This is a genomic window from Pseudomonas sp. 05N431 (assembly GCF_056397005.1).
This window is the reverse complement of the sequence record NZ_JBFTMN010000001.1, coordinates 57672-288357: the sequence shown is the minus strand read 5'-3', so window position 1 is coordinate 288357 and position 230686 is coordinate 57672. Positions and strand designations below refer to the sequence as shown.

The following is a 230686-nucleotide window of genomic DNA, read 5'->3' as shown; positions in this document are numbered from 1 at the left end:
TGCTCAGGAAGATGACTGGGCAGATTTCTTGACCTGGGTCGTGATGCCAGATCATTTTCATTGTCTGCTTGAACTGCGAGAAAAGACGTTGGCGCAAGTGATGCGTCGTATCAAGTCGCGCAGTAGTTTGGCTGTGAATCAGGCATTGGGGCGTAAAGGGCGTTTGTGGCAGAAGGGGTATCACGATCGCGCTGTTCGCAGGGATGAAGACGTGAAAACCCTTGCACGATACGTCATTCAAAATCCGATTCGTGCCGGATTGGTTCAGCGGGTTCATGATTATCCGTTATGGGATGCGTGCTGGCTCTAATGCCGAGGCGCCTGGATTTACGACTGCTTCGCAGCCGAACGCGGCCTGCGGCCGCTGCTACAGGGTTGTGTACACCGCAGCTTTTGTAGCAGCTGGCGCAGCCGGCGTTCGAGTGCGAAGCGCTCGCCAATGCGAACGCCCCGGTGAATCTGACGCACCGCGGCGYCTGGWTTTACGACTGCTGCGCAGCCGAACGCGGCCTGCGGCCGCTGCTACAGGGTTGTGTGCGTGCCGGGGCTTTTGTAGCAGCTGGCGCAGCCGGCGTTCGAGTGCGAAGCGCTCGCCAATGCGRACGACYCRGTGARYCTGACGCACCGCAGGGTATGGTTTTACCACTGCTTCGTAAACCCGGTAGTTAATGCACTTGAATCCGAACATTTACTGCGCGCATTGAGTGGAAGTGGGTGAAAAGAACCACATAAAACTGCGACGTAGTAATCAAATACAACTGTACTGTTATTTAATATTTAAATAGAAGATTGTCCGACAATCCTATTGGGGGATTGAACTACAAAGATTATTTCGACTCGCCGGTCATTGTTTCCGGGAGTTTTGTGGAACAGTTCAATTTGACGTCAAAAAAGTAGTAGACGTTTGATTTCGAAATGTGTCAGCTTTCTTACGCCTTCATTGGGCGAGTGATAGGACGATCTCGCCAGAGATTGTCGCTGTCTGACAAAAACTGTTCCATTGCTAAACAAGGAAGTGTGTTTATGTCGAAAGTAAAAGTGAACGCTATTGACTCACTGGCCGCCACAAGTAACGCCTGGTCGCAGATCGATAGTTTCAGCCATCAGTATGACCGTGGCGGCAATCTTACGGTCAATGGCAAACCCTCCTACTCGGTAGATCAAGCCGCGACGCAACTGCTGCGTGATGGTGCCTCCTGGCACGATCTCAACGGCAGCGGCAAGATCGAACTCACCTACACGTTTCTGACCGCACCGACGTCGAACTTCAGCGGTCTGGGCGTTACCGGCTTTAGCCAGTTCAGCTCCTTGCAGAAGGCTCAGGCCGTACTCGCCATGCAATCCTGGGGCGACGTTGCCAATGTCACGTTCACTGAAGCCGCCAAGGGCGGTGACGGTCACATGACCTTTGGCAACTACAGTGGCGGCCAGGAAGGTGCAGCAGCATTCGCCTTCCTGCCGGGTACCGAGCCTGGCTATGACGGCCAATCGTGGTACCTGACCGGCAGTGGCTACAACGTCAACAAAACCCCGGGCGTGAACAACTACGGTCGTCAGACCCTGACTCACGAAATCGGGCACACCCTCGGTCTGTCTCACCCCGGCGACTACAACGCCGGCGAAGGCAACCCGACCTACAACGACGCGTCCTATGGCCAGGACACGCGCGGCTACAGCCTCATGAGTTACTGGAGTGAAAGCAACACCAACCAGAACTTCAGCAAGGGCGGTGTCGAGGCTTATTCGTCCGGTCCGTTGATGGACGATATTGCTGCGGTGCAGAAGCTCTACGGCGCCAACATGAGCACCCGTACCGGTGACACCACCTACGGCTTCAACTCCAACGCCGGCCGCGATTTCTACAGCGCGACCTCGTCGTCGGACAAAGTCGTGTTCTCGGTGTGGGACGCGGGCGGCAAGGACACCCTGGACTTCTCCGGCTTCACCCAAAACCAGAAGATCAACCTCAATGAGGCCTCGTTCTCCGATGTTGGTGGCATGGTAGGTAACGTTTCCACTGCCAAGGGTGTGACCATCGAGAACGCCATCGGTGGCTCGGGCAACGACTTGCTGATCGGTAACAGCGTGGCCAACGAGCTCAAGGGCGGTGCCGGTAACGACATCATCTACGGCGCCGGTGGCGCGGACAAACTCTGGGGTGGCAGCGGTTCCGACACCTTCGTGTTTGCAGCAAGCTCGGACTCCAAGCCGGGTGCGGCCGATCAGATCCTCGATTTCACCAGCGGTCTGGACAAAATCGACCTGAGTGCCATCACCAACGGCGCAGGCCTGCACTTCGTGAACTCGTTCACTGGTGCAGCGGGCGACGCGGTATTGAGCTCGATCTCCGGTGGCAGCAGCCTTGCCATCGACTTCTCCGGGCATGGCGTGGCTGACTTCCTGGTCACCACCATTGGCCAGGCAGCTACCACGGACATCGTGGCCTGAGTCGATGACTATGGGGGCAGCGCATCTGCGCTGCCCTTTGTCCTTGCCAGCACCGCTGCGGTAGGCGAGGCTGCACTGGCTACAACCTGGAACGAAGCACCTTATGACCCATAACGCCTTTACCTACAGGGCAATGGCGTGGCTGATTGCCACGCTGATGATGTTTTCTGGAGATGTAGCCATGGCAAGCAGCCTGAGATTAGCGGACCCGTCGGAACTGGCCGGGGAGTGGCAGGTTTACCTGAAGTCTGCCCCACAGAACATCTGTGCACTGAAACTTGTGCAAAATCAAACATTGGCTGGCGATATTCAATGCCTCGCCGGTTGGCTGAGTGAAACACCCGTTGGTTGGTTCCCTGAACCTGACGGTATATCGCTGACCGGTAAAGAAGGTTCAAGAATTATTCATCTTGGCCGACAGCAGGAAGGGCGCTACCAAAGTACCAAACACTCTGATCCGCAGATTGTTCTGCAACGCGCTCCAGACTAAGAACATCAGGGTAAGTCGAGTCTTTTCCAGTAGTGGAAATAACGACTCCCTCACAGTTTTTTGCTGACAGCTAAATAACCTGAACTCTATATCGTCATGACATAGAGTTCGTTTGCCTGTCAGTTGCATTATTAAAAGCATGCCCCCGCCAGCGTGGGGGCAGTTTATTGGAACCGTGTCGAACTACCGCGCGGGCTATCAGCTCAGGGAAGATCAATGAGAATGGCGAAGACCACTCCCACTGCACCGCTATTGAAGGCGCTGGGCGACTATAAAAGTATTCTGATCAGCGTCGGTTGTTTCACCGCATTGATTAACGTACTGATGTTAGTGCCGTCGATTTACATGCTCCAGGTCTATGACCGGGTACTTTCCTCGCAGAATGAAACCACGCTAACCATGCTGTCGCTGATGGTGGTGGGCTTTTTCGCGTTTATCGGTTTGCTGGAGACCGTGCGCAGCTTCATCGTGATTCGCATCGGCAGCCAACTGGAGCGACGTTTCAATCTGCGGGTCTATCAGGCCGCCTTCGAGCGCAACCTGTTCAAGGGCGAGGGCAACGCCGGTCAGTCGCTAGGCGACCTGACCCACATTCGCCAGTTCGTCACGGGACCTGCGCTGTTCGCATTCTTCGATGCGCCGTGGTTTCCGGTCTACCTGTTCGTGATTTATCTGTTCAACGCCTGGCTTGGGGTATTCGCTACCGTCGGCGCGGTGCTGTTGATCGGTCTGGCGTTCCTCAACGAGGCGATGACCAAAAAGCCCCTGGGTGAGGCCGGCGGCTACTCGCAACGGTCCACGCAACTGGCCACCAGTCACCTGCACAACGCCGAGACCATCCAGGCGATGGGCATGCTCGGGGCGTTGCGCAAACGCTGGTTCCAGGTGCATTCACGTTTTCTCGGCTTGCAGAACCAGGCCAGCGATACCGGTGCGGTCATCAGTTCCTTGAGCAAGACTCTGCGTCTGTGCCTGCAATCACTGGTGCTGGGGCTGGGCGCCTTGCTGGTGATCAAGGGCGAGATGACCGCCGGGATGATGATCGCAGGTTCCATCCTGATGGGCCGGGTATTGAGCCCTATCGATCAGTTGATTGCTGTCTGGAAGCAATGGAGCGGGGCGAAGCTGGCGTACCGACGGCTGGACGCTCTGCTGCAGGAATTCCCACCGAGCAACGACGCCATGGAGTTGCCCGCGCCCAAGGGCCAGGTGACCTTCGAACAGGTCAGCGCCGGCCCACCGGGCAAGCGGGCGGCAACCTTGCACATGGTGAATTTCAACCTTGGGGCCGGCGAGGTGCTGGGTGTGCTCGGTGCGTCGGGCTCCGGCAAGTCGACTCTGGCCCGGGTGCTGGTGGGCGTCTGGCCAACACTGGCCGGCACCGTGCGGCTGGACGGTGCGGACATCCATCGCTGGAACCGCGACGACCTCGGCCCCTACATCGGTTATCTGCCCCAGGACATCGAACTGTTCAGCGGCAGCGTTGCCGAGAACATTGCGCGCTTTCGCCAAGCCGACCCGCAGAAGGTGGTCGAGGCCGCGCAGCAGGCCGGTGTGCACGAGATGATCCTGCGCCTGCCGCAGGGCTACGACACCGTGCTGGGCGAGGATGGCAGCGGTTTGTCCGGTGGCCAGAAACAGCGCGTGGCCCTGGCTCGAGCGCTGTATGGCAAGCCAAGCCTGGTGGTGCTCGATGAGCCGAATTCGAACCTCGACACCATTGGCGAGGCAGCATTGGCCAGTGCCATCGCGCAGATGAAAGCCCAAGGCACCAGCGTGATTCTGGTGACCCACCGTTCCTCGGCGCTGGCCCAGGCCGACAAGTTGCTGGTGCTCAACGAAGGTCGCCTGCAAGCCTTCGGGCCGAGTCAGGAAGTGCTCAAGGCGCTGTCTGGCGCACCACAGGAACAGCCACGGGAAAAACCCGCGACCGCACCGGCCGGGCTCAGCATGAGCCGCCAGTATCAGGCCCCGACCAAGAGCAGTGGTGTATGAGCAAGGACAGCGGCATGACAATCGAACAAGGTTACGCACCGGAGCGCCCTGAGCGCGGCGCCGGTTATTTTGCCCGCCTGGGCTGGATGCTCGCTGTGGTCGGCGCCGGCAGCTTTTTTCTCTGGGCCAGCCTGGCGCCTCTCGACCAGGGGATTCCGGTGCAGGGTACGGTGGTGGTGTCCGGCAAACGCAAGGCCGTGCAATCGATGAGCGGCGGGGTGCTCAGCCGGATTCTGGTGCGTGAAGGCGAGGCGGTGAAGCAAGGTCAGCCATTGTTTCGCCTCGACCAGACGCAGGTCGAAGCCGATGTGCAATCCCTGCAAGCCCAGTACCGCATGGCCTGGGCCAGCCTGGCCCGTTGGCAGAGCGAGCGTGACAACCTCAAGCAGGTGAGTTTCCCCGCCGAGCTGAGCAATGACCCCGACCCGCGTCTGGCGTTGGTGCTGGAAGGTCAGCGACAACTGTTCAGCAGCCGCCGCGAAGCGTTTGATCGTGAGCAGGCCGGGATGCGCGCCAATATCGAAGGTGCCAACGCACAACTGGCCGGGATGCGCCGGGCGCGCACCGACCTGACCGCGCAGGCTGAATCCCTGCGCCAGCAACTGACCAACCTGCAACCCTTGGCGGACAACGGTTACATCCCGCGCAACCGGCTGATGGAGTTCCAGCGTCAGCTCTCGCAGGTCCAGCAGCAGTTGGCGCAGAACAGCGGCGAAAGCGGGCGTGTGGAGCAGGGCATTCTTGAAACGCGCTTGAAGCTGCAACAGCACAGCGAGGAATACCAGAAAGAGGTACGCAGCCAGTTGGCGGACGCGCAGCTCAAGAGCCTGACCCTGGAGCAGCAACTGACCTCGGCCGGTTTTAATCTGCAACAGAGTGAAATCGTCGCGCCAGCCGATGGCATCGCCGTCAACCTCGGCGTGCACACCGAAGGCGCGGTGATTCGCCCGGGTGAAACCTTGTTGGAAATCGTGCCCCAAGGCACACGCCTTGAGGTCGAGGGTCATTTGCCGGTGAACCTGATCGACAAGGTCGGTAGCCACTTGCCGGTGGACATCCTGTTTACCGCCTTCAACCAGAGCAAGACGCCGCGTGTGCCGGGCGAAGTCAGCCTGATTTCCGCCGACCAGATGGTCGACGAGAAAACCGGCGTGCCGTACTACGTGCTGCGCAGCAGCGTCAGCGATGTGGCCATGGAGAAACTCAACGGTCTGGTGATCAAGCCGGGCATGCCGGCCGAGATGTTCGTGCGCACCGGAGAACGCTCACTCCTCAACTATCTGTTCAAACCTCTGCTCGACCGGGCAGGCTCCGCATTGACCGAGGAATAAGGATGTCCCGTCGTATGAGCAAGCATTCCATTCTCGGGACCGCTATTGCATTGCTGGTCTGCACCAACGTTTACGCCATGGGGCCATTTGAAGTTTACGAACAGGCGCTGCGCAATGATCCGATATTCCTCGGCGCCATCAAGGAGCGTGACGCCGGCCTTGAAAATCGCACGATTGGTCGCGCCGGCCTGCTGCCAAAACTGTCGTACAACTACAACAAGGGCCGCAATAATTCCAAGGCCACTTCCCTGGACGAGCGCCGCCGCAACCAGACCGAAAACCGCAACTACGACAGCTACGGCTCGACCTTCACCCTGCAACAGCCGCTGTTCGACTACGAGGCGTACGCGGCGTATCGCAAGGGCGTGGCGCAATCGCTGTTCGCCGATGAAAACTTTCGCGGCAAGAGCCAGGAGCTGCTGGTCCGGGTGCTGACCTTTTACACCCAGGCGCTGTTTGCCCAGGATCAGATTGACATCGCGCAAGCGAAGAAAAAAGCCTTCGAACAACAGTTCCAGCAGAACGAACAGATGTTCCGTCAGGGCGAGGGCACCCGTACCGATATTCTCGAAGCGGAATCGCGTTACGAACTGGCGACCGCCGAAGAGATCGAGGCCCGCGACGAGCAAGACGCTTCCTTGCGTGAGCTGGGCGCGCTGATCGGCACGCGGGATATTGATATCAAGGACCTCGAGCCGTTGAGCGAGTCTTTTGAGTCGTTCACCTTGCAACCGGCCAATTTCGACACCTGGCATGAGCTCGCACTGAGCAACAACCCGAACCTGGCTTCCCAGCGTCAGGCGGTGGAAGTGGCGCGATTCGAAGTGGAGCGCAATCGCGCCGGTCACCTGCCCAGGGTCAGCGCCTACGCGACAGCACGCAAGAACGAGTCGGAAAGCGGCAACACCTACAACCAGCGTTACGACACCAACACCATCGGTATCGAGATCAGCGTGCCGTTGTATGCCGGCGGCGGGGTGTCGGCATCGACGCGTCAGGCCAGTCGCTCGATGGAGCAGGCCGAATACGACCTGGACTCGAAAACCCGCGAAACCCTGATCGAGCTGCGTCGCCAGTTCAGTGCCTGCCTGTCAGGGGTCAGCAAGCTGCGCGCCTATCAAAAGGCCCTGACGTCGGCCGAAGCGCTGGTGGTCTCGACCAGGCAAAGCATCCTCGGTGGCGAGCGGGTCAACCTTGATGCGCTGAACGCCGAACAGCAGCTCTACACCACACGCCGTGATCTGGCCCAGGCCCGTTATGACTACCTAATGGCCTGGACCAAGTTGCATTACTACGCCGGCAACTTGCGCGAGGAGGACCTGGCCAAGGTCGATGAAGCCTTCGGGCCGCGCAAGACGACCCGATAAACGCGACACCGATACACCGCCCCCGATAGGGGGACTACAAATCCAAAAACGCCAGGAAAGCGAGTATTTATGAACACGGACGTACGTCGTAATCGTGCCCAGCCGATCACCACCGGCTCATTGCTGTTGCTCGTCGCCGCGCTGCCTGCTGCAGTTCATGCGGCTTATCTTGATCCGGGGCAAGTGGGCGATCCCGCCAGTTGGCGCACCACTGAGTATCAGCGCGACTGGGGGCTGGATCGCCTGAAGGCGAATGAAGCCTATGCCGCAGGATTCACCGGCAAAGGGGTGAAGATCGGCGCGCTGGACTCGGGTTTTGATCCGAATCATCCCGAAGCTGCACGTTTTCACGCAGTCACCGCCAGCGGTACATACGTCAATGGCACGCCGTTCAGTGTCAGCGGCAATCACAACGCCAACAACGACTCCCACGGCACTCACGTCACCGGCACCATGGGCGCCGCGCGTGACGGTGTCGGCATGCACGGCGTGGCGTTCAACGCAGATGTGTACGTCGCCAATACCAATCAGAACGACAGCTTCCTCTTTGGCCCCGGTCCCGATCTGAAGTATTTCAAGGCGGCCTATGATGCCTTGGCCGATGCCGGCGTGCGGGTGATCAACAACAGTTGGGGCAGCCAGCCCAAGGATGTCGACTACAAGACGATCGAGAGCCTGCACGCCGCCTATGCCCAACACTGGAACCAGAACACCTGGATCGATGCGGCGGCCGATGTCTCGCGTCGCGGGGTGATCAACGTGTTCAGCGCCGGCAACAGCGGGTACGCCAACGCCAGCGTGCGTGCGGGCTTGCCGTATTTCGAGCCAGACCTGGAAGGCCACTGGCTGGCGGTGTCGGGGCTGGATAAAAACAACCAGCAAAAATACAACCAGTGCGGTATCGCCAAGTACTGGTGCATCAGCACGCCGGGCGCGCAGATCTACAGCACCATCGTTGGTGGCGGTTATGCCAGCTACAACGGCACGTCGATGGCGGCGCCCCATGCCACCGGTGCCTTGGCGCTGGTGATGGAACGCTACCCGTACATGAACAACCAGCAAGCCTTGCAGGTATTGCTGACGACTGCGACCCAGCTTGACGGTTCGATCACCGACGCGCCGACCGCTCGGGTCGGTTGGGGCGTGCCCGACCTTGCGCGGGCGATGAGAGGGCCGGGGCAATTGCTCGGTCCATTCGACGCCAATCTTGCCGCCGGTCAACGGGATGTGTGGAGTAACGACATCTCGGACAAGGCGCTGATCCAGCGTCAGAACGAAGATGCCATCGAGCACAGCGCGTGGCAACAGACCTTGAAAGACAGAGGCTGGGAAAACGGTGTCGCGGCCAACGCCACTCAGCAGGACAAGACCGATTACGCGGTGGGCACTGCGCGGGATGCGGCCGCAGCGACACGGCTCTATGAAGGCAGCCTGATCAAATCCGGCGCGGGTCAGTTGATACTGGCCGGGAACAACAGCTATCGCGGTGCGACCACGGTCAATGGCGGTCTGTTGACGGTCAATGGGGCGCTGAGCTCGGCGGTGACGGTCAATGACAGCGGCACCCTGGGCGGCTCCGGGCGAGTCGGTGGATTGATCGCCAACAGCGGCGCAACTGTCGCGCCGGGCAATTCGATCGGCACCTTGCAGGTCAACGGTAATGTGACGCTGGCACCCGGTTCGACCTATGCGGTGGAGCTGTCGCCGACCAGCAGCGACCGGATTGTCGCCAGCGGCACGGCGACCGTCACCGGCGCCACTGTCAGCCTTGCGCTGGAAAACAGTCCGACATTGTTGAGTGCCAGACAGGTCGAAAGCCTGCTGGGTCACCAGTACAACATCCTGCAAGCGGCGGGCGGCATACAGGGACAATTCGGTGCGGTAGTGCCGAACTATCTGTTCATCGGCGGCAGTCTCGACTATTCGGCGACGGGTGTGCAGCTGGCGATTCAACGCAACGGCACTTCGTTCGCCAGTGTCGGGCAAACCCCGAACCAACGTTCCGTGGCTGCTGTCGTCGAACAATTGGGCACGGGCAATCCGGTTTACGAAAGCCTCTTGCTGTCGCCGTCGGCAGCGTCTGCGCAACAGGCGTTCCAGCAGTTGTCCGGGGAAATCTATCCGGCGCTCGACACCTTGCTGATCAACGACAGCCGTTACCTGCGTGATGCGGTGACCGAGCGTTTGCAGGCCGATCCGGCAACTGGCGGCAGCGGTTGGGTCAAGGCGCTGGGCGCCTGGGGCAAGACCGATGCACGCAACGACACGGCGGGCTCGACCAACTCGATTGGCGGCTTGCTGGCCGGGGTCGACGGTTTGCTCGATGAAGACACGCGTCTGGGTTTCGTCACGGGCTACAGCGACAGCTCGCTGAACCTGGACAGCGGCACCCACTCGCGGGCACAAGTCGACAGCTATCACCTGGGTGCTTACGCCGGACGCGAACTGGGCGCGTTGCGTCTGAGTCTGGGCGGGTCTTACAGCTGGCACCGGGCAGACATCAAGCGTGACCTGCACTACGGCGAGGTCAGCGCCAAGCAGAAAGCCAAGGTCGACGCCAACACCACGCAAGTATTCACCGAAGCCGCCTACCGAATAGACCGGCTGCCAGTAGCGCTGGAGCCGTTCGCCAACCTCGCCTATGTGCACCTGGACACTGACGGCTTCACCGAAAAAGGCGATGCCGCAGCGCTGAAAAGTGGCCGCGACACGCGTGATGCGGTGCTCGGCACGTTGGGCCTGCGCGCGCTGAAAACCATCAGCATTTCCAGTCAGCAACAGCTTGACCTGGCCGGCACCCTTGGTTGGCAGCACAACCTGAGCGCTACCCGATCGGAAGATCATCTGGCGTTTGCCAGTGGCGGCCCGACGTTCGCCGTCGAAAGCGCACCACTGGCCCGCAACGCGGCGCTGATCGGGGTTCAGGCCGGGCTGGCATTGGCCAAGGACGTTCGTTTGAACCTCGATTACAACGGCCGCCTGGCCAGCGGTGAAAACAGCCACGGAGTAGGGCTGAGCCTGAATTGGCAGTTCTAAAGAACACCACCGCTTTTGTAGCAGCTGGCGCAGCCGGCGTTTGAGTGCGCAGCGCTCGCCGATGCGGACGACTCGGTGAGCCTGACGCACCGCAGGGCATGGTTTTACGACTGCTTCGCAGCCGAACGCGGCCTGCGGCCGCTGCTACAGGGTTGTGTACACCGCAGCTTTTGTAGCAGCTGGCGAAGCCGGCGTTCGAGTGCGAAGCGCTCGCCGATGCGGACGACTCGGTGAGCCTGACGTACCGCAGGGCATGGTTTTACGACTGCTGCGCAGCCGAACGCGGCCTGCGGCCGCTGCTACAGGGGGGGGGCACCGCAGCTTTTGTAGCAGCTGGCGAAGCCGGCGTTCGAGTGCGCAGCGCTCGCCAATGCGGACAGCTTGGTGGGCCTGGTGCACCGCAGCGTCTGGTTTTACGACTGCTTCGCAGCCGAACGCGGCCTGCGGCCGCTGCTACAGGGTTGTGTACACCGCAGCTTTTGTAGCAGCTGGCGAAGCAGGCGTTCGAGTGCGAAGCGCTCGCCAATGCGGACGGCTCGGTGAGCCTGACGTACCGCGAGGCATGGTTTTACGACTGCTGCGCAGCCGAACGCGGCCTGCGGCCGCTGCTACAGGGGGGGGCACCGCAGCTTTTGTAGCAGCTGGCGAAGCCGGCGTTCGAGTGCGCAGCGCTCGCCGATGCGGACGGCTCGGTGAGCCTGACGTACCGCGGGGCATGGTTTTACGACTGCTGCGCAGCCGAACGCGGCCTGCGGCCGCTGCTACAAGGGGGGGGCACCGCAGCTTTTGTAGCAGCTGGCGAAGCCGGCGTTCGAGTGCGAAGCGCTCGCCGATGCGGACGACTCGGTGAGCCTGATGCACCGCAGGGCATGGTTTTACGACTGCTGCGCAGCCGAACGCGGCCTGCGGCCGCTGCTACAGGGGGGGGCGCACCGCAGCTTTTGTAGCAGCTGGCGAAGCCGGCGTTCGAGTGCGCAGCGCTCGCCAATGCGGACAGCTTGGTGGGCCTGGTGCACCGCAGCGTCTGGTTTTACGACTGCTGCGCAGCCGAACGCGGCCTGCGGTCGCTGCTACAGGGTTGTGTACACCGCAGCTTTTGTAGCAGCTGGCGAAGCCGGCGTTCGAGTGCGCAGCGCTCGCCAATGCGGACAGCTCGGTGAGCCTGGCGTACCGCGAGGCATGGTTTTACGACTGCTTCGCAGCCGAACGCGGCCTGCGGCCGCTGCTACAGGGTTGTGTACACCGCAGCTTTTGTAGCAGCTGGCGCAGCCTGCGTTCGAGTGCGCAGCGCTCGCCAATGCGGACAGCTTGGTGAGCCTGACGTACCGCAGGGTATGGATTTACGACTGCTTCGCAGCCGAACGCGGCCTGCGGCCGCTGCTACGGGAAATGCGCAACACAACAAGATGCGTGCGGATAAACACGCGGGGATTCAAGCAAGTCAACTAAGGAAGGTAGCTGGATGAAAGACAAGTCTCGCAACAACACACCGGTGAAAATCGGTATCAGCCGCAAGGCCAAAGCCCTCAATGGGGCCTTTATCGCTTATCTGGCGGCGATCGGGGTCGCTCAAGCCGCGCCCTATGTGGAAAGCGGCAAGCTCGGCGATCCGAACAGCTGGCGCAGTCCCGAATTCAATGCCGAGTGGGGGCTGGGCGCGATCAACGCCCAGGATGCCTATGCGGCCGGGTACACCGGCAAAGGCATCAAGTTGGGCATCTTCGATCAACCGGTCTACGCCAAGCACCCGGAGTTTTCCGGCGTGGACAAAGTAGTGACGCTGGTCACCAGCGGTATCCGCGAATACACCGACCCCTACATTCCGGTCAAAGCCGGAGATGCCTTTCGCTATGACGGCACACCGACGGTAGGTTCCGACGGCAAACTAGGGTACCACGGTACTCACGTCGGCGGGATTGCCGCCGGCAGCCGCGATGGCAGCCCGATGCACGGCGTGGCGTTCAACGCGCAAATCATCAGTGCCGACAACGGCGACCCGGGACCTGAAGACGGGATCATTCTCGGCAATGACGGTGCTGTCTACAAAGCCGGCTGGGACGGACTGCGAGAAAGCGGCGCACGGATCATCAACAACAGCTGGGGCATCGGCATCACCGATCGCTTCAAAAAGGGTGGCAAGGACCCGGCGTTCCCACACTTCACCGTGCAGGACGGCCAGGCACAGTTCGATCAGATCCAGCCGCTGCTCAACACCAAACAGGGCGGTGCTTACCGAGGCGCCATCGACGCGGCGCGCAGCGGTATCGTGACCATCTTCGCCGCGGGTAACGACTACAACCTCAACAACCCGGACGCGATAGCCGGCCTGGGCTACTTCGTGCCGGACATTGCCGCGAACTGGGTCACGGTCGCGGCGCTGCAAATGAACCCGGACACCACTAGCGCCAATCCCTACATCATCAGCACCTTCTCGTCGCGTTGCGGTTATACCGCAGGCTTTTGTGTGTCGGCACCGGGTACCAAGATCTACAGCGCGGTGCTCGGCGGTACCAACGCCGATGACCTGACCGTGGGCTATGCCAACAAGAACGGCACCTCGATGGCCGCGCCACACGTTGCCGGCGCCACCGCGGTGTTGATGGAGCGCTTCCCGTACATGACCGGTGCGCAGGTCGCCACGGTACTGAAAACCACCGCCACCGACATGGGCGCACCGGGCATCGATTCGTTGTACGGCTGGGGCATGATCAACCTGCGCAAGGGCATCGACGGCCCCGGCATGTTTGTCGCCGATGCCGACATTCCGCAGGAATTCCGCGTGGCCGGGTCCTATGGCTCCGGTCAGTTTGTCGCAGACCTGCCAGGCATCGGTGCGGTCATCGATGCCGGCAAACCAACGCAGCGGATCTGTAACGACATCAGTTGCGGGTTTGACGTCTGGCGCAACGATATTTCCGGCCACGGCGGTTTGACCAAGCAGGGCATTGGCACGCTGGTGATGACCGGCAGCAACACGTATGCCGGGCCAACCCTGGTGAATCAGGGGCGACTGGCCGTCAACGGTTCGTTGCTGTCGGCGGTCACGGTCAACGAAAGCGGCATCCTCGGTGGCTCCGGGCGGGTCGGCGCATTGACCGCGAAAAGCGGCGGCACCGTCGCACCAGGCAACTCGATCGGCACCTTGCACGTAGCCGGCGATGTCACCTTCGAACCTGGTTCGACCTATGCCGTCGAGCTGTCGCCCACCAGCAGCGACAGCATCGTTGCCGGCGGTACAGCCACGATCCAGGGCGCGACCGTGAGCCTGTCGCTGGAAAACAGTCCGACGCTGCTGAGCCCCAGCGACGTGAAAAGCCTGATCGGTCATCAGTACAACATCCTGCAAGCGGCCGGCGGTATCCAGGGCCAGTTCGGTGCGGTGTTGCCGAACTACGCGTTTATCGGTGGCAGTCTCGATTACTCGGCGACCGGCGTGCAATTGGCGATCGAACGCAACGGCAACTCCTTCGCCAGCGTCGGGCAAACCCCGAATCAACGCTCCGTGGCTGCCGCTGCCGAGCAACTGGGCGCGGGCAACGCCGTGTATGAAAGCCTGCTGCTGTCGCCGAACGCGGCGAGCGCGCAGCAAGCCTTCCAGCAATTGTCCGGAGAAATTCATCCGGCGATCGGCACCTTGCTGGTCAACGACTCGCGCTATCTGCGTGATGCCGTCGGTGAGCGCCTGCGCGATGGCGGTCTCTATGACGCCGCAACGCCCAACAGCAACGAGAACAACGCTTGGGTCAAAGTACTGGGTGCCTGGGGCAAGACCGACAGCAGCCACGACAATGCCAACTACACCAGCTCCATCAGTGGTCTGCTGGCCGGGGGCGACGGTTTGATTGCCGACCACACGCGTCTGGGTTTCGTCACCGGTTACAGCAACAGTTCGCTGAACATGGGCGATGGCACCCATTCTTCCGCCACGGTCGACAGCTACCACCTGGGTCTGTACGCCGGGCATGAAATGGATGCGCTGCGTCTGAGCGTCGGCGGTGCGTACAGCTGGCACCGCATCGACGCCAAACGCGACCTGCAGTTCGGCGACGTCAGCGCCAAGCAGAAATCCAAGCGCGATGCGCATACCACACAAGTGTTCACTGAGGCGGCTTATCGCCTGGACCTGCAACCATTGGCCCTGGAGCCGTTCGCCAATCTGGCCTACGTGCATTTGGACAGTGACAGTTTCACCGAGAAGGGTGGTGCGGCGGCGCTCAAGGGCGGCGACGACAACCGTGACGCGGTGCTTTCCACGCTGGGTCTGCGGGCGAGCAAACGTCTGGCGCTCAACGAGCATCAGCAACTCGACCTGTCCGGGACCCTGGGCTGGCAGCACAACCTGAGCAATACCCACTCCGAGGAAAACCTCGCGTTTGCATCCGGCAGCACGCCGTTTGCCGTGCAGAGCGTGTCCATGGACCGCAACGCGGCGGTGGTCGGCGTTCGCGCAGGACTGGCGTTGGCACGCGATGTCTCGCTGAACCTGGATTACAACGGACTGCTGGGCTCGCGGGACAAGACCCACGGCGTCGGGCTGACGCTCGACTGGCAGTTCTGATTTGAAAAACCGCAACACGTACCAGCAATGAAGAGGCAAGAAAATGGGTGTTTTTGATTACAGGAAGTTCGGCAGCGAGGCCAGCAAGGCCTTGTACAGCGATGCGATTGCATTGACGCTGTACGCCTACACACCGACCGGCAAGCCATTGGCCAGCGGCTGGACGCCGGTCACCGCCGGACAATTGGGCTATAAGGGCAAGGTCGGTGCCCAGGGCACGTTCTTTGGCGAGCAGGACGGCTTCACCAGTGCCGAAGCCGAAGTGCTGGCCAAGTACGATGCGGCGGGCAAGCTGATCTCCCTCGGTATCGCGTTTCGCGGGACCGGAGGCTTGGGTTACAGCGACACCTACGGTGACATGAAGAACAATCTGCTGGCCGCTGTCGGCCCGACGGATTATGCGAAGAACTACGCCAAAAGCGCCTTCGATAACTTGCTCAAGGACGTCGCCGCGTTCGCCAGCGCCAAGGGCCTGAACGCCAAGGACGTGCTGATCACTGGCCACAGCCTTGGTGGTCTGGGCGCCAACAGCGTGGCCGAATTGAGTGCCGACCACTGGGGCGGCTACTTCAAGGACGCCAACTACATGACCTTCGCCTCGCCGACGCAAAGCTCGGCGGGCACCCATGTGTTGAACATCGGTTACGAAAACGACCCGGTGTTTCGCGTGCTCGACGGCACCACCTTCACCAGTTCATCGCTGTACAAGCACGACAAGCCCCAGGAGTCGGCGACCAACAACATCGTCAACGTCAACGACCATTACGTCTCCACCCAGATGACCCCGTTCAGCATTGCCAACCCGCAACACTGGGCGGCCCACAGTTCCCTCGGTTATGCCGACGGCCTGAATCGGGTGATCGGCTCGAGCTTCTACGACCTCACCAGCAAGGACTCGACGATCCTCGTCTCGACCTTGTCGGAGTCGTTGCGCGCCAGCACCTGGATCGAAGACCTGGGCCGCAGTGGCGAAACCCACACCGGCAGCACCTTCATCATCGGCACCGACAGCAACGATTTGCTGCGCGGCGGCACAGGTAATGACTTCCTCGAAGGCCGCGACGGCAATGACACCTTCAGGGATGCGGGTGGCTACAACATCCTGCTCGGCGGCAAAGGACAGAACGTTTTCGACCTGCAACAGCCACTGAAGAACTTCACCTTTGCCAACGACGGTGACGGCACGCTGTATGTGCGCGACAGCTATGGCGGCATCAGCATCACCCGCGACATCGGCGCGCTGGTCAGCAAGGAATCGGGCGCCATGTGGGGCCTGCTGAACAAGGACGTTACCTACAACGTCAGCGCCAAAGGCTTGTTGGCCGGCACCGACCTGACTCACTACAACCACTCGCTCAATGGCGATGCCTACGGTAATTCGCTGGTGGCGACCGCCGACGGTGACTGGTTGTTCGGGTTGAAGGGCAACGATGTGCTGCGCAGCGACAAGAGCCAGGTGACGTTCGTCGGCGGCGAGGGGAATGACGTCATGTATGCCTCCGGCGGCCACAACACTTTCCTGTTCAGCGGTGCGTTCGGCTTCGACGCCATCAATGGCTACCAGGGCAGCGACAAGCTGGTGTTCATGGGCGTTCAAGGCGCGGGGCAGGGCTATGACTACAGCCAGCATGTTTCGCAATCGGGTAACGACACGCTGCTCAAGGTCGGCGACTACGCGGTGACGCTGGTGGGTGTCGGCCTGAATAACCTGTCTGGTGCGGAGATCGTATTTGCTTAAACCGCAGCACAAGGCATTGCACTAACTGGAACGCTCCGCACTGCGGGGCGTTCCAGCTGCGTGAGCTATCTCTAACAATTTCAACAAAAGAGAGGCAATACCATGGGTGTTTATGACTACAAAAACCACAACTCAGCCGAATCCAAGGCGCTGTTTTCCGATGCGCTGGCGATCACGCTGTATTCCTATCACAACCTCGACAATGGCTTTGCCACGGGCTATCAGCACAATGGTTTCGGCCTCGGCCTGCCGGCGACGCTGGTCACTGCGCTGATCGGCGGCACCGACTCGCAAGGGGTGATCCCCGGCGTTCCCTGGAACCCCGATTCGGAAAAAGCCGCGCTGGACGCTGTGCAAAAGGCCGGCTGGACCCCGATCACCGCCAGCCAGTTAGGTTATGGCGGCAAGGTCGATGTGCGGGGAACCTTCTTCGGCGAGAAAGCCGGTTACACCAGCGCTCAGGTCGAGATCCTCGGCAAGTACGATACTCAAGGGCATCTCACGGAAATCGGCATCGCGTTTCGCGGTACCAGCGGTCCGCGTGAAATACAGATCAGCGACTCCATCGGCGATGTGATCAACGACCTGATGGCCGCGCTGGGCCCCAAGGACTACGCCAAGAATTACACCGGTGAAGCCTTTGGTTCATTGCTCAAGGATGTCGCTGTATTTGCCACCGCCAATGGCCTGAGCGGCAAGGACGTACTGGTCAGCGGCCACAGCCTCGGCGGACTGGCAGTTAACAGCCTGGCTGACCTGAGCGGCGATCACTGGAACGGCTTCTACAAGGATTCCAACTACATCGCCTACGCGTCACCGACCCAAAGCAGCACCGACAAGGTGCTCAACATCGGTTACGAAAACGATCCGGTATTCCGCGCGCTGGACGGTTCAACGTTCAACCTGGCATCGGTCGGCGTACACGATGCGCATCAGGATTCGGCAACCAACAACATCGTCAGCTTCAACGACCATTACGCCTCGGCGGCATGGAACGTGTTGCCGTTTTCGATCCTCAACGTCCCGACCTGGATTTCCCATCTGCCCACCGGTTACGGCGATGGCATGACCCGGGTATTGGAGTCGAAGTTCTACGACCTGACCAGCAAGGACTCGACGATCATCGTCGCCAACCTGTCGGACCCGGCGCGCAGCAACACCTGGGTTCAGGACCTCAACCGCAACGCCGAAACCCACAAGGGCAGCACCTTCATTATCGGCAGTAACGGCGACGACCTGATCCAGGGTGGCAAAGGCAACGACTATCTTGAGGGCGGCAACGGCAACGACACCTTCAGGGATGCCGGTGGCTACAACATCCTGCTGGGCGGCAAGGGCAGCAACACACTGGACTTGCAGCAGTCGGTGAAAAACTTCGATTTTGCCAACGATGGCGCCGGTACTTTGTACGTGCGCGATGCCAACGGCGGGATCAGTATCACCCGCGACATTGGCAGCCTGACCAGCAAAGAGCCGGGGTTCCTCTGGGGCTTGCTCAAGGATGACGTGACTCATAGCGTCACCGACAAAGGCTTGCTGGCCGGCAATGTGCTGACTCAGTACGAGTCATCGGTGAAAGGCGATGCGGGCGACAACGTCCTCACGGCGCATGCAGCCGGCGACTGGCTGTTTGGCCTGGACGGCAATGATCATCTGATCGGCGGCAAGGGCAATGACGTGTTTGTCGGCGGTGCCGGTAATGACCTGATGGAGTCGGGCGGGGGGAGCAACACCTTCCTGTTCAGCGGCCACTTCGGCAACGACCAGATCCTCGGCTACCAGAGCAGCGACAAGCTGGTCTTCCTCGGGGTCGACGGCGTGGGGCAAAACTACGACGTACGCGACTACGCCAAAGCCGTAGGCGCCGATACCGTGTTGAGCTTCGGTAATGACTCGGTGACGCTGGTCGGGGTCGGGCTCGATCACCTGGCCAGTTCAGGCGTGGTGATCGCCTGACGTTAAAAAGCCCGGCGCGAACTTCGGTTCGCGTCGGGCTTTTCAGCGTTTATTCATAGTGAATCACGATGCCCTTGAGCTTGCGTCTCTGCTCGCTGTGGAGATCCCGGTCCAGCGGAAGCGCAACGCTGACGTAATCCGAAATGGGCAGGGTCATGTCGTAGATCACCACCACCGCATCGCCGCCGATTTTTGCCGCTTCTTCACGCAGTCTCTGTTCGAACTCGTCGATGGGCGGAGCCGGCTGCGCGCGCGTGTGCAGAATCACTTCACCCAACCGCGTGTACGGTCGTGTGGGCGGGGTACGCAGTATTTGCACCGAGTTCGGGGACGTGGCGACTGCGTGCTGGACCCCGGCGTATTCGCTGGTGTGTGCGTGGATACTGCTGCACGCACTGAGCCCGAATACGGCAAGGGCCAGTGCCAGAACTTTGAAGCCGGGCAGGGGAAGCGCGAAGTCCTTATCGCTCAAAGGGCGTTGTAGGGGCTGCACGCTGGTAATTCCTTCTGATTGAAAAAGGTGACCTGTCGCTACACGGCAGGCTCAAATACCGGACAAAAGCGTTTTCCCGGGATCAGGAAAACGCCCGTCGATTTGAAAAGCATAGCCACAATGTTCCGGTGAGCCAGGCGTAAATCGGAGTTTTGTGCATGTGCTCCGGTTTTTTTTTGCCATGGCATTAAACCACCGGCCAGGCCATGCGTTTCCAGAGGGCGCGACCTTCGCGTGACACAGACGTAGGGCGTTGTGAATCGAAAACAGGAGATTGAACACAGTGAGTAACAGCAAGAGGCAGGCAGTCGCAGCAACGCTGATGATTTTATCGGCGAGCGCGATAGCTGAGGAGTTGCCTCATGGCTCGATTTTGAACCGATACGGCGTGACCGCCGATCAACTGCCAACCCCCGCGCAGGTCGAACAGACCGAACCTGAGCCCGAGAAAAGCCGTTTCCAGATTCAGCCGGAACAACCCTGGGTGAAACTGAGCCTGGGTGACGGCAAGCAACCGCCCGTGACCGGCAACATCAGCATCGACAACGCGAATGCCCGGGAATACGAGCGCTGCCAAACCATCAGGGGGCAATTGCTGCGACGCGGCGGGCAGGTTATTTCCTGCGATAACAGTATCCCGGGGCAATACCCTGCATTGCAGATGCCCTGAGGCGTTCGATCATTTTTCGGTGCGGATGGTGGCGACGTCGTCCGCCTTGACCTTGATCTTGGCGTCGGAAATGTCCCTGAACTCAATGAAACCGTCCGTGCCCTTGGTTTTCGGCATGTCCTTGGTCAAATATTGGGTGCCGTTCTGCAACGTCACCACCGTTGGCGACGCGCAACCGCCTAATGCCAGCAAGCCCATGATGACCAGGGGCACGCTCAGAATGCGGATATTCATGGATAAACCTCTCTTTCAGAACTCTTTTGATCGTCTCGACGCACAGGTGCGTCATTTCGGTACTGACTGTTCTTGGTGTCACTCACTCCAGGAAAGTTCGGCTCACGGCTGAAAAAGCCACCAAACCGGCTGATGTCAGTCAGCCAAGTGAACCCAAGGTTCAAAACAACAAAGACCGAATGTGGGAGCGAGCTTGCTCGCGATGACGGTTTTATATTCGACATCAATGTTTACTGTTACACCGCTATCGCGAGCAAGCTCGCTCCCACACTAGACTTGCTTCGTTTTATAGAATGTATCTCCCTGGCTGACTGGCATTACACAAAATCCTCCGCTGATCTTTTTCCATTTGCCAGCATCGGGCTCAGCTGATATCTGTACGCATAACCAGTACCCGCTCGCCATGGCGCTTTCTATTCGTGACAGTCAATCCGCTCGAAGATCCGTTCTATTACCTGAACAACTTTCAACAAGTGCTCGTCTGGCTTGAGCAGCGCTATGTCGACGTGCTCAGTGCGCAGGAGCAGCAATTCATCATTGATTTTGGCCAGTTGCCGCGCGCCTCTCAGGCACTGCTGGTCAGGATGGTCATGCGCAAGGGCGAGCATTTTCGCCTCGGCAAGTTGCACTACGCCGAAATAGGCGAGATCGCCCGCGCGGCAGAACCCTTGCTGAACCTTGGCTGGGTTGACGAACAGGCGCCCCTGTCGATTGAGCAACTGTTCGAGGTGCTGCTCAAACCGGAAATCCTTCAGTGCTTCAGCACAGCCATCGAACAACCCAAAGCGAAAAAGTCCGAGTGGCTGGCCGCATTGAGCGAGCAGTTCACCGAGCCGCAGCCCTTCAGGAATTGGTGCCCGACGCTGGATGACCGGTTGTTGAGCCTGACCATCATGGACCTGTGCGATCGGCTGCGGCTGATGTTCTTCGGCAATCTGTATCAGGACTGGTCGGAGTTCGTCCTGGCGGATCTTGGGGTCTTTATCTACGAGAAAGTCGAGTTTTGCGCCGAATCCCGAGGCTTGCGCAGCCGTGACGACGTCGAGGCATTTCTCTATCTGCACGATTGCCAACTGCGCTTTGAAACCGGGGAGGCGCTGGAACAGGTCGTCGAACAGATCCAGGCACTGCAAACTGGCAACCCCTGGCTCGAGCGGCGCCGCGCCAAGCTGCTGTTCCAGATCGGGCAACATTGCGAGCGCATCGCCGATTTCTCGGCAGCGCTGACGATCTACCGAGAATGTGCATACCCCGGCGCCAGGTTGCGCTTGATCCGGGTGCTGGAACGTTGCGCCGAGTTTCAATTGGCCCTGGAGTTGGCGACCCACGCCGAACACGCGCCGGAGAGCGCCGCCGAGCAACAACAATTGTTGCGGGTGCTGCCCCGGTTGCGACGCAAACTCGGCGGCCCGCCAATGCCCCGGGTCAAGGCCCGCGAAGTTGAACGCCTGGACCTGAGTCTGTCGCGAATCGACCCGGCACTGTCAGTCGAGTTCTACGTGCAGGCTCATCTCGATGAACCCACGGCGCCAGTGCATTACGTCGAAAACAGCCTGATCAACTCGTTGTTCGGGTTGCTCTGCTGGCCGGCGATTTTCGCACCGTTGCCTGGCGCATTTTTTCACCCGTTCCAGCGCGGGCCGGTAGACCTGCTCAGCGAAGATTTTCATTCCCGGCGTGCCGAACTGTTCCAGGCGTGCCTGGCAGAGCTGGACGATGGGCGTTATGCCGAGACCATCCGCCAGCGTTTTCGCGTCAAATCAGGCGTGCAGTCACCCTTTGTGTTTTGGGGCGTGCTGACCGAGGAGCTGCTTGAGCAGGCGCTGGACTGTCTGCCGGCTGAACACCTCAAGCACTGGTTCAATCGCCTGTTGCTGGACATCAAGGCCAATCGTGCCGGGATGCCGGACCTGATCCAGTTCTGGCCGCAACACAAGACCTACCGGATGATCGAGGTCAAAGGCCCGGGCGATCGTCTGCAAGACAACCAACTGCGCTGGCTGGAGTTCTGCCACGAGCATCAGATGCCTGTCGCCGTCTGTTATGTGCAATGGGCGGAGCATGAGGCGTGAGCTACAGCGTTGCGGTGCGGGCGCTGTGTGAGTTCACCGCCAAGGTCGGTGATCTCGACCTGCGTTTCACCCCGTCGCCGACAGCCCTGGAAGGCATCGTCGGTCACCGCACTGTCGCTTCGCGGCGTAGTGAAACCTATCAAAACGAAGTCGCCCTTGAAGGTGAATATCGGCAATTGACAGTCAGGGGCAGGGCGGACGGTTATGACCCTGGCCAGAACCGTCTTGAGGAAATCAAAACCTACCGTGGCGAACTGGAACGGATGCCGGCCAACCACCGTCAGTTGCATTGGGCCCAGGCGAAAATCTACGGCTGGCTGATGTGTCAGAAACTGCAGCTGGCCGAGATCAAACTGGCGCTGGTGTATTTCGATATCGTCAGCGAAAAGGAAACCAGCCTGGTCGAAACCTGGAGCGCGCTTGAGCTGGAGCGTTTCTTCACGCTGCAGTGCGGGCTGTTTCTGCGCTGGGCCGAGCAGGAAATGGCCCATCGTGAAGCGCGCAATCAGGCCGCGCAGGTGCTGCGCTTTGCGTACCCGGACTTTCGCCCGGGGCAACGTCACCTTGCCGAATCAGTGTTCAAGGCGGTCAGCACCGGTCGCTGCCTGATGGCCCAGGCCCCGACCGGCATCGGCAAAACGGTCGGCACACTGTTCCCGATGCTCAAGGCGCTGGCGCCGCAACAGCTGGACAAGGTGTTTTTCCTCACTGCCAAGACTCCCGGACGCAAATTGGCGCTGGATGCGGCACAAGTGATCGTTGACGGCAGCGACGGCTTACCATTGCGAGTGCTCGAGATGATTGCTCGCGACAAAGCCTGCGAGCATCTGGACAAAGCCTGTCACGGCGAATCCTGCCCGTTGGCGCAAGGCTTTTACGATCGTTTGCCGGCGGCCCGTGAGGCGGCGAGTCAGGTGACCTTGCTCGATCAGGCGGCCCTGCGCGAGATCGCCCTGGAACATCAGGTGTGTCCGTATTACCTGAGCCAGGAAATGGCCCGTTGGGCTGACGTAGTAGTTGCCGACTACAACTACTATTTCGACTTCAGTGCGTTGCTGTTCGGTTTGGCTCAGGCCAACCAGTGGAAGGTCGCGGTGCTGGTGGATGAGGCCCACAACCTGGTGGAGCGCGGTCGGCAGATGTACAGCGCCAGCCTCGATCAATTCACCTTGAATACCCTGCGCAAAAGCGCTCCCGAGGTGCTGAAGAAAAGCTTGCAGCGGGTCAACCGTGAATGGAATACGCTGCACAAAACACAGATCAGCCCCTATCAGGCCTACTCCAAGGCTCCGGAAAAATTGTTGCAGGCGCTGTCGCTCTGCACGACGGCCATTGGCGATTACCTCAACGATCACCCGCAGGGGCTGGACGCTGCGTTGCAGAGTTTCTATTTCGATGCGCTGCAATTCAGCCGGGTCGCCGAGCTGTTCGATGAGCATTTCCTGTTCGACATCAGCAAGCGCGACCTTAGTACCACGCGTAGCCTGTCGCAGCTGTGCCTGCGCAACGTGGTGCCGGCTGGTTTCATCCGCCCGCGCCTGACGGCGGCGCGCAGCACGGTGATGTTTTCCGCGACCTTGAGCCCGCAGCGCTATTACGCCGACCTGCTCGGGTTGCCGGCGAGCACGGTATGGATCGACGTCGAGTCGCCGTTCAATGCCGAGCAGCTCAAGGTGCAGATTGTCAGTCAGATCTCCACCCGATTCGTGCACCGGCAGGCTTCGCTCGAACCGATTGTCGAGCTTATGGGCCGACAGTTCACGGAGCGTCCCGGCAACTACCTGGCATTCTTCAGCAGCTTTGATTACCTGCAACAAGTGGCGCAGTTGTTCGCCGAGACTTGGCCGCAGATCAACCAGTGGTCGCAGTCGCGCGGCATGGACGAAGCCCGGCGTCAGGAATTTCTTGAACAGTTCACGGCCACCAGTCAGGGCGTCGGCTTTGCGGTACTGGGCGGGGCGTTTGGTGAAGGTATCGACTTGCCGGGCTCACGGTTGATCGGTGCGTTCATCGCGACGCTAGGGCTGGCGCAACTGAACCCGGTCAACGAGCAGCTGAAACAGCGCATGGCGGCGATCTTCGGCGCAGGTTACGACTACACCTACCTGTTTCCCGGTGTGCAGAAGGTGGTGCAAGCGGCTGGACGGGTGATTCGTACCCAGCAGGATCAAGGCGTGGTGATGCTGATCGATGACCGTTTTGGCGAAAGCAAGGTTCAGCAGTTGCTGCCGCGTTGGTGGTCGGTCAGCGGGCGCGGGTGAGGCGTCACGCAGCCATCAATGCATGCCGACTGTCCAGTCGGCCCGGCGCGGGGCCTGAACACCGTGTGCCTGGTGCACCATGCTGACCAGCTCCGCCGCAAAACGGTGGCAGTCACCTGGCCAGCGTGCGGTCAGCAGGTTGCCGTCGCGGACGATAAATCCGCGTTGCGGGTTTTCTGTCGAATCACGTTGCGCGAATCGCGGCCCCGGCAAGAAGTCATGGACGCTGGCCAATGCCGCGGTGACTTCGGCCTGCACGGTTTGCGAATAGGTGCGGTAGTAGCGGCCGAGCCACGGCGCGGTGATCCACCAGGCTGGCAGCTCCATGGTGTTGGCCAGCAACGCGGTCACCTTGCGCCCGTGCAGCACTGAAAGACCGTTGTCGGCATCCAGCGTGCGGGCCAGCAACAAGACACCGTGGCAGACCGCTGCGACCGGTTTCTGTGCATCAAAGAAGTGCCGGACAATCCGCCGGGCGTCTTCGGATTCGAGCAAACTGCGCATGCCCTTGGCGTGGCCGCCCGGGATCACCAGCCCCTCGAACTGCTCGGGGTCTACTTCGGCGTAGGCCATGGGTGATTTGAAACCCTCGTCGGCGGTCATGGCGGCGTAACACTGAAGATCTTCTTTTCGGGTCATCAGCAGCGAGTTCAGTGGCCCGAATCCCATGTCCACCAGTCGCGAGTCGGCATAGGCCGGCAACCCTTTTGGCGTCGCGAAGCGCACCTCGATTCCGGCGTCATGCAACGCCTGCCAGGGCACGCTGCTTTCAGTGGGGTCGTAGTCAGCCTGAGGTAGCAGGAAAAGCAGCATGCACAAAGCCTCGAGTCGTCAGTGCCGGGGAGCGTCTATTGCTCTGAGTCTGGACGCAGGGACTGGACTTCGCCAGCCATTACCTGCCGATTCGATGCAGTCAGTGGCTCAACTTTCATTGAATCGAAACTTGAACAATGTGCACGGGTAGCCGTCGACGGGAAGCTGATGGCGAGTGAACTGACCCTGGGTCAGCTCGGGAATGATTTTGGACCAAAAAACCTGCGCCGGCTGATTGGCGTCGATATGAAAAATCTGCCACTGACCGGGAAGCTGCTGGAGCAGGGCAGACACTACGAACCTCCCGACGCCGTGACCTCGATAGCGGCGGCTGACGAAGAGATAACCGATGTTGTACTGCACGTCGTCGAAACGAACTGCGTCGTCAACCGTCACGAACCCGGCGATCTCCCCATCAACCTTGATCAGGAACGGCTGCGTTGCAGGCTTTCGCCAGTAGTCGAGCATCGGCTGAAGAGGGAAGAAACCATGGGCGCCAATCGTCAGCGGCAGCCACTCGCTGAAGTCGTACAGATAGAACTGCATCAGGTTTTCGATGCAGTCCAGTTCATCCCGTTGTGCGCGGTGCAGTTCGATCGCGGCCATTGCCCGAAGCTCCAGACGATTCGATGACGATGGCCATTAACCTAGCACCTCACGCAAACGATGCCACAACATACCCAGTGCCAGGAGCGGTGTACGCAATGCACGCCCACCCGGAAAGGTCATGTGCGGCACCGCACTGAAGACGTCCAGGCCTTGGCTGTGTCCTGCATGAATCGTCTCGGCCAGCAGGCGCGCGGTCCAATGCGTGACGTTGAGGCCATGACCGGAATAGCCTTGGGCATAAAACACGTTCGGGTACTGCGCCAACCGCCCGACCTGAGGGAAGCGGTTGGCGGTGATGCCGATCCGGCCGCCCCATTGATAGTCGATGCGCAGATCGGCCAACTGTGGGAACACCTTGAGCATTTTCGGGCGCATGTAGGCAGCGATGTCCGCCGGATCGCGTCCGGAATAATGGCAGGCGCCGCCGAACAGCAAGCGCCGGTCTGCCGAAAGCCGGTAGTAGTCGAGTCCGACTTTCTGGTCGCACAGCGCCAGGTTCTGTGGGATCAGTTCGGCGGCAGCCTGCTCTGATAACGCCTCGGTCGCGATGATGTAACTGCCCGCCGGCAGCACCTTGCCGCTGAGCCGTGGTTCCAGATCCTCCAGGTGCGCGTTGCAGGCCAGCACCAGACTGCCGGCGCGTACCGTGCCGCCTGCGCAGCGAACCTGCGCGGTGCTGCCATGGATGATCTCCAGCACCGGGCTTTGCTCGAAAATCCGCACCCCCAGCGACGCGGCGACCCGAGCCTCGCCGAGCACCAGGTTGAGCGGGTGCAGATGGCCGGAGCCCATGTCCACCAGTCCGCCTGCGTACACACCGGAGTTCACCACCTGGCGCATGTCCTCGGGCCTGACGAGGCGGGTTGCATGGGCATAACCCTGGGCGTCCAGGGTTTCCTGCTCCAGCTGAAACGCGGCGAATTGCGCGGGTGTGTTGGCCAGTTCGCAGAAGCCCCAACGCAGGTCGCAGTCGATGCCGTGCTCGCGGATGCGATTGCCCACCACCTCGACCGATTCGATGCCGGCGCGCTCCAGATAGCGCACGCCTTCCTGGCCGACGTAACGGGCAAAGCCCGAAACGTCGTGGCCAATGCCACGGATCAACTGCCCGCCATTGCGGCCGCTGGCGCCCCAGCCGATCCGTCGGCCCTCCAGCAGGATCACCGAGAGCCCGCGCTGGGCCAGCTCAATGGCGGTGTTGACGCCGGTAAAACCGCCGCCGATCACGCAGACGTCGGCCTCAAGATCCGCCGTCAGCGTCGGGTGTTGCACCATCGCGTTGGCGGAGGCGTTGTAATAGGAGCGGGCGTGTTCCGCCGGCAGGTTTATAGCAGTTGCCTGATTCATTTATTGGACTTCACTTTGCTCCAGGAACGGGTCATCACGCGCATGATTTCCGGTGTCGGTGTGGTCGAGATGTACAGCTTGTCCAGCACCGCCTGGGAGGGGTAAACCTCTGGGTTATTCACCAGTTCCGCGTCCATGAACTGCTTGGCCGCAGGGTTGGGGTTGGCGTAACCGACGGTGGCGCTGACCTTGGCGATCACCTCCGGCTCCAGCAGATAGTTGATGAATTCGTGGGCTTGTTTGGCGTTACCGGCATCGGCGGGCACGGCCAGCAGGTCGAACCACAGGTTGCTGCCTTCCTTGGGGATCGCGTAGGCGATGTTCACGCCGTTTTTCGCTTCCTTGGCACGGTTCGCCGCCTGGAACACGTCGCCCGAGTAACCAAAGGCAATGCAGATGTCGCCGTTGGCCAGGTCCGACACGTACTTGGACGAGTGGAAGTAGGTGATGTACGGGCGGATGCTCAGCAGCTTGGCTTCGGCTTTCTTGTAGTCTTCGACGTTCGAACTGCGTGGGTCCATGCCCATGTAGTTGAGCATCGCCGGGAAGACTTCATCGGCCGAGTCCATCATCGACACGCCACACTGGCTGAGCTTCTTCAGGTTTTCCGGCTCGAACAGCACGGCCCAGGAGTCGATGTGATCGACCCCCAGCACTTTTTTGATCTTGTCGACGTTGTAGCCGATGCCGTTCGTGCCCCACAGGTACGGTACCGAGTGCTCGTTACCCGGGTCGTTCTTCTCCAGCAGCGTCAGCAGTTTAGGGTCGAGGTTTTTCCAGTTCGGCAGCTGCGAGCGGTCCAGTTTGAGGAACGCGCCGGCTTTGACCTGACGCGCCAGAAAGTGGTTGGAAGGCACCACCACGTCATACCCGGTGCGCCCGGCGAGCAGTTTGCCTTCCAGGGTTTCGTTGGAGTCGAATACGTCATAGATGACCTTGATACCGGTTTTCGCCTGGAAGTCGGCGAGGGTGGTCGTACCGATATAGTCGGTCCAGTTGTACACACTGACGCTCGGCTGCGCTTGCGCGCCGAGGCTGCAGAACAGCGCGAGCGCTGCGGGAACGACTGATTTCAATAGACGCATTTCGACACCTCTTTGAATGATTGTTTTCGATGTGTGTTTGGTCGGAGCTTTTCAGTCAGCGCAATACATGTGGGAGCGAGCTTGCTCGCGATAGCGGTAGTTCAGTCAGCATTGATGTTGAATGTAATGCCGCTATCGCGAGCAAGCTCGCTCCCACAGGGGTAGTGTTTCAATTGATAGAGATCAGACACTCAGCAACAGAAACTCGCGCTCCCAGGAACTGATCACCCGCTTGAAGTTTTCATGCTCGGCGCGCTTGACCGCGACGTAGCCGCGGACGAACTTGGTCCCCAGATAACGCTCGATGGTCGGGCAATCTTCCATGTGCGCCAGTGCATCCTCGATGGTGATCGGCAGGCGCAGGTTGCGTCGCTCATACGCGCGGCCCTGCACCGGGGCGCTCGGTTCGATGCGTTCGATCATGCCCAGGTATCCGCACAACAGGCTGGCGGCGATGGCCAGGTACGGGTTGGCATCGGCGCCCGGCAAACGGTTTTCCACGCGCATGGCCTCGGGACCGGAAGTCGGTACGCGCAGGCCGACGGTACGGTTTTCTTCGCCCCACTCAACGTTCACCGGTGCCGAGGTGTCCGGCAGGAAGCGGCGGAAAGAGTTGACGTTGGGCGCGAACATCGGCAGCAGTTTCGGAATGTATTTTTGCAGACCGCCGATGTGGTGCAGGAACAGCTCGCTCATCTGCCCGTCGCTGTCGGCGAAGATCGGTTTGCCGGTGGCGATATCGACCACGCTTTGGTGCAAGTGCATGGCACTGCCCGGTTCGTCGCCGATCGGCTTGGCCATGAAGGTCGCGGTGACGTTGTGCTTGAGCGCCGCTTCGCGCAGGGTGCGCTTGAACACGGTGATCTGGTCGGCCAGATCCAGCGCGTCGCCGTGACGGAAGTTGATTTCCATCTGCGCCGGGCCGTCTTCGTGGATCAGTGTGTCGAGGTCCAGGCCTTGCAGTTCGCACCAGTCGTAGACGTCTTCGAACAGCGGATCGAATTCGTTGGCGGCGTCGATGGAGAACGACTGACGACCGCTTTCGGCGCGGCCCGAACGGCCCAGCGGTGCCTTGAGCGGCAAGTCCGGGTCTTCGCAGCGCTGGGTCAGGTAGAACTCCATTTCCGGCGCCACGATCGGCTGCCAGCCTTTGTCGGCATAGAGCTTGAGGACTTTCTTGAGCACGTTACGCGGCGACAGTTCGATCGGGTTGCCGAGCTTGTCGAAGGTGTCGTGAATCACAATGGCGGTCGGCTCGATCGCCCACGGCACCACGTAAATCGCCGAAGAATCCGGCCGGCAAACCATGTCGATGTCGGCAGGGTCGAGCAGGTCGTAGTAAATGTCGTCGTCGACAAAGTCCCCGGTTACCGTTTGCAACAGCACACTTTCCGGCAGGCGCATGCCTCGCTCATGCAGGAACTTGTTGGTGGGCGCTATCTTGCCGCGAGCGATACCGGTCAGGTCACTGACCACGCATTCGACTTCGGTAATCTTGTGTTCTTTCAGCCATGAAGACAGCTGATCGAAAGGGGCATTCATAAAGACCTCGTAGTTGGTTTTATCAGCGCCGGAGTCGGTCACTGCATTGCGTGCAAGCGGCGAAAGACTTTCCCTGTAGCGCGTTGACGACTATCTTGGGCGAGGCGTTTCGATCCATCTATCCACTTTAAGCAGAACCAGAACGCACCAAAAAAGTGCGCACAGGTCATTCCATGACAGAGTCAAATCCCTTGCACGTGCAGGCTTTCAACACCGCTGATGTCGCCGAACAGATACGCGCGACCCCTGGCTGGGTGCAGCACTATCAGCAGATGTCGCCCGGACATTTCGCAGGACAAGTGCGTTATCTGGACCTGCAAGGCGTGGAGATTTACGAGGAGTGCATGAACACCCGCGTCGAGCAGAATTTCAGTGCGCCGCCAGGTTCGCTGGCGTTCTGTTTCGATCGCAGTGACAACGCGCTGTATCTGTTGAACGGCGAAAGCCGCAACATCTGGATCACCCCGGAGAACTACCAGGAAGTGGCCGTGGTCTTCGGCCCGGAATTCGTTCAGCGCAACGGCCTGAACGTCGAGCGGCTGGAAGGCTTGTTCATGGCGCCGCTCAATTCACAGCAGAACGCGTTGTTCAGCCGCTGGCTGAGCGGCACCCTGACCCGGCTGTCACAGACTTTCGATCCGCCGAGCAAGGAAGCGCTGACTCAACAGCTGCTGGACGATTGCCTGTTCATTCTCGACAACGCCTGCGTTTGCCTGGACCGAGGTGCGTTGCAGCGCCGGGCAGGGGAGCGAACGATCATGAAACGGATCGGTAATTGGGCGGCGGATACGCCGGAAGAGAACCTCAATTTGCTGGAGCTTTCGCAGGTCGCCGAAGTTTCATTGCGTCAGCTGCAACACGCGTTCAAAACCTACACCGGCATGGCGCCGGCCCAGTGGCTGCGCTTGCGCCGGCTCAACAGCGCCCGTCGTGAACTGCTCAGCCGCACGGCCACCGACACCACGGTGGCCGAAGTGGCGATGAACTGGTCGTTCTGGCACCTTGGGCGGTTTTCCAGCAGCTACCGGGCGCTGTTCAAGGAATTGCCGAGTGACACTTTGAAGCGTGCATGCGCCACTCAGTCGAATGGACACGTGCGCCGTTAAAATGTCGGCGGGGTAATCACCCATACCACTACGGCATCCACATCCCCTGGGTTGCCATAACGGTGGGGCTCCTGGCTGGAAAAGCTGAAGCTATCGCCTTCGTTGAGCTGAAAATAACGCTCCCCGACCCACAACTCGAAAGTGCCCGACAGCAGATAACCGGCTTCTTCGCCTTCGTGGCTGTAGCTGTGCTGGCTATAGGTGCCTGGCGGGAAGCGTGAGTGGAGCATTTCCAGCTGACGGTTGGGTTGCGGGGTCAGTAGTTGGTCGACGATACCGTCTTCGTAATGCACGCTCATGCGGCTGTTCTTGCGGACCACGTAACCGTGATCTTCGGGCGCGGTGTTGGCTTCGCTGGCGAAGAACCACTGGATGGTCACGCCCAGGCTGCGGGCAATGTTGAACAGCGCGGGGATCGACGGGTAGGCGAGGTTGCGTTCGAGCTGGCTGATGTAGCCTGCCGTCAACTCACTCATGTGCGCCAGTTCCGCCAGGGTCATGCCCCGACGTTTGCGCAGGCCACGAATCCGGGTGCCGAGAAAGTGCGGCTCTGCCGCGCCGCTTTCTGGCGAAGGCGCGCTGCTGGCAGGCGGCATCTTGCTGCTGTTGCTCATGGCGTGCTCCGAACGATGAAGGGGCCCAGTCAGTTGCACGCAGTCCATGTGGGAGCGAGCTTGCTCGCGATAGCGGCGGGTCAGTCAACAACGATGTTGAATGTACTGCCATCATCGCGAGCAAGCTCGCTCCCACAATGGACTGTGCTTGACTCACGGCCCAACGTAAAAGCCCCGGAGTATAAACAGCCTCAAAGCTCCCAGGCGACTTTCAAGCCTTCATAAATCGCTTCTTCGGCAGTACGCGGTGCCAGGCAGTCGCCGATCCGTCGAAACTCCACCAGACCTTGCAGTTCAGAACCCAGGGTATCCACCGGTTGATGGCCCTGGCAGAGCACCAGCGTATCGATGTTCTCGAACAACATCGGTTCACCGCTGGCGGTGTGTTGCAGGTAGACGGTGTTGTCGTCGCAACCGTAAAGCCGAGCGTACGGCGTGATCGGGATGCCCAGCTTATGCAGCTCACCGGCCAGTTGATCGCGCACGTACAGCGGCAGGTTTTCCCCGCAATGGGTGCCGTTGACCGCCAGTTGCACCTGATGCCCGGCGCGCACCAGGCGTTCGGCAATACCGGGGCCGATCCAGTCGCAGCGCCAGTCGACCACCACCACTGAACGGCCAATCGGCACCTCCTCGCGCAGCACCTGCCAGGCGTCCACCACCTGCAACTCACCGCCGCGTTCGAACCCCGGCCAGTAGGGCTCGGCGCCGGTGGCGACGATCACCATGTCCGGCCGTTCGCGCGCAACCAACGCCCGGTCGACCCGGGTATTGCGCACCACGCGTACCTCGGCCAGTTCCATCTCGCGCTGGAGGTTGGTACTGGCACCGCCGAACTCGCTGCGCCGTGGCAACAGTTGCGCCAAAAGCACTTGGCCGCCGAGTTGTGAACTGGCCTCGTAGAGCGTCACCTCATGCCCGCGTTGCGCAGCCACTGCCGCAGCTTTCATCCCGGCCGGACCACCGCCGGCAATCATGATGCGTTTGCGCTGGGTGGTCGCTTGCCGCTGGCCGAACAACAGCTCACGACCGGTTTCCGGGTGCTGGATACAGGAAATCGGCAGACCTTTGTGGAAGTGCCCGATACATGCCTGATTGCAGGCAATGCAGGCCCGCACATCTTCGGCGCGGCCGGCGTCGGTTTTGTTGGGCATTTGCGGATCGCAAATCAGCGCGCGGGTCATGCCGCACACATCGGCCTGGCCACGCACCAGAATCAGTTCAGCTTCCTGTGGCTGGTTGATGCGTCCGGTGACGAACAGCGGAATGCTCAGGCTGGCTTTGAAGGTTCCGGCTTCCTTGGCCAGGTAAGCGGCTTCGATCGCCATCGGCGGCACGATATGCACTGCGCCACCCAACGACGCCGAGGTGCCGGCGACGATGTGCACGTAATCCAGTTGTGCTTGCAGTGACTTGACCGCCTCCAGCGACTCGTCTTCGGTGAGCCCTTCGGGGTCGCGCTCATCGGCGGAAATGCGCAAGCCGATGATGAACTGTTCGTCGGTATTGGCGCGGACGGCCGCAATCACTTCACGCAAAAAGCGCAGACGCTGTTGCAGGTCACCGTTGTAGTCGTCAGTGCGACGGTTGACCCTTGGGTTGATGAATTGCGCCGGCAGGTAACCATGACTGGCGACCACCTCGACACCGTCGAGCCCGGCCTGATACAGGCGCCTTGCAGCAGCGCCATAACCGGCGATGATCTCGTCGATCATCGCCTGGTCAAGCGCTCGCGGCATCACCCGAAACCGCTCGTTGGGCACTGCCGAAGGCGAGTAGGCGACCGCCAGCAAGCCATCGCTGGACTCCATGATCTCGCGTCCGGGATGGAAAATCTGCGACAGCACCACGGTGCCGTGGGCATGGCAGCTTTGTGCGAGTTTCCGATAGCCCTCGATGCAGGCGTCGTCGGTCGCCATCAGCACATGCGAGGTGTAGCGCGCGCTGTCATGCACGCCGGCCACTTGCAACACGATCAGCCCGACACCGCCTTCGGCGCGGGCCTTGTGGTAGGCGATCAGTTGCTCGTTGACCAGGTTATCGGTGGGCATCGAGGTGTCATGCCCGCTGGACATGATGCGGTTTTTCAGGCGTTTGCCACGGATCTGCAACGGTTCGAACAGATGTGCAAAAGCAGGGGTCGAGGTCGGCATGGTACGGGTACTCCAGGCGGGCTGAAGCCGAAAGGCCGGGGTTTCGGCGTTGTTATTATTGCCCTATAGAAATTTACCGCCAGTAAAAAATCAACTTGTTTTTTTACTGGCGCTTGCAGTAGCTTATTTTGGCGCCCACTCCTGGGCATAGGTATCTACACAACATTGAAATGCGATGCAGGACAGCTCCCGTAGCAGCTGCCGAGCTTGCGAGGCTGCGTTCGGCTCGGTCCGCGCTCGGGCGAAGCAGTCGTGAACTCAGGCAGCGCGCTCTTCCAGGTAAACCGCGTATACCGGATTTGCGAGGACTGCGTCCTCGAACGCAGCCTCGCAAGCTCGGCAGCTGCTACGGGAGTTGAAGCAGGACGATGTGTAGAGACTGATGCGCTCCTGGGGCGAACCTCACAACAATAAAAAAGGGTCATGCGGGCATTTGCCTGAGTGACACCTGCACGAGGAACCACTGATGAAATCGAACACGCTCAAGCACGGTTTTTATCCCTTGTTGTTGACCCTGGCCGGCGGCCTTGGCAACGCTCAGGCAGCACAGGAGATGGTGGTGGTAGGTTACGGCGGAGCCGGACAAAAAGCCCAGGACGTGGCGTTCTTCCAACCGTTCAGTACGGCGGATCGGAGCACGCTGATCCAGAGTGAATACAACGGCGAAATGGCCCGGATCAAAGTGATGGTCGACACCGGCAACGTCGATTGGGACGTGGTGCAGATCGAAGGCCCGGACCTGATGCGCGGCTGCGACGAAGGCATGTACGAGCGCCTGGACTGGAAGACCCTGGGCCGCGCCGAGCAGTTGATTCCCGAGGCCGCGCAGAAATGCGGCTCCGCGGCGCTGGTCTGGAGCGTGGCGATTGCCTACGACACCCAGAAGCTGGCGCAGCCCCCGACCTCATGGGCCGATTTCTGGGATGTGCAGAAATTCCCGGGCAAGCGCGGGTTGCGTAAACGTGCGGTGTACAACCTCGAGTTCGCCTTGCTCGCTGACGGGGTGAAGGTCGAGGACGTGTACAAGGTGCTGAGCACTCCGCAGGGCGTCGATCGGGCGTTCGCCAAGCTCACCGAACTCAAACCGCATATCCAGTGGTGGGAAGCCGGCGCGCAACCGGCGCAATGGTTGACCGCCGGCGATGTGGTGATGACCTCGACCTACAGCGGGCGCGTGGCTGCTGCCGCGCAAAGCGGTAGCCACCTCGGGCTGGTCTGGCCGGGCAGCCTGTACGGCATGGACTACTGGGCGATCATCAAGGGCTCCAGACACGTCGATCAGGCCAAGCGCTTTATCGCTTTTGCCAACCAGCCGGATGCCCAGGTCAAGTATGTCGAGCAGATTCCGTACGGCCCGACCAACACTCAAGCCGCCGCCCGGCTGGACAACAAGCTGGCGCAATGGGTGCCGACTGCTCCGCAAAACCTCAAGGGTGCACTGTCGATGAATGTACCGTTCTGGGTCGATCACGGCGAGGAACTCGAAGAGCGCTTCAACGCCTGGGCCAGCAAGTAATTGCCACGGGCTGGACGTGTGAAAGCGCCATCGCGAGCAAGCTCGCTCCCACAGGGTATGTGTCGAGCACAAATGACTGTGGCGACCCGGATCCAGTGTGGGAGCGAGCTTGCTCGCGATGGGGGCAACACGGTCACTCCGGCATGCGACTGACTGGAGACTTGCCACGCTCTTGCTGTACAGTCGTTTAGCCCGCGGTCTTCCCGGCTGCGGCCCCCTAACGATTGATCCACGGAGAGTGTCGCGCATGAGTCAGGAAGCCCGTTTTTCCCGCATGGAGCCGGAGTTGCGCAAGGCCAACCTGATCGAGGCGACGCTGGTGTGCCTCAAGCGCCACGGCTTCCAGGGTGCATCGATCCGCAAGATTTCCGCCGAGGCCGGGGTTTCGGTCGGGCTGATCAGCCATCACTATTCGGGCAAGGACGAACTGGTGGCCGAGGCTTACATGTCGATCACCGGGCGGGTCATGAGCCTGCTGCGCGAGGCCATGGAACAGGCTGCACCGAATGCGCGCGAGCGTTTGTCGGCGTTCTTCCGCGGCTCGTTTTCCGCCGAGCTATTGGACCCGCAACTGCTGGATGCCTGGCTGGCGTTCTGGGGCGCGGTCAAGACCGCAGAGGCGATCAACCAGGCGCACGATCATTCCTATGGCGAGTACCGCGGTGTACTGCGCAAGGTGTTGACCGAGTTGGCACAGGAGGAGGGCTGGGAACATTTCGACGCCGACCTGGCCGCCATCAGCCTCAGCGCCTTGCTCGACGGCCTGTGGCTGGAGTCGGGTCTCAACCCCGGGACCTTTACCCCGGAGCAGGGCATACAGATTTGCGAAGCCTGGGTCGACGGTTTGCAGGCTGGTGGGCGTCAGCGTTTTTGTTTGCAGACGACGGGCTGTTGATCACCCGTTCAGCAATGGATACTCTCTGGCGCCAGTGCAGGAAAAAACTCTAATAAGAAACACGCCTTCGGGCATACGCAGGATTCCAAGCGATGGCTCCTCGGGTACTGATCGTCGATGACGATCCGCTGATTCGCGAACTGCTGCACGCCTACCTGTCCCAGGAAGGCTACGACGTACATTGCGCCGCCACGGCGGAGCTGGCCGAAACCTTTCTGGCGAGCCAGACGGTCGATCTGGTGATGCTCGACATTCGTCTGCCGGGCAAGGACGGCCTGACCCTGACCCGGGAGCTGCGGGTCCGTTCGGAAGTCGGGATCATTCTGATCACCGGGCGCAATGATGAAATCGACCGCATCGTCGGCCTTGAATGCGGCGCCGATGACTATGTGATCAAACCCCTTAATCCACGCGAACTGGTGTCCCGGGCAAAAAACCTGGTGCGCCGGGTTCGTCATGCCCAGACGCCGCAACCGGTTGCAGCGATTTCTCGGCCGGTCAAGCAGTTCGCCGCCTGGGCGCTGGACACTGACCGCAGGCGGCTGATCGACCACGCCGGCAGCGAAACCCTGCTGACCCATGGCGAGTACCAGTTGCTCAGCGTGTTCCTGCGCAACAGCGGCCACACCTTGAGTCGTGACCAGTTGATGGACCAGATCCGCAATCGTGAGTGGGTACCCAATGATCGCTCCATCGATGTGCTGGTCGGACGCTTGCGGCGCAAGTTGCATGATGATCCGGCCGAGCCGCAATTGATCATCACCATCCACGGCGCCGGTTACCTGTTCACCGCCAGCGTCGCGGCCTGAGCCGTATGCTGCGGCTGTTTTGGCTGATGTTGGCGCTGGTGGGGAACAACGCGATGGCGGCGGAGAAGGTTCGCTACTGCGATTACCCGGTGTACCCGCCGATCTCCTGGAGCGACGGCAAACAGGTACGCGGCCTTGCTCCCAGCGTGGTGAAAAACCTGTTCGGGCAACTGGGCTACGAAGTCGAGATCGTTGTGCTGGGCAACTGGAAACGCTGCCTGCTGGACGCAGCCGAAGGCCGGGTCGACGTGGTGCTGGCCTACAGCACCGTGCAACGCGAGCAGAGCATGGTTTTTTCGACGGTGCCGGTGTTGCGCGAAGAGGTCGCGCTGTTCACCAATCGTCAGCACCCGGTGAAGTTCGAACGCCTTGAGGACCTGGCCAATTACCGTGGCGGGCTGTTGTTCGGTGAGAGTTATGGCGTGGATTTCGACCGCCTGGTCGCGCAACATCAGAACATCGAATGGGTGTCCGACAGCAGCCAGAACTTCGGCAAGCTGATTCGCGGGCGCATCGACTTCATCACCTCGGAGCGGCGCACCGGGCAGCTTTACGTCGAAAACCTGCCAGGGGCGCAAGACATCGTGGCCTTGCCGAACGCCTTGAGCGTGGATTATCTGCGGGTTGCGGTGTCACGCCGTTCCCCGTTGGCCAGTCGCATGCCGGACATCGATGCGCAGTTGAAGCGGATGGTCGATGCCGGGGACATCGAGCGTTGGCTGAACGAGAGTGAAGTCACTTACCGCGACATGATCAGCCTGCCGGTGGATGCACAATGATCCGCGCACGCCCCGGCGGACTGTTGCGGCGCCTGCTGCTGTTCATTCTGTTGTTCAGCCTGTGCTTCACCGTGCTCGCCAGCACCGTGCAACTGTATTTCGAGTACCGCCGCGAGATGCGTGACATCGACTCACGCATGGAACTGATTCGCGCCGGCTACCTGGCCAGCCTGGAACGCAGCCTCTGGGACCTGAACCAGGAACAGTTGAATGTGCAACTGCGCGGTCTGGTGGATTTCTCCGACGTGGCCCGGGTTCATCTGACCAGCCCGGACTTCGATCTACTGCAGGGCAACCAGGACCCGATCGGGCCGTTGCGCGTCGAGCGTTTTGAACTGGATTACCAACCGCCAACAGGTCCCGTGCGGCATTTGGGGCAATTGGAAGTCAGTACCGATCTGGGCGCGGTGCATCAGCGGCTGTTCGCCACCGGTTTGACCAGTCTGTTGTGGATGAGCGTGTTTCTCTGCGGGTTGGCGGTGGCGCTGTCGGGACTGTTTTACCGTTTGGTCACGCGGCACCTGCAAGTCATGGCCGGGTTTGCCCGGCGCATCGCCGTCGGTGACTGGCATGAGCCTTTGCATCTGGACAAGAGCCGCCGCGCCCACGAAGACGAAATCGACACCGTGGCTCACGCCCTGGACGATATGCGCCGGGCGATCCTCAGTGACATTGATCGGCGCGAAATCGATCGCCTGGCGTTGCAGGACAATCGCGATGAACTGCTGAGAATGGTCGAGCGGCGCACCGCCAGCCTGATGCGTGCCAAGGACGAAGCCGAGGCGGCCAACCTCGCCAAGTCGCGGTTCCTGGCGACCATGAGCCATGAACTGCGCACGCCGCTCAACGGCATCCTCGGCATGGCCGAGTTGCTGCGTGGCGCCAGCCTTGATGAGCGCGACGGCAAACGTCTGGATGCGCTGTACAAGGCCGGCGAAGGGTTGCTGACGATTCTCAACGAAGTGCTGTATTTCGCCAGGCTGGAGGAGGGCGAAACCCACCCGGAGCCAGTCGACTTCTCGGTCCGGCAATTGCTCGACGAGGTACTGACGCTGCTGGAGCCGCGCGCGCTGAGCAACGACACGACGCTGCATTGCCGCATCGATCCGCAGGTCGCCGACAGGCATCACGGTGCCGAGCAGTTCTTGCGTCAGGTGTTGAGCAACCTGCTGGCCAACGCGATCAAGTTCACCGAAGGCGGGCAGGTCAGCGTCGAGGTCACATTGCTGGGGCAAGATTCGGGGCAAACCGGGCAACGGCTGCGTCTGAGCGTGACCGACAACGGCATCGGCATTGCTCCGGCGATGCAGGCAAAGATTTTCGAACGCTTTACCCAGGCCAGCGAAGAGGTAGCACAACGCTTTGGCGGAACCGGCCTGGGCCTCGCCATCAGCAAACACCTGGTGGAGCAGTTGGGCGGGCAGATCGGCGTTGACAGTGAGATGGGGCGCGGTAGCTGTTTCTGGTTCGAGCTGACGTTGCCGCCGGCCACCGGCACGGTCGAAGTGATATTGAGCAGTGCAGCCGGTCCGGCGTTGAAAATTCTGGTGGTCGAGGACGTGGCGCTGAACCGCGAAGTGGTCAGCGGTTTGCTGCAACGGGACGGGCATCAGGTCTGGCTTGCTGAAGAGGCCGAACAGGCGCTGATGCAGTGCGCGAGCCAGACCTTCGATTTGATCCTGCTCGATGTGCACCTGCCGGGTATCAGTGGCGTCGAGCTGTGCAAACTGATTCGCAGCAGCGCTGGGCCAAACCGTCACAGCCGGATTTTCGCCCTGACCGCCAGTGTGCAACCAACCCTGGTGCGCGGTTATCTGGATGCCGGCATGGACGGCATTCTCGCCAAACCCTTGAAGCTCGAAAACCTGCGGCAGGCGCTGGCCGGGCAGTCGCCAACTCCCGAGCCGCAGCGCGATGACGAGTCAATGGACTGGCCGTTGTTAGACACTCACCGGACCTTGCTCGGTGAACAGAAGGTTCAGGGATTGCTCGCGGTGTTGCGCAATTCGATCACTCAGCATCAAGAAGCGTTAACGGAAGCCATCGAGGCCGACGATTGCACCGAAGTCGCCCATCTGGCCCATCGCTTGGCCGGCAGTAGCGACTCATTGGGCTTTCGCGCACTGGCCAATGTGCTGCGCTCGCTGGAAGAGGCGGCGCTGGTCAGTGATGAGTCAGCGCTGCGGGCGCTGGCACCGCAGATGCATGAGCAATTGCAGCGTTCGCAACAGACGCTGGCCGAGCTGTTGCGCGCCTGACGTACAAGATCGTTACGACTTTTTACATCTTTGATCTTTACGTTCAACGCGAACTTACACGGGTTTCCAATAATCGACGCAACCGCCGTCAGTGCGGTCTTCGAAGCTTATTGGAGATAATAATAATGAACTGCCGTAAAGCTGATCCTTCCCAGCGTCATGACGTCCTGTCATCCGCCGTGCACCTCGCCGACTACTGAGGTGCCGACATGAGCGAATCTATCGAACGCAAAGGCATACACCTGACCCGCGCCCTGAAAAGCCGGCACATATTCATGCTCTCGCTGGGCGGCGTGATCGGCACCGGGCTGTTCATGGGCTCCGGCGTGACGATCAACCAGGGCGGCCCGGTGGGGGCGATTCTGGCCTATCTGGTTGCCGGTTTCCTGATGTACCTGGTGATGGTTTGCCTGGGTGAATTGTCGGTACAAATGCCGGTGTCCGGTTCGTTCCAGACCCACGCCACCAAGTTCATCGGGCCGGCCACCGGCTTCATGATCGGTTGGGTGTACTGGATGAGCTGGGCGTCCACCGTCGGCCTGGAGTTCACCGCGGCTGGCATGTTGATGGTGCGCTGGTTTCCCACTGTACCGATCTGGTACTGGTCGGCGCTGTTCGTGGTCGTCTTGTTCGGCCTGAACGCTCTGGCGACCCGCGCCTTCGGTGAAGCGGAATACTGGTTCTCCGGGATCAAGGTCGCAGCGATTCTCGGCTTCATCGTGGTCGGTGTTCTGGTGATCTTCGGCGCAATCCCGCTGACCAGCGGCGCTCCGGCGCCGATGATGAGCAACCTGATCGGCGACTCATTGTTCCCCAACGGTTTGCCCGCAGTGTTCGCGGTGATGATGACCGTGGTCTATGCATTCCAGGGTTGCGAGATCATGGGCGTGGCTGCCGGCGAAACCGATCAACCAGAAAAAAGCATCCCGCGCGCGGTGCGCAACGTGGTATTTCGCGTGCTGATCTTCTACGTCTTGGCGATTGTGGTGCTGTCGGCCATCGTGCCGTGGCAGCAGGCCGGCTTGATGGAAAGCCCGTTCGTGCAAGTGTTCGACATGGTCGGCATTCCTTACGCCGCCGACTTAATGAACTTCGTGATCCTCACGGCGATTCTGTCGGTCGGCAACTCCGGTCTGTACGCTTCGACGCGGATTCTGTGGGCGATGTCGAAAACCGGCATGGCGCCGAAAAGTCTGTCGCCGTTGAGCAAACGCGGTGTGCCATTGCGGGCGCTGAGCATCACCTTGTGCTTCGCGCTGGTGTCGCTGATGACCAGTTTCATCGCTGCCGACACCTTGTTCATGGTGCTGATGGCGGTGAGTGGGATGTCCGGCACCGTGACCTGGATCGTTATCGCACTGGCGCAGTACAAGTTCCGCAAGGCTTATCTGCGCGATGGCGGCAAGCTCAGCGACCTGAAATACCGTGCGCCGTGGTTCCCGCTGCTACCAATCCTGTGCATTGCCTTGTGCTGCTCGCTGTTCGTGTTCCTGGCCATGGATGAAACCCAGCGTCCTTCGCTGTATTGGGGCTTTGGGTTCATGGCGCTGTGCTACGGCGCGTATTTCCTGATTCAGCGCAAACGCCAAACCGTGTTGGCGCCGAGCCTGCCGACCGTGTAACGGCGCGCGATCAAAAAAACGCGACAGGCAACTGTCGCGTTTTTTTTACGTCCACTGCGCCAAAGCGCGGGCCTGTGCACGCCATAGCTGGGTGATCAAAACGACCGCACAATCCTGCCCAAGGTCTCCATGGCCTTTTCGGCATCCTCGGTCCACGGGCTACCGTAGTTCAAACGAATGCAATTTCGAAAACGCTGGGTCGGTGAAAAGATCGGCCCTGGCGCGATGCTGATGCCTTGCGCCAACGCCATCTGGAACAGCTTCAACGAATCCATTTGCGCTGGCAGCTCCAGCCACAGGAAGTAACCGCCGGCCGGTTGGCTGACGCGGGTCTGGGTCGGGAAGTAGCGGGCGATGGCTGCGAGCATGGCGCTTTGCTGTTCTTCAAGGGCGTAGCGCAGTTTGCGCAGGTGACGGTCGTAGCCGCCGTGTTGCAGGTAATCGGCAATCGCCGCCTGGGCCGGCATCGAGGCGCAGAGCGAGGTCATCAGCTTCAGGCGTTCGATTTTCTGCGCGTAGCGCCCGGCGGCGACCCAGCCGATGCGGTAACCGGGAGCGAGGCTCTTGGCGAAGGAACCGCAGTGCATCACCAGCCCTTCGGTGTCGAAGGCTTTGGCTGGTTTCGGCGCTTGCTGGCCGTAATAGAGCTCGGCATAGACATCGTCCTCGATCAGCGGCACTTGATGGCTGCGCAACAACTCCACCAGTTCCTGTTTCTTGGCCTCGGGCATGGTGGCGCCCATGGGGTTCTGGAAACTGGTCATGCACCAGCAGGCTTTGATCGGATGGCGTTCAAGGGTTTGCGCCAGCACGCCGAGGTCGATGCCGTCGCGCGGGTGCACGGGAATTTCCACCGCTTTGAGTTTGAGTCGCTCAAGCACTTGCAGGCTGGCATAGAACGCTGGCGCTTCAATAGCCACCAGGTCGCCGGGTTCGGTGACCGCTTGCAGGCACAGGTTCAGCGCTTCGAGCGCGCCGTTGGTGATCAGCAGTTCTTCCATGGGCAGCATCAGGCCGCCGACCATGTAGCGCAGGGCGATTTGCCGACGCAATTGCGGATTGCCCGGCGACATGTCGGTCACCACCATGCGTGGGTCCATTTCCCTGGCGGCACTGGCCAGCGAGCGTGACAGGCGTTGCAGTGGAAACAGCGTCGGGCTCGGGAAGGCCGAGCCGAAGGGCACGGTGGTCGGGTCCTTGATCGAATCGAGGACCGAGAACACCAGTTCACTCACGTCGACTTCGGTGGACTCGTTGACCTGGCTGCTGATCACCGGCTCCGAGAACGGGCTCGGCGCGTGGGTGTTGACGAAGTAGCCGGAGCGCGGCCGGGCGCGGATCAGGCCACGACGTTCCAGCAAGTAGTAGGCCTGAAACACCGTGGAGGGGCTGACCCCGTATGTCTGGCTGGCGTAACGCACCGAGGGGACGCGCTGGCCAGGGCCGAGCACCCCGGAGCGGATCAGTTCAGCAATGTCGTCAGCGAATTTTTCGTAGCGTTTCATTGAAAGGCCTTGTCGCCAGGTGTTTGTGTTGGGTGTCAGGGGGATCGTCCCCTCACCCTAGCCCTCTCCCGGAGGGAGAGGGGACAGATTGGGGGATGTTCAAAGTTTGCTGCGACCTGAACGTTTTGCATTGAATCCATAGTCGACTTGGTATTTCAGGTCGCAGTACATCAACAGACGCCTCGGTCAGTCCCCTCTCCCTCCGGGAGAGGGCTAGGGTGAGGGTAAGGATTCTAAAGGCTCAACGATTCATCGGCGCAACAAACCGGCTCTTGGCCACGCTGTTCACCGAAGGCTCATCGCTGTCAGTGATCTTGAAGCTGATCGTCTGCGAGCTGCTGCTGGGTTTGTCGGTGGTCATGGCCACTGAAACAGGCACATCAACAATTTCTCCCGGCGCCAGGCTCAACTCGGTCTTGCCCTGCAACTGGAAGCCGTCGCCGTCCACCAGGGACAAACGATAGTCCTGCCGCTGCTGGGTTTTATTGATGACTTTGAGGCTGTAGATGTTTTCAATCTGGCCCTGGCTGTTTTCGCGAAACAGGCCACGGTCCTTGCTGACGTCCAGCGAGACCATCGACCGCTCCATCAGCGCCAGCGTCAGTGCACCGATCATCACCACCAGCACCGCCGTGTAGCCGATCAACCGAGGCCTGAGCAAGTGGGTCTTGCCACCTTGCAACTCATGCTCGGAGGTGTAGCTGATCAGGCCACGGGCATAGCCCATTTTGTCCATGATCGAATCGCAGGCATCGATACACGCCGCGCAGCCAATGCACTCCATCTGCAAGCCGTCGCGAATGTCGATGCCGGTCGGACAGACCTGCACGCACAGGTGACAGTCGATGCAATCGCCCAGACCGACGTCGGCAGGTTTCACCTCGCGTTTGCGTGGGCCACGGCTTTCGCCACGGGCGGCGTCGTAGGAGATGGTCAGCGTATCTTTGTCGAACATCACGCTCTGGAACCGTGCATACGGACACATGTGCATGCACACCGCTTCACGCAGCCAACCGGCGTTGATGTAGGTCGCGCCGGTGAAGAACAGCACCCAGAACAGACTGACGCCGCCCATTTGCAGGGTCAGCAGTTCATTGGCCAGTGGGCGAATCGGTGTGAAGTAGCCAACAAACGTCAGCCCCGTCAACACACTGATGGCCAGCCACAACGTGTGTTTGGCCGAACGACGCAGCAGTTTGTTCAGGCCCCAAGGGGCGGCTTGCAGCTTGATCCGTTGGTTGCGCTCGCCCTCGGTGACCTTTTCGCACCACATGAACAGCCAGGTGAAGGAACTCTGCGGGCAGGTGTAGCCACACCACACTCGCCCGGCGAACACGGTGATCGCGAACAGGCCGAAGGCGCAGATGATCAGCAGCGCCGAGAGCAGGATGAAATCCTGCGGCCAGAAGGTCGCGCCGAAGATGTGGAATTTGCTTTCCGACAAGTCCCAGAGCACCGCCTGCCGGCCGCCCCAGTTCAGCCACACCGTGCCGAAAAACGCCAGGAACAGAAACCCCGCACCGCTCAGGCGCAAGGTGCGGAACAAACCGGTGAAGCTGCGGGTGTGAATCTGGTTGTCGCTGGATTTGGCCTTCATCTTTGGACGCGAAGGCTCGAATGTCTCTACTAATCGGACGGGGATTCTATCGCTCATGGTCTTTCGCTCATCAGCCTCCATCAGGCAGATGAACTATGACCACTGAACTGTTTGCATAACAGACTCAGGTATTGGATTAAAAAGCGGATCAGATGAGTCCTTGATCCGCCCCTGCGACAACTTGATGCACCCCGGCAGGCGCGGCGGCAGCGTCTGTCACAGGCGTCTGCGGCGATCTCTGATCTGCGTCAGTCAAATCACCGAATCACTGCAGGTGACCATCAGGTGCCGACGACCATCGGTGGCACCTGCTACGGTTAATGCGTCGGCTTCTGCTTCGGTGATGTAGAAGCGCTGGCCATCGAGGTCCACCGCCGACATGGCTTTGTCCGCGTCGGTGATGATGGTTACATCGGCAGCAAGGCGAATCTCTTCGCCATTCTCGGTAATGAAGAAGCAGACCTGGTTTTCGATTCGCATGGTCATGGGGGTCACCCTTTTCTGCGGGATCTAAAGGTTAGGGCACAGGTTTTGCTCATCGTTCTGTGTAACCGATTAGCGGTCATGGAGCGGGGCTAAAGTGTGAGGATCTGAACTTTTAGCAAGGCCCGGCGCTCGGAACCTAAGTAGCGTCATGCAAGCAACACACGATCAAGCACAGGAGCGTCCATGGGGCGTAAGGGGCGAGGCTCGATGACGACTGAAAAACCGACTGAGCTGCAGTACAACCCGCAACTGCCACTGTCGCAGGCCTTGCTGCTGCCGCGGATTATTATCGAGAGCACCCAGCCTGTGATCGATGGCGGCCAGTTTGCGGCCAAGGCTATCGAAAGGCAGGCCGTGACGGTGACCAGCAAGGTTTTTGCTGACGGTCACGACGTGCTAGCGGTGCGCGTGCGTTGGCGTGCCGAGGCCGACTCGATCTGGCAGAGCGAAGTCATGACCGATCTGGGCAATAACGCCTGGAAAGGTCAGTTCAGCGTCGCACTGCCTGGGCAGTACCGGTTTTGCATCGAGGCCTGGATCGATCAGTTCGCCAGCTTCTGTCATGAACTGGAAAAAAAGCATGTCGCGGGCGTTCCGGTCAGCCTGGAACTGCAAGAAGGGCGCATCCAGGTGCTGCAGGCGGCGGAGCGCAGTGATGGTCAGTTGAGCGAGAAACTTACAGCGCTGCACCATGAACTGGCCGGACTGCTTGAAACCGAGCAAGTCGCGCTGTTTCTGCACCCGCGCAGTGCCCGGTTGATGGCCGAGGCTGATCTGCGTCCCTACCTCAGCCTGAGTCCGGAGTACCCACTGGACGTCGAGCGCGAACGTGCGCAGTTCGCCAGTTGGTATGAGTTGTTTCCGCGCTCGATCACCGATGATCCCGATCGCCACGGTACGTTCAACGATGTGCATTCACGTCTGGCGATGATCCAGGACATGGGCTTTGACGTGCTGTACTTCCCGCCGATCCACCCGATTGGTCGCAGCTATCGCAAAGGTCCCAACAATTCCCTGACCGCCGGCCCTGATGACCACGGTAGCCCGTATGCCATTGGCGGTGTCGAAGGCGGGCATGAAGCGATTCACCCTCAGTTGGGCAGTCGCGAGGATTTTCGTCGTCTGGTCAAGGCCGCCGCCGCACACGGGTTGGAGATCGCCCTGGATTTCGCGATTCAATGCTCGCAGGACCATCCGTGGCTGAAGCAGCATCCAGGCTGGTTCAACTGGCGGCCGGACGGCACCATCAAATACGCCGAAAACCCGCCGAAGAAATACCAGGACATCGTCAACGTCGACTTCTATGCCAGCGAGGCGATTCCCAGCCTGTGGCTGGAGCTGCGGGACATCGTGGTCGGCTGGGTCGAGGAGGGCGTGAAGATCTTCCGCGTCGACAATCCGCACACCAAACCCTTGCCGTTCTGGCAGTGGCTGATCGGTGATGTACGGGCGTTGTATCCCGAGGTGATCTTCCTGGCCGAGGCCTTTACCACCCCGGCGATGATGGCGCGCCTGGGCAAGGTCGGTTACTCCCAGAGCTACACCTACTTCACCTGGCGTAACACCAAGCACGAATTGGCGACGTACCTCACCGAGCTGAACCAGTCGCCCTGGCGAGAGTGCTTCCGGCCCAACTTTTTCGTCAATACCCCCGACATCAATCCAGGCTTTCTCCACGAGTCGGGCCGCGCCGGGTTTCTGATCCGGGCCGCGCTGGCGACCATGGGCTCGGGCCTGTGGGGCATGTATTCGGGGTTTGAACTGTGCGAGTCGGCGCCAGTGCCGGGCAAGGAGGAATACCTCGACTCCGAGAAGTATGAAATCCGTGTCCGGGACTTCACTGCGCCGGGCAACATCATCGCCGAGATCGCCCAGCTTAATCGCATTCGCCGGCAAAACCCGGCCTTGCACAGCCATTTGGGTCTGCAGGTCTACAACGTGTGGAACGACAACATTCTGTACTTCGGTAAACGCACGGCCGATGGCAGTAATTTTATTCTGGTTGCAGTCAGCCTCGACCCGTTCAACGCCCAGGAGGCGCACTTCGAATTGCCGCTGTGGGAGATGGGCTTACCCGACGACGCGGTGACCCAGGGTGAAGACCTGATGAATGGCCACCGCTGGGACTGGCACGGCAAGACCCAGTGGATGCGCATCGAGCCGTGGAACCAGCCGTTCGGGATATGGCGGATTACGGTTTAGCCGCCCCCACGAATCATGTGGGAGCGAGCTTGCTCGCGATAGCGCCCGCTCAGTCAGCATTGATGGTGGATGTCATGCCGTCATCGCGAGCAAGCTCGCTCCCACAGGTCCTCACTGTACTCAGGAGTTTCCAATGGCGAAGAAACCCAGGTCAGCCACCTTCAGCAATGACCCGCTCTGGTACAAGGATGCGGTGATTTATCAGGTCCACGTAAAGTCTTATTTTGACTCCAACAACGACGGAATCGGCGACTTTCCTGGTTTGATCGCCAAACTGGATTACATCGCCGATCTGGGCGTCAATACCATCTGGTTGCTGCCGTTTTACCCCTCGCCACGCCGCGATGATGGTTATGATATTGCCGAGTACCGTGGCGTACACCGCGACTACGGAACGCTCACCGACGCCAAACGTTTTATAGCCGAGGCCCACAATCGTGGCTTGCGGGTGATCACCGAGCTGGTCATCAACCATACCTCCGATCAACATCCCTGGTTTCAACGGGCGCGCAAGGCCAAACCAGGCTCAAAGGCGCGGGACTTTTATGTCTGGTCCGATGACGATCAAAAGTATGACGGCACGCGGATCATATTTCTCGACACCGAGAAGTCCAACTGGACCTGGGATCCGGTGGCCGGCCAGTACTTCTGGCACCGCTTCTATTCGCACCAACCGGACCTGAACTTCGATAATCCGCAGGTCATGAAAGCCGTGCTCTCGGTGATGCGCTACTGGCTGGACCTGGGCATCGACGGCCTGCGCCTGGATGCGATTCCCTACCTGATCGAGCGCGACGGCACCAACAACGAGAACCTGCCCGAAACCCATGATGTGCTCAAGCGGATTCGCGCCGAGATTGACGCCCATTACCCGGACCGCATGCTGCTGGCCGAAGCCAACCAGTGGCCGGAAGACACTCAGTTGTATTTCGGTGATGTTCATGGCGATAACGGCGACGAATGCCACATGGCCTTCCACTTTCCGCTGATGCCGCGCATGTACATGGCGCTGGCGCAGGAAGACCGTTTTCCGATCACCGATATCCTGCGCCAGACGCCGGAGATTCCAGCCAACTGCCAATGGGCGATTTTCCTGCGTAACCATGATGAGCTGACCCTGGAGATGGTCACCGACAAGGAGCGCGATTACCTGTGGAACTACTACGCGGCTGACCGCCGCGCGCGGATCAACCTCGGCATTCGTCGACGCCTGGCACCGCTGATGGAGCGTGACCGGCGCCGCGTCGAGTTGCTCAACAGCCTGCTGCTGTCGATGCCCGGGACGCCGACGTTGTACTACGGCGACGAAATCGGCATGGGGGACAATATCTATCTCGGCGACCGCGATGGCGTACGCACGCCGATGCAATGGTCGATCGACCGTAATGGCGGGTTTTCCCGCGCCGACCCGGCGAGCCTGGTGCTGCCGCCTATCATGGACCCGCTCTACGGTTACCTGTCGGTGAACGTCGAAACCCAGGCTGGCGACCCGCATTCATTGCTGAACTGGACCCGGCGCATGTTGGCGATCCGCAAACAGTCCAAGGCTTTTGGCCGAGGCAGCTTGAAAATGCTCTCGCCGAGCAACCGACGGATTCTTGCGTATACCCGTGAATACACCGGTGATGACGGTAAACACGAAATCATCCTGTGCGTAGCCAACGTCTCGCGCAGTGCCCAGGCGGCCGAGCTGGACCTCTCGGTCTTCGCCGGCATGGTTCCCGTGGAAATGCTCGGTGGCAATGCATTCCCGCCGATTGGCCAGCTCAACTTTCTGCTGACCCTGGCGCCGTACGGCTTTTACTGGTTTGTGCTGGCGGCGGAAAACCAGATGCCGAGCTGGCACGTCGAGCCTGCGCAAAGCCTGCCGGACTTCACCACCCTGGTGCTAAAAGAGCGCATGGAAGAGCTGCTCGAAGCACCATCGCGCACCATATTGGAGCAAAGTGCGCTGCCAAGCTGGTTGCACAATCGGCGTTGGTTCGCCGGCAAGGACTCCAGTATCGAAACGGTGCACATTGCTTACGGCGTGCGTTTTGGTGATCCGCTGCATCCGGTGCTGTTCAGCGAAATCGAGGTGGTCAGCGACGGTCAGACCAGTCGTTACCAGCTGCCGTTCGGGTTTCTCGCCGAAGACCAGGTGGGCACTGCATTGCCACAGCAGCTGGCGTTGGCGCGAGTGCGACGCGGGCGGCAGGTGGGCTTGGTGACGGACGCATTCAGCCTCGACAGTTTCATTCGTGCGGTGATCCAGGCGATGCAGGCGCACACGGTGCTGGCCACCTGCGACGGCGAAATCCGTTTCGAGCCGAGCGCCGGGCTGGAGCACCTCGGCCTGGCTGCGGACTGCGACGTGCGCTACCTGTCGGCCGAGCAATCCAACAGTTCCGCAGTGATTGGCGGCAGCCTGGTACTCAAGCTGATCCGCAAGGTCGCCAGCGGCGTACACCCGGAACTGGAGATGGGCGCTTACCTGACCGCCGCCGGGTTCAAGCACATTTCACCGCTGCTCGGCTCGGTGATTCGCCGGGATCGGCAAGGTGAAGACACGCTGTTGATGATCGCCCAAGGGTATCTGAGCAATCAGGGCGATGCCTGGGAATGGACCCAGAACAACCTTGAGCGGGCGATTCGCGATGAGTTGGCCGAGGCAATGTCCGAGCAGGAACAGCATTACAACGCACTCGGCGAATTGAAAGATTTCGCTGGCATGCTCGGTCAGCGGCTTGGGGAAATGCACCAGCTATTGGCGGCGCCCGGTGACAACCCGGCGTTTGGTTCGCGGGTCAGCACGCACAAGGATCAGCAGGCATTGGCGAAAGCGATTGGTGCGCAGCTGGAGCGTGCCTTGCAGTTGCTCAAGCAGCATCAGTCCGGGCTGAGCCCGGGAGATCAGGTGTTGGTGGTGCGTTTGCAGGAGCAGAAGAAAACCATCCTCAAGCACATTCAGGAGCTGGCGGAAACTTCGGTGGGCGGTTTGCAGATGCGTGTTCACGGTGATTTGCACCTGGGTCAGGTGCTGGTGATCAAGGGCGATGCCTATCTGATCGATTTCGAGGGTGAGCCGGCGCGGCCATTGCATGAGCGAAGGGGCAAGCACAGTCCGTACAAGGATGTGAGCGGTGTGCTGCGTTCGTTCGATTATGCGGCGGCCATGGCCATGGACGGGCAAGGGGTTGATGGCAGCGCGCAGACGCTGGCGGCACGTCAGCGGGTGACGGAACGTTATTTGCGTGAGGCTCCGGTAGCGTTTGTTCAGGCGTATCGGCAAGCAACGGCTAGTCTTGCTCATGCATGGCAGGATCCAGCGGCCGAAGACGCCGCACTGGCGTTGTTCTGCCTGGAGAAGGCGGCCTATGAAGTGGGGTATGAAGCCGAAAATCGTCCCAGCTGGTTGCCCGTGCCATTGCACGGTTTATACGGGTTGTTGAGTGGACTCAAACCCTTTTCCTATGTGAGTGGAGAGCAGTCATGACGGAGCCATCATTGAGGGAGCAGGGGCATAAGAAAGAAGCGCTGCTGCCGGCGGCGCGAGACATCGAGGCGCTGGTGCGTGCCGAGCATCAGGATCCCTTTGCGATACTTGGACCTCATGCAGATGGGGCCGGCGGTCAGTTCATTCGTGCTTACCTGCCGGACGCCTTGAGCGTGCAGGTGATCGCCCGTGATTCCGGTGAAGTGCTCGGCAGCTTGCACCCGACCGAAGTGCCGGGGTTGTTCGTCGGGCATTTCGACCGGGCACAGGCTTACCTGTTGCGCACCCGTTGGGCTGGCGGCGAGCAAACCGCAGAGGACCCTTACAGCTTCGGTCCGTTGCTGGGCGAGATGGATTTGTATCTGTTCGCCGAGGGCAACCACCGCGATCTCAGTGCGTGTCTGGGGGCGCAATTGAAGAACGTCGAGGGTGTCGACGGCGTGCGTTTTGCGGTGTGGGCGCCGAATGCCCGGCGGGTCTCGGTGGTCGGCGATTTCAACGTATGGGACGGTCGTCGTCACCCGATGCGGTTGCGTCATCCGTCCGGCGTCTGGGAGCTGTTTGTTCCGCGCTTGCAGGCGGGGGAGGCGTACAAGTACGAAATTCTCGGTGCCCACGGGATTCTGCCGCTCAAGGCTGACCCGATGGCACTGGCGACACAACTACCGCCGGACACGGCCTCGAAAGTCGCCTCACCGTTGCATATCGATTGGCAGGATCAGGACTGGATGCAGACGCGCGGCGAACGCCACCGGCCGAGCGCGCCGCTGTCGATCTATGAGCTGCATGCCGGTTCCTGGCAGTGTGAAGTGGATGACGTCGGTGAAGTGGCGCGCCAATACACTTGGGGCGAATTGGCCGAACATCTGATCCCTTATGTGCAGCAACTCGGTTTTACCCATATCGAACTGATGCCGATCATGGAGCACCCGTTCGGTGGTTCCTGGGGTTATCAGCCGTTATCGCAATTCGCCCCGAGCGCCCGTTACGGCTCGCCCAGTGACTTTGCCGCGTTCGTCAACGCCTGCCACCGGGCCGACATCGGGGTGATCCTCGATTGGGTGCCGGCGCATTTTCCCACCGATACCCATGGCCTGGCGCAGTTCGACGGCACCGCGCTGTACGAGTACGGCAACCCGCTGGAAGGTTTTCACCAGGACTGGGACACGCTGATTTACAACCTCGGACGTACCGAAGTGCATGGCTTCATGCTGGCGTCGGCATTGCACTGGCTCAAGCACTTTCATGTCGATGGGCTGCGGGTCGATGCGGTGGCCTCGATGCTGTATCGCGACTATTCACGCAAGGCCGGCGAGTGGGTACCCAATCGTCATGGCGGTCGGGAGAACCTCGAAGCCATCGATTTTGTCCGCCATCTCAACGATGTGATCGACCTTGAAGCGCCCGGTGCTCTGGTGATCGCCGAGGAGTCCACGGCCTGGCCGGGGGTCAGCCAGGGCACGCAACATGGCGGGTTGGGGTTCGACTACAAATGGAACATGGGCTGGATGCACGATTCGCTGCATTACATTCAGCAGGACCCGGTCTACCGCGCCCATCACCACAACGAGCTGAGCTTTGGTCTGGTTTACGCCTGGTCCGAACGCTTCATCCTGCCGATTTCCCACGACGAGGTGGTCCACGGCAAGCATTCGCTGATCGACAAGATGCCTGGCGATCGCTGGCAGAAGTTCGCCAACTTGCGCGCTTACCTGAGTTTCATGTGGGGGCATCCGGGCAAAAAACTGCTGTTCATGGGCTGTGAGTTCGGTCAGTGGCGTGAATGGAATCACGATCAGCAACTGGATTGGTACTTGCTGCAATACCCGGAGCACCGCGGTGTGCAGAAACTGGTGACTGACCTCAACCAGCTGTACCGCACCGAGCCAGCACTGCACGATCAGGACGATGTGCCGCAGGGTTTCCAATGGCTGATCGGCGATGACGCGATGAACAGCGTCTACGCCTGGCTGCGCTGGAGCAAGGAAGGGCGGCCGGTATTGGTCGTGGCGAACTTCACGCCGGTGCCGCGTGCCGCCTATCGGGTTGGGGTGCCAGTCGCAGGACGCTGGGAAGAAGTGTTCAACAGCGATGCGGGCATCTATGCAGGCTCCAACTATGGCAACGGCGGCGGTGTGATGACCGAAGAGGAGGGCAGCCACGGCCAGCCCTTGTCGCTGGTACTGAATCTGCCGCCGTTGGCGGTGTTGATGTTACGGCCGCAGGGTTGATGTTGAACTGAAGCACGGAGCTGCGTTGATTGTCGGCTCCTGCGGGGGATTGTGATCCTGCGCAGGAGCCGCAATCGGTTGCGCTTACTTGCCGCTGGTCACCAGTTCCTCCAGGTGATCCATGATTTCCTGTGGCTTGAGCACCAGTACATCGCTTTCCAGCGAATCAAGCACCACTTCCGCAGTGTTCCCGATCAAGGCCCCCGAGAAACCGGTACGCGCCACGGTGCCGATGACGGTCACCGATGCCTGCAATTTATGCGCAATGTGGGGAATCAGCACATCGGCCGGACCTTCTTCGATATGCAGGTGCTCATCGTCGATGTCGAATTCGGCCTGGAACGCCTTGCACGCTTCACGGTAGCGAGCCTCGATGGTTTCCTTGAGCTGGAACACCGGGTCGGCCGCCGAGAGCATGGGCGACGGATGGGCGCTGATGACGTGCAGATGGGCCTTGGCCAAGTGAGCGATGTCGAAGCCATGATCGACGATGCTCGCATGCAGCACGCGGTGCTCGGGGTCGTTGTTGCCCACGTCGATGGCCGCCAGAATCGTCCCGCCGGTCCAGGGTTTCGAGGTCTTCACCAGTAACACCGGGCTTGGGCACTGGCGCAGCAGTTTCCAGTCTTCCGGGGTCAGCAGGGCTTTCTTCAACGGGTTGTCGTGGAAGTGTTGCTTGACCACTAGCCCGCAACCCTCGGCCTGCTGCACATCAATGATGGTTTCATGCAGGCTTTTGTTCCAGGCCTGCTCGGTGGTGACGCTATGACCGTCTTCCAGCAGGCTGGCCTTGAGCACGCTCAACAGCGCCGAGTGATCATGCTCTTTATCGCAGATCAACAAATGCAGATGCGCCTGGGTGACCCCGGCGATCAGCTTGGCGCGCTTGAGGGCCAGGCTTTCGTTGGGCGAGGGATCAATGACCACCAGGATGCTGCGGATGGCTTGCATGGTCGGAATCTCCGATGAATGAAAAACACGTCGTTGCACAACTATAGTTGCTGGTCGTGAACTCGGGTCTTGATGCATATCAAGTGCCGCGACTGGTGGTCTGCCAACAGGCACGTATAATCGGCACCCTTCGCTGTGAACCTATTGCCCGTGAGCCTCATGTTACTGAACCCTGAAATCGTCGCCGAACTGCCCAATGGTCCTGTTGAACTGTCGGAAGTGAGCCAATGATCCTTCCTGAAATTCACGAATTCCTTGGTTGCCGCACGCCCGACGGCTGGGTTCAGGCCGCACTGGCCGACCAGGAAACCCTGCTGATCGACCACAAGAACTGCGAATTCAAGGCCGCCAGTACCGCGCTCAGCCTGATCGCCAAGTACCATTCGCATGTCGACCTGATCAATTTGATGTCACGCCTGGCCCGGGAAGAACTGGTGCATCACGAGCAAGTCATGCGCCTGATGAAAAAACGCAAGATCGAACTGCGCCAGTTGTCCGCCGGTCGTTATGCTTCGGGTTTGCGCAAAGTGGTGCGCAGCCACGAGCCGGTCAAACTGGTCGACACGCTGGTGGTCGGGGCGTTTATCGAGGCGCGCAGTTGCGAGCGTTTCGAAGCGTTGGTGCCGCACCTCGATGAAGAGCTGGGCAAGTTCTACTTCGGTCTGCTGAAAAGCGAAGCGCGGCATTTTCAGGGGTACCTGAAGCTGGCCTACCAGTACGGCGACGCCAAGGATATTGCACAGGTGATCGACAAGGTTCGCGCCGCCGAGCAGGAACTGATCGAGTCTCCGGACATCGAGTTCCGCTTCCACAGTGGCGTGCCTGCGGCAAGTCTGTGAAAGAAAACAGGCAAATTGTTAAAAACTCTTAAGAACATGAAAGTTCTCTGAAAACCGGCCCGCGAGGCCGGTTTTTGCTGTCTGGCATGTCGGTTGAGGGAGAGATTGGCGCCATAATGCGCGCTCTCAATCATCGGCTCACAGATTGGCAATTATGGACAACCAGGCGTTTGGCAAGGTACTGCTCGTTGAGGATGACGAAAAGCTCGCGGGATTGATCGCGCACTTCCTCTCCCAACACGGTTTCGAGGTGCGCACCGTGCACCGCGGCGATCTGGCGCTGGCGGCATTTCTCGAATTCAAGCCGAAAATCGTCGTGCTCGATCTGATGCTGCCCGGCCAGAGCGGCCTGCATGTGTGCCGCGAGATTCGCAGCGTGTCCGAGACGCCAATTGTCATTCTCACGGCCAAGGAGGACGACCTGGACCACATCCTGGGCCTGGAGTCCGGTGCCGACGATTACGTCATAAAACCGATCAAACCGCCGGTGTTGCTGGCCCGGTTGCGCGCCTTGCAACGTCGCCAGATACCGGAAACTACGGTGCGCGGTTCGCTGGAGTTCGGCCGTTTGCAGATTGATCGCAGCTGCCGTGAAGTGCGGCTGGCGGGTGAGGGTATCGAGCTGACCACCATGGAGTTCGAACTGCTGTGGCTGCTGGCAAGTGCAGCCGGCAAGATTCTTTCGCGTGACGATATTTTGAATCGCATGCGCGGCATTGCCTTTGACGGGCTCAACCGCAGCGTCGACGTGTACATCAGCAAGCTGCGCGGCAAGCTCAAGGACAATCCCAGAGAACCGGTGTGCATCAAGACCATTTGGGGCAAGGGTTACCTGTTCAATCCCTTTGCCTGGGAGCTCTAGATGCTGAGGCTGTTTCTGCGTCTGTACCTCATTCTTGCCGTTGGTTTCGCAGGGGCGATCTGGACGGTCAATTACATTTTTGACGAGCTGCTGCCCGAAGCCAACGAGACCTATAATCGCGAAGCCTTGCGTGGGCCGGCTTACAGCCTGGTCGAACGGCTCCGTCCGGTCACCGGCATTGCGCGCGATGAGCGCCTGGCGGAGCTGAAAACTCACTACGGGCTGCGCCTGAAGCTGGTGCAGAGCAGCGAACTGGATCTCACTGAGCGAGAGCAAAAACTGCTGGCTGACGGTCTGTTGGTCGTGCGCGGGGATTTCAACGAATTTATCGCCAACATCGATGGCGGCTCGCAGTTGTTGAACATCAAACTCCCGGAGGCACCCAAGTGGCTGTATGTCTGGGCCTACGTCTTGCTGGGCGTGTTTCTGGCCTTTGTCCTGTATTTCTGGGTGCGACCGCATTGGCGCGACCTTGAGCTGATCCGAGTGGCCGCGCAACGATTCGGCGATAACGATCTGACCTCGCGCATTCAGCTGTCCAAACGCTCGAACATTCGCGTGCTGGCCGAGCATTTCAACCAGATGGCCGCGCGTATCGAAGGCTTGATTGCCAATCAGCGCGAGCTGACGAATGCGGTGTCCCATGAGTTGCGCACGCCGATTGCGCGCTTGTCGTTTGAACTCGATCAACTCAAGCAACAGGCCGATCCGAGCGAGCGCAAAGCACTGATTGCCGACATGTACGCCGACCTCGGTGAGCTGGAAGAGATGGTTTCCGAGTTACTGACCTACGCCAGCCTTGAACGTGGTGCCACGGTGATCAGTCTCGAAAACATTCAGGCCCACAGTTGGCTCGACAGCGTGGTCGGCAGCGTTGCCCTGGAGGCCGAGGCGGCCGGGGTGCAGCTGTTGATTCGCGCCTGTGAGGTCGACTACGTGCGGATCGAGCCGCGTTTTATGGCGCGGGCGGTGATCAACCTGCTGCGCAACGCCATTCGCTACGCCGAGCGACGGGTGGAGGTGTCGCTGACGCTGGGTGAAGACGGTTATGAAGTGCTGGTCAACGACGATGGCCCCGGCGTGCCGCTGGAGGGGCGTGAGAAGATTTTCGAGCCGTTCTCGCGACTCGACACCAGCCGCGACCGTCGCACCGGCGGTTTCGGCCTGGGCCTGGCGCTGGTTCGGCGGGTGTCGCAATCGCACGGCGGCAAGGTCGACGTCAGCGACTCACCGTGGGGCGGCGCGTCGTTTCGCATGACCTGGGCGCAGGCTGACTAAGTCAGATCTCAGCCTCAACACGTAACCCAACGCATCACACATATCCGATCACCCGTAGCAGCTGGCGCAGCCTGCGTTCGGCTGCGCAGCAGTCGTAAAACCTGAATCCCGCTTCTCACTGTTGAATCCGGTTGGCTGGGTTTACGACTGCTACGCAGCCGAACGCAGGCTGCGCCAGCTGCTACAGGGTGGGGGACGGCTGGCGTTGTGGGGCAACTCAGAAGCTGTATTTCACCTGGCCGGCCAGCGACGTTTGCATCCGTCGTTCGACGATCGGGCTATCCGCTGCGTCGCCATTAAGGTACTGCATCGCCAGCACCGTCGAGAATTCAGTCTGGTCGTTGATCGGCACCGCCCAGGTCAACGCTGCGCCTCGGCTGACCATCCCGCCATGGGTGGCGTAGGCGCGGAACTGGCTGCGTGACGCCTGGGCCGTGCTCACGCCGTACCAGGTCCGCACGTAGTCGGCATCGCCGAACACACTATTGAGGCTGCCATCCAGACTGCCGTATTCGCCTTCATAGAGGTTGGTGCTGATACTCAACTCCAGTCGGCTGTAGGCGGAATCGGTGTCGCGGTCGTCATCGCTCTTTTTCAGTGCGTGCTCCAGCGTGGCGCCGACGACCACCTCGCCCAGGGTGTAGTGAATGCTGGCGCCCAGTTGCGGGCGGGATTTGATCGAGCCCATGCCGTCCAGGCGGTCCGAACCCTTGAACCTCGACTTGCGGTCCTTGCGCGTTTCACTCAGGCCAATGTAGGTGCTGAATGCCAGGTCCCCCCATTCGTTCTGCCAACCCAGACCGCGTTCGGTGTCGAGGAAGAGGCCATAAGGGCTGACAATCTGGCCACCCAGCAGCGGTGCAGTCACGCGTTCAGCGCTGCCACTGTAGCGCGGCGCGTTGGCCACACCGGCCTGCACGCTGTAATGCCAGCCTTCGGCCTGCACGTAATCGGTCGAGGCCAGCAGGCAGATGGACGTAAGCGAAAGACAAAAGGTTTTGCGGTTTTTCAGAGCAAGCATGAGGCACCCGGCAGGGATTAGGAGGCCATCATGCTAGGGGCGTACGGGCGGGCAATCTTTGGGAGCTTTGTCGGGAAACTGTCAAAGACTGTTAACGGCTCAGGCCCAGCCGCTCGTGCCACTCGGCGATGGATTCTTGCGGGTAGACCTCGAACTGCTGATCGCCGGGATGTAGCTCGACTTCGACCCACGGGGCTTTTGAACCGAGCATCAAGTGCGTGTGTTCTGGCGGCACCGGCAGCGGGGTGTCGATGGCCGAAGCGAAGGGGTGAATCAACTCGGGCCATTCAGGGCTGAACAACCACAAGCCACTGCCGCAGAGCGAACAGAAGTGCCGTTCGGCGCTGCTGCTGTGGGCGCGCCGGGCGCCGTCATCCTTGAGGCGCGCGTGATAGATCGAGATGTGTCTGCGGCCGCGGACCTTCAGGCTTTTCGCTTCGCCGCCGAGGTTGATCGCATAGCCACCCGAGCCTTGGGTCTTGCGACAGATCGAGCAGTAACAACGTTGATACGGGTAGGGGTGGGCACTGTTCAGACTGAACGACACCGCGCCGCAATGGCAGGAACCTTCAAGCTGCATGGCAAACCTCCAACAGGTCGTGCGGATCTCCTGGAACAGCCTAGCTGTCGAGCACTATTTCACTCCTTGGCATCAGCCTCTGCAGGTCGCTGCGTTCCAGCGCGAACCGATCCCGCAGTGGTCGGTTCGGCTGGTTGAGGACTCGGGCCTGTCAATGGGTTTTTTTCGCGGCCTCGAGCCGGTCCTCGCGTTTTTCCTGTTCATTGCGGAACAGTTTGTCGGCATTTTTTTTCTGAACGTCGGAAAACGTGCCATACAGAGCGCTAAACGTCGTTGCAAGCTTTTGCATATTGTCCGCGTGCAACTGGGCTAATTTGGCATAGGAGGCCATTGCATCATCGGCGCTCAACGATGGCAGCTTTTCCGCTCGCTCCAGAAAGGCTGTATCGGCGTTGTGCGCGTTGTCGCGTATGGTTTGCGCGTAGGCCTCCCATTGAGCTGACTGCTTGTCGGTGATTTTCAGCTTGGCGTGCAGTTCCTTGATCCTCTTCTCCACAACATCCATATGCTTTTTGGCGTGAGTGGCAGCCGTCTGTGACGATGCAGCAGGACTGCTTGCAGTCGTCGTTTGTGCCGAGACAGAAGTGCTGAGCAATGCCAGCATCAACGCTGCCGGCATAGCCGCTTTGAGTACGAAGTTTTTCATGTCTTTATATCCGGATTGAGTTGTCGAACTGACGACCGTTGCAGGGGATATATCAGCGTGAGCGGCGGTCGCTCGGGTTTCATGCGGCTTGGGAACTTAATAGCCGGGTGGAGGATATCCATAGGAGTTGTACGAATCGGGATAGTCTGGCCTTGGGTAGTACCGGACGCCCGGTGGCGGGGGTGGAGGGGGTTGCCGGTAAATCACGGCAGGCGGTGCCTGTACCGCACCCGCAACCACTGCTCCCAATACTGCGCCAACGAGTATCGCCCCCAAATCGTTGCTGCCACCCCCGCGATAATCACCGCCACCGCCGCCGCGATAGTCACGACGGTTGTCATGACCTCCACGATAGTCGCGATGGTAAACCTGCCGTCCGTAGCCGTCCCGCTGATAGTCGTGTTGCGCTTGTGCCGGTAGCGCGGCCGCTGCCACCGTAACAGCGACGAGCATTACTGCCAGTCGGCGGAATAAAGGTATTTGCGAATGCTGAGTCATGAATCGTGCCTCCTTGAATGAGGGAATCACTGAACCCCTCCGTCCACTGGATGAGCAGGAGAATCGCAACCGTCCTGATATGGCGGCAATCTGCCTTGTGTCAGGTTGACTTAGCTACCGGCGCGGGTCTGTTCGGTAGCGCACCCTTGCGCCCGGTACAGAGCGATTAAAACAGACTGGCTGGGGGACAGCGCTCGGACCGCGACGGCCGCACTATAATTAATCTGTCGATGACACGAGAGAGGGTCCAATTATGAAAACTCACTCCTTCCAGCATTACTCTCATAATCTGGGAATGGCCGTTCACGACGCGTGGATTACTACCCGGGTGAAATCGGCCCTGACATTTGCAGAGCCGACTCTGAGCATGCATGTCAATGTCAAAACCCATGCAGGTACGGTGGCGTTGAGCGGTCGCGTCAACACCCATAAAGAATGCGAGCGGGTGGTAGAACTCGCCCGTTCGGTGAATGGCGTCAACGAAATCGATGCCAAAGACTTACTGACGCATGTGTTCACTCCCGGGCATCTCCCCGAAGCGCCCAACGCTGAAGAGAGCGCCGAGTATCGGCCTCAATCGTCTGAAAAAAAGATGGACGACAAATAATGCTGGCAACTGTGTGAACGCCGCGCTCCCGGTTGGGAAGCGCGGCGCAGGGTAGAAGCGTCCGCTGCTTTTCGACTGGATATTAGAGACTCAATGCGCTCGAAAGCTGCTCCCGGCGTAGTTCCGGAAAGGGCAGTGAGAGGCAGAACCGCGAACGGCAATACGGTACATCGGCTATGGCGAGTGACGGCATGATCATGGAGACGCCATTCCTTTGATCGCCAATAAAATGGCGGAAATATGGGGTTTTACCGTTTGCTCGCAATACTTGATCATGTTTGTTACGACTTATTGACAGTGGCAGTCCGACATCATCACAATTGCGCGCCATTATCGAGGTGAAAAGAGAGTTTGCGGGGGTGATCGGCGGAAAAAGTGACGTCTCGTTTTTTTCTGGCCGCTCTATACTGCCTTGCAAGTTCGCTCCCTGAGTATTACCGGGAACAGCCCGTCAGTGCGGCATCCTATTTGCTAACTAAGTTTGACGCTGAGTTTTGCTCGGAACGCTGACACTGGTTGTCAGAAAAATGACTCCTTTGCAACGCTGTGTCGGAGAGAAGGTGCTTATCGCACCGCATTCGGTTCAAACGGAAGGGAACTACATTTGAGTCAGGTCACCTTAGGCATCCGTCATCTGCGAGATGAGCAAATATTGTTGCGCAACGGCGGGCTTTATTGGGTGGCAGTGGATCAGATGAGCGATTCTGCCGCGCTGGCGGTCCAGTGTCTGGCAGCGATGCCGGCCGATGCGCAAGGGATGTTGGTGTGCTGCGGGCATTCAAGTCAGGACCTGGCCCAGAAGTTGGCGGCAGATACCGGTCCTGGTCAGTTGAAGCTGTTTGACATCAACAATGACGACATCGGCCTGACCCTCAAATCACTGGTCGGCGAGCTGACCCGTGCTGCTCCGGTTACCGGCACTTCCATTGTGCTGATGCTGCCGGAAAGTGCATGGCAGAGTGACGTCGCGCCAGAGCTGCGGCATTGCTGCCGGTCCCTGAGGCAATGGCTGGGCGCACGCCAATGCTCCCTGCTGGTGATCAGCCATGGCCAGGCGCCTCAGTTGCATGAAGGTTTGTTGCGGCTCAACGATACGATCTCCGGGCTCGCTCAGCTCTATCGCCGTGATGGTGGTATTCGCTATCAATTGCACTACTGGCACAGCGAGCGGGGCGTGTGCAGCGGGCAGGAGTTCGAGCTCGAGTTGCAGGTGCACGGTTTTGCGCTCTCGGTCCATGAGCAGACCAATGTGCAACTGACCCATACCGATGACCAGCGCATCTACCTGACCCAGCGATCAGTGCTTGAAGGCTCGCCGCCGCTGTCGGATCAGTGGCGGCTGTTCGAGAGCCGCGAGGATTTGCTCCAGCAAGCCAGCCACGCTCGTGCGGCCAGCATTATCGTGGCCATCGACAGCAACCTGCAGGTCGAAGAGCTGGCCCGTCAGATTCACACCTTGCGCGAGCGCTGTGGTATCGCGCTAAAGATCATCGTTCGCGAGATGGAGCCCTGCCTGCGTTATCGGGACGAGCGTTTGCTGGTGTCCTGCGGTGCCAACATCACCGTGCCCTATGGGACGACTCTGGCGCACTTCTTCAGCATCATCGACAGTGCTCAGGGCCAGACCTGGCGCCGGAGCCGCACCACCGATTTCCAATCGCTATTCGAACGTCTGCGGCCGCCCGCCGAGCGCGGGCTGTTAACGCCCCAGGAATTCATCGGCATGCTGGAGCGCGTCTATAACGGCGCCTCTGGAGAAATCAGCCACCAACTGCTCAAACTGATGCCGCGCGGTGGCCTGGAAATCGAGCAGTACTTGAGTCAAATCGGCTTGCGTCGTTTCGGTGACGTCGCCTGCGTGGTCAACGGTGCCTTTTATCTGTTCCTGTTTGCCTGTCGCGCGGACGGACTGGAACCCGCATTGGGGAATATCTGCCGGCTGGCCTGGCGCGATCTCTTCAGTAGCTTCCAGATTCTCCACGGCGTTGAAGCGTTGCCGCGCGAGGATTTCCTCTCGGCACCCTTGCTGCCTCCCACGTTCGTTCTGGCAGAAGAACGCACGGCCGGTAGCTCCGCCGAAGCTGCCGGCCGTGCTGCCTATTCACCTCAACGCACCACGCTGCCCATTACGGATCTTTGTTCATGAGTTATTCCGAGCTGATCCAGGTGATTGGCCTCAGCAGCCTGCTGACCCTGGCACTGATCGTGGTACTGATCAGGTTCGGTCGCCATTTTCTGTCCGTCGTGCAGGGTCTTTTGCCCCCGCGTTATCTGAAATCCCGTGGCGTGCGTCGTCGCGCCCCTGTCCAGAGCGAGCCCCATGAGCCGGTTTGAAGTCATTAACCCGGCGTCAGTGCGCGTCTGGCCGGGCCTGGGTCCCTGGAATCTGTATTTCATCCTCAAGTTCGTACTGCTGTGGGCGGGTTACCTGAACCTGCAAGTATTGCCAAACCTGGTATTCGCGGCGGCGTTGCTGCTGCCATTGCCGCATCGTTATCTGCGCATCTTGCGCACAGTCATTGCGATACCCGTGGGTGTTGCGCTGTTTTATCAGGACACCTGGCTACCCCCGTTCAGCCGCCTGCTGGACCAGCCAGGCGTGCTGGATTTCAGCGGTGCATACGTGGTCGAACTGGCGGGGCGTTTCATTGACTGGAACCTGTGTGCGTTGCTGGCGGTGCTGGTGGTGGTCTATGCCTTCGTCCGGCACTGGCTGCGACTGACCACCTTGAGCGTGCTGGGTTTAGCCTGGCTGGCCAGCGCCAATGTGCTGGCCCTGCGCACCAGCAACGAGCCGGTCGCGGCGCCGGCCGGCGGCGCTCCCACCGCAGCGGTGAGCACCGCCGCTCCGGACAGCGCGACACTGGAAGCCTACCTGCAGAAGTTCTATAGCACCGAGGCCGGGCGGCAGGTGGAGTTCAAGCCTGCGAGTTCTGCTGCGCAGCCTTTCGATCTGTTGCTGATCAATATCTGTTCCATGGCCTGGGATGATCTGGAGTCGGTGGGCCTGCGCGATAACACGCTGTTCCAGCAGATGGACGTTATTTTCGACCGCTTCAACTCGGCCACTTCCTACAGCGGCCCGGCGGCCATCCGCTTGTTGCGCGCCAGTTGCGGGCAGGTTCCGCACAATCAGCTCTATGGCACCGCCCCGGAGCAGTGCATGTTGATGGACGATTTGAGCAAGCTGGGCTTTTCCAGCGAAGTGATGCTCAACCACACCGGGCAGTTCGAAGGCTTCCTTGACGAAGTCCGCGCCCAAGGATCATTGCCGGGTCCCGCGGTCAGTACCAGCAAATTGCCGCGTGCCTTGGTGGGCTTCGACGGTTCGCCGATCCTGCGCGATGCTCAGGTACTGGACACCTGGTGGAAGCACCGCGAAGCAGAAAAGAACGATCGCGTGGCGCTGTTCTACAACACCACCACACTGCATGACGGCAACCGTATGCTGACCGCTGATGGCGGCACCAGGAGCAGCGATTACAAACCGCTTGCCCAGGGGCTGATCGATGACCTCAATGGCTTCATCAAACAACTGGAGGTCAGCGGCCGTCGGGTGGTGGTGGTGATCGTGCCGGAACATGGCGCGTCGCTGCATGGCGATCGTATGCAGATAGCCGGCATGCGCGAGATCCCGAGCCAGTCCATCACCCACGTGCCGGTCGGCATCAAGCTGGTTGGCATGGGGCATAACCCCAGTGCTGCACCCCTGCACATCACCGAACCGAGCAGTTTCCTGGCCCTGTCGGAAATCATCAGTCGCTTGTATAGCGCCCAACCCCAGGCGGATGGCCAGGGGCTCAACTGGTCGGCTCTGCTGAGTAATCTGCCGCAGACGGCGGCAGTCTCCGAAAACGCTGGCACGGTGGTCGTTGACTACGCCGGAAAACCTTACATACGAATCAAGGAGAAAGCAGGATGGCTGCCTTACCCACAGCGCTTCAAGTGAAAGCCAGGGTGCAGTCGCGTGCGGATCGTGCCGATGACATCGCCCGCCTGAAACTGGAGCTTGAGCTGCCCGAACTGGACTACGTGGACACTTCCGCACAGATCGAATTGCAAAAGGCCCTGCATCGCTGGCCGCTGCTGGCGGAGATGGAACGCCTGCAACCGGCGGTCCTGCCGATGATACGTGAGTCCGGACTGGAGACACTGTCGTGACCGCACTTAGCCTGCGCGGTCTGCGCGGCGGTGTCGGCACCAGCTCGCTGCTGGCGGCCACCGGATACGCATTGCATAGTCTGGGCGAGCGCGTGCTGCTGGTCGACATGTGTCCGGAAAACCTGCTTCGCCTGCACTTCAATGTCAGCTTCAGCGAGGCCAGTGGCTGGGCGCGCGCCATGATCGAAGGGGAGGGCTGGAACACCCAGGCCTGGACCGTGGAGCCGGGATTGAGCGTGTTGCCCTACGGCCGCCTGAAACGGGTAGAGCAGGATCAAATCGAGCAGCGCCTGCTGAACGAGCCGAATCTATGGCGCCGCCGACAGGCCAGCCTTGCCGAACACTTTGACTGGATCCTGTTCGATGTGCCCTTGCGACTGCCCGGTCATGCTTGTGTCGGACCCTGTGCGTTGCGCCTGCAGATTGTCGAGGCGGATGCTGCCTGCCACGTGCTGTTGCAGCAGGAGGAAGCCCCCCGCGAGCATCTGCTGATCAACCGTTTCGACCCGGTCAGCCAATTGCAGCGCGACCTGCTGCTGATCTGGCGCAAACAATATGGTGCCCGCCTGCTACCTCTCAACGTGCATCAGGATGAAGCGATGCGCGAAGCCCAGGCGTTCAAGATGCCGGTGGGGGCTTATGCCGAGGCCAGTCTGGTTGCCCAGGATGTGCTGAGCCTGGCCACCTGGTGCCTGACCCGACGCTTGGGGACAGCATGATCGCCCGCGTCTTCCCTTATGTTCACCTGCGTCGGCGCTATGACTGTGCGCCACCAGTAGCGCTGCTGCTGGCGACAATGAACGCCCTGGCGTGGTTGCTGTTGCGTCTGGAGTCACCGAACTGGCGCGCGGTGCTCGATCAGCCAAATCGCTGGTATCCACAACTGGTCAACAAGGCACCGAGCCTGGGCGACCCGTTGCGCTATGCGGTGCAAAGCCTCTGGCTGGTGCTGGTTCGCCCGGTTATGCCGCGGGTGTGGAGCTTGTCGACTCCAGCCTGGCTCAAGGTCGTCGGAGCGCTGTACCTGCGACTGTGGACGCGGATTGGCAAGGTGCTGGAAGAGTTGCCCCGGCGCGCCGAGGCCAGCCAGCAGATTCGCCAGAGCAGCCATTGGTGGAAAGGTCTGGAGCGTCACAACCAACGACTGGTCAACGCGGCCATCGGTGTCGTCGCCTTCATTTTTACGTTGCTGTGCATCACCGAGCCCTTTGGCTACGTCGCCCAGTTGGTATTCGTCTTGCTGCTGTGGGGCCTGGCCATGCTGGTGCGGCGGGTTCCGGGACGCTTTCCGACGTTGTTGATGGTGGTGCTGTCGACCATCGTCTCGTGCCGTTACCTGTGGTGGCGCTATACCTCGACCCTGAACTGGAACCAGCCCCTGGACCTGGTGTGCGGGATGATCCTGCTGGTGGCCGAAACTTATTCCTGGGTAGTGCTGATCCTGGGGTACATCCAGACTTGCTGGCCCTTGGGCCGCAAACCGGCGTCGCTGCCGCGCAACACGCGCCTGTGGCCCAGCGTCGACCTGTTGATCCCGACCTACAACGAAGACCTGTCAATCGTGCGGGGTACGGTGTACGCGGCCATGGGCATCGACTGGCCGGCCGACAAGCTGAACATCTACATTCTCGATGACGGCAGACGCGAGAGTTTCCGCCAGTTCGCCGCCGAAGTAGGGGTGGGCTACATCACTCGCAGCGACAACCGTCATGCCAAGGCCGGTAACCTCAATCACGCGCTGAAGCAACTGAACGGCGAACTGGTCGCCATTTTCGACTGCGACCACATACCTGTGCGCTCATTCCTGCAAATGACCACCGGGGGTTTTTTGCGTGATCCGAAACTGGCGCTGGTGCAGACCCCGCACCATTTCCTGTCACCGGACCCCTTCGAGCGCAACCTCAATGTATTCCGCGAGCACCCCAACGAAGGCGAGCTGTTCTACGGGTTGATTCAGGACGGCAACGACATGTGGAACGCGGCGTTTTTTTGCGGCTCATGCGCGGTGCTGCGACGCACCGCGCTGGACGCGATCGGTGGCTTTGCCGTCGAGACGGTTACCGAAGACGCCCACACGGCGCTACGCCTGCACCGCAACGGCTGGAACTCGGCCTATATCAAGTTGCCGCAAGCGGCTGGCCTGGCGACCGAAAGCCTGTCAGCGCACATCGGCCAGCGCATTCGCTGGGCCCGTGGCATGGCGCAGATCTTCCGCACCGACAACCCCTTGCTCGGAAAAGGCCTGACCGTCTTCCAGCGCATCTGTTACGCCAACGCGATGATGCACTTTTTGGCCGGCCTGCCGCGCCTGGTGTTTCTGCTGGCGCCGCTGGCGTTTTTGTTCCTGCATGCCTACATCATCTACGCCCCGGCGCTGATGATCCTGTTGTACGTGCTGCCGCACATGATCCACGCAAGCCTCACCAACTCGCGGATGCAGGGCGCCTATCGTCGGACTTTCTGGGGTGAGGTGTACGAGACCGTCCTGGCCTGGTACATCGCGCGCCCCACCACCGTGGCACTGTTCAACCCCGGGAAGGGCAAGTTCAACGTCACCGCCAAGGGCGGCCTGATGGAGCAGAACCAGTTTGACTGGAAAATCGCCCAGCCGTACTTGCTACTGGCGTTGCTGAACATTACCGGCCTGGGTTTTGCCGTCTGGCGTCTGATCTGCGGCCCTCGCGACGAGATTGTCACCGTTGTGGTGAGCATTCTCTGGGTGGTCTACAACCTGCTGATCATCGGGGGCGCCATGGCGGTCGCCGCTGAAGTGCGCCAGGTTCGCCAGACCCACCGGGTATACGTCAAGTTGCCCGCTGCAGTGCGCCTTGAGAGTGGTCACTGTTACCCAGGCATGTTGCAGGACTATTCCGACGGTGGCGCAGGCATCCAGCTCGACACCCCGCTGACGCTGGCGGTGGGTGGGAGCATCTCGCTGATGATGCAGCGCGGCACTCGCGAGTTCCTGTTTCCGGGCTATATCAGTCGCAGCCACAAGAACTTCATCGGCATCAGCTTCACCGGCCTCAATGCACAACAGAAAGTCGACTTTGTGCAGTGCACGTTTGCCCGCGCCGACGCTTGGCTCAACTGGGGCGAAAATTTCACCCCGGATCGCCCGCTGCAAAGTTTTGTGGACATTCTCAAACTTGGCGGCACCGGTTACTTGCGCCTCTACGAATACCTGCCTGCCTGGATCCGCCGAATCGCCGGCCCGCCTTTGCGAATGTTGCGCTGGTTGGTCAGTTTCCTGCCGCGGATGCCAGCTGCTGCCCCAGTTTCCAACTCCCCATCAGTGAGCGCACCATGAGCCGCTACTTCAGCAAATCCCTTGTTGTCAGTCTGGCGCTCCTGGTCGCCGGTTACGCCCAGGCCGCCACCGCACCTGTGCCTGTTGCCCCGGTCGCGCCGGTAGCGGTCAGTAACGTACCGAGCTGGAGTACTGCGTACACCTTCGAACAGCTGGGCCGTCCCGCCGACAGCCTGTTGCTGGGTATCCATAATAGCGACCAGATCGAGTTCAGCCTGCGCCGCGATCGCATCGCCAGTGACGCGAAACTGCAGCTGGAGTACACGCCGTCGCCTTCGCTGTTGCCACAGATCTCGCATTTACGCGTGTACCTCAACGACGTGCTGATGAGCGTTGTGCCGATCGAGAAGGACCAGTTGGGCAAGAGGGTCAACCAATCGGTAGCCCTTGATCCGCGTCTGATTGCGGACTTCAACCGGGTACGCCTGGAGTTCGTTGGGCACTACACCGATGTCTGCGAAGACCCGGCCAACAGCACACTATGGTTGAACGTGGGGCGCAGCAGTCAGATCCAATTGCAGGAGCAGGCGCTAACGCTCAAGAACGACCTGGCCTATTTCCCGATGCCTTTCTTCGACATCCGAGGCCAGGACAAGCCGGTCATCAATTTGGTCTTCGCTGCTGCGCCGACCCTGGGCGAGCAGCGTGCAGCCGGTATCCTGGCGTCCTATTTCGGCAGCCTGGCCACTTGGCGTGGCGCACAGTTTCCCGTGCTGTTCGACCAGCTGCCGCCCGCCGATGAACGCCATCGCGCCAAGTCGGTCATTGTCTTCGCCACCAACGATCATCGCCCGTCCTTCCTGGCGGACACAACGTTGTTCCCGGTGGTGGATGCGCCTGTTGTACAGATGATCGACAACCCGCAGGATCCCTACAGCAAGGTGTTGCTGGTGCTGGGTCGCAACGACGATGACCTGGCTGTGGCTGCCCGCGCCCTGGCCTTGGGCGCAGGCGCGTTCCGTGGCTCGCGCGTGACCGTCAACAAGGTCGAGCAGCTCAAGCCTCGGGTGCCTTATGACGCGCCAAACTGGATGCGCACGGACCGCTCGGTACGCTTCGCCGAGTTGATCAAGTACCCCGAGCAGCTTCAGGCCAACGGGCTGCAGCCACGGCCCATTACGGTGGACGTGAATCTGCCGCCTGACCTGTTCGTCTGGCGTAACCAGGGGATCCCGCTGCAAACCAAGTTTCGTTATACGCCACCGTCGGCCAACGACGAGTCGCACTTGACCATCAGCCTGAACAATCAGTTCATCACCAGCCTGCCGCTGCTAAGCAAGACCGACAGCCGTCTGGAGGAGCTGCGCCTGGCGGTGTTGTCCAACGAGTCGGCGAACCTCAGCGACAAGCTGCTGGTGCCGGCACTGAAGATTGGCGACCACAATACCCTGCGTTTCGACTTCAACTTCGCCAGCACCTTTAGCAGTGCCCAGCGCGACCGTTGCCAGACTTCGCTGCCGGTGAACAGCCAGGCCGTGATCGATGAAGAGTCGACCATCGACCTGTCCGGCTACTATCACTACATCGCCATGCCCGACCTGCGCGCTTTTGCCCGAGGCGGATTTCCATACAGCCGCATGGCTGACCTGTCGGAAACCCTGGTGATGGTTCCGACCCAAAGTCGTCCTGTGCAACTGAGCACGGTGTTCGAGACCATTGCCGGAATCTCTGCGCGCTCAGGCCTGCCAGCGTTTGGCCTGCGGTTTCTGGACCACTGGGACGACGCCAGGGCAGATGCCGATTTGCTGGTATTCGGCGCCATGGCGCCGGGCGTGGGCGATGGTGACGATGCCAATCTGGTGCTGGACAAGACGCGTGCCTGGCTACTCAAATCGTCCAACGAGCAGAGCGGCAAGTCGGCCCGCGCCGGCCAGTTCAGCGATGAGCGCGACCTGGGTGCCAACCGCGTCGACGTCAGCGCCCAGGCGCCGATCGCCGCCATCGTCGGCTTGCAGTCGCCGTATCACCAACAGCGCAGCATCGTGGCCTTGCTGGCGAGTGATGATGCCGATTACCAACTGCTGCGCGACACCTTGGGCGACACGGGGAAAATGGACGCCGTTACCGGTTCCGTGGCGCTGATCCGCAGCAGTGGCGTAGACAGCAGTTGGGTGGGCCAGCAGTACTTCGTCGGCCACCTTCCGTGGTGGCTGCTGCTCTGGTACCAATTGTCCGAGCACCCGATCCTGCTGGCGGTAATGGCCACCATCAGTGTGCTGCTGACGGCGTTCCTGCTGTGGCGCGCACTACGTTGGGCTGCCCGTCGTCGCCTGGCTGGTCAGGAGTAGTCGGGTGAAGGCTTTCTTTACGCTGGCGTTGACCGCAAGCATCGTAGCGCCGGGTTTTGCCGGTGCTGCTGATTGCGTTTGGCCGGCCTGGCAGAATTATCGCCAGGCGATGCTCAGCCCGGACGGACGGGTAATTGATCACTCCTCGGAGCAGTTGATCTCCACGTCTGAAGGGCAGAGCTACGGGCTGTTTTTCGCCCTGGTGGACAATGACCGCGAAAGCTTTGCCAAGGTGCTGCGCTGGACCCAGGACAACCTGGCTGGCGGAGATCTGAACCGGCAGCTTCCGGCGTGGAAGTGGGGCCGCGACAAAGCGGGCCGCTGGCAGGTACTTGATAGCAACAACGCCACCGACGCCGATTTGTGGATCGCCTATAGCCTGCTGGAAGCCGGGCGTCTGTGGCATCAGCCGACTTACCTGGCATTGGGCCGCAACCTGCTCTGGCGCAGTGCTGCGCAAAGCCTGCGCAAGCTACCTGGCCTGGGCCTGATGCTGCTGCCCGGCGACAGCGGATTCGACAATGCCGAGGGTTGGCGTCTGAATGCCAGCTATCTGCCGCCGCAATTGCTGGCACGCTTCGCCCAGGAAGCACCGATTTGGGCGGAGCTGGCCAGCAACACCGAGCGTCTACTGATCGAAAGTTCACCCAAGGGCCTGGCACCCGACTGGCAACTGTGGAAACCCGGGCAGGGTTGGGCCGTGGACAGTCAGAAAGGCAGCGTCGGTAGCTATGACGCCATTCGTGTCTACCTCTGGCTGGGCATGCTGGACAAGAATGCCCCCGGGCGCACCGGGTTGATCGAACACTTCAAACCCATGCTGGACCTGACTGCGCGGCTGGGCCATGTTCCGGAAAAAGTCGACACACTCACCGGTCTCGACAATGGCGCCGGCCCGGTTGGTTTCAGTGCTGCATTGCTGCCCTTGCTGGCTGCCAGTCCGGACAGGGTGGCTGCACTCAAGGCCCAACGCCAACGCCTGCAACAACAGCCGCCCTTGGCGGATGCCTATTACAACCAATCGCTGGCGCTGTTCGGGCAGGGCTGGGACCAACAACGTTATCGCTTCGATAAAAACGGAAGCCTCGTGCCAAACTGGACTGCCGCATGCACAAAATGACCGGTTTCGGGCTGCTGTTGAGCAGCGTTTACGGGGTCGCCCTGGGCCAGCCTCTCAGCCCGCCCGACCAGCAGCAATGGCTGCTGGAACAGGTTCGCATTGGTGAGGCTCTGTACCGCGAAGACCTGGTGCATGACTCGCTGGCTCGTCTGGAACTGATCGCCCCGGACAATCCGCTGGTGAAAGTTGTTGAAGTCCGCCAGGCACTGCTGCAAAAAAATCAACCGGAAGCCGAACGCCTGGTCGCCCAACTGCGCCAGCAGGCGCCTGGCACAGCGGCCCTGCGTCAGGCCGAGAGCTTGCTGAAAATGCACGGCACCAATGGTCAAAGGGCTTTGCAGGAGGCGCGCCTGCTGGCCGTCGCCGGCCGTTCCGAAGACGCGGTCAAGGCCTATCGACAGTTGTTCGGCGATGACATGCCGGACTTTGCCACGGCTCTGGAATATCTGAACGTGCGTAGCGGCATCAAGGCCGAGCGCCCGGTTGTGATCGAGCAGTTGCGCGAGTTGGACCGGCAGTACCCCGGCAATGCCTCGCTGCGCCAGACCTTGGTCGGCCTGCTGTTTGCCGAAAAGCGTGATCCCGAGGCGCTGGACGTCCTGCATCAATTGGCTGGCGACCCGAACGCCAGCAACAACGCTGCCGAGCGCGAATACAACTATTGGCTCAAGCAACCGGTAGGGCCCGAAACCGCGCAGGGCTGGCGAGCGTTTCTGAAGTTCTACCCCTACACCAGCTTGCGCGCTGACGCGACCAAACAGTTGCAGGAGCAGGAGCAATACCTGGCTGATCCTGCCTGGCAGGCCGGGGTCAAAGGCAAGGCATTGCTTGAGGCCGGCGATAACGTCGGCGCTGAAGCCAGTTTGCTTCGGGCGATCAAGCGTTATCCGAAAGACTCCAGCCTGATCGGTTCGCTGGGTATTTCGTTGATGCACCAGAGCAAGTACGAAGCGGCATACAACGCTTTCGTCCAAGCCTCGGCCATCGAGCAGGACACCTCCTATATAAGCAAGTGGCAGGATCTCAAGGCTGCCAACTATCAGTGGATGCTGCTGCAAAAGGGTGATGAAGCCCTTGAGCGAAAGGATTATCCCGTTGCAAAAAAATGGTACCGGCAGGCGAACCAAGCCAAGCCTAACGATCCTGCGCCGCTGATCGGCTTGTCCTACGTTGCCCGGGGTGAATCCGATGACATCAGCGCAGAAGCCTTGCTGGTGCGTGCACGCAAGCTCGATCCGAGCAATGCCAGCGTGGTGCGTGCGATGGTCCGCCTGTACCAGTCGCAATCACCGGAAAAGGCCGAGCACTACCTCGACAGCCTGACGCCCAAGGAGCAGCAAGAGTTCCAAAGCGTGCGTCGGGGGCTGAAGCTGGATCGCCTCAATGCGCAGGCTGATGACGCTACCCGGCGCGGCGATTGGGCACAGGTGACGGCAGCCTTGAGCAAGGCTCGCGTGCTGGACCCGGACAATCCCTGGCTGGTGTACCGCTTGGCCAATGCCCAGCGCGAATTGGGCCTCAATACCGAGGCCGATCAAAGCTTCCACTGGCTGTTACAGCGTCAGGGCCAGAACACCGAGGCGCGCTATGCCCACGGCCTGTTTCTGGCCAATGCCGAGCGTGACGGCGAGGCCATGGGCAGTCTGCAGCAGATCCCCCGTGCCGCCTGGAGCGACAACATGAACGAGCTGTGGGCACGCCTGCAGCGTCGCCAGTTGCTCGCGAAGGCCCGGGCTCTACGCGACGGTGGCCATGAGGTCCAGGCCGAAGCACTGCTGATGCGCGCGCCGACCACCGACGACTACCTGACCCTGGCCGACTGGGCTCAGCAGCGTGGCGACCTGGTACAGGCCGAAAGCCGCTATCGCAAGGTGCTGAGCAGCGAGCCGAAAAATGCCGAGGCCCAACTCGGCCTGAGCGAAGTGCTGATCGCCCGCGGTCAACCGAACGCCGCCAAGGTCAGCCTTATGGCAGTGTCGGCGCCGGTACCGGCTGATGTGTCGTTTCAGCGCCGACTGGCCAATGCCTGGGCGTCGCTGGGCGACAAGACGCGTGCGAACGCGCTGTTCGCGCAGTTGCTCAATACCCCGCAAAGTGATTCGTTGGTCTATCGGGATGCGGCGCGTCTGCTGTCCCGAGAAGAGCCGCAGCGGGCTCTGGATGACTATGCGCGCAGCATGGGCGCGGCAAAGATGATCGAACCGCAACAGGCCGAACCTCGCGACAACCGTGCCATGACCTTGGCCAGCCGTGCCAGGGACAGCGATGACTGGTTGAAGCGCAGCATCCGCAGCGACGTCGACGAGCTGTACCAAAAGCAGAATCCGACGGTGAACCTGTACCATGACCTCGCCTGGCGCACCGACAACAGTTCCTCTGGGGTCTCGGACCTGACCACCCAAACCACCATCCTGCGCATCGATGCGCCAGTTGCGCAAGGGCAGGGCTTCGTCCAGGCCGAAGACATCAATCTGGATGTCAGCAATTTTTCCAGCACCGACCGGTTCGGCTTGTGCGCGGTGGTGCAGGGTGGCTGTACCAGCGCTTCGCAGAGCGTGCGCGGTACCCTGTTGGGCATGGGCTGGCACGATGATCGCTGGGCCTTCGACCTTGGTCATACGCCACAAGAATTCACCGTGTCCAACTGGGTCGGCGGTGTCACCTACAGCGGTGACTGGAGCAGCCTGGGCTACCGCCTGACGGCATCGCGGCGGCCCCTGACCAACTCACTGGTGTCGTATGCCGGTGCGGTCGATCCGGTTACCGGAACCAAGTGGGGCGGCGTTACGGCCAACGGCTTCACCCTGGGCCTGAGCCATGACCAGGGCGGCAAGGATGGCGTGTGGGCAAGCCTGAGCAGTCATTGGCTAGTGGGCCAGAACGTTGAGAATAATCAGCGACGCACAGCCATGGGCGGTTATTACTATCGCCTGGTGGAACGTGCCGACGAGCGTCTGCGCACTGGCCTGACCCTGATGTACATGGGCTACGACAAGGATTTAAGCGAAGACACACTCGGCCAGGGCGGCTACTACAGCCCACAGCAGTACTACTCGGTCAGTGTGCCGGTGAACTACGCCTGGCGTAACGCTGACTGGTCGGCCCTGCTCGAAAGCTCGGTGGGTTGGTCGTTCGCGAAAATCGACGGCTCTGATCTCTACCCCAAAGACAATCGCGAAGCTGATCTGCAGAGCTTGCTGGCGCAATCGAATAAGACTCTGGTGGACAACCCGTCCCTGACCAAGACTGGCAGTAGCAGCAACGGCTTCAATTTCCGTGTCCAGGGCCTCGTGGAGCGTCGCCTTTCGGATAACCTGGTGCTGGGTACCGGCATCACCTGGCAGCACAGCGAAGGCTACGCCCCGAGCCGGGCCTTGATTTACTTGCGCTACACATTTGACCCGTGGCAAGGCAACCTGCCGCTACCGGTGACGCCGATCTCGCCTTATGCGGATATGCGCTAGAGCGCCACAGCAGGCGTTTGCCTGCCAGAACCCTCGGGCTGGCTCGAGTTATCGCTCTGCGCATTCGGTATGGGGTTAGTGGTCAGCTAATCCCGGGCAATAAAAAGCCCGGCACAGGGCCGGGCTCTATCAGCGTTTGAACGTTGTTTAGCTCAACAGCCCGGTACTGACCGCGACAATCAGGAAAATACCCAGCACCGCCCGGTAGATAACGAAAGGCCAGGTGGAAAACCTTTCGAGGAATTTCATCAGGCCCCAGATGGCGCAAAACGCCGACACGCTGGCGATCACCAATCCGAAAATCAGGTGCGACCACGCTTCGGCCGGGATATGTGCGTGATAAAGCACCCACAGCTCTTTCAAACCGGCCAGCGCGATAGCGGGCAGCCCGAGCAGGAATGAGAAACGCGCGGCTTCTTCACGTTTGAAGTTCAGGAAGAGTGCGGCGGTGAGTGTTGAGCCTGAGCGGGAAACACCGGGGATCAGCGCGCCAACCTGTGCAATACCGACGATCAATGCATCCCGCAGGCGCATTTGGCCCACGACGCGCTGATGGCGGCAGCTGAGTTCGGCTGCGGCCAGCAGAACGGCCATCACCAGGCATGAGATACCAATCACCATCAGGCCTCTCAAGGGTGAATTGCAGGTATTGAGCAGCGAGGACAAGGCCAGGCCTGCAATGCCGATCGGGATGGTCGCCAGCACAATGGCCACGGCCAGCTTGAACGACTGGTTGCTGTAGTCACGCTGGCGCACGGCGCCGATGCTGCCCGTGACGACTTCCCGTACATCACGCCAGAAATAGCTGACGACCGCGGCCAGTGCAGCCAATTGCATCGCGGCGGAAAACGCCGAGCCAGGATCGGGCCAGCCGAGCAGGGCAGGGACGATTCGCATGTGCGCAGTGGACGAAATAGGTAATAGCTCGGTGATGCCTTGAATGATGCCCAGGATGCCAATTTGCAGGTAATCCAGAGAAGCAAAGCCGATATCAAGGCTGCTGGTACAGACGTTTGTCAAAATACGTTCCTTAAGAAGTAAGGCTTTCCCACTACCTCCGAAAACACAGTACGACGCTCGGAAAGTCTCGGCAGTGGGCAAATGATCCTGGACTGAACCGCTCTGTAAGAGGGTCGTTCATGGTGACTGCGAGCGGAATAATGGCCTTATTTGTAACTGTTTGCTACAGGCTGTTGAGATGATTTTTTTAGCCAGGAGCGCCCGCGAAGCCCATGTGTACCGGCCTGGCCGGGATTTTATGTTCGCATCATGACCGATAATCGAGGTTCCTCAGTTCCAGCTAAGTTTGCCTGCGTAGTCTCTCCCTTGCGCCAATTGCTGCGCTGTCAAGGAGAAGCATCCACATGAAGCCGCTTACGAAAGCTGACTGGCTCAATAAAGTCCCCGAGGTGACCCTGTCGTTCTGGGTCATCAAGATCATGTCCACCACCGTGGGTGAAACCGGCGCTGACTTTCTCGCCGTCGATGCCGGGTTGGGGCAGAGTGTGACCAGTATCGGCATGGCCGTGCTATTGGCGATTGCACTGTTCGGCCAACTTCGTACACGCGCCTACACCCCTTGGATTTATTGGCTGACGGTGGTGCTGGTGAGCGTCGTCGGGACGCAGATTACCGACGTGCTCACTGACAAGATGGGCATCAGCCTGTATGCCAGTACGGCGGTATTTTCGGTGCTGCTGGCGATCAATTTCATGATCTGGTACCGGTTGGAGCGCAGTCTTTCAATCACTGAAATCGTCACGCCGCGCCGGGAACTGTTCTATTGGGCGACGGTGCTCTGCACCTTTGCGCTGGGCACCGCCGCCGGCGACCTGGCCACCGAAGCGCTGGGACTTGGCTTTACGCTGGGCGCGGTGATTTTCGGCGCGCTGATCGCCGTGACGTTCGCCGCCTGGCGCCTGGGTGGCAATACAGTCCTGACCTTCTGGATCGCCTACATCCTGACCCGTCCTTTCGGCGCCTCCCTGGGAGACTTGCTGACCCAAGCCAAAACCTATGGCGGCCTTGGCATGGGCGCCATGTGGACCAGCGCGATTTTCCTCAGCGTCATCCTGATTTTGGTCGCCGCCGCGCAGATGAACGTCGGCAATCGCAAACTCGTCACTGAATAACCCGTTCAAAAGCCTATCAAGGAATCATCATGGTCTACGTTAAAACTGCCCTTCGTAAATCCGCTGTCCTTTCCGCCATCGTCGTGTTTGGTCTGGCCGCCGGGTGTTCGAAACCTGCTGACGCCCCAAAAGCCGGCGCTACTTCGGGCGCAGCCAGCGTTCAGCAGAGCACGGTCTCGAAACTGGGCGACCTGTCGGCATTCCAGAGCATTGCAGCCAACGTCGCCGATCTCGTGAATAAAAACGACCTGCCGGGTGCGAAAACGCGAATCAAGGACCTGGAGTTGTCCTGGGACTCCGCGGAAGCCGGCATCAAGCCGCGCGCTGCCAGCGACTGGCATGTCCTGGACAAGTCCATCGACACTGCACTTGAGGCCTTGCGCGCCGACAGCCCGAAACAGAGCGACTGCAAGGCAGCAATGGATGATTTGCTGAAAACCTTCAATTCGCTGCAAGGAAAAAGCTGAGCGCTTTCAATACCCATAAATCGCTTCGCGCACGCTTGAACAGGTGATTCAATGCAGGCTCGACACTCGCGCAGGTAGATCCGCGTGAGTGTCGAGCCTCACTTATCACCGGAGAGGGACATGCGGATATTACTGGTCGAAGACGACCCCATGATCGGGGAGGCGATCCAGGACGCACTGAAAGATGCCAGTTACGCCGCCGACTGGGTCAACAATGGCCTCACCGCCCTGACGGCGCTGGACACTCAACATTATGACCTGGTGCTGCTTGACCTCGGCTTGCCCGGCAAGGACGGATTGGAAGTCCTGAGCAGCATTCGGGCTCGCAACAACGGCGTTCCACTGCTGATCATCACGGCCCGCGACAGCCTCGACGATCGCTTGCGCGGCCTCGATGGCGGCGCTGACGATTACCTGCTCAAACCCTTTGATATGGCGGAGCTGCTGGCCCGCATGCGTGCCGTTCTGCGCCGCAAAGGCGGCAGCGCGCTGCCGGTGTTCAGCAACGGCGTGGTGTCGCTGGACCCGATCTCGAAACAAGCCAGCACTGAAGAAAACCCGGACATCCAGCTCTCCAGTCGCGAGTTTTCACTGCTGCAGGCGCTGTTGATCAGGCCGGGGGCGATTCTCTCGCGCAGCGAGCTTGAAGACCGCATCTACGGCTGGGGCAATGAAGTGGAAAGCAATGCGGTGGAGTTCTTGATTCATGCACTGCGTCGCAAGCTGGGTAGCCACGTCATCAAGAATGTCAGGGGTATGGGATGGATGGTTTCAAAAGGCGACTGAGCGAGTCGGTCCAGGTCAGGCTGTCCGTTTCCCTGTCGCTGGCCATTCTGATCGTCGCTATCGTGGCTGGCATTTTTGCCTTCGTCTCGGCATTCGATGAAGCCCTGGAAATGCAGGACAACACCCTGCATCAGGTGGCCGTGTTGTTCGAGCGTCAGCAGATGACGCTGACCTATCCGACGCAAGGCGCGGGCATCGAGGGCGACGATGAAGAATCCAGGGTCACCGTTCAGTACCTGAACGATGGCAACCAGGCGTCAGGCAACGTGGAGGCCGGCGCACCGCTGCCACTGCCGACAACGCTGGCCGACGGCCTGTCGACGCTGGTGGTCGGTGGCGAACCGTTTCGTGTGCTGGTCAAGACCCTGACCAGTGGCGCCCGCATCGCCGTTGCGCAGGAAACCGGCACGCGCGACAAGGACGCCCGCGAGAGCGCCTGGCGCGGCCTGCTGCCGTTTCTCATCCTGTTTCCCGTGCTCTTGCTGGTGGTTGCCGATCTGGTGCGTAAGCTGTTTCGGCCTATCGCGGCACTGGCGTCTGAAATCGACCAGCGCGGCGAGCAGGAACTGCACCCCATCGACGAAAACCATTTGCCCGCCGAGATCCGTCCCTTCGTGCTGGCCATCAATCGATTGCTCAATCGTGTGGCGCAGTCGATGGAAACCCAGCGGCGCTTCGTCGCCGACGCCGCTCACGAACTCCGATCGCCGTTGACAGCCCTGTCGCTGCAAGCCGAGCGCCTGGCCGTGGCAGACATGTCGACGTTGGCCCGGGAGCGTCTGTTTGCGTTGCGGCGGGGGATCGAGCGCGGCAAGAATCTGATTGATCAACTGTTGGCGCTGGCCACCGCGCAATCGAACTCGACGGTGCCTGCAACGCCGGTTTCCGTGCATGGCGTCTATCGTCGCGTGCTGGAGGACCTGATGCTGCTGGCCGAGGCCAAGCATATCGACATCGGTGTCGAGGACGAACTGGACGTGCAGGTGCTGATCAACGAACTCGACCTGCGTGCCATGGTCAAGAACCTGGTCGATAACGCCATTCGCTATACGCCGGCGGGCGGCCGGGTGGATCTTTCGGTGGGCATGGAGGAGGGCGGAGCGCTGTTGCAGGTCAAGGATTCCGGCCCGGGGATTGCGGCCGAGGAGCGGGAGCGTGTGTTCGACCCGTTTTATCGCAGCCTCGGGAATCATGAGGTCGGGTCTGGGCTGGGGCTGTCGATCGTCAAGGCCGTAGCCGATCGCAACGGGGCACAGATCCGTCTGGGGTTTGGCGATGAGGTGGCAAGACGCGGGTTGTGTGTTTCGGTATGGTTGCCGTCATTGATTTCCCGCAGCGTTCCCCCTGCCGCCCATTTGTAGGCGCGGCATCATTTGCGAAAAGAACACATAGCCGGTTGATGCATCTCTCAGCCGGCCCTGGATACTCATTCAAGGATCAATCCATGCTTTTAAGCAAACGCGATCAGGCGCGAATCGAGCGTCGCCTGGTGGTTACCCTGACCGAGGCCTGTGAGACGGCCAAAGCGGAAATCGTCGGGTTTGCCTGGCTGACCCATGAGGTGGATTACACGGCATTCCCCGCAAGCTTGAGGGTGATCTGGGTTTTCGACACACAGGCCAACAAGCGCCAGGCCCTGGCCATCGGGCAAGCTGAACGCATGGTCGAACTGACGGCTGTGGCGCTGAGTGAGGCGGACATTCTCGTCAGCCCGGTTTCGGCTCACGTGCAATTTGACACTGAAGAAGAGTGTCAGCGCTCTCATGCCGGAAACTGGCAGCAACGTTTGGCGCGCCAGCGCTCGACGCGGGATTGAACCATGGCCAAGGATATCGAAAACCCGTGCATTTCCGTTTGCCAGCTGCGCGGTGAGCTGTGTGTGAGTTGTGGGCGCATCAAGGAGGACATCAGGAAATGGAAGCGCATGAAGCGCCCCGAAAAAATGGCCGCCGTGCAACGCGCGAAACTGCGCCTGCAAAGCCTGAAAAAATAACGCGTGAGCTGCTAATGCCGCTCAGTTAAGGGATTTCAGGCCCGACACATTCCCTGTAGCAGCTGGCGAAGCCTGCGTTCGGCTGCGAAGCAGTCGTAAAATCAGACACCACGTTTTTTCAGGTTAACCGTGTAGGCAGGATTTACGGCCGCTTCGCAGCCGAACGCAGGCTTCGCCAGCTGCTACGGGTCGTGCGTCGGGCCTTAAGTCTCTTAACTGACAGGCATTACGGGTGAGCCGCTGGCCGGGCCGTCTTCAATTCCGTAACATCCGCAGCCGTCTTTTCCCGCCACGCCCTGCGGCTCGTTCCGTCGGCCTGTATTTTAGGTAAGCCATGAAACCCAAACGTCTGCGTGCCGATGTACTGGCCGGACTCACCACCTCTTTTGCTCTGCTGCCCGAATGCATCGCTTTTGCTCTGGTTGCGCACCTGAATCCGCTGATGGGCTTATACGGAGCTTTCATCATCTGCACCCTGACTGCCCTGTTCGGGGGCCGGCCGGGGATGATTTCCGGTGCTGCCGGATCGATGGCCGTGGTGATTGTCGCGCTGGTGGTGCAGCACGGCGTGCAGTATCTGCTTGCCACCGTGTTGATGGGTGGACTGTTGATGATGGCTTTCGGTCTGCTACGGCTGGGCAAACTGGTGCGCATGGTGCCGTACCCGGTGATGCTCGGTTTCGTCAATGGCCTGGCGATTGTCATTGCCCTGGCGCAACTGGAGCATTTCAAAAATGGCGGGACCTGGCTGAGCGGTACAGCGCTGTATCTGATGATTGGGCTGGTGGCGCTGACGATGGCCATCGTCTACGTGTTGCCGCGTCTGACCCGAGCCGTGCCACCGGCGTTGGTGGCGATCCTCGGCGTCGGTCTGGCGGTCTACCTGCTCGGCCTGCCGACGCGCACCCTTGGCGACATGGCGCACATTGCCGGCGGCCTGCCTGGCCTGGCCCTGCCTCAGGTGCCCTGGAACCTGGAAACCCTGCGCATCGTCGCCCCTTATGCGGTATTGATGGCTTTGGTCGGCCTTCTGGAAACGCTCCTGACGCTGAATCTCACTGACGAGATCACTGAGAGTCGTGGCTACCCGGATCGCGAATGCGTGGCATTGGGCGCGGCCAATATGGTTTCTGGGCTGTTCGGCGGCATGGGTGGCTGCGCCATGATCGGCCAAACCGTGATCAACCTCAGTTCCAACGGCCGCGGTCGCCTTTCTGGCGTGGTCGCCGGAGTGATGATCTTGCTGTTCATCCTGTTCCTTTCGCCGCTGATCGAGCGCATCCCGCTGGCCGCACTGGTCGGGGTGATGTTCGTCGTGGCGCAGCAGACCTTCGCCTGGGCCTCGCTGCGGGTGCTCAACAAGGTGCCGTTGAATGACGTATTGGTGATCATTGCCGTAACGATCATCACGGTGTTCACCGATCTGGCCATCGCCGTGCTCTGCGGAATTGTCATTGCCGCGCTGAATTTCGCCTGGCAGCAGGCCCGCGAGCTATACGCCGACAGTTACCTGGAAGCTGACGGCAGCAAACTCTACCGCCTGCACGGCACGCTGTTCTTCGCCTCTACTGCACCGTTCCTCAACCAGTTCGACCCTGCCAACGACCCGTCCCAGGTGACCCTCGATTGTCGTCACCTGAGCTTTGTCGACTACTCGGCCATCGCCGCGCTGAAGACGCTGCGGGAGCGCTATGTCAAGACCGGCAAACAGTTGCGGGTGTTTCACTTGTCCGAACGCTGCAAGAAAATGCTCAAGCGCGCTGGCGTGGATCACGACTGAGGTCAGTGCATGCGAGCAGGCCGAGTTTGAGTCAACGGTATCAACGCTGGGGAAGGTTCCAGCGTTCGCGAAAGTGCTCGTACTCTGCTTCGGGCAGTTGTATCAGTAGAGGGGACTGACGCGGATCCAGCCAGCTGAACAAGCGAGCAATATCCGCTGGGTCCATGGCTGTGCAGCCCAGCGTCGGGGAGGTGGGGGCCCGCCAGATGTGGAAGAAAATGCACGAGCCGGAGTCGGCGGACGCTGGCGTGTTGTGCTCGATCACAATACCTTGTCGATACATGTCGTCATCGCGACGCATGTGTTCGGAGCTGTTCCAGTCCTTGGCAATCGTCGACCCGTCGACGAGCTCGTTATAGCGTTTGGAGTGGCTGTCATCCACGCATTCGGTGCTCGATGTCAGCGCAAGGTAAGGCAGCCTGGTATCGGCCGAGCTGTCGTAGCCAAAAGCTGTTCCCAGTTTGAACAGGCCGGCAGGCGCTTTCCCGTCGCCTTCACGTTTGACCGGCCCTTCGCGTTGCTCGACGACACCGAGACCCTTGCCCCAGGCCAGCCCGCTTTTGCCGACAACCACCGGAAACGGCGCGCCGTATTTCTGAAACGTTTTCCCTTGCCGCTCGTAGCGTTGGGCGGCCCCCTGGACATCAGTCCAGTTTTTTGTCGTGACCACAATCAGCTGGTTGCTGGTGTCCAGCGCCTGGGCCGTAATGGGGAAATCCATGACGTTCTTCAACGCATCATTCCCGGTGTAGGTGAAGTGCCACCACTCTTTCGAATACCCGGAAAAACCCTCTTTCTGCATGGCGTTGCTGAGCCGCTGGCGATTCTCTTTGGCGGTCGCGTTGATCGTTGAGCTGTCGGTATGCGCTCGCTCATCGAAGCAATCGAACCCTGTTCCCATGTCGACGGCACCATCATGCCAACGCTGCTCATAGGGAGCGGCGCAGTCGACTTGCGTAGCTGAGGGGCTCCATGTCTGAGCGGGCAGAGCCTCTGGACCTGTCAGCGTCAGATCCACCGTGCCGCCCTTGGAGTGATTCGAAACCCGGGCCACATAGCCCAGACGCCAGAAGTCTTGTTTGTCGACACGCGGATAGAATTCGGCCTTGCGCGGGTCACCCGGCTCCGTCGCAAAGCGCCCCATATCGGCAACAGCACGGCTGGGTCGATAGCAGTCGAATACCTTCAAACCGTAGCCTTGCGCGCGCAGCGCCGTTTGTACCCGGGCAAGGGCCTTGGCGGCGTCCAGCGACAACAGACACTCCGCAGCGTCGTAACCGTCGAGTGGGTGTCCAGTGAAGTTGTGGGCGCTGGCGTAGCGGATGTCTTGCTCGATACCCGGATCAATCGCCCGCAGATAGACCATATGCTCGGGCCTCGGCTCGGCGCTCGCCAGGCAGGGCACGATAATGGCTAGCATCGAGAGGCACAGCGGTTTGATTCTGCACAGCAGGCGCATCGATGCCTCCAAAGGTGCCGGTTTTCAATCCAGAGCAGGCTAATGGTTGTACCCGTTTTTCTCAATCAGGGTTAGCGGCGGTGAGTTGCCTGGTTGGGTAGATGGCATTGCCGCTTGCCTGGCCATCTGATATCAGAGAAGCTCCGCGCCAGTCCATGTTCAGGGCGAATTAGCCACATGATCGAATGGTTTAGGGAAGAGTTGAATGACGCTCAGGGTGATGGTAATCGGTGGCTACGGAAACTTTGGCAGCATCGTTTGCCGGCATTTAATTGCGATGTCAGGTGTATCCCTGGTGATTTCGGGGCGCGACTCACACAGGTTGTTGCGCAAAGTCGATGAGCTGAAAGCCCAATCGGGCACAACTTGTGAAAGCTGGTGCGGCGATGCCATGGACACTGCATTCAAGTCCGTCCTGGACTTGATGGGTATTCAGTTGGTCATTCATACCGGCGGCCCGTTCCAGGGACAGACCTATGCCGTTGCGCAGGGCTGTATCGATGCGGGCGTGAACTATTGCGACCTGTCTGACTGCCGTACCTTCGTCACCGGTATCGGCGCGCTCGACGTGCAAGCCAAGCGTGCAGGAGTGGCTATCCTCAGCGGTTGCAGTTCGGTGCCAACCTTATCGGCAGCAATAATCGACCAACACCGACATCGCTTCAAACGTATCGACTCGATCGACCATGGCATTTCATCTTCGGCAAAGATGCCGGGACTGTCGACCGTCGAAGGTGTGCTCGCCTACGCAGGCAAACCGATCAAGCAACTCAAGAATGGACGGGTGCATGAAGTGTTGGGCTGGCAGGACCTGACGCTTCGCAAGATGCCAAGACTGGGGACCCGGGTGCTGGCCAATGTCGACGTGCCGGACATCGATATATTCGCCCAGCGTTATGGTGCGCAAACCCTGAGCTTCAAGGCTGGGTCAGGCCTGAAGCTCGGCGGTGTGGCCAACTATCTGCTGGCTCAGGCGATGAGAGTGGGGCTGGTTCGGGACCCTGCGCCATGGGCTGCAAGGTTGCATCGCTTGGGCCGCAGGTTCGAGCGATTCGGTGATGGTAAAAGTGCAATGTACATCGACGTCCGGGGCATCGATGTTGATGCAAAGCCGCTGTCCATGACGGTGCAACTGACCGCTATGAATGACAAGGGCCCAGAGATCCCCAGCTGCGCGGCTGTTGCCTTGGCCGCAAAAATCGTCCAAGGGTACTCGCCCGAGCCCGGTGCCCGGGCTTGCGTGGGCGAGATCACCGTTGATGAGTACATGGCTGCGATCAACGACCCGGCGAATCTACACTTGTCGGTAAAATTCTCTGACGAGCAGGGCTGACCATGCTCTACCTGAGTCTGAAGTACATCCACGTAATCGCCGCCATTTTCCTGTTCGGATTCGGCATGGGGTCTTACCTCTATTTGATCGCCGCCAGCCGCACGGCCAATCCTCAAGTGATCGCGCACGTGGCGAGAATGGTCGTGCGGTTCGACACCTGGATTACCACACCGGCAGGTTTCATTCAGATCGTGACGGGTTACCTGTTGGTGAAGCTCGCCGGACTTCCCCTCACCACGGAATGGGTTCTGACGTCGCTGATCATCTTCCTGTGTGTGGGCTCGCTGTGGCTTCCGGTGTTGGTGCTTCAGAAGCGGCTGCAGATGATGGCCTTGAGCGCGGTTGAGACGGGGGTGGGGCTTGCTGAGGAGTACAGATCCGTTTACAGGAAATGGTTCTGGATGGGCGTTCTGGGGTTTTTGGGAATGTTCGTGATTGTGATGATTATGGTGACGAAGATGACGCCGAGGGACTTGATTGAAGTGATGGGGTAGGAGGGTGAGGCAATGCCGGACGCGGGCTATCACCAAACGACGCAACCAACCCAGGCAGACGAGCAGTCACTCAAACGTTACATTCCTAGTGGGAATGGATAGCATAAAATTAATGAATTTTAATTATCGATGAGCATGGCGTAGCTTGATTTGAGGACATGGAGAATCGCCTTGAAATCATCGCCTCTGAACGCAGCTGAAAAATTTGATACCTCACGGGCCAATGAGTACGGACGACAGAGCCGTATTGCATTGGCAGGCTATGACGCCTGCCACGATCTTGCGGCGTGCATGCTGGCGGCAATCCTCGGTGACACAAACTCGGCGAGAATACTGGTCGTTGGCGCAGGCGGTACGGCTCAGGAGATTATTGCAATGGCAAGGTTGGAGCCGAGTTGGCGTTTCACTGCCGTTGATCCCTCTGAGCCGATGCTGGAGGCCGCGACGCAGCAGCTGGAGGCAAACGACTTGCTTGAGAGAACGGACGTGCATCTTGGTCAGGTTGACGACCTGCCACCGGACGCGTCATACGACGCGGCGACGCTGATCGGTGTACTCCATCATCTCGCTGGAGACGACGCCAAACGACAACTTCTACGTTCCATTCGGACTTATCTAAAGCCAGGTGCGCCGTTGATTGTCGCGGGCAATCAATATGCCTATGCCAGTCAACCATTGTTGCTTGCTGCCTGGGGGCAACGGTGGCGACAGCAGGGTGCGAGCCTGGATGAAGTGAAGGTCAAACTTGGGAAAATCCTTCAAGGCGCTGACCCTCCACACTCCGAGGCGGCAGTTCAAAAACTGCTGCATGACTCGGGATTCGGAGACGCTACTCGTTTTTTCAGCAGCCTTTTCTGGGGGGCTTGGGTGACGTGTAACACTGTCTGAATGGAGCCGATTGTTGGTTATTGGCCGATAGGCGTATCTCGCCAACGGGAGCATTGGATGGTGATTGCGGACGATATCGGTAACGTCGTGTGGCGAGTGACGCCCGTGCCATCATCGAAGGAAGGGTGATGAGGCGAACGCCCACGTCAGGGAAATAAAACACAAACGATGAATAAAGATGGTCTTCGAATCTATCGAAGCCCGAGGACCGACAGGACAAACAGGGCGATCACAACTGCCCCGACGATGTAGACGATGCTGCTCATGAAATCCACCTCTCATACTGAACGGGATTGCGACACCAGGGTATTGCCAATACAAGGTACGGCACTGTTGTTCGAAATTCCGTTCGGCAGCACACATAGCTCCGTTTTCATTCGCTACCTCCATTGGCCTGTACATTGGAAGCAGCGGTATGGCTTGAGTTCGATTTTTTACCGGTGTTCCCGATGGGTGTCAGCTCCATCGGGATTCAACCGTGTGACGTACGTCGTTCACCAGGCTTGATTGTCTGCCTCAGGGAATCCTACCGACCGCTAAACACCGCCGGCCTGCGCTCTGCAAACGCCGCCAGCCCCTCATCAAAGTCGCTGCTCTCGCATGCCTGTCGACGCAGTTCTGCAATCTGTTCCATCGCCTGAACCGGCATCGGTTGCAGGTCTTCGAGTATGCGCAGCTGCTCCTTGACCGCGGCAATGGCCAGCGGCGCTTTGCCGGCAATCGTGTGTGCCAGTTCCAGCGCAGTGGCCTCCAGCGTGTCGCTGTCGACCAACCGGTTCACCACACCGAAATGTTCAGCGCGTTCTGCATCGAGCTTGTGCGCGCAGAAAAACATTTCCTTCAACACGTGGATCGGCAGGTTGTTGAAGAAGCGCAGCAGCCCGCTCGTTGTGTAGGGCAAACCGATGTTAGCCGGCGTCATCGAAAAGCTCGCACTGTGATCGGCGACCACCAGGTCGCAGCTCATCGCCAGGTCGACCGCACCGCCCCATACCGAACCGGAGATCATGGCGATCACCACGCCGGGGTAGGCGCGGATGCGGCGCAAGACTTTTTCGAGTGGCTTGCCGTAGGCAATCGGGTCGTGATCGTGTTGCAGTTCGCGGATGTCATGGCCGGCGCTCCAGACGGGCTGGCCGACTTCGCTGCCGAGTATCACCACCGGTATGCGTTGTGACGCCAGTGCGACGAGGCTTTCGTCGAGGGCCGTCAACAGTTGTGCGCTGAGGGCGTTGCGGTGGGTGGGGTTGCTGAAAACCAGCCGACCGATTCGTTCATCGACCATGTTGACGGTTACGGTGGCGGAAGAGGTTTGCGTCGGGGTCATTGTGCGGTTCCTGTTGATTGTGCGGATGCCATTACTGGCGAATCACTGGTGTCCTGATACACGGCCTTCGCGGCCAGCAGTGCGTTGATCGATGCCGTGTCGAAACCTGCCTCGCGCAGGACTTCGAGGGTGTGTTCACCGAGCAGCGGCGGTGGTCGCTGGCTGATACCGGGCGCAGGTTCTGCGGCGTCGGTCGCGCTGAACACCGGGGTCACGACCTGGCGCAGCGCGCCGAGTGTCGGGTGCATGAGTGTTCGGGTCAGTTGGCTATGCAGCACCTGCGGGTCGTCGAACACTTCGTCGAGTGTGTTGATCGGACCTGCGGGTAAACCGGCCTCGATGAACAGTTCGGTCCAGGCGCGTTTGCTGCGGGTTTTCAAGCGGCTTTCCAGAATAGCTTTCAACTCGTCACGTCGCTCGACCCGGGATTCATTGGTGGCGAAGCGCGGGTCGTCTGGCAGTGTCGGCAAATCGAGCAGTGTGCATAAACGTCCCCACATGGCCGAGGTGATTGGCGCCAGATTGAGCGGGCCGTCCTGCGTCTGGAACACCCCGTAAGGCGCAATGACCGAGTGGGCGTTGCCCGTGCGGCGGGGGACATCGCCGAGGCTGAGGTAGCGTTGACCGTGCACACTCAACAACCCGACCAGGCTGGCCAGCAACGAGGTGCTGACGTGTTGGCCGTGCCCGGTGCGTTCGCGCTCCAGCAGGGCGGCCAATACCGCCGTCACCAGCCACATGCCCGAGGTCAGGTCGCCGATGGCCGTGCCGGTGCGGGTCGGGTCGCCATCGACGAACCCCGTCAGGCTCATCAGCCCCGAGTAGCCTTGGGCGATCTGATCGAAACCCGGCCAGCTGCTCATCGGGCCGTCACTGCCAAAGGCGTTGATGCTGCCCATGATCAGCCGTGGATTGCGCGCGCTGAGCACCTCATAACTCAGGCCCATGCTATCGAGGGTGCCGGGTTTGAAGTTCTCGATCACCACGTCGGCGTCATCAATCAGCCGCTGGATCGCGGCCAGGCCCTGGGGGTTGCGGAAGTCGATGCACATGCCGCGCTTGTTGCGATTGCACGACAGATAGTAGGTGCTCACGCCCCGGTCGAACGGGCCCCAGGTCCGGCTCATGTCACCGGTCGGGCCGGGCTCGATCTTGATCACATCGGCGCCGAGGTCCGCCAGCACCATGGTGCAGAACGGCCCCGACAGTGCGCGACTCAAGTCGACGATCTTCACGCCTTGCAAAGCTTGCATACGGTTCTCCACTGAATGTTTGAGCGCTGCGGTTTTATTGCGGCAATGGTTGATCACGGGTTTCGACGGCAAACGGCAGGATCAGCATGCCGGCCACGAAGGCCGCAGCGGTCCAGGCGATGGGGGCGCCGAGCGAGCCATGCCAGTGGATCGCAGCAGCCAGCAGGAAGTTGACCCCGGCGCCGATGAAGCGGCCGACCGAGGCGTTGAAGGCGAACGCCGTGGCGCGGATTCGGGTCGGATACTGCTCGGGCAGCCAGAGCGAGAAAATCGCGAAGTTGCCGCCGAAGAAACCGAGAAACACCAGCGACACCATGAACAGGTGCAGGCCGTCGTCCATATAGAAGACCCAGCCAAAGGCGACGATGATCGACGTCGCCATGCCGGCGAAGTAGATGCCCAACGCAAGCCGTCGCCCAAGCCGTTCGGCGAGCCACGGCGCAACAAGGCAGCCGAGAATGGTGCTGAGCGACAGTACCGCTGCGCCAATGGATGCCAGGTGCACGGCGCCGACGTGGTCGATGCCGGCGCGGGTCGCCAGGGTCACCACGGCCGTTGCTTCGTAAACCGAGCCGGCCCACAAACCGACGATGGCGACTCCGACCAAGGCTGAGCTGGTCAGCGTGCGTCGGCGAAAGGCCGGGGCGAAGATTTCCCACCACGAGGTGCGTGCAGACGTGATGGGGGAACGTGCAACAGGGTGCGCCACCTTATGCGTCTGGGCAGGCTCTTTCACCTTCAACGCGGTGTAGATCGCCACCGCTGCCGGTGCGAGGCCGCACAGAAACATCACGCGCCAGCCGTAGGTTGCGCCGACGGTGTAGTTCAGCAACGCGGCAATGAAAAAGCCGAAGTAGTAGCCGGTTTGCAGGTAGCCCGCGCCCATCTTGCGCCGGTCCTCCGGCCAGCTCTCGGCCACGTAGGTGCCGGCCAGTGCCCATTCGCCACCGACACCGATCCCGGCGATCAGCCGAAACGCCGCCAATTGCCAGATGTTCTCCGAGAAGGCGGCGGCTCCGGTAAACAGCGAATACACCAGAATGCTGGCTGCCAGCATCTTCACCCGGCCAAAACGGTCGGCCAGCGGTCCCCAGATAAACGACAGACCCCAGCCGATCAGAAACAGCCCGAACAGCAGAGATCCGTACATGGCGATGTTGGCGGGGGTTGGGGTGATGCCCGAGTTGGGCAGCAACTCGGTCAGGGCGGGAATCAACACCAGGGCGAAGATCACCGAATCCACGCCATCCAGCACCCATCCCAGGTAGACCGTCCAGAAGCCGCGAATCTGCTCGCGGGTCAGGGGCGTTTTGATCGGCTTCACGCTCGTTGCTGATGCGGTTAATGCTCTGGACATTAAGGATCTCCCATTGACCTTGATCAGGCCTATTGAGGCGCTACGAGGCGGGGGACGCCGTCAGCGCTTCGTTTATTGTGAAATCAGTCTAGGCAGCGCATCTCATAAGCTACAAATATGAAATTCCTTTGGTCCCATCGGATTTTTATATAGAGTCAGATTCTTTGGACGTCCCCCCCATGGACCTGCGCCAGTTGCGGTATTTCATCAAGGTGGTCGAGTGCGGCAACATCACCCGCGCCAGTGAGGCACTGCATATCGCGCAGCCCGCGATCAGCCAGCAGATGCGCAATCTGGAACGGGACATGGACACACAATTGCTCGAGCGCAGCGTGCAGGGCGTAGTACCCACCGCGGCCGGGCAGACACTGTACCGGCATGCCATCGAGCTGCTGCGCCAGGCCGACGGCACCCGTGAACTGCTGCGTCAGGACGCCGAACTCCCCCAGGGCAAGGTCTCGGTCGGCATGCCGTCGAGTACTGCGCGGATGTTGGCAATTCCGCTCGCGCGCACGATCCGCAGTCGGTATCCGGGTATCAAGCTGGAATTGATCGACGCCCCGAGCGCCGAGCTGGGAGGCCTGATCACGGTCGGGCGAGTTGCGCTCGCGGTGAATGTCGATGTGGTCGAAACCCGTGGGCTGATCTCGCAGCGACTGCTCACCGAAACGCTGTACCTGATTGCGTGGCCGGAATTTCCGTTACCCGAGGGGCCGGTGACAATCGACGCCTTGGCGAAGATGCCGCTGGTGCTGCCCTGTGCCCCAAACACCATTCGCAGTCGAGTCGAGTCGGCATTGCAGGAGGCCGGTCTGCAGTGTGAGGTCGAGTTCGAAGCCAACTCCACGGACTTGCTGTTCTCAGCCGTTCTGGCAAAGCTCGGTGTGACGATCCTGCCGTGGGCGGCCGCCCATGCTGAATTGGATCAACATAAGCTCAAGCTGGCCAGGATCGATCATCGGCTGTTCACCCGTGAGCTGTCTTTGTGCTGGCCTGACACCGCCGTGCAGAGCAACGCGGTGCAAAAGGTCAAGGCAACCATTTTTGAACTGTTCGAGGCGTTTGGACGCCACCCGGGGTGGGCGGACGGGCAATGACGCCATCAGGTGGATGGCGAATGACGCAGCTAGAGCCTTGGAAGTCGACGCTCGGCCACCTCAATAAGAATTAGCGTCAACCACACGTTTCACCGTGTCGAGTGCGACTTGCAGGGCATCCAGTTCCAGCGAGCCGAGCGCAAGCCTGATCGCGTGAGGAATAGGGGCGGAAGTTGCAAAGGGCTCCGCAGTCGACACCGAAACGTGCTCGCGCATCAGTGCCATCGCCACCTGGTCTGCGCGAACCTCTTCACCCAACGGCAGCCAGAGAAAATAGGAGGAGGGATGACCGATGTACTTCAGGTCGGTCAACGTGGCTCTGGCCATGGCCTGTCGCTTCGCAGCGTCCTGGCGCTTTTCGTCTTCCAGGCGATTGACCGTGCCGTCGTCGAGCCAGTTACAGGCGATTGAAGTCATCACCCCGGGCGTGTTCCAAACGGTGGCGCGTATGGCTCTCTCGATAGCGGGTACCCAGGCGGAGGGCGCCGCGACAAATCCGACGCGCAGCCCGGTGGCGACACTTTTCGACAGGCCTGTCACGTACACGGTTCTTTCCGGTGCAAGCGCTGCCAAGGGGGGCGGTGCGTCCTCTGCGAGGAACGCATAGGCGGCGTCCTCGATGATCAGCACGTCATGCTCGCGGGCGATGCTCACCAAACGTTGCCGCCAGCTTTCGCTGACGACCCACCCCAGTGGATTGTGCAAGGTCGGCATGGTGTAGACGGCGCGGACCTTTCTGCTGCGGCACAGTCGAGCCAAGGCATCCAGATCAGGTTCACCGCCTGCAGCGGGGAGGGGGGCCAGTTCCAGGCGCTGGGTGTCCGCGAGGACTTTGAAACCGGGATAGGTCAAGGCATCCGTCACGACAACATCGCCTGGGCGCAGGAGCCCCATGACAGTCACCGCCAACCCGTGTTGAGCCCCGTTGACGATCAGTACGTGCTCGTCGCCGACGCTCAAGCCTCGGCATTGGAGATGCCTGGCGACTGATGCACGCTCATGCTGTCGTCCGCCATGGGGCTGATAACGGAGCAATGCCTCCAGATCGCCCGCAGACGCCAGTTGGCGCAATGCGCCACGCAGCAGTTCTGCCTGGCCCGGTAGAGACGGGTAGTTGAAGTTAAGGTCCAGAACACCGGTGGCGACTGCATGCTGGTCGATGCCTAACCCGGTTGGCAACGAGGTCTCCCGGACAAACGTACCTCTCCCGGTTTCGCCGCTGACCAGGCCCATGGTTTCAAGCTCTGCGTAGACACGGGTCGCCGTGGCCAAGGCGAGGCCTTCGTTGGCCGCAAGCTCCCGGTGCGTGGGCAGGCGCGTCCCAGGTGACAGGCGTCCTGCTCGAATGTCGGCAGCGAACGCGTCGACCAACGATTTATACCGGGAGCGAGCCATGGAGATGTATCCATTACAATAATTTGATTGTACTAATTATTCGCCATAGCCTGCGCCTGTACAACCGCCTCCTTCTGGCGGATGCCAGCCACATTTGCAGGAAGCCCCAGCCATGCATATCGCCATTCTCACCTTCGAAGGCTACAACGAACTCGACTCCCTGATCGCACTCGGTGTGCTTAACCGCATCAAGAAGCCGGGATGGCGCGTATCGATTGCCAGCCCAACGGCCCGTGTTCGTTCAATGAACGGGGTCGTGATCGAATCCCAGGCAACGCTTCGCGAAGCGAGTGAAGCCGATGCGGTGATTGTCGGGAGCGGCATGCAGACTCGCGAGGTCGTGGCTGACACCGCCCTGATGGCGCAGTTGCAACTTGATCCCTCGAGGCAGCTCCTGGGCGCGCAGTGTTCAGGCACGCTGGTGTTGGCCAAACTTGGCTTGCTGGAGGGTGTACCGGCCTGTACGGATTTGACGACGAAACCGTGGGTTCAGGCGGCTGGCATCGATGTCCTTAACCAGCCGTTCTTCGCCAAAGGCAACATCGCCACCGCCGGTGGATGCCTCGCTTCGGTCTATCTTGCGGCCTGGATCATTGCCCGCCTGGAAGGCGTCGAAGCGGCAGAGAGCGCACTGCACTACGTCGCGCCAGTCGGGGAAAAAGAACAGTACGTTGAGCGCGCAATGCGCAATATCGCAGCGTACCTGCCCGATGGACGGGTTACTCGAGGCGATTAAAGCGAGAGCCAAGGCACCGGCTCAACTCGTAATGCTGTTCATTTAAGCAATTTCAGCCGCGAGGCATTCTTTGTAGCATTACGGCTTAAGTGAACAGCATTACGACTCAACTCGGCTCTTGCGCAAGCTGCGTCACCAAAAACTCGATAAACGCCCGGGTCTTCTGCGGCACCCGACGTGCAGACGAGTAGACCGCGTTGATGGTGATCGGCGGAGCCTGCCATTCGCACAACACGGCGACCAGCCTGCCGGCCGCCAGAGCCTCTTCGACAATGAAGTTCGGCAGCAAGGCGATCCCCATGCCGGCTTCTGCCGCCTGGGCCAGCAGGTCGCCATTGTTGGCATGCAGCGGGCCGGTGACGTGCACGCGCTGCGTCTCGTTGCCGTTGCTCAATTGCAGGCTGACGCCGCTCTGCAGGTAGCCATAATTCAGGCATTGGTGGGCGCTCAGGTCCTTTGGCGATTGCGGTGTGCCCGCGCGCTCAAGATAAGCCGGGGAGGCGACCATGATCCGCGGAGCAGGCGCCAACAGTCGGGCCACCAGGGAGGAGTCCGGCAGGCTCGCGATGCGGATGGTCACATCGAAACCGCCGCGCACCGGATCGACCTGCTGGTCGCTCAGGACCAGTTGCAGCTCAATGTTCGGATGCTGCTCATGAAACAACGGGATCAACGGCCCGAGTCGCCGCAGACCGAACGACATCGGCGCGTTGACCCGCAGCACGCCGCGTAGTTCGCCAATGCCGTTACGCGCACGTTGCTCGGCTTCGTCCACGGACGCGATCACTTCACGGGCCGCTTCGTAGTATTCCGCGCCGGCCTCGGTCAGGTGCAGGCTGCGCGTTGTGCGCTGCAGCAACTGCACACCGATGGCCTCTTCCAGCGCCTGAATCTGTTTACTGACTTTTGAGCGCGGCACATCCATCGCTCGGGCTGCGGCGGCGAAGCCGTTTGCTCCGACAGTGGCGACAAAAGCACGCATGCATTCGATCCGGTCCAATATTGTCCCTGTTTTGGAAATAATGATTACGCATTTTAGGTAATTGTTTCGGTTTTATCCAGCAACTACATTAGGTTCCAAGCCGGTAGCACACCACCTCCAACGAGACCACGCACCGTGCCTTACAGCCTGAATAACTCAACCCTCCAGAACAGCGACATCAAAAGGAACACGCCATGTCTATTCGTGAATTGCTCAACCCAACCAACTCCGCTCTGATCCTGATCGACCACCAGCCGCAAATGTCCTTCGGCGTGCAATCAATCGACCGTCAGACCCTGAAGAACAACACCGTTGCACTGGCCAAAGCCGCGAAGATCTTCAACGTGCCGACCATTTTGACGTCGGTCGAAACCGAAAGCTTCAGCGGCTACATCTGGCCGGAATTGCTCAGTGTGTTTCCCGATCATCAGCCCATCGAGCGCACCTCGATGAACTCCTGGGAAGATAAAAAACTGGTGGAGGCGGTGAAGGCCACCGGCCGCAAGAAACTGATCATGGCCGCACTCTGGACTGAAGTCTGCTTGAACTTCCCGGCTCTGGAAGCGCTGGCCGAAGGCTACGAGGTGTACATCGTCACCGACGCATCGGGTGGGACGACCAAAGAAGCTCACGACATGTCAGTGCAGCGGATGATCCAGGCCGGTGCGGTGCCGGTGACCTGGCAGCAAGTGTTGCTCGAGTACCAGCGCGACTGGGCACACAAAGAGACTTACGACGCAGTGATGGACCTGGTGCGCGAGCACAGTGGTGCCTACGGCATGGGCGTGGATTACGCTTACACCATGGTGCACAAGGCGCCGCAACGTCAGGTCAAGTAAGCCACGGAAAAATTCCGTTGCTCAACGGCGCAGTTCGCTGCGCCGTCACTGCCAACGGGCATGCTCGGAGAGTCAGTCATGAACATCGAATTGTCGGAAGGCGTGGTCACACTGCTGGTGCGCCATCGGGTCAAACAGGGCGGGGATGAGGCGTACGAAAACTGGTTGCGTCGCACCATTGCCATCGCGCGCACGTATCCAGGGCATCTGGGCATTGATGTGATGCGCGGACAAAGCCTGGGGTTGGCGCAGTTCACCAGTGTGCTGCGTTTCGCCACGACTGAACAATTGCAGCATTGGCTCGATTCCGAGGATCGCCGCAAGCTGGTCGAAGAGGCGCGGCCATTGCTCGCCGATGGCGACCAGACCGAGGTCAAGGCCGACCGTGAGTTCTGGTTTACTCCGACTGATGAGGCTGCGCCGCCCCCACCGCGCTGGAAGCAGTCCTGCGTGACCTTTTTGGTCATCCTGCCCCTGAGCTTTCTGGTGCCGATGCTGTTCAAGCCGCTGTTTGGCTGGATGCCCTGGCTGGGCGGTTATGTGCAAAGCAATGTGCTGATCACGGCCAGCATCGTGCTGTTGGTGGTCTACGTGTTCATGCCTCGGGTGACACGTCTGTTCGGAAAATGGTTGCAGCCGTGATCCGGCGAGCGAGGTCCTGCAGAGTGCAACTCCTCGCTGACCGTGAGCAGGTTCTCGTGTTGCGGGGCGATTTCAACGCTAAGCCAGGTACCGCCGGAACCAATCCAGCGTCCTGCTCCAGGCAAGCCTGGCGGCGGCTTCATCGTATCGAGGCGTGGAGTCGTTATGGAAACCATGGTTAGCGCCAGGGTAGGTGTAGGCTTCGTAAGTCTTGCCGGCAGCTTTCAACGCCTGCTCAAAGGCAGGCCATCCTTCATTGGTCCGCGTGTCCAGTTCGGCGTAGTGCAGTAGCAGAGGCGCCTGAATCCGGACGACCTCTTCAGCCCTAGGCTGACGACCATAAAAGGACACTGCAGCACCCAACTCTGGATAGGCCACGGCCGCGGCATTGGCGACGCCACCGCCATAACAGAAGCCGACGATGCCGACTTTTCCAGTGGTCGAGTCATCCTTCATCAGCCATTCGATGGCGGCGAAAAAGTCATTCATGAGCTTTTCAGGATCGACAGTCTGCTGCAGCGCCTGACCCTTTTCATCGTTGCCGGGATAACCTCCGACCGATGTCAGGCCGTCGGGGGCGAGGGCGATGAATCCTGCCTTGGCCAACCGCCGGGCGACATCCTCGATGTAGGGATTGAGCCCGCGATTTTCATGCACGACCACCACTGCTGGCACCTTGCCGCTGGCTTTCGCCGGGCGCACCCGATAGCCACGGACTTGCCCGTGTCCCTTGGGGGAGGGATAGGTGATGTACTCGGCGATGATGTCCGGGTCGGTAATGGGCACCTGCTCGGCGAGCGCATAATTGGGGCTCAGGGCGGTGAGGAGGGCGCTGGCCGTCAAACCACCTAACGTGAACAACGCCGCACGATCCAGAAACTCTCGCCTGTTGATCATGCCGTGGGCGTAGTAGTCGTAGAGCTCAAGCAGCTCAGGGGAAAAATCTTTTGCAGTAAGACGGTTCATCTGTGCGCTCCCTTTGCATCAACCGGGTTGTCACTGTGATGTCCAGCAATGCATCGTAGACAATAATTCGCACATCTTGCTACTCGGCCACTAAACGCTTTCAGGTACGTCAATCTGAAGTGCAAGCATGAGCTTCGTGACGATCGCTGACGATGGGTCTATCGCTGCATCCACCATCATGTTCACCGCAGTCTGCGCCAGAGCCACGATGGGATGCGACAGTACGGCTTGTACAACGCCGTCACGCAGGGCAGCTTGGGTGATGGGTGTCAGGTCGTGGCATACGACTGTGGGAAGCGCGATGTTCTGGGCCTTCAGTTCGCGCAGGGCGTTGATGACACCCTCGATGCCGCCACCCGCCACGTACAAGCCGACAAGGTCGGGCTGGCTGCTCAGAAGGTCGAGCGTGCCGGCATAGGCGAATTCTTCGTCCTCCAGGGTGAGGCGCGTTGCCAATAGCTCCCAGTCCTGGGATTGCTCCGCAAGAAAGGAGCGCACGCTCATTTCACACAGTTCCTGGCACTGAAAACGCTGCGTTCCTACCATCACCGCCACAGGACCCGCGTGGGGCGCCAGGTTCTTGATGAACCAGCCGGCCGTGCGCCCCATTGACCGGTTGTCGACACCGACATAGCTGGCGCCGGCCGCCGCACTCAGCTCGGAAACCAGGGCAACAGCGGGAATGCCAGTAGCACGCAGCTGCGCCAAGGCTTCGCGTACGGCGGGATGATCTGCCGCCACCACACCTAGAGCGTCGATCTCTCCTTGCAGCTTGAGGATGCGTTGTGCAGTGGCGGCCGGGGCGAGGTCATCGATGTAATGGATCATCACCCGAACCTGGGCACGGACGCTGGACGCTGCTGCCTCGGCCAAGGCCTTGGCCAGCCCTTGATAAAACGCCACGCAACGCTTTTGCAGCAGGAACCCCAGGCGCACGGTTGGTCGCTGCTGAAGCAGGCGTTGCTCGATCACATTGCGACCGTAGAAGCCCAGCCGGGCAGCAGCTTCGGCAATGCGCCGTGCGGTATCGGCGCGAACGTTGGCGCGCAGATTCATCACCCGATCTACGGTGGACAGGCTAACGCCTGCGGCCTCGGCGACATCTTCCATGGTTGAACGGCGGCCAGTCGGCTGATGGATCTCTGACATGAAATGAAAGCCTGATTAATGTTTTTGACGGGTTCTGACAGGTATGGCTGCAGGACTATAGCAGTCGTGCACCCTGGCAACTTAGGATTTCTCCGAGCGAAACAGCGCCACTCATAACAACAATCATCGGAACCTGACATGACCCTCCATATCTCCACCGCACCCTGTTGCTGGGGCGTAGACGACGTCAACAATCCTCATCTGCCCGCGTGGCAACAGGTGCTCAGCGAAGCCGCGCAAGCCGGGTATCGCGGCATCGAACTGGGGCCGTATGGTTACCTGCCACTCGACGCTGCGGCAGTCGGCACAGTGCTCGCCGAGCAGGGCCTGCATGTGGTGGCCGGCACTGTATTCGACAATCTGGTGGATCCGGCCAACCTGCCGAACCTGCTGACACAAACCCGAAATATCTGTGCCTTGCTCAAACAACTGCCAATGGTGCCGAAGGAACCGGGGCAGCGCTTCGCCATGCCTTGTCTGGTGGTCATCGACTGGGGGCATGAGGAACGTGACTACGCGGCCGGCCACTCCGAACGAGCACCGCGTCTGTCACCTGACGCCTGGCTGGGCATGATGAATCACATCCGCGCCATCGCTGATCTGGCCTGGCTGGAGTTCGGTGTGCGCACGGTGATTCACCCGCATGCCGGCGGCTACATCGAGTTCGCCGACGAGCTGGCGCAATTGGTCGCCGACATTCCCTACGAAGTAGCCGGCCTGTGCCTGGACACTGGCCATCTCTACTACGCCGGCATGGACCCGGTTCAGACCCTGCGCCAGTACGCGGATCGCCTGGATTACCTGCATTTCAAAGACATTGATCAGGCCGTGTTCGATCAGGTACTGGGTGAGCACATCAGCTTTTTCGGGGCCTGCGCCAAGGGGGTGATGTGCCCGATCGGCCAGGGTGTCATCGACTATCGCGCCTTGCGTGAGCTGATCACCGAGCTCGGATACCAGGGCTACATCACGGTCGAGCAAGAACGTGATCCACGTAACGCCTATGGCAGTCTGCGCGACGTTGCAGCCAGCCGCACCTACCTCACTCAGGCTGGTTTCTGATATTTCTCACGGGAAGGATTTTCCAATGATCAATGGCAGCAAGCGTATTCCTGAACCTCTTCGTTGGGCCATGGTCGGCGGTGGGCGCGACAGTCAGATCGGCTACATCCACCGCAGCGCGGCATTGCGTGACCAGTCGTTTGTGCTGGTCGCCGGCGCCTTCGACCTGAACCCGGAGCGCGGTCGGGCCTTCGGCGTGGAACTCGGAGTAGACCCCGAACGCTGCTATGCAGACTATCGCAGCCTGTTTGAAGGTGAGGCCGGGCGGCCGGATGGCATTCAGGCGGTTTCCGTGGCGACACCTAATGGCACCCATTTCGCAATCACCAAGGCCGCTCTGGAAGCGGGGTTGCACGTGGTCTGCGAAAAGCCGCTTTGCTTCACCCTCGAGGAGGCGCAAACCCTGCGGGAAATTGCCGTGTCGAACAACAGGGTAGTGGGGGTGACCTACGGCTACGCCGGACATCAACTCATCGAACAGGCCCGGCAGATGATTGCCCAGGGCGAGCTGGGTGAGATTCGCATGGTGCACATGCAGTTTGCCCATGGTTTCCATTGCGAGCCGGTGGAGGCGCAGAGCGAGGCGACCAAATGGCGAGTCGATCCGCGTTTCGCCGGCCCCAGCTATGTGCTGGGAGATGTCGGCACCCATCCGCTGTACCTGTCGGAAGTCATGCTGCCCGAACTCAAGATCAAAAGGCTGCTGTGCTCTCGTCAGAGCTTTGTCAAAAGCCGCGCACCGCTTGAGGACAATGCCTACACACTGATGGAGTACGAAGGCGGGGCAATGGGCAGTGTGTGGTCAAGCGCCGTGAACGCCGGTTCCATGCACGGCCAGAAGATTCGCGTGATCGGCTCCAAAGCCAGCCTCGAGTGGTGGGACGAGCGGCCAAACCAGCTGGCATTCGAAGTCCAGGGCAAACCCGCCCAAGTGCTGGAGCGCGGCATGGGGTATTTGCATCCCGATGCCGTGCTCGACGACCGAATCGGCGCGGGGCACCCGGAGGGGCTTTTCGACGCGTGGGCCAACCTTTACTACCGTTTTGCCGTGGCCATGGACGCCGCCAACCACGGTGATCATGAGCGGTTGGCGACGCTGCGTTATCCGGATATCCATGCCGGTGTCGAAGGCGTTCGCTGGGTCGAGCGCTGTGTCCAGTCTGCGGACAGTGGCGGGGTCTGGGTCGATTACTGAGACGAGATCAGCGGAGTGTCACCCTCCATCAAAACACTAGGGCTGACTCGTGCAGCTTTTCGTGCTCATTTCTTTGCTCCTTGTTGAGGGTGGGCTCGGGTAGGCGCTCAGCGGTGCGAAAAGTACTGCTTCAGGCCATACACGAGCCCGGCGAACGGCATGTCGAGCGCAGCGTAGACGGCCTCGGCTTCGGGCGCGGCGTTGTCGGCCAGAATCTCAACGACGACGTTCGAGTAACCCACCGGGATCGACCTTATTCTCCAAGAAGGGACAGGGTCCTGGCGTCTGGCTCACCGGCGAAAAACTGGTCGAGGGCCCGCTGGAACAGAGGCTGTTCGGGCTTGATGCTGGCGAACAGCGTGAGACAGGAACGCAGCTTCAGGTCATCGGGGTGGCCAAGAATGGCGAGTGCACTCTTGTCGCGGTGTTGCAGGAGGGTACTGACGCTTTCCTCCAGTCGTGGCCCCAACACCTCATGCAGCAGATAGGCCCGGGCTTCGGCAGCACCGGAAATGGAAAAGCGCTGGGCCATCTCGCTGTGCCCGAGGCCCTGCAGTTGCGGGAAGATGAACCACATCCAGTGGCTGGTTTTATGCCCGGCACGCAACTCTTCCATGGCCCGGCTAAAAGCCGGGCGCTGGGCCTCGACGAAACGAAGAAGATCGAAAGGATCGTGCATGTTTGTACTCCCTCGAACGGTTGCCTATGGACTAAAGGCAGGGTTAACAATCCAGGCATACTGCGTCAGCAGTGCCGCAACCAAACCGATTCCTCCTTGAATGCGTACCCACCGAACAGCTGCTTTACTGCTCAGAGATTCGCTGGAAATACTGAGTATGGTTTTCATGTACCACATCCAGATGCGGCTTCGCTTTACATAGTCGAGCACCCTCTCTGGCACAAACGTCATTGCAGTTGATATAAATATGCACCACAAAATCATCGACTGTAGAGTTAGCCAAAACATAGGGTATCCCGTTGCACCTCCCCAATGCTCTGTTAGCTGAGTGAGGGTATTTTCAATGTCTCAATAACATCCTTTGGTTTTCTCTTGTAGCAGTTAATCATGTGATCGCAATAATCGCCGACAGTGCGAATGGTTAAGTGGCCGGAACTTATGGCTCTGAATGCCTCTTTGTCACAAACATCGAGGATGTCGCCTTCAATCACATCATATTCATTCCTGTTAAATAGCTCGGAAGCGTGAGTAGCCTTCAAATCTTTCCCAAATACGGTTTCGCTACTAAGCGAACCCACGCAGACATTGAAAGTGCTCGCAATTCTCTGCAAGGCAAACTCACGGATACGGTCATCGGGATCGCTCATGATGCATTCTCCTCTCATCATTACTTACAACCGTCATGACCTGAAGACGTGGCATCCCAGGCAGCTTTTCCTATCACACTCCATCATAGACACGTTCTGCCACTGGCGAAGCCGTAGCAACACTTCCGAAAGCGGAGATGTTTCAACGCTGGAGCATCGTTGGTGTGCTCAATTCCGAGCTCATTTGCACCAGGACGCTATCGTAGTGAAGTACGAGGTCGACAAAGCCTTGGAGGGCCACAGACGTGGAAGAGGCTACAGTTAACCAGTCGACGCCAGGAGCGATGTCCGTTCTCAACCCCATACCAACCTGTCATGACGGGTAGAAAACGGCCAGTGCCTGAAATCTATGCATGAAGCGCCAAAAGGGGGCTGTATGTTTCGATGGATGAGGGAGCTTTGGGTGGGATCAGACCTGGTCGAATTTGAGAGTTCGTTCGGACTGACGGAATCTGTTGAGCGCCTGAAAGCAGCAACACGGCGCTGGGCCATGTTTACGCTTTCGCGAGAAGCGGCCATGGGAACGGTGACGGAGTCTCGCGTTTCGCTCCAACGTGTCATCCCGATGGTGCGCAACTCGTTCAAGCCCGTTTTCGTCGGCCGATTCCAGGTGCGCCAAAACCAGGTCGTGCTAACCGGGCGCTTTGCGCTGCACTGGTCCGTTAAGCTTTTCATGGGCTTCTGGTTCGGGTTTTGTGTGCTCCATACAGCGTTGTCATTATTTGCCGCCGTGCCTGCGCCTCACACCACACTCTTGCCGCTGGCGGGGCTTGCGATGATGGCCTGTGGGATTGGCGTGATGCGGATCTGTATGTGGTTTTCCCGCAACGATCGGGCATGGCTGTCTGACGTCATTCGCACAGCGCTGAGTAACCAGGTCGCGATGGCATCAAAAGGTCTGCCACCCGGTGAGCTTCGGAGCTCCCCAAAGCGGCCACCCACTGTCATCGTGATTGTCACAGCGGTGCTCGCCTTCCAAGGGCTCATGTTCTGCGTTTCTGCCATAACGGATATCCAGCCTTCCCTGGGTGATCCAGCTGGTTCGGTCTTTAACCACTATGCAGACGTTAGACTTCGCTATCTTTGCGTAATCTATGGCGCCGTGATGCTCCCGCTGGCTTTCGACGTTTACCGACAGCGCATGTTCGCCTGGCGAATGGGGTTCCTGGCGCTTTTTGGGGGTGCAGCCCTCCAGGCGCTTGGCTTGCTTGCCCGAGAGGATCTTGGCAATGCGCGTCAGACCCTAATCTTCTGCGCCTCCTCCTTGGTGATCACCGTCGTCTGGGCGTGTTGGTGGTACGCGCAGCGTGTCCATTTTCACGATTGACCGGGAAAGGTTCACTTTTGCCTATTCTTGCTTGTCACCTTGGACCGAGACCGACTCCGCGGGGATGCTCGCAGCGTATTAAATAGTCTATTTTGCAGGGACAAAAATGGCTGTTTTTTGGACATAAGAGAGAAGGGTCGAGCAGTCTGACTCATAACCGCGCAGTGGCAAATCCTTAAGTATTTTTGCGTACTTCTCCATTGCGGCGGGGTCCTTGAACGTGGCTACAACTTGCGCTTGATCGGAAAGATTACCCATTAGTTCTGAGTAACACAGGTTGGTCTCGAAAGACGTTGCGAACATACCCGCGTAGTAGGATATTGCGCACGGTATGAGAACGCCTAGTCCAATTATTATATATTTGATTTTGCGAGCCCACACATTAAGAAGAAGGACATTAAAAGAGCTATTGCGCCCACGGCCCTAAGAATGCTCAAGTAACTGCGTGATCTGATCAGGTTCTTGAATAGGTATTTTTTTGATGCCAGCGTCCAGTCAAGCCACTTAATGATAAGCGCTTGCGTTTTCTCAGAAAAAAAACAGGCACATTACTCCCAGCAGACACAGCGCAACACTATAGGCTAATAATCCAAAGGTTTTCATTCTTATCACCCTGGCCAAACTTTTCCAGCCTGAAGACGGAATAACTGTAGCGGGTATCTGGTTGTGGAGCGCCCAATCAACGGCTGTTGCAGAGCCATTACCTGATGACCACAATCTGGAAGCGTCCTGCGGAAGCCAGCAGATGCCTCGGTCATGGCCGACTGGTGTTCGGTCAGGTGATTGACCACGAACCGAACGGCCCGCTTCGTTGCCGCGCTATTAATTTTTGCACTCCGCCGTCACCACACGGCAGGTACTCGGCGTGCCACCGGATTGGCCGGCATAACGTTTGCAATTATCCAGGGATTTTTGCCGAGCCGTGTTCAAAGTGGGGCCCCAGGCCAGGCCGCCTTCGCCGGCAGTAGGTAGCGCTTTTGCGTAGCAGTTCGAGGCGATGCTTGAGGTCGAATAGCGGTGCGCGGCATTTTTGCCTGAACATCCGGCGGTCAGCGCCAGGTTGATGGCGAGCAGGGAGAGCAGGGCCCATGACGAGCATTGGCGCGCTGTTATTCCGGTCATCATCCCTTTTCCCCTGTATCAAGAGTGTGGTCGTGTTCTAATCAGATTAGACGGTGTTCGGCACTGCCTTTTTCATGATGATGCCTGCGTTGCACGTTGCTTGTCAGGGAGGTTGGTCGCATAAAGTTGAAATGCACGGCGTTGCCCGACAGAATCGCGCCCCGATCCAGCCAAAGGTGCCGGACGTTCGTGATGAAAAGGGGCAGCAGTTGAACGAACAGACATTGTCCACGCGTCTGGAACGGGTGGCGGGGCATGTGCCACTGGGTGCGCGGCTGGCCGATATCGGCTCGGATCACGGCTACCTGCCGGTGGCGTTGATGCGCCGTGGCGCTATCGCGGCGGCGGTGGCCGGCGAGGTGGCATTGACGCCGTTTTGCTCAGCCGAACGTACTGTGCGCGAGAACGGCTTGGACCAGCGGATCACCGTGCGCATGGCCAACGGCCTGGCGGCGATCGAGCCGGGAGACGGGATCACGGCGATCAGCATCTGCGGCATGGGCGGTGAGACGATCCGCGACATTCTCGACAACGGCAAGGCGCGCCTGAGCGGCCAGGAGCGTCTGATCCTGCAGCCCAACGGCGGCGAGCAGCCACTGCGCCAATGGCTGATGGAAAATGGCTACCGCATCCTCTGCGAGGAAGTGCTGCGGGAAAACCGCTTCGACTACGAAATCATCGTCGCCGAGCGCGATGGGCCGGTGATGTACACCGCCGAGGAGTTGTACTTCGGCCCGCTGCAGATGCAGGCCCGCAGTCCGGCGTTCCTGGCCAAGTGGCAGCGCATGCTGCGCGAGAAGCAGAAGACCTTGAGCAACTTCGCCCGGGCGCGGCAGGCCGTGCCCGAGGAGAAGGTGCAAGACATCGCCCGGCAGGCCCGGTGGATTACCGAGCTGCTGGCTTGAACCCGGTCCGGGGTTCTACGAAACGATTAGCGTTGCACGCCAAGGCGCCTCAATGATCGACCACTCAGCGCGTATAGCGCAGTGCGTCAACCACTATGCCAAACGCTGACGAATGCTCGCGGCGGTTAGGGTAATAGAGATGGTAGCCAGGAAAGGGTTGGCACCAATCTTCCAATACTCGCACCAGGCTCCCGTCGGCAACCTCCTTCGAGACCATATCGTCTGGCAGGAAACCTAACCCGCAGCCCGCGACTGCGGCACGGAGGATGGGCAGACTGCTGTTGAACGTCCACTGACCTTCGACACGGGCTTTGAGCTCGTGGCCGTCCTTTTCAAAGTCCCATTGCAGGAGGTTCCCGTGGGTGGGCAGGCGCAGGTTGATGCAACTATGTTCTGCAAGATCGCCGGGCACTTTCGGTGGGAGCCGCCGCTTGAAGTACTCAGGGGAGCCCACTACCGCCATGCGTAATTGAGGGCCGACCGGAACGGCAATCATGTCCTTGGCGACTTGATCGCCAAGGCGTACGCCTGCGTCGTAGCGCTGCGCGACAATGTCGGAGAGCGCGTAGTCGACCGTGATTTCAACCTTGATGTCCGGGTAGTCAGGAAGCACCTTCAACAGCTTGGGCCAAAGAATGTTGTTCGCCGCATGTTCCGAGGCGGAAATCCGCACGTTGCCTGCCGGGGTGTCCCGAAACTCACTGACAGCAGCCAGTTCAAGTTCGATTTCTTCAAACCGCGGCGCCATCGAGAGATACAGCCGTTGACCTGCCTCGGTGGGGGACACGCTGCGCGTGGTTCGGGTCAACAGTCGAACGCCCAGTCGAGCTTCAAGGGCGCGCATTGTGTGGCTCAGGGCGGACTGCGAGACACCCAGCTGGGCGGCGGCGCGGGTGAAGCTGCCCTCGCGGGTTATCACCACGAAGGCTTGGAGGTCATTGAGATTGGCTCGGGACATTGATGAGAACCTCTCATGAAGGGCACGGGATTATCCCATGTAATCATGTCCCGCCTGGATGCGTGCATTATTTGTATCAACTGCACAGGAGCAGGCCGATCGGGCCATAGGTTCCCGACCGGTGCTGACAGAACGGAGTAGGGCACATGCCCCCGAATCACAGGGTTCTTGCGTAAAACGCTGTCAGCTTGCCTACGGCGGTGTCGACATACCGGGGAACCCAATAGGTCTCGATATGCGTTGCCCCATCGATCTTGAACAGTTCCTTGTCTTTGGTGCCAGTGGCCTTGGCGAACGCATCTTCGGTCATGTACAGGCTGTCGGCCTTGCTGCCGGCGATCATCAGCAACGGCTGTTCGATCAGGTCGATCTGCTGGGTGGCGTCGAAGCGCATCAGCTCGAGCAAACTGCTCGTGGTGTACTTGAAGGTCGAATTGGGATGCGCGTGCGTCTTCCAGTAGTACTCGTAGCCCTGGCGGTACAGGTCGAATGGCAGTTTGGCGATTTGCTCATCCGTCAGATTGGCATCCCCCGAATAGAGTACTTCCCCGCCAGCCGCTTCCTGGGCGCGGGCGGCCGATGCCTGCTGCAGGCGCTGCTGGACGGTGTCCAATTGCGAGTCGGCATAGCCATTACGGCGAACCCGTCCGGAGTTGAACATGCTCACCGTCGCCACCGATTTGAATCGCTTGTCGGTTTGCGCAGCAGCCAAGGAATACCCGCCTCCGCCACAGATGCCGAGCAGGCCCAGGCGTTTTCCGTCGACTCCGGCATATTGAGCAATGAAATCTGCCATGCCGTGAATATCCTCGATGCGATACGCAGGCTTGTCGACATTACGCGGTTGTCCCGCGCTTGCACCCTGGTATGCGGCATCCGCAGCAATGGTGATATAGCCCTGTTCAGCCAGGCGCTGGGCATAGAGGCCGGCCACTTGCTCTTTCACACCGCCGTTCGGGTGCGCCACTACCACAGTCGGGTAGGTTTTCTTCGGGTTGTAATGGGCAGGGGTATAAACATTCGCAGCGATATCCAGGCCGTTGAGCGTGTAGGTGACCGGATGGATATTGACCTTGCCGGGCTCATTCTTGGTAATTGCGCCGTCGTAAGCCAACGTGAACGGGTTCTTTTTATAGTCTGCTGCTCCGGCCTCGCCGGCAGAGACACCGACCATGGCGGCCATGAGCGTGGCTTTCAAAATGGTGTTTCTCATGTGAAGACTCCTGAATATCTATGCTATGAAGAGGTGCGGTTCTCGTCAGTCCAGTTTCTTTTCTGCGAGGAATTTCGATACCAGGTCGGCGATCTGTACGTTGTTCAAGTCCGACATGAGGAAGTGGGTATTGCCCTTGATGCCAATCTCCGGCAAGTGGATCAGCCTCACGTCTCCGCCATGCTGGTTGACGGCATCGCGCCATAACCGGGCCATCGTGAGTCGGGCGCGCCAACTGTCCTGGGCAGGCAGGTCGACGGCGTGGTCCGGGATGTTGTCGCCGTAGAGGATCAGGATCGGAATTCGCGTGAGCGCCATGAACTGCGCCATCGGTACCGCCGCGGCCTGCACCGTGTCGAATGCGCTGGGAATCGGTGCTGGCACTTCACCCTCGGGGAAGACGAAGCTGCTGCCCGGCTCGAAGGCCACAATGGCCTTGACCTTGTTGTTCTTGATCGCCGTCAACCAACCAGGTCCGCCGCCTTGAGAGTGAGTGAACAGGATGCCGGGGCCGATCCTGTCGAAAACCGCCGACACGCCATCGGCAATCACGCCCGTGTCGAACGGTCCGGTGTTCGGCGTCATCGCGCGGAAGAACTGGTCGCGCGTTTGCGCATCGCGTGCAACCTGCACTCCTTCGAAATAGTTGGGCCAGAGGCCGATACGGAACTGGTTGAACCAGAGCTGTTCGTCCGGCGTTGGCTTGAGCGTCGCCTCGACCATGCTGCGCCCGGCATCGCCACGACGTGGTTGGTCGATCAGATACACACCAAAATGGCGGCGCAGGAAGAGGGTCTGGAAACCTTCACGCCCATCGGCTGTGGTTTCCCAAGTCTTGGAGAACTGGCCGGCGCCGTGCCACATGACGATGGGCAGCTTTCGGGCATCGACCGGGATTTGGTAGAAGGCGTAGGCATGGTCGCCGTGGTAGGTCTGGCCATCAGGATTCATGGGCTTACGTGGGTTGAACGTGCCCGGTGCTGTGGTCATCGTTCCGCCAGCGGCGAAGCTGCCTTGCTGCTGAATCATCAAAGGGGCGACGGCATTGGTTGAGTCAGCGGGATGGGTTGCACAGGCGGCAAGCACGCTCAAGAAGGCAATGCTCAGCAGGTTTTTTACAGGCGTCATGTTCAACCTCCCGTAGCGGCAAGTGCCTGTGTCAGGGCTTTGCTTGCACGTTTGGCGGCCTGTTCATCCCCGCGCTCGAGTACCTCGATGACTTGACGTAATTGTGCAGCGCTTAGCCCCAACCGCATGCTCGCGAGCATGTGCGAACGCAATTGCGCCTCTACGCCTGGTGTGGCGGCCAGAGCTCCGACGGTCGCCAGCTCTCGACTTTGCCAGTCGAGGTTATCGCGCTCGAAAATGTCACCGAACAGATGGGCCTGCAAAAACTGGTTGATGACGGGCGCGAAATCGAACACCGGGCCCTTGACCGGGCCGCCCGAGATGCGCGTCTGATTGGCCACACCTGCCGCCAGCAAGGCCTCACCTGTTGGGGCCGGACGAGAGGGGGCACGGCCAGGCGAATCGTCAATGCCACGTTGTTTGCGTGTTTCCACCACCGTCATCAGTTCGCCCAACGCATTGAGACTGCGCGGGAAGCCGGCATAGGCGTAAAGCTGCACCAGGATTTCCTTGGTCTCGCTGACAGTCAGGCCAGCGTCCAGACCTTGGTTCAAGGCAGCGTTGAGCCTGGGCATGTCACTCGTAGCCATGAATGCTGCGATCAGTGGAATGGCCTGTTGCTTGGCCGACAGCGTGTCTGAAGCGGGTTGTGTGCTGGTCATGGTTTGCGATGTCTCGGCTTTCTGGGAGGCAAAACCCGGCACACACCCAAGCCCCAGGCACAGGGCCAATAAAGCGGCCAGGGACCTGGTCTCGCAACGCGCCACGGCTGTTTTGGCAGTCATCGGTAAAAGGTCTCCATCCATTGCTCATCACTGCGTGCGGGTAGGCAGTGTTCCCGTTACGTCATCTACATGCTCCCGCGTGGGCGATGCACCTTCGTACTCTGCATCCGAGACCTTCTCCTCCCACGTGACGGCTTTCCCGTCTTCGGCTTCGGCGATTGCGATGTGGGTCATGCCGGTGGTAGCCGTAGCCCCATGCCAATGGCGTACGTGCGGCGGGATCCAGACGATGTCACCCGGGCGGATTTCCTGACGTGGGCCGCCTTCTTGCTGCACGTAGCCGACGCCAGCGGTGACAATCAGCGTCTGCCCGAGCGGATGGGTATGCCAGGCCGTACGCGCGCCGGGTTCGAAGGTCACCGTGCCACCGCCGATGCGAGCAGGGGCGTCACCCTTGAACAGGCCATCGACACGCACCGTACCGGTGAAATTTTCTACAGCGCCCAGAACTGACGGCTGAGAGCCTGCACTGCTGATCCGGATCTCTCTGGAAGTCTGGGCGCAGGTTTCCCCCGCCAAGAGCGACAAGGCAACCAGTGGGGCGATCAAGGGGTTCATTGAAGGAGCTCCTGCAAGGTGGCGAGTCGACAGCAAGGCTGCTCCGCGTGAGGAGCAGCTTTCAGAGGGGGGATTCAGAGCCCGGTCATTTTCAGCGCAGGCTCGGGCAGGCGATCACCGTGCACCTGGATTCGGGAAATCTGCTCATCGATAAAGCGCAGATCCTCGCCGGTCAGCTCCAGTTCTACAGACCCGAGGTTCTCCTCCAGGCGGTGCTGCTTCGTCGTGCCCGGTATCGGGACAATCCAGGGTTTCTGGGCCAGCAACCAGGCCAAGGCCACCTGTGCGGGCGTAGCTTCTTTGCGCTGTGCGACGGCCTTTACCACTTCGACCAGCGCCAGGTTGGCCTTGCGTGCCTCAGGGGAGAAGCGGGGGACGATGTTGCGAAAGTCTGAAGCGTCGAACTGCGTGTTCTCGTCGATCTTGCCGGTGAGGAAGCCGGCACCGAGCGGGCTGAATGGCACGAAGCCGATGCCCAGTTCCTCCAGCACAGCCAGGAGTCCGTCTTCCGGGCCTCGCCAGAACAGCGAGTATTCGCTCTGAACCGCAGTCACCGGCTGAACCGCATGGGCACGCCGAATCGTCTCGATACCGGCTTCCGACAAGCCGAAGTGCTTGACCTTGCCTTCGGCGATCAGGTCTTTGAGGGTGCCGGCGACATCCTCGATCGGTACCTCGGGATCCACGCGATGCTGGTAGAACAAATCGATGCGGTCAGTGCGCAGGCGCTTCAATGAGGCCTCTGCCACCGCCCGGATACGCTCCGGCCGGCTGTTGGTGCCGCTGCCCCGTTCGCCGGTAATCAGATTGATGTCAAAACCGAACTTGGTGGCCACGATCACCTGATCGCGAATCGGCTGCAGGGCCTCACCCAGTAGCGCTTCGTTGCTGAAGGGGCCGTATGCTTCTGCGGTGTCGAAGAAGGTGATGCCGCGATCATGCGCCGTGCGGATCAGCTTTATCATGCCTTGCTTGTCGGCGGCCGGCCCGTACGCCGACGTCATGCTCATGCATCCAAGGCCCAGTGCGGACACTTCCAGAGCGTTGCCCAGTTTGCGAGTGTTCATTGGTCTACTCCCATACAGAAATCTAGAGGCGCATCCGATCAACTACACGAGCCTGAATGCCGCTGTAGAAACATTAAGCGAGCTAACGGAGGGGGACTAGATGGGTAAATCGGCAAGGACTTATGAGGAAAATTCATCAGTCCAGTCTGCAACACACCCAATCCTGTGTAGGCAGGAGGCGTGTTGCAGACGAAGCAGAGACCTCAATTGTGTTCAGAAGCGGCGCTGAGCAATCCTTGCTGATAGCGGTGAGGCCGGTCGCACAACGCCACGGCACTCATCACTCAGAAGCGAGCGCGGCATCCCCCTTCATCGGTTGAGTGCCAGCGACCGTCTGGCGACCCACCTTGAACCATGCGGCGTACAGCGCGGGGACGAAGAAGATCGTCAGTAGCGTCGCCACGGTAAGGCCGCCCATGATCGCAATGGCCATCGGCCCCCAGAACACACTGCGCGTCAGCGGGACCATTGCGAGTACGGTGGCCAGTGCCGTCAGCATTACCGGACGGGCCCGGTGAATCGCGGCATCCAGCACGGCATTCCACGGGTCGCGCCCTTCAGCGATCTCGGTTTGCACCTGGTCGATCAGGATCACCGAGTTGCGCATGATCATGCCACCCAGGGCGATGATGCCCAGGATTGCGACGAAGCCCAGCGGCGACTGGAACACCAACAGCGCCGGCACCACACCGATCAGGCCCAGCGGTGCAGTCAGCATCACCATCCACATGCGGGAAAAGTTCTGCAGTTGCAGCATCAGTAGCAGCAGGATGGTGATCAGCATCAGCGGGGCCACGGCGAGCAGCGCCTTGTTGGCCTTGTCACTTTCCTCTACCGCACCGCCCACGTCGATGCGGTAGCCCGTCGGCAGTTTGGCTTCGATGTCCTTGAGCAATGGCTGGATCTCCTGCGTCACCGATACACCTTGCTCGCCATCCTTCACGTCGGCACGCACCGTGATCGCCATGTCGCGGTTGCGGCGCCACAGCACCGGTTCTTCCAGCTCAGAGTGCACCTGTGCAACTTGCGACAGTGGCACCACCGTGCCCTGGCGCGTGTACAGGTTGATGTCTTTCAGCGTGTCGAGGTTCAAACGTTCCTCAGGCACGGCACGGGCCACGATGTCGATCAGGTCTTCGTGCTCACGCAGCTGCGACACGGTTGCGCCGTTCATCACGGTCTGGGTCGCCAGCGACACCTCGGCCGGCGTGAGGCCCAGCGCGCTTGCCTTGTCCTGATCAAGCTGCACTTTCAGCGTGCGAACCGGGTCGTTCCAGTCGAGCTGGAGGTCGCGCACCTTCGGACTGGCCGCGACCACTTTCTCCACATCGCGGGCGATCCGGCGCACCACCTGGGTATCGGGACCGACGACGCGGAACTGCACCGGGTAACCGACGGGCGGTCCCAGCTCAAGCCGGGTTACACGCACCCACGCCTGCGGGAACTGCTGGTCGGCCGCGGCCATCAGCCGGGTACGTACCCGCTCGCGCGCATCCAGATCCTTGGTCATCACAACGAACTGGGCAAAGCCCGGGTTCGGCAGTTCGGGGTTGAGCGACAGATAGAAGCGCGGTGCGCCGGCGCCGGTGTAGGCGGTGAAGTACTTGACCTCCTCATCCTTCGACAGCTGCGCTTCCATCCGCTTGACCTGCTCGGTGGTCGCCGCGAAGGACGAACCTTCTTTCATGCGCAAGTCGACGACCAGCTCAGGGCGCGAACTGTTGGGGAAGAACTGCTGCGGCACAAACTTCATGCCGGCCAGCGCAAGCGCCAGGGCGCCAAACGTTGCACCGATGACCACCCAGCGGCGCTCGATGGCGGTGTCGATCAGGCCGCGCAGCGTGCGGTAGAACTTCGTGCCGTACGGGTCATTGGCATGCTGGTGCTTGCCAAAATCCTTGGGCAGCATCTTGACCGCCAGGTAGGGTGTGAAGATACCCGAGCAGATCCACGAAAACAGCACCGCAGCGCCGACGATCCAGAAAATCCCACCCGCGTACTCGCCGGTGGTGGACTTCGAGAGGCCGATGGGCAAGAAGCCCACGACAGTGATCAGTGCGCCCGTCAGGCGCGGCATGGCAGTGGACTGGTAGGAGAAGGCGGCCGCTTTCACGCGGTCCATGCCGGCCTCCATCTTCACCACCATCATTTCGATAGCGATGATCGCGTCATCGACCAACAGGCCGAGCGCAATGATCAGCGAGCCGAGCGAGATGCGCTCGAGGTTCCAGCCCATCGCCAGCATCACCAGCGCCACGCCACCCAACACCAGCGGCACCGAGGTCGCGACCACAAGGCCGGTGCGCCAGCCGAGACTGGCCAGGCTCACCGCGATCACGATGATCAGCGCTTCCATCAGCGACCGCTCGAAGTCCCAGATCGCATCTTTCACCGTGGAGGGCTGGTCGGCTACGCGCTCCAGTTCCACGCCGTGCGGCAGTTCGGACTGGATCTTGGCGACCGCCGTCTCCATCGCCTTGCCGAGGTCCACGATATTGCCGTCGCTGGTCATCGTGACGCCAAGCATCAGCACCGGCTGGCCATTGTGGCGAACCGTGTAGGTCGGCGGATCCTCAAAGCCGCGCGATACGGTCGCGATGTCGCCGAGCTTGATCAACCGCCCGCCCGCGGTGATGGGTACGTTGCGGATAGCTTCTTCGCTGGCGAACTGGCCGCTCACACGGACCATGACGCGGTCGCCGTTGGTGTCGATCTGTCCAGCGGGCAACAGGGCGTTCTGACTCTTCAGGCTTTCGGCGATGGCGAGTGGTGTAATGCCCAGCGCTGCCAGGCGCTCGTGCGAGAACTCGACGTAGACACGCTTGGCCTGCTTGCCGATGACATCGATCTTCTTGACCATCGGCACTTTCAGCAGGCTGCGCTTGATGTCTTCGGCCGCGTCCGACAAGTCGGCGTGGCCGACGCCGTCGCCCTTGACCGCGTACATCAGGCCATACACGTCGCCGTACTCGTCGTTTACGATCGGACCGATCACGCCGTCAGGCAGCTCACGGTTCAGGTCGTTGAGTTTTTTGCGCGCCTGATACCAGGCCTCGCGCTGGTCGGCCTTGGAGGTGCCGCCGCGTACGGTCAGCGTCATGCCCGCGTAGCCTTGCCGCGCGTAGGTGACGACCTTCTCGAAGTTGTCGATCTGCTCGAATTTCTTCTCCATGCGGTTGAGGACCTGGTCTTGCATCTGCTGGGCGGTTGCGCCCGGCCAGATGACGATCGCGGTCATGGAAGGCACGGAAAAGTTCGGATCCTCGAGCTGACCGAGCCGGGTGAAACTGAAGACACCGGCCACGGCTACGATGATCAGCATGAACAGGACGATGGCGCGATGACGCAGCGCCCAGTCGGTGAGGTTGAAGTTGTTCATCGGGTGGCCTGCTGCGTGGTATTCGCGTCAACGATCGCCGCGCCGGGAAGCGCGACCTTCAGCCCGGATGTCATCTTCTGGACCCCGGCGGTGACGACCAATACGCCGGCCTGCGGCCCGGAGACGAGCACTTCGTCGTTGCGATAGCCCCAAACGGCCACTCGCTCCAGTTCGACGGTGCCGACCGGATCCTTGCCCGCGGGCGTGACCACCCACAGCGCCGGCTGACCGCCGTTTTGCGTCAGTGCCGTGGCGGGTACCGCCGCCACCGAGACATTTGTCATCTTGCGCTCGGCCATTACCGTGGCAGTGGCGCCCAGCGGCAGCGCATTCACCGGCTTGAGCCGCGCGCGATAGGTGCGTGTCTGCGCTGCAGCCTGTGGCGACAACTCGCGCAGCGTGACATCGAAGGTCTCGTTTGGCGCGCTGGCCAGCGAGGCCTTGAAACGCGCCTCCTTGAAGGCCGATAGCTGATCCTCGGGCACATCGACGACGATCTCGGATTCATCCGGATTCGCCACCGAGACAACCGGTTGGCCCTCGGCCACGATTTGCCCCGCCTCAAAGCGCACAGCCGTGACGACGCCGTTTCGAGAGGCGCGCAGCACGGTGTACTTGAGCCGGTTGCGCGCGAGTTCAAGCTTTCGAGCCTCGGCTTCGGCGGTCGCATGCGCGGTCTGGGCATTGGTATGGGCACGCTCGTCGTCGGCGGCACTGACCGAGCCGTCAACCTTCAACGCGGTCAGGCGCTGGCGGTCCGAGTCAGCCTGATGCGTCTGCTCGACGGCAACCGCCCATTGCTGCTGCGACGCTTCCTCAGCGAGGCGGTAATCGCTGTCATCCAGCACAGCCAGTATGTCGCCTTCGTGCACAAACTGGCCTACATCGACCTTGCGCTGGGCGACCTTGCCGCCAACGCGGAAGGCCTGCTCGACTTCATGCCGCGACTGTACGGTGCCCACGTAGCGACTGGCTTCGCGGGCATTGTCATAGTTGATTTCAACCGTGCGCACCGGGCGTGGTGTTTGCACGGTGGGCTGGTCCGGGCTACAGGCAGACAGCATGACGGCAACGGCCAGAGCGCCGGCCGCAGTAAGGGAATTCTTCAAGGCGGTTCCTCTTTGAAAAACGACTGGATCTCAGGAAAGTGGTGGCCGGTCGGCTTTGGTGGCGGCAGTGGGGGTGGTGGGTTGCTCGAACACCTGCCAACCCCCGCCCAGCGCCTTGTAGAGCTGCACGCTATCGAGCAGCAGGCGGGTGTTGCTGTCGTTGGCGTTCAGACGTGCCGTCAGACGCGCCTGCTGCGAATCCAGCAGTGGCAACAGATCGACCTGCCCGCGGTTATAGAGCGACTGGGCGCGGTTCTGCGCAGACTCCGCGGACGCGGCGGCCAATTGCAGCGACCCGGCGCGGCGGCGCTCCTGCGACAGCGTAACGAGAGCGTTCTCCACATCCTCGAGCGCCCGTACGATGCCGTCTTCGGCGCGCAGCAGCGCCTCGTGTTGAGCACTTTCAGCAGCCTCGTTGATCGCTTGCGTGCGCCCGGCGTTGAAGATCGGCATCGCCAGCAGGCCCGCCACGTTGGTGAAGCGAGCAACGCCGAGATCGGCGCCGTTCACGTTCAGGCCCTGGCGACCGAAGGAAGCACCGAGGAAAAGTTGCGGGAACCATTCGGCTGCGGCCTGCTGGCGGCGCGCATTGGCTGCGTCGAGCTGTGCCATCAGCGCCAGCACGTCAGGTCGGCGTTGCAGCAGCGCGGCGGGCTGGCCCGGCTTGGCCTCGGGTACCGCTGCCACATCGACACTCGAGGGCTGGATGTTCGCGGTATTGAAGGACTGGTCGGCGATCAGCACCGCGATACGATGACGCGACACCGCCGCCAGCGTTTCCAGTGGCGGAATCTGCGCCCGTGCCGACAAGGCATCGGTCTGTGCGCGCTCGACGTCGAAGGCGGATGCCAGCCCCGCCTGCTGGCGCGCGGTGACCAGACGCAGCGTCTCGTCCTGCATCGCCGAGATGGCGCGCAGTGTCGCGACCTGGCGCTGCGCGCCGACCAATGAGAAGTAGTTGCTGACGACATCGCTCATCACCAGCAGGCGTACGCCGCGCATGCTGTCCTCTGCGGCCAGTGCATCGGCGTTGGCCGCCGCTGCACCGGCGCGCAGGCGGCCGCTCAGGTCGAGCTCCCACGAGACATCCAGGCCCACACTGGTGGTCTTGGTGTCCGGATAACCCTGCTTCGTGGCCGAGTTGTAGCCGCTGCTGCGATCGCTGCCGGAGGCGGATGCGCCGACGCTCGGGAGCAGCCAGGAACGGCTGACCGTTTCGCCGGCACGCGCGGCGCGCAGACGCTCGGCGGCAATCTTGACGTCGCGGTTTTCACGCGCTGCTCGGCGCACCAGATCCGTCAGCATCGGGTCGTGGTAGACCTCCCACCACGCCGCCTCGGGTTCCATCTCGGAGGCCGTGCTCGCGGCGAAGTTGCTCGGCAGGTCGACCGACGGCTTGACGACCGGCGTGGAGCAACCGGCCAGGGCGAGGGCGAGCGAAGAGGCAAGGGCGACCGCAACGGCGAGCCCGGCCCGTTGAGAGGTCGTCCGGCCGGTGTGGAGGGGCAGTGGAAAGGAAACTGGAAGTTGCGGCATCGCATTGGACTCGTGTGGATTCGAGAATGGCAACAGCGTAGGGCCCGGTGTGCGCGAAGTCGTCAGCGAAGCGTCGCCGTTCGGTCGCCATATCGAGCGCTCATTCAGGTTGGGGGCGTCACTCGCCGTCGGCATTTGCCGTGTGCTCGCCGGCCGCCGACGCAAGGTCCGAGGCAATCGACTCCAGCAGCTCTTCGGCGGACGAGAACTCGCGCTGACGCCCGGTGACGAGGTTTTCGAGGCGGCCGACGAGGGCCCCCGGCGCGGCATCGCCACGCAGCTTCACTACGTAGGAGCGGCGGCTCGGGTACTTGGATTCAGGGTTCAGGATCATCGCAGACCAGGGGCTCGGGAAAGTTCGACGACAGCGTAGGTCGTCCCCCGGGTGGAGTCGTAAGCGAAAGGTCGGGTTTGGGTCGGGACTGCGCCGCTCCGACAGAAATTAATGCCGGTAAGTTAAGGGCTTGAACACCGAAAACCTGTGGGAGCGAGCTTGCTCGCGATAGCGGTGGGTCAGCCAATATTGATGCTGAATGTACTGCCGTCATCGTCGGAACGCCGCCCGGAGCAAGCTCGCTCCCACAGGGTTGTGTCCTTAACGCTTCAAGCAGGCTTGGCAGCCTGAAGCAGTGAGCGTGCATGTTTCACCAGCTCGGTTCCGTCGGTTTCGGGCGACTGGTCAATCAGCCTCGCCAATGCCTGGTGGTCCTCGGCCGTGGCGTCGTGGTGCTCGCACAGTTCGACCAGCGCGAGCAATTCCAGCCAGGGTGCTTCCTGGGCGCGAGCCTCTTCAATCGCATGCCGAACCGCAGTGTTGCCGGCGTCGAACCGGCCCTGCATCCGCGCAATCGCTGCCTCCAGCAGCAACAGTTGCGGCAGGTATACGCGCTCGCCCAGTTCTTCCCCGACCCGTAGCGCTTGCTCCAGCTCGACGCGGGCGGCGTCGTAGTCACCCGCCAGTAGCAACGCCTCGGCGGCGTAGCCGAGCACCTCGCTGGCGCCGGAGCGCATGCCGAGCCCGGTGTGTTCTTCGTAGGCCTCGCGGATGCGTCGGTAGCCTTCGCGCGGCACGCCATTGCGCGCGTCGGCCCAGCCGCGCCACCAGCGGCAAGCCGTACGTCCCAGTGCGAGCGAATACTCATCGACCAGCTTCTGCAGGTCGTCAGCCAGTGCTGCCACACGCACAGAGTTGCCCATCCGCACCTCGATCAACACTTCCTGCCAGGTGGCGACCAGCCAGGTCATCGGTTGGCGAAGCATCTGCGCGCGGGTCCGCGCCCGCTGCATGTGGGCTCGGCCTTGTAGAACCAGGCCAGAACGCACGAGTTCTATGGCCAGCATTCCGTGCAGCATGACCTGAGGGTCGGTCGCAAAAACCTCGTTTGCCCCGATGTCCAGCGGCTCGGCAATCGCGAGGGCGCGCTCTAGCCAACGGCGGGTCGTCTGCGTGCGACCCTGAAGGTGATGCACTTCGCCCTGCACGATGCACGCCGCCAGCATGAGCATGGGGTCGTTTGTCTCGGACGAGAGGGCTTCGGCGCGTTCCGCCACCTCCAGCGCCAGCGCATAGTCGCCACGCAGACCCAGCAGATAGCCGAATCCGTGCAGCAGGCGACCGCGCATTGGATGCTCGGGTACATCCGCTAGCAGCGTGTACGCGCGTTCGAACGCGTTCCTGGCTTCGTTGCCGACACCGAACGTGTGGAAAGCCGATACCCCCTGCAGCGTGGCCAAGGTGATTTCGAGCGTAGCGCGCTCGGTCCCGTCCGCTGCCTGCGTCAGCAGGACCAACGCGCGCTCAGTGAGGCCGATGCACAAGGCCGGGCTGAAGTGCAGCAGCGCGGCTTCTGCGGCCTCGGCGTAGTAGCGCAGCGCGACCATCGGCTGCCGAGCCCGGTCGAAGTGCATTGCCAGCTCCGAGGCTGCGACCGGTATGCCGGCCGTGCGTTCGCGTTCGAGAGCCGCACCAACCTGGCGATGAAGGTGGGTGCGCAATGAGCGTGGCGTGCGGTCGTACAGCACCTGGCGGAAGAGGGCATGCCGGAACGAGTAGGGTGGTTCTACCGTTTCTTCGACATCGGTGGCCCGCGACCGTGTGAGCCATACCTGCTCGCGCACCAGTTCCTCGCAGGTGTCGGCCACAGACGCGAGGTCGCGCTCGAGGGCCCGGGAAACCGTCTCGATCCGGAATTCGACGCCGCACACCGCTGCCGCCGAAAGCAGCGCACGCTGCTCCTGTCCGAGCTTGGTGATGTAGTGATCGATGATGGCCGCGAGGTTCTCGGGGACCGCCAATCCCGCCAGCCGAGCCTCGATGGTGGCGTCGTCATCCGTTGGGTCCATCACTTCACTGATGACTGATGATACGAACAACGGCACACCGTCAGTGCGCTCGTGCAGGGTCCGCACGAAAGTTTCATCTCGCGCCAAGGAGGTGGAACGCAGCGCAATATAGTCAGCGACCTCTGTTTCCGAGAACGGATCGAGCACCACTTCCTCGCACAGGCGTTGCAGGCGCAGTTCGTGGCGCAGCGAGCTGAGCGGATGATCGAGCGCTACCACCTCGGCGAGGCGAAAGCTCGACAGCCACATAAGCCGCATGGGGCTACGTCGCCGCGCCAGATAGTCGATGAGCTGGACCGTCGCCCGATCGCTCCAGTGCAGGTCTTCGGTCACCAGTAACAGCGGGCGCTGCTCCGTGTAGCGGTCCAGCAGTTCGCCCATTTCCCGCAGCATGCGGTCCGGGCCGATGCCGGCAAGCTCGCGCCGCAATGCGTCGCGCTCCTCTGTAGTGCTCAGCCACGGCAGTTGCAGCAGCCAGGTCGGCGCCACGGCGCGCAACAGCGCCGGCAGGGTGGGGTCGCTGCGGCACAGATCGGCTAACGCCTCCAGCACCGGCAGGTACGGCTCGCCGGTACCGTAGTGTTCCACGCAATGGCCGCGTGCGCAGGCGATGCCGCCGCCAAGGCTGGCAAGGAAATGTTCGATCAGCGTGGTCTTGCCAATCCCCGGTTCTCCGGCGAGCCAGACCACTGCACGTTGGCCACCGTAAGCCCGCTCCCACGCCCGTTGCAGCCTTGAAACCTCGTCGGTGCGCCCGATGAATGGCGGCGACGGATGCGCGCCAGCGGCTGATACCGTCGTGGATGCAGGCGGCATCGAAGGGGCAGGGGACGGTGCGGCGATGAAGCGATAGCCACGCCGCGACACCGTCTCGATGAATCGGGGTTGCCTGGGGTCGTCGCCCAACACCTTGCGCAGATCGCTGATGGCCGTCTTCAGCACTGAATCGCTGACAAACCGATGCCCCCACACGGCATCAAGCAGGGCATCCTTGCTCACCAGCGATCCCGGCTGGCGGGCAAGCACGCACAGCAGGGTGAAGGGTGTCGGCGCCAACGCCACGGTTTCTCCATTACGTAACAAGCAGGCGTTGGCCTCGTCGAGCTCGAACTCGACGAAGCAGAGCTGGACTGGGTTCTGATGGGGCTGCGGACGCGCCACGTTTGATTCCTGAAGACTAAAACATAGTTATGCGCTGTGAAGCATGGCTTCCATGACAACGCTGATCGGCTCGGAAGCCAAGCCTCACCGGTCGGAAACTGATGCAAGCGTGACTTCACTCCTCGGGTATCCGGAATTCGTCTCTTCGGACCGGACTCGATTCGCAAGCCCCCTGACACTCTCGACACAGCCTGCGTGGCCTCATTTTGGTGTGGTAATGATCTCAAAAAAATAATGACAAAAATATCAATATTGAAATATGTATCAATATTTCATATCTTCACCTTGCCTGACGAGGAGACCTGCGCGTCCCACGACTTCAATCACAACAAGGGCTCGATATGAACAACAACAAGAAAGTACCCGAACTGCCTCCCGTCGCCGTCGATGTGCTGGTCGTCGGTAACGGTCCGGTCGGTGCGACAATCGCGGCGCTGCTCGGCCGCTATGGGGTCAAGACACTGGTGCTGGACAAGATCCATGAGATCGTTCTGATGCCCCGCGCGATTGCCCTGGACAACGAAGCGCTGCGTATCCTGCAACTCGCCGGATTGTCGGAGGAGGCTTTCGAGAAGATTGCAATCCCTGAAGTGAAGATGCATTCGCCGGTTCTCGGGCAATTCGGTCGTGCCAACACTGCCGGGTGTATCGACGGCCACCCCAAGCTTGTGACCTTCTATCAACCCGACCTCGAACGAGCGATGCGCAGCCAGGTTTCCCGGCTGAAGTCAGTGACCAGCCTGGGCGGCTTCGAGCTCGAAAGCCTGGTCGAGGAGTCGGACGGCGTCGTCGCCTCCGTACGGGATCAGGATGGCCGATCGCATTCCGTTCGCGCCCAGTACGTGATCGGTGCGGATGGCGCAAGCTCCAGGGTCAGAACACTGATTGGCCAGGAGTTTGAAGGGCAGACCTATGCGGAGGATTGGCTGATTGTCGATGTCATGAACCGGCATAAGTCAGCGATTGATCACATTGAGTTTCTCTGTGATCCACGGCGCCCAACGCCGCACATGCCTGCACCCGGCGGCAGGGAGCGCTGGGAGTTCATGCTACAACCCGGCGAATCGCGCGAAGAGCTGGAAAGCCCGGAAAGCATCGCCCGGCTGATTGCCCCATGGATCAAACCGCAGGAGCTGGAAATCGAACGCAAGGCGGTGTATCGATTCCATGCGCGCTGCTGCAACAGATTCAGCAAGGGCCGAATCTTCCTCGCTGGCGACGCCGCGCACATCACTCCGCCTTTTGTCGGGCAAGGGCTCGTAGCGGGACTTCGAGATGGCGCCAACCTGGCCTGGAAACTGGCCTGGGTCCTTCGCGGTTATGCCGCGCCGGCGGTACTCGATACCTATGACGTAGAGCGCCGCCCCCATGCTCAGGCGATGATCAATCTGGCGAAACTCATGGGCCGCCTGGTGATGCCTAAAAACAAGCTCGCAGCTTTCTTCATCCACGGCCTGATGCGCATGCTGACGTTGACTCCCGCTACCAGGAGGTACTTCGAACAGTTGGACATCAAGCCGAAGAACATCTTCAAGCAGGGTCTGTTCGTGAAGCATCGTCGGGGCGACAAGCTGGTACGTGGCAGCCTGTTTCCGCAGGCTTGGGTTCGCAACACGCAAAAGCAGATCCAGCTGAGTGACGATGCTCTTGGAGACAACCTGACCCTGGTTGGATTCGGCGTAGACCCATTGTCACTGCTGACCACTGCTCAAGTCGTTTCCTGGGAAAAGATGGGGGGGCATTTCCTGGAAATCAGAACACGCGGCCAACGCTCCGGCGGCCGTTGCGACTTCATTGAAGACGTGAACCATGACATCCTGCCGCTCGCGGCTAAAGGCACGCTCGTCGCGATTCGCCCTGACCGCATCATCATGCACCATGCTCCAGGTGTAGAGGCTGGCAGTCTCATTCGAGACTGCCAGATCCTGATGGCTTGCACCGATTCCACTGCCGATAACGTTTCCATTACCATCAACGAACCCCCTCGATTAAGAGCCTGAAGATGCCGTCCCCCACTTGTCCTTCAGAAGCAACTGCGCAAGAGCCTCTCACCCGAGGCCACAAGAAGCGTGAACGCACCCGTCGCGGCCTGGTGGACGCGGCATTGCGTCTTGTCGCGCGCAAGGAGGTGGGGGAGATTGCACTGCTCGACGTCGCCGCGGAGGCCGAGGTATCCAACGGCACCATCTACAACTATTTTCGGACACGCGACGAAGTACTCGAGGCGGTTGGCATCGCCATGGCGACCGAGTTTTCCGATGCCATTTCCGCCCTGAGTTCGGACGTGCACTGCGGCGCGCAGCGGCTTTCGATTGGCGTGCGGATGTTCGTATGCCGGGCCGCGTACGACCATCAATGGGCCAACGCGTTGCTGCGCATCATCCATTCCGATCAAACCATGCGCTCGCGCTTGGCTGCCCATGTGCTGGGCGACCTGCGTGATGGTCTGCGCGCGGGTACTTTGGCTTACGAGGACGAAGGGATCGCCCTGGACATGGTCGTATCGTGCACAACCGGAGCCATGCGTTCGGTGGTCGAGGGGCGTGCGGTGCCGGAGCACGATCTGCGGGTCGCCGAGATGATTCTCAAGGCTCTGGGCGCAACACCTGCCAGAGCCAAGCGAATCGCCGCCAAGCCGCTACCCTAGTCCTGAAGTCATCCTCGAGCCCGCTAGACCCCGATGCCGGTAAGAAGGACTTCTGCCTTCGCGCATTCCCCGTAGCAGCTGGCGTAGCCTGCGTTCGGCTGCGCAGCGGCCGTAAAACCAGCCGACCGGGTTAAACAGCGAGAAACGGGATTCAGGTTTTACGACTGCTTCGCAGCCGAACGCAGGCTTCGCCAGCTGCTACGGACCGCGTCGTCGCCTTAACTTACTGGCAATCGGCCAATCCATTGCCGATAGTTCTTCGCCTGGCGACGAGATTTCAGCTGATTGCCGATCAATGCCATGAGTGGCGACGTCCTGGGCTTTGTCCGCTTCCCTTGGCTCAACAAACCGAGCTGCTTCTTGACGACCGACGACAACGCAAGCGATGCCAGCGCCTTGTTCTTCCAGCGCACGACGATGGGCTCCACTTCGGTGTCCTGACCGGCCATCCACTGGCTTGGCAGGGCCGGCTCGATGGCCAGTGCAGTGGCAAGCCCCACCATCGACACCGAGCCGCTCACCACGCGTTCCGCGACCTCTTTTCTACGCACGCCGCCGGTGACCATCAGCGGCATGCGCGCTATTTCTCCTATTCTCTGCGCGATCTCGAGAAAATAGGCTTCTCGTGCCAGGCGGCTGCCGTCGCGGGTTTGCCCCTGCATCGCCGGGCTTTCGTAGCTGCCACCCGATAACTCGACCAGGTCGACCGCCTTGGCGTTGAGCATTTCCACTACGCGAGTTGCATCCTCAGCATCGAAACCGCCTCGCTGAAAGTCCGCGGAATTGAGCTTCACTGCGAGGCAAAAGCTAGGTGCCACTCGCTGACGTATGGCATCGATGGTTTGCAGGAGAATTTGCGCACGATTTTCCAGGCTGCCACCCCAGCGGTCGCTACGCCTGTTGGTCAAGGGCGAAAGGAATTGGCTGAACAGATAGCCATGCGCCGCATGAATCTCCACGCCGGTGAATCCGGCACGCTCGGCCAGCACTGCCGCATGGGTATAGCGCTCAATCAGCTCTTCGATCTCCAGCTCATTCAAGGCTCTGGGCGGCACAAAAGCTTTTGATAACCCGGGAATGTCGACAGCAATCGCGGAGGGCCCCCGTGCAGATTGCCCCATTGAAGCCAATAGCTGCCGTCCGGGATGATTGATTTGCATCCAGGCCTGAGCCCCACGACTGCGGCAAGCATCGGCCCATAGACTGAATTTGCCCAGGTACTGATCGTCTTCAAGTACCACGCCCGCCGGTCCGGTCAAGGCGTGGCGATCGACCATGACGTTGCCAGTGATGATCAGGCCGGCCCCACCGTCCGCCCAACGCCGATAGAGTCTGGTCAGCGCTTCCCCTGGTGCGTGATCCTCGTTGGCAAGGTTCTCCTCCATGGCAGCCTTGGCGATTCGGTTTGGAATCACCGTGCCGTTAGGCAATCGAAGCGGTTCGAAGAGCTTTGAGCCGGTCATGTTCTGTCCTTCAGTTAATGAAAAGTCGGCCGGTCATCGCTAAGGATCAATACCTTTGGAGAGACGTCGGCACGGTGCTCCTCAGGATTGTCGAGGTCCTGAATGACATCGATGGGCCGGTTTGAAGGCCCTGCCAGGAGGGGGGAGCCAGATTTATTGCAAAGATGAACACGCGTGTTCAATTAAGTCAACATGTAGAGGTCTACAGCCTCCTTTATTGACCTTGCCATATCACTCATGAAATCCGGAATTAAGAGGAATAGAACGTTTTTTAGCGTGAAGAACGTTCTTGATTCGAAAAACCTTGTTGACGGCAGATGAACACGAGTGTTCAATTGGGTCATAAGGTAATTCTGGAGAGAGAGCGTGGAATCCCTAAATCCGATACAGCGCCGCATTCATCGAGCCGCCTTTCGCCTGTTCGCTGAAAAAGGCACCTCCCAGGTGAACATCCTCGACCTTGCGCAAGAGGCAGGCGTGGCGCGCGGAACGATCTATAGCAATATCGTCAGCATGGGAAACCTGTTCGAGGAGGTTGCCGGCTATCTCGCGAGGGAGATGCATGAGCGCGTCAACAAGAGCTTCAATTCCCTCTCCGATCCGGCTCAGCGCCTTGCCAATGGCATTCGATTCTTCATTCGTCGAGCTCATGAGGACCCCCAGTGGGGGGCGTTCATCCATAAATTCGCCATGAGCAACTCTTCGTTGCGCGAAATGTTCAGCAGCCAAGCGACTACGGATCTTCTGAGCGGACTGTCCAGTGGGCGGTACACGTTTGCGCAGGAGCAATTGCTCTCGGTACTGACGCTGATATCGAGCAGCGTCCTCGGCTCGATTTTCCTGGTGCTGGAAGGGCACAGAACGTGGCGCGAATCAGGCTCTGACACGGCCGAGCTGGTGCTGCGGGCATTGGGTGTGCCTCACGAGGAGGCTAGAGCGCTGGCGACCACAGAGTTGCCGGCACTTCCTCCACTCGACTAAGCGCGGTAACCGACCTGACAAAAAACACCTCTGGCATTTTCAGAGGTGCGGGGATCGTTTTGGCCTGAAAAACCGGAAAACAAGAACAATGAACAGCAAAAATGAAATGTGCCAGTTGGCGACACAACATCCTGCCCGGCATCCGCAGCCGACGGTGAAGGCCCAGGATCTGACTCACCTGATCTTCCAACGGCCGGACTTGAACGAGGCGGCGCGGTTCCTGACGGACTTTGGTTTGACCGTCAGTCATCAGAGCGCCGATACGCTTTATCTGCGCGCCACTGGACCGGCTGCCTATTGTTACCGTGTCCATCGAGCGGAACATGCACGCTTCGTCGGGTTCGGACTGGCCGTCCAGTCGCTCAAGGATCTGCAGAAGCTAGCTCGAATCCCGGGCGCGTCATCGGTCGAGAAATCGGCACATCCTGGCGGTGGGCATTACGTCAGGCTGACCGATCCTTCGGGGTTCATTGTGGAAGCCGTTTGCGACCAGGCTCCAGGTAAAACCCTGGCGCACAGAGCCCCACTTCCCTGGAATCTGACGCAAGAGCAGCCACGCATCAATGCCACGCAGCGCCCGCCGATTGCACCGCCTGAAATACTCAAACTGGGCCACATCGTGATTGAAGTGGCCGACTACCAGGCGACCTGTGCCTGGTATACGCAGCATTTCGGGTTTATTCCCAGCGATGTGCAGGTACTCCCCGATGGCACACCGATCGTCGCCTTCATGCGCCTTGACCTTGGTGAGATTCCCACGGCTCACCATACGCTCGCGATCGCGCAAGGGTTCATGGCCACCTACAGCCATAGCGCCTATGAGGTCGTCGATGCAGACGCGGTAGGCATGGGGCAGCGCGTCTTGCGGGAGCGGGGCTGGGAGCACTCCTGGGGAATCGGCCGGCACATCCTGGGCAGTCAGATCTTCGATTACTGGCAGGACCCTTGGGGCGATAAGCACGAGCATTACTGCGACGGGGATATCTTCACGGCCGTACAGCCTACGGGCATCCATCCCGTGAGTCCCGAGGCGATGGCGCAGTGGGGGCAGCGCATGCCCAAGAGTTTTACCAAACCCAAGATGAGCTTGAGCAATCTGCGTGCGCTGATCCGCAACCTGCGACGCAGCCCGGACCTGACCATTCGCAAGTTGATAACGCTGATGCGGATGTTCGGGTAGATCCGCCAGCCCTTCCTCAGAACAACACCACAGTTCTCGTGCTGCCGCGCGCGGGACAAACACGCTCCAGGAGTACCTTCAATGTCTGCTGTACACGTAGTCCGCTTTGAGTTTCAGAACGGTATCCACTGGGGCGTGCTACGCCAAGGCCGTATCACTGTTGTCCCCGGTGTTTTTGAAACCACCGGTGACTTCATTCGCCAGAACAGTATCGACGACCTCGCTCGATTGAACGGTACGGAGCTGGATGAAGGCGAAGTGAAACTGCTGTCGCCGGTGACTCGTAACCAGCAGTTCGTCTGCCAGGGCGCCAACTATCGTCAGCACATGATCGAGTCGGGTATGGACCCGGATGCGAAGAAATTCAACATGATCTTCACCAAGGCGACGAGTTGCCTGGTGGCGGCTGACAGCGACCTGATCAAGCCGCGCACCGTGCGCTTCCTTGACTACGAGATCGAACTGGGGCTGGTGATGAAACGCGCGATCACCGGCGCCGTGACTGTCACCGACGCCAATCTGCATGAGTTCATCGCAGGCGTCGTCATCGTCAATGACTACTCGGCTCGTGACATTCAGATTCCCCAGATGCAGTTCTACAAGGGCAAGAGCTTCCGCACGTTTGGCCCGGTCGGTCCCTACCTCTGCCTTCTGGATGCCAAGGACATGCATTACCTCAAAGCACTGCAGTTGCGCCTGACGGTCAACGATCAGGTGCGCCAGAACGACAGCACGGCGAACCTGGTTTACGGCCCCGCTGAAACCCTGACCGAACTCTCATCAGTGCAAGATCTCGCCCCCGGAGACCTGATCGCCACCGGCACTCCTGCCGGCTGTGCGCTAACGGTACCTTCGCCTGCAAAACAGCGGATTGCGGCGCTGATGCCGGAAGCCACCAAGTGGAAGCTTTTCCTCAAGGCGCAGGAAGGCCGGACGCAGTATCTCAAGCCAGGTGATGTGGTCGAGGCGCGCATTCGCAGCGCCGATGGCGTGATCGACCTTGGCGTGCAACGCAACCGAGTTGTGGGAGAAGCCTGATGACGGTGCAGACCCTGAGCGACATCGAAAATATCGAACGAGTCCCCTTGTCGGAGCGTGGCCTGGCTTCCAGCACTTATGAAGCGCTGAGACGTGCGGCTGGGCGTACTCCCGACGCACCCGCATTGAGTTTCTTCGCCGACGCTACTGACTTCAAAAACACCCACGACTGGAGCTATTCCGAGCTCTTCACGGACATCACCCGCGCGGCGAATGCCTTCCATGACCTGGGCATAAAACCGGGCGAGGTGCTTGCGTTCATCCTGCCCAACCTGCCGGAAACCCATTTCACTATTTGGGGCGGGGAGGCGGCAGGCATCGTCATGGCGATCAATCCTCTGCTCGAAGCCAAGCAGATGGCCGGCTTGCTGAGTGCCGCGAAGGCCTCCGTGGTGGTGACACTCGCACCGACTCCGGGCAGCGATCTGTGGCCCAAACTGGCTTCGCAGCTGGATCAGTTGCCCGCGATCAGGTCTGTCGTTTGGGTCAGCATGGAACCCTATGTCGCCGAACCTGTGCGCGGGATCCTGAATTCCGTTGCACTGAAGGAACGAGCCGTGCACAGCGCAATCGCGATCCACGATTGGCAATCGCTGATGAATACGCAGCCGCACACACACCTGAAGAGCGGTCGGCAAATCCGCCAGGATGAATGCTCCTCCTACATCTGTACGGGCGGCACCACCGGGCTCCCGAAAATCGCCGCGCGAACCCATGGCTCGGAAGTCTTTAATGCATGGGCCATGGCCGCTCACATGCAGCCACGCAGCAGTGGCCAGGTCATCTTTTGTGGCTTGCCGCTGTTTCATGTCAATGGACAGCTGGTGACGGGCCTGATGCCTTGGACTCAAGGCGACCAGGTGATCCTCGGGACACCTCATGGGTATCGAGGCGAGGGGGTGATCCGGCGATTCTGGGAGATGGTCGAGCACTTCGGTATCAACTTCTTTTCCGGCGTACCCACTGTCTATGCCGCACTTTTGCAAAATGAATGGCAGGGCCACGACCTGTCCAGTCTTCGCTATGCCATGTGTGGCGCCGCCCCGATGCCGGCTGAGCTGTTCCGGGAGTTCGAGCGCCGGACCGGGGTAAAGATCCTTGAAGGTTATGGCCTGACCGAGGGCGCCTGCGTTTCCTCGATCAATCCACCCCATGGCGAGCGCCGTATCGGCTCCATCGGGATGCGGATCGCCTATCAGAATATGCGCGCGGTTGTGCTCAATGATTCTGGAGAGTACCTGCGTGACGCCAACGTGGATGAGACCGGCCTCATCACCATCAGTGGCCCGAACCTCTTCGGAGGCTATCTGGAAGAGAGTCATAACCGCGGCCTCTGGATCGATATCGACGGTCAGCGCTGGCTGAATACGGGTGATTTGGGGCGCCAGGATGCGCAGGGTTACTTCTGGCTGACCGGGCGCAAGAAGGAGTTAATCATCCGCGGCGGCCACAACATCGATCCCAAGCAAATCGAGGAGGCTCTGCAAACCCATCCCGCCGTCGCCCTGGCCGCTGCAATCGGCAGCCCCGACGTCTACTCGGGCGAGGTGCCGGTCGCCTACGTTCAACTGCGGCCCGGGCAAGTCTGCAACGCCGAAGAGCTTGAGGCGTTCGCCCATCTCAACATCAGCGAGCGGGCGGCAGTTCCCAAGCGCATTGAAATCCTCGAAGCGCTGCCACTGACTGCCGTGGGCAAGATATTCAAGCCTGCCTTGCAGCAGCGGGAGATTGCCCGGGTGGTCCATCAGGCAGTGGAACGCCTGGGGCTTTCGGGTATTGCAGTGGAGGTCGTGCAGGATAATCGTCGTGGGCATGTCGCCTGCATCAGGGCCGGAACTGACCAGGAAGTCCTGGCTCCTCTCCTCGGACACTACAGCTTTCAAGTCGAGTGGCTTGAATGAGCCCGAATTCGCTTCCGTAAATCCGGCAAACAGGCCCTGGCACTAGTCAGTCAGGGCCTTTTACACAACTTCGATCCACTCCAACTGGCACTGACAAGTGCACAGGAAGGCGAAGCCTTGCCTGCGTGCAATCAACAAAAACAATAAACAAGAGGTGGAAAATGAAACTGAATAGCCGTGCGGTCCTGTGTCTCTCAGCTCAGCGAAAGTGTGCTGCGTGGATCAAGTTCAGCAGCGCCATGGCACTGCTCAGCGCCTCTACACTGGCAAGCGCCAATGGCATTGCCCTTAACGAACAAAGTGCCAGCAGTGCGGGAACGGCTTATGCGGGAAGGTCGTCCTCCGCGCTGGACGCCAGCACTATCTTTGGAAATCCTGCAGGCTTGACCAAGTTGCAGCGCAGTGAGATTTCCGGAGGGGCCGGGATCATCTCGGGGAGCGACGAGATTAGTGATGCGCGGAGCAGTGTCGCAGGAACGAATAAGGGGGACTCGGTACCTTTGGCGGTCGTGCCTTTCGCCTATATGTCGACGCCGCTTGATGATCGTCTTTCGATTGGTCTGGGCCTCTATGCTCCGAGTGGTCTGATCAATGACTACGAGAGCAGTTTTCAGGGCCGCTACCATGGTTCCTATAGCTCGACCAAGGAGGTAACCCTGCAGCCCACCATTGCCTATCGGATCAATGATTACGTGTCCATTGGTGGCGGACCGACCATAAACCGTTTCGATGCAAACCTTCAGAATTACTTGGCCACCGGTGCCCTGAACAACGGCCAGGACACACGGGTCACCATCAAAGGCGATGACACGGCAATTGGCTACAACGTCGGCCTCTTGTTTGACTTGAGTGAGGCAACGAGTTGGGGGATTAACTATCACTCAAAGGTGAACTATCACCTCAAAGGGCATACTGAGGTTTCCGGCTCCCCGAGCGTTATCCCGCTGGACGGAAAATATCCCGCCAAGATAGATCTTACTATGCCCGAATCGGTGGATACGTCCATCACCCATCATTTCAATAGTCGCTGGACGGGATACCTGGGGACCACCTGGAAACGTTGGAGCCGACTCGAAAAGTTCGAGGCAATCAACAGCGATGTTTCCGCCGTTGGCCAGAGTGCGGGTCTGGAGCGTGTGGGCGAACCATTGAACTGGCACGACACGTGGTCCACCGCAGTTGGCGCATCCTATCAATTGACCCCGCAATGGATGATGCGCGCAGGCTACGCCTATGACCCGTCGCCAATTGGAAATGCCGATCGCAGCGTGCGCGTTCCGGTTGGTAACCGCCAAGTCGTGACCTTGGGCGGCGCTTATTTGCCGACTCCCGATCTGACGATAGACTTTGCTTATGGTTATCTCTGGGATTCCAAAGTCTCGGTAAAGCAGTCGAACAGCTCCGGCCTTCAACCTGAATACAGTGCCAATTACGAAAACAGTGCGAATGGATTTTCAGTGCAGGCAACCTATCGCTACTGATCGACACGACACCCTTTTTTAAGGGAGCCCTTTTTCGCAAGCCTTCCTGAAGGTTCACCTTTAATCGACAGGCAACTTTTCCTGCGGGGGGAGGGGCGCAGTTTTGCCTGTCAATCGCGGCCTCGACGTACAACGAAATATCATTCGACGCCATGACAAAAAGCTGACCCTCCCTCGCTAGCTCAGGTAATCGATACCTGAGGCCGGTAGAGCGGGAGCCTGAGTCAAAAGGTATTCTCGTAGCTGAGTCATCTGGGGCGCCTTAGGACTGGCTTTCAGCCAGGTCATGTAATAACCATCGCCCGTGGCCACTGCGCTTTTGAACGGGAGCCGTAGTTGGCCGAGTTCTACCTCCTGGACAACAAGCACTAGATCGGCCACAGAAATACCCATTCCTTGCACGGCCGCCGCAATTCCCTGATCCAATGTATCGAACAACTGGCCTCGCTCTAGATAAGTCGTTTCAAGGCAACCCATCTTTTTCAACCATCGCCGCCAGTCTCGCCGGTCAGTGGAAGGGTGCAACAATTTATGTTCATTGAGTGAGGACAACTTCACGTCACCGGGCTCCATATACCCAGGACTACAAATCGGAATCAACCACTCATCAAATAATTTGAAACTCTGCACGTCTGCGCCGAAATTGCCGTCCCCTAAGAGGATTGCACAGTCGTAAGGCTCGGAATAGAAGTCAACTTCATCAACGTCCATCCAGACGCTGGACAGTTGGACAGAGCACGTGTTGTTGGCTTTGTTAAATTTATCCAGCGCCCGAAGTAACCAGCGGATAGTTAATGTCGAAGGCGCTTTGAGGCGAAGGCGATGGCGGTCTACCTTCAAAAGCTCACAAGCACTTTCGATGATCTTGAAGCCTGCTTTCAGCTCTTCTGCCAGCAGACGTCCATGATCAGTGAGGCTGATTTTTGGCCCGTGACGTTCAAAGAGACTGCAACCGAAGAGTTCCTCCAGGGTTTTGACGTGGTGGCTGACGGCGCTTTGAGTGACTGATAGCTCGCTGGCGGCCTTACTGAAGGAGCAGAAACGTGCTGCAACTTCAAACGCGCGTAGCGAATACAGAGCTGGAATCCGTTCCGTCATGAAAGCCTCTACCATGAGTTAAAGTAATAGTAGATCATAATCTAACTCGTTTTACAAAGCCCATTGCCTCTTCCAGAATGCGCCTCTAAAAAAGGTATATACATATAACTTTTTAGAAGTGCCTCTTGGAGATGCAATGCTGGCTATACATGGACGTTGTTTTAATAAGCTGGACTTGCTTGAGTATTTTGAGGTGTATGAGTCGGTCAGGAAGACATGGGTAACAACCGCTTTGGAGGCATTCGAATCCATTGTCAGTCAAGACAGCTTCCCTTGTTTATTCGGAAAGAAGGCAGTGAGTTCTTCAAGTACTGAGTTGCTTTTTGTCAGTGCTGATAGAGCAATCGAAGACTTTATCGCGGGTCTTGCTTTCTATGTACAACAGGTGAAAACCTGGCCGTTAAAATACCGAATCGGCAAACCTTTAATCGTGCTCTTCGAAAAAAGCGATTTCTGTTCACTGGCGCAAGAGCAACTCTACGCCTGGAATCTTTTACAGCAACTGCACGATCAGGATCCTGAGCCCTGGCCAGAAGCGATTCCAACCGACCTGAATAGCGAACATTGGTCATTCTCCTTCATGGGGATGCCCCTGTTCATCAACATGAGTTTCCCTAAGCACCGCGTGATGAAAAGCAGGAATTTGGGAACGCACATCGTGTTCGTGATCAACCCTCGGGACAATTTTGACCAGGTAGCCGCCGGCAACTCGCTGAGTGGTCAACGTATTCGCGCACGTATTCGTTCACGGTCCGAAGCTTACAACGAAGGCATCAAATCCCAGACGCTTGGCGTCTTTGGTGAGCGTGGCAGTCTTGAATTCAAGCAATACCAACTCGAAGAGCCCGGCTCGCTGAATCATGAGCAATGCCCTTTTCGGATGAACCTCAAGTCACTAACCGACGGGGCAAACACACGTTGAATACTGCATTAACCATTACCTATATTTTGACCGTCATGCTGCTCATAGCGACGCCGGGCCCCGTTGTCGCACTGGTGATTGCTACAGCCAGTGCTGCTGGGCCGAGAAAGGCGTTCTCCACGGCGATAGGGACTAACTGGGCTTCCTTGGTGCTGATTGCACTGGCCTCATACATCATTGTTACCAGTGCCGCCATTAATACCGTGTTGTTGAACATTCTTAGCCTGATGGGCTGCCTGTTCATCGGTTATTTAGCACTCGATACGCTGAGGAGCTTGCCCGCAACTACGGGTACAGAAGCACCGGTGGAGAATGCAGCGCACGGAGGGCTATGGCGCGGTTTCATCGTGGGTATTTCCAACCCCAAGGACATCATTTTCTTCATCTCCTTCTTCCCCCAATTCATCCAGGTTACCTCCTCATCGAGACACAGTCTGCTACTGCTGTCGTTACTGTGGGTTGTGATCGACCTGCTCATTCTGGGGACCTACATTTTCATCACCAGAAAGCTGTTGAACGACACCAACAAACGGTTGATTTCCAAGTGTTCGGGAGTCGCGTTACTGCTGGTGGCACTGGTGGGACTGATCTACAACGTGCGCGAGCTGCTTCAGCCTGCCGTGGGCTGATGCGTGTGCTGCCTGACTCTGCGGGCAGGTCAAATCCCGCCAAACAAGGATCGAACAATGGCTGGTACTTCCTCACTATTGCCTGATTGCGACGAGCCGAGTTTTCTCGCAATGCCTGCGACGGAGCTCGCGAAGTTTCAGCAGGGCCCTCGACAGTGGTTTTTCAGACTGATCAATCAGGAAGAGTGTCACGGGCTGGTGGAGTTGGTCTGGAACAACGTCAATCACTGCCTGGACCGCCATCGCGGTGCTGCCGACGCTTCAAACTTTTCCGAACTGATTAACGCGGGAGAGAAGGAGGTCGAGGCAATTGGCTCACGGATTCGGCAGGACATTCTTGGCCTGCTGAGACATGCGCCACAGCGACGGCATTTCTTTTTTCAATACGCGCCACTTTTTAAAACACTCGGCGGTTGGCTATGCGGTGTGACTTCCATCGCGTACGCATGGCGCAGGGACGGCGGGCTGCTGCTTCAGACACACGCAAGGCTTGTGGGAGGAGGGCATCCGACGCATAGCCAGAGCTATCTGTTCGAGCAGGTCGCACGACAGGCTGGGGTGCATTTGAGTGAAGTGTTTGCAAACAGCTTCTGTCAGGACTCGAACATTCAGGAAGCCGCTTATGAGCTGCCGGTGTTTTTGCTGGGAATGGCTTGTTTTCCAGCGACCCGATATGCCGAAACCTTGGGTGTCAACCTTGCCTTATGCAGCTATCTGGACCAGCTCAACGCGCTGCGTGAGGATGTCGGCACGCCACTCTTCGGGCAGGCCTGTACTGAACGCTATCGGCCGCTGGCAGTGGCGGCCATCGACTATTACTTGGCTGAGATTGACCCGAAGGCCCATGCATTGATCGCCGCAGGCCATGCTTGCGCACTCGGCCTGATTCAGAAAGATGAAAGCCGTCTGGTCAGTGAGCTGATGAGTGAAGCGCGTTTCAGCAATGCGACCGCCATGGTCGAGCTGATTGAAAAACTAGGCCCTCATGGCTGCGGTTATCACAGGCGCGGGACGCTGGCGGAGCAACCCATCGACCACTGGTTAAATCCGCAAACATTCTGTGCTCAGGCGACGGTCCAGGCGCTGGCCGACTCCCGTTACGTCACGGCCGGTCAGCCGGGCAAAAGCGCTTTGATGAATCTCATCAGCCATCCTAAAGGCAGGATGTTCGGGGTCTTTTCCCCACGGGACATTCAAGTCGTCGAAACCTGGATCGCAACGCTGAATGCCGAAAGCATCAGCCCGGATACCAGGCGGCCGCCTGCCGATTTGCAACCTGAACGACCTGCTGCGCCCTGCGAGTCAGCGTTCGTCAAGGCCAGGCAGCACGCATTGGCCAAATACTCCGGGTACAGGTTACAACAGCTTTACCCGCTGTTTCTCCATATTGATAAGGCACCGGATGCGCTGCCAACGGCCAGGCATTTTGCCGAACGCTGGTTGGCCCGGCATCGGCAGACTGTGCAAAGTGAAGGCCTGCCGTTCAGCCCCTACACCCATCAACAATTGGATCAGTGGTTGGCCGCACAGCATAAGCGCCAGGTTGAAAGCTACCGGCCGTTAATGGACGCCCCGGAAGAAACCCGCGAGGAAATCATTGCCGACGCAACCAGGCTGGCACCGCTGACCTTGATCGACGGTGCCTGGCTACGAAATGTCGTCACGCCTGCCAGTGTCACCAGTCCCATCGGCGCGCTGCTGTACCGCACCCTGTTTGATGAGCTCGGGCAAGGCGCCACCTCACTCCATCACGGCAATATCTACCTGGATCTGCTGACCAGCATGGGTGTCGAGGTGGGGGACTTCACTGCGCAACCCTTTGCCGCGTCCGCACATTTTGACAATGAGTGCTTGCAGGTTCCGGTGTTCTGGTTGGCCATCTCTCTGTTTCCGAAAAGTTTTCAGCCGGAAACCCTGGGCCTCAATCTGGCCATGGAACTCTCGGGCGTAGGTGGCGAGTATCGACGATCGGCCGATGTGTTGCGGCACTACGGCTTCAACTCGATGTTTACGGACCTGCACAACACCATCGACAACGTGGTCAGCGGCCATACGGCTTGGGCAATAGAGGCGATCAAGCAGCATCTGGATGATGTTGCGCAAAAAGGCGGGCACACAGAGCTCTCCCACCATTGGCAGCGAGTCTGGGTTGGCTATCGAGCGTTGAGCCCTCCGGCAGGATCCTTGCTGTCCACCCTGCGTGCCTTTACCCAACGGAGTTTCAATAAAATCACTCAACGGCAGGATGCATCATGAGCTACGGATTTTTGTCTTTCATACTGGCGGTACTGGTCATCAATCTCTCGCCGGGACCGGCGATGCTCTATGTGATGAACCAATCGCTGAAACATGGCGTGCGTACCGGCCTGCGGGCTGCAGCGGGTGTCGAGTTCGGGGTGTTCTTCTACGTATTGCTGGCAGCATTCGGCCTGGTGCTGATCTTCAAGGAAGTGCCTCTGCTGTATCGCGCCGTGCAGATAGCGGGAGCCTTTTACCTGTTGTACCTGGCCTATATTTCCTGGCCTCGTCGAACTGCCGGCGAAACCGCTGCGGCCAGCGAAAATCCGCCAGCCCCTGCCAACTATGCCTTCAGCAAAGGCATGCTGATCAACTTGTCCAATCCTAAAATCGGCCTTTTTTTTATCAGCCTGCTGCCGCAATTCGTGCCTTCCGACGCGAGTCCTGCCTGGCTGCATTTTTTGCTCTACGGACTCATTTTCAATATCGGCGGGATTTTGGTGAACATGACGGTCGGGCTCACCGCCCATTCGTTGCGGGCAACCATCCAGCGCGCCACCTGGTTTGACTATCTGCCTCCTGTGCTGTTTTTCGCCATTGCGATGTTTGCTTTCGTGCAGGGGGTGGCATGAGCTACATCCTTGGAATCTCAGCCTTCTACCATGACAGCGCGGTGACCTTGCTCAAAGATGGGAATATCGTCTGTGCATTGCAGGAGGAGCGTTTCTCGCGGATCAAACAGGATAAGCGCTTTCCCGCCAAAGCACTGCTTGCGTGCCTCGATCAGGCGGGTATCAGTCTGTCTGACATCAGCTGGCTGGCCTATTACGAAGACCCGACCATAAAATTCGAAAGGATATGCCAAACCTACAAGAATAATTTTCCACGAGGTGCGCTGGCGTTCGCTCAAAACTACACGAAGTTTGTCGCGCGAAAGAACGTCAAAGGGATCCTCGCTCGAGAACTGGAGGCGCTTTTCCCCGGTGTGGCTGTGCCGCCGTTGTACCTGTGCCAGCACCATTTGAGCCATGCGGCCTCGGCTTTCTATCCTTCACCTTTCCAGGACGCTGCCGTGTTGTGCGTCGACGGTGTGGGGGAGTGGTCGACCACCACCGCCTGGCATGGCACCGGTAACCGTCTCAAACCGGTGTTCGAGATTCGCTTTCCCCATTCCCTTGGCCTGCTGTATTCGGCCTTCACGTATTACTGCGGATTCAAAGTCGACTCCGGCGAATACAAGCTCATGGGGTTAGCGCCCTACGGTGAACCGAAGTACGTCGATACCATCCTCGAGCACCTTATTCAGATTGAGGACGACGGGAGTTTTACCCTGAGTCGTCAGTACTTCGATTACGAGGTCGGCGAGCGGATGATCAGCGACGCCTTCGAGTCCTTGTTCGCAGGCCCGCCCCGTGAACCCGAGGCTCGTATTACTCAGCGAGAAATGGACCTGGCCGCCTCGATCCAGGTGGTCACCGAGCAGGTCATGCTGGGGCTGGCCCGCAAGGTCAAGGAACTGACTCAAGCGGAGCACCTGTGCCTCTCAGGCGGTGTGGCCCTGAACTGCGTGGCCAACGGTAAGCTGGCGCGCTCCGGGCTGTTCAAAAGCCTGTTCATCCAGCCCGCCTCGGGGGACTCCGGCGGATCGCTGGGTGCCGCACTGCAATGTCATTACAAAAACACCGGTATGCAACGTGAAGCGGATGGTGTCCAGGACAGCATGCAGGGAGCTTACCTGGGCAATGACTACAGCAATGCCCACATCGAACAGAATCTGCGCCAACTGAACGCCTGCTATCAAAAGCTCGATCCCTCGGCGTTGATTGAAGCGACAGCGGCCTGCCTTGCCGATGACAAAGTGATCGGATGGTTTCAAGGACGCATGGAGTTCGGCCCTCGCTCACTGGGCGCGCGTTCGATCCTGGGTAATCCCCAGTCTGAACACATGCAAAGTGTGATGAACCTCAAGATAAAGAACCGTGAATCCTTTCGCCCCTTTGCTCCGGTGGTGTTAGCCGAGGAGGCGCACCAATGGTTCGATCTGGATCAGCCATCACCCTACATGTTGATCGTCGCCCCGGTACAGCCCGACAAACGCGAGCCGACCCTGGATGATGTGGGCTATGTCGGTATCGAGAAGCTCAAACTCAAACGCTCGCAAATACCTGCGGTCACCCATGTGGACTTCTCCGCCAGGGTGCAGACCGTGGACGGGAAACACAATCCGCTGTTTCGTCAGTTGCTCACGGCATTTGCCAGGCAAACGGGTTGCCCGGTACTCATCAACACCTCGTTCAATGTCCGGGGGGAGCCCATCGTTGAGAGTCCGGAAGATGCGTACCGCTGTTTCATGCGCACAGAGATGGATTGCCTCGTGATTGGCCAGTTCCTGCTGATGAAATCCGAGCAGCCTCAATGGAATGAAGACACCGACTGGAGAACACACTATGCCCTTGACTGATAAACCGGTTCTGGATCACCACCAGGCGGTCCAGGAGGTCTACAAGTGGACCCCGCAAATTCGCGACTACGACAGTTTCATGCACATCGGGGCGCGCTGGGTGCCCTACACCATGTACTTCCACGAGAAGAACTTTCGTTCGCCGACGATCAATACCGATGCGTTCGGGTTTCGCTACAGCGAGCACGAAGGCCAGCGTTTCTCGGTTACCGAGCGCCCACTTAACGGCAAGGTCAACTTACTGGTAGGCGGCTCGACCGCCCTGGGTGTGGGCGCCACGCGCGATGCATTCACCGTTGCCTCCAGGCTCAGCGAATTGACGGGAGAGGTATGGCTGAATTTTGCCGGGCGCGGCTACAACTCCACCCAGGAATTGCTGATGTTCCTGATGCATCAAAAACGCCTGGGGGATATCGGCCATGTCGTGGTGTTCAGTGGTATCAACACCTTGGCCCTGGAAGGTATACCGGACGAGTTCGCCAGCGAGCATGGGCGCTATTACTACTCCTTCGAATTCCAGCATTACATGAACAAGTTCAACGAGGACATGCAGCGTAAGAAGAACTCGTTCGGATCGAAGGGCGGCGAGTCCTGGCTGCAGCGCTGCAAGAAAGCACTGTTCTACGAGAACCCGGCGGATGAAGTGATCACGGACGACGGAATCTCACTGGATGCACGCCTGGAACGTGCTGCTGAATCCATCACGGGTGCGTTGAAACAGTGGCAACTGCTGTTGGCGGGTAGTGGCGCCACGCTGAGTTTTGTCCTTCAGCCTCTGTCCCATTGGTGTCGGGACCAACTGACGCCTGCCGAGGAAGCCGTGTTCCATGCCATCGACAGCTGTCCGAACAACTTCTATCGGCTGTTCAGCGGTGTTTTGGGTAAGGAAGTACATATGCCGTTTTTCAGGCATATCCAGGCCAAAGCGGGAGACATACGCTGCCTGGACATGAACGTCATGCTCAAACAATCACCGGTGTTCAATGAAACCCTGTTTGTAGATCGCGTTCATTTCAATGATGTTGGCAACGAGCAACTGGCGAAACTTATCGTCGCCGAACTAGGCCTTTATTGGGAGCAAAAGCATGAGCATCATTCGAAAAATCCTGAACCTGTTCAAGCGTAAGAAAAAGAAACGTGGTGGGTCTATCTACCCGCTGCGCTAAGCCTGAGCCAAGGGCATAAGTCAGCGAGTTCTGAGGGTTCAAATTCTGATTATGACCTACCGGCGGGAGTAGTATTTTATTGCTGTCGCCGGCAGGTTATACAGCGAAGACGAATACCGGCCGGATAGCCAGGCAGTTCTCCGGGCTAATGCCCGGGGATTTTTTATCGCTGGGTGAGCGACCACTTTTGGCTGTTTGTCACGACCGGCCAGCACGACCCACAGCTGACATTGTCCTCAGTCAACTCCAGGTCCTTTCTCGATCCAGTGGGTGGCGGGCCCATTCAGCGACGCCACGAACCGTCGGGCAATTCGACCTGCCGTTGGGCCGCCGCCAAGGCAACCTTCAACCCCTGTTTATCCAGTGGTATGCAGTAGGCGGGTTTGGCCCGTTCGAATCGCCAGCTTTCATCAAGGCTGCCAGCATCGACAGCGTCGAATCCAATCTCGTCCAGCAATGTGATCACCAGGGCTTTCGCGACCGGATTATCCGCAGCGATCGGCAGTGCGCGTCGGTCGGGTGCCGCTTTCGGGCGCGAGTCCTGCACCAGGTCTTGAGCGAGGATCGCGTTAAAAACCTTGACCACTCTGGAGTGGGGCAGGTGCTCGGCGAGCAAGCGGCTGGTGGTGGTTTCGAATCGGTCGAGGACGGGAATGTGGCCGTCTCGTTCCGGGTAGTAATTGTTGGCATCCAGCACGGTTTTGCCCTCTAGCCATTTGGCCGGCACGCTTCGGTAATGCGCCAGGGGGATTGCCACGAGAACCACTTCGCCAAACTGCGCAGCCTCCTCGAGGGTCCCGACCTTACTGCCGGGAATACCACTGAGCACGCTGCTCATGGTCTGTGGCCCACGTGAATTGCTGAGCATCGCCTCGTGTCCTGCCGCGATGACCAATTGCGCCACTGCGCGTCCGATGAAGCCTGCCCCAATAATGCCGATACGCATGTCCTTGCTCCGCTGGTTGGTAAGAAGAAATCATGATGATTGCCAACCAATGGCAGATAAATAATCATCGGCTACTTAGTCTTGTTATCAGGAGTGTTGAATGATGGATCGCTTGACGAGCATGAGCGCTTTTGTGATGGCCGCGGAATCAGGCTCCTATGCCCGCGCCGCAGAGCGCTTGGGCATGTCGCCGCAAATGGTGGCCAAGCATGTTGCCGCTCTTGAGCACAGGTTGGGCGCGCGGTTACTGAACCGTACCACCCGGCGACAGAGCCTGACTGAACTGGGGAGTGCTTACTATGAACGCTGCAAGCATATTGTGAGCGAAGCCCAGGCTGCCGACTCCCTTGCGCAGATCATGAACGACACGCCTCGTGGCAAACTGAAAATCAGTGCGCCCGTGACCTTCGGTTCCCATAGCCTCATGCCATTCGTGACGGATTTTTTGCGTCATCACCCTGAAGTGGAAATCGATCTGCAATTGACGGACCGCTTCGTCGATCTGGTGGAAGAGGGGTATGAAGTGGCTTTCCGGATCGGCCCCTTGGCCAACTCCAGTCTGACCGCCAGACCGTTGGCACCTTATCGGCTGGTGGCCTGTGCAGCACCGAGCTATCTGATTGAACGCGGAACGCCACAAACACCGGCTGATCTCGAGAACCATGAATGTTTGGGATTTGCCTATTGGTCCCGCCCGGCAGACCGCGAATGGCAGTTCTTCGAAGGCTCCACGGTTCATAAGGTACAGGTCACGAGTCGTTTGCAGGTCAACGAGAGCAAAGCACTGCTGTCAGCCGCGCTTGACGGTTTTGGAATTGTCCTTGGATCCGAAGACTTTCTTCAGCCTGCACTGCAAAGCGGCAAGTTGGTGCGACTGCTAGCTGATTTCGAAGCGCCGAGCCGACACATGCATTTGCTCTACACGGCAAATCGCCAGAGAACCGCCAAACTCCGACGATTTATTGATGCTGCTATCGAGCGCTTTGGTGCTCATTGAGCAGGCTTCTCAGTTGCTTAAGCGGCATTAACCGGTGATTGATACCGGTCGCAGGTTACAACTTCATTGATGGGCTGCTTTTTTCCACTCCGTATACGCCAGCGGCAAACACACCGCGCACGGTCGATAACCCGCAGCGCGGGCTGCGGCTTCGTCGGCAAAAAACACCCGGTGCGCGACATAGCCGCCACGGGCAATGGCCCGCAGCGCAGCAGGGCAGTCCAGTCGACCGTAGATTCGTGATCGTCGATGACCGCCCATTTGCCCGGGTTCGGCGCTGTCTAGCGGTTCGCCCTGAGCATTGATCAGCACAAAGCGTTTCATGGGTTCGGCACTCGCCACAAATACCAGGCGGCGACGGTTCTATAGGGGCTCCATGCCTGACCGATATCGACCATCTGCTTGCGGCTTGGCTGTTGCTCCAGACCTTTGAGGCGGCGATAGCCGTCGCGCACGCCGAAGTCGTCGGCGGGCAGGATGTCCATGCGTTCCAGGGTGTAGATCAGCAGCATCTCGACAGTCCAGCGGCCGACACCGCGTAACCGGGTCAGGCGTTCGATCAATGCGTCGTCGCTCATCGCCAGCGCATTTGAACGATTCGGCACCAGCCCCTCCAGCGCGCCTTGGGCGATACCGTGAAGCGTGGCGATCTTGCTGCCGGAGAAACCACAGCTGCGCAGCACCTCGAATTCACAGGCCAGCAATTGCTCGGGCGTCGGGAACGGCGAGTCGGGAAACAGCGCGATCAACCGCCCGAGAATGGCATCGCCGGCCTTGGCATGGAGTTGCTGATAAGCAATGGCCCGAACCAGCGCTTCGTAGGGATCGCGAGCCGGTTTTGGCTGATGCAGGCACGGGCCGATGGCGGCGACGTGCCGCGCCCAGTCCGGGTCGATGGCGGCCAGGTAGTGGCTGGCGGGGTCATAGGGCATGAAAATTCCAGGCAGAAGTTCAGGTACTGCAGGCAGATTAAAGGTCTGCCCGCAGGACCGCACCCGGTCTCTTGCGCTCAAAACTTCGTGACGCTCTCTAGCGCAGCAGATGCACTGCCAAACCAATGAGCGCACAGGCCATCAGTACTTGAATGACGCCACGCTTGAAGCGAAACAAGGCAATCGCTGCTGCAATGGCGATCAGCGCAGAGGGCCAGTCGAGGGTGCCGCTGAACCCTTTGGGCCACAGCACGTGATAGCCGAAGAACACTGCCAGATTAAGAATCACCCCAACCACAGCGGCAGTGATCCCGGTGAGCGGCGCAGTGAACTTGAGTTCGTTGTGCGTCGTCTCCACCAGCGGGCCGCCGGCGAGGATGAACAGGAACGAAGGCAGGAAGGTGAACCAGGTCACCAGCGTCGCCGCGACGGCGCCACCGAGAAACACCTGGTCGGCGCCGAACACCTGCGAAACATAGGCCCCGACAAAGCCGACGAAAGCCACCACCATGATCAGCGGCCCCGGCGTGGTTTCACCCAGCGCCAAGCCGTCGATCATTTGTGTCGGTGTCAGCCAGCCATAGTGCCCGACTGCGCCCTGGTAGACATACGGGAGCACCGCGTAGGCGCCGCCAAATGTCAGCAGTGCCGCCTTGGTAAAGAACCAGGCCATCTGGGTCAAGGTACCTTCCCAGCCAAAGAGTGTGGTCAAGATCGCCATTGGCAACGCCCATAACACCGCGCCGATGAGTGTCAGCAGCGCCAGTTTCAACCAACTGAACCGGGCATGTTCGGGGGAAGGGGTGTCGTCATCGATCAATGCCGGGCCATAGGATTTTTGGGTGGCGCTGTGGCCTCCGATCCGGAACTTCTCCGGAGCAAAACGGCCACCCAGGTAGCCGATCAAGGCCGCACTGAGCACGATCAGCGGAAAGGGCACATCAAATGTAAATATCGCCGCGAACGACGCCGCCGCGATGGCCCACAACCAATTATTCTTCAGCGCTCGCGAACCGATTCGATGCGCCGCCTGTACGACGATGGCGGTCACGGCCGGTTTGATGCCATAGAAAAGGCCGGCGACCATCGGCACGTCGCCGAAGGCGATATACATCCAGGACAAGGCAATCAGGATGAACAGCGAGGGCAGCACAAACAGCCCGCCTGCGATGACGCCGCCCCAGGTTCGATGCATCAGCCAGCCGATGTAGGTTGCCAACTGCTGGGCTTCCGGCCCCGGCAGCAACATGCAGTAGTTGAGGGCGTGCAGAAATCGCCGCTCGGAAATCCAGCGCCGTCGCTCGACCAGCTCCTGGTGCATGATCGAAATCTGTCCTGCCGGACCGCCGAAACTGATGAAACCAAGCTTGAGCCAGAACCAGAACGCTTCACGCAAACTGATCGCCTCAGGCCTTGGCCGTTCCGCTTCAACGAGCGATGGAGAAACCTTACTCATTGAGGTGTTCCTTTTTCACAAACGCTGCAGGTGGTGGTCATAGGCAGTGGTTTCGTGTTTTCCGGCCAGTACCCGCTCAATGCTTGTGCCGGTGATGGATGTCCGGGAAGTGCGGGTGGCTGTGGCGGATCGCCTGATGCTGGTGAACGTGGCTGTGGGGTTCGCTGTCATCCCATTCAAAGTCATGCTCATGCTGATGGTGTTCATCGTGAACATGCCGGTGACCATGGAGGAGGGGTTCGTGCTGGTGGTCGTGCGCATGGCTTTCAGTGAGGTGAATCCAGACGCCAATGCCCATCAGCAGGGCCGCGATCCAGAATGTCAGTGAAGCCGGTTCGCCGAGGATCAGAATCGCAATTGCCGCACCCAGAAACGGCGCGGTCGAAAAGTACGCGCCGGTGCGCGCCGTGCCCAGGCCTCGAAGGGCGAGCACGAACAGCACCAGGCTAATGCCGTAACCGAGAAAACCGACCAGGAGTATCGGCGCGAGCGTGGCAATGTTCGGCAGTTTGGCCCCCAACGACAGCGCCAGCGTACAGTTGACCGCTCCCGCGACCAGTCCCTTGATACCGGCAATGAACAGGGCATCGGACGCAGAGATCTTGCGGGTCAGGTTGTTATCGATGGCCCAGCAGGCACAGGCCAGCGCGACGGCCAGCGGGCCGATCCAGCCTTGCGCCTGTGTCGAGTCTTGCGGCCAGGCCAGGAACACTCCGCCAGCGACGATGGCCAACATGCCCGCAACGATTCGCCGATCAGCATTCTCCTTGAACACCAGCCAGGCCAGCAGCGCCGTCAGTACCGATTCCAGATTGAGCATCAGCGAGGCTGCGGCCCCTGAAGTCAGGGTCAAGCCGAACATCAATGCCACCGGCCCAAGTATACCGCCAAAGGCAATGGCACCGATCAGCCACGGCCACTCGCCGGCTGTCAGGCCGGTTGCCTGCCAGCCGCGATCGCGGATAAACCTGACCAGGGTCAAGCCGAGGCCACTGCCCAGGTACAGCAGCCCCGCCAGTAAAATCGGCGAGACCTCCACACCCAGCAGTTTGGCCAACGGGGTGCTGGCGCCAAACAGTGCGGCTGCGCTCAAGGCGTAGAAAATACTCAGGTTCATGGGGGCTCTGTGCCTTAACGTTAAAGGGGATTCAGGCACGACGAGCCATCAGCAGCACCGACGCTGCCGCTGACAACAGCCCGGCGCAGCAACGGTTGAAAATCCGCTTGCCACGTGGCTCGGCGAACCAGCGACGCATGTGCAAACCCATGTAGGCGTAGGCACTGATAGCGATCCATTCCAGCCCCAAAAACAACGCACCCAGCACCGCAAACTGCGGCGTCACGGCTTTCGCCGGGTCGACGAACTGCGGGAGGAATGCGGTAAAGATCAAAATTGCTTTCGGGTTGCCAGCCGCAACAAGAAACTCCTGCCGGGCCAACGCCATGATGCCAATCGGCGCGCTGGCAACTGCGCTTTCAGCCTGTGGATTGGCTCGCCAGAGTTGAACTGCGAGGTAGAACAGATACGCCGCCCCCAGAATCTTGATCCCGTAAAACAGCAGTTCTGACGTTTGCAGGACTACCGCCAGCCCGGCTGAGGCCAAGGCAATCATTCCGGCGAACGCCAGCAAACGCCCAAGCCCGGCCACACAAGACGTGCGGTAGCCGTAGCGGGTCGAGTTGCTGACCGAGAGCAGATTGTTCGGGCCTGGCGCCATGTTCAGGGCGAAACAGGCAGGGAGGAACAGTGTGAGCGTGGCGAGATCCATGACGGCCTCCAGGAGCAGGGACGGTATTTTTATCACAGGTGTCGGGCGGTTTACCTATTTTGCGGGGCAGGGCGGGTGACCGAGCGTTGTGACGAAGAAATAAAACAGTCAAACAAAACGGAGACTGGTAAAGCGCCCATTTTAATTGAATTCGACGCCTGTACCGACGAACGCGGTGGTGAACCGCGATACCCCCGGAAGATCCGGCTTCAGGTCCCAGAAAATTAATGTGCTCCCTTTCAGTAAAAAACTAGCGGGAACGGCTTTACCAACTATTGTGAAAACACTTCTATGTGGTCATCCGACCGCTGCAGCGCCCCTCCCTGAACAGGGATAGCACAGAGGACAAGGAATGTTGCCCACCCGGCCCGTTAAATCGTTATCACACCTGAAGGTGTGAGATCTTGCCCTTTTTGGGGCTGTTTATAGCTGGCAGTTACAAAACCGCAGTCTGGAATAGCGACTCTGAAGATTGCCTGGATGGAGTTTTTGGGAGTCCCTAAATTTAAAGGAGTAAGACATGACTCAATTCGATAACCAGATATCAAACCCAAAACAGCCTTCGAAGGAAGCACGCATAGAAGGAACCTCGTCCAGCCTTCTCACGCTAGAGAATGCCGGGCCTATCCAGATGGGCTTCTGGGTTCCCAACCGCGTGTGGGCGACTGCCAGGTACCTCGTTCCGCTTCGTGACTTTATCGCCGCGAAAAAAAGGGCCGGTACGCTCACCCCGATGCAACCTCAAATAGCTGAGTTCAAGGCTTGGGTGACAACGCACAGTGTGTACCGCATGTGGGTAAACTCGATGATCGAGCAGTCGAACGCCTTCGTTCTGACGCTTGATGAAAAAACCAGGGAGGAGATCAAAGACGAGGACGGCGACGCTGTCTGGATTAAAGGCTACGACAGCTTCTTCGAGATTCTCAACGAGATTGTCACGACTTCCTCGTCCTTCAACGCGACGGCCCAGGTTGGCACCCCGATGAATGGCTTCCTGGCGGTTTCGATGGCCACTGAAGCGGGCGTCGCGTTGTTCCACGATACGACGTTCAACCTTCAATTCAAGAAGGTGCTCAATGCGTGGAACACATTCCTCAAGAGCAGCGCCTCGCTCGACAAGCTCGACATCAATGACCCCGAGAAAGAAGGCTCATGGATTTCCGAAGCTGCATGGAAGGCTGGTGTGTGGAATCAAATGGAATGCGACCCCGAGAAACCGGGGTATGGTTTTGATTCATGGAACTCATTTTTTATCCGCAAGTTCGTGCCCGGCGCGCGTCCGTTCCTGGGAGATCCAAAGACCCAGATCGACATTGGCTGTGAAACCACGCCGTGGCAATACGAAAATAACGTATCGTTCGAGACCGACTTCTGGATCAAGGATGTCAACTACTCCTTGCTCGACATCTTTGGGGGACAGGAACGGTGGGCGAAGCCCTTCGAGGGGGGGCAAATCTACCAAGGGTTCCTGTCTGCGACACACTACCACCGTTGGAACGCACCGCTAGACGGCACTCTTGTGCGCTCATGGGTGCAGCCGGGAACCTACTTTGCACAACGCCCGGGACAAGGCGAAGGCAGTGGCACCTGGGAGGGTACCGAATCGCAGCCTTACCTCGGCCATGTCGCAGCTCGCGCTATCTTCATCTTCGAGCACCCGTTATGCGGCTATGTCGCGCTCATCTGCATAGGGATGGTTGAGGTGTCGACGTGCATTATCGAGCCAGAGTTCATCGTCGATGAGGGGGCTGAACCTGTCAGCATCACCCGTGGCACCGAAATCGGACACTTCGAGTTTGGCGGCTCGACGCACATGATGATTTTCCAGCGAGACCGGGTGGTTCTCGAGGAGTGGGCTGTCAACGCTGTGCAGCACCAGAACGATCCCCAACCTACGCGAATGGGCAGTGTCATCGCCACGGCGCTGGATAAAACACGGTCAAAGTAATCTGATGGCTAATAAAGGGCTCCGGCGCTATCGCGCCGGCAGCAAGCCATTGGGCATTATCCTTGGCTCGGTATAAGGAACGTATCCCTTGCCTACACCTACGTTGCATTTGATGTGCGGCAAGATCGCGTCTGGTAAATCAACGTTGGCAAAAGTACTTGCCGACAACCACGCTGCCATCCTGCTCAGCGAAGACCATTGGCTTTCGATGCTTTACCCCGGAGAGATCAGTTCGGTGACCGATTATGTGCGGTGTGCACATCGGATTCGTGGGGTGTTGGGGCCGTTGGTTACCAACATGCTTGTGGCAGGTGTGGGCGTGGTACTGGATTTTCCTGCCAACACCGTCTCTGATCGCGAGTGGCTGCGTACCTTGGCCGATCATGCGCAGACGCAGCATTGCCTGCATTATCTGGATGTTGACGAAGAGACTTGCCGCGCCAGACTGCACGCACGGAACGCGGAGGGCGCACATGATTTCGCAGCAACAGACGCCGAGTTTGATCTGATCACACGCTACTTCAGCATTCCGGGTGAGGAGGAGGGGCTGGTTGTCGTCGTGCATTAGCAACGATCAACCTTGCGCAGGGCGGCCACGTGGTAGCCGCCCCCTGCGGTGAACACAATGGCGAACAGGCCCGCCAGCAGGCTCACGCCCCACAGCGCGCCATGGTCTTCGATGATCGCGGTGCTGGAGGGTGCATCGGCGCGGTAGAGCACCGTCACTGAGTCGCCCACCGCGTAGCCAAATATAAACCCGCTCTCGGGGTAGCTGAACGCCTTGCCCGTGGCGTCGGTGAAGTCAATTTGTGGGTGGCTGCCGCCCGCGTTCAGGGCGCTGACATGCCCTTCGGCGCGTTGCGCCTGGGCCAGAAAGCCCAGCCGGTCTTCGACCAGCCATAGGGTGAGGTAGAGCAGACACAGGCCCAGCGGGATGAAGATCAGCGCGCGGGGCAGATCGCCCCGGTCAGAAGATGGCGTCTTGGTCATGGCAGGTCCTTTGCATCGTCCGTAAACGCCGGCCATTACGAAGAACCGGCGGGAATCTGTCAATCGGATGGGGAAGAACTGCACCGGCACCTCGATGAAGACCCAGCACTACGACAGCACCCAATACACCGTTCTGGGGCACAGTGAAGCGAGCGCCACTGGCCTCCTGCTGTTTGGTTGCATCCCGATCCAGCAGAACAGCCGCTTTATTCGTGCTCAGGACGCGGCGATCAAGGCCAAGGGCGGCGATGCAATGATCAACACCCAGGTGCAGGAAAACTGGTTCTGGGCTTGGGTCCTGACCGGTTACACCACCAAAATTTCCGGTGATGTGATCAAGCTGAAAAACGTTCAGTAAGGGCAATACCTGGCCTGCGGGCAAGTACGCACTGATGTGAAAAAGCCCGGTTTAGCCGTAATGCTGTTCACTTAAGCCGTAATGCGATCTGTAGCAGCTGCCGAAGGCTGCGTTCGGCTGCGAAGCAGTCGTAAAATCAGCAATTGCGGTGTGTCAGGTACACCATGGCAGCCGGACTCACGACTGCTTCGCAGCCGAACGCAGCCTTCGGCAGCTGCTACAAAGAATGCCTCGCGGCTGAAATTGCTTAAATGAACAGCATTACGGTTTAGCCGGGCTTTTTCGTCCGCGCTCGTTGTGCGAAATGGTAGCGGCTTTATTGTTGCGAGGGGGCCAGCGGGAGCGCCGCTGCGCCGTTACCGGGATCACCTTCGGCAAGCTTCTGCGTCAGACATTCAGCGCAAATCAGCCATCTCGTACAGCGGCCGGATCTCGATCTCGCTCGGTCCCGGCATGGGATTAGGGCAGCGCTTCACCCAGGCGACGGCTTCATCCATGTCCTTGACCTCCCAGAGCCAGAAGCCGGCGACCAGCTCGGGGGTCTCGGAGAAAGGTCCGTCGATTACCGTACGGCCGGGACCATCGAACGCAATACGCTTGCCTTGCGAGGAGGGCTTGAGGCCGTCGGCGGCAAGCATGATGCCGGCATTGACCAATTCCTCGTTAAATTGGCGCATCGCCTCGAACATCGCGGTCGTGGGCAGAATGCCCTTTTCACTGTCGTCGGTAGCTTTCACGAGCACAATGACACGCATCGTCTGTCTCCTTGTTTGAGCCGGCCTCATCGGCCTGGCATCGGAATGACGAACGGGGTTGCGAAATCGATATCGTACTGCAATTTTTTTTGACGGTTGGGGCGCAGGTGCGAATGGTCGCTTCCAGGTCATCGCGATGGCGCGATGACTGAAATTGGCGGTTGCGCTCACAGCCCTAAGGGAAACCGCTCCGGCGCCATCAGTGCGGCGTCACCTCATTCAGATAGACGCCCGACGACAGCTCGGCCTTTACCTGCCGTGTGAACTCGTCGGTGGACACTTCCTCTGCACCAGCCTCGATCGCGTCGTACGCTTGGCGTACGACGTCGGCTGGCGTCGCCTTTGGCACTTCCAGCCCGCGCGTCAGATCCGTATCGATAAAGCCGGCATGCAGCCCGACGACTTGCGTGTGCTGGTCGCGCAGCGAATGGCGCAGACCGTTGGTCAGCGCCCACGCGGCCGACTTCGACACGCCGTAGCTCGACAGGATCGGCCGGTTCACCCAACTCGCGACGGACAGCACGTTCAGGATCGCGCCGCCGCCGTTGCCGGCGAGGCTCGCCGCAAACGCCCGCGACATCGCCAGCATCCCGAGCACGTTGGTTTCCAAGTGATCGCGCAAGGTGTCGAGCGCGCCGTCGTCCATCAGGCTGCCGAGCCGCGCGATGCCCGCGTTGTTGATCAGCAGCGTGACGTCACGCGCCGCGTCGGCTGCCGCAGCCACCGCCGCCGGATCGGTCACGTCCAGCTTCACGGGCACGACGCCCGGCAGCGTCACGCTGGCCGGGTCGCGCGCGCCCGCATAAACCTTCCGCGCCCCTCTTTCGAGCGCCTGTTTTGCGAATTCAAGGCCAAGCCCACGGTTCGCGCCCGTCACGAAAACAACAGCACCTTCGATGTTCATAACCGTTCCTTTCGAATGATGAATCGCATGCGCGCTGGTTCGCCGCGCGCGTTAGATCCGGTGGAAACAAGGCTGCAATCGCGTAAACCGCGCATTAGCCGTTTTGGACTGACTTGATAAGATTGTTCCGTAGCGCCACGATCGATTTTTGCACTTTAGCGAACTCGTCTGGCGCGAGGCCTGTCGCCTCAGTGAGACTCATGGTCAGGGCTTTTTCGCGCAGTTGCCGACCGTTTTTCGTGAGACTGACCCGTACCTGACGCTCGTCTTCGGGATCGCGCTGCCTCTTCAGATAACCCATCACCTCAAGCTTCTTCAGCATCGGCGTGAGTGTGTTGGATTCGAGAAACAGCTTCTCGCCCAGACCGCTGACGGTCTGGTTGTCTTCCTCCCAAAGCGCAACGATCGTGATGTATTGCGTGTAAGTGAGCCCAAGCTCCTCGAGCATCGGCTTGTATGCCTTGCCGAACGCCAGGTTCGCGGAGTAGATCGCAAAGCACAGATAGTCTGACAGCGGCACAGCCGCAGCAGGCGCTTGATTCGTGGTTTTCATCTGTATCTGTATCCTCTTTAGGTAGAGCCTGATGTTTCACAAGACATGCAAAACATGGTATGTCGCGTGCGATTGTATCGTAATAGAACGAGCATCGGACCGCTACCGAATGGAGTACAGCCGGCTGTCAGTTTCACCGGGCCCAGCTATGTCAAATCGTAGAGGCGCTTTGCTTGTTCCAGGTCGTTAGTGCCGACCGCTATGTGACTGAACATTGCTTCCATCCTCCTGAGTAAATGAACCACGCATCCCATCCGATGCTGTGGCCGACACGCATGAATATCGACGATGCGGGACGGCCCAGCGACGGATGGATGCACGGTCTAGTGGCGTGCGAAGAGCCTATCGTGCGTCGTCACGGCGACAGGCCCCCCGTTTGGGACAGTTCACACCGTGATGATGTTCGTACCGACTTCGATGTTGCCGCGCACAGATTTCGAGTACGGGCAGATCGTATGGGTCAGGTGCGCGATTTCCTCAATGACTTCCTTTGTCAGGCCCGGCACGCGGATGGTGAACTCGGCGCCGAGGAACCACGCGGTACCGGTTTGCCCAACATTTACCTGAATGTCCACGGAGTAGTCGGACGGCAGCTTGACCTTCTTCAGCGAGGCCGCGATCCCGAACACAGTGGTGTAACAGGCCGACCAGGCGCCCGCAAACAACTGCTCGGCTGTCGGGTGGGGCTCGGTAGCGATGAGCTCGAGGCTTTCCACGCCAGGTGCCGACAGCTTGAGGTCGAAGACACCAAACTGGCCGCGCTGGAGATTGGGGTCGCGATTTACCGTGGCGTGGGAGTTGCCAGAGGCGAGTACTTTTTCGATTTTTTCCATGGTGGATTCCTTCGTGAATAAGGGTATTAAGTTGATCGTGATTGTATACGATGAAATCGTATGCGATGTAATATTGGCGAAAATGCCCGTTGTGTAAGCGGATAAGCGTTAATTGCATGCGAGATTAAAGTGGCGTGGGTGACCTCTCGCGTTGACCAAATTCCTCAAAAGAAATTTAGTGAGACCCACATGTCTCGTCCGATCACACCGTGACGACGCTCAGGCCAACCTCGATGTTGCCGTGCACGGCCTTCGAGTACGGGCAGAGCTGATGGGCCTGATGCGCGAGAGCCTCGACGACGTCCTTTTCCAGGCCCGGCACGCGGATAGTGAACTGGGCGCCAAGACAATGCCCGGTACCGACCGACCCGATGCTTACCTGGATGTCCACGGAGTAGTCGGACGGCAGCCTGACCTTCTTCAGTGAGGCCGCAATCTGGAACGCGCTGATGTAACAGGCCGACCACGCGCCCGAGAACAACTGCTCGGCCCTAGGGTGCAACTCGGTGGCGATGAACTCGTGGCTTTCACCGTCGTGCGCTGACAGCTTGAGGTCGAGGACGCCGAGTTCACCGCGCTGGACATTGGGGTCGTGATTGATTGTGGCGTGGCTGTTACCTGAATGGAGGACTTGCTCGATCTTGGTCATGATGGATTCCTTGGTGAGTAAGGGGGGTAAATGGTGTTATCTCGTATGCGATGTAATCGCATGAGTTGGATGATGGATGGGGAGCTGGTGAATGTCAATCGTAAATGAATTAATCGTATGCGTGCTTTCGATAGAGGGAACGAAGATGCAACCCAGCGCTGAGGCCTAACGCGACCATAGATCCGGTGACTCGCTTCACACGGGAAGCTCAGCTTCTAGCTCAGCGACTTCAGCTGTGAGGATGGGAGGTTGTCACCAACTCATCGGGCTATCGGCGCATAGGCCTTGCCGTTCCGGCAGCGTCGCTACCGATTGGCTGCGCAAAGTTGCGGGCGGCACGATCCCAGCCTATGGTCCAAACGAGATATTTCCTGCGACTGGCGCCCGTTGATTCACCGCCGGTTGCTGTCTATACAGTGAGAAAGTCATCAAGGAGGTGAAGACATGCCGAACAACTCTCGCCCGGCCGTGCTCGGGCTGATCGGCAATACGCCGCTGGTGCGCGTCAGCCGCTTCGATACTGGCCCGTGCACGTTGTTCCTCAAGCTTGAATCGCAGAACCCCGGTGGGTCGATCAAGGACCGCATCGGCCTGGCGATGATCGACGCCGCCGAGCGCGATGGCCGCCTGCAACCGGGCGGCACCATCGTCGAGGCCACCGCCGGCAACACCGGCCTAGGCCTGGCGCTGGTCGGCCGCGCCAAGGGATACCGGGTGGTGCTGGTGGTGCCGGACAAGATGTCCACCGAGAAAGTCCTGCACCTCAAGGCGATGGGCGCCGAGGTACACATCACTCGCTCCGACGTCGGCAAGGGCCATCCCGAGTATTACCAGGACGTTGCCGCGCGGCTGGCGCAGGAGATTCCCGACGCGTTCTTCGCCGATCAGTTCAACAACCCGGCCAACCCGCTGGCCCACGAGTGCAGCACCGCTCCAGAGATCTGGGCGCAGACCGAGCATGATCTGGATGCCATCGTCGTCGGTGTCGGTTCGGCCGGCACGCTGACCGGGCTGACCCGTTTCTTTCGCCGCGTGCAGCCGGAACTGGAAATGGTGCTGGCCGACCCGGTCGGCTCGGTAATGGCCGAATACAGCCGCAGCGGCACCCTCGGCACACCCGGTTCGTGGGCGGTGGAAGGTATCGGCGAAGACTTCATTCCATCGATTGCCGACCTGTCCAGCGTGCGCCAGGCCTATTCGATCAGCGACGAGGAAAGCTTTGATCATGCGCGCCAACTGCTGCGCGCCGAAGGCATTCTTGGCGGTTCTTCGACCGGTACATTACTGGCGGCAGCATTGCGCTACTGCCGCGAGCAAACCGAGCCGAAGCGGGTGGTCAGCTTCGTCTGCGACACCGGCACCCGTTACCTGTCGAAGATCTACAACGACCAGTGGATGACCGATCAGGGCCTGCTTGCGCGCAAGCGCTACGACGACCTGCGCGACCTGATCGCGCGGCGTTTCGAGGATGGCCGGGTGATCAGCGTCGGTCCGGACGACACCTTGCTGACCGCCTTCCAGCGCATGCGTCTGGCGGATGTGTCGCAACTGCCGGTGCTGGTGGGCGGAAAGCGGCTGGTCGGGGTGATCGACGAGTCGGATATCCTGCTGGGCGTGCACAAAGACGCTTCGCACTTTCGTATGACCGTGGCCAGCGCGATGACCGACAAGGTCGAAACCCTGCCTCCCGGCGCCAGCCTGGCTGAACTGCAGGCGGAACTCGACCGTGGGCTGGTGGCGGTCATTGCCGACGCCTCGGGCTTCCACGGCCTGATCACTCGAGTCGACATGCTCAATCACTTGCGGAGATCCCTTACATGAGTCAGCACGATGAAAACGCCACGCCACGGGCCTTCGCCACCCGTGTGATCCACGCCGGCCAGACGCCGGATCCGAGCACCGGGGCGCTGATGCCACCGATTTACGCGAACTCCACCTACTTGCAGCAGAGCCCCGGCGTACACAAGGGCTTCGACTATGGGCGCTCGCACAACCCGACGCGCTTTGCGCTGGAACGCTGTGTGGCAGACCTCGAGGGCGGCACCCAGGCATTTGCCTTCGCCTCCGGTCTGGCGGCCATCTCCAACGTACTCGAATTGCTCGACACCGGTTCGCACATTGTCTCTGGCAATGACCTGTATGGCGGTACTTTCCGGCTGTTCGACAAGGTGCGTCGGCGCAGCGCCGGGCATCGCTTCAGCTTCGTCGACCTGACCGACCTGACGGCATTCGAAGCGGCGCTGCAGGACGACACGCGGATGGTCTGGGTCGAGACACCAAGCAATCCCTTGCTGCGTCTCACCGACCTTGCCGCTGTCGCGCGTATCTGCCGCGATCGAGGCATCATCTGTGTGGCCGACAACACCTTCGCCAGCCCGTGGATACAGCGGCCGCTGGAGTTGGGCTTCGATATCGTGCTGCACTCGACGACCAAGTACCTGAACGGCCACTCCGACGTGATCGGTGGCATTGCGGTGGTCGGGCAGAATGCAGAGCTGCGCGAGCGCCTGGGTTTTCTGCAGAACGCGGTGGGGGCTATCGCCGGGCCGTTTGACGCTTTCCTCACCCTGCGCGGCGTGAAGACCCTGGCGCTGCGCATGGAACGCCATTGCAGCAACGCGCTGGAGCTGGCTCGCTGGCTTTCGCATCAGCCGCAGGTGGCGCGCGTCTATTATCCGGGCCTGCCGTCGCACCCGCAGCACGAACTGGCGCAACGGCAGATGCACGGTTTCGGCGGGATGATTTCCCTCGACCTGAACAGCGACCTGGCCGGTGCCAAGCGTTTCCTCGAGAGTGTGCGGATCTTCGCCCTGGCCGAGAGCCTGGGTGGGGTCGAAAGCCTGATCGAGCACCCGGCGATCATGACGCACGCCAGCATTCCCGCCGAAACCCGCGCAGAGCTTGGCATCGGCGATGCGCTGATACGGTTGTCAGTGGGGGTCGAGGATGTCGAAGACCTGCGCGCCGACCTGGCCCAGGCGCTGGCGCAGATCTGAGCAGTGCCAGTCACTTAAAAACAACGCCCACCCGTAGCAGCTGGCGGAGCCTGCGTTCGGCTGCGCAGCGGCCGTAAATCCTGCCTCCACGGTTAACCTGAAAAACGTGGTGTCTGATTTTACGACTGCTACGCAGCCGAACGCAGGCTCCGCCAGCTGCTACAGGAAGCGTGGTGATCATTCGGTCACTGCAGGCGCTGTATTATTTTTGGCGTTTCTCTAACGATTTCGTCCATCAACGCGTGTGCGCTGTCGTGCCTGATCAGAGAAACGGATTGCCCCGCTGACAGAGAAACAACGTCATCGTGACCTTGTATGAGTGCTTCTCTTGCAAGATTCCCCATGAACCAGGCCTGGATGGGGTAGGGCGCAACGGTTGAGCACCTGTGACTCACCTCGGTCGTCATTCTGTTCGAAATGCTCCTCGCCAGGCGCCCGGTGAAGGCCTTCGTCAGCGTCGTCGAGCCGGAATGACTTTCCCAAAGGGCTTTGCGATGGGGGGCGCTCGCCGCTGACTCTTTGCAGGCAAGAAATGCAGTGCCAATCTGAACGCCGTGAGCGCCCAAGGCCAAGGCTGCTGCCACACCGCGTGCATCCGCTATGCCACCGGCAGCGATAACGGGAATCGCCACGTGGTCCACGACCTGGGGAATCAGGGAAAATGTGCCCGTCAGCGATTCTTCAGCCGATCTCAGGAATGACCCCTTATGGCCACCAGCTTCGAATCCTGAAGCAACGATGCAATCGACGCCGGCATTTTCCAGCGCTTTGGCTTCCTGCGCAGTGGTCGCGGTCCCCATCGTCAAAATGCCGAGTGACTTGCAGGCAGCCATAACGGCAGCAGGCGGAATGCCGAAAACAAAGCTGAATACGGGTGGTTTGATCTCCAGCATGGCCTCTAGCTGGGCGCCTACGTCAGGGATAAACCGCTCAGGCGTGACCGGGACTTCCTTCCCCAGTTCGGCATAGTACGGACGCAAACGTTCACGCGCTTCGAGAACGGCTTCGGCGCTTGATCCCGCCTGTTCGCCGTTGGATATCCAAAGGTTGATGGCAAACGGTTGACTCGTCGCGACACGAATCTGCCGTGCCACATCGATCATTTGCGCGGGTTCGAGTGACTGCATGCCGAAGGACCCCAAGCCTCCGGCATTGGATACGGTGCTGACCAGTTCAACGGAGGAGGGGCCGCCACCGAAGGGACCTTGAATAACGGGAAACTGTATGCCCAGCAGGCGTGTTGCGGGCGTGTCGTACCACATCGGCATTAACTCCGTTGACTAGCGAACATGCAGGGGGGAACCTGCTCAGAGAGCCACCAGCGTAGAGGCAAATCGAGACACGCCGAAGTTTTGCTCATCCACTTTAGAGCCAATCAATAGCGATTTCTGGCCACTTTTGGAGGCCATAGCCTGATGTCGTTGAGATTTCCCGGCGCCGTAAGCAGGATGGGAGGCGTGCCATTCATCGGCTTTTGCCTGGGCTGGCGGATTCTGCCAATACAGAGATCAACCACTCCAAGGACGGCCAACCAGGAAGCTTCAAATGAAACTTGCATTGGTTGTATTCGATGGTGTCCAGGCGCTGGATGTCGCAGGTCCGCTCGATGTTTTTGCGGAAGCGAATTCATTTCTGCCGGAAGGTCAGCGTTATGACGTCTCAATGGTTGGGGTTCGGCCAGGCAATGTACGGTGCTCCAACGGAATGGAGATTGCCGTTCCCTATCACTATCAAACCTATCCGGGCCATTGCGACCTTCTTCTTGTGGCCGGCGGTCCTCGAATGCCGGACGCGCGGCCGGAGGAAGGCTTTCTGGATTGGCTTCGGAGTCAGGCGGACGGTTCCCGGCGATTTGGATCGGTGTGTAATGGCGCCTTTCTGTTAGGTCATGCCGGCTTGCTTGATGGACGCGAAGTGACCGCTCACTGGAATGACGTTCAGCGACTTGAAGATCAATTCCCTCTGACCCTCATCCGGCCCGACAAAATCTTTGTGCGTGACGGCGATCTTTTCACCTCTGCCGGCGTATCGGCGGGCATTGACTTGTGCCTGTCCCTGGTCGCTGAAGACTGGGGGAGCGAACTGGCGGTCACCGTCGCAAAACGCCTGGTTGTGTACATCCACAGAGAGGGCGGACAGTCCCAGTCGAGCCCATTTCTGGCCTTGCGCCCTGAAGAAGACTCCATCGTTACCAGGGTGATGCGCTTTGTGACAGAGCACATCGATGAAGCGTTCTCGATGGAACAGCTGGCGGATGCGGTGTCGGTGAGTCGTCGGACTTTTTCGAGGATCTTTGCCAAATACGCGGCTGTCACGCCTGCCGTTTTCGTCGAACAGGTACGCGTTGACCACGCTCGAAAAATGCTTGAAGACACGGACGCGCCATTGAAAACAATTGCCTTCAACTGCGGCTTTCATAACGCAACACAGATGCGCATGATTTTTTCACGACGTTTGAATACCACGCCAAAAGAATACCGGAGCCACTTCAGAAGTACCGAGAAAAGCGCAAAGACAATAAACAGAAAAGTCTCGCCAGCGATCAAGCACACTTCAAAAGCAATCGAGACAGCCTGATCAATTCAACAGAGAGTCGAGGCAGCAGTGCAAGGGCGGGCGCGTGGCCGAAAATCGCCCTTTATTGGCCTTGAATCGCATCACCTATCACCCTTCTAAAGTTACGTTCCCGTTAGCATTGCCCTAACGATTCGAGGGCAGACAAAACACCTTCCCTTATATGTCGACGCACTTTCGATGGATGGAGTGTGGACATCTGAAGGACCGGTAGACAGTCACAACAGCAGCCCCCTTATTGCCAGTTCAGTGATGGCAGAGAAACGAGGAGTCACAATGCAGAGCCCAAAAACTTCAGTCTTACATGGTGGCAACGCCTCCTATGTTGAAGAGTTGTATGAGCAGTTTCTCGGTGACTCCTCAGCCGTTTCAGATCAGTGGCGTTCCTATTTCGAGTCCCTTCGGCTGCCCCTCGGCAATGGCGAACGTCACTTGGACGACATCGCGCATGCACCGATAGTCGAGCAATTTGTGCAACTTGCGCGACGTGTCGGGCGCAAGGCCTTGGCGGTCGCTGCTCCAGACCTGGAAACGGCTCGTCGGCAATTGGCCGCTCAATCATTGATCGCGACCTTTCGAATGGTCGGCGCGCGTCGGGCCGATCTTGATCCTCTGCGCTGGGCTCCATTGCCGGGCATGCCGGAGTTGTCGCCTGTGTTTCATGGATTGGAAAGCAGCGACTTGTCACAAAAAATCGAACTGCCAGGCAATCATTTCTGGAAAGGCGAGGGGTCTGTCGCTGATCTGGTATCGGCCTTGGAGGCAACGTACTGCGGAACGCTCGGCACCGAGTTCATGTACCTGAGCGACCCGCTGCAACGCGATTGGTGGCAGGACCGTCTTGAGTCCACTCGAGCCAAACCGGTGCTCAGTGCCGAGAAAAAACTGCGCATTCTCGAGCGACTTTCCGCAGCGGAAGGGCTCGAGAAATACCTGCATATCCGTTACACCGGCCAAAAACGCTTTTCGTTGGAAGGCGGTGAATCCCTGATTGTCCTGCTCGATGAGCTCATCAGCCACGGTGCAAAAAATGGTGTGCGCAATGTCGTGATGGGCATGGCTCACCGTGGTCGCCTGAATGTGCTGGTGAACACTGTCGGCAAGCCACCGGCCTATCTTTTCGATGAGTTCGAGAACAAGGTGGCGAATGTTCTGCCGGCAGGTGACGTGAAGTACCACAAAGGATTTACCGGGAACATAGAGACGGAAAACGGCCCGGTGAAAGTTGCCTTGGCATTCAATCCTTCTCACCTGGAAATCGTTAACCCGGTTGTCCAGGGGATGGCTCGCGCGCAAAGCGAGCAGTATGAAGCCTCCCAGCGTGGCAGCGTGCTGCCAGTGGAAATTCACGGCGATGCGGCCATTTCCGGGCAGGGCATCGTCATGGAAACGCTGAGCTTGAGTTACACCAAAGGCTATGGCACCGGCGGTACCGTACACATTGTGGTGAACAATCAGATCGGCTTTACCACGTCTGACCCACAAGAAACCCGCTCCTCATTCTTCTGCACCGATGTTGCAAAGATGATTGAAGCGCCGGTCTTGCACGTGAACGGGGACGACCCTGAGGCCGTTGTCAACGCGGTACAGCTCGCGCTGGATTACCGCAAGGCATTTGGCAAAAGCGTTGTCATTGATCTGGTTTGCTTCAGACGGCATGGCCACCAGGAGCAAGACACCCCCGCGATTACCCAGCCGTTGATGTACCGGTCGGTTGCGGCCCATCCCGGCATACGTCAAATCTATGCCAATAAACTCGTGGCTTCGGGACTGGTAACCGACGAACAGGTGTCGTCCATCGCGCAGGCTTACCGTGACAGCCTGGAGAGTTCTCAGTCTGACGTCATGAAGGCAGCTGCGAAAAACGACTCCATGGCCGTAGAGACGACTCAACATTCCTCTCCGCACGCGGGACCTGCCCCCTACGCGGCGCCGACACTGGAGCACATTAAAGCGCTGGCTGCGCGTATCGCTGACCTGCCTGCAGATTTGAAACTGCACCCGCTCGTCTCCAAAGTCATCAAAGGCCGGCACGAGATGGCGATGGGTGAAAAACCGCTGGATTGGGGGATGGGCGAGCACCTGGCGTTCGCCTCCGTGTTGTCTGCCGGTTTCGATGTGAGGCTCAGCGGAGAGGATAGTGAGCGCGGTACGTTCAGCCATCGGCACGCCGTGCTGAATCCGCAAAACCGTGAAGTTCGTGGACACGGTAAATATCGGCCTCTGGATCACGTGGCGCGAGGGCAGGGCAAATTCGCGGTCATCAACTCGATATTGTCCGAAGCCGCGGTCTTGGCCTTTGAGTACGGTTACACCATTGCCCGTCCTGACGCACTGGTACTGTGGGAAGCTCAATTCGGTGATTTTGCCAACGGCGCGCAGGTGGTCATCGACCAGTTCATTGCCGCCGGCGCCGTCAAATGGGGACAGCACAGCGCATTGACTATGTTGTTGCCGCATGGTCAGGACGGTCAGGGACCGGAGCATGCTTCGGCCAGGCTGGAGCGTTATCTGCAGTTATGCGCGCAAGACAACATGCGCGTCTGTCAGCCTACGACGCCGGTTCAGTTCTTCCATTTGTTGCGCCGTCAGGCTTTGCATTCCGTACCCCGGCCATTGATTGTGATGACGCCGAAATCGCTGTTGAGGCATCCGGAGGCGGTGAACGAGCTGAAGGAGTTCTCTGAGGGATCTTTTCAGGAGGTGATGGGAGAGCAATTCACCACGCCTGAGCAAGATGAGAAGGTGACGCGTGTGATCGCCTGCTCCGGGAAAATTTACTATGAGCTGTTGGCTCAGCGCCGTGCGGCAAATGCGGAACACATTGCGCTTGTCCGTTTGGAACAGCTGTTTCCTTTTCCTTCCGAGGCGATGGCTAATGAACTTGACCGTTACAAAAACCTGAAGTCGGTGGTCTGGTGCCAGGAGGAAGCGCGTAATCAAGGTGCCTGGAAATTCGTCGATGATTACCTGTGTGAAATGATCCCTGAGTCGGCTTCGCTTCGTTACGCAGGGCCACCCCCGGGTGCGTCGACGGCACCGGGCAATATGGCGATGCACGTTGAGCAACAACGCCTGGTCATGCAAAGCGCGTTCGCTTAGGAGACGACGTTCAACGGCTCAAGTACTCTGGACACTCGTAGAGGTTTTACGCAGCCAGCTTCTCCATGGCTACTGGCGATCTATCATCGTTGTAGCTGTGGGGCCTGCGAATAGGCTGACCTTCAAACCAGACAGGAGTTGATCGATGCGCATCGCCTTGCTGTCCGATATCCACTTGTCCGTCAACGCGATACCTTTTCCCGAGGTGGAGGCCGATATTGTCGTCCTCGCGGGGGACATCTCCCGGCCGGCCGCGGCCATTGAGTGGGCCAAATCCTGTCCTGTTCCAATCGTGTATGTGGCCGGCAATCACGAGTTCTATGGCAGTGACCTGATCTCTACCTACGAGCACTTGAACCGGTTGTCGCAAGGCACACGGATCCACGTCTTGGAGCGTTCGGAGTATATCCACGACGGTGTGCGATTTTTGGGTTGCACCCTGTGGTCTGACTATCGTCTTTTCGATTCGGCAGAGGAGCGGGCATACGGTATCGATCTGGCGACGAAGGTCATCCGCGACTTCACCCACATAAGAGTCTCGCCCGATTTTCCAGACCTGTTCAGCCCGGCAATTGCCCAACTTGTTTTTTTACAGACAGTCGCCTGGCTGGACGACTGCTTCGCCAGCAACAGCACTATTCCTACGGTGGTGGTTTCCCATTTCGCGCCAGCGCGTTTGAGCATAAGCCCGATTTTTCGACGTTCGCCGATTAACGCGAGCTTTGTTTCAGACCTCGAAGACCGGATCAAAGCCTGGCAGCCGGCACTGTGGCTGCATGGCCATACCCACGGAAGCTTCGACTACCGGGTGGGCAAGACCCGGGTCATTTGCAACGCTCGGGGCTATGCAAAAGAGGGCATCAATGAAAATCCCGATTTCAATGGTTCATACGTGATTGACCTGGGTATCTGAGGCGAACCACCTAAACTTCCGGTCTACGCTCTCCACATTAACTGCCAGGCGTCTAAATGGAGGCAAACGATGACACGGGTTCGCGTTAACGGCTTCACCATCTCGCTCGACGGATACGGAGCAGGTCCGAATCAAGACATCAACCATCCGCTCGGCGTTGGCGGGACGGAACTGCACCAGTGGCTAGTCCCAACACGCACGTTCCAGCGGGCCTTGTTCGGCAAGGACGGCGGTACGACCGGGGTTGACGATGATTTCGCCGCCCGTGGCTTTCAGAATGTTGGGGCCTGGATACTTGGGAGGAACATGTTCGGACCCATTCGTGGGGATTGGCCGGACACAAACTGGAAAGGATGGTGGGGAGATAATCCACCGTATCACGCTCCAGTCTTCGTCTTGACCCATCATGCTCGTCCCCCCATCGAGATGGAAGGCGACACGACGTTCCACTTCATAACAGGAGGCATTCACGAGGCGCTCGACCGTGCACGCGAGGCTGCTGCCGGTATGGACGTGCGAATCGGCGGTGGGCCGGACACAATCCGGCAGTATCTTCGTGAGGGCCTCATTGATGAACTGCACATTGCTATCTCACCGGTCCTGCTCGGCCGGGGAGAATCGCTGTTCGAAGGGGTTGACTTGCGGGCTCTGGGATACGAATGCGTTGAATACGTAGCGTCGGAGAAGGCCACGCATGTCGTCCTGCGGCGCCAAGGGCACACGGACGACTAACCACTCGCTGAACGATTTAGCCAATCTGTTGCGTCGACCGGTTGAATCCACAGTCAAAAACGGCCGGTAGTCGTTGCATCTCGTTTGTCACCAGCGTTTGGCTAAACTTAAAAAGTCGGGAGTGAACTGAAACCTGAGTGATAGCGGCGATCATCGGATCTGGCTTGGCATCAAGACGGTACTCCCAAAGGAGACGACTATGTATGCGGTGATAAGAACCTACCTGGGTACGGGAGCAAAGCAGCTTTTCAAGCTTTTAGAAGAGCGCAAGGCCGATGTCGAAGCTGCCCTGCGGACAGTGCCTGGCCTCGTCAGCTACACACTACTGAATACGGGTGATGGTGTTACGGCGGTGACTGTTTGCACGGACAAGGCCGGCAGCGATGCGAGCTTGAAAGTCGCGCGCGAGTGGATTCAGAAAAATGCCTCGCATATCCACGCGAACCCGCCGATTGTTACGGAAGGCCCGGTCATTGTGCAGATCAAATAGTGCATCGTTCCGGTTGATGTTACGACACTGTCGCTCCCCGACACACAAAGCGGGCGCCGCCTGTTCCCGCAAGCGTCTGCCGATCACATCCATCATGTCACACCCATCGCGCAACGGAATGACCAGCAGTTTGGCGAAGTCGGCCAGCACCACCGTGTCGCTCTCGATGTCGGCACGGAAAGCGATATTTTCGAGGACTTGGGTGACGGTGCGGATGCGGTAGTCGGCGGTGGCTTGCAGCACGTCGAGTGGGGCTTGGGTGTCGATGAGCAGGGAGGCCGGGATCAGGTCGATTCCGGTGAGGGGCATGTATCTATCCATGGGTGGAACTCCGAATCAGATTTAAAGGGCTGATCCGATCAACAGGTCGCCAAACCTGGTCGCCATTTGGGTGACGGAGAGGACTATAAGCTTCATCCAATCAGGGGGCAAGGTGAGGGATTCTGAGGCTGCTGTAGGATCTGTATTGATGTGGCCCTGGACCAGAACGAAATCGCTTTCCTACACAAATTTCCAGTCCGGCTGATCAACCCATTACTGGCAAATTTTACGTAGCGACGCAGACTCCAAAACATTGCCTGCGCTTTCACACAGCCTGAGCCCAAAGTCGCCAGACCTGACGGGCAGAAAACCCAAAGCAGCCATTCGGCAAGCTCTGTTTTCAGCGTAGAACCAGATATTGGACATGATAATGGCAAAATAGTAGCATTCTGATTGCTGCTTTGAACTCTATGGGGCAGCGAGGCCTGCCGTTATCCATATCTTGTTCCTCCCTGGGCAAGACTAAAACTCGTCCCTTAGCCAGCCTTCAGGTTTATCTATGATTAAAAAATGTAAAATTTTATCAATCGCTTCTTGCGTCGTTATTTCGGCTTGTTCTGGCATTCCATATGCACCCAAAGGCTCGACAATGTACGACGGTGGATACAGTGACGTAAAAACAGGTGCTAACACCTATACGGTTACTTTCGAAGGTAATGGCTATAACAAGCAAGAACAAGTTGTTGGCTTTGTTAGAAAACGAGCGAATGAGTTATGCAATCCACTTAAAGCAGAAACAGAAGTTCGCCCATTTCTTAAAGAGAAAACAAATTACGCTGCTCTGAACGGGCAGCTCTATATAACACAGCATAAATTCCCTAGCGCAGAAGCATCTGTTGTTTGCGTCGAATAAATCATAGCCTATGGCTAAATTCGTTCGCTGCGCTCACTGGGGCGGACCGACGCTCGCTTTTTCACCAGCTCTGCATGGCCTTAATGCCCTTAAATAGGGTGGTTTGATTCTAGCCATAGGCAGCTTATTCGAACGTTTGCTTCTGGCCGATGCCTGCCTGTCATGACTGACAGGCATCAACCCTAACGGCCGGTCGTGTTTGACAGACATTTACCAAGTGATCGAAGTGACGCGATTTTAGCGCGTAGTTAGGCTATTAACGGCCATCTTCGCAAATTGCTTTTAGTCCAAGGACTGTGGTTGGAGTACTGCCAATCTGAGTTTGAGTGGCGATGACCATATTAGCGCCTGGGTCACCTTCCAGATGGTAAGGCTTTCCATTACAAACCTTTGCGGCTTTCTGGTTTATGTTTTCTAACAAGCCTTCTCTAGAGTTGAAGATACTGCCACTGCTTGTGATCATGTATTGACCAGGAGCAATTTCATTGGCGCCCGTAAAGGTGCAGCCAGTTAAGATCAAGGTAATACATCCGGTTAATATTATTTTTTTCAAGTGCGCGCTCTCATATAAGGCTGATAACTATTGTTGGGTGACTTGCTATGCCGCGTTCGAACGCGACAGGCTGTCAAATAAACGACCTTGTTAATTATCAAGGCGTTCGCGATAAACACGACATATCCAAAGGGAAACGAGACAAAGGTGACAAGATCCATTGTCGAGCATTCATAGTGCATGCTATCGTTTTGCTATCATGATGTCCATCGGACTTCTGGCCGATTGCTGCTTGTCGAGAGAGGCTGCCCACGAACCAAAGCGGATGCTAACGACTGTGCAAAGAGCATGCATCATGCAAAAGATTACTTACGATGCCCCATGCGTTTTTTAACCTGTAACAGTCAACTACGTTTGCAGGTTCGCTGATTCCCTTGTCTGATGGTGAAGAGCAATAACCCTGGTCGTTTTTCTCCGTCACGACCGGTTGAATCCACAGCCGATTTCTGCCTATCACGAATAACCGCTTCGGATCGTTACCTCCCATTCGTGACAGGCAGCTAACAACCGCGCACTGTTGCTCGATACGCTGTGTGCCGGCGAAGGGGCGAGCATTGGCATAAGGCAACGTATGCAGGCTCCCGTGAATGGCGAGTCATCGACTCGGTCATCCACCGATTCTGAGTACATGATCGATCCCGATTATTTGTGTTCATTACTCATTCCACCCTCCCGTAGAATCCCGTCACGGCATCCCCACCCGAGACGGAACCTCCATGCAAACCCCAACAACCCAACGCCCCCTCTGGCAAACCTACCTTCTGTTCCTGGCCCCCATGGTCCTGTCCAACTTCCTGCAATCCATGTCAGGCACGATCAACAGCATCTACATCGGCCAAATGCTCGGCACTCAAGCCCTGGCGGCCGTGTCCGGGATGTTCCCGATCGTGTTCTTCTTCATCGCCTTGGTCATCGGCCTTGGTGCGGGGGCGGGGGTGTTGATTGGTCAGGCGTGGGGGGCGCGGGAGCCGCAGATGGTCAAGGCGATTGCCGGGACGACGTTGCTGTTGGGGGCGATGATCGGGTTGGCGGCGGCGGTGGTGGGGAGTGTGTTTGCGCGGCCGGCGTTGCAGGGGTTGGGGACGCCGGCGGATGTGCTGGACGATGCGGTGGCGTATGCGCATGTGATGATGTGGACCCTGCCGTCGCTGTTGGTGTATGTGCTGTTTACCCAGTTGTTGCGTGGGGTCAGCGATACGCTGTCGCCACTGGTGGCGTTGCTGGTGTCGACGTGTATCGGGCTGGCGCTGACGCCGGCGTTGATTCGCGGTTGGTTCGGCCTGCCGCCGATGGGGATTCAGAGTGCGGCGTTTGCCGGGTTGGCGGGTAACTTGTCGGCGATGGCCTGGCTGGCCTGGCGGTTGATTCGCAAGGGGCATCCGTTGGCGCCGGATCGGGCGTTTTTTGCGGCGATGCGGCTGGATGTGGGGATCCTCGGCAAAGTGCTGCGCATTGGCCTGCCCACCGGGTTGCAGATGGTGGTGCTGTCGTTGTCGGAGTTGGTGATTCTGGCGCTGGTCAACCAGCACGGTTCCCAGGCGACGGCGGCGTACGGGGCGGTGACGCAGATCGTCAATTACGTGCAATTCCCGGCGCTGTCGATTGCGATCACGGCGTCGATCCTCGGCGCCCAGGCCATTGGGGCAGGGCGCATCGAGCGGATCGGGCTGATCCTGCGCACCGGGTTGTTGATCAATGTGTGGCTGACCGGTGGCCTGGTGGTGTTGGGTTATTTGCTGTCGCACTGGTTGCTGGGGTTGTTCCTCACCGATCCGTCCACCCAGGCCATGGCTGAACACCTGTTGCACATCATGCTCTGGAGCCTGCTGGTGTTCGGTTTCCAGGCGGTTATCGGCGGCATCATGCGCGCCAGCGGCACGGTGATGGTGCCGGTGGCGATTGCCATCGTGTGCGTGGTCGGGGTGCAGTTGCCGATGGCGTATTTACTGGATGCGCAGTTCGGATTGCAAGGCGTGTGGGTGGCGTTTCCGCTGGCTTACCTGAGCATGCTGGCGTTGCAGACGGCGTATTACAAAATCGTCTGGCAGCATCAGAAGATCGAGCGGCTGGTGTAGGTGGCTGACACGCTCCACGCCCGGTTGAAGATCCCGGGCATGAAGCTAAAGGAAAGCAACCCATCTGGTGTCGATCAATGCCCGCCGACCACCAAATGGCTGAACGGCACCACATACGCCTGCAACGTGACCAATCCACCGACCAGTATCGCCAGCACGATGGAGTGGAAAAACACGTAGCGCAGGATTTCCCCTTCATGCCCATACCAGCGGGTGGCGGTGGAGGCCACCACGATCGACTGGGCGTCGACCATCTTGCCCATGACCCCGCCGGAACTGTTGGCCGCGGCCATCAATATCGGGCTGATGCCCAGTTGTTCCGAGGTCACCCGTTGCAAGCCGCCGAACAGCACGTTGGATGCGGTGTCCGAGCCGGTCAAGGCAACGCCGAGCCAGCCGAGCAAGGTGCCGAACATCGGGTAGAAAATCCCGGTGGCGGCGAACGCCAGGCCCATGGTCGCGTCCAGGCCGGAATAGCGGGTGATGAAGCCGAGGGCGAGCATGGCCGCGATGGTGGTCAGCGAATAGCGCACCACCCACAGCGTTCGCAGGTATTGGCTTATCAGCTGCGGGATGGAATAACCCATCAGCAGCCCGCCGAAAATCGCCGCCAGCAAGATGCCGCTGCCGGTGCTGGTGAACCAGGTGAATTTGTAGATCGCTTCCTCAGGTTTCGGTTGCGGCACCACGGGCGGCACCTTCTCGACCTGCAGGTGCAGGGTGGTGAAGGTCAGGGCCGGCGCGAAGATCGGGTTCGCCTCGTTCACCGGCTTACCCTGCGGATCGAGCTTGGCCGAGTGGGTTTGCGGGTCCATGGCCGGACGGGTGTCGAACATGTTTTTGAAGCCTTGGGTGCCCCACGCAAAGACAAAGACCGTGAGGATGATCCAGGGCATCCACGCGCGCATGACGGCGGGCCGGGCATCGCTGGCAAAGGTTGCGCTGGGCGCCGTTTTTTCGTCTGGCGATTCCTCAATTTTTGAGTCGTCGACACGCCCCGACAAGGCGGCGGAGGTGTGTACGCGGGCGGGTTTCCAGACCTTGAGAAAACCGGTCAGGCAGGCCATGGAGATCAGTGCGGCAATCACGTCCACCAACATCGGCCCATGGTAGTTGGAGACGAAGAACTGCGGCACTGCGAAGCTGACCCCGGCTACCAGAATCGCCGGCCAGATTTCCAGCATCTTGCGCCAACCGGCGAAGGCCCAGATCAACCAGAACGGCACAAGCACCGAGAAGAACGGCAACTGCCGGCCGACCATCATCGACAGTTCCATTTCATCCAGCCCGGTGACCTTGGCCAAGGTGATGATAGGCGTGCCCAAGGCCCCGAATGCCACTGGCGCGGTGTTGGCGATCAACGCCAGGCCGGACGCGGCCAGGGGCGAGAAACCCAGCCCGATCAGGATCGCCCCGGTCACCGCCACCGGCGTGCCGAACCCCGCAGCGCCTTCAAAGAATGCGCCGAAGCAAAAGGCGATCAGCAGCAATTGCAGGCGACGATCGTCGGTGATGCGCGCGAGGGAATCCTGCAGGACTTTGAACGAGCCATTCTCGGTGGTCAGCCGATGCAGGAAGATGATGTTGAGCACGATCCAGCCAATCGGCAGCAGGCCGGTAGCGGCGCCTAACAGTGCGGCGGAACCGGCCATGTTCGCCGGCATGCCGAAGGCGAAGATGGCGATCAGCAAGGCCGTGCTCAACGCCAGCAAGGCCGCGATATGCGCCTTGAGATGGAAAAACGCCAGGGACGTGAGCATCACCACCACCGGTAACGCCGCCATGAGGGTCGAGACCAGCGGGTTACCGAAGGGATCGTAGACTTGCTGCCAGACCATGTTCCACCTCTGCTACTTATTGTTGGCAGTGCGGGCCCCGAGGGGGGAGGTGAAATTGAGTATAGGTGGCAATGCGCGGCGGGCTGGCTGGCCTGCGTTTGGCGGCATGCGCTCGAATGAACGTGGTCACAGCCCGTTGATGCTAGACAGCGATACGGTGTGAAGCTTTCTCCAGCGTTTTCCACAGTTCCAGCATGGTCGGATTTTGATTGGCTTTCGAACAGTACGAGCGGATTTCGAGCTGAGCGCTCCACTCGTTGCCGCCGGCCCTGACGAGTTGCCCGCGTTCCAGTTCTTCTGTCACAGCACTTTCGGGCAACCACGCCACGCCGTAGCCCTCGATTGCCATCCGCATGAGCAGCATCGCCATATCGGCTTCATAGCAACGGGAAAGCACGCAGGGAACAGGGGCGTTCTTGATGACGATATCGGCAACGCGGCCCAAAAAAGTCGTGGTGGTATAGGCCAGGTGCGGGACGGGTTTTCCGGTTTTTCCGGGCAGCCGGTGCAGCGGTTCACCCCGACGATTCGGGGCGCAGAGGGGGATGAACGAGTCGTGCCCCAAGGTCAGGCTGACGAATTTTTCGACATCAAGCAGGATAGGCGCTTGAGGGTGATGGTAGACGATCATCAGATCGCAGTTTCCCTCGGCCAATGCGATGACCGCGTCATGGATATTGGCCGCCACCACCCGCGCATTGAAATGCGCATTGTGCTGTTGAAAGCGGGTCAACCATTTGGGCAGGAAGGTCATCGAAAGGCTGTGCCCGGCAGTGACCTGAATGGAACGCCCAGGCATTCGTTCCTCTTGCCTGAGCGCTGAACGCAATTCAAGCAAGGCAGCCAGGGCTTCGCGTCCTTGTTCGCAAAAGGTTCGGCCTGCCAGCGTCAATTGAATCGGGTAGGTGCCCCGATCGACCAATTCGACACCCACCCAATCCTCCAAAGAGCGAATCCGTCTCGACAATGCCGATTGGGTGACGCATCGAATCTCGGCTGCCCGGGAGAAATTCTTGCACTCCGCGATTGCCAATAGATCGTCTAACCACTTGATTTGCATGACGCCGCCTCCAGCTGTGCTGCGCAAAATTCTACGCCTCTGATACCCGGTATTCGCGACATTTCACAAACTATTCCAAAACCGCATCGGGATATGGCGATTACTCATCATCTCCCTATCGCGCTCTTCATAGAATCGATCATGCCGCCCGCCGCAGCACAGCACCCGGGCATTTCGATCCTTTCTCCTGCCAAGCAAAAAACCAATAACACGACTTGAGGAAAACACCGTGAAGAACAACAGACTCCCTCGGCACATCGCCTACGGCATCGCATCGGGCGTGCTCGTCGGTTGGCTTTGCCACCATTTCGCAGCAGACGCCAAGTCTGCGAAAGAAATCGCCACCTACTTCTCGATGGTCACCGACATCTTTCTTCGCATGATCAAAATGATCATCGCGCCACTGGTGTTCGCGACGCTGGTTGGCGGTATCGCCAGCATGGGCAGTTCGAGATCCGTGGGGCGCATCGGCACCCGGGCGATGGCCTGGTTCATCACAGCGTCGGTGGTTTCACTGTTCATTGGCATGCTACTGGTGAACGTGTTCCAGCCGGGTGCCGGGCTTGATCTGCAAGTCAGCCAGGTGGGCGCCACGCCGTTGGTGGTGAACACCGGTGATTTCAGTCTCAAGGTGTTTATCAGTCACGTTTTCCCGCGCAGCATTGCCGAGGCGATGGCCAACAACGAGATCTTGCAGATTGTCGTGTTCTCGCTGTTTTTCGGTTTTGCACTGGCCGCCGTGAAAAAAGCGGGTTTCACGCAGATCACCAAGGGTGTGGATGAGTTGGCCAAGGTGATGTTCAAGATCACCGACTATGTCATGGCCTTTGCGCCCATTGGCGTGTTCGCCGCTATTGCGTCCGCGATCACCACTGAAGGGCTTGGCTTGTTGCTGGACTACAGCAAGCTGATCGCCGAGTTCTACCTGGGCATCGCCATCCTCTGGGCGGTGCTGTTCGGCGCAGGTTATCTGTTTCTCGGTCGTTCGGTTTTTACCTTGGGGAAGCTGATCAAGGAACCGATCCTGTTGGCGTTTTCCACGGCGAGCAGCGAATCGGCCTACCCGAAAACCATGGAAGCCCTGGAGAAGTTCGGCGCTCCGAAACGGGTGTCCAGCTTTGTGCTGCCGTTGGGGTATTCGTTCAACCTCGACGGTTCGATGATGTACCAGGCGTTTGCAATCATGTTCATCGCCCAGGCCTATAACGTTGAGCTGAGCTTTACCCAGCAACTGCTGATATTGCTGACCTTGATGGTGACGAGCAAAGGCATGGCCGGTGTCGCGAGAGCTTCGGTTGTGGTGGTGGCGGCAACGCTGCCGATGTTCAACCTTCCTGAAGCGGGCATTTTGTTGATTCTCGGTATCGACCAGTTCCTTGATATGGCCAGGACCGCGACCAATGTCGTCGGTAACAGCATCGCCACGGCTGTCGTCGCGAAATCGGAACCGGCCGAGGAGGTTGATGAAGAAGCGCCGGCCATCCAGGCGTCAACAGCACCAAGAGCTTCCTCGGTTGCAGTGTGAGAATCATGATGATGAAAGCCCAATCCCAACGAACAAACACGCCAGCCCTGACCCGGAAACTGGGTATCGTCGGCGGGCTTGGCTCCCTGGCGGGAGGCGACCTTTTCTTCAAGCTGGTCAAGTCGAGAGCGGTGCTGGCTGATCAAGGTCGATACCACTTCCTCTTCGAGCAACATCCCTTCAAGGACATACTGTTACCACTGGACAGGGTCGCGAGCATGACCTCCAGAAAGTTCTATGTCTTTCAAGTCTGCCAATCGTTTGAGGCGAGCGGGGTGGACGCGATCATGTTGCCTTGTTTCGCGAGCCACACCTTCCGGGAAGAGATCCAGGAGGAGTTGGGCATTCCCATCCTGGACATGATGGCGGCCCTGAGCGAGAACATCCGACATGTTGCAGATCCGGGCAGCACGCTAGGGATTCTGGCCTCGGACTACGTTCGTCACTCAGGGTTATTTGAGCGATACCTTGGGGCTGACTTCCAATTGGTCTATCCGGCTGAGCAGGATCAGTCGGCGATGATGGAGGCGGTGTACGGTGTCGACGGTATCAAGGACGGACAGCTGGAGGGTGTCCCGTTGGAGCGTGTGCATCAGGCCTGCCTGTCGCTGCAAAACCAGGGTGCCTGCCTGATCGTACCGGGGATGACAGAGCTCTCGCTGGTGTGTGCCGACCTGCAACGTCGCGGGGTGAAGCTGCTCGATGTGAATGAAATATACGCTGCGGTGGCGACCCTTCCAGAGAATCAAACGGCTCGTCCACCGTTCAAGCTTGGCATCGTGGGCGGCGTAGGCCCGGCGGCGACGGTGGACTTCATGGCCAAGGTGGTCAGGCATACGCCGGCTGGCCGGGATCAGGAACACATCAAGATGGTCGTCGAACAGAACCCGCAGATTCCGGACCGGACCGCGAACCTGTTGTTCAATGAAACCGATCCAACCATGGCCATGTATGCCGCCTGCAAACGGCTTGAGAGTTATGGTGCAAACGCCATAGCGATCCCGTGCAATACCGCGCACGCGTTCGTCGAGCGTATCCAGGCTTACCTTCGGGTTCCCATTATCAACATGCTCAGCGAAACCATAAGCGCTATCGCCGAGCAATATGGTTCAGGCAAGACAATTGGACTGCTGGCCACCTCCGGCACGATCCAGAGCCGGGTCTATCATGACGCTGCACGGCTCGCCGGTTTGCAACTGATCACTCCGGGTTTCGATTATCAGGGGCTGGTGATGAATGCGATCTATGGAGAGCGTGGGATCAAGGCCGGTTTTGTCGACGGGCATTGCAAGGATCAGCTACTGCTTGCTGCAGAGCATCTGTGCGAATTGGGGGCGGATGTACTGATTCTGGGATGCACGGAACTGCCGCTGGTCTTGAGCCATTGTGACGATTTCAAAATACGTGAGCACACTGTCGCGTTGGTGGATCCGACCACTATTCTGGCGATCAAATGTGTTCAATGGGCTTCGCAGTGATGATTTTGACCGGCTTGCGAGTGCAACGACGATGCCGATTCACGGTCGTGCCGTCGATCCCTTGCGGGAGGGATCGACTCGACACTTCACCATCTCTCTAGTGATCAGCGGGTGCCTCGGGTTGAACGAGCAGCGCCTGGGCCAGCTCTTCGTCACTGGCGTTGAGGCCTGGATGATCGCGTCGAGCCTGCATCAACATCGACTCCAGATTGGCGTCGCGAATGGCGCCGCCGCTCGCGACGAAGCTGGAGAGGTCTTCGCGGGCTGGCGTGACGATTTTGTCGTCTCTGAGTGTCGAGTACAGCGACAAGGAAATCCCTGCCGACGTCGCCACATCGCGCGCATCAATGTCGGGCATATGGCGCCTGTGGGCCATGGCCGAACCAAAGGGCAGGCAAAGCAGCACCAGCAATGGAATGAGGAATATACGTCGCATGGCGAGTCCTCCGTATGCATGAGACCTGAATGACCGGCCTTATGTTTTTTGATACGTGGCGTCGGACAGTAGTTCCTGGTCGGTGGTGCATGTCAGCAAAGAGCCCGAGGACCGGGACGTTAGGCCAACGTCATCATCCCGGTGAACCCCGAAGCCTGTCACTGACGTGCGTATGCCTCTAGTGATCGGCAGGTGCCTCGGCTTGAATGAGGATTGCTTGGGCCAGATCTTCGTCGCTGGCCTTGAGGCCTGGGTGTTCAAGTCGAATCCGTTTCAACTCCGACTCCAGATAGGCACCGCGAATGGCACCTCCACTCGCCACGAAGCTGGAAGCGTCATCGCGGGCGGAAACGACCAGTTTGTGGTCCTTGAACGTTGAGTAAAGGGATGCGGAAACACCTGCCGAGGTGGCGACATCGCGTGCATCCACACGGGCAAAGGCCGAACCAAAGGGCAGACAAAGGATTAGCGAAGAGATGACAAGTGTGCGACGCATGACGGCGTCCTCCGAATGGATGAAGCAACGGATGTGCTACATGAATTTGGAGGTGTGACGGCAGTCAGGAGTTCCCCGTTATCAGCATCTGCGCACGTAAAGCAGAGGGAGAAGTGGACGGTCAGGTTGGTGCGTAGCCGCAATGGTTACCTGCTGTCAGTCTGTTGGAATGATTGGGCTGCTGCGGTGTCGACCGCAATAAGTGGAGTCGCCAACATGACTCGGTCAGTAGGTTCGACCATGCGCCTGATCCGGATAGCCACCTGCCTCGCAATTGCCCTTCTCGGGGGGCAGGCGAGCGCGGCTGACGAAGCGCAAAACAAGGAGGTGGCGGTGGACAAGGCACAAGTCCTGGAGCAGAAGACGGCAGAGAAGGGCAGCGTGATGCCGGTACCCAAGGCCGAGGTGATTACGCCCTCTGAAGCGCAGGCGGTCGATCCGGCAGGCAAGGCACCTTTGAAGGATGCAATTACCTGCCTTTCACGCACTATTTTCTGGGAGGCCAAAGGTGGGGAATTGGCCGACATGGAAGCGGTCGCCAATGTTGTGTTGAACCGGCTCGGCCATGAAGGTTTTCCGGGTACGGTGTGCGAGGTGGTCAAGCAAGGTTCGAAAAAGCATGCGTGCCAGTTTTCGTGGTGGTGTGATCGACGCTCGGATCATGCCGACGAAGATGCGCCTTACACGGTTGCCACGGAAGTCGCGCGAAAAGCACTCAATCACCAACTCCCGGACCGAACCCATGGCGCCATGTATTTCCACAGTAAACACGTGAAACCCGAATGGGCCAGGGAATACATCAAGACCGCCGAGACCCGAAAATTTGTCTTCTATAAGCCTCACGACGGTACCGCACGATAGACGCGTTCGCTCAGACTCCGTCAGGATGCAAACGTGGCGAAGCACCTCACGCAGTGCCAGTATGAATGGGAGTTGTCGGCATTTTCCGGGTGCGCAACATGGACACCACCGAGCGCTTGTCATCACTGACCGCCAGCCGTCTGCAAGCGTTGCATCAGGACGGTTTCGTGGTGCTGCCCGGTGTGCTGGATAGCGCCAAAATCAGCGCGTTGCGCCATGCAATAGATGGCCTGAAACCCGAGCACTGGGACTACAGCGGCCTGCTTGATCATTACAAGTGCGTGTTCAACCGTGACCCGTTTTGGCTGCCGTTTCTCGACCTGAACGGGATCATCGAACTGGCCGAAGCGGCCTTGGGAGAGGATTGTCACATCATTGGCCAGACCGCCTGGCGCTGCCATCCCGGCTTTATCGGTGCTCAATTGCACCTGGATTACCTGGTGATGGAACTGCCGCGAAGCCTGCTGGCCGACCCGGCCTTCGAGTTGCCGATGCAGATCTGCACCGCGCAACTCTACCTCGACGATATCGATACCGACCTCAGTCCTACCCGGGTGATCCCCGGTAGCCACCGAGCCGGGCGCGCGCCTGCTCGCGGCGAAAACCAGTGGCATGGCTGTATCGCGAAACCAGTGCTGTGTCGGGCCGGGGATGCTCTGATGTTTCGCAGTGAGCTGTGGCACGCCGGTAGCGACAACCGAACCCCCGACCGCGTGCGCTACCTGTTGCAGGTACACTACGGCCGGCGGATGGTGGCGCAGAAGTTCTCGCCTTACCTGCACTGGCGCTTCAACCCAGCCGTGCTGGCCGCCGCGACGCCGCGTCAACGGCGCCTGTTGGGGGAGCATCGGGAAGCGGAATATGACTGATATTTCAAGGAAGAACAGACTGATGCCTAAAGCGGTTTTCGTCAGCAGAACCATTCTATTTGGAGATTGCGACCCGGCAGGTGTGGTTTACACCCCGCGATTTTCATATTTTGCAGTGGAAGCCATTTATACGGCGCTTGATAGATGGCTGGGAGTGCCCGGACTCAGAACGCTGATGGGGTTCGATATATTGCCGCCGGTGCGCGCCATGTCATTGGAGCTGCTAAGGCCTTTGACGTGGGACGACGAGTTGAGCATCAAGGTCAGCGTGGAGAAACTAGGGACTCATTCCTTCACTTTTTTAGTCGAGGGCTTCCTCAACAGTGACATGTTGTCTTTCACCGCCAATGTCACTCACGTGTGTATTTCACCCGAAACCAAAGAGGTTGTAGCCATGCCAGCAGCGCTGAGGGCGCTACTGTCATGAACATCCTCGCTGCGTTTTTTTGCGCGGAGAGTGCTCTGATTTCGACAATGAGCAGAGCGGGTTTTTCGCAACCCAGGTGGCGTCATTTGTAGATCGGTACTGACCCCGACCCGGTCCTCTGCAAGGATTCTGCTCGTAGACGCTCGCCCAACTCAGCAATCTTTGCCTCTCCGGCTTTCAACGCTTTCAGGCTGGTGTGAACGGAGTAGCTGCCCATCTTCAGGTCGTGCGGGTGAGGAATCGCCGATCCCAGAACAAACACCGCGTCTTGCTGATCTCCGGCCTCGAGTTTCAATGCACTGTTACCTGGCGTGAAGGCGACGAGTTCTCCGGCCTGGATAAGCTCAGGAGAATGCAGCGCACCCCGACTGACGCTGAGCCAAAGCACCTCGTGCCCAGACGGTGGCTGGTATTCCCAGCGTTGGCCCGCAGCCAGTGTCACCAACAGATAGTTCAGGCCCGAGGGCGCACGTACAGGGCTTTGGATACCCTGGTAGTTTCCGACGATGACACGCGCCGGCCCAACCTGTGGGATGGCAGGTGCCTCCAGGTACTGGCTGTCGACAGATGCGTTTTCCAGGTCCGCCGGTAGCGCGACCCACAGCTGAAACCCCTGGATCCGCTTTGATGTGCCGGCAGACATTTCTTTACCATGCCAGACCCCCGCGCCTGCACGCATCCATTCGACTCCACCGTAGCCAATGAATCCGGAACCTGAATCCGGATCGTCAAAGCGCAGGTTGCCTTCAGTGATCACGGTAATGGTCGCGATCCCCGAGTGGGGATGCAGCGGCATGTTGCCGATGAACGAGGTATCCGCTGCGAACAGGTCGAGAAACACAAACGGCTTGAGTAACTGCCCCAGGTCCGAGGGACTCATGAGCCGAACAATCGGGCCGTGCCCATGACCACGGGTGCGCAGGTTGATGCTGCGCGAGGCAGGGACTTGAGGAAAGGCGAGGGGACTCAATGTCGTTGTTGAAAGTGTCATGTAGCACCCTTGGATGGTTTGGCGTGGATTCCAGCGTATCCAGCCGGTGATACATTGATAAGTGCTTATAATCGGCTTTGACTCGTCCATTTTTGGAAGTAATGCGATGCTGGATCTCAATGAAATTGCGATGTTTGTCCAGGTGGTGCAGGCGGGCAGTTTTGCCAGCGCGGCGCGCCGCATGGGCATGCCGGCCAATACCCTGAGCCGCCGTATCAGTCAGCTGGAAGAGCATTTGGAGGTGCGTTTGTTGCAGCGCTCCACGCGTAAACTGGTGCTGACCGAGGCGGGACGATCACTGCACGATCGCAGTGCAACGCAGGTCAATGACCTGATCGAGGCGGCTCGCCATTTGGCAGGGGAGAGCCAGGAACCGAGCGGCGCTGTGCGGGTTGCGGCCCCCGCCGATTTTTTCGACGTTTATCTGATGGACTGGGTCGCGGAATTCTTTCAACAGTATCCCGGTGTGCAGTTGGACTTTCTGCTCAGCGATAGCCGGGACGACCTGATCGACAAAGGGATCGATGTCGCTATCAGAGCCGGTGATTTGCCGGACTCCAGTCTGGTCGCGCGAAGGGTCGGCACTGGAAGCCAGGTGTTGGCCGCCAGCCCCGGTTATTTGCAGGTTCACGGCACGCCGGACACGGTGCGGGCATTGTCGATGCACGAATGTATTCGACGCTCCAGGCAGGCGCCGCGCACCGCCTGGAATCTCGACGGGCCACGAGGCTTCGTCAGTGTCGAGGTGACGGGCCGGTTTAGTGCCAACACTGCACAGGCTCAGTTGAAGGCAGCTATTGCTGGCTTGGGCATTTGCCTGTTGCCGATGGCGATCTTGCGCGACAGTTTGCAGGCCGGGCGGCTGATTCAGGTGTTGCCCGAGCATGGGCGCTTCAACAATGGCTTGCACATCGTCTATCCCAGCCGTCGGCAGGTGCCGCGAGCGGTCAGTGTTTTCGTCGAGCAGCTCATCAAGCATTTACGGGAGGACGCTCTGACTGAAGGCGAGTGATCTCAAGCGTTGCTGGGCCGGCTTAGCCCTTGAGGGCTCCTAGAACCAGGTCTCCATCTGCACTCCGAATTGCCAGACCCCGCCAGACTTGAAGCCCTTCTGACCAAAATCGTCTGTTGCACTGAAGTTATCGAGGTCCCTGGACCAGTTCATGTACGTGGCGAACAGACGCAATTCAGGGCGAGCGAAGAAGTCTCCGGTTTGTGCCTTGAAAGTGGGCGCCAACGTGAATTTCCAGTAGTCACCATTGGCTGTTTGTCGGTCCTTATAGCCAAGCGCGTTCAGGTCCATCCTCTGCCAGCTCAGCTCATATTGCATTTCGAAGTTGCTGCTCAGTTCGTTGGCCAGGCGCATGTTGAGCGTCACATAGCGATAGTCGTCGCCAGGGACATAGCGATCCTTGCTGCGCTCGGCAATCATCGCGGGTGCGATGCTCCAATCCCGGTTCAGGCGAGTATGGCCATAGAGCGCCAGCCGCACGGTCTGAGCCTCGTCCAGCAGGTCGCCATCGGCACCGATGCTATTGACCTCCGCCCCCAACCCTTGGCCATACAGCAGCGCAGCTTTGAAGTAGCCCTCACGGCCGAAAAAGTCAGGTTGATGGTAGGCGAGCATGCCGTGCGAACCGCTTTCGGCAGGGATGAATCCTGCCTTGTTCACCCGGGTATTTGTGGTGAATGCGTGGTGGCTCTTTTCGTTCAGGCTGGCATCGTTCTGGCGCGAGGAAATGCCATTGAGCATGACTTGCCAGCGACCCTCATCGAAAAATTGATTGAGGGTGGCGACATAGCTCCTGATGTCCTTGTTTTCCTCAGTACCGAAGTCGCCGTAGGAACGGCTCATCAGCGATGCATTGATGCGCCAGTCTTCGGTCAGGCGCACGTCGTAGATACCGCCACCGGTCCCGGCAAGGAACACGATCCCTCTGTCGAGCCAATGGACGTCGAAATTGTCCCGATCAAAGCGCTTGCCGGCCCACAGCGTTGCATCGCGCAACAGCGGGTTGTCTCGAAAGGACGCCAGATGGTCCAGTTCGGCGTAGACCTGCCGTACGTTGAGTGAACTTTCTGCTGCGGTCCAGTCATTGGGTGTTTCGAGACCGTCGGCGAGCATCAGCGTGTATTTCGAATGCGTACCGTTGCCGGCTTGGCTTTCCTTCGAAAATTTCGCCTCCACGTAGGTATCGACTTCATTGCCAAGCCTGCCAACGGCTCCCCCCACGGAGCCTGCGGGAGTGACGTAGGGGCCGCCATGACCGGCACCTGATCCGTTGGTCACTATCCCGGAGCGGGCATAGCCACCAAACGTGAAGCCATCGCTCAGACGCTCGGTCGAACTGGCTGAAGACGCGGTCGTTGGGGGAGGGTTTTCAAGGACCTGCTGGTTCGCCTCTATCCGGGCAACGCGCTCGTTGAGGGAGGCTTGTGTGATCGCCGGCGGGGGGATCGCGATTTGCCGATTGAGTTGCTCGACTTCCTTGCGCAATCGAGCTGCGTCAGCTTCTGCCAGCAAGGCTCTGGCCTCGGCGACGGAGGTTCTGGCTTCAAGCCTGGCAAGACGCTCCTCAATGCTTTGCACCGGTGCGGCGAGCAGTTGAGTGGAGAGAAAAAGCAAAGAAAAGCCAGCCAAAGGCCGACAGACCACAGCACTCATAGGTAACCCTCTTGTTTTTGTATTCGGGTACTGCAAAGACCTGTTGAACAGATCCTTATCCCCACCCCTGGTACTCGGATCCACTTGACAACGAGCAGGGAGAGGACGCGTAATGCGCTGCGATGTTAACGTTAACTTAAATAAAAACAAGAGGGTCGTCACATGCAGCTATCAGTCAAACGTGAGTACTGGCTCATCAGTGGTTTACTGTTTTTCTTCTTTTTTTCGTGGTCATCCAGCTACTCGCTGTTCTCGATATGGCTTCATCGAGTCATCGGTCTGAATGGAACGGAAACCGGGTTTATTTTTGCCGCCAACGCTATTGCGGCACTGCTGATTCAGCCGTTCTATGGCGCTCTTCAGGATCGACTTGGCCTGTCGAAAAAACTGCTGGTATGGATTGGTGTACTGCTCTGCGCCTCGGCGCCATTTGCGATCTACGTATACGCCAACCTTTTGGCCCAGAACGTGGTGTTGGGAGCCGTGGTCGGCGCGGCTTTCCTGGCGTTCGCCATGCTCGCAGGCGTAGGTGTCATCGAGTCCTATACGGAACGACTGTCGCGTCACGCGGGTTTCGAGTTTGGCACCACCAGAATGTGGGGTTCGCTGGGTTGGGCGAGTGCGACAGGCGTCGTTGGTGTGGTCTTCAACATTGACCCGAACATTGCGTTTTACATGAGCAGTGCCGCCGGGGTCGTGTTCTTGCTGATCCTGTTCCGCCTGGATCTGAAGCGCTTCAACAAACCAGAAGCGCAAGCGGGTGGCGAAGCCAGCAAACCCGTGCGGCTTAACGATCTTTGGAAGTTGCTGACACTGCCGCGCTTCTGGGCGTTCAGCTTGTACCTGACCGGCGTTTGTGGAATCTACATGATCTACGAACAGCAGTTTCCGGTGTATTTCTCCTCGTTTTTCTCAACCCCGGAGGAGGGCACACGAGCCTATGGCTACCTGAATTCATCCCAGGTTCTGCTCGAGGCGGTCTTGATGTTGTTCGCGCCATGGGTGGTCGGTCGTACAGGCGCCAAGTACGGATTGATCCTGGCTGGCAGCATCATGTTCGTCCGCATTCTTGGCTCCGGATTGGCAACGGATGCCTGGACCATCGCCGCTTGCAAGATGTTGCACGCCCTTGAAGTCCCGATCCTGCTGGTCTCGGTATTCAAATACATTTCGTTGAACTTCGATTCACGGCTGTCGGCCTCGATTTATCTGGTGGGGTTCCAGTTCGCCCAGCAATTGACCGCGATGCTGCTGTCGCCACTTGTGGGATACGGCTACGACCATGTTGGCTTCTCGAGCGTTTACGTAGCGATGGCTGGCCTGGTAGGCAGTTGCCTGCTGCTGTCATGGTCGTTGTTACGTGCGGATCCTGCCCGCCAATCATCCCGGGCAAGCGCTCTTGATTCGATAGAGCTTCCTGCCATGGCTCAATCAGCCAACCGTTACGAACCCTAGTAAGGATCAAGCCATGCACGCTGCACTGCTGGAAAAAGCGCATCGCGCCATCGAAAAAAAACTACCCGAACGTGGCAACGACTATCGCCTCGGCTATCACCTGTCGCCCCCGGTCGGATGGATGAATGACCCAAATGGGCTGGTCTATTTTCAAGGCGAATACCACGTGTTCTATCAGCATCACCCTTACTCCGCGCAGTGGGGGCCGATGTATTGGGGGCACGCCAAGAGCCGCAATCTGGTGCATTGGGAGCATCAGCCCATCGCGCTGGCCCCCAGCGATCCCTACGATCGAGACGGTTGTTTTTCAGGGTCGGCGGTTGTTTGCGGCGATACGCTTTATCTGATCTACACCGGGCACACCTGGTTAGGGGAACCGGGTGATGACCAGAAAATTCACCAGGTCCAATGCCTGGCCAGCAGTACGAATGGCCTCACGTTCACCAAACATGGGCCGGTGATCGAAACGCCACCGCATCCGGACATCATGCATTTTCGCGACCCGAAGGTCTGGAAGCGCGCAGACCAATGGTGGATGGCGCTTGGTGCTCGTCAGGGGGACGACCCGCAGCTTTTGCTCTATCGCTCCGAGGATCTGCATCAGTGGGAATACCTCGGCTGTGCCCTGGATGGCCAGCGTGAGTCCGACGGTTACATGTGGGAGTGTCCGGACGTATTCGAAGTGGATGGATGCGACGTTTTTCTGTACTCGCCGCAAGGCTTAAAGCCTAGCGGATACGACAACTGGAACAAATTCCAGAACAGCTATCGATTGGGCGTGCTGGATGACTCCGGCTATTTCACTGAGAGAGGCGAGCTCCACGAACTCGATCACGGTCACGATTTTTATGCCGCGCAGACCCTGTTGGCGCCGGACGGACGCCGTCTGCTCTGGGCGTGGATGGACATGTGGGACAGCCCTATGCCGAGTCAGGCGCAACACTGGTGCGGTGCGCTGTCGTTGCCACGTGAGTTGAGCCGCGATGGCGAGCGGCTGCGTATGCGTCCGGCTCGTGAGCTGACAGCGCTACGGCAGTCACTACAAATGCTGCAGGTCGGCGCGGTCGAATCCCGGAGCCGCACACTTGATGTTCGTGGCGCCCTGCTGGAGTTTGAGCTTGAGCTGGATCTGGCAGACAGCACCGCCGAGCGCTTTGGCCTGGCGCTGCGCTGTAGCGAAGACCAGCAGGAACGGACATTGCTGTATTTCGATGCCATGTCCCGACGCCTGGTCCTCGACAGGCAGCACTCGGGTGCTGGCGTGAGCGGTGTTCGTAGCGTTCCGGTGAAAGCGGAGCAAACGCGGATTGCACTGCGGATTTTTCTCGATCGCTCGTCCATCGAGGTGTTTGTCGACGATGGCGTCTATAGCTTGAGCAGTCGGATTTATCCGCGGCCCGACAGCCTGGGTGTCAGCGCTTTTGCGGTCAACGGGGCAGGGGTGTTCGGGGAGATTTCTGTCTGGAGCCTGGCCGATCTCAAGCTTTGAGTACCCCTGGCAGACCATTCGTGCCGCCTGCTGCCGGGCATCGTGTTGTCATGCTTTTGCCAAGCATGACATGATGCCCGGCCAGACAAGCAATGGCACCCGCGAATGGCTTCAGTTAAAGATGTCGCACGGCTGGCGGGGGTTTCCCTCATGACCGTATCCAGGGCGCTCAACACCCCGGAAAAGCTGAACCAGGAAACGCTGGCGAAAGTTCGTCAAGCGGTCGAGGCCCTCGGATACGTCCCCAGTCTTTCTGCGCGCAAGATCCGTGGCGGTCACTCCAGTGGCAAGACTATTGGAGTCTTCGCGCTGGATACCGCGACAACCCCTTTCGCTGTAGAAATGCTGCTTTCAATGGAGCGCACGGCACGAGAAAACGGCTGGAACGTCTTTATTCTCAACGTGTTCGAGGCTCCGCCGAGTCAGCAAACCATCGACCTGATGCTGTCGCATCAGCCCGACGGGATCATCTTCAGCGCCATGCAGCTTCGTACCGTCGAGATTCCCCAGGTGCTCCGCAGCCTGCCGCTGGTGCTCAGCAATTGCATGAGTTCAGAGCCAGGCGTGGCCTGTTATGTACCCGATGACGAAGACGGTCAGTACCAGGCCGTGCGGCAAGCGCTGAAGCGTGGTTACCGACATCCGTTGTGCATCAACCTGCCGCAAAGCAGCCTCGCCTGGGAGTTGCGCCAGCAGGGATTGGTTCGCGCCCTGGCAGAGGGCGGTGTGTCCCTGGACAGTGTTCCCCAATACAACCTGTCGACTGATGACGCCTATGAGGAAACGGTTGTAGCGCTGGAGCAGCAATTGCGTGAGTCGGATGGAAAGCCGACCTTCGATCTGCTTATTTGTGGCAACGACCGCATTGCGTTGGTCGCTTATCAATACCTGCTCAGTCGTGGCCTGCGTATTCCCGCCGAGGTGGCCGTACTTGGCTACGACAATATGATCGGTGTTGCCGAGTTGTTCTATCCACCGCTGAGCACCGTGCAACTCCCGTATTACGAAATGGGCCGGCGTGCCGCTCAGCACTTGATCGAAAGCAGGAATGAGCCTTCTATTCATAGGGTTTCATGTCCCCTCGTGGAGCGTAAATCCTGGTGATCGCTGCCACAGAGCACGCTGTAGATCTTCAAAGCGGTAAGTAACACCTGATGAGGAGCAGAACTTGAAGAAAGCCGCAGTACTAACCGTCGCCTTGATTCTCAATACAGGCGTATTCAGTGCGTCCGCAGAAGCGGCCGGCGATGCTGAAGCGGGTGGGAAATTCTTTAACCGAATATGCGGCGGTTGCCATCAAGTGGGCGATTCAGCCCGGGGTTCTTTTGGTCCGCAACTCAATGGCATTTTTGGGCGCCATGCCGGCAGCACGACGGACTACCAGTACTCCACCGCGATGAAATCATCAGGCGTGGTCTGGACCCGCGAAACGCTGGCCGCCTACATCGAAGCACCGAAAAAAGTAGTCCCCGGGACGCGCATGATCTTCTGGGGGCTCAGTGATCAGGAAAAGATCGAAAACCTGTTGGCCTACCTTCAGACGTTTCAGCCGCAATAATCCGTAGCTCAGCAAAGTCATCCCCATAAAGTCGGACAGAAGGCATTTTGCTGGCCCCCAGGCCTCAAAATTACCGCCAAAATCACTTTATTTTCAGGCGGTTAGGCGGAATGCAAATACGCAATGTATTGATCGTGCCGATCTCGCTGGTACTGGCGAGCATTGCGCTCTCTGTCCAGGCAAGAGAGTTGATGCCCAATGATCGGTTTATGTGCAGTTGGGGGGCGGGTACTGCGGCAAGGGCCCAGGAACTCAAGCTGTCCGGGGTCTCGCTGTATGCCGCTCGCCAGAAGATCCAGGCGTACAAGTTCAGCAAGGGCTGGATGCGAATGATGGCCATGGGCATCACCGAGCAAACCTACGACAGTCAATCGAAGTTCAAGCCCGAGGCTGTCCGGCAGAGTTTCTATGAAGAGTGCGTCAGGTATAAGTTGGCGCGTAAATGACCTTCGCCCCGTAGTTACAACCCGGTATCGGGTGGCGTTATCCGTGCCAGCATCACCGTATATTCTTCGGCTGCAATTTGACGAAATTTCATTCGGGTGATGGCTTGACGTTGCAGGTCATTGTCATCGGGGAAAAGGCGGACGGCCGCGTTCTGGACGACCGCATCGGGTGACTCGATCCGTGGAAACGGTCCGTCGTACTTGTCGGGGGAATCCCCGGTTGGCACCGCCGGGGTATCGAGTGCCCGCACCAGCAGGAAAACCGGGACGACATCCGCCAGCCCCACCGGAAGCAGCCTGGCCGCGTTTTCCCCCAGATGGCGCCGCACGATAGCCTGGGAGCCCAGGCGCAAGGTGAACCTGAAGGGGAATCCGCTGCGGATTGAAAGCAATACCGGATCCGCCGCAGCCACCTGCTCGATCGAATTGATGCCCTCTGACTCCAGCGTCGCAACCACAGGCAGAGTCACGCCTTCAAGGACAAGCAATTTGTCTGAACTGCCGTCCCTTTTGTCCTGCTCGGTGAGTTGGGGAAAGCCCAGTCTTCGCACGATCTTCATCAGCGGATCTATCGGTAAGGTACCCAAGGCAAAGGCAGTGACGATATGCGGGCCATCTCCAGCGCCGGCATTCATGATCACCATTGCCAGCGGAATGGCCAGAAACAGGCGCAGGGAGTACCAATACACATCGGAAATGTTCAGTGACTTGCGGCGGATACTGAGGACGGAGTCGCTAACGACAAACATGAAAGCCCCCGCCAGCGAGCTGACCAGCAGTGGAATCCCGAGCTTATACACGCACGCTACTTTAAGCGTGTTGTCGCAGTTGGGGATGACATAGTTGGACGCGACCAAGGCTGCCGCGGCATAAGCCACCACCAAGAGAATGATGAAAGGCACAATGAACGGCACCAATCCATATTGCTCATGGTAGATCCGCGCAAACAAACGCTCGCACAGCTCCGGATTCTTGTCGGAGCAGGCTCGCCAATCATCGACTGAACCGCTGGGCCCCAGTTTTCCTTCGTCTTGAAGTGAATGAATCAGACTGGTCGACCAGAAGCGTTGCAGATAGGCCGCCAGGGCGCCGCCCTTCAAGCTGTTCTGGAATTCGCTGTAGCGGGTAAACCAGCCCAGGCTCAGAAACATGATGAGTGGGGCGCCACAGATCACCGTGGCAAAGGCAGTGAGGACCACCACCAGCTGGAGGATTGCGCCATCAAGTCCGACCACCTCCACCATGAACAACCGACCGACACCATTAATGAGCAACAGAATCAGCGCAAGCAGCAGGGCCCGTTGCCGTGGTCTCAGGTGCGATTCGTTGAACAGATAAGTCCTGCGTCTACCGCCATAAGGCTCTTCCATGGGCTTGTTCACCGGACTGCTCCTGCCGACCTGAGGTGTTTCTACGGATAACGCTAGCAATGGAAACGGGTTAGTCCAGAATGTCATCACTGCATGTTAGGTTGTTTTTGAATAACGCCACTCTCGGACTGGAAACGGCGGCTCAAATCATCGAGGGTATGCGCTGGATTCGCGACAGGTCCGGACAATGAGGTCAATGAATAGGCCTGACACCGTGACGCTTCCGTTTTCCCAGCGTCTATGACTTTTATAGCCAGTGTTGGCTCTCGGCATCTTGGAAGAGGGAGATATTTATGATCGTTAAACCGCGCGTTCGTGGTTTTGTTTGTGTGACTACCCACCCCACTGGCTGCAAAGCCAACGTCAAGAATCAGATCGACTACGTCCGTGCGCAAGGACAGATCACCGACGGTCCAAAGAATGTCCTGGTGCTTGGTGCATCGACCGGCTACGGACTGGCTGCGCGCATCACCGCGGCCTTTGGTTGCGGCGCCAAGACGCTGGGTGTGTTCTTCGAACGTGAAAGCGTCGAGGGCAAGCTCGGCACCGCCGGCTGGTACAACACCGCGGCCTTCCATACGTTCGCCGAATCGGAAGGTCTCTACGCCAAGAGCATCAACGGTGATGCGTTCTCCGATGAAATCAAGCGCCTGACCATCGAGACCATCAAGCGCGACCTGGGCAAGATCGATCTGGTGGTCTACAGCCTCGCGGCACCGCGTCGTACCGATCCGAAAACCGGTGAAGTCTACAGCTCGACGCTCAAGCCGGTCGGCAAGTCGGTTACCCAGCGCGGCCTGAACACCGACAAGGAAGAGGTCAACGTGACCACCTTGGCCGAAGCGACCCAGGAAGAAATCGACGGTACCGTCAAGGTCATGGGTGGCGAAGACTGGCAGATGTGGATCGATGCCCTGCACGAAGCGGGCGTTCTGGCCGAGGGTGCGAAAACTACTGCGTTCACTTACCTGGGCGAAAAGCTGACCCACGACATTTACTGGAATGGCTCGATTGGCGCGGCGAAGAAAGACCTGGACCAAAAAGTCCTGAGCATTCGCGAGCGACTGGCGGACCTGGGCGGCGATGCACGGGTTTCGGTATTGAAAGCGGTAGTGACCCAGGCCAGTTCGGCGATCCCGATCATGCCGCTGTATCTGTCCTTGCTGTTCAAGGTCATGAAAGAGCAGGGCACACACGAAGGCTGCATCGAGCAGGTCTACGCGCTCTACAAGGACAGCTTGTTCGGCCATCCTCCGGTCATGGACGAAGAAGGGCGTCTGCGCGCGGATTACAAGGAGCTGGCGCCTGAAGTCCAGGAGCGCGTCAAGCTACTCTGGGATCAGGTCAGCAATGAAAACCTTTACGAACTCACCGACTTTGCCGGTTACAAGGCGGAGTTCCTGCGCCTGTTCGGCTTCGGGATCGAAGGGGTGGACTACGAGGCTGACGTCGATCCGGACGTCAAGATCTCCAACCTGGTCCAGGCTTAAGTCTCAAGGGTAAACAGCTGCCTCGACGTGGTGAACGCGAGGCAGCTGCTGTTTGCTGATCATCGAGCCGTTGCTGGATCGGGTGCTGCATCCTTTTCAGCCTCTGCTTGATGCTCGATCGGCCGAAGCTTGAATCGGCAGACTTTGCCGCCCCGTACCATGCACTCCGTATGGTCGACTTCGCCCCCCCCCAACGTCCCGATCAACGCCAGATCCAGCTCACATACCACCGGATAGGCCGCGGCCAAGCGGTGGAAGACGCAGTTATGCGCGACGATCTCCTTGTCGTCGGATGAGCGAAAGAACACCTCAGCTTCGTATCCCGTCTGGTTCATGTGCTGCACGATTTTTGTTTCGTCAACGACCTGACGTTCATGGTCCAAGGCCAGTTTGCGGCCCATACGGCGCATCAGCGAAGCCAGTTCGACGGGGCCGATGATGTCGGCGACTTCTTCAATCAGCACACTGGCCAGCAACCGATAGTGGCGAGGGAACTGCTCCCGCGCATGGTCTGTGAGCTGATACAGCTGCTCCGGTCGCCGGCCTGTCGGACGGGTTTCGCCGCGCAGCACCAGGCCGTCACGCTCCAGAGCCGCCAGATGCTGGCGTATCGCGGTGCGTGTGACAGCCAGTTGCTCAGCCAACTCGTCAATGCTCATACCGCCCGCGTGGTGCAGCAGCGCATTGAGCAGGTCCTGCTGTGTACGGCCCAATCCTTCAAACATGGTCTGCACTCGCTCGGTATCAGAACTTGTCCGGGAACTGTTTGACCAGTGCCGCCGTCAGCGTGTCGGCCAGCGCCAGTATATGGGTGCGCATCATCTGCCAGGTCTTCGCTTCACCGGCATAGTCGTGCGCGGCAAGCTGGTCGATCTGGGCGACATGGTGGCCGCCGTGAGCTGCCAGCATCGTCACCAGCGTGCTTTCAGGCAGGTTGGGGTTGGCTTTGGCGAGAAATGCCGCAATGGCCTTGGCATTGCTCGTCAGTTCTGCGACAGCGGCCTGCTGGCCCTTCTTGTCTTTGGCGACAGTGGCATCGCTGTAATGTTTCACCGCACCCCAGTGACCGGCAAGCAGCTTGAGCAGTTGATCGGCAGCGGGCTGGCCATACAGCGGAGCAAGGCTGTTGGCGATGCGGGTTGCGTTGTCTACCACCTGAGCGGCGGCGACCTGGGCTTGTTGATGGTTAGCGGCCTGGTTGGCTATCGCGTAATTTCTGGTCCAGAAAATATGCTCGACCCAAAGGTCACGTATCGACAGGCGTGTAGTGAGCGCAGCGCTTTCGGCTGGTGCAGGCGAGGCGGGGGGAGTTTGACTCCAGGCGGGCTGGGCGCAGAGCGCCAGCAGCAGTAAGGCCAAGGTTTTGATATTCATGACGGCACCCTCTTGTCGTGGGATTGTCCAACAATATCAATTGAAGCATATAAATATGTTTTTATTGGGCGTGGGCCGGATTTGCAGATCAATGGTCGTTTTGTGCGTCGTTACCCCTGCGTTCACCGCCCAGCAAGGCGAGGTCAATCCACTACGAACAGCTTCGCCCCCGTCACCGTCGACGACCGGTGAGACTCCGCATTATCCGCCACCTGATAGCTCATGCCCGGTTTCAATACGAATTGGCGCCCATCTTCGAGTTCAGTGTGCAGCTCACCTTCAAGGCACAGCAGGATGTGGCCCTTCGAGCACCAGTGGTCTGCCAGGTAACCTGCGGTGTATTCGATCATTCGCACGCGAATTGCGCCGAACTGCTGGGTGCGCCAATAGGCGCTGCCGCTTTCGCCAGCGTGGACGGTGGGTTCGACGGTCGACCAGTCGGTGGTGCCGAACGGGATGGCTGCTATATCCATGGCGAGCTCTTGAAGTCAGGAGGGAGAACCGATTTACGCAGCTGGAGGTGGGTTGTCAATTAATGGGATATCTCCAGAAGCTGAACCCAGACTGTCAGCCTGCAATGTTTCATTATGATTCGGCTGATCTGGCGGCGTAGGATGCTTGACTCGGATCGTGCATCGCCTCGTTTCCAGCCAAGGGGAACTGAACAATGAAGTTGAACCTCGTCAAAGTTTTTTTGATCACCGGCACGTTGTTGTTGAGCGCGTGCTCTGGCGTGACAACCAGCAGCTGTTTTTCAGAGGACTGCCATCAATTCGACGGCCGTAGTGCCAACAAGACGAGCTTTGGTGGTAGCCCGATCGGCAACAGCTTTAATCAATACAGTTCGGGGCTGTTGCAGCACGACTGATTGGGTCATTCGCAAACCGGCTACGCCGATGGCAATCATCGGCGTATTGATCTAGTTGCCTTCACAGCCCTAAACATAGGGCTGGCCACTGAATCCCCGTGGGAGTCGTTGCTGGCCCGGCATGTCGCTGAGTCTTTTAATCCAGGACGCACGCCAGTCAATCGACGCATGGGCGACTTTGGCTCTACGGGCTGCTCGGCGTGCAGCGTTGCGAGCGTCTTTTCGGGCTTCCTTGAAGGCGTCGGTATTACGGCAGCTGCGGCATTTGACGCGGGCAAATTCAGTCGTGGACGTGAGGTTGCTGCCATGGCGGCCGCAGGCCAGGTGCCCGGCAGTCTTATAGTGAGTCACCATCGGTGGATCTCCTTCGCAAGGATTTCGGCGTAGCGCAAGGGTCACTTGCCACATCCCTGTCGGTGACTCTGCTCTTCTGTCTGGACTCGCTGCCCGTTCAACGGTGTGAGGAGGGGCAGAGGCTGCGATCCCATTACTATTAATGACACCTGGGTGACCGACGCGTTCGATCTGAAATGTCGAGGGCGTGTATTAGCTCTCGCCATTAAAGGCTCGCTCGAGTGTGGCGATGTCGAGTTTCTTCATCTGCAACATCGCCTGCATGACGCGCTGGGATTTGGCGGTGTCCCTGTCGGTCATCATTTCCGTCATCACCACGGGCACGATTTGCCAGGACAGACCGAACTTGTCCTTGAGCCAGCCGCATTGCTGGGCCTGTTTGTCGCCACCGGCAGACAGCGCATTCCAGAAGTGGTCGATTTCATATTGGGTATGGCAGTTGACCTGGAACGAGATGGCCTCGTTAAAGCGAAACACCGGGCCGCCATTGAGCGCGGTAAAGGTCTGGCCATCGAGCACGAAGCTGACGGTCATCACCGAACCCTCGGGCCGGCCATGGAGTTCGAAACCGGCCTTGCCATAGTGAGTGATGGCGGTAATGGTCGAGTGTTCGAACACCGAACAGTAGAACTGTGCAGCGGCTTCGGCCTGATCGTCGAACCACAGGCAGGGCGTGAGTTTCTGAATGCGCGACATGAAGGTTCTCCTCCAGGAATGATCAGGCTGGACTTTTAGCGTAGTCAGCCGGTGGTCGTCGGGCGTAACCGTCAATCGACAAGATCAGGGTGTCCATCTATTGGAAGTAGTCATAATGACAATTAATTGGGTCATTTAGACCTGCCTGCACTTGAGTCATATTGACTATATAGGCTGCAAAGCGCTGTTTTGCAGGGCTTTGAAAGCTGGCACGCGACTTGATAGTCGATACGTACAACTGAACCGCTTCAGGAGTACGCCAAAATGTTCGAATTCTTCAGTAACTCGCAGAATGTTCTGCACCTGTCGAGCAAAGGTTCGATCGGCGCGGAGGTCTGAGATGCCATCGATCAAGCACGTACCACTCTGGAGCCTGGGGTTTCGGCCATTTTTCCTCGCCGGCAGCGCCTTCGCCTGTATCGCGCTGGCGGTCTGGGGTTTATGGCTTTACGGACGTCTGCCCGGCTCGCAACCGATGGGCGGGATGCTCGCGTGGCATCGGCATGAAATGCCGTTCGGGTTTGCCACGGCGATCATCGGTGGTTTCCTGCTGACCGCCGTACCCAATTGGACCGGCCGCCCCGGTTTGTCCGGCTGGCCGCTACTGGGATTGCTGCTGGTGTGGCTGGTGGCGCGGTTGGCCTGGCTGATGCCGGTTTCCGCAGCGTGGCTGCTGGCGTTACAAGTGCCTTTTCTGCCGCTGCTGGTAGTCGTTTTAGGACGCGACCTGATCGCCGCACGCAAACGCGAGAACTACCCGATTCTGCTGATGATCAGTGTGCTGGCCGGGTGTCAGCTGCTGACCTTGTGGGGCATGGCTCAAGATGACATCACATTGCAGCGGCGCGGAGTGCTGGCGGCGTTGTGGCTGGTCGCTGCGCTGATGAGCGTGATCGGCGGGCGGGTGATTCCATTCTTCATCCAGCGTGGTTTGAATCGCCCTCAAGGATCAATGGCGCAGCCACTGCAAACCAAAGTGCTGTTGATCGCCAGCCTGTTGGTGGTGTTGATGATCGGCGCGGGGTTCAACGACACGCCGAGGCCTTGGCTGGCGGCGTTGTTTGTGTTGATCAGCGGCTTGCACCTGGTTCGCTTGTGGCGCTGGTATGACGGTGGCATCTGGCGCGTACCGCTGCTGTGGTCGTTGTACCTGGCATATGCCTGGCTGTTGATCGCGGCGCTGGCCATGGCGCTGTGGCAACTCGGCGTGATGCCGCAACAAAGCCTGGCCACGCATTCGCTGGCGGTCGGAGGTGTTGGCGGTTTGGTTCTGGCGATGATCGCACGAGTCAGTCTCGGTCATACCGGACGCCTGCTGCAGCCGGCAAAAGCTGTGGTGCTGGGTTTTGCCTTGGTGTTACTGGCCGGGGTGTGTCGGGTCTTTATCGTGCCTTTCAGCACTCATGGATTGGCAGTTTCGGTGTTGTTCTGGTGCTCCGCGTTTGCACTGTTTTTATTGCGCTATACGCGCATCCTGCTGGGGCCGAGGGTGTAGGTCGGTGATGGTTTGAAACACAGGGCGGCTTTCTTGGAAGTGGCCCTTTTTTGTGACCGGTGGTCGCGCAAATCAAGGCTTCGGGAAAATTGCGCTTAGCTCAATGGATAAACCGAGGCGCGCGTAGGCAGTCGTTGCCACAGTGACGCCATGAAAGGACATCGTGAGTGACTGAGGAGACCGCCGTGCTGACGCTCAATATCAATGGCAAAGACCAATCCCTGGACGTGCCCGGCGACATGCCGTTGTTGTGGGTATTGCGCGATATCGCGCACTTGACCGGTACCAAGTTCGGCTGCGGCATGGCCCAGTGCGGCGCCTGCACGGTGCATGTCGACGGCGCGCCGCTGCGCTCCTGCATCACCCCGGCGGCGGCCGTCGCCAATGGCCAGAAAATCATCACCATCGAGGGTTTGTCGAGCGACGGCACGCATCCGGTGCAGCGCGCCTGGGCCGAGATCGACGTGGTGCAATGCGGTTACTGTCAGTCGGGGCAGATCATGTCGGCGGCAGCTTTATTGGCGAAAATCCCGTCGCCGAGCGACAGCGATATCGATCAGGCGCTGTCGGGCAATATCTGTCGGTGCGGGACCTACCCGCGCATTCGTGCGGCGGTCAAACGTGCTGCGCAAATCGGGGAGGCATGACGATGAACGCGAAGATCGAGACTTCTCGACGGGATTTTTTGAAAAGCAGTGCCGTGCTCGGTGCCGGGCTGGTGGTGGCGTTTGTCATTCCGGGAGCCAATCGCTTTGCACAGGCGGCTTCGACGCCGGACGCGGTGTTCGCCCCCAACGCCTTTTTGCGCATCGCGCCCGATGGCAGCGTGACCATTCTGTTGGGGCACTCCGAAATGGGGCAGGGGATCTGGACCGGCCTGACCATGTTGATCGCCGAAGAACTGGACGCCGACTGGACGAAGATCCGCGTCGAGCATGCGCCGGCATCGGCAGCCGATTATGGTTTGCCAGCCTTTGGCGGCATGCAGATTACCGGCGGCTCGACCTCGACCTGGATGGAGTTCGACCGCTACCGTCAGGCCGGTGCGGCTGCGCGCTTGATGCTGATCGAGGCCGCCGCCAAGCGCTTCAACGTCGCTCCCTCGAAGGTACGAACCGAACCGGGCGTGGTGATCGCCGGCGATCAGCGCGCCACTTACGGTGAGCTGGCCAATGACGCCGGCCAACTGCCGGCGCCCGATCCGGCGTCGATCAAACTCAAGGATGCCAAGGACTGGAAGATCATCGGCAAACCGACCAAGCGCCTGGATACCCCGGAAAAAATCACCGGCCAGGCGAAATTTGGCATGGATGTGCAGTTCGATGGATTGCTGACGGCCATGGTCGCGCGCTCGCCGGTGTTCGGTGGTAGCGTCAAATCCTTCGACGGCGCAGCGGCATTGGCGCTGCCGGGCGTGCATAAAGTCGTGCAGGTGCCGACGGGCATAGCTGTGGTGGCCGATCATTATTGGGCCGCCAAACTCGGCCGCGATGCACTGAAAATCGACTGGGACCTGGGGCCCAACGCCGCTCTGGACAGTGATGTCTTGCTGCAAAACTTCCGCAAACTGGCCGCGATCCCCGGTACCCCGGCCAGCCAGGCGGGCGACATCAGTGCCGCGTTGAGCAAGGCAGTGAAGACGATTGATGTTGAATACAGCGTTCCCTACCTGGCGCATGCGCCGATGGAGCCGCTCAACTGCACGGTGAAAATCACCCCGGACAAATGCGAGATCTGGACCGGCACCCAATTCCAGACGCTGGACCAAATGATCGCGGCGAAAATCACCGGGCTCAAACCCGAGCAGGTCGAGATTCATACCGAATTCCTCGGGGGCGGTTTTGGTCGTCGAGCCAATCCGACCTCGGACTTTGTCAGCGAAGCGGTGCAGGTTGCCAAGGCGGCCGGTGCGCCGGTGAAAACTGTCTGGTCGCGGGAAGATGACATACGCGGTGGTTACTACCGCTCGGCGTTCCTCCATAAAGCGCGCATTGGCCTGGACGCCAAGGGCATGCCCCAGGCCTGGCAGCACGTACTGGTCGGGCAGTCGATCATGGACGGCACCTCATTCGAAGCGACGATGGTCAAGAATGGTGTCGATGCCACCTCGGTCGAAGGCGTGGCCGACAGCCCGTACATCAAGGGCCTGGCCAACCATCTGGTCGATCTGCATTCGCCGAAAACCGGCATCAGCGTGTTGTGGATGCGTTCTGTGGGGCACACGCACACCGCATTTGTCGTCGAGTCACTGATCGATGAACTGGCCACGGCGGCCGGCAAGGACCCGGTGGAATACCGACGGACCTTGCTCAAGGAGCATCCGCGCCATCTGGGCGTGCTGAACCTGGCGGTAGAGAAGGCCAACTGGAAGGCGCCGCTGCCTGCGGGGCACGCGTTGGGTGTGGCGGTGCATGAGTCTTTTGGCAGTTACGTTGCGCAAGTGGCCGAGGTGTCCCAGGACAACCTGAAGATCCGCGTGCACCGCGTGGTCTGTGCGGTCGATTGCGGTGTTGTGGTGAACCCGGCGAGCATCGCCGCGCAGATGGAGTCGGGCATCACCTTTGGCCTGGGGTTCACCTTGCACAGCAAGCTGACCTTCAAGGACGGGAAAGTGGTGCAGTCCAATTACCATGACTTTCAGGTGTTGCGCCTGAATGAAATGCCGGTGGTCGAGGTGCACATCGTCCCCAGCACTGAAAAACCGGGCGGCATCGGCGAGACCGGGGTGCCACCGACCGCGCCGGCGGTGGCCAATGCGGTGTTCGCCCTGACCGGGCAACGCCTGCGTGAACTGCCCTTGCAACTGGCGGGGGTGTGAGATGAGACGGCATCTGTTTCTGGGCGCGCTGCTGTTGCTCGGGGGCGGCAGTTACACCTCGGAGCTGTTTGCTGACGATCAAGCCGCACTGGCGGCGTTTGCCACGGTGCAGAAGGTGTTCCAGAGCCCGCGCTGCCAGAACTGCCATATCCCCGGTGACTCGCCCTTGCAGTTCGACGCCGGGAAGCCGCATGCCATGAATGTGGTTCGCGGTACGGACGGTAAGGGTTCGGCGGGGCTGCCGTGTGCAACCTGTCATGCCGACACCAACCCGCCCGCCAGTTATGGCCCCCACGCGCCACCCGGCGCACCGCATTGGGGCTTGCCTTCAGCTGCGCACAAAATGGCCTGGATCGGCTTGCCGGCCGACCGGCTGTGCCAGATGATTAAGGATCGTTCCAGCAACGGCGACCGTGATTTTGCCGCGCTGATCACCCATGTCAGCGACGACAAACTGGTGCTCTGGGGCTGGAATCCCGGAGGCAACAGGACGCCGGTGCCGGTGCCTCACGATATTTTTGTCACCCAGTTCAAGCTTTGGGCAGAAGCGGGTGGGCCATGTCCGCTGGCGGGGAGCTAGATTTGGCAGTTTTTCGGGTTTTAACCCGCTTGCGGGCCGCTTAATGTTGAAGCCACTTGATGGGCAGCCCATAACAAATGGCTGTCGTTTCTGAATCCACCGATCAGTTGTAATCCAATCGGTAGCAAACCGCCTGCCCGGTTCAGTGGAATGTTCACTTGAGGCAAGCCAAAGGCGCCCCAGAACTTGATGAAGTCGGACGGTCCGGTCGACTCAAGGCCAACCGGCGCGACGATACCGCAACTGGCGCCGAGTATCGCATCGAACGGCTGGCAGTAATGTGCCAACTGTGGTGCGAGCCGGGTCAGGCGCGCTTTGGCTGCGGACTCTTGTTCCCAACTGGTTTGCGCCGCGCGTTCGAACATCGCCAGTATGGAGTCGCTGAGTTGCGCCCGATGGACGTGGAACTCCTTGGCTAGAGAACGCGCGCCTTCGCAATCATTGATCAATACGTGGTCGTCAAATACTCCGGCGAATGACTCGGGCAAATGCACTTCGTGCACTTGATGTCCTGCGCAGCGTAGTTGCTCGATGGCCGCCTCCAACGCCTGTGCCACCTGCGGCTCGACCTGGTTCCAGCGCGAGGTTCGGCATAGACCCAGTCGTAATCGACGGTGATCGCGGCTTTGCACGGTAAAGCCTGGAATCAGTACGCGAGCGGCGCGTTCGAGATCCCGTACGGAGCGGCCATACCAACCGACGGTGTCGAAGCTTTGGGCCAGCGGTTTGACACCCTCGAGAGAAACCAGTCCAAGGGAAGGTTTGAAGGCATAAAGACCGCAATAGGAGGCGGGCTTGAGCAGTGATCCGGCGGTCTGCGTTCCCAGTGCGAGCGCAAAGAAACCGGCGGCCATCCCGGCCGCTGAGCCTGCACTGGAACTGCCTGGCGTGTGTGCAAGATTGTGCGGATTGCGCGTCGGCCCCGTGTGCATATACGCGAACTCAGTGGTGTGGGTTTTACCCATGACCAACGCGCCAGCCTGACGCAGCAATGTGACCACATGGGCGTCTCGCGAAGGTTGATGTCCCGCGTAGATCGGTGAATGGAACTGTGTCGGCTGATCGGCGCTGTCAAAGATATCTTTGATGCCCACTGGCACACCTGCCAGCAGCCCTTGGTGGTTCTCTTGTGTAAGCTTTCCAGCTTGAGCGCGCACACGTTGCGGGTTGAACGCGGCGAATGCCTGTACCTGCGGCTCGTGCTCCTCAATGCGCGTCAAGAAGTGTTCGGCTACCGAGGTGGCAGTCGCCAAGCCACTGCGAATCGTATCGCCGATGCTGGTCGCGTCCAGTTCGTTGAGTGAGCCATCGCTGTCATTGGCGTTCGCCAGCAAGGGCGAGGTGCTGCTCATTTGGCGAACAACTGTTCGATGTCCTTGAACGCCTTGAATTCCAGTGCGTTGCCACACGGGTCGAACAGAAACATCGTCGCCTGTTCGCCTACCAGTCCTTTGAAGCGAATGCCGGGCTCAATCACGAAGCGCGTGTCCAGCGACGTGAGTCGTTCGGCCAGGGATTCCCATTCTCCCATCGACAGCACCACGCCGAAGTGCGGGACCGGCACGTCGTGACCGTCCACGGCATTGGTGTGGGCGGATTCCTGGGTGGCGGTTTTCGGGTGTTCGTGGATGACCAATTGGTGGCCGAAAAAGTTGAAGTCCACCCAGTGCTCGCTGGAGCGTCCTTCCTCCAGACCGAACACTTGGCCATAGAAAAGCCGCGCGGCTGCAAGGTCATACACCGGGATGGCCAGATGAAAAGGGGAGAGACGCATGATGTTCAAGCCTCGATGACAGGAGAGTTGAGCTGATTCTAGTCTTGTGATTTTTGATTAAAAGACGATAATTTTTGCCTCCAGCTCAAATAAAATCGATCAATCGAGGCGCTCATGCTGCGTGAACTGAAAACCTTCATTGCAGTGACTCGCTATGGCACGTTCGCCGCAGCCGGCATGCACATTGGCCTCACGCAATCGGCCGTCAGCGCGCAAATGCGCAACCTGGAGCAGGCGCTGGGTATTCGCCTGTTTGACCGCACCGGGCGTCAGGCCATCCTCAACGCGGCCGGGCAGCGGGCGTTGCCGATGGCCCGGGAAATCCTCGAAACCTTTCAGCGCATGGCCGTCAGTGACGACGTCAGTGAGTTTCGCGGCGAATTGAGAGTTGGCGCTGTAGCGACGGCCCAAACCGGTTTGCTGCCCCAGGCATTGCTGCGTTTGCGGCAGCAGGCACCGCTGCTCGAGCCAAAACTGGTGCCCGGCGTGTCACTCAACCTGTTGAGTCAGGTCGACGCTGGCGAACTTGATCTGGCGATCCTGATCAAGCCACCCTTTGAACTGCCCAAGGAACTGTCGGCCCAGGTGATCCGGCAGGAGCCTTTTGTGTTGATCGTGCCGCCGGACCTTGAAGGCGAGGATCCGTTGCAGATACTCAGCACACATCCACAGGTGCGTTATGACCGCAACTCGTTCGGTGGCCGTCTGGTGACACGCTTTCTGCGCGAACAGCAGATTGAGGTCAACGTCGCGCTGGAGTTGGATGAGCTGGAGGCGATCGTGAAAATGGTCGAGTGCGGGCTGGGGGTGGCGTTGATTCCCCAGGCGGGGCTCTGGCTTGAGTACGGGGCGAAAGTCAGGATCATCTCGCTGGGCGAACTGACGTTCTATCGGGAGATTGTGCTGTTGCGGCGCTACAGCCAGCGCACACAACCGATCCAGCAGTTGTTTGCGCGGTGTCTGACGAATATCGACGGCTGAACACTCATCCCTGTGGGAGCGAGCTTGCTCGCGATGAGGCCGTAACATTCAACATCAATGTCGCCTGTCAGTACGCTATCGCGAGCAAGCTCGCTCCCACAGGGATTCGCGGCGGGTCTGAAGCAATGGGCACAAAAACCCCGCCAATCGGCGGGTTTCTTGTTAACGCGTGAAGATTACTCTTCGATGTTGCCCATGGCGGTGGTGTTGAAGCCGCCGTCCACGTACATGATTTCGCCGCTGATGCCGGACGCCAGGTCCGAGCACAGGAAGGCGCCGGCGTTGCCGACTTCTTCGATGGTGACGTTGCGACGCAGCGGTGTTTGCGCTTCGTTGGCGGCCAGCATCTTACGGAAGTTCTTGATGCCGGAAGCGGCGAGAGTGCGGATCGGGCCAGCCGATACGGCGTTGACGCGGGTGCCTTCCGGGCCCAGGGAGCCAGCCAGGTAACGTACGCCAGCTTCCAGCGAAGCCTTGGCCATGCCCATCACGTTGTAGTTCGGCATGGTGCGCTCGGCGCCCAGGTACGACAGGGTCAGCAGGCTGCCATTGCGGCCTTTCATCATCTCGCGGCCAGCTTTGGCCAGGGCGACGAAGCTGTAGGCGCTGATGTCGTGAGCGATGCGGAAACCTTCACGGGTGGTGGCTTCGGTGAAGTCGCCGTCCAGTTGGTCGCCAGGTGCGAAGCCAACGGAGTGCACGATGCAGTCCAGGCCATCCCATTTTTTGCTCAGTTCTTCGAAAACCTTGGCGATTTCTTCATCGCTGGCCACGTCGCACGGGAAGCACAGCTCAGGGCTCGAGCCCCAGCCTTGTGCGAACTCTTCGACACGCCCCTTGAGTTTGTCGTTCTGATAAGTGAAGGCAAGCTCAGCGCCCTCGCGATGCATGGCGGCAGCGATGCCGGATGCGATGGACAGCTTGCTGGCGACACCGACGATCAGTACGCGCTTACCGGCGAGAAAACCCATGTGTTGCTCCTCTTTCAGGTTATTGCGCAGTGGCTGGTGCCAGGAAAGCGGCCTCCAGCAACTGCTGTGTATAGGGATGTTGCGGTGCGGCAAAGATACCTTGCGCATCACCTTGTTCGACCACTTGGCCGTGCTTGATCACCATCAACTGGTGACTCAGCGCTTTAACCACCGCCAGGTCATGGCTGATGAACAGATACGTCAGGTTGTACTTGCTTTGCAGTGAGCGCAGCAGTTCAACCACTTGGCGTTGCACGGTGCGGTCGAGGGCCGAGGTCGGCTCGTCCAGCAAGATCAACGCCGGTTTCAGCACCAGGGCTCGGGCAATGGCGATTCTCTGCCGTTGTCCGCCGGAAAACTCGTGGGGATAGCGGTGCCGGGTTGCCGGGTCCAGGCCGACTTCCTTGAGTACCGCGATAATCGCCAGTTCCTGTTCGGTCTCTGTACCGATCCGGTGTATCCGCAGGCCTTCGCCGACGATCTGGCTCACGCTCATCCGTGGGCTCAGGCTCCCGAAGGGGTCCTGAAACACCACCTGCATTTCCCGCCGTAACGGCCTTACCTGCTGCTGCGACAGGCAGTCTAACGACTTGCCTTCAAAACGGATCGCGCCTTTGCTGGCAATCAACCGCAAAATCGCCAGACCCAGCGTGGACTTGCCCGAACCGCTCTCGCCGACAATGCCCAGGGTCTGTCCCTGAGGCAGGCTGAAGTTGATTCCGTCCACGGCTTTGACGTAATCGACGGTGTTGCGCAAAAAGCCTTTTTTGATCGGGAACCAGACCTTCAGGTCCTCGACTTGCAGCAAGGGCGGGCCGATGACATTGGTTGCCGGGTTGCCCCGAGGCTCCGCTGCCAGCAGCTCCCGGGTGTAAGGATGCTGCGGCGCGCGGAACAACTCTTCGCACGACGCCTGTTCGACGATGCACCCTTTCTGCATGACACATACGCGATGCGCGACTCTCTGGACCAGGTTCAAATCGTGGCTGATCAGCAGCAGGGCCATGCCCAGGCGGGCCTGCAGTTCCTTGAGCAGCTCGAGGATTTTCAACTGAACAGTCACGTCCAACGCAGTGGTCGGTTCGTCGGCGATCAGCAGTTCCGGTTCGTTGGCCAGGGCCATGGCGATCATCACGCGCTGGCGCTGGCCGCCGGACAATTCATGGGGCAGGGCCCTGAGCCGTTTGCGCGGTTCGGGAATGCCCACCAGTTCCAGCAGCTCCAGGGTGCGCTGGGTCGCGACCTTGCCGGTCAGGCCTTTGTGAATGCCGAGCACCTCGTTGATCTGTTTCTCGATCGAGTGCAACGGGTTCAGCGAGGTCATCGGTTCCTGAAAGATCATCGCAATCCGGTTGCCACGAATGTGCCGGATGGTTTTCTCTTTCAGCGACAGCAGGTCATGCCCGGAGTAGTTGATGGTGCCGGTGGGGTGCCGCGCCAAGGGGTAGGGTAGCAGGCGCAGGATCGAGTGCGCCGTCACCGATTTGCCGGAGCCGCTTTCGCCGACCAGTGCCAGGGTTTCACCGCGCTTGATGTCGAAGCTGACGCCTTCCACCACCCGTTGCACGTGGTCACCGACCACAAACTCGACAGAGAGGTTGCGCACTTCGATCAGATTGTCCTGATTCATTTCACTTCCTCGGGTCGAAGGCATCGCGAGCGGACTCGCCGATAAACACCAGCAAACTCAACATCAGCGCCAGCACCGCAAAGGCGCTCATGCCCAGCCACGGCGCTTGCAGGTTGGATTTCCCCTGAGCCACCAGTTCACCCAGCGATGCACTGCCTGCCGGCAGGCCGAAGCCGAGGAAGTCCAGTGCGGTCAGGGTGCCGATGGCGCCCGTGAGGATGAATGGCATGAAGGTCATGGTCGAGACCATGGCGTTGGGCAGGATGTGCTGGAACATGATTGCGCCGTTTTGCATCCCCAGCGCGCGGGCGGCGCGTACGTATTCCAGATTACGCCCACGCAGGAATTCGGCGCGGACCACGTCGACCAGGCTCATCCAGGAAAACAGCAGCATGATCCCCAGCAGCCACCAGAAGTTTGGCTGCACGAAACTGGCGAGGATGATCAGCAGGTACAACACCGGCAAGCCCGACCAGATCTCCAGGAAGCGCTGCCCGGCCAAATCGACCCAACCGCCATAGAAACCCTGCAAGGCGCCGGCAATCACGCCGACGATCGAACTGAGAATGGTCAGCGTCAGTGCAAACAGCACCGACACCCGGAAGCCGTAAATCACCCGCGCCAGCACGTCGCGGCCCTGATCGTCGGTGCCCAGCAGATTGTCTGCCGAAGGCGGTGCCGGGGCCGGGACTTTCAGGTCGTAGTTGATGCTTTGGTAGCTGAACGGGATCGGCGCCCACAAGGTCCAGGCGTCCTTGGCCTTGAGCAGTTCGCGAATGTACGGGCTCTTGTAGTTGGCTTCCAGCGGGAATTCGCCGCCGAAGGTGGTTTCCGGGTAACGCTTGAGCGCCGGGAAATACCATTGGCCGTCGTAATGCACTGCCAGCGGCTTGTCGTTGGCGATCAGCTCGGCACCGAGGCTCGCGCCAAACAGGATCAAAAACAGCCACAGCGACCACCAGCCGCGCTTATTGGCCTTGAACCGTTCGAAACGTCGGCGATTGAGAGGGGACAGGTTCATCTCAATGCTCCCGGTGTTCGAAGTCGATCCGTGGATCGACCAGGGTGTAGGTGAGGTCGCCGATCAGTTTCACCACCAGCCCCAACAGGGTGAAGATGAACAGGGTGCCGAACACCACCGGGTAGTCGCGGTTGATCGCTGCTTCAAAACTCATCAGGCCCATGCCATCGAGCGAGAAGATTACTTCCACCAGCAACGAACCGGTGAAGAAAATCCCGATGAAGGCCGAAGGGAAGCCGGCGATCACCAACAGCATGGCGTTGCGGAACACATGGCCATAGAGCACGCGATGGCGGGTCAGGCCCTTGGCCTTGGCGGTGACGACGTACTGTTTGTTGATCTCGTCGAGGAAGCTGTTTTTGGTCAACAGGGTCATGGTCGCGAAGTTACCGATCACCAGTGCTGTCACCGGCAGCGCGATATGCCAGAAGTAATCGCGGACCTTGCCCATCCAGCTCAATTCACTGAAGTTGTTCGAGGTCAGGCCGCGCAGGGGAAACCAGTCCAGGTAGCTGCCGCCGGCAAACACCACGATCAGCAGGATCGCAAACAGGAACGCCGGAATCGCGTAACCGACGATGATCGCCGAACTGGTCCACACGTCGAAGTGGCTGCCGTGCCGGGTGGCCTTGGCGATCCCCAATGGAATCGACACCAGGTACATGATCAGCGTGCTCCAGAGCCCGAGGGAGATCGACACCGGCATCTTTTCCTTGATCAGGTCGATGACCTTGGCGTCACGGAAGAAGCTGTCGCCGAAATCCAGGGTGGCGTAGTTCTTGATCATGATCCACAAGCGTTCCGGCGCCGACTTGTCGAAGCCGTACATGTGCTCGATTTCCTTGACCAGCGCCGGGTCCAGGCCCTGGGCACCGCGATAGCTGGAGCCGGCCACCGACACTTCGGCTCCGCCGCCGGCAATGCGGCTGGTAGCGCCTTCGAAGCCTTCGAGCTTGGCGATCATCTGTTCCACCGGGCCGCCGGGTGCGGCCTGGATGATCACGAAGTTAATCAGCAGAATGCCGAACAGGGTTGGAATGATCAGCAACAGTCGCCGAAAAATATACGCCAGCATCTTATTGCTCCATGCCCGCAGGATCGGCTTGTTCTTTGGTCAGCACTTCGATCGCAGGTTTAGCGTCGGGCTTGACCCACCAGGTGGAGATGCCCACGTCATTGGTCGGTGGGACTTTCGGGTGACCAATGTGATTCCAGTACGCCACGCGCCAGGTCTTGATGTGCCAGTTGGGGATCACGTAATAGCCCCATTGCAACACCCTGTCGAGCGCCCGGGTGTGGGCGACCAGACTTTTGCGCGAGTCGGCGTTGATCAGTTCTTCGACCAGTTGATCGACTACCGGGTCCTTCAGGCCCATGTAGTTGCGGCTGCCGGGTTTGTCGGCGCTTTCGGACTTCCAGAACTCGCGCTGCTCGTTACCCGGTGAGCTGGATTGCGGGAAGCTGCCAACTACCATGTCGAAGTCGCGCGAGCGCACGCGGTTGATGTACTGCGACACATCGACCCGACGAATCACCAGGTCAATCCCCAGGTCACTCATGTTGCGTTTGAACGGCAACAGCACCCGCTCGAACTCGGTCTGCGCCAGTAAAAATTCGATGCTCACCGGTTTGCCGGTGGTGTCGACCATCTTGTCGTCGACGATCCGCCAGCCGGCTTCCTGCAACAGTTGATAGGCCTTGCGCTGTTGGGCGCGGATCATTCCGCTGCCGTCACAGACGGAGTTCTGGAACGCTTCGCTGAAGACCTGATCGGGGATCTTGCCCCGGAACGGATCGAGGATTGCCAGTTGATCCTGATCGGGCAGGCCGGTGGCGGCCATTTCCGAGTTTTCGAAGTAGCTTCGGGTGCGCGCGTAGGCGCCGTTGAATAGCTGCTTGTTGGTCCATTCGAAGTCCAGCAACAGGCTCAGGGCCTGACGCACGCGCACGTCCTGAAACACCGGGCGGCGCAGGTTGAAGACGAAGCCCTGCATGCCGGTGGGGTTGCCGTTGGGGATCTGTTCCTTGATCAGGCGACCCTCGGTGACGGATGGCGTGTTGTAGGCGTTGGCCCAGTTTTTTGCGCTCATCTCCTGCCAGTAATCGAACTGTCCGGCCTTCAGTGCTTCCAGCGCGACGGTGTTGTCGCGGTAGTAATCGATGGTCATGTTGTCGAAGTTGTAAAAGCCCCGATTGACCGGCAGGTCCTTGCCCCAGTAGTCCTTGACCCGCTCATAGCGGATCGAACGCCCGGCCTTGACCTCACTGACCTTGTACGGGCCGCTGCCCAGCGGGATTTCCAGATTGCCTTTGCTGAAGTCGCGGTGTTCCCACCAGTGCTTGGGCAATACCGAGAGCTGTCCAAGGATCAGCGGCAGCTCGCGGTTGCTGGTGTGCTTGAAGGTGAACAGCACCCGCAACGGGTCCTCGGCGATCACGTTGTCGACGTCGCTGTAGTAACCGCGAAAGAGCGGCGAGCCGCTTTTCATCAGGGTCTGGAAGCTGAACACCACGTCTTCGGCACGCACCGGGTGACCATCATGAAAACGCGCTTCGGGGCGCAGGTAGAAGCGCACCCAGCTGTTGTCCGGAGCCTTTTCGATTTTGCCGGCGATCAAGCCATATTCGGTAAACGGCTCATCCAGCCCCTGTTTGGCCAGGGTGTCGTAGATCAGGCCAATGTCATCGGCCGGCACGCCTTTGCTGATGAACGGGTTGAGGCTGTCGAAGCCACCAAAGCCGGCCTGACGGAAGATCCCGCCCTTGGGCGCGTCCGGGTTCACGTAGTCGAAGTGCTTGAAATCGGCCGGGTATTTCGGCGGCTCGTTGTACAGGGTCAAGGCGTGCTGCGGGGCAGCGTGGGCCGTGCAGGCAAGCCCTGCAAAGACCAGACCCAGCAGGGTACGCAAACGCATCATTGGGCTTTCTCCGAAGTCTTCAGCCACCACGCATTCAGCCCCAGGGTGTAGGGCGGCGTGGTGACGAAGGCGAACCGGTTGCGGTACGCCAGGCGATGATAATTGATATACCAGTTGGGGATGCAGTAGTGCTGCCACAGCAGCACCCGGTCCAGCGCTTTGCCGGCCGCCAGTTGCTCGTCACGGGATTTCGCCGCGAGCAGTTGTTCCAGCAAATGATCGACCACCGGGTTCGCAACGCCCGCGTAATTCTTGCTGCCCTTGACCGAGGCCTGGCTCGAGTGGAAGTACTGCCACTGCTCAAGTCCGGGGCTGAGGGTCTGGTCGAGGGTCATCAGGATCATGTCGAAATCGAACTGGTCCAGACGTTGCTTGTATTGGGCACGGTCGACGGTGCGCAGGTGCGCGTCAATGCCGATACTGGCGAGGTTTTCGGCGTAGGGCTGGAGAATGCGCTCCAGGTTCGGATTGACCAGCAGGATCTCGAAACGCAGTGGCTGCCCGGCCGCATTTTGCAGGCGCTGGCCATTGAGCTTCCAGCCAGCCTCGGCGAGCAAACCCAGCGCCCGGCGCAGGGTTTCCCGGGGGATGCCGCGGCCGTCGGTCTGCGGCAGGCTGAAGGGCTCGGTAAACAGCTTGGCGGGGAGCTGATCGCGGTAGGGCGAGAGCATCAGCCATTCGTGGCCGACCGGTAAGCCTGTCGCTGTGAACTCGCTGTTGGGGTAGTAACTCATGGCCCGTTTGTAGGCACCGCTGAACAGGGCGCGGTTGGTCCATTCAAAATCGAACATCATGCCCAGGGCTTCACGCACCTTGTCGTCGGCGAACGTACCGCGCCGGGTGTTCATGAACAGGCCCTGGGTCTGGGTCGGAATCTGGTGGTCGATCTGCGCCTTGATCACCTCGCCACGCCGTACGGCCGGGAAACTGTAGCCATTGGCCCAGTTCTTGGCCTGGTGCTCGATGTAGATGTCGAACTCGCCGGCCTTGAATGCCTCGAATGCCACGTCGCTGTCGCGATAAAACTCGACTTCAACGCGATCATAGTTGTACTTGCCGCGATTGACTGGCAGGTCCTTGCCCCAGTAATCCTTGACCCGCTCGAACACTAGCTGCCGACCCGGCTGAACCTCGGTGATGCGATAGGGACCACTGCCCAACGGCGGTTCGAAGGTGGTGGCCTTGAAGTCGCGGCCTTCCCAGTAGTGCTGCGGCAACACCGGCAACTCGCCCAGGCGCTGGATCAGCAACGGGTTGCCGGCACGCTTGAACACGAAACGGATGCGCTGCGGGTTGAGGATGTCGACCCGCTGCACTTCCTGAAGGTTGGTGCGGTATTGCGGATGACCTTCCTTGAGCAGCAAGCGATAGGAGAACGCGACGTCGTAGGCGGTGATCGGCGTGCCGTCGTGAAAGCGTGCTTGCGGACGCAGGTTGAACACTACCCAGCTGCGGTCTTCGCTGTATTCGACAGACTGGGCGATCAGCCCGTAACTGGAGGCGGGTTCATCGCCGGACGGCGCGTACTGCCCCGTACCGACCATCAACGGTTCGTTCAGCTCGTTGATGCCGTACTGCAGGAAATTCGGGGTCGCGACCGGGCTGGTGCCCTTGAAAGTGTAGGGATTGAGCGTATCGAAGGTGCCAAATGCCATGACCCGCAATGTACCGCCCTTGGGCGCTTGCGGATTGACCCAGTCGAAGTGGGTGAATTTGGCCGGGTACTTGAGTGTGCCGAACTGCGCATAACCATGGCTTTCGCTGATCGTTGCGCTTGCGGGGAAGCTCAAGGCCAGACTGATTAGGAACAGGAGGGGACGCATCAAGGCAGAGATCCGGTCCAGGCGGCTTGGGCTTTGTGGATCGTACAGTAACAGCTTGTATCGACAGGAAAAAGGTAGGCCTCCAAAGCCTAATCTTCGTAGCAGCTGCCCGAAGGCTGCGTTCGGCCGCGAAGCGGTCGTAAAATCACGCAACGCGGTTTTCTAGCAATCCGTGGATGCCGAATTTGCGACGGCTACGCCGCCGAACGCAGCCTTCGGCAGCTGCTACGGATTGCGTACTGGCTTAACAGGCAGGCATTAGCCTCTAAAGCCGTCTTTCAAGACAAAAAAAAGATCGCTGGTTGCGATCTTTTGTTTTTTAACGCGGGGAAGAAACCGTCAGCACCTGCCCGGGTTTGAGGGCCTGGCCAACACGTGGGTTCCAGCGCTTGAGGTGTTGCATCTCAACGTTGAAGCGCTTGGCGACGATGTACAGCGAGTCGCCCTGCTTGACCTTGTATTGGGTCTGCTTCTTGTTGTTGGCCGCAACTACCGTGCTGATGCGTCCACCGCTGCGCTTGCTGGTGTCTCGCATCACCAGGGTCTGGCCAACCTTGAGGTCCTTGCCGTTCAGCTTGTTCCAGTGCTGCAGGTCCTTGACCTCGACCTTGTTCGCCTTGGCGATCTGCGTCAGGTTGTCGCCGCGCTTGACCCGGTAGCTGCGCTTGAGCGTTGCCAGCTCGCGGTCGTCTGCACCTTCGAAAACCGGTTTGAGCGGACGCTGGCTGATCAGCTCTTCGGGTTTCATGGTCGACAGGCTGGCGGTCAGCAACTGCGCCTTGGACGTCGGCACCAGCAAGTGCTGGGGACCGTCGACGGTGGTGCGTTGCTTGAAGGCCGGGTTGAGCTGGAACAGTTCGTCTTCGTCGATGTTGGCCACCGCGGCAACCTTGGACAGGTCCATGCGCTGGTTGATTTCGACGACTTCGAAGTAGGGCTGGTTGGCGATCGGGTTGAGGTTCACGCCATAGGCTTCTGGCGACAACACCACTTGTGACAAGGCCAGCAGCTTGGGCACATACGCCTGGGTTTCCGCCGGCAGCGGCAGGTTCCAGTAGTCGGTTGGCAGGCCGAGCTTTTCGTTACGCTCGATGGCCCGGCTGACCGTGCCTTCACCGGCGTTGTAGGCCGCCAGGGCCAGCAGCCAGTCACCGTTGAACATATCGTGCAAACGGGTCAGGTAGTCCATCGCCGCAATGGTCGACGCAGTAATGTCGCGACGGCCGTCGTAGAAGCGGGTTTGACGCAGGTTGAAGTAACGCCCGGTGGAGGGGATGAACTGCCACAGGCCGACTGCATCGGAGCGCGAGTAGGCCATCGGGTTGTAGGCGCTTTCAATCACCGGCAACAGCGCCAGTTCCAGCGGCATGTTGCGTTCTTCAAGGCGTTCGACGATGTAGTGAATGTACAGGCTGCCACGTTCGCTGGCGCCTTGCAGAAACGATGGATTGCTGGCGAACCACAGGCGCTGTTGCTCGATGCGCGGGTTGACGCCCAGCCCGTCCTGCAACTGGAAGCCCTGGCGCATGCGCTCCCAGACGTCCTGCGCGGCTTGTGGGCTTGGCTTCTCGTTGAGCCAGATAGGTTTTTGTTTGGTCCGGGTGGAAAGCGTATGTGCCACGTCGGTTTGTGGCACATGACTGGTGCTTTGGCAGCCCGCCAGGGTGGCGGACACAGCCACCGCGATGGCTTGAGCCAAGCGGGTCAATGCGTCTGAATTGATGGATTTACGAATAGATGACGACATTGGCTGGAAGTTAGTTCCGGGCAAAAATGTCGGGCGATTCTAGAAAGCGCACGGGGTGCGGTCAACCATTCAGAATTTTTGGACCGATAGTGGCCCTGTCTAGAACGTATCTTTCCAAGCCCGAAGAGCCGCAAAAACCTCACTCGGAGCCCGGTTATCCGGGCCATTCCGTTCGTCTACTTTTTCTTTAACGGATGTTTCGCCAGTACGCAGAAAAGGGTTGGTGAGCTTCTCCAGCGCCAGGGTCGACGGCAGCGACATGCCGCCGGACTCGCGTAATTGGGAGACTTTCTCGAGACGCTCGGCAATGTCCGGGTTATTCGGCTCGACAGCCGCGGCAAAGCGCAGGTTGCTCAGGGTGTACTCGTGGGTGCAGTACACCAGCGTGTCTTCGGGCAGTGCGGCCAGGCGGCTGAGGGAGTGGTGCATTTGTGCCGGCGTGCCTTCGAACAGGCGCCCGCACCCGGCGGCGAACAGGGTGTCGCCACAGAACAGCAGCCCCTGATGGTAGTAAGCGATATGACCCAGTGTGTGGCCCGGCACGGCATACACGTCGAACTCCAGGCCGAGTACGCTGACGCGATCATTATCGTTCAGGGCGATGTCACGTCCGGGGATGTTTTCGCTGGCCGGGCCGTAGACGGTGGCGCCCGTCGCTTTTTTGAGTCGCTCGACGCCGCCGACGTGATCATGATGGTGATGGGTGACCAGAATGTCGCTGAGCTGCCATTCCGGGTGCATGGCCAACCAGGCCTGCACAGGGGCGGCATCACCCGGATCGACCACGGCGCAGCGCTGGCTGCGGTGGTCCTGCAACAACCAGATGTAGTTGTCGGTGAAGGCGGGAAGGGCACTGATCTGTATCATCGCAGGATTCGCCAAGCGGAAAACAATGGTGCATCTTAGAGCTTCTAAGCGAGTTGGAGAATGCAATGACCGATAAAGCGTTCGCTCAGGCTGATCCTGACTGGCTGGCATTGATCAGTGCCGCTCGCGAGTGGCTGTCAGGTCCCATCGGGCAATTTTTGTTGAACGAAGAACGCCGGATGCTCGAAGACGAACTGGGGCGTTTCTTTGGCGGCTACCTGGTGCATTACGGTCCTTCGGCCGAAACGCCTCCGGCGGCAAAACAGGTCCAGCGCAATGTTCGTCTGGGCGCGCCTTTGCCGGGTGTTGAAATTGTCTGCGAAGAACAGGCCTGGCCGATCAGTGAGCACGCCGCCGACGTGGTGGTGATGCAACACGGGCTGGATTTCTGCCTGTCGCCGCATGGCCTGCTGCGTGAAGCCGCCAGCGCGGTGCGTCCCGGCGGGCACCTGTTGATTGTCGGGATCAACCCCTGGAGCAGTTGGGGGCTGCGCCACGTGTTTGCGAGCGACGCCATGCGCAAGGCGCGCTGCATTTCGCCATCGCGGGTCGCCGACTGGCTCAACCTGCTGGGGTTTGCGCTGGAGAAACGCCGCTTCGGGTGCTATCGTCCGCCGCTTGCGTCCCCGGCATGGCAAGCCCGCCTGGCCGGTTGGGAACGCAAGGCCGGTGACTGGCAGCTGTCAGGTGGCGGCTTCTATTTATTGGTGGCGCGCAAGATCGTCGTTGGCTTGCGGCCGGTCCGCCAGGTACGCCGCGAGCCCATGGGCAAGTTGATCCCACTGCCGATGGCCAAGGTCAATCGACGCCACAGCGAGCCGTAATAAACATTTTATTTTCCCGGCCGGGCTTGCCCGGCCTCGGGCGTTGTCGATCATTGATCGGCAAGCCACAGACATTTTCTGGATAGATTGGCATGAGCGATAGCGTAGAACTCTTCACCGACGGCGCCTGCAAGGGCAACCCTGGCCCTGGCGGCTGGGGCGCACTGCTGGTGTGCAAGGGCGTTGAAAAGGAACTCTGGGGCGGTGAAGCCAATACCACCAACAACCGCATGGAGCTGATGGGCGCGATTCGTGGCCTTGAAGAACTCAAGCGTTCCTGCGACGTATTGCTGGTCACCGACTCGCAATACGTGATGAAAGGCATCAACGAATGGATGGCCAACTGGAAGAAGCGCGGCTGGAAAACCGCAGCGAAAGAACCGGTCAAGAACGCTGACTTGTGGAAGCTGCTCGACGAGCAGGTCAATCGCCACAACGTCACCTGGAAGTGGGTACGCGGCCACGTCGGGCATCCCGGCAACGAACGCGCCGACCAGTTGGCCAACCGTGGCGTCGACGACGTCCGGGGCTACAAGCAGGACTGACGGCTCGGATCACCACGAACGCGCAGGGCGATCATTTCGGATCGCGCATACGCAACGCTTCGATCATTTTCAGGCAATGATTCAATCCCGGTGAGACATCGCCGACGCGTCGGCTCAGGATGATCGGCGAGGTGGCATTGGTTTCCAGCACCGGCGTGAAACCAATGTCGTCGCGATGCAGCAACTGCACCGAGGCTGGCACCAGCGTGACGCCGATTCCGGCACCCACCAGGCCAATGGCGGTTTGCAGCTCGTTGGTCCATTGCGCGACCTTGATGCTCACACCGTAGGACTCGAACAGCGCGATCACATGGTCGGCATAGCTGGGACGGGGATTGCCGGGATACAGCACAAACGGTTCATTGGCCAACTCGGTGAGGCTGATGGGCCTGCCCAGCAACGGGTGCCCGGCGGGCAAGGCGGCGACCAGTCGGTCTTCGTTCAATACAGTCTGGATAATCGCCGGATCATCGATGCGGATCCGCCCGAAGCCGACGTCAATACGTCCGGCCTTCAGCGCTTGCACCTGTTGCAGCGTGGTCATTTCCGACAGGCCGAGTTCCAGTTCCAGCGGCTCATTGCTGCGCAGGCGGCGAATCAGTTCCGGCAATACGCCATACAGGGTCGAAGGGGCAAAGCCGATACCGAGCCAGGTCTTTTCGCCCAGGCCGATGCGCCGGGTGTTGTCGCAGACCTTACTCAGTTGCTCGAGCAGGGCACTGGAGTGCTCAAGGAAAAACCGTCCGGCTTCGGTCAGACGCAAGGGCCTGCCGCGCTCCAGTAACACCACACCGAGTTCATCTTCCAGTTGCTGGATCTGCCGGCTCAACGGTGGCTGGGCGATGTGCAGGCGTTCGGCGGCGCGGGTGAAATTCAGGGTTTGACCCAGCACCTGGAAGTAACGCAGATGACGCAGCTCCATGAGCCCTCCACAGTCGATGATGGTGAATACCTTTAAGGTATCGATCCAGACCAATTCTATATTGGAACCCTGAAAAAAGCCGTACGAGAATCCGTCACAGAACTTCAAGAACCTGACGGGTATCGACATGCTTTCTTCTGCCATTGAATCGATCGAGACGATCATCGTCGATCTGCCGACCATCCGCCCGCACAAGCTGGCGATGCACACCATGCAGAATCAGACGCTGGTGATCATCCGCGTACGTTGTGCCGACGGCGTCGAAGGCATCGGCGAATCGACCACCATCGGTGGCCTGGCCTACGGCAATGAAAGCCCGGACAGCATCAAGACCAACATCGACAAGCACTTTGCTCCGCTGCTGCTGGGACAGGATGCTTGCAACATCAACGCGGCAATGTTGCGCCTGGAACGCAGTATTCGCGGCAATACCTTCGCCAAATCCGGCATCGAAACCGCTTTGCTCGATGCTCACGGCAAACGCCTTGGCCTGCCGGTCAGCGAGCTGCTCGGCGGCCGTGTACGCGATTCGCTGCCAGTGGCCTGGACGCTGGCCAGCGGCGATACCGCCAAGGACATCGCTGAGGCCGAGCAGATGCTCGACCTGCGTCGTCATCGGATCTTCAAGTTGAAGATCGGTGCCGGCGAAGTCGATCGCGACCTGGCTCATGTCATTGCGATCAAAAAAGCCTTGGGCGACCGCGCCAGCGTGCGTGTTGACGTCAACCAGGCCTGGGACGAAGCGGTCGCACTGCGAGCCTGCCGGATTCTCGGCGGCAATGGCATCGACTTGATCGAACAGCCGATCTCACGCAACAACCGTGCCGGCATGGTGCGCCTCAACGCGATGAGCCCGGCACCGATCATGGCGGACGAGTCGATCGAGTGCGTGGAAGATGCGTTCAATCTGGCCCGCGAAGGCGCCGCTTCGGTGTTCGCCCTGAAAATCGCCAAGAACGGCGGCCCCCGTGCAGTGCTGCGTACCGCGGCGATTGCCGAAGCCGCCGGCATCGGCCTGTACGGCGGCACCATGCTTGAAGGCGGGATCGGCACGCTGGCCTCGGCCCACGCCTTCCTCACGTTGAACGAGCTGAGTTGGGACACCGAGCTGTTCGGGCCGCTGTTGCTGACCGAAGACATCCTCAGCGAGCCGCCGGTTTACCGCGATTTCCATTTGCATGTTTCGCAGGCGCCCGGCCTTGGCCTGAGCCTGGACGAAGAGCGGTTGGCGTTTTTCCGCCGCGACAAAACCTCCACTGCCATTCATTCCGCCTGAGGAGAACAGCATGTTGTTCCACGTAAAAATGACCGTGAACCTGCCGGTCGACATGGACCCGGAGCGCGCCGCTCGGCTCAAGTCCGACGAAAAGGCCCTGTCCCAGCGCCTGCAGCAACAGGGCAAATGGCGCCATCTGTGGCGCATTGCCGGGCTGTACGCCAATTACAGCGTGTTCGACGTCGACAGCGTGCAGGAACTGCACGACCTGCTGATGCAACTGCCGCTTTACCCTTACATGGCTATCGAAGTGAACGCGATGTGCAGGCATCCTTCCTCTATTCATGAGGATGATCGCTGAGCCGTTGTCTGCCAGTTCTGTACTCTAATAAATACAAGATGAGGATTAATCATGAACGCCAAAATTTCCCACACTGCCAGTGCACAGAAGTTTCTCGAAGACGCCAGTGGCCTGCTCAACGACGCTGGCAACCCGCGTGCCAAAGCGCTGATCTACCGCATCCTGCGTGATACGGTGAACATCATCGAAGACCTCGAAGTGACCCCGGAAGAGTTCTGGAAAGCCGTCAACTACCTGAACGAACTGGGCGCGCGCCAGGAGGCGGGTTTGTTGGTTGCAGGCTTGGGCCTGGAACACTACCTGGACCTGCTGATGGACGCCGAAGACGCGCAGGCTGGTAAAACCGGTGGCACCCCGCGCACCATCGAAGGCCCGCTGTATGTCGCCGGCGCACCGTTGTCTAACGGCGAAGCACGGCTGGACGACGGCGTTGATCCGGGCGTAGTGCTGTTCATGCAGGGCCAGGTCAAGAACACCGATGGCAAGCCGCTGGCCGGCGCCGTGGTGGATGTCTGGCACGCCAATACCGGCGGCACCTATTCGTACTTCGATGGCAGCCAGTCCGAGTTCAACCTGCGTCGACGGATCGTCACCGATGCCGAAGGTCGCTATCGCTTTCGCAGCATCGTGCCGTCGGGCTACGGTTGCCCACCGGACGGTCCGACCCAGCAACTGCTTGATCAACTGGGTCGTCATGGCCAGCGCCCGGCGCACATCCACTTCTTCATCTCGGCGGATGACCATCGCCATCTGACCACCCAGATCAACCTGGACGGTGACAAGTACCTGCACGACGATTTCGCCTACGCCACCCGTGACGAGCTGATCGCCAAAATCACCTTCAGTGACGATCAGCATCGAGCACGTGAGCATGGTGTCAGCGGACGCTTTGCCGAGATCGAATTCGACTTCACCCTGCAGTCGTCGGCGCAACCAGAAGAGCAACACCGTCACGAACGAGTGCGCGCACTGGAAGACTGATCAGCGCGGGCCCAGGCCACGGGATAACAGACCGTTTATCTCGTGGCCTTCCGCTTTGCGGCGACTTGCATAGAATGGCCAGACCCGATTTTCCGGGGTGCGTGCCCGATAGCACCCGCATCGCAGCCGATAATGACAATCAGAGTGAGCGGTTATGCAAGCGCATCTATTGAGTGAGCGCAGCAGGGTCTTTGAACAGGCCGATCCCTATGCGGTGTCGGGCTACGTCAATCAGCATGTGGGCAACCATTGCATCCGCCTAGCCAGAAGCGGCAGCCCTCAGGCCAGTCTCAACCACCGTAAATTCGCCGGCCTCGACCTGTGCCGTATCAGCTATGGCGGCAGCGTGCGGGTGACCTCGCCAGCGCTCGAAACCATCTATCACCTGCAAGTGTTGTTACGCGGAAACTGCCTGTGGCGCGGTCATCGGCAGGAACACTACTTTGCACCCGGTGAGCTGCTGCTGATCAACCCGGACGATCCGGTGGACCTGACGTACTCCGCCGACTGCGAAAAATTTATCGTGAAAATCCCCGCCAGCCTGCTGGAATCGGTGTGCCAGGAACAACGCTGGTTGCACCCGGGGCAGGGCGTGCGGTTTATCGAGAACCGCTACCAGCTGGATGAGCTTGAAGGTTTCGTGAGCCTGCTGGGCATGGTTTGCCAGGAGGCTGAAGCGGCCGAGCGCATGCCACGTGTTCAGGAGCATTACGCGCACATTGTCGTGAGCAAGATGCTCAGCTTGATGAAAACCAATGTCAGGCGCCTCGGTCTCGGTTCGCAGTCAGCGAACTTCGAGTTGATCGCCGACTACATCGAACGCAACCTCAAGCAGGATATCTGCAGTGAAGAGCTGGCACGTCAGGCACAGATGAGCTTGCGTTCGCTGTATGGGTTGTTCGAACGCAATGCGGCCACCACTCCGAAAAACTACATCCGGCAGAAGAAGCTCGAGCGGGTCAACGCTTGCCTGAGCGACCCGACCTGCACCGTGCGCAACGTGACCGAACTGGCCATGGATTACGGCTTCCTGCACCTGGGACGATTCTCCGAAAGCTACCGCAAGCAGTTCGGCGAATTGCCGTCGGACACCCTCAAACGCCGGCATTGACCCCAGACCCTGGCGCACGGTTTGTCAGTTAAGACACGTAACCTGTGGGAGCGAGCTTGCTCGCGATAGCGGTGGATCAGTCGACACTGATGTTGAATGGACTGCCGTCATCGCGAGCAAGCTCGCTCCCACAGGGATTGGTTGTTCCATCGACGATCATTGGCGTCCTTTGCACAAAACGGATAAAGGTCTGCACCCAGCGGATATTGTCCAGTAGCCGCCCGCCCTAGCATGAGCCTGCCTGAATAAAAACAATGGAGGCGGCGGCCATGTCCCTGCGACCCGAATACCTTCACTCCCTGCTTGAAGAAGACAAAGACCAGGGCATCTACCGCTGCAAGCGGGAGATGTTTACCGACCCACGCTTGTTCGATCTCGAGATGCAACACATCTTCGAAGGCAACTGGCTGTACCTCGCCCACGAGAGCCAGATTCCGAACAAGAATGACTTCTACACCACCACCATGGGCCGTCAGTCGATCTTCATTGCGCGCAACAAGGACGGCGAGCTCAACGCGTTCATCAACGCCTGCAGCCACCGTGGCGCGATGCTCTGCCGACACAAGACCGGCAACAAGTCTTCCTACACCTGCCCGTTTCATGGCTGGACCTTCAACAACTCCGGCAAGCTGCTCAAGGTCAAGGACCCGGCGTCGGCCGGCTACCCGGCGAGCTTCAACTGCGAAGGCTCCCACGACCTGACCAAAGTCGCGCGCTTCGAATCCTATCGTGGCTTCCTGTTCGGCAGCCTCAAGGCCGATGTGGTGCCGCTGATCGAGCACCTGGGCGAGTCGGCGAAGATCATCGACATGATCGTCGATCAGTCCGCCGATGGCCTCGAAGTACTGCGTGGTTCATCCAGCTACATCTACGAAGGCAACTGGAAACTCACCGCCGAAAATGGCGCCGACGGCTATCACGTCAGCTCGGTGCACTGGAACTATGCCGCCACCCAGAACCAGCGCAAGCAGCGCGAATGCGGTGACGAGAACCCGACCATGAGCGCCGGTACCTGGGCCAGGCAGGGCGGCGGTTTCTACTCCTTCGACAAGGGCCACATGCTGCTCTGGACCCGTTGGTCGAACCCGGAAGACCGGCCGCTGTACGAGCGCCGCGATGAGCTGGCCAAGGATTTTGGCCAGGCCCGCGCCAACTGGATGATCGAGAACTCGCGCAACCTGTGCCTGTACCCCAACGTGTACCTGATGGATCAGTTCAGTTCACAGATCCGTATCGCCCGACCGATCTCGGTCAACCGCACCGAAATCACCATCTACTGCATCGCCCCCAAAGGCGAAAGCGACGGCGCGCGTTCGAGCCGGATTCGTCAGTACGAAGACTTTTTCAACGTCAGCGGCATGGCGACTCCGGACGACCTCGAGGAATTCCGCTCCTGCCAGACCGGCTACCAGGGCAGCGTCACCACCTGGAACGACATGTCCCGTGGCGCTGAGCACTGGGTTGAAGGTGCCGATGAGGCGGCCAAAGAGATCGACCTGCACCCGTTGCTCAGCGGGGTGCGTACCGAAGACGAAGGCCTGTTTGTGCTGCAACACAAGTACTGGCAGGAAACCATGCTCAAGGCTTTGAGCGAAGAACAGTCGGAATTGATCAAGGTGGAGGCGCTGTCATGAGCATCACTTACGACGCCGTGCGCGATTTTCTCTACCGCGAAGCGCGCTACCTCGATGACAAGGAGTGGGACAACTGGCTGGAGCTGTATGCGGCCGATGCGTCCTTCTGGATGCCATCCTGGGACGACAACGACGAGTTGACCGAGGACCCGCAACGGGAAATCTCGCTGATCTGGTACGGCAACCGCACGGGCCTGGAAGATCGCATCTTCCGGATCAAGACCGAGCGTTCCAGCGCCAGCGTGCCGGACACCCGGACCTCGCACAACATCAGCAACATCGAGCTGCTCGAACAGGTCGACGGTCTGTGCAAGGTGCGCTTCAACTGGCACACCCTGAGTTTTCGCTACAAGACCGTCGACAGCTATTTCGGCAGCAGCTTCTACACCCTCGACATGCGTGGCGACAGCCCGCTGATCAAGGCCAAGAAAGTGATCCTGAAGAACGATTACGTTCGTCAGGTCATCGATGTCTATCACCTGTGAGGCAGCCGTCATGACTCATTCCATCGCACTCAATTTTGAAGACGGCGTCACCCGTTTCGTTGACGCCAACCCTGGCGAAACCGTGGCCGACGCCGCGTATCGCCAGGGCATCAACATCCCGCTGGACTGCCGCGACGGCGCCTGCGGCACCTGCAAATGCTTTGCCGAGGCTGGGCGTTACGATCTCGGCGAGGAATACATCGAAGACGCCCTGAGCAGCGACGAGGCCGAAAAAGGCTTTGTGCTGACCTGCCAGATGCGCGCCCTCAGCGACTGCGTGGTACGGGTGCCGGTGTCCTCGGACGTCTGCCGTACGCAAAAGGCCCACTACAGCGCGGCCATCAGCCAGGTGCGTCAGCTGTCGGACAGCACGATTGCGCTGTCGATCAAGGGCGAAGCCCTGAGCAAACTGGCGTTTCTGCCGGGGCAATACGTCAATCTTGGCATTCCCGGCAGCGAGCAGACCCGCGCCTATTCGTTCAGCTCGTTGCAACGCGATGGCGAAGTCAGCTTCCTGATCCGCAACGTGCCGGGCGGGTTGATGAGCAGCTTTCTCACCGGTATCGCGAAGGCCGGCGACAGCATGAGCCTGGCCGGGCCGTTGGGCAGTTTTTACCTGCGCGACATTCAGCGTCCGTTGCTGCTGCTGGCCGGCGGCACTGGGCTGGCGCCGTTCACCGCCATGCTGGAAAAAATTGCCGAGCAGGGCAGTGAGTATCCCTTGCACTTGATCTATGGCGTGACCAACGATTTTGACCTGGTGGAACTGGACCGGTTGCAAGCCTTGGCTGCGCGGATCCCGAACTTCAGCTTCAGCTGCTGCGTGGCCAACCCGCAAAGCGCGCACCCGCTCAAGGGCTACGTCACTCAGCACATCGAGCCCAAGCACCTGAACGACGGCGATGTCGACGTATACCTCTGCGGCCCGCCGCCGATGGTAGAGGCCGTGAGCCAGTTCATCCGCGAGCAGGGCATCTCGCCGAAAAATTTCTACTACGAAAAATTCGCGGCCAGTGCTGCTTGAAATGCGCAAATCCTGTGGGAGCGAGCTTGCTCGCGATGACGGCAGTACATTCAGCATTAATGTTGACTGACCCACTGCTATCGTCGGAACGCCGCCCGGAGCCAGCTCGCTCCCACAAGGATTGCTGTGCTCTTACGCAAACTTGAGGGGTTGAAATGAACAGATTCCATGAAAAAGTCGCGCTGATTACCGGTGCGGCCCAAGGAATTGGTCGTCGCGTTGCCGAGCGGATGGCCGCCGAAGGTGCGCGGCTGATTCTGGTCGACCGTTCCGAGCTGGTGTTTGAGCTGCAAGAACAGCTGGGACAAACCACTGAAGTGCTGACCCTCACCGCCGACCTTGAACAGTACGCCGAGTGTCACCATGTGATGACTGCAGCCATCGAGCGATTCGGTCGTCTGGATATATTGGTCAACAATGTCGGCGGCACCATCTGGGCCAAGCCTTTCGAGCATTACGAAGAGCAACAGGTCGAAGCGGAAGTCCGCCGTTCGCTGTTTCCGACGCTGTGGTGCTGTCACGCCGCGTTGCCGTTCATGCTGGAGCAGGGCAGCGGCGCCATCGTCAACGTGTCATCGGTTGCCACGCGCGGGGTCAATCGCGTGCCTTATGGCGCGGCCAAGGGCGGGGTCAATGCGCTCACCGCGTGCCTGGCGTTCGAAACCGCTGAGCGAGGTGTGCGGGTCAACGCCACCGCGCCGGGCGGCACCGAAGCGCCACCACGGCGGATTCCGCGCAACAGCGCTGAGCAAAGCCCGCAGGAGAAGGTCTGGTATCAGCAGATTGTCGACCAAACGGTCGACAGCAGCCTGATGAAACGCTACGGCACGATTGACGAGCAGGTCGGGGCGATCCTGTTTCTGGCCTCTGACGATGCGGCCTATATCACCGGGTTGGTGATGCCGGTCGGCGGCGGCGATCAGGGCTGAGGTATCCCTTGTGGGAGCGAGCTTGCTCGCGATGACGGAATCACATCCAACATCATTGTTGACTGACCCTGCGCTTTCGCGAGCAGGCTCGCTCCCACAGGGTTGAGCTGAGCCCTTTCAAGCTCTGTGTTAACATCGCGCCCTTATGTAAACGCGATACAGAAGGGGTGAACAACGATGGCTCAGAGGATGGTGGTGCTCGACACCGAAACCACCGGCATGCCGGTGACCGACGGCCACCGGATTATCGAGATCGGTTGCGTCGAGTTGATCGGTCGACGCCTGACGGGCCGGCATTTCCACGTTTATTTGCAACCGGACCGGGAAAGTGACGAGGGCGCGATTGGCGTCCACGGCATTACCAACGAGTTCCTGGTGGGCAAGCCGCGTTTCGCTGAAGTGGCCGATGAGTTCTTCGAATTCATCAAGGGCGCGCAGCTGATCATCCATAACGCGGCGTTCGACGTTGGCTTCATCAACAACGAATTCGCGCTGATGGGCCAGCAGGATCGGGCGGATATCACCCAGCATTGCTCGATCCTCGATACCCTGATGATGGCGCGTGAGCGTCACCCCGGCCAGCGCAACAGCCTTGATGCCTTGTGCAAACGCTATGGCGTCGACAACTCCGGCCGTGAGCTGCACGGCGCCTTGCTCGACTCCGAGATTCTCGCTGACGTTTACCTGACCATGACCGGCGGCCAGACCAGTCTGTCGCTGGCTGGTAACGCGTCTGATGGTAATGGTTCGGGCGAGGGTTCGGGCAATCAGGCGAGCGAGATCCGTCGTCTGCCAGCCGATCGCACGCCGGCGCGGATCATCCGTGCCAGTGAAGCGGAGCTGGCCGAGCACGCCTCACGCCTTGAAGTGATCGCCAAGTCTGCCGGTGCCCCGGCGCTCTGGACCCAACTGGCCGAGGCCGAAGCACAAGCTTAGGTTGCAGCACATGCCCTGTAGCAGCTGCCGAACCTGTGAGGCTGCGTTCGGCTGCGGAGCAGTCGCAATAGGTAAACGAGTTCCTTCAGAAAAACAGCACATTGCTTGTTTGCGAGGACTTCGTCCTCGAACGCAGCCTCACAGGTTCGGCAGCTGCTACGGTACGGATCGCGGTGCTGGGTAATGCTCGCTCGCCACACGGGCCGCAACCCTCTACCCTGAGTGTATTGGCAGACCACGGTCTGCTGCCTCAGGACGCCGAGCCCCATGTATAAAGACTTGAAGTTCCCGGTCCTAATTGTCCACCGCGACATCAAGGCCGACACAGTCGCCGGTGATCGCGTGCGTGGCATCGCCACGGAGCTTGCACAGGAAGGTTTCAGTGTCCTTTCGGCGGTGGATTACGCCGAAGGGCGGTTGGTTGCTTCGACTCACCACGGCCTCGCGTGCATGTTGATTGCCGCCGAAGGCGCCGGGGAGAATATCCACCTTTTACAGAACATGGCCGAATTGATTCGTGTGGCCCGCGCCCGTGCGCCGAATTTGCCGATCTTCGCCCTGGGCGAGCAGGTCACTCTGGAGAACGCCCCGGCCGATGCCATGAGCGAGCTGAACCAGTTGCGCGGCATTCTTTATTTGTTCGAAGACACCGTGCCGTTTCTGGCGCGCCAGGTCGCCCGGGCGGCGCGCAGCTACCTCGATGGCTTGCTGCCACCGTTTTTCAAGGCCTTGGTGCAACACACCGCCGACTCCAACTACTCCTGGCACACCCCAGGGCATGGCGGGGGCGTGGCTTATCACAAAAGTCCGGTAGGCCAGGCGTTTCACCAGTTTTTTGGCGAGAACACCCTGCGTTCGGACCTGTCGGTCTCGGTGCCGGAGCTCGGCTCGTTGCTGGACCACACCGGACCACTGGCGGAAGCTGAAGCCCGTGCGGCGCGTAATTTCGGCGCCGATCACACGTTTTTCGTGATCAACGGCACCTCGACGGCCAACAAGATTGTCTGGCAAGCCATGGTTGCGCGTGACGACCTGGTGCTGGTGGACCGTAACTGCCACAAATCGGTGTTGCACTCGATCATCATGACCGGGGCGATCCCGTTGTACCTGTGTCCGGAGCGCAATGAACTGGGGATCATCGGGCCGATTCCACTGAGCGAATTCAGCCGCGAATCAATCAAGGCCAAGATCGACGCGAGCCCGCTGACCAAGGGCCGAGAGCCCAAGGTTAAATTGGCGGTGGTGACCAATTCGACGTACGACGGGCTCTGCTACAACGCCGAACTGATCAAGCAAACGTTGGGCAACAGCGCCGAAGTGTTGCACTTCGACGAAGCCTGGTACGCCTATGCGGCGTTTCACGAGTTCTTTGCCGGGCGCTATGGCATGGGCACCTCGCGCACTGATGACAGCCCGCTGGTGTTCACCACCCATTCCACCCATAAACTGCTGGCGGCCTTCAGCCAGGCGTCGATGATTCACGTGCAGGATGGCGGCGCTCGGCAACTGGACCGTGACCGCTTCAATGAAGCGTTCATGATGCACATCTCCACCTCGCCGCAATACAGCATCATCGCCTCGCTGGACGTGGCGTCGGCGATGATGGAAGGCCCGGCCGGCCGGTCGCTGTTGCAGGAAATGTTCGATGAAGCCCTGAGTTTTCGCCGGGCGCTGGCCAACCTGCGCCAGCACATCGCCACCGACGACTGGTGGTTCTCGATCTGGCAGCCACCGCTGGTGGAGGGGGTAGACAAGGTAACCACCGCTGACTGGCTGTTGCAGCCCGAAGCCGATTGGCACGGCTTTGGCGACATCGCCGAAGATTACGTGCTGCTGGACCCGATCAAAGTGACGCTGGTGATGCCGGGGCTGACGGCCGGTGGCGCGCTGAGCGAGCGGGGGATTCCTGCGGCAGTGGTCAGCAAGTTCCTCTGGGAACGCGGGTTGGTGGTGGAGAAAACCGGCCTGTATTCATTCCTGGTGCTGTTTTCCATGGGCATTACCAAGGGTAAATGGAGCACTTTGCTCACCGAGTTGCTTGAATTCAAACGCAGCTACGACGCCAATGTCAGCCTGGCGGTGTGCCTGCCGTGTGTCGCGCAACGAGACGTGGCGCGTTATCAGGGCATGGGGCTGCGCGACCTGTGTGATCAATTGCATGCCTGCTACCGCAGCAACGCCACCGCCAAGCACCTCAAACGGATGTACACGGTGCTTCCGGAAATCGTCATGAAACCGGCCGACGCCTACGATCAATTGGTCCGTGGCGAGGTCGAGGCGGTGTCAATCGACAATTTGCAGGGGCGAATCGCTGCGGTCATGCTGGTGCCATATCCGCCGGGGATTCCGCTGATCATGCCCGGCGAACGCTTTACTGAGTCGACGCGCTCGATCATCGATTACCTGACGTTTGCCCGCTCGTTCAACAGCAGCTTTCCGGGCTTTGTCGCTGATGTGCACGGCCTGCAGCATGAAGACGAGGGTAATGGGCGGTCTTACACCGTCGATTGCATAAAGACTTGAGGACTTTTCCAAGTATGCAGCCGGTCATCAACCCCAAGTATCCGGGTTTGGCGGTACGTGTCGCCGATCAGGGATTCGCGGCGTATATCTGGGGCAGTGACTTCAGTTTTGAAGTCCGGGCCTATGCGGCCGCAGAGATCAATAAGCCAGTGGATCAGTGGCGGCTGGAAACCATCACGCCCTACCGCAAATGTTATGGCATTGACCCGGAGGAGTTCGCCAGTTACCGGGACGCGGTCGACAGTGCGATTTTCATGGCGTTTCTCGACGATCACCCGGTGGGGCACATCGTGATCAGCACCAACTGGAACGGTTTTGCCCATATCGATGAGCTGGCAGTGCATGCCCCGGCGCGTCGTCACGGGGTGGCCAAGGCGTTGCTGGATGTCGCGCAGTTCTGGAGTCGCAAGAAGAAACTGCCGGGCATCATGCTGGAAACCCAGAATAACAACCTGGGTGCCTGTCGGCTGTACGAGCGTTGCGGTTATGTGCTCGGCGGCATCGATCACCTGCGTTATCGCGGCATTGACCCACAAACTGCCGAGGTCGCGTTGTTCTGGTATCGGTTGTTCGATAATCCGTTGGACAGTCCGATCAGCCCGCCAGCATCGCCTCGGCTTGTTCCTTGATGATCTCCAGTAACGCCTGGGCCGCAGGCGCTATCGCGGCATTGTTCAGGGTCAAGGCGTAAAGGCTGATCGGAACGGCCGGCGAGACAGGGCAAACGTCCAGTCCGCCGGCCTTGGCGCCGATCGCGGTAAACGGATCGACAACGGCCAGGCCTTCGCCGGCCTCGACCATGCTGCGCATCATCTGATGGGTCTGAACCCGGGTTTGCACCACCGGTGCAGGGCGCAAGGCCTGCAGTTTGCTCTCGAACATCACGCTGAGCGGGTCGTGGCCTTCGAGCCCGACCATCGACTGGCCGGCCAGGTCCTGCACGGAAATGTATTTTTGCTTGGGTTGCAGCCAGCCATGAGGCGCCAGGAGCTGGAGTTTGCCTTGGGCAATGATCTGACACTGAATGTCAGGGTGGTCGGGATCGTGCAGGCTCAAGCCAAGATCGCTTTCACGCAGCAGCAGGCTTCTGACGATGTCACGCGTGGGTTGGCTGAGCAGGGAGCAGGGCGCATCCGGGAAGCGTCGACGCAGGGTGGCAATGCCCTGTGGCAACAACTGCTGCGCCAAGGGGGGCGTGCAAATGATCCGCAACGGCGGCGCCAGGTACTGTTTGAGGCTGTTGGCCAGCCGCTGTACCGGTTCGAGCGCTTCATAGACGTGGGCAATCTCGACCTGCAACTCCCGCGCCTCACGGGTAGCCTGCAAACGCCCGCGTACGCTGGCAAACAGCATGAAGCCGAGCTGTTCCTCGGCTTCGCGCAAAATCCCCTCGACCCCGGCCACCGGCAATTGCAGCATCTCGGCAGCGGTGCCCAGGTGACCGGTTTGCAGGAGCGCCTGGATCACTTCGATATGGCGTAAACGCATGCGTGAAGTCCATGTTCAGCAGGTGAGGGAGTCAGTGTCTGAATCCTAACTCAAGTCCGTGCCTATGACTTCAGCTCATAACGGAGGCTTATGAGGCGACGTTTGGTTCAGGCTCGCGGATGATGGTAACGCCCGATTGAACCAAGACAAATTCGTTGTCATCAAGTTTGTTAATGCGATCGCCAATCGCCAGCTTATAGGTGGTGACAGGCGCAAGGCCGGCGATACCGTCCTGCGAGGGGGTGGATTCCTGGAACTCATGCACCGAATAAACACGGCCTTCCGCGTCTCTTGCATGGAATTGTCCGACGAGTACTGCTGCCATCTGCTTAGAACCTCTGGAGATAAGTCACTCAATTTGCGGTTCTGTAGACCGTCGATAAGCTTGGTAAGTTTTCCTACAGGAAAAAAATAGTATTTAACTGCTATTCCGCGACACGGGACACGTTCAAGTCCTGCCGAATCATCTATAACTACAGGCTCCTTTAGCCAGATAGTCGGGAATCCCCAATGAGCAAGGTCTATACGATTGCTGTCCTGGTTGGCAGCTTGAGAAAACAGTCGATCAACCGCAAAGTCGCGTTGGCGCTGGCTGAACTGGCTCCGGCAAACCTCAGGCTGAACATCGTCGAGATTGGCGACCTGCCGCTCTACAACGAAGACATCGACGTAACCCCGCCGGCAGCCTACAGCACTTTCCGTAATCAGGTGAGCTCATCCGACGCGGTGCTGTTTGTGACGCCGGAATATAACCGCTCGGTGCCTGCTCCCCTGAAGAACGCCATCGATGTCGGTTCCCGGCCTTATGGCAAGAGTGCCTGGGGTGGTAAGCCGGGGGCGGTGATCAGCGCTTCGCCCGGCGCTATCGGTGGTTTCGGTGCTAACCACCATTTGCGTCAATCCATGGTGTTCCTCAATGTACCTTGCATGCAGCAACCGGAAGCCTACCTGAGCAACGCCGGTAAGGCGTTCGACGAGTCGGGCAAGGTGTCCGAGTCGGTCCGGCCATTTTTGCAGAGTTTCATCAATGCCTATGCCGAGTGGGTCGAACAATTTAAAAAGGATTGATCGACTCGGGCCAGTGCTTACGCTCAGGAAGCGCTGGCCCGTCAGCGGTTGATCGAACCATTGAATATTGGACAGCCACCCGACAAGGAGTCTGAAAATGCAAAGCCCGGACACGGTCACACGGCTGATCACCCGTAAAAACGCCATCGACCAGAGTCGTGTCGAGCGTGAGCAACGCAGCCTGATTCCTGCTACTGGTGACGTGATCCTGAAGATTGATCGCTGCGCGCTGACCACCAATAACGTCACCTACGCAGCCTATGGCGACTCGATGCATTACTGGGAGTTTTTCCCGACGGGACAGGCACAATGGGGCCACATCCCGGCCTGGGGTTTTGCCGATGTGCTTGCCACTACAGTTGAAGGCATTGCGGTCGGGGAGCGCTTTTACGGGTACTTTCCACTGGCCAGCCATCTCTGGATGCATCCAGAGCGGGTGACCGAACGAGGTTTTTATGACGCCGCCCCGCACCGTCAAACACTCAACTCGGTTTACAACCAGTACACCCGTTGCAGCTGGGATCGGTACTACAGCCCTGCGAATGAAAACCTGCAAATGCTGCTGAATCCGCTGTTTTTGACGTCATTGATGTTGGCGGACTTCCTACAGGACAATCAACTCTTCGGTGCGACGCGCGTGGTGTTCTCCAGCGCTTCGAGCAAAACCGCTTTCGGCACGGCTATTTGCCTGGAGGACCAGGCGGGTCTCGAACGCGTAGCGCTGACATCGGCCGGGAACAAGGCGTTTGTTGAACATCTTGGGTGTTACGAACGCACGCTCGGGTACGCCGAGTTGGCGTCGCTGCCCGCTGACCGTCCGACCGTGTACGTGGATTTCTCCGGTAATCTGGAGCTGCGCGATCAGGTACATCAGCATTACGACGAGCAATTGATGTACAGCTGCTTTGTAGGTTCGACCCAGAGCTCTGAAGAGGCGCAACTGAGTGCTATCACAGGGCCGCAGCCGGCGTTTTTCTTTGCACCCATCCAGATTCGCAAACGCAACGCCGACTGGGGAGCGCAGCGGCTTGTCGAGTACATCGGTGAGGGCGGGCAGAAGTTTCATCGGCGAGTGACGGCACCGGCCAATCCATTGCTCAGGGTGGTGGAGAGTGATGGGCTTGAAGCGGCGCAAACGGTGATTTCGCAGCTGTTTCACGGGGAGATCGCGCCAATCGAGGGGCATGTGATCCGTTTGTAATACCTGAATCGCACAAAATTCCGTAGCAGCTGGCGCAGCCTGCGCTCGGCCGCGTAGCGGTCGCAAATCCTGAATTCGCGATTAACCTGACGCACTGCGGTGTTTGATTTTACGACTGCTTCGCAGCCGAGCGCAGGCTACGCCAGCTGCTACAGTTGCGCGCAATGCGGTTTATTCGCTTTACCCTATATTCGAAATTCCATATATTCGCGCTTCGTTTGTTCAGGCGCTTGCATTTCCATGTCCGATTCCAGCAATCCCGTCGATGTGTTCAAGGCATTGGCCGACGAGACCCGCAGTCGTATCGCTTTGCTCATCGCCAAAGAGGGTGAGCTGTGCGTGTGCGAGCTGACGGCGGCGCTGGACCTGAGCCAGCCAAAAATCTCCCGTCACCTGGCGCAATTGCGCAGTCATGGTTTGCTGGCGGACCGTCGTCAGGGGCAATGGGTTTTTTATCGCCTGCATCCGCAATTATCTACGTGGGTCGTGACGTTGTTGCACGGCGCGCTGGCAGCCAACGGTGCATGGCTTGGCGCTGACGTAGCGCGTCTACGGGCGATGGATGACCGCCCGGTCCGTTGCTGCTGATTTCCCCCCTCCATCTTCTTCAAGGCTGTTTCGCATGCTCGTAGCGTCGTTGATTTTCCTCCAGACCATTACCCTGGTGATCTGGCAACCCAAAGGTCTCGGCGTCGGCTGGAGTGCGGTGCTGGGGGCCGTGTTGGCGCTGCTCTGCGGGGTGGTGCAGGTCAGCGACATTCCGCTGGTATGGGACATCATCTGGAACGCCACCGGAACGTTTGTGGCGCTGATCATCATCAGCCTGTTGCTGGATGAAGCGGGTTTCTTTGCCTGGGCAGCGTTGCATGTGGCTCGCTGGGGGCGCGGTAACGGGCGCAAGCTATTCGCTTACATGATTTTGCTCGGGGCGCTGGTATCGGCCTTGTTTGCCAATGATGGCGCGGCGTTGATCCTCACGCCCATCGTGATTTCGATGCTGCTGGCCTTGCGGTTTTCTCCGGCGGCGACGCTGGCGTTCGTGATGGGCGCCGGGTTTATCGCCGATACCGCGAGCCTGCCGCTGGTGGTGTCGAACCTGGTGAACATCGTCTCCGCAGACTTCTTCCACATCGGGTTCAACCGTTATGCAGCGGTCATGGTGCCGGTCAACCTGGTGGCCGTTGCGGCGACGCTGGCGGTGTTGCTGTGGTTCTTCCGACGGGAGGTTCCTGCCGATTACGACCTTGAACAACTGGAAGACCCGAAGACTGCGATTCACGACAAGGCAACCTTCGTTGCCGGTTGGTGTGTGCTGGTGATTTTGCTGCTGGGCTGTTTTGCCCTGGAGCCGTTGGGGATCCCCATCAGCGCGATCTCGGCGGTGTGCGCGGCATTGCTGCTGGCCATTGCCGCCCGTGGGCACAGGATTTCCACGCGCAAGGTGATGAAAGAGGCCCCGTGGCACATCGTGATTTTCTCCCTGGGCATGTACCTGGTGGTTTACGGCTTGCGGAATGCCGGGTTGACCACGTACCTGGCCGGTTGGCTGGACGTGTTCGCGGACTACGGCGTGTGGGGCGCCGCCATGGGCACCGGGCTGCTGACCGCGCTGTTGTCGTCGATGATGAACAACCTGCCGACGGTGTTGATCGGGGCGTTATCGATCGATGCCAGCCAGGCCACCGGGGCGGTGAAAGAGGCAATGATCTACGCCAACGTGATCGGCAGCGACCTGGGGCCGAAAATCACCCCGATCGGTAGCCTCGCGACCTTGCTTTGGTTGCACGTGCTGGCGCGCAAGAATATTCAGATCGGCTGGGGGTATTACTTCAAGGTCGGGATCGTGCTGACAGTGCCGGTGTTGCTGGTGACCCTGGCGGCGTTGGCCTTGCGCCTGTCCGTCTAGACCGTGTCGGCCCTATCGCGAGCAAGCTCGCTCCCACATTTGGAACGCGTACCCCTGTGGGAGCGAGCTTGCTCGCGATGAGGCCGGTTCAGCCGCCACAAGGCTCAACCCTGGCCCGGTACGTTCGGCCACAAATCCGCCACCAGAAACAACCGCTCGGCTTCTTCCCAGTCACCGTCGTTGTTTTCTGTCAGGCGTACCAGCAACTGCGCAGGTGCCTGAGGGTCGAGCCCGTTCAGCCAGGCTTCCAGCTGGGCGCGGTCCCAAGTGTGCTCGGCAGGATAATGGGCGGGCGCGAGCCAGGCGTGCCGTGGCAAGGGTTGCCAGCGACCCGGCGGGCTCTGGGCGACAAAGTGCGCCCAGTCTCGCTGATGCAGCCAGCGTCCTTTGAGGTGTTGCGGATGGGCGCAGTCGGGTGACTGGGTTTTGCCGGGCCATGGGTACAGCAGATAACCGCCCAGCCATAGGTGTGCGCTGAACCGCAGGATATCCAGCGCGGCCAACGCATCGCGGCTTTCGGAGCGCGCGGAGATTGGCAGTTGATGGTGAGTCAGGTGCGCCAGCTTGCGGTCCAGTCGGTCATGGCAGCCCGGGCCAAGCCATTGGGCAGTGTCGTGGCCTTCGCCGTTCTGGGGGCCCAGATACAACTTGATCGCCAGTTCCAGGTGATGCACGCCATCGCGGTCACGCAGCAGCATGTCCAGCTCGCCCAGCGTGTGGCCGTCGCGGCGGATCGGCAGGTTGGCGGCAATCAGCTCGACCCCTGGCGCGTGCTGCACGGCAAACTGCCAGAGGCGTTCGTAATACAGCCCCAGGCGACGAGTCGGGCCGAGCGCCAGCCAACGCTGCAGCTCACGGCTGTCCTGATCGAGCTGAAGCAGCCAGTGTTCCAGTCGTTCGGGGGCGTGTACCCAATCGCTGCCGGCCAGTGGATGGCGTTGGGGCCAGGGGGTTTCGCTGAGCATCGGTGGCGCGAGGATGACCCAGGCCAGGTCGCGCACTTCGGGATGGCGCAACTGGCGGGGAAGGGTGAGCAAGCCAGGAAATAAGGTCATCTTGCGAGCATAGCGCTTTGGCTCGCGGCTGAAAGGATTTTGTCTATGGCCCGCTTTCGCCCATAATCGTGTTTTTCGCCGTCGCAGACCAAGCGTCAACCTATCCTGACTAGGAGCCCCATGGAGCAATTTCGCAATATCGGCATCATCGGTCGCCTGGGCAGTTCACAGGTGCTGGATACCGTTCGCCGACTGAAAAGATTCCTGCTTGACCGGCACTTGCATGTGATTCTCGAGGACACCATTGCCGAAGTCCTGCCCGGCCATGGCCTGCAAACCTCATCGCGCAAGATGCTCGGCGAAGTCTGTGACATGGTGATTGTGGTGGGCGGTGACGGCAGCCTGCTGGGCGCCGCTCGGGCATTGGCACGGCACAACATTCCGGTGCTGGGGATCAACCGTGGCAACCTGGGCTTTCTGACCGACATCCGCCCGGATGAACTGGAAGTCAAGGTCGCCGAAGTGCTCGACGGGCACTATCTGGTCGAAAACCGCTTCCTGTTGCAGGCCGAAGTTCGCCGCCACGCCGAGGCCATCGGCCAGGGCGATGCACTGAACGACGTGGTGCTGCACCCCGGCAAGTCGACGCGGATGATCGAGTTCGAGTTGTACATCGACGGCCAGTTCGTCTGCAGCCAAAAGGCCGACGGCCTGATCGTCGCGACACCCACCGGTTCCACGGCCTATGCGCTCTCGGCGGGTGGCCCGATCATGCATCCCAAGCTCGATGCCATTGTGATTGTGCCGATGTACCCCCATACCTTGTCAGGAAGGCCGATTGTGGTCGATGGCAACAGCGAGCTGAAAATCGTCGTGTCGAAGGATATGCAGATTTACCCGCAAGTCTCCTGTGACGGGCAGAACCACTTCACCTGCGCCCCCGGTGACACCATCACCGTGAGCAAGAAAGCGCAGAAACTGCGGCTGATTCATCCGCTGGACCACAACTACTACGAAGTCTGCCGGACCAAGCTTGGCTGGGGCAGCCGGTTGGGTGGTGGAGGCGACTGATGCTCGATCCCGCGCGTAGCTACG

At 59.4% G+C, this 230686-nt stretch carries 200 protein-coding genes and 1 pseudogene (2 of these 201 only partly in view); 117 read left to right on the top strand and 84 right to left on the bottom strand.

Annotation, left to right across the window (positions count from 1 at the left end; translation table 11 throughout):
• The 10 genes from AC1DIG_RS01255 to AC1DIG_RS01210 all read left to right on the top strand — a co-directional run.
• Nucleotides 1-310 carry the 3' portion of an REP-associated tyrosine transposase gene (locus AC1DIG_RS01255; protein WP_477765786.1) on the top strand. 149 nt of this gene lie to the left of the window's left edge, so only the last 310 of its 459 coding nucleotides appear in the window; its start codon lies beyond the left edge, outside the window; it ends in the stop codon at nucleotides 308-310.
• 713 nt (nucleotides 311-1023) lie between these two features.
• Nucleotides 1024-2448, top strand: coding sequence for a serralysin family metalloprotease (locus AC1DIG_RS01250; RefSeq protein WP_477765785.1), 1425 nt, complete (start codon nucleotides 1024-1026; stop codon nucleotides 2446-2448).
• A 103-nt stretch (nucleotides 2449-2551) separates the two neighbouring features.
• Nucleotides 2552-2938 (top strand): AprI/Inh family metalloprotease inhibitor, encoded by a 387-nt coding sequence (locus tag AC1DIG_RS01245; protein WP_477765784.1) that lies wholly within the window; start codon nucleotides 2552-2554, stop codon nucleotides 2936-2938.
• A 216-nt stretch (nucleotides 2939-3154) separates the two neighbouring features.
• Nucleotides 3155-4933 (top strand): type I secretion system permease/ATPase, encoded by a 1779-nt coding sequence (locus AC1DIG_RS01240; protein WP_477765783.1) that lies wholly within the window; start codon nucleotides 3155-3157, stop codon nucleotides 4931-4933.
• Nucleotides 4930-6264 (top strand): HlyD family type I secretion periplasmic adaptor subunit, encoded by a 1335-nt coding sequence (locus AC1DIG_RS01235; RefSeq protein ID WP_477765782.1) that lies wholly within the window; start codon nucleotides 4930-4932, stop codon nucleotides 6262-6264. Before AC1DIG_RS01240 ends, AC1DIG_RS01235 begins: the two co-directional genes overlap by 4 nt.
• Nucleotides 6265-6266: 2 nt before the next feature.
• Nucleotides 6267-7631, top strand: coding sequence for a TolC family outer membrane protein (locus AC1DIG_RS01230; RefSeq protein WP_477765781.1), 1365 nt, complete (start codon nucleotides 6267-6269; stop codon nucleotides 7629-7631).
• Between the two features lie 69 nt (nucleotides 7632-7700).
• The gene (gene eprS / locus AC1DIG_RS01225) at nucleotides 7701-10667 is read left to right on the top strand and encodes an autotransporter serine peptidase EprS (RefSeq protein WP_477765780.1); all 2967 of its coding nucleotides are present in this window, start codon (nucleotides 7701-7703) and stop codon (nucleotides 10665-10667) included.
• Nucleotides 10668-12129: 1462 nt separating this feature from the next.
• Entirely contained in the window at nucleotides 12130-15225 is a 3096-nt protein-coding gene (locus tag AC1DIG_RS01220; protein WP_477765779.1) for an autotransporter domain-containing protein, read from the top strand.
• A 43-nt stretch (nucleotides 15226-15268) separates the two neighbouring features.
• A complete protein-coding gene (locus tag AC1DIG_RS01215; RefSeq protein ID WP_477765778.1) occupies nucleotides 15269-16963 on the top strand; it encodes a polyurethane esterase in 1695 nt (564 codons plus the stop codon).
• Between the two features lie 102 nt (nucleotides 16964-17065).
• Complete coding sequence (locus AC1DIG_RS01210) at nucleotides 17066-18919, top strand: polyurethane esterase (RefSeq protein ID WP_477765777.1); 1854 nt, start codon at nucleotides 17066-17068, stop codon at nucleotides 18917-18919.
• A gap of 49 nt (nucleotides 18920-18968) precedes the next feature.
• Here AC1DIG_RS01210 and AC1DIG_RS01205 read toward each other — a convergent pair whose 3' ends face one another.
• The gene (locus tag AC1DIG_RS01205; protein WP_477765776.1) at nucleotides 18969-19412 is read right to left on the bottom strand and encodes a hypothetical protein; all 444 of its coding nucleotides are present in this window, start codon (nucleotides 19410-19412) and stop codon (nucleotides 18969-18971) included.
• Between the two features lie 283 nt (nucleotides 19413-19695).
• Between AC1DIG_RS01205 and AC1DIG_RS01200 the strand changes: the two genes are divergently transcribed.
• Nucleotides 19696-20082: a hypothetical protein gene (locus AC1DIG_RS01200; RefSeq protein ID WP_477765775.1), complete on the top strand. Its 387-nt coding sequence runs from the start codon at nucleotides 19696-19698 to the stop codon at nucleotides 20080-20082.
• A gap of 9 nt (nucleotides 20083-20091) precedes the next feature.
• Here AC1DIG_RS01200 and AC1DIG_RS01195 read toward each other — a convergent pair whose 3' ends face one another.
• Nucleotides 20092-20316 (bottom strand): YgdI/YgdR family lipoprotein, encoded by a 225-nt coding sequence (locus tag AC1DIG_RS01195; RefSeq protein WP_477765774.1) that lies wholly within the window; start codon nucleotides 20314-20316, stop codon nucleotides 20092-20094.
• 419 nt (nucleotides 20317-20735) lie between these two features.
• Between AC1DIG_RS01195 and AC1DIG_RS01190 the strand changes: the two genes are divergently transcribed.
• Both AC1DIG_RS01190 and AC1DIG_RS01185 read left to right on the top strand, forming a co-directional pair.
• Nucleotides 20736-22388 (top strand): VRR-NUC domain-containing protein, encoded by a 1653-nt coding sequence (locus tag AC1DIG_RS01190; RefSeq protein ID WP_477765773.1) that lies wholly within the window; start codon nucleotides 20736-20738, stop codon nucleotides 22386-22388.
• The gene (locus AC1DIG_RS01185; protein WP_477765772.1) at nucleotides 22385-24649 is read left to right on the top strand and encodes an ATP-dependent DNA helicase; all 2265 of its coding nucleotides are present in this window, start codon (nucleotides 22385-22387) and stop codon (nucleotides 24647-24649) included. Before AC1DIG_RS01190 ends, AC1DIG_RS01185 begins: the two co-directional genes overlap by 4 nt.
• 15 nt (nucleotides 24650-24664) lie before the next feature.
• Here AC1DIG_RS01185 and AC1DIG_RS01180 read toward each other — a convergent pair whose 3' ends face one another.
• The 5 genes from AC1DIG_RS01180 to AC1DIG_RS01160 all read right to left on the bottom strand — a co-directional run bounded on the left by AC1DIG_RS01180 (nucleotide 24665) and on the right by AC1DIG_RS01160 (nucleotide 30045).
• Entirely contained in the window at nucleotides 24665-25462 is a 798-nt protein-coding gene (locus AC1DIG_RS01180) for a DJ-1/PfpI family protein (protein WP_477765771.1), read from the bottom strand.
• A gap of 108 nt (nucleotides 25463-25570) precedes the next feature.
• Complete coding sequence (locus AC1DIG_RS01175; RefSeq protein ID WP_477765770.1) at nucleotides 25571-26068, bottom strand: GNAT family N-acetyltransferase; 498 nt, start codon at nucleotides 26066-26068, stop codon at nucleotides 25571-25573.
• A 36-nt stretch (nucleotides 26069-26104) separates the two neighbouring features.
• Nucleotides 26105-27418 (bottom strand): NAD(P)/FAD-dependent oxidoreductase, encoded by a 1314-nt coding sequence (locus AC1DIG_RS01170; RefSeq protein ID WP_477765769.1) that lies wholly within the window; start codon nucleotides 27416-27418, stop codon nucleotides 26105-26107.
• On the bottom strand, nucleotides 27415-28503 hold the full coding sequence (locus AC1DIG_RS01165) for a polyamine ABC transporter substrate-binding protein (protein ID WP_477765768.1): 1089 nt from the start codon (nucleotides 28501-28503) through the stop codon (nucleotides 27415-27417). The genes AC1DIG_RS01170 and AC1DIG_RS01165 overlap by 4 nt, the downstream gene beginning before the upstream one ends.
• Nucleotides 28504-28686: 183 nt before the next feature.
• A complete protein-coding gene (locus AC1DIG_RS01160) occupies nucleotides 28687-30045 on the bottom strand; it encodes a glutamine synthetase family protein (protein ID WP_477765767.1) in 1359 nt (452 codons plus the stop codon).
• Between the two features lie 173 nt (nucleotides 30046-30218).
• Here AC1DIG_RS01160 and AC1DIG_RS01155 point away from each other — a divergent pair, with 173 nt between their 5' ends.
• Nucleotides 30219-31151 carry a helix-turn-helix domain-containing protein gene (locus tag AC1DIG_RS01155; RefSeq protein WP_477765766.1) on the top strand — a complete coding sequence of 311 codons (933 nt, stop codon included), beginning with the start codon at nucleotides 30219-30221 and terminating at the stop codon, nucleotides 31149-31151.
• Here the strand turns inward: AC1DIG_RS01155 and AC1DIG_RS01150 are convergent.
• Together AC1DIG_RS01150 and AC1DIG_RS01145 are read right to left on the bottom strand one after the other, a co-directional pair.
• Nucleotides 31148-31747 carry a cupin domain-containing protein gene (locus tag AC1DIG_RS01150; protein ID WP_477766064.1) on the bottom strand — a complete coding sequence of 200 codons (600 nt, stop codon included), beginning with the start codon at nucleotides 31745-31747 and terminating at the stop codon, nucleotides 31148-31150. The two genes, AC1DIG_RS01155 and AC1DIG_RS01150, sit on opposite strands and share 4 nt — an antisense overlap.
• A gap of 209 nt (nucleotides 31748-31956) precedes the next feature.
• Entirely contained in the window at nucleotides 31957-33918 is a 1962-nt protein-coding gene (locus AC1DIG_RS01145) for an oxidoreductase (RefSeq protein WP_477765765.1), read from the bottom strand.
• Between the two features lie 466 nt (nucleotides 33919-34384).
• Here AC1DIG_RS01145 and AC1DIG_RS01140 point away from each other — a divergent pair, with 466 nt between their 5' ends.
• The 6 genes from AC1DIG_RS01140 to AC1DIG_RS01115 all read left to right on the top strand — a co-directional run bounded on the left by AC1DIG_RS01140 (nucleotide 34385) and on the right by AC1DIG_RS01115 (nucleotide 41797).
• Complete coding sequence (locus AC1DIG_RS01140) at nucleotides 34385-35434, top strand: ABC transporter substrate-binding protein (RefSeq protein WP_477765764.1); 1050 nt, start codon at nucleotides 34385-34387, stop codon at nucleotides 35432-35434.
• A 247-nt stretch (nucleotides 35435-35681) separates the two neighbouring features.
• Nucleotides 35682-36329 carry a TetR family transcriptional regulator C-terminal domain-containing protein gene (locus AC1DIG_RS01135; protein WP_477765763.1) on the top strand — a complete coding sequence of 216 codons (648 nt, stop codon included), beginning with the start codon at nucleotides 35682-35684 and terminating at the stop codon, nucleotides 36327-36329.
• 92 nt (nucleotides 36330-36421) lie between these two features.
• Nucleotides 36422-37138, top strand: coding sequence for a response regulator (locus AC1DIG_RS01130; protein WP_477765762.1), 717 nt, complete (start codon nucleotides 36422-36424; stop codon nucleotides 37136-37138).
• Between the two features lie 5 nt (nucleotides 37139-37143).
• Nucleotides 37144-37917 (top strand): substrate-binding periplasmic protein, encoded by a 774-nt coding sequence (locus AC1DIG_RS01125; RefSeq protein WP_477765761.1) that lies wholly within the window; start codon nucleotides 37144-37146, stop codon nucleotides 37915-37917.
• Nucleotides 37914-40175 carry an ATP-binding protein gene (locus tag AC1DIG_RS01120; RefSeq protein WP_477765760.1) on the top strand — a complete coding sequence of 754 codons (2262 nt, stop codon included), beginning with the start codon at nucleotides 37914-37916 and terminating at the stop codon, nucleotides 40173-40175. The genes AC1DIG_RS01125 and AC1DIG_RS01120 overlap by 4 nt, the downstream gene beginning before the upstream one ends.
• Nucleotides 40176-40384: 209 nt before the next feature.
• On the top strand, nucleotides 40385-41797 hold the full coding sequence (locus AC1DIG_RS01115; protein WP_477765759.1) for an amino acid permease: 1413 nt from the start codon (nucleotides 40385-40387) through the stop codon (nucleotides 41795-41797).
• A 95-nt stretch (nucleotides 41798-41892) separates the two neighbouring features.
• On the opposite strand, the gene mapR is transcribed toward AC1DIG_RS01115, so the two are convergent.
• The 3 genes from mapR to AC1DIG_RS01100 all read right to left on the bottom strand — a co-directional run bounded on the left by mapR (nucleotide 41893) and on the right by AC1DIG_RS01100 (nucleotide 45385).
• Entirely contained in the window at nucleotides 41893-43302 is a 1410-nt protein-coding gene (gene mapR, locus AC1DIG_RS01110; protein WP_477765758.1) for a GntR family transcriptional regulator MpaR, read from the bottom strand.
• A gap of 241 nt (nucleotides 43303-43543) precedes the next feature.
• A complete protein-coding gene (gene ccoG, locus AC1DIG_RS01105) occupies nucleotides 43544-44956 on the bottom strand; it encodes a cytochrome c oxidase accessory protein CcoG (RefSeq protein WP_477765757.1) in 1413 nt (470 codons plus the stop codon).
• 195 nt (nucleotides 44957-45151) lie between these two features.
• A complete protein-coding gene (locus AC1DIG_RS01100) occupies nucleotides 45152-45385 on the bottom strand; it encodes a DUF3203 family protein (protein WP_477765756.1) in 234 nt (77 codons plus the stop codon).
• A gap of 207 nt (nucleotides 45386-45592) precedes the next feature.
• On the opposite strand from AC1DIG_RS01100, the gene AC1DIG_RS01095 reads away from it, so the two are divergent.
• The 3 genes from AC1DIG_RS01095 to glgB all read left to right on the top strand — a co-directional run bounded on the left by AC1DIG_RS01095 (nucleotide 45593) and on the right by glgB (nucleotide 53293).
• Complete coding sequence (locus AC1DIG_RS01095) at nucleotides 45593-47587, top strand: alpha-1,4-glucan--maltose-1-phosphate maltosyltransferase (RefSeq protein ID WP_477765755.1); 1995 nt, start codon at nucleotides 45593-45595, stop codon at nucleotides 47585-47587.
• Between the two features lie 133 nt (nucleotides 47588-47720).
• On the top strand, nucleotides 47721-51062 hold the full coding sequence (gene treS, locus AC1DIG_RS01090; protein WP_477765754.1) for a maltose alpha-D-glucosyltransferase: 3342 nt from the start codon (nucleotides 47721-47723) through the stop codon (nucleotides 51060-51062).
• On the top strand, nucleotides 51059-53293 hold the full coding sequence (gene glgB, locus AC1DIG_RS01085) for a 1,4-alpha-glucan branching protein GlgB (RefSeq protein WP_477765753.1): 2235 nt from the start codon (nucleotides 51059-51061) through the stop codon (nucleotides 53291-53293). Before treS ends, glgB begins: the two co-directional genes overlap by 4 nt.
• A gap of 84 nt (nucleotides 53294-53377) precedes the next feature.
• Here the strand turns inward: glgB and AC1DIG_RS01080 are convergent, their stop codons facing one another.
• Entirely contained in the window at nucleotides 53378-54244 is an 867-nt protein-coding gene (locus AC1DIG_RS01080) for a universal stress protein (RefSeq protein ID WP_477765752.1), read from the bottom strand.
• Between the two features lie 227 nt (nucleotides 54245-54471).
• Between AC1DIG_RS01080 and AC1DIG_RS01075 the strand changes: the two genes are divergently transcribed.
• From AC1DIG_RS01075 to AC1DIG_RS01065, 3 genes are all read left to right on the top strand, one after another.
• On the top strand, nucleotides 54472-55083 hold the full coding sequence (locus AC1DIG_RS01075) for a MiaE family protein (RefSeq protein ID WP_054597031.1): 612 nt from the start codon (nucleotides 54472-54474) through the stop codon (nucleotides 55081-55083).
• 154 nt (nucleotides 55084-55237) lie between these two features.
• Complete coding sequence (locus tag AC1DIG_RS01070) at nucleotides 55238-55945, top strand: winged helix-turn-helix domain-containing protein (protein ID WP_477765751.1); 708 nt, start codon at nucleotides 55238-55240, stop codon at nucleotides 55943-55945.
• The gene (locus tag AC1DIG_RS01065; protein WP_477765750.1) at nucleotides 55946-57223 is read left to right on the top strand and encodes an ATP-binding protein; all 1278 of its coding nucleotides are present in this window, start codon (nucleotides 55946-55948) and stop codon (nucleotides 57221-57223) included. It abuts the gene before it with no gap.
• Nucleotides 57224-57440: 217 nt separating this feature from the next.
• Here AC1DIG_RS01065 and AC1DIG_RS01060 read toward each other — a convergent pair whose 3' ends face one another.
• The 3 genes from AC1DIG_RS01060 to AC1DIG_RS01050 all read right to left on the bottom strand — a co-directional run bounded on the left by AC1DIG_RS01060 (nucleotide 57441) and on the right by AC1DIG_RS01050 (nucleotide 59470).
• On the bottom strand, nucleotides 57441-58244 hold the full coding sequence (locus AC1DIG_RS01060) for a MipA/OmpV family protein (protein ID WP_477765749.1): 804 nt from the start codon (nucleotides 58242-58244) through the stop codon (nucleotides 57441-57443).
• 91 nt (nucleotides 58245-58335) lie between these two features.
• A complete protein-coding gene (locus AC1DIG_RS01055) occupies nucleotides 58336-58824 on the bottom strand; it encodes a GFA family protein (protein WP_477765748.1) in 489 nt (162 codons plus the stop codon).
• A gap of 151 nt (nucleotides 58825-58975) precedes the next feature.
• Nucleotides 58976-59470 carry a Spy/CpxP family protein refolding chaperone gene (locus tag AC1DIG_RS01050; RefSeq protein ID WP_477765747.1) on the bottom strand — a complete coding sequence of 165 codons (495 nt, stop codon included), beginning with the start codon at nucleotides 59468-59470 and terminating at the stop codon, nucleotides 58976-58978.
• 751 nt (nucleotides 59471-60221) lie between these two features.
• On the opposite strand from AC1DIG_RS01050, the gene AC1DIG_RS01045 reads away from it, so the two are divergent.
• The 10 genes from AC1DIG_RS01045 (at nucleotide 60222) to bcsC (ending at nucleotide 74918) form a co-directional block, all read left to right on the top strand.
• Entirely contained in the window at nucleotides 60222-60575 is a 354-nt protein-coding gene (locus tag AC1DIG_RS01045; protein WP_477765746.1) for a BON domain-containing protein, read from the top strand.
• A gap of 604 nt (nucleotides 60576-61179) precedes the next feature.
• Nucleotides 61180-62721 carry a cellulose biosynthesis protein BcsE gene (gene bcsE / locus AC1DIG_RS01040; protein WP_477765745.1) on the top strand — a complete coding sequence of 514 codons (1542 nt, stop codon included), beginning with the start codon at nucleotides 61180-61182 and terminating at the stop codon, nucleotides 62719-62721.
• Nucleotides 62718-62909, top strand: coding sequence for a cellulose biosynthesis protein BcsF (gene bcsF, locus AC1DIG_RS01035; protein ID WP_477765744.1), 192 nt, complete (start codon nucleotides 62718-62720; stop codon nucleotides 62907-62909). Before bcsE ends, bcsF begins: the two co-directional genes overlap by 4 nt.
• Nucleotides 62896-64524, top strand: a complete 1629-nt coding sequence (bcsG, locus tag AC1DIG_RS01030; protein ID WP_477765743.1) for a cellulose biosynthesis protein BcsG — start codon at nucleotides 62896-62898, stop codon at nucleotides 64522-64524. Before bcsF ends, bcsG begins: the two co-directional genes overlap by 14 nt.
• The gene (bcsR, locus tag AC1DIG_RS01025; RefSeq protein ID WP_477765742.1) at nucleotides 64494-64736 is read left to right on the top strand and encodes a cellulose biosynthesis protein BcsR; all 243 of its coding nucleotides are present in this window, start codon (nucleotides 64494-64496) and stop codon (nucleotides 64734-64736) included. The genes bcsG and bcsR overlap by 31 nt, the downstream gene beginning before the upstream one ends.
• Nucleotides 64733-65455 carry a cellulose biosynthesis protein BcsQ gene (gene bcsQ / locus AC1DIG_RS01020; protein ID WP_477765741.1) on the top strand — a complete coding sequence of 241 codons (723 nt, stop codon included), beginning with the start codon at nucleotides 64733-64735 and terminating at the stop codon, nucleotides 65453-65455. The genes bcsR and bcsQ overlap by 4 nt, the downstream gene beginning before the upstream one ends.
• Nucleotides 65452-68046 carry a UDP-forming cellulose synthase catalytic subunit gene (gene bcsA, locus AC1DIG_RS01015; RefSeq protein WP_477765740.1) on the top strand — a complete coding sequence of 865 codons (2595 nt, stop codon included), beginning with the start codon at nucleotides 65452-65454 and terminating at the stop codon, nucleotides 68044-68046. Before bcsQ ends, bcsA begins: the two co-directional genes overlap by 4 nt.
• The gene (gene bcsB / locus AC1DIG_RS01010) at nucleotides 68043-70334 is read left to right on the top strand and encodes a cellulose biosynthesis cyclic di-GMP-binding regulatory protein BcsB (RefSeq protein WP_477765739.1); all 2292 of its coding nucleotides are present in this window, start codon (nucleotides 68043-68045) and stop codon (nucleotides 70332-70334) included. The genes bcsA and bcsB overlap by 4 nt, the downstream gene beginning before the upstream one ends.
• Before the next feature lie 4 nt (nucleotides 70335-70338).
• Entirely contained in the window at nucleotides 70339-71454 is a 1116-nt protein-coding gene (gene bcsZ, locus AC1DIG_RS01005; protein ID WP_477765738.1) for a cellulose synthase complex periplasmic endoglucanase BcsZ, read from the top strand.
• On the top strand, nucleotides 71442-74918 hold the full coding sequence (gene bcsC, locus AC1DIG_RS01000) for a cellulose synthase complex outer membrane protein BcsC (protein ID WP_477765737.1): 3477 nt from the start codon (nucleotides 71442-71444) through the stop codon (nucleotides 74916-74918). Before bcsZ ends, bcsC begins: the two co-directional genes overlap by 13 nt.
• Before the next feature lie 147 nt (nucleotides 74919-75065).
• On the opposite strand, the gene AC1DIG_RS00995 is transcribed toward bcsC, so the two are convergent.
• Nucleotides 75066-75938: an undecaprenyl-diphosphate phosphatase gene (locus AC1DIG_RS00995; RefSeq protein WP_427529106.1), complete on the bottom strand. Its 873-nt coding sequence runs from the start codon at nucleotides 75936-75938 to the stop codon at nucleotides 75066-75068.
• Nucleotides 75939-76282: 344 nt separating this feature from the next.
• On the opposite strand from AC1DIG_RS00995, the gene AC1DIG_RS00990 reads away from it, so the two are divergent.
• The 7 genes from AC1DIG_RS00990 to AC1DIG_RS00960 all read left to right on the top strand — a co-directional run bounded on the left by AC1DIG_RS00990 (nucleotide 76283) and on the right by AC1DIG_RS00960 (nucleotide 82076).
• On the top strand, nucleotides 76283-77050 hold the full coding sequence (locus AC1DIG_RS00990) for a COG4705 family protein (RefSeq protein WP_477765736.1): 768 nt from the start codon (nucleotides 76283-76285) through the stop codon (nucleotides 77048-77050).
• A gap of 29 nt (nucleotides 77051-77079) precedes the next feature.
• Nucleotides 77080-77517 carry a hypothetical protein gene (locus AC1DIG_RS00985; protein WP_477765735.1) on the top strand — a complete coding sequence of 146 codons (438 nt, stop codon included), beginning with the start codon at nucleotides 77080-77082 and terminating at the stop codon, nucleotides 77515-77517.
• 120 nt (nucleotides 77518-77637) lie between these two features.
• Nucleotides 77638-78303: a response regulator transcription factor gene (locus tag AC1DIG_RS00980; protein ID WP_477765734.1), complete on the top strand. Its 666-nt coding sequence runs from the start codon at nucleotides 77638-77640 to the stop codon at nucleotides 78301-78303.
• Nucleotides 78279-79664 carry an ATP-binding protein gene (locus tag AC1DIG_RS00975; RefSeq protein WP_477765733.1) on the top strand — a complete coding sequence of 462 codons (1386 nt, stop codon included), beginning with the start codon at nucleotides 78279-78281 and terminating at the stop codon, nucleotides 79662-79664. The genes AC1DIG_RS00980 and AC1DIG_RS00975 overlap by 25 nt, the downstream gene beginning before the upstream one ends.
• An 83-nt stretch (nucleotides 79665-79747) precedes the next feature.
• The gene (locus AC1DIG_RS00970) at nucleotides 79748-80119 is read left to right on the top strand and encodes a hypothetical protein (RefSeq protein ID WP_477765732.1); all 372 of its coding nucleotides are present in this window, start codon (nucleotides 79748-79750) and stop codon (nucleotides 80117-80119) included.
• A gap of 3 nt (nucleotides 80120-80122) precedes the next feature.
• A complete protein-coding gene (locus AC1DIG_RS00965) occupies nucleotides 80123-80296 on the top strand; it encodes a DUF1289 domain-containing protein (protein ID WP_477765731.1) in 174 nt (57 codons plus the stop codon).
• A 334-nt stretch (nucleotides 80297-80630) separates the two neighbouring features.
• A complete protein-coding gene (locus tag AC1DIG_RS00960) occupies nucleotides 80631-82076 on the top strand; it encodes a SulP family inorganic anion transporter (RefSeq protein ID WP_477765730.1) in 1446 nt (481 codons plus the stop codon).
• Nucleotides 82077-82116: 40 nt separating this feature from the next.
• Here the strand turns inward: AC1DIG_RS00960 and AC1DIG_RS00955 are convergent, their stop codons facing one another.
• On the bottom strand, nucleotides 82117-83535 hold the full coding sequence (locus tag AC1DIG_RS00955; RefSeq protein ID WP_477765729.1) for a M15 family metallopeptidase: 1419 nt from the start codon (nucleotides 83533-83535) through the stop codon (nucleotides 82117-82119).
• 205 nt (nucleotides 83536-83740) lie between these two features.
• On the opposite strand from AC1DIG_RS00955, the gene AC1DIG_RS00950 reads away from it, so the two are divergent.
• The 3 genes from AC1DIG_RS00950 to AC1DIG_RS00940 all read left to right on the top strand — a co-directional run bounded on the left by AC1DIG_RS00950 (nucleotide 83741) and on the right by AC1DIG_RS00940 (nucleotide 86250).
• Nucleotides 83741-84868: a saccharopine dehydrogenase family protein gene (locus AC1DIG_RS00950; protein WP_477765728.1), complete on the top strand. Its 1128-nt coding sequence runs from the start codon at nucleotides 83741-83743 to the stop codon at nucleotides 84866-84868.
• A gap of 2 nt (nucleotides 84869-84870) precedes the next feature.
• Nucleotides 84871-85362 carry a DUF2269 family protein gene (locus AC1DIG_RS00945; protein ID WP_477765727.1) on the top strand — a complete coding sequence of 164 codons (492 nt, stop codon included), beginning with the start codon at nucleotides 84871-84873 and terminating at the stop codon, nucleotides 85360-85362.
• A 171-nt stretch (nucleotides 85363-85533) separates the two neighbouring features.
• Nucleotides 85534-86250, top strand: a complete 717-nt coding sequence (locus AC1DIG_RS00940) for a class I SAM-dependent methyltransferase (protein ID WP_477765726.1) — start codon at nucleotides 85534-85536, stop codon at nucleotides 86248-86250.
• Between the two features lie 526 nt (nucleotides 86251-86776).
• Here the strand turns inward: AC1DIG_RS00940 and scpB are convergent.
• The 3 genes from scpB to AC1DIG_RS00925 are packed head-to-tail and all read right to left on the bottom strand — an operon-like array spanning nucleotide 86777 to nucleotide 90154.
• Nucleotides 86777-87577, bottom strand: a complete 801-nt coding sequence (scpB, locus tag AC1DIG_RS00935; RefSeq protein WP_477765725.1) for a methylmalonyl-CoA decarboxylase — start codon at nucleotides 87575-87577, stop codon at nucleotides 86777-86779.
• Complete coding sequence (locus tag AC1DIG_RS00930) at nucleotides 87574-88830, bottom strand: CaiB/BaiF CoA transferase family protein (protein WP_477765724.1); 1257 nt, start codon at nucleotides 88828-88830, stop codon at nucleotides 87574-87576. The genes scpB and AC1DIG_RS00930 overlap by 4 nt, the downstream gene beginning before the upstream one ends.
• A 34-nt stretch (nucleotides 88831-88864) precedes the next feature.
• A complete protein-coding gene (locus tag AC1DIG_RS00925) occupies nucleotides 88865-90154 on the bottom strand; it encodes an MFS transporter (protein WP_477765723.1) in 1290 nt (429 codons plus the stop codon).
• A 212-nt stretch (nucleotides 90155-90366) separates the two neighbouring features.
• Here AC1DIG_RS00925 and AC1DIG_RS00920 point away from each other — a divergent pair, with 212 nt between their 5' ends.
• Nucleotides 90367-91284: a LysR substrate-binding domain-containing protein gene (locus tag AC1DIG_RS00920; RefSeq protein WP_477765722.1), complete on the top strand. Its 918-nt coding sequence runs from the start codon at nucleotides 90367-90369 to the stop codon at nucleotides 91282-91284.
• 60 nt (nucleotides 91285-91344) lie between these two features.
• Here the strand turns inward: AC1DIG_RS00920 and AC1DIG_RS00915 are convergent, their stop codons facing one another.
• Nucleotides 91345-92679 carry an aminotransferase-like domain-containing protein gene (locus tag AC1DIG_RS00915; RefSeq protein ID WP_477765721.1) on the bottom strand — a complete coding sequence of 445 codons (1335 nt, stop codon included), beginning with the start codon at nucleotides 92677-92679 and terminating at the stop codon, nucleotides 91345-91347.
• Between the two features lie 112 nt (nucleotides 92680-92791).
• On the opposite strand from AC1DIG_RS00915, the gene AC1DIG_RS00910 reads away from it, so the two are divergent.
• Nucleotides 92792-93415 (top strand): DJ-1/PfpI family protein, encoded by a 624-nt coding sequence (locus tag AC1DIG_RS00910; RefSeq protein WP_477765720.1) that lies wholly within the window; start codon nucleotides 92792-92794, stop codon nucleotides 93413-93415.
• 106 nt (nucleotides 93416-93521) lie between these two features.
• Here the strand turns inward: AC1DIG_RS00910 and AC1DIG_RS00905 are convergent, their stop codons facing one another.
• On the bottom strand, nucleotides 93522-94415 hold the full coding sequence (locus AC1DIG_RS00905) for a LysR family transcriptional regulator (RefSeq protein ID WP_477765719.1): 894 nt from the start codon (nucleotides 94413-94415) through the stop codon (nucleotides 93522-93524).
• A 176-nt stretch (nucleotides 94416-94591) separates the two neighbouring features.
• Here AC1DIG_RS00905 and AC1DIG_RS00900 point away from each other — a divergent pair, with 176 nt between their 5' ends.
• Nucleotides 94592-95236: a hydrolase gene (locus AC1DIG_RS00900; RefSeq protein ID WP_054597057.1), complete on the top strand. Its 645-nt coding sequence runs from the start codon at nucleotides 94592-94594 to the stop codon at nucleotides 95234-95236.
• Nucleotides 95237-95314: 78 nt separating this feature from the next.
• A complete protein-coding gene (locus AC1DIG_RS00895; RefSeq protein WP_477765718.1) occupies nucleotides 95315-95878 on the top strand; it encodes an antibiotic biosynthesis monooxygenase in 564 nt (187 codons plus the stop codon).
• A gap of 78 nt (nucleotides 95879-95956) precedes the next feature.
• Here AC1DIG_RS00895 and yghX read toward each other — a convergent pair whose 3' ends face one another.
• Complete coding sequence (yghX, locus tag AC1DIG_RS00890) at nucleotides 95957-96844, bottom strand: YghX family hydrolase (RefSeq protein ID WP_477765717.1); 888 nt, start codon at nucleotides 96842-96844, stop codon at nucleotides 95957-95959.
• A gap of 90 nt (nucleotides 96845-96934) precedes the next feature.
• Nucleotides 96935-97993: a LacI family DNA-binding transcriptional regulator gene (locus AC1DIG_RS00885; protein ID WP_477765716.1), complete on the bottom strand. Its 1059-nt coding sequence runs from the start codon at nucleotides 97991-97993 to the stop codon at nucleotides 96935-96937.
• A gap of 138 nt (nucleotides 97994-98131) precedes the next feature.
• On the opposite strand from AC1DIG_RS00885, the gene AC1DIG_RS00880 reads away from it, so the two are divergent.
• Nucleotides 98132-99055, top strand: a complete 924-nt coding sequence (locus AC1DIG_RS00880; protein ID WP_477765715.1) for a TIM barrel protein — start codon at nucleotides 98132-98134, stop codon at nucleotides 99053-99055.
• Between the two features lie 25 nt (nucleotides 99056-99080).
• Nucleotides 99081-100250: a Gfo/Idh/MocA family protein gene (locus tag AC1DIG_RS00875; RefSeq protein ID WP_477765714.1), complete on the top strand. Its 1170-nt coding sequence runs from the start codon at nucleotides 99081-99083 to the stop codon at nucleotides 100248-100250.
• Between the two features lie 107 nt (nucleotides 100251-100357).
• Here AC1DIG_RS00875 and AC1DIG_RS00870 read toward each other — a convergent pair whose 3' ends face one another.
• The 4 genes from AC1DIG_RS00870 to AC1DIG_RS00855 form a co-directional block, all read right to left on the bottom strand.
• The gene (locus tag AC1DIG_RS00870) at nucleotides 100358-100492 is read right to left on the bottom strand and encodes a hypothetical protein (RefSeq protein WP_477765713.1); all 135 of its coding nucleotides are present in this window, start codon (nucleotides 100490-100492) and stop codon (nucleotides 100358-100360) included.
• A gap of 11 nt (nucleotides 100493-100503) precedes the next feature.
• Nucleotides 100504-100929: a DUF1810 domain-containing protein gene (locus tag AC1DIG_RS00865; RefSeq protein ID WP_477765712.1), complete on the bottom strand. Its 426-nt coding sequence runs from the start codon at nucleotides 100927-100929 to the stop codon at nucleotides 100504-100506.
• Nucleotides 100930-100953: 24 nt separating this feature from the next.
• Nucleotides 100954-101097, bottom strand: coding sequence for a hypothetical protein (locus tag AC1DIG_RS00860; protein WP_477765711.1), 144 nt, complete (start codon nucleotides 101095-101097; stop codon nucleotides 100954-100956).
• A 152-nt stretch (nucleotides 101098-101249) separates the two neighbouring features.
• A complete protein-coding gene (locus AC1DIG_RS00855; protein WP_477765710.1) occupies nucleotides 101250-101576 on the bottom strand; it encodes a hypothetical protein in 327 nt (108 codons plus the stop codon).
• A gap of 403 nt (nucleotides 101577-101979) precedes the next feature.
• On the opposite strand from AC1DIG_RS00855, the gene AC1DIG_RS00850 reads away from it, so the two are divergent.
• On the top strand, nucleotides 101980-102903 hold the full coding sequence (locus AC1DIG_RS00850; RefSeq protein WP_477765709.1) for a hypothetical protein: 924 nt from the start codon (nucleotides 101980-101982) through the stop codon (nucleotides 102901-102903).
• Between the two features lie 822 nt (nucleotides 102904-103725).
• Here AC1DIG_RS00850 and AC1DIG_RS00845 read toward each other — a convergent pair.
• On the bottom strand, nucleotides 103726-104025 hold the full coding sequence (locus AC1DIG_RS00845; RefSeq protein WP_477765708.1) for a DUF4189 domain-containing protein: 300 nt from the start codon (nucleotides 104023-104025) through the stop codon (nucleotides 103726-103728).
• Between the two features lie 209 nt (nucleotides 104026-104234).
• Between AC1DIG_RS00845 and AC1DIG_RS00840 the strand changes: the two genes are divergently transcribed.
• On the top strand, nucleotides 104235-104930 hold the full coding sequence (locus AC1DIG_RS00840; protein WP_477766063.1) for a tRNA (adenine(22)-N(1))-methyltransferase: 696 nt from the start codon (nucleotides 104235-104237) through the stop codon (nucleotides 104928-104930).
• 64 nt (nucleotides 104931-104994) lie between these two features.
• Here the strand turns inward: AC1DIG_RS00840 and AC1DIG_RS00835 are convergent, their stop codons facing one another.
• The 11 genes from AC1DIG_RS00835 to AC1DIG_RS00785 all read right to left on the bottom strand — a co-directional run bounded on the left by AC1DIG_RS00835 (nucleotide 104995) and on the right by AC1DIG_RS00785 (nucleotide 120167).
• Nucleotides 104995-105888: a LysR family transcriptional regulator gene (locus tag AC1DIG_RS00835; protein WP_477765707.1), complete on the bottom strand. Its 894-nt coding sequence runs from the start codon at nucleotides 105886-105888 to the stop codon at nucleotides 104995-104997.
• Between the two features lie 157 nt (nucleotides 105889-106045).
• Nucleotides 106046-107101 carry an alpha/beta hydrolase gene (locus AC1DIG_RS00830; RefSeq protein ID WP_477765706.1) on the bottom strand — a complete coding sequence of 352 codons (1056 nt, stop codon included), beginning with the start codon at nucleotides 107099-107101 and terminating at the stop codon, nucleotides 106046-106048.
• A gap of 45 nt (nucleotides 107102-107146) precedes the next feature.
• Nucleotides 107147-108229 carry an alpha/beta hydrolase gene (locus tag AC1DIG_RS00825; RefSeq protein ID WP_477765705.1) on the bottom strand — a complete coding sequence of 361 codons (1083 nt, stop codon included), beginning with the start codon at nucleotides 108227-108229 and terminating at the stop codon, nucleotides 107147-107149.
• 2 nt (nucleotides 108230-108231) lie between these two features.
• Nucleotides 108232-109014, bottom strand: coding sequence for a carboxymuconolactone decarboxylase family protein (locus AC1DIG_RS00820; RefSeq protein WP_477765704.1), 783 nt, complete (start codon nucleotides 109012-109014; stop codon nucleotides 108232-108234).
• A gap of 27 nt (nucleotides 109015-109041) precedes the next feature.
• Complete coding sequence (locus AC1DIG_RS00815) at nucleotides 109042-109572, bottom strand: (R)-mandelonitrile lyase (RefSeq protein WP_477765703.1); 531 nt, start codon at nucleotides 109570-109572, stop codon at nucleotides 109042-109044.
• A gap of 74 nt (nucleotides 109573-109646) precedes the next feature.
• Nucleotides 109647-110639 carry an aldo/keto reductase gene (locus tag AC1DIG_RS00810; protein ID WP_477765702.1) on the bottom strand — a complete coding sequence of 331 codons (993 nt, stop codon included), beginning with the start codon at nucleotides 110637-110639 and terminating at the stop codon, nucleotides 109647-109649.
• Nucleotides 110640-110919: 280 nt separating this feature from the next.
• Complete coding sequence (locus AC1DIG_RS00805; protein WP_477765701.1) at nucleotides 110920-114018, bottom strand: efflux RND transporter permease subunit; 3099 nt, start codon at nucleotides 114016-114018, stop codon at nucleotides 110920-110922.
• A complete protein-coding gene (locus tag AC1DIG_RS00800) occupies nucleotides 114015-115127 on the bottom strand; it encodes an efflux RND transporter periplasmic adaptor subunit (RefSeq protein ID WP_477765700.1) in 1113 nt (370 codons plus the stop codon). The genes AC1DIG_RS00805 and AC1DIG_RS00800 overlap by 4 nt, the downstream gene beginning before the upstream one ends.
• A gap of 30 nt (nucleotides 115128-115157) precedes the next feature.
• Nucleotides 115158-116663, bottom strand: a complete 1506-nt coding sequence (locus AC1DIG_RS00795; RefSeq protein WP_477765699.1) for an efflux transporter outer membrane subunit — start codon at nucleotides 116661-116663, stop codon at nucleotides 115158-115160.
• A gap of 118 nt (nucleotides 116664-116781) precedes the next feature.
• Entirely contained in the window at nucleotides 116782-116997 is a 216-nt protein-coding gene (locus AC1DIG_RS00790) for a hypothetical protein (protein WP_477765698.1), read from the bottom strand.
• Nucleotides 116998-117266: 269 nt separating this feature from the next.
• The gene (locus AC1DIG_RS00785; protein WP_477765697.1) at nucleotides 117267-120167 is read right to left on the bottom strand and encodes an AAA family ATPase; all 2901 of its coding nucleotides are present in this window, start codon (nucleotides 120165-120167) and stop codon (nucleotides 117267-117269) included.
• A 341-nt stretch (nucleotides 120168-120508) separates the two neighbouring features.
• On the opposite strand from AC1DIG_RS00785, the gene mhpA reads away from it, so the two are divergent.
• Nucleotides 120509-122167 (top strand): bifunctional 3-(3-hydroxy-phenyl)propionate/3-hydroxycinnamic acid hydroxylase MhpA, encoded by a 1659-nt coding sequence (mhpA, locus tag AC1DIG_RS00780; protein WP_477765696.1) that lies wholly within the window; start codon nucleotides 120509-120511, stop codon nucleotides 122165-122167.
• Nucleotides 122168-122169: 2 nt separating this feature from the next.
• Nucleotides 122170-122814 carry a TetR/AcrR family transcriptional regulator gene (locus tag AC1DIG_RS00775; protein WP_477765695.1) on the top strand — a complete coding sequence of 215 codons (645 nt, stop codon included), beginning with the start codon at nucleotides 122170-122172 and terminating at the stop codon, nucleotides 122812-122814.
• A 218-nt stretch (nucleotides 122815-123032) separates the two neighbouring features.
• On the opposite strand, the gene AC1DIG_RS00770 is transcribed toward AC1DIG_RS00775, so the two are convergent.
• Complete coding sequence (locus AC1DIG_RS00770; protein WP_477765694.1) at nucleotides 123033-124277, bottom strand: NADH:flavin oxidoreductase/NADH oxidase family protein; 1245 nt, start codon at nucleotides 124275-124277, stop codon at nucleotides 123033-123035.
• Nucleotides 124278-124643: 366 nt separating this feature from the next.
• Here AC1DIG_RS00770 and AC1DIG_RS00765 point away from each other — a divergent pair, with 366 nt between their 5' ends.
• From AC1DIG_RS00765 to AC1DIG_RS00745, 5 genes are all read left to right on the top strand, one after another.
• Nucleotides 124644-125258 carry a TetR/AcrR family transcriptional regulator gene (locus tag AC1DIG_RS00765; RefSeq protein WP_477765693.1) on the top strand — a complete coding sequence of 205 codons (615 nt, stop codon included), beginning with the start codon at nucleotides 124644-124646 and terminating at the stop codon, nucleotides 125256-125258.
• 88 nt (nucleotides 125259-125346) lie between these two features.
• A complete protein-coding gene (locus tag AC1DIG_RS00760) occupies nucleotides 125347-126438 on the top strand; it encodes a VOC family protein (RefSeq protein ID WP_477765692.1) in 1092 nt (363 codons plus the stop codon).
• 81 nt (nucleotides 126439-126519) lie between these two features.
• Entirely contained in the window at nucleotides 126520-127476 is a 957-nt protein-coding gene (locus AC1DIG_RS00755) for a fumarylacetoacetate hydrolase family protein (RefSeq protein ID WP_477765691.1), read from the top strand.
• On the top strand, nucleotides 127476-129377 hold the full coding sequence (locus AC1DIG_RS00750) for an acyl-CoA synthetase (protein ID WP_477765690.1): 1902 nt from the start codon (nucleotides 127476-127478) through the stop codon (nucleotides 129375-129377). Before AC1DIG_RS00755 ends, AC1DIG_RS00750 begins: the two co-directional genes overlap by 1 nt.
• 161 nt (nucleotides 129378-129538) lie before the next feature.
• On the top strand, nucleotides 129539-130858 hold the full coding sequence (locus tag AC1DIG_RS00745) for an outer membrane protein transport protein (protein ID WP_477765689.1): 1320 nt from the start codon (nucleotides 129539-129541) through the stop codon (nucleotides 130856-130858).
• 177 nt (nucleotides 130859-131035) lie between these two features.
• Here AC1DIG_RS00745 and AC1DIG_RS00740 read toward each other — a convergent pair whose 3' ends face one another.
• Complete coding sequence (locus tag AC1DIG_RS00740; protein WP_477765688.1) at nucleotides 131036-131956, bottom strand: LysR substrate-binding domain-containing protein; 921 nt, start codon at nucleotides 131954-131956, stop codon at nucleotides 131036-131038.
• A 136-nt stretch (nucleotides 131957-132092) separates the two neighbouring features.
• On the opposite strand from AC1DIG_RS00740, the gene AC1DIG_RS00735 reads away from it, so the two are divergent.
• Genes AC1DIG_RS00735 through AC1DIG_RS00710 form a run of 6 tightly spaced genes read left to right on the top strand, consistent with a single transcriptional unit; the run spans nucleotide 132093 to nucleotide 139332 of the window.
• Nucleotides 132093-132878, top strand: a complete 786-nt coding sequence (locus AC1DIG_RS00735) for a YqcI/YcgG family protein (RefSeq protein WP_477765687.1) — start codon at nucleotides 132093-132095, stop codon at nucleotides 132876-132878.
• Nucleotides 132875-133507, top strand: a complete 633-nt coding sequence (locus AC1DIG_RS00730; RefSeq protein WP_477765686.1) for a LysE family translocator — start codon at nucleotides 132875-132877, stop codon at nucleotides 133505-133507. Before AC1DIG_RS00735 ends, AC1DIG_RS00730 begins: the two co-directional genes overlap by 4 nt.
• A gap of 57 nt (nucleotides 133508-133564) precedes the next feature.
• Nucleotides 133565-135763, top strand: coding sequence for an iron-containing redox enzyme family protein (locus tag AC1DIG_RS00725; RefSeq protein WP_477765685.1), 2199 nt, complete (start codon nucleotides 133565-133567; stop codon nucleotides 135761-135763).
• Entirely contained in the window at nucleotides 135760-136377 is a 618-nt protein-coding gene (locus AC1DIG_RS00720) for a LysE family translocator (RefSeq protein ID WP_477765684.1), read from the top strand. Before AC1DIG_RS00725 ends, AC1DIG_RS00720 begins: the two co-directional genes overlap by 4 nt.
• Nucleotides 136374-138206 (top strand): carbamoyltransferase family protein, encoded by a 1833-nt coding sequence (locus AC1DIG_RS00715; protein WP_477765683.1) that lies wholly within the window; start codon nucleotides 136374-136376, stop codon nucleotides 138204-138206. Before AC1DIG_RS00720 ends, AC1DIG_RS00715 begins: the two co-directional genes overlap by 4 nt.
• A complete protein-coding gene (locus AC1DIG_RS00710) occupies nucleotides 138193-139332 on the top strand; it encodes an SGNH/GDSL hydrolase family protein (RefSeq protein WP_477765682.1) in 1140 nt (379 codons plus the stop codon). The genes AC1DIG_RS00715 and AC1DIG_RS00710 overlap by 14 nt, the downstream gene beginning before the upstream one ends.
• Before the next feature lie 323 nt (nucleotides 139333-139655).
• Here AC1DIG_RS00710 and AC1DIG_RS00705 read toward each other — a convergent pair whose 3' ends face one another.
• Nucleotides 139656-140318: an NADPH-dependent F420 reductase gene (locus AC1DIG_RS00705; RefSeq protein WP_477765681.1), complete on the bottom strand. Its 663-nt coding sequence runs from the start codon at nucleotides 140316-140318 to the stop codon at nucleotides 139656-139658.
• A 100-nt stretch (nucleotides 140319-140418) separates the two neighbouring features.
• Here AC1DIG_RS00705 and AC1DIG_RS00700 point away from each other — a divergent pair, with 100 nt between their 5' ends.
• Complete coding sequence (locus AC1DIG_RS00700; RefSeq protein WP_477765680.1) at nucleotides 140419-141315, top strand: LysR family transcriptional regulator; 897 nt, start codon at nucleotides 140419-140421, stop codon at nucleotides 141313-141315.
• A gap of 63 nt (nucleotides 141316-141378) precedes the next feature.
• Here the strand turns inward: AC1DIG_RS00700 and AC1DIG_RS00695 are convergent, their stop codons facing one another.
• The 5 genes from AC1DIG_RS00695 to AC1DIG_RS00675 form a co-directional block, all read right to left on the bottom strand.
• Entirely contained in the window at nucleotides 141379-141639 is a 261-nt protein-coding gene (locus AC1DIG_RS00695; protein ID WP_477765679.1) for an Ada metal-binding domain-containing protein, read from the bottom strand.
• On the bottom strand, nucleotides 141636-142247 hold the full coding sequence (locus AC1DIG_RS00690; protein ID WP_477765678.1) for a DNA-3-methyladenine glycosylase family protein: 612 nt from the start codon (nucleotides 142245-142247) through the stop codon (nucleotides 141636-141638). Before AC1DIG_RS00690 ends, AC1DIG_RS00695 begins: the two co-directional genes overlap by 4 nt.
• 97 nt (nucleotides 142248-142344) lie before the next feature.
• Nucleotides 142345-143703, bottom strand: a complete 1359-nt coding sequence (gene chrA, locus AC1DIG_RS00685; RefSeq protein WP_477765677.1) for a chromate efflux transporter — start codon at nucleotides 143701-143703, stop codon at nucleotides 142345-142347.
• A gap of 76 nt (nucleotides 143704-143779) precedes the next feature.
• Complete coding sequence (locus AC1DIG_RS00680; protein WP_477765676.1) at nucleotides 143780-144820, bottom strand: DMT family transporter; 1041 nt, start codon at nucleotides 144818-144820, stop codon at nucleotides 143780-143782.
• 31 nt (nucleotides 144821-144851) lie between these two features.
• Nucleotides 144852-145472, bottom strand: coding sequence for a LysE family translocator (locus AC1DIG_RS00675; protein ID WP_477765675.1), 621 nt, complete (start codon nucleotides 145470-145472; stop codon nucleotides 144852-144854).
• 520 nt (nucleotides 145473-145992) lie between these two features.
• Here AC1DIG_RS00675 and AC1DIG_RS00670 point away from each other — a divergent pair.
• Both AC1DIG_RS00670 and AC1DIG_RS00665 read left to right on the top strand, forming a co-directional pair.
• Nucleotides 145993-147420: a phophatidylserine decarboxylase associated domain-containing protein gene (locus AC1DIG_RS00670; RefSeq protein ID WP_477765674.1), complete on the top strand. Its 1428-nt coding sequence runs from the start codon at nucleotides 145993-145995 to the stop codon at nucleotides 147418-147420.
• Between the two features lie 112 nt (nucleotides 147421-147532).
• Nucleotides 147533-147988 carry a P-loop nucleotide/nucleoside kinase family protein gene (locus AC1DIG_RS00665; RefSeq protein WP_477766062.1) on the top strand — a complete coding sequence of 152 codons (456 nt, stop codon included), beginning with the start codon at nucleotides 147533-147535 and terminating at the stop codon, nucleotides 147986-147988.
• On the opposite strand, the gene AC1DIG_RS00660 is transcribed toward AC1DIG_RS00665, so the two are convergent.
• On the bottom strand, nucleotides 147985-148410 hold the full coding sequence (locus AC1DIG_RS00660; RefSeq protein WP_477765673.1) for a DUF3592 domain-containing protein: 426 nt from the start codon (nucleotides 148408-148410) through the stop codon (nucleotides 147985-147987). The genes AC1DIG_RS00665 and AC1DIG_RS00660 overlap by 4 nt on opposite strands.
• Nucleotides 148411-148477: 67 nt before the next feature.
• Between AC1DIG_RS00660 and AC1DIG_RS00655 the strand changes: the two genes are divergently transcribed.
• Nucleotides 148478-148768: a hypothetical protein gene (locus AC1DIG_RS00655; protein ID WP_477765672.1), complete on the top strand. Its 291-nt coding sequence runs from the start codon at nucleotides 148478-148480 to the stop codon at nucleotides 148766-148768.
• A 395-nt stretch (nucleotides 148769-149163) separates the two neighbouring features.
• Here the strand turns inward: AC1DIG_RS00655 and AC1DIG_RS00650 are convergent, their stop codons facing one another.
• The 5 genes from AC1DIG_RS00650 to AC1DIG_RS00630 form a co-directional block, all read right to left on the bottom strand.
• Complete coding sequence (locus AC1DIG_RS00650; RefSeq protein ID WP_477765671.1) at nucleotides 149164-149523, bottom strand: YciI family protein; 360 nt, start codon at nucleotides 149521-149523, stop codon at nucleotides 149164-149166.
• 199 nt (nucleotides 149524-149722) lie between these two features.
• Nucleotides 149723-150427 carry an SDR family oxidoreductase gene (locus AC1DIG_RS00645; RefSeq protein WP_477765670.1) on the bottom strand — a complete coding sequence of 235 codons (705 nt, stop codon included), beginning with the start codon at nucleotides 150425-150427 and terminating at the stop codon, nucleotides 149723-149725.
• A gap of 94 nt (nucleotides 150428-150521) precedes the next feature.
• Nucleotides 150522-150980, bottom strand: a complete 459-nt coding sequence (locus AC1DIG_RS00640) for a MarR family winged helix-turn-helix transcriptional regulator (protein WP_477765669.1) — start codon at nucleotides 150978-150980, stop codon at nucleotides 150522-150524.
• 386 nt (nucleotides 150981-151366) lie between these two features.
• On the bottom strand, nucleotides 151367-151813 hold the full coding sequence (locus tag AC1DIG_RS00635) for an OsmC family protein (RefSeq protein WP_477765668.1): 447 nt from the start codon (nucleotides 151811-151813) through the stop codon (nucleotides 151367-151369).
• 202 nt (nucleotides 151814-152015) lie between these two features.
• Nucleotides 152016-152462 (bottom strand): Ohr family peroxiredoxin, encoded by a 447-nt coding sequence (locus AC1DIG_RS00630; RefSeq protein WP_477765667.1) that lies wholly within the window; start codon nucleotides 152460-152462, stop codon nucleotides 152016-152018.
• A gap of 444 nt (nucleotides 152463-152906) precedes the next feature.
• On the opposite strand from AC1DIG_RS00630, the gene AC1DIG_RS00625 reads away from it, so the two are divergent.
• Both AC1DIG_RS00625 and AC1DIG_RS00620 read left to right on the top strand, forming a co-directional pair.
• Entirely contained in the window at nucleotides 152907-154283 is a 1377-nt protein-coding gene (locus tag AC1DIG_RS00625) for a pyridoxal-phosphate dependent enzyme (RefSeq protein WP_477765666.1), read from the top strand.
• Nucleotides 154280-155458, top strand: coding sequence for a cystathionine gamma-synthase (locus AC1DIG_RS00620; RefSeq protein ID WP_477765665.1), 1179 nt, complete (start codon nucleotides 154280-154282; stop codon nucleotides 155456-155458). The genes AC1DIG_RS00625 and AC1DIG_RS00620 overlap by 4 nt, the downstream gene beginning before the upstream one ends.
• Nucleotides 155459-155643: 185 nt before the next feature.
• Here AC1DIG_RS00620 and AC1DIG_RS00615 read toward each other — a convergent pair whose 3' ends face one another.
• Nucleotides 155644-156720, bottom strand: coding sequence for an NAD(P)H-dependent flavin oxidoreductase (locus AC1DIG_RS00615; RefSeq protein WP_477765664.1), 1077 nt, complete (start codon nucleotides 156718-156720; stop codon nucleotides 155644-155646).
• A 283-nt stretch (nucleotides 156721-157003) separates the two neighbouring features.
• On the opposite strand from AC1DIG_RS00615, the gene AC1DIG_RS00610 reads away from it, so the two are divergent.
• From AC1DIG_RS00610 to AC1DIG_RS00590, 5 genes are all read left to right on the top strand, one after another.
• Nucleotides 157004-158035 carry a GlxA family transcriptional regulator gene (locus tag AC1DIG_RS00610; protein ID WP_477765663.1) on the top strand — a complete coding sequence of 344 codons (1032 nt, stop codon included), beginning with the start codon at nucleotides 157004-157006 and terminating at the stop codon, nucleotides 158033-158035.
• A 273-nt stretch (nucleotides 158036-158308) separates the two neighbouring features.
• Nucleotides 158309-161134 (top strand): 2-oxoglutarate dehydrogenase E1 component, encoded by a 2826-nt coding sequence (locus tag AC1DIG_RS00605; RefSeq protein ID WP_477765662.1) that lies wholly within the window; start codon nucleotides 158309-158311, stop codon nucleotides 161132-161134.
• A 145-nt stretch (nucleotides 161135-161279) separates the two neighbouring features.
• Nucleotides 161280-162047 (top strand): metallophosphoesterase, encoded by a 768-nt coding sequence (locus AC1DIG_RS00600; RefSeq protein WP_477765661.1) that lies wholly within the window; start codon nucleotides 161280-161282, stop codon nucleotides 162045-162047.
• Nucleotides 162048-162116: 69 nt separating this feature from the next.
• The gene (locus AC1DIG_RS00595) at nucleotides 162117-162779 is read left to right on the top strand and encodes a dihydrofolate reductase family protein (RefSeq protein ID WP_477765660.1); all 663 of its coding nucleotides are present in this window, start codon (nucleotides 162117-162119) and stop codon (nucleotides 162777-162779) included.
• 199 nt (nucleotides 162780-162978) lie between these two features.
• A complete protein-coding gene (locus AC1DIG_RS00590) occupies nucleotides 162979-163269 on the top strand; it encodes a hypothetical protein (protein WP_477765659.1) in 291 nt (96 codons plus the stop codon).
• A 54-nt stretch (nucleotides 163270-163323) separates the two neighbouring features.
• On the opposite strand, the pseudogene AC1DIG_RS00585 reads toward AC1DIG_RS00590, so the two are convergent.
• Nucleotides 163324-163590: pseudogene (locus AC1DIG_RS00585) on the bottom strand (hypothetical protein); the annotation flags it as partial.
• A 499-nt stretch (nucleotides 163591-164089) separates the two neighbouring features.
• Between AC1DIG_RS00585 and AC1DIG_RS00580 the strand changes: the two are divergent.
• Nucleotides 164090-164443, top strand: a complete 354-nt coding sequence (locus AC1DIG_RS00580; RefSeq protein ID WP_477765658.1) for a CC0125/CC1285 family lipoprotein — start codon at nucleotides 164090-164092, stop codon at nucleotides 164441-164443.
• A 256-nt stretch (nucleotides 164444-164699) separates the two neighbouring features.
• Here the strand turns inward: AC1DIG_RS00580 and AC1DIG_RS00575 are convergent, their stop codons facing one another.
• Nucleotides 164700-164996, bottom strand: coding sequence for a hypothetical protein (locus tag AC1DIG_RS00575; protein ID WP_477765657.1), 297 nt, complete (start codon nucleotides 164994-164996; stop codon nucleotides 164700-164702).
• 716 nt (nucleotides 164997-165712) lie between these two features.
• On the opposite strand from AC1DIG_RS00575, the gene AC1DIG_RS00570 reads away from it, so the two are divergent.
• Entirely contained in the window at nucleotides 165713-167071 is a 1359-nt protein-coding gene (locus AC1DIG_RS00570) for an MATE family efflux transporter (protein WP_477765656.1), read from the top strand.
• Between the two features lie 74 nt (nucleotides 167072-167145).
• On the opposite strand, the gene AC1DIG_RS00565 is transcribed toward AC1DIG_RS00570, so the two are convergent.
• Both AC1DIG_RS00565 and AC1DIG_RS00560 read right to left on the bottom strand, forming a co-directional pair.
• Nucleotides 167146-168909 (bottom strand): L-lactate permease, encoded by a 1764-nt coding sequence (locus AC1DIG_RS00565; RefSeq protein WP_477765655.1) that lies wholly within the window; start codon nucleotides 168907-168909, stop codon nucleotides 167146-167148.
• Between the two features lie 142 nt (nucleotides 168910-169051).
• The gene (locus AC1DIG_RS00560) at nucleotides 169052-169969 is read right to left on the bottom strand and encodes a LysR substrate-binding domain-containing protein (RefSeq protein ID WP_477765654.1); all 918 of its coding nucleotides are present in this window, start codon (nucleotides 169967-169969) and stop codon (nucleotides 169052-169054) included.
• Between the two features lie 229 nt (nucleotides 169970-170198).
• Between AC1DIG_RS00560 and AC1DIG_RS00555 the strand changes: the two genes are divergently transcribed.
• Nucleotides 170199-171494 carry a dicarboxylate/amino acid:cation symporter gene (locus tag AC1DIG_RS00555; RefSeq protein WP_477765653.1) on the top strand — a complete coding sequence of 432 codons (1296 nt, stop codon included), beginning with the start codon at nucleotides 170199-170201 and terminating at the stop codon, nucleotides 171492-171494.
• 11 nt (nucleotides 171495-171505) lie between these two features.
• Nucleotides 171506-172972 (top strand): cysteate racemase, encoded by a 1467-nt coding sequence (gene cuyB, locus AC1DIG_RS00550; protein ID WP_477766061.1) that lies wholly within the window; start codon nucleotides 171506-171508, stop codon nucleotides 172970-172972.
• A gap of 97 nt (nucleotides 172973-173069) precedes the next feature.
• Here the strand turns inward: cuyB and AC1DIG_RS00545 are convergent, their stop codons facing one another.
• Both AC1DIG_RS00545 and AC1DIG_RS00540 read right to left on the bottom strand, forming a co-directional pair.
• Nucleotides 173070-173408 carry a DUF2388 domain-containing protein gene (locus AC1DIG_RS00545; RefSeq protein WP_477765652.1) on the bottom strand — a complete coding sequence of 113 codons (339 nt, stop codon included), beginning with the start codon at nucleotides 173406-173408 and terminating at the stop codon, nucleotides 173070-173072.
• Between the two features lie 178 nt (nucleotides 173409-173586).
• Nucleotides 173587-173904, bottom strand: a complete 318-nt coding sequence (locus AC1DIG_RS00540; RefSeq protein ID WP_054597100.1) for a DUF2388 domain-containing protein — start codon at nucleotides 173902-173904, stop codon at nucleotides 173587-173589.
• 240 nt (nucleotides 173905-174144) lie between these two features.
• Here AC1DIG_RS00540 and AC1DIG_RS00535 point away from each other — a divergent pair, with 240 nt between their 5' ends.
• The 3 genes from AC1DIG_RS00535 (at nucleotide 174145) to AC1DIG_RS00525 (ending at nucleotide 176061) form a co-directional block, all read left to right on the top strand.
• Nucleotides 174145-174765, top strand: coding sequence for a cell wall hydrolase (locus AC1DIG_RS00535; protein ID WP_477766060.1), 621 nt, complete (start codon nucleotides 174145-174147; stop codon nucleotides 174763-174765).
• 98 nt (nucleotides 174766-174863) lie between these two features.
• Nucleotides 174864-175634: a phytanoyl-CoA dioxygenase family protein gene (locus tag AC1DIG_RS00530; RefSeq protein ID WP_477765651.1), complete on the top strand. Its 771-nt coding sequence runs from the start codon at nucleotides 174864-174866 to the stop codon at nucleotides 175632-175634.
• Between the two features lie 22 nt (nucleotides 175635-175656).
• A complete protein-coding gene (locus AC1DIG_RS00525) occupies nucleotides 175657-176061 on the top strand; it encodes an acyl-CoA thioesterase (protein ID WP_477766059.1) in 405 nt (134 codons plus the stop codon).
• 82 nt (nucleotides 176062-176143) lie between these two features.
• Here AC1DIG_RS00525 and AC1DIG_RS00520 read toward each other — a convergent pair whose 3' ends face one another.
• Entirely contained in the window at nucleotides 176144-177052 is a 909-nt protein-coding gene (locus tag AC1DIG_RS00520) for a pirin family protein (RefSeq protein WP_477765650.1), read from the bottom strand.
• A gap of 106 nt (nucleotides 177053-177158) precedes the next feature.
• Here AC1DIG_RS00520 and AC1DIG_RS00515 point away from each other — a divergent pair, with 106 nt between their 5' ends.
• Nucleotides 177159-178064, top strand: coding sequence for a LysR family transcriptional regulator (locus tag AC1DIG_RS00515; protein WP_477765649.1), 906 nt, complete (start codon nucleotides 177159-177161; stop codon nucleotides 178062-178064).
• Nucleotides 178065-178103: 39 nt separating this feature from the next.
• Here AC1DIG_RS00515 and AC1DIG_RS00510 read toward each other — a convergent pair whose 3' ends face one another.
• A complete protein-coding gene (locus AC1DIG_RS00510) occupies nucleotides 178104-179717 on the bottom strand; it encodes a carbohydrate porin (RefSeq protein WP_477765648.1) in 1614 nt (537 codons plus the stop codon).
• A 162-nt stretch (nucleotides 179718-179879) separates the two neighbouring features.
• Between AC1DIG_RS00510 and AC1DIG_RS00505 the strand changes: the two genes are divergently transcribed.
• From AC1DIG_RS00505 to AC1DIG_RS00485, 5 genes are all read left to right on the top strand, one after another.
• Nucleotides 179880-181172, top strand: coding sequence for an oligosaccharide MFS transporter (locus AC1DIG_RS00505; RefSeq protein WP_477765647.1), 1293 nt, complete (start codon nucleotides 179880-179882; stop codon nucleotides 181170-181172).
• Between the two features lie 13 nt (nucleotides 181173-181185).
• On the top strand, nucleotides 181186-182661 hold the full coding sequence (locus AC1DIG_RS00500; protein WP_477765646.1) for a glycoside hydrolase family 32 protein: 1476 nt from the start codon (nucleotides 181186-181188) through the stop codon (nucleotides 182659-182661).
• A 105-nt stretch (nucleotides 182662-182766) separates the two neighbouring features.
• Nucleotides 182767-183765 (top strand): LacI family DNA-binding transcriptional regulator, encoded by a 999-nt coding sequence (locus tag AC1DIG_RS00495; RefSeq protein WP_054597103.1) that lies wholly within the window; start codon nucleotides 182767-182769, stop codon nucleotides 183763-183765.
• Between the two features lie 64 nt (nucleotides 183766-183829).
• Nucleotides 183830-184219: a c-type cytochrome gene (locus AC1DIG_RS00490; RefSeq protein WP_477765645.1), complete on the top strand. Its 390-nt coding sequence runs from the start codon at nucleotides 183830-183832 to the stop codon at nucleotides 184217-184219.
• Between the two features lie 110 nt (nucleotides 184220-184329).
• On the top strand, nucleotides 184330-184665 hold the full coding sequence (locus tag AC1DIG_RS00485; RefSeq protein ID WP_477765644.1) for a hypothetical protein: 336 nt from the start codon (nucleotides 184330-184332) through the stop codon (nucleotides 184663-184665).
• A gap of 14 nt (nucleotides 184666-184679) precedes the next feature.
• Here the strand turns inward: AC1DIG_RS00485 and AC1DIG_RS00480 are convergent, their stop codons facing one another.
• Complete coding sequence (locus AC1DIG_RS00480) at nucleotides 184680-186047, bottom strand: hypothetical protein (RefSeq protein WP_477765643.1); 1368 nt, start codon at nucleotides 186045-186047, stop codon at nucleotides 184680-184682.
• 281 nt (nucleotides 186048-186328) lie between these two features.
• On the opposite strand from AC1DIG_RS00480, the gene fabV reads away from it, so the two are divergent.
• Complete coding sequence (fabV, locus tag AC1DIG_RS00475; protein ID WP_477765642.1) at nucleotides 186329-187525, top strand: enoyl-ACP reductase FabV; 1197 nt, start codon at nucleotides 186329-186331, stop codon at nucleotides 187523-187525.
• Between the two features lie 59 nt (nucleotides 187526-187584).
• Here the strand turns inward: fabV and AC1DIG_RS00470 are convergent, their stop codons facing one another.
• From AC1DIG_RS00470 to AC1DIG_RS00460, 3 genes are all read right to left on the bottom strand, one after another.
• Entirely contained in the window at nucleotides 187585-188250 is a 666-nt protein-coding gene (locus AC1DIG_RS00470; protein WP_477765641.1) for a helix-turn-helix transcriptional regulator, read from the bottom strand.
• A 19-nt stretch (nucleotides 188251-188269) separates the two neighbouring features.
• Nucleotides 188270-188899, bottom strand: coding sequence for a hypothetical protein (locus AC1DIG_RS00465; RefSeq protein ID WP_477765640.1), 630 nt, complete (start codon nucleotides 188897-188899; stop codon nucleotides 188270-188272).
• Between the two features lie 143 nt (nucleotides 188900-189042).
• On the bottom strand, nucleotides 189043-189372 hold the full coding sequence (locus AC1DIG_RS00460; protein ID WP_477765639.1) for a DHCW motif cupin fold protein: 330 nt from the start codon (nucleotides 189370-189372) through the stop codon (nucleotides 189043-189045).
• A 194-nt stretch (nucleotides 189373-189566) separates the two neighbouring features.
• Here AC1DIG_RS00460 and AC1DIG_RS00455 point away from each other — a divergent pair, with 194 nt between their 5' ends.
• On the top strand, nucleotides 189567-189767 hold the full coding sequence (locus tag AC1DIG_RS00455) for a hypothetical protein (RefSeq protein ID WP_477765638.1): 201 nt from the start codon (nucleotides 189567-189569) through the stop codon (nucleotides 189765-189767).
• 69 nt (nucleotides 189768-189836) lie between these two features.
• On the opposite strand, the gene AC1DIG_RS00450 is transcribed toward AC1DIG_RS00455, so the two are convergent.
• Together AC1DIG_RS00450 and AC1DIG_RS00445 are read right to left on the bottom strand one after the other, a co-directional pair.
• The gene (locus AC1DIG_RS00450; RefSeq protein WP_477765637.1) at nucleotides 189837-190121 is read right to left on the bottom strand and encodes a hypothetical protein; all 285 of its coding nucleotides are present in this window, start codon (nucleotides 190119-190121) and stop codon (nucleotides 189837-189839) included.
• 192 nt (nucleotides 190122-190313) lie between these two features.
• Nucleotides 190314-190817, bottom strand: a complete 504-nt coding sequence (locus AC1DIG_RS00445; protein ID WP_477765636.1) for a VOC family protein — start codon at nucleotides 190815-190817, stop codon at nucleotides 190314-190316.
• A 340-nt stretch (nucleotides 190818-191157) separates the two neighbouring features.
• On the opposite strand from AC1DIG_RS00445, the gene AC1DIG_RS00440 reads away from it, so the two are divergent.
• From AC1DIG_RS00440 to AC1DIG_RS00425, 4 genes are all read left to right on the top strand, one after another.
• Nucleotides 191158-192312 (top strand): NnrS family protein, encoded by a 1155-nt coding sequence (locus AC1DIG_RS00440; protein ID WP_477765635.1) that lies wholly within the window; start codon nucleotides 191158-191160, stop codon nucleotides 192310-192312.
• 185 nt (nucleotides 192313-192497) lie between these two features.
• The gene (locus AC1DIG_RS00435) at nucleotides 192498-192959 is read left to right on the top strand and encodes a (2Fe-2S)-binding protein (protein WP_477766058.1); all 462 of its coding nucleotides are present in this window, start codon (nucleotides 192498-192500) and stop codon (nucleotides 192957-192959) included.
• A 2-nt stretch (nucleotides 192960-192961) separates the two neighbouring features.
• On the top strand, nucleotides 192962-195130 hold the full coding sequence (locus AC1DIG_RS00430) for a xanthine dehydrogenase family protein molybdopterin-binding subunit (protein WP_477765634.1): 2169 nt from the start codon (nucleotides 192962-192964) through the stop codon (nucleotides 195128-195130).
• A 1-nt stretch (nucleotide 195131) separates the two neighbouring features.
• On the top strand, nucleotides 195132-195710 hold the full coding sequence (locus AC1DIG_RS00425) for a hypothetical protein (RefSeq protein ID WP_477765633.1): 579 nt from the start codon (nucleotides 195132-195134) through the stop codon (nucleotides 195708-195710).
• A gap of 20 nt (nucleotides 195711-195730) precedes the next feature.
• Here the strand turns inward: AC1DIG_RS00425 and AC1DIG_RS00420 are convergent, their stop codons facing one another.
• Entirely contained in the window at nucleotides 195731-197062 is a 1332-nt protein-coding gene (locus tag AC1DIG_RS00420) for an amidase (protein ID WP_477765632.1), read from the bottom strand.
• A complete protein-coding gene (locus AC1DIG_RS00415) occupies nucleotides 197059-197484 on the bottom strand; it encodes a VOC family protein (RefSeq protein WP_477765631.1) in 426 nt (141 codons plus the stop codon). Before AC1DIG_RS00415 ends, AC1DIG_RS00420 begins: the two co-directional genes overlap by 4 nt.
• A 114-nt stretch (nucleotides 197485-197598) precedes the next feature.
• On the opposite strand from AC1DIG_RS00415, the gene AC1DIG_RS00410 reads away from it, so the two are divergent.
• A complete protein-coding gene (locus tag AC1DIG_RS00410; protein ID WP_477765630.1) occupies nucleotides 197599-198465 on the top strand; it encodes a LysR family transcriptional regulator in 867 nt (288 codons plus the stop codon).
• A 176-nt stretch (nucleotides 198466-198641) separates the two neighbouring features.
• On the opposite strand, the gene fabI is transcribed toward AC1DIG_RS00410, so the two are convergent.
• The 8 genes from fabI to gloB all read right to left on the bottom strand — a co-directional run bounded on the left by fabI (nucleotide 198642) and on the right by gloB (nucleotide 209442).
• Entirely contained in the window at nucleotides 198642-199436 is a 795-nt protein-coding gene (gene fabI / locus AC1DIG_RS00405; RefSeq protein ID WP_053153864.1) for an enoyl-ACP reductase FabI, read from the bottom strand.
• A 19-nt stretch (nucleotides 199437-199455) separates the two neighbouring features.
• On the bottom strand, nucleotides 199456-201066 hold the full coding sequence (locus tag AC1DIG_RS00400) for an ABC transporter ATP-binding protein (RefSeq protein ID WP_477765629.1): 1611 nt from the start codon (nucleotides 201064-201066) through the stop codon (nucleotides 199456-199458).
• Between the two features lies 1 nt (nucleotide 201067).
• Nucleotides 201068-202087, bottom strand: coding sequence for an ABC transporter permease (locus AC1DIG_RS00395; protein ID WP_477765628.1), 1020 nt, complete (start codon nucleotides 202085-202087; stop codon nucleotides 201068-201070).
• A 1-nt stretch (nucleotide 202088) separates the two neighbouring features.
• Nucleotides 202089-203162: a microcin C ABC transporter permease YejB gene (locus tag AC1DIG_RS00390; protein WP_347929894.1), complete on the bottom strand. Its 1074-nt coding sequence runs from the start codon at nucleotides 203160-203162 to the stop codon at nucleotides 202089-202091.
• Between the two features lies 1 nt (nucleotide 203163).
• Nucleotides 203164-205005, bottom strand: coding sequence for an extracellular solute-binding protein (locus AC1DIG_RS00385; protein ID WP_477765627.1), 1842 nt, complete (start codon nucleotides 205003-205005; stop codon nucleotides 203164-203166).
• A complete protein-coding gene (locus AC1DIG_RS00380) occupies nucleotides 205002-206828 on the bottom strand; it encodes an extracellular solute-binding protein (RefSeq protein ID WP_477766057.1) in 1827 nt (608 codons plus the stop codon). Before AC1DIG_RS00380 ends, AC1DIG_RS00385 begins: the two co-directional genes overlap by 4 nt.
• Before the next feature lie 319 nt (nucleotides 206829-207147).
• Nucleotides 207148-208575 (bottom strand): transglycosylase SLT domain-containing protein, encoded by a 1428-nt coding sequence (locus AC1DIG_RS00375; RefSeq protein ID WP_477765626.1) that lies wholly within the window; start codon nucleotides 208573-208575, stop codon nucleotides 207148-207150.
• A gap of 99 nt (nucleotides 208576-208674) precedes the next feature.
• The gene (gene gloB / locus AC1DIG_RS00370; RefSeq protein ID WP_477765625.1) at nucleotides 208675-209442 is read right to left on the bottom strand and encodes a hydroxyacylglutathione hydrolase; all 768 of its coding nucleotides are present in this window, start codon (nucleotides 209440-209442) and stop codon (nucleotides 208675-208677) included.
• Between the two features lie 65 nt (nucleotides 209443-209507).
• On the opposite strand from gloB, the gene AC1DIG_RS00365 reads away from it, so the two are divergent.
• Both AC1DIG_RS00365 and rnhA read left to right on the top strand, forming a co-directional pair.
• Nucleotides 209508-210266: a class I SAM-dependent methyltransferase gene (locus tag AC1DIG_RS00365; protein WP_477765624.1), complete on the top strand. Its 759-nt coding sequence runs from the start codon at nucleotides 209508-209510 to the stop codon at nucleotides 210264-210266.
• Between the two features lie 92 nt (nucleotides 210267-210358).
• Nucleotides 210359-210811, top strand: a complete 453-nt coding sequence (gene rnhA, locus AC1DIG_RS00360; protein WP_145016463.1) for a ribonuclease HI — start codon at nucleotides 210359-210361, stop codon at nucleotides 210809-210811.
• Nucleotides 210812-210842: 31 nt separating this feature from the next.
• Here the strand turns inward: rnhA and AC1DIG_RS00355 are convergent, their stop codons facing one another.
• Nucleotides 210843-211733: a LysR family transcriptional regulator gene (locus AC1DIG_RS00355; protein WP_477765623.1), complete on the bottom strand. Its 891-nt coding sequence runs from the start codon at nucleotides 211731-211733 to the stop codon at nucleotides 210843-210845.
• A gap of 127 nt (nucleotides 211734-211860) precedes the next feature.
• Here AC1DIG_RS00355 and AC1DIG_RS00350 point away from each other — a divergent pair, with 127 nt between their 5' ends.
• From AC1DIG_RS00350 to AC1DIG_RS00300, 11 genes are all read left to right on the top strand, one after another.
• Nucleotides 211861-213009: a muconate cycloisomerase family protein gene (locus AC1DIG_RS00350; protein ID WP_477765622.1), complete on the top strand. Its 1149-nt coding sequence runs from the start codon at nucleotides 211861-211863 to the stop codon at nucleotides 213007-213009.
• Nucleotides 213010-213019: 10 nt separating this feature from the next.
• Entirely contained in the window at nucleotides 213020-213310 is a 291-nt protein-coding gene (catC, locus tag AC1DIG_RS00345; protein WP_477765621.1) for a muconolactone Delta-isomerase, read from the top strand.
• Nucleotides 213311-213361: 51 nt separating this feature from the next.
• Nucleotides 213362-214291, top strand: a complete 930-nt coding sequence (gene catA / locus AC1DIG_RS00340; protein ID WP_477765620.1) for a catechol 1,2-dioxygenase — start codon at nucleotides 213362-213364, stop codon at nucleotides 214289-214291.
• Between the two features lie 154 nt (nucleotides 214292-214445).
• Nucleotides 214446-215402: an AraC family transcriptional regulator gene (locus AC1DIG_RS00335; protein ID WP_477765619.1), complete on the top strand. Its 957-nt coding sequence runs from the start codon at nucleotides 214446-214448 to the stop codon at nucleotides 215400-215402.
• A gap of 269 nt (nucleotides 215403-215671) precedes the next feature.
• Entirely contained in the window at nucleotides 215672-217036 is a 1365-nt protein-coding gene (gene benA / locus AC1DIG_RS00330; protein ID WP_477765618.1) for a benzoate 1,2-dioxygenase large subunit, read from the top strand.
• The gene (gene benB / locus AC1DIG_RS00325) at nucleotides 217033-217521 is read left to right on the top strand and encodes a benzoate 1,2-dioxygenase small subunit (RefSeq protein ID WP_477765617.1); all 489 of its coding nucleotides are present in this window, start codon (nucleotides 217033-217035) and stop codon (nucleotides 217519-217521) included. Before benA ends, benB begins: the two co-directional genes overlap by 4 nt.
• 10 nt (nucleotides 217522-217531) lie before the next feature.
• Entirely contained in the window at nucleotides 217532-218545 is a 1014-nt protein-coding gene (gene benC / locus AC1DIG_RS00320; protein ID WP_477765616.1) for a benzoate 1,2-dioxygenase electron transfer component BenC, read from the top strand.
• 155 nt (nucleotides 218546-218700) lie between these two features.
• Nucleotides 218701-219474 carry a 1,6-dihydroxycyclohexa-2,4-diene-1-carboxylate dehydrogenase gene (locus AC1DIG_RS00315; protein WP_477765615.1) on the top strand — a complete coding sequence of 258 codons (774 nt, stop codon included), beginning with the start codon at nucleotides 218701-218703 and terminating at the stop codon, nucleotides 219472-219474.
• Nucleotides 219475-219651: 177 nt separating this feature from the next.
• Nucleotides 219652-220410: a DNA polymerase III subunit epsilon gene (gene dnaQ, locus AC1DIG_RS00310; RefSeq protein ID WP_145016520.1), complete on the top strand. Its 759-nt coding sequence runs from the start codon at nucleotides 219652-219654 to the stop codon at nucleotides 220408-220410.
• A 267-nt stretch (nucleotides 220411-220677) separates the two neighbouring features.
• Nucleotides 220678-222933, top strand: coding sequence for an Orn/Lys/Arg family decarboxylase (locus tag AC1DIG_RS00305; RefSeq protein WP_477765614.1), 2256 nt, complete (start codon nucleotides 220678-220680; stop codon nucleotides 222931-222933).
• 14 nt (nucleotides 222934-222947) lie between these two features.
• A complete protein-coding gene (locus AC1DIG_RS00300) occupies nucleotides 222948-223562 on the top strand; it encodes a GNAT family N-acetyltransferase (RefSeq protein ID WP_477765613.1) in 615 nt (204 codons plus the stop codon).
• On the opposite strand, the gene AC1DIG_RS00295 is transcribed toward AC1DIG_RS00300, so the two are convergent.
• Together AC1DIG_RS00295 and AC1DIG_RS00290 are read right to left on the bottom strand one after the other, a co-directional pair.
• Complete coding sequence (locus tag AC1DIG_RS00295) at nucleotides 223528-224421, bottom strand: LysR substrate-binding domain-containing protein (RefSeq protein ID WP_477765612.1); 894 nt, start codon at nucleotides 224419-224421, stop codon at nucleotides 223528-223530. The genes AC1DIG_RS00300 and AC1DIG_RS00295 overlap by 35 nt on opposite strands.
• Before the next feature lie 88 nt (nucleotides 224422-224509).
• Complete coding sequence (locus AC1DIG_RS00290) at nucleotides 224510-224746, bottom strand: hypothetical protein (protein ID WP_477765611.1); 237 nt, start codon at nucleotides 224744-224746, stop codon at nucleotides 224510-224512.
• Between the two features lie 185 nt (nucleotides 224747-224931).
• Between AC1DIG_RS00290 and AC1DIG_RS00285 the strand changes: the two genes are divergently transcribed.
• From AC1DIG_RS00285 to AC1DIG_RS00270, 4 genes are all read left to right on the top strand, one after another.
• Nucleotides 224932-225489, top strand: a complete 558-nt coding sequence (locus AC1DIG_RS00285; RefSeq protein WP_477765610.1) for an NADPH-dependent FMN reductase — start codon at nucleotides 224932-224934, stop codon at nucleotides 225487-225489.
• A 97-nt stretch (nucleotides 225490-225586) separates the two neighbouring features.
• Nucleotides 225587-226690 carry a DUF2855 family protein gene (locus AC1DIG_RS00280; protein ID WP_477765609.1) on the top strand — a complete coding sequence of 368 codons (1104 nt, stop codon included), beginning with the start codon at nucleotides 225587-225589 and terminating at the stop codon, nucleotides 226688-226690.
• A gap of 240 nt (nucleotides 226691-226930) precedes the next feature.
• Entirely contained in the window at nucleotides 226931-227278 is a 348-nt protein-coding gene (locus AC1DIG_RS00275; RefSeq protein WP_477765608.1) for a metalloregulator ArsR/SmtB family transcription factor, read from the top strand.
• 34 nt (nucleotides 227279-227312) lie between these two features.
• Nucleotides 227313-228596, top strand: a complete 1284-nt coding sequence (locus tag AC1DIG_RS00270) for an arsenic transporter (protein ID WP_477765607.1) — start codon at nucleotides 227313-227315, stop codon at nucleotides 228594-228596.
• A gap of 104 nt (nucleotides 228597-228700) precedes the next feature.
• On the opposite strand, the gene AC1DIG_RS00265 is transcribed toward AC1DIG_RS00270, so the two are convergent.
• Entirely contained in the window at nucleotides 228701-229651 is a 951-nt protein-coding gene (locus tag AC1DIG_RS00265; protein ID WP_477765606.1) for a DUF1853 family protein, read from the bottom strand.
• 120 nt (nucleotides 229652-229771) lie between these two features.
• Between AC1DIG_RS00265 and AC1DIG_RS00260 the strand changes: the two genes are divergently transcribed.
• Both AC1DIG_RS00260 and AC1DIG_RS00255 read left to right on the top strand, forming a co-directional pair.
• Nucleotides 229772-230662: an NAD(+) kinase gene (locus AC1DIG_RS00260; RefSeq protein WP_019690613.1), complete on the top strand. Its 891-nt coding sequence runs from the start codon at nucleotides 229772-229774 to the stop codon at nucleotides 230660-230662.
• Nucleotides 230659-230686 carry the beginning of a metallophosphoesterase gene (locus tag AC1DIG_RS00255; protein ID WP_477766056.1) on the top strand. It continues 947 nt past the right edge of the window, so the window shows 28 of its 975 coding nt (coding positions 1-28); its start codon is at nucleotides 230659-230661; its stop codon lies beyond the right edge, outside the window. Before AC1DIG_RS00260 ends, AC1DIG_RS00255 begins: the two co-directional genes overlap by 4 nt.

Bases quoted from the DNA above. Each gene is read 5' to 3' on its own strand.
- AC1DIG_RS01250 (WP_477765785.1), top strand. From the start codon at position 1,024: ATGTCGAAAGTAAAAGTGAACGCTATTGACTCACTGGCCGCCACAAGT.
- AC1DIG_RS01245 (WP_477765784.1), top strand. From the start codon at position 2,552: ATGACCCATAACGCCTTTACCTACAGGGCAATGGCGTGGCTGATTGCC.
- AC1DIG_RS01240 (WP_477765783.1), top strand. From the start codon at position 3,155: ATGAGAATGGCGAAGACCACTCCCACTGCACCGCTATTGAAGGCGCTG.
- AC1DIG_RS01235 (WP_477765782.1), top strand. From the start codon at position 4,930: ATGAGCAAGGACAGCGGCATGACAATCGAACAAGGTTACGCACCGGAG.
- AC1DIG_RS01230 (WP_477765781.1), top strand. From the start codon at position 6,267: ATGTCCCGTCGTATGAGCAAGCATTCCATTCTCGGGACCGCTATTGCA.
- eprS (WP_477765780.1), top strand. From the start codon at position 7,701: ATGAACACGGACGTACGTCGTAATCGTGCCCAGCCGATCACCACCGGC.
- AC1DIG_RS01220 (WP_477765779.1), top strand. From the start codon at position 12,130: ATGAAAGACAAGTCTCGCAACAACACACCGGTGAAAATCGGTATCAGC.
- AC1DIG_RS01215 (WP_477765778.1), top strand. From the start codon at position 15,269: ATGGGTGTTTTTGATTACAGGAAGTTCGGCAGCGAGGCCAGCAAGGCC.
- AC1DIG_RS01210 (WP_477765777.1), top strand. From the start codon at position 17,066: ATGGGTGTTTATGACTACAAAAACCACAACTCAGCCGAATCCAAGGCG.
- AC1DIG_RS01195 (WP_477765774.1), bottom strand. From the start codon at position 20,316: ATGAATATCCGCATTCTGAGCGTGCCCCTGGTCATCATGGGCTTGCTG.
- AC1DIG_RS01180 (WP_477765771.1), bottom strand. From the start codon at position 25,462: ATGCTGCTTTTCCTGCTACCTCAGGCTGACTACGACCCCACTGAAAGC.
- AC1DIG_RS01175 (WP_477765770.1), bottom strand. From the start codon at position 26,068: ATGGCCGCGATCGAACTGCACCGCGCACAACGGGATGAACTGGACTGC.
- AC1DIG_RS01170 (WP_477765769.1), bottom strand. From the start codon at position 27,418: ATGAATCAGGCAACTGCTATAAACCTGCCGGCGGAACACGCCCGCTCC.
- AC1DIG_RS01165 (WP_477765768.1), bottom strand. From the start codon at position 28,503: ATGCGTCTATTGAAATCAGTCGTTCCCGCAGCGCTCGCGCTGTTCTGC.
- AC1DIG_RS01160 (WP_477765767.1), bottom strand. From the start codon at position 30,045: ATGAATGCCCCTTTCGATCAGCTGTCTTCATGGCTGAAAGAACACAAG.
- AC1DIG_RS01155 (WP_477765766.1), top strand. From the start codon at position 30,219: ATGACAGAGTCAAATCCCTTGCACGTGCAGGCTTTCAACACCGCTGAT.
- AC1DIG_RS01150 (WP_477766064.1), bottom strand. From the start codon at position 31,747: ATGCCGCCTGCCAGCAGCGCGCCTTCGCCAGAAAGCGGCGCGGCAGAG.
- AC1DIG_RS01145 (WP_477765765.1), bottom strand. From the start codon at position 33,918: ATGCCGACCTCGACCCCTGCTTTTGCACATCTGTTCGAACCGTTGCAG.
- AC1DIG_RS01140 (WP_477765764.1), top strand. From the start codon at position 34,385: ATGAAATCGAACACGCTCAAGCACGGTTTTTATCCCTTGTTGTTGACC.
- AC1DIG_RS01135 (WP_477765763.1), top strand. From the start codon at position 35,682: ATGAGTCAGGAAGCCCGTTTTTCCCGCATGGAGCCGGAGTTGCGCAAG.
- AC1DIG_RS01130 (WP_477765762.1), top strand. From the start codon at position 36,422: ATGGCTCCTCGGGTACTGATCGTCGATGACGATCCGCTGATTCGCGAA.
- AC1DIG_RS01125 (WP_477765761.1), top strand. From the start codon at position 37,144: ATGCTGCGGCTGTTTTGGCTGATGTTGGCGCTGGTGGGGAACAACGCG.
- AC1DIG_RS01120 (WP_477765760.1), top strand. From the start codon at position 37,914: ATGATCCGCGCACGCCCCGGCGGACTGTTGCGGCGCCTGCTGCTGTTC.
- AC1DIG_RS01115 (WP_477765759.1), top strand. From the start codon at position 40,385: ATGAGCGAATCTATCGAACGCAAAGGCATACACCTGACCCGCGCCCTG.
- mapR (WP_477765758.1), bottom strand. From the start codon at position 43,302: ATGAAACGCTACGAAAAATTCGCTGACGACATTGCTGAACTGATCCGC.
- ccoG (WP_477765757.1), bottom strand. From the start codon at position 44,956: ATGAGCGATAGAATCCCCGTCCGATTAGTAGAGACATTCGAGCCTTCG.
- AC1DIG_RS01100 (WP_477765756.1), bottom strand. From the start codon at position 45,385: ATGACCATGCGAATCGAAAACCAGGTCTGCTTCTTCATTACCGAGAAT.
- AC1DIG_RS01095 (WP_477765755.1), top strand. From the start codon at position 45,593: ATGACGACTGAAAAACCGACTGAGCTGCAGTACAACCCGCAACTGCCA.
- treS (WP_477765754.1), top strand. From the start codon at position 47,721: ATGGCGAAGAAACCCAGGTCAGCCACCTTCAGCAATGACCCGCTCTGG.
- glgB (WP_477765753.1), top strand. From the start codon at position 51,059: ATGACGGAGCCATCATTGAGGGAGCAGGGGCATAAGAAAGAAGCGCTG.
- AC1DIG_RS01080 (WP_477765752.1), bottom strand. From the start codon at position 54,244: ATGCAAGCCATCCGCAGCATCCTGGTGGTCATTGATCCCTCGCCCAAC.
- AC1DIG_RS01075 (WP_054597031.1), top strand. From the start codon at position 54,472: ATGATCCTTCCTGAAATTCACGAATTCCTTGGTTGCCGCACGCCCGAC.
- AC1DIG_RS01070 (WP_477765751.1), top strand. From the start codon at position 55,238: ATGGACAACCAGGCGTTTGGCAAGGTACTGCTCGTTGAGGATGACGAA.
- AC1DIG_RS01065 (WP_477765750.1), top strand. From the start codon at position 55,946: ATGCTGAGGCTGTTTCTGCGTCTGTACCTCATTCTTGCCGTTGGTTTC.
- AC1DIG_RS01060 (WP_477765749.1), bottom strand. From the start codon at position 58,244: ATGCTTGCTCTGAAAAACCGCAAAACCTTTTGTCTTTCGCTTACGTCC.
- AC1DIG_RS01055 (WP_477765748.1), bottom strand. From the start codon at position 58,824: ATGCAGCTTGAAGGTTCCTGCCATTGCGGCGCGGTGTCGTTCAGTCTG.
- AC1DIG_RS01050 (WP_477765747.1), bottom strand. From the start codon at position 59,470: ATGAAAAACTTCGTACTCAAAGCGGCTATGCCGGCAGCGTTGATGCTG.
- AC1DIG_RS01045 (WP_477765746.1), top strand. From the start codon at position 60,222: ATGAAAACTCACTCCTTCCAGCATTACTCTCATAATCTGGGAATGGCC.
- bcsF (WP_477765744.1), top strand. From the start codon at position 62,718: ATGAGTTATTCCGAGCTGATCCAGGTGATTGGCCTCAGCAGCCTGCTG.
- bcsG (WP_477765743.1), top strand. From the start codon at position 62,896: ATGAGCCGGTTTGAAGTCATTAACCCGGCGTCAGTGCGCGTCTGGCCG.
- bcsR (WP_477765742.1), top strand. From the start codon at position 64,494: ATGGCTGCCTTACCCACAGCGCTTCAAGTGAAAGCCAGGGTGCAGTCG.
- bcsA (WP_477765740.1), top strand. From the start codon at position 65,452: ATGATCGCCCGCGTCTTCCCTTATGTTCACCTGCGTCGGCGCTATGAC.
- bcsB (WP_477765739.1), top strand. From the start codon at position 68,043: ATGAGCCGCTACTTCAGCAAATCCCTTGTTGTCAGTCTGGCGCTCCTG.
- bcsC (WP_477765737.1), top strand. From the start codon at position 71,442: ATGCACAAAATGACCGGTTTCGGGCTGCTGTTGAGCAGCGTTTACGGG.
- AC1DIG_RS00990 (WP_477765736.1), top strand. From the start codon at position 76,283: ATGAAGCCGCTTACGAAAGCTGACTGGCTCAATAAAGTCCCCGAGGTG.
- AC1DIG_RS00985 (WP_477765735.1), top strand. From the start codon at position 77,080: ATGGTCTACGTTAAAACTGCCCTTCGTAAATCCGCTGTCCTTTCCGCC.
- AC1DIG_RS00980 (WP_477765734.1), top strand. From the start codon at position 77,638: ATGCGGATATTACTGGTCGAAGACGACCCCATGATCGGGGAGGCGATC.
- AC1DIG_RS00975 (WP_477765733.1), top strand. From the start codon at position 78,279: ATGGATGGTTTCAAAAGGCGACTGAGCGAGTCGGTCCAGGTCAGGCTG.
- AC1DIG_RS00970 (WP_477765732.1), top strand. From the start codon at position 79,748: ATGCTTTTAAGCAAACGCGATCAGGCGCGAATCGAGCGTCGCCTGGTG.
- AC1DIG_RS00965 (WP_477765731.1), top strand. From the start codon at position 80,123: ATGGCCAAGGATATCGAAAACCCGTGCATTTCCGTTTGCCAGCTGCGC.
- AC1DIG_RS00960 (WP_477765730.1), top strand. From the start codon at position 80,631: ATGAAACCCAAACGTCTGCGTGCCGATGTACTGGCCGGACTCACCACC.
- AC1DIG_RS00955 (WP_477765729.1), bottom strand. From the start codon at position 83,535: ATGCGCCTGCTGTGCAGAATCAAACCGCTGTGCCTCTCGATGCTAGCC.
- AC1DIG_RS00950 (WP_477765728.1), top strand. From the start codon at position 83,741: ATGACGCTCAGGGTGATGGTAATCGGTGGCTACGGAAACTTTGGCAGC.
- AC1DIG_RS00945 (WP_477765727.1), top strand. From the start codon at position 84,871: ATGCTCTACCTGAGTCTGAAGTACATCCACGTAATCGCCGCCATTTTC.
- scpB (WP_477765725.1), bottom strand. From the start codon at position 87,577: ATGACCCCGACGCAAACCTCTTCCGCCACCGTAACCGTCAACATGGTC.
- AC1DIG_RS00930 (WP_477765724.1), bottom strand. From the start codon at position 88,830: ATGCAAGCTTTGCAAGGCGTGAAGATCGTCGACTTGAGTCGCGCACTG.
- AC1DIG_RS00920 (WP_477765722.1), top strand. From the start codon at position 90,367: ATGGACCTGCGCCAGTTGCGGTATTTCATCAAGGTGGTCGAGTGCGGC.
- AC1DIG_RS00915 (WP_477765721.1), bottom strand. From the start codon at position 92,679: ATGGCTCGCTCCCGGTATAAATCGTTGGTCGACGCGTTCGCTGCCGAC.
- AC1DIG_RS00910 (WP_477765720.1), top strand. From the start codon at position 92,792: ATGCATATCGCCATTCTCACCTTCGAAGGCTACAACGAACTCGACTCC.
- AC1DIG_RS00900 (WP_054597057.1), top strand. From the start codon at position 94,592: ATGTCTATTCGTGAATTGCTCAACCCAACCAACTCCGCTCTGATCCTG.
- AC1DIG_RS00895 (WP_477765718.1), top strand. From the start codon at position 95,315: ATGAACATCGAATTGTCGGAAGGCGTGGTCACACTGCTGGTGCGCCAT.
- yghX (WP_477765717.1), bottom strand. From the start codon at position 96,844: ATGAACCGTCTTACTGCAAAAGATTTTTCCCCTGAGCTGCTTGAGCTC.
- AC1DIG_RS00885 (WP_477765716.1), bottom strand. From the start codon at position 97,993: ATGTCAGAGATCCATCAGCCGACTGGCCGCCGTTCAACCATGGAAGAT.
- AC1DIG_RS00880 (WP_477765715.1), top strand. From the start codon at position 98,132: ATGACCCTCCATATCTCCACCGCACCCTGTTGCTGGGGCGTAGACGAC.
- AC1DIG_RS00875 (WP_477765714.1), top strand. From the start codon at position 99,081: ATGATCAATGGCAGCAAGCGTATTCCTGAACCTCTTCGTTGGGCCATG.
- AC1DIG_RS00865 (WP_477765712.1), bottom strand. From the start codon at position 100,929: ATGCACGATCCTTTCGATCTTCTTCGTTTCGTCGAGGCCCAGCGCCCG.
- AC1DIG_RS00860 (WP_477765711.1), bottom strand. From the start codon at position 101,097: ATGAAAACCATACTCAGTATTTCCAGCGAATCTCTGAGCAGTAAAGCA.
- AC1DIG_RS00855 (WP_477765710.1), bottom strand. From the start codon at position 101,576: ATGAGCGATCCCGATGACCGTATCCGTGAGTTTGCCTTGCAGAGAATT.
- AC1DIG_RS00845 (WP_477765708.1), bottom strand. From the start codon at position 104,025: ATGACCGGAATAACAGCGCGCCAATGCTCGTCATGGGCCCTGCTCTCC.
- AC1DIG_RS00835 (WP_477765707.1), bottom strand. From the start codon at position 105,888: ATGTCCCGAGCCAATCTCAATGACCTCCAAGCCTTCGTGGTGATAACC.
- AC1DIG_RS00830 (WP_477765706.1), bottom strand. From the start codon at position 107,101: ATGAGAAACACCATTTTGAAAGCCACGCTCATGGCCGCCATGGTCGGT.
- AC1DIG_RS00825 (WP_477765705.1), bottom strand. From the start codon at position 108,229: ATGACGCCTGTAAAAAACCTGCTGAGCATTGCCTTCTTGAGCGTGCTT.
- AC1DIG_RS00820 (WP_477765704.1), bottom strand. From the start codon at position 109,014: ATGACTGCCAAAACAGCCGTGGCGCGTTGCGAGACCAGGTCCCTGGCC.
- AC1DIG_RS00815 (WP_477765703.1), bottom strand. From the start codon at position 109,572: ATGAACCCCTTGATCGCCCCACTGGTTGCCTTGTCGCTCTTGGCGGGG.
- AC1DIG_RS00810 (WP_477765702.1), bottom strand. From the start codon at position 110,639: ATGAACACTCGCAAACTGGGCAACGCTCTGGAAGTGTCCGCACTGGGC.
- AC1DIG_RS00805 (WP_477765701.1), bottom strand. From the start codon at position 114,018: ATGAACAACTTCAACCTCACCGACTGGGCGCTGCGTCATCGCGCCATC.
- AC1DIG_RS00795 (WP_477765699.1), bottom strand. From the start codon at position 116,663: ATGCCGCAACTTCCAGTTTCCTTTCCACTGCCCCTCCACACCGGCCGG.
- AC1DIG_RS00790 (WP_477765698.1), bottom strand. From the start codon at position 116,997: ATGATCCTGAACCCTGAATCCAAGTACCCGAGCCGCCGCTCCTACGTA.
- mhpA (WP_477765696.1), top strand. From the start codon at position 120,509: ATGAACAACAACAAGAAAGTACCCGAACTGCCTCCCGTCGCCGTCGAT.
- AC1DIG_RS00775 (WP_477765695.1), top strand. From the start codon at position 122,170: ATGCCGTCCCCCACTTGTCCTTCAGAAGCAACTGCGCAAGAGCCTCTC.
- AC1DIG_RS00770 (WP_477765694.1), bottom strand. From the start codon at position 124,277: ATGACCGGCTCAAAGCTCTTCGAACCGCTTCGATTGCCTAACGGCACG.
- AC1DIG_RS00760 (WP_477765692.1), top strand. From the start codon at position 125,347: ATGAACAGCAAAAATGAAATGTGCCAGTTGGCGACACAACATCCTGCC.
- AC1DIG_RS00755 (WP_477765691.1), top strand. From the start codon at position 126,520: ATGTCTGCTGTACACGTAGTCCGCTTTGAGTTTCAGAACGGTATCCAC.
- AC1DIG_RS00750 (WP_477765690.1), top strand. From the start codon at position 127,476: ATGACGGTGCAGACCCTGAGCGACATCGAAAATATCGAACGAGTCCCC.
- AC1DIG_RS00745 (WP_477765689.1), top strand. From the start codon at position 129,539: ATGAAACTGAATAGCCGTGCGGTCCTGTGTCTCTCAGCTCAGCGAAAG.
- AC1DIG_RS00740 (WP_477765688.1), bottom strand. From the start codon at position 131,956: ATGACGGAACGGATTCCAGCTCTGTATTCGCTACGCGCGTTTGAAGTT.
- AC1DIG_RS00735 (WP_477765687.1), top strand. From the start codon at position 132,093: ATGCTGGCTATACATGGACGTTGTTTTAATAAGCTGGACTTGCTTGAG.
- AC1DIG_RS00725 (WP_477765685.1), top strand. From the start codon at position 133,565: ATGGCTGGTACTTCCTCACTATTGCCTGATTGCGACGAGCCGAGTTTT.
- AC1DIG_RS00720 (WP_477765684.1), top strand. From the start codon at position 135,760: ATGAGCTACGGATTTTTGTCTTTCATACTGGCGGTACTGGTCATCAAT.
- AC1DIG_RS00715 (WP_477765683.1), top strand. From the start codon at position 136,374: ATGAGCTACATCCTTGGAATCTCAGCCTTCTACCATGACAGCGCGGTG.
- AC1DIG_RS00710 (WP_477765682.1), top strand. From the start codon at position 138,193: ATGCCCTTGACTGATAAACCGGTTCTGGATCACCACCAGGCGGTCCAG.
- AC1DIG_RS00705 (WP_477765681.1), bottom strand. From the start codon at position 140,318: ATGCGTATCGGCATTATTGGGGCAGGCTTCATCGGACGCGCAGTGGCG.
- AC1DIG_RS00700 (WP_477765680.1), top strand. From the start codon at position 140,419: ATGATGGATCGCTTGACGAGCATGAGCGCTTTTGTGATGGCCGCGGAA.
- AC1DIG_RS00695 (WP_477765679.1), bottom strand. From the start codon at position 141,639: ATGAAACGCTTTGTGCTGATCAATGCTCAGGGCGAACCGCTAGACAGC.
- AC1DIG_RS00690 (WP_477765678.1), bottom strand. From the start codon at position 142,247: ATGCCCTATGACCCCGCCAGCCACTACCTGGCCGCCATCGACCCGGAC.
- chrA (WP_477765677.1), bottom strand. From the start codon at position 143,703: ATGAGTAAGGTTTCTCCATCGCTCGTTGAAGCGGAACGGCCAAGGCCT.
- AC1DIG_RS00680 (WP_477765676.1), bottom strand. From the start codon at position 144,820: ATGAACCTGAGTATTTTCTACGCCTTGAGCGCAGCCGCACTGTTTGGC.
- AC1DIG_RS00675 (WP_477765675.1), bottom strand. From the start codon at position 145,472: ATGGATCTCGCCACGCTCACACTGTTCCTCCCTGCCTGTTTCGCCCTG.
- AC1DIG_RS00670 (WP_477765674.1), top strand. From the start codon at position 145,993: ATGACTCAATTCGATAACCAGATATCAAACCCAAAACAGCCTTCGAAG.
- AC1DIG_RS00665 (WP_477766062.1), top strand. From the start codon at position 147,533: ATGTGCGGCAAGATCGCGTCTGGTAAATCAACGTTGGCAAAAGTACTT.
- AC1DIG_RS00660 (WP_477765673.1), bottom strand. From the start codon at position 148,410: ATGACCAAGACGCCATCTTCTGACCGGGGCGATCTGCCCCGCGCGCTG.
- AC1DIG_RS00655 (WP_477765672.1), top strand. From the start codon at position 148,478: ATGGGGAAGAACTGCACCGGCACCTCGATGAAGACCCAGCACTACGAC.
- AC1DIG_RS00650 (WP_477765671.1), bottom strand. From the start codon at position 149,523: ATGCGTGTCATTGTGCTCGTGAAAGCTACCGACGACAGTGAAAAGGGC.
- AC1DIG_RS00645 (WP_477765670.1), bottom strand. From the start codon at position 150,427: ATGAACATCGAAGGTGCTGTTGTTTTCGTGACGGGCGCGAACCGTGGG.
- AC1DIG_RS00640 (WP_477765669.1), bottom strand. From the start codon at position 150,980: ATGAAAACCACGAATCAAGCGCCTGCTGCGGCTGTGCCGCTGTCAGAC.
- AC1DIG_RS00635 (WP_477765668.1), bottom strand. From the start codon at position 151,813: ATGGAAAAAATCGAAAAAGTACTCGCCTCTGGCAACTCCCACGCCACG.
- AC1DIG_RS00630 (WP_477765667.1), bottom strand. From the start codon at position 152,462: ATGACCAAGATCGAGCAAGTCCTCCATTCAGGTAACAGCCACGCCACA.
- AC1DIG_RS00625 (WP_477765666.1), top strand. From the start codon at position 152,907: ATGCCGAACAACTCTCGCCCGGCCGTGCTCGGGCTGATCGGCAATACG.
- AC1DIG_RS00620 (WP_477765665.1), top strand. From the start codon at position 154,280: ATGAGTCAGCACGATGAAAACGCCACGCCACGGGCCTTCGCCACCCGT.
- AC1DIG_RS00615 (WP_477765664.1), bottom strand. From the start codon at position 156,720: ATGTGGTACGACACGCCCGCAACACGCCTGCTGGGCATACAGTTTCCC.
- AC1DIG_RS00610 (WP_477765663.1), top strand. From the start codon at position 157,004: ATGAAACTTGCATTGGTTGTATTCGATGGTGTCCAGGCGCTGGATGTC.
- AC1DIG_RS00605 (WP_477765662.1), top strand. From the start codon at position 158,309: ATGCAGAGCCCAAAAACTTCAGTCTTACATGGTGGCAACGCCTCCTAT.
- AC1DIG_RS00600 (WP_477765661.1), top strand. From the start codon at position 161,280: ATGCGCATCGCCTTGCTGTCCGATATCCACTTGTCCGTCAACGCGATA.
- AC1DIG_RS00595 (WP_477765660.1), top strand. From the start codon at position 162,117: ATGACACGGGTTCGCGTTAACGGCTTCACCATCTCGCTCGACGGATAC.
- AC1DIG_RS00590 (WP_477765659.1), top strand. From the start codon at position 162,979: ATGTATGCGGTGATAAGAACCTACCTGGGTACGGGAGCAAAGCAGCTT.
- AC1DIG_RS00580 (WP_477765658.1), top strand. From the start codon at position 164,090: ATGATTAAAAAATGTAAAATTTTATCAATCGCTTCTTGCGTCGTTATT.
- AC1DIG_RS00570 (WP_477765656.1), top strand. From the start codon at position 165,713: ATGCAAACCCCAACAACCCAACGCCCCCTCTGGCAAACCTACCTTCTG.
- AC1DIG_RS00565 (WP_477765655.1), bottom strand. From the start codon at position 168,909: ATGGTCTGGCAGCAAGTCTACGATCCCTTCGGTAACCCGCTGGTCTCG.
- AC1DIG_RS00560 (WP_477765654.1), bottom strand. From the start codon at position 169,969: ATGCAAATCAAGTGGTTAGACGATCTATTGGCAATCGCGGAGTGCAAG.
- cuyB (WP_477766061.1), top strand. From the start codon at position 171,506: ATGAAAGCCCAATCCCAACGAACAAACACGCCAGCCCTGACCCGGAAA.
- AC1DIG_RS00545 (WP_477765652.1), bottom strand. From the start codon at position 173,408: ATGCGACGTATATTCCTCATTCCATTGCTGGTGCTGCTTTGCCTGCCC.
- AC1DIG_RS00540 (WP_054597100.1), bottom strand. From the start codon at position 173,904: ATGCGTCGCACACTTGTCATCTCTTCGCTAATCCTTTGTCTGCCCTTT.
- AC1DIG_RS00535 (WP_477766060.1), top strand. From the start codon at position 174,145: ATGCGCCTGATCCGGATAGCCACCTGCCTCGCAATTGCCCTTCTCGGG.
- AC1DIG_RS00530 (WP_477765651.1), top strand. From the start codon at position 174,864: ATGGACACCACCGAGCGCTTGTCATCACTGACCGCCAGCCGTCTGCAA.
- AC1DIG_RS00525 (WP_477766059.1), top strand. From the start codon at position 175,657: ATGCCTAAAGCGGTTTTCGTCAGCAGAACCATTCTATTTGGAGATTGC.
- AC1DIG_RS00520 (WP_477765650.1), bottom strand. From the start codon at position 177,052: ATGACACTTTCAACAACGACATTGAGTCCCCTCGCCTTTCCTCAAGTC.
- AC1DIG_RS00515 (WP_477765649.1), top strand. From the start codon at position 177,159: ATGCTGGATCTCAATGAAATTGCGATGTTTGTCCAGGTGGTGCAGGCG.
- AC1DIG_RS00510 (WP_477765648.1), bottom strand. From the start codon at position 179,717: ATGAGTGCTGTGGTCTGTCGGCCTTTGGCTGGCTTTTCTTTGCTTTTT.
- AC1DIG_RS00505 (WP_477765647.1), top strand. From the start codon at position 179,880: ATGCAGCTATCAGTCAAACGTGAGTACTGGCTCATCAGTGGTTTACTG.
- AC1DIG_RS00500 (WP_477765646.1), top strand. From the start codon at position 181,186: ATGCACGCTGCACTGCTGGAAAAAGCGCATCGCGCCATCGAAAAAAAA.
- AC1DIG_RS00495 (WP_054597103.1), top strand. From the start codon at position 182,767: ATGGCTTCAGTTAAAGATGTCGCACGGCTGGCGGGGGTTTCCCTCATG.
- AC1DIG_RS00485 (WP_477765644.1), top strand. From the start codon at position 184,330: ATGCAAATACGCAATGTATTGATCGTGCCGATCTCGCTGGTACTGGCG.
- fabV (WP_477765642.1), top strand. From the start codon at position 186,329: ATGATCGTTAAACCGCGCGTTCGTGGTTTTGTTTGTGTGACTACCCAC.
- AC1DIG_RS00470 (WP_477765641.1), bottom strand. From the start codon at position 188,250: ATGTTTGAAGGATTGGGCCGTACACAGCAGGACCTGCTCAATGCGCTG.
- AC1DIG_RS00465 (WP_477765640.1), bottom strand. From the start codon at position 188,899: ATGAATATCAAAACCTTGGCCTTACTGCTGCTGGCGCTCTGCGCCCAG.
- AC1DIG_RS00460 (WP_477765639.1), bottom strand. From the start codon at position 189,372: ATGGATATAGCAGCCATCCCGTTCGGCACCACCGACTGGTCGACCGTC.
- AC1DIG_RS00455 (WP_477765638.1), top strand. From the start codon at position 189,567: ATGAAGTTGAACCTCGTCAAAGTTTTTTTGATCACCGGCACGTTGTTG.
- AC1DIG_RS00450 (WP_477765637.1), bottom strand. From the start codon at position 190,121: ATGGTGACTCACTATAAGACTGCCGGGCACCTGGCCTGCGGCCGCCAT.
- AC1DIG_RS00445 (WP_477765636.1), bottom strand. From the start codon at position 190,817: ATGTCGCGCATTCAGAAACTCACGCCCTGCCTGTGGTTCGACGATCAG.
- AC1DIG_RS00440 (WP_477765635.1), top strand. From the start codon at position 191,158: ATGCCATCGATCAAGCACGTACCACTCTGGAGCCTGGGGTTTCGGCCA.
- AC1DIG_RS00430 (WP_477765634.1), top strand. From the start codon at position 192,962: ATGAACGCGAAGATCGAGACTTCTCGACGGGATTTTTTGAAAAGCAGT.
- AC1DIG_RS00425 (WP_477765633.1), top strand. From the start codon at position 195,132: ATGAGACGGCATCTGTTTCTGGGCGCGCTGCTGTTGCTCGGGGGCGGC.
- AC1DIG_RS00420 (WP_477765632.1), bottom strand. From the start codon at position 197,062: ATGAGCAGCACCTCGCCCTTGCTGGCGAACGCCAATGACAGCGATGGC.
- AC1DIG_RS00415 (WP_477765631.1), bottom strand. From the start codon at position 197,484: ATGCGTCTCTCCCCTTTTCATCTGGCCATCCCGGTGTATGACCTTGCA.
- AC1DIG_RS00410 (WP_477765630.1), top strand. From the start codon at position 197,599: ATGCTGCGTGAACTGAAAACCTTCATTGCAGTGACTCGCTATGGCACG.
- fabI (WP_053153864.1), bottom strand. From the start codon at position 199,436: ATGGGTTTTCTCGCCGGTAAGCGCGTACTGATCGTCGGTGTCGCCAGC.
- AC1DIG_RS00400 (WP_477765629.1), bottom strand. From the start codon at position 201,066: ATGAATCAGGACAATCTGATCGAAGTGCGCAACCTCTCTGTCGAGTTT.
- AC1DIG_RS00395 (WP_477765628.1), bottom strand. From the start codon at position 202,087: ATGAACCTGTCCCCTCTCAATCGCCGACGTTTCGAACGGTTCAAGGCC.
- AC1DIG_RS00390 (WP_347929894.1), bottom strand. From the start codon at position 203,162: ATGCTGGCGTATATTTTTCGGCGACTGTTGCTGATCATTCCAACCCTG.
- AC1DIG_RS00385 (WP_477765627.1), bottom strand. From the start codon at position 205,005: ATGATGCGTTTGCGTACCCTGCTGGGTCTGGTCTTTGCAGGGCTTGCC.
- AC1DIG_RS00380 (WP_477766057.1), bottom strand. From the start codon at position 206,828: ATGCGTCCCCTCCTGTTCCTAATCAGTCTGGCCTTGAGCTTCCCCGCA.
- AC1DIG_RS00375 (WP_477765626.1), bottom strand. From the start codon at position 208,575: ATGTCGTCATCTATTCGTAAATCCATCAATTCAGACGCATTGACCCGC.
- gloB (WP_477765625.1), bottom strand. From the start codon at position 209,442: ATGATACAGATCAGTGCCCTTCCCGCCTTCACCGACAACTACATCTGG.
- AC1DIG_RS00365 (WP_477765624.1), top strand. From the start codon at position 209,508: ATGACCGATAAAGCGTTCGCTCAGGCTGATCCTGACTGGCTGGCATTG.
- rnhA (WP_145016463.1), top strand. From the start codon at position 210,359: ATGAGCGATAGCGTAGAACTCTTCACCGACGGCGCCTGCAAGGGCAAC.
- AC1DIG_RS00355 (WP_477765623.1), bottom strand. From the start codon at position 211,733: ATGGAGCTGCGTCATCTGCGTTACTTCCAGGTGCTGGGTCAAACCCTG.
- AC1DIG_RS00350 (WP_477765622.1), top strand. From the start codon at position 211,861: ATGCTTTCTTCTGCCATTGAATCGATCGAGACGATCATCGTCGATCTG.
- catC (WP_477765621.1), top strand. From the start codon at position 213,020: ATGTTGTTCCACGTAAAAATGACCGTGAACCTGCCGGTCGACATGGAC.
- catA (WP_477765620.1), top strand. From the start codon at position 213,362: ATGAACGCCAAAATTTCCCACACTGCCAGTGCACAGAAGTTTCTCGAA.
- AC1DIG_RS00335 (WP_477765619.1), top strand. From the start codon at position 214,446: ATGCAAGCGCATCTATTGAGTGAGCGCAGCAGGGTCTTTGAACAGGCC.
- benA (WP_477765618.1), top strand. From the start codon at position 215,672: ATGTCCCTGCGACCCGAATACCTTCACTCCCTGCTTGAAGAAGACAAA.
- benB (WP_477765617.1), top strand. From the start codon at position 217,033: ATGAGCATCACTTACGACGCCGTGCGCGATTTTCTCTACCGCGAAGCG.
- benC (WP_477765616.1), top strand. From the start codon at position 217,532: ATGACTCATTCCATCGCACTCAATTTTGAAGACGGCGTCACCCGTTTC.
- AC1DIG_RS00315 (WP_477765615.1), top strand. From the start codon at position 218,701: ATGAACAGATTCCATGAAAAAGTCGCGCTGATTACCGGTGCGGCCCAA.
- dnaQ (WP_145016520.1), top strand. From the start codon at position 219,652: ATGGCTCAGAGGATGGTGGTGCTCGACACCGAAACCACCGGCATGCCG.
- AC1DIG_RS00305 (WP_477765614.1), top strand. From the start codon at position 220,678: ATGTATAAAGACTTGAAGTTCCCGGTCCTAATTGTCCACCGCGACATC.
- AC1DIG_RS00300 (WP_477765613.1), top strand. From the start codon at position 222,948: ATGCAGCCGGTCATCAACCCCAAGTATCCGGGTTTGGCGGTACGTGTC.
- AC1DIG_RS00295 (WP_477765612.1), bottom strand. From the start codon at position 224,421: ATGCGTTTACGCCATATCGAAGTGATCCAGGCGCTCCTGCAAACCGGT.
- AC1DIG_RS00290 (WP_477765611.1), bottom strand. From the start codon at position 224,746: ATGGCAGCAGTACTCGTCGGACAATTCCATGCAAGAGACGCGGAAGGC.
- AC1DIG_RS00285 (WP_477765610.1), top strand. From the start codon at position 224,932: ATGAGCAAGGTCTATACGATTGCTGTCCTGGTTGGCAGCTTGAGAAAA.
- AC1DIG_RS00280 (WP_477765609.1), top strand. From the start codon at position 225,587: ATGCAAAGCCCGGACACGGTCACACGGCTGATCACCCGTAAAAACGCC.
- AC1DIG_RS00275 (WP_477765608.1), top strand. From the start codon at position 226,931: ATGTCCGATTCCAGCAATCCCGTCGATGTGTTCAAGGCATTGGCCGAC.
- AC1DIG_RS00270 (WP_477765607.1), top strand. From the start codon at position 227,313: ATGCTCGTAGCGTCGTTGATTTTCCTCCAGACCATTACCCTGGTGATC.
- AC1DIG_RS00265 (WP_477765606.1), bottom strand. From the start codon at position 229,651: ATGACCTTATTTCCTGGCTTGCTCACCCTTCCCCGCCAGTTGCGCCAT.
- AC1DIG_RS00260 (WP_019690613.1), top strand. From the start codon at position 229,772: ATGGAGCAATTTCGCAATATCGGCATCATCGGTCGCCTGGGCAGTTCA.